226 protein-coding genes (2 of these 226 running past the window's edge) are annotated in these 220,899 nt (G+C 66.5%); 112 read left to right on the top strand and 114 right to left on the bottom strand.

The window, feature by feature from the left end; translation table 11 throughout:
- On the bottom strand, nt 1–1,865 hold the 5' portion of the coding sequence (locus AC07O0_RS01395; protein WP_494619418.1) for a valine--tRNA ligase. Its footprint begins 715 nt before the window's first position; the window shows 1,865 of its 2,580 coding nt (coding positions 1–1,865); it begins with the start codon at nt 1,863–1,865; its stop codon lies off the left edge, out of view.
- 492 nt (nt 1,866–2,357) lie between these two features.
- On the opposite strand from AC07O0_RS01395, the gene AC07O0_RS01390 reads away from it, so the two are divergent.
- Entirely contained in the window at nt 2,358–3,272 is a 915-nt protein-coding gene (locus tag AC07O0_RS01390; protein ID WP_494619416.1) for a 4'-phosphopantetheinyl transferase family protein, read from the top strand.
- Between the two features lie 143 nt (nt 3,273–3,415).
- A complete protein-coding gene (locus AC07O0_RS01385) occupies nt 3,416–3,589 on the top strand; it encodes a hypothetical protein (protein ID WP_494619415.1) in 174 nt (57 codons plus the stop codon).
- 125 nt (nt 3,590–3,714) lie between these two features.
- On the opposite strand, the gene AC07O0_RS01380 is transcribed toward AC07O0_RS01385, so the two are convergent.
- The 4 genes from AC07O0_RS01380 to AC07O0_RS01365 are packed head-to-tail and all read right to left on the bottom strand — an operon-like array spanning nt 3,715 to nt 8,420.
- Entirely contained in the window at nt 3,715–4,731 is a 1,017-nt protein-coding gene (locus AC07O0_RS01380) for a zinc-binding dehydrogenase (protein ID WP_494619413.1), read from the bottom strand.
- Nucleotides 4,732–4,736: 5 nt separating this feature from the next.
- On the bottom strand, nt 4,737–5,885 hold the full coding sequence (locus AC07O0_RS01375) for a flavin monoamine oxidase family protein (protein ID WP_494619412.1): 1,149 nt from the start codon (nt 5,883–5,885) through the stop codon (nt 4,737–4,739).
- Between the two features lie 4 nt (nt 5,886–5,889).
- Nucleotides 5,890–7,095 carry an MFS transporter gene (locus AC07O0_RS01370; RefSeq protein WP_494620632.1) on the bottom strand — a complete coding sequence of 402 codons (1,206 nt, stop codon included), beginning with the start codon at nt 7,093–7,095 and terminating at the stop codon, nt 5,890–5,892.
- A 5-nt stretch (nt 7,096–7,100) separates the two neighbouring features.
- Nucleotides 7,101–8,420, bottom strand: a complete 1,320-nt coding sequence (locus tag AC07O0_RS01365; RefSeq protein WP_494619410.1) for a tetratricopeptide repeat protein — start codon at nt 8,418–8,420, stop codon at nt 7,101–7,103.
- A gap of 118 nt (nt 8,421–8,538) precedes the next feature.
- Between AC07O0_RS01365 and AC07O0_RS01360 the strand changes: the two genes are divergently transcribed.
- The gene (locus tag AC07O0_RS01360; RefSeq protein ID WP_494619409.1) at nt 8,539–9,327 is read left to right on the top strand and encodes an AraC family transcriptional regulator; all 789 of its coding nucleotides are present in this window, start codon (nt 8,539–8,541) and stop codon (nt 9,325–9,327) included.
- A gap of 75 nt (nt 9,328–9,402) precedes the next feature.
- Here AC07O0_RS01360 and AC07O0_RS01355 read toward each other — a convergent pair whose 3' ends face one another.
- The 9 genes from AC07O0_RS01355 to AC07O0_RS01315 form a co-directional block, all read right to left on the bottom strand.
- Nucleotides 9,403–10,197 carry a putative hydro-lyase gene (locus AC07O0_RS01355; protein WP_494619407.1) on the bottom strand — a complete coding sequence of 265 codons (795 nt, stop codon included), beginning with the start codon at nt 10,195–10,197 and terminating at the stop codon, nt 9,403–9,405.
- 4 nt (nt 10,198–10,201) lie between these two features.
- Entirely contained in the window at nt 10,202–11,557 is a 1,356-nt protein-coding gene (locus AC07O0_RS01350) for an amidase (RefSeq protein WP_494619406.1), read from the bottom strand.
- 2 nt (nt 11,558–11,559) lie between these two features.
- Nucleotides 11,560–12,246: a DUF2848 domain-containing protein gene (locus tag AC07O0_RS01345; protein ID WP_494619404.1), complete on the bottom strand. Its 687-nt coding sequence runs from the start codon at nt 12,244–12,246 to the stop codon at nt 11,560–11,562.
- A 47-nt stretch (nt 12,247–12,293) separates the two neighbouring features.
- Nucleotides 12,294–13,577 (bottom strand): TRAP transporter large permease, encoded by a 1,284-nt coding sequence (locus AC07O0_RS01340; RefSeq protein WP_494619402.1) that lies wholly within the window; start codon nt 13,575–13,577, stop codon nt 12,294–12,296.
- The gene (locus AC07O0_RS01335; protein WP_494619401.1) at nt 13,574–14,194 is read right to left on the bottom strand and encodes a TRAP transporter small permease subunit; all 621 of its coding nucleotides are present in this window, start codon (nt 14,192–14,194) and stop codon (nt 13,574–13,576) included. Before AC07O0_RS01335 ends, AC07O0_RS01340 begins: the two co-directional genes overlap by 4 nt.
- Before the next feature lie 63 nt (nt 14,195–14,257).
- Nucleotides 14,258–15,295 (bottom strand): TRAP transporter substrate-binding protein, encoded by a 1,038-nt coding sequence (locus tag AC07O0_RS01330; RefSeq protein WP_494619399.1) that lies wholly within the window; start codon nt 15,293–15,295, stop codon nt 14,258–14,260.
- A gap of 45 nt (nt 15,296–15,340) precedes the next feature.
- A complete protein-coding gene (locus AC07O0_RS01325) occupies nt 15,341–16,534 on the bottom strand; it encodes a M24 family metallopeptidase (protein ID WP_494619398.1) in 1,194 nt (397 codons plus the stop codon).
- Between the two features lie 186 nt (nt 16,535–16,720).
- The gene (locus AC07O0_RS01320; protein ID WP_494619397.1) at nt 16,721–17,626 is read right to left on the bottom strand and encodes a LysR family transcriptional regulator; all 906 of its coding nucleotides are present in this window, start codon (nt 17,624–17,626) and stop codon (nt 16,721–16,723) included.
- A 328-nt stretch (nt 17,627–17,954) separates the two neighbouring features.
- On the bottom strand, nt 17,955–18,827 hold the full coding sequence (locus tag AC07O0_RS01315; protein ID WP_494619396.1) for a helix-turn-helix domain-containing protein: 873 nt from the start codon (nt 18,825–18,827) through the stop codon (nt 17,955–17,957).
- Between the two features lie 62 nt (nt 18,828–18,889).
- Between AC07O0_RS01315 and AC07O0_RS01310 the strand changes: the two genes are divergently transcribed.
- From AC07O0_RS01310 to AC07O0_RS01280, 7 genes are all read left to right on the top strand, one after another.
- Entirely contained in the window at nt 18,890–19,666 is a 777-nt protein-coding gene (locus AC07O0_RS01310) for an aspartate/glutamate racemase family protein (protein ID WP_494619394.1), read from the top strand.
- Nucleotides 19,663–20,904, top strand: a complete 1,242-nt coding sequence (locus AC07O0_RS01305; protein ID WP_494619392.1) for an ABC transporter substrate-binding protein — start codon at nt 19,663–19,665, stop codon at nt 20,902–20,904. Before AC07O0_RS01310 ends, AC07O0_RS01305 begins: the two co-directional genes overlap by 4 nt.
- A gap of 116 nt (nt 20,905–21,020) precedes the next feature.
- On the top strand, nt 21,021–22,259 hold the full coding sequence (locus AC07O0_RS01300; protein ID WP_494619391.1) for a branched-chain amino acid ABC transporter permease: 1,239 nt from the start codon (nt 21,021–21,023) through the stop codon (nt 22,257–22,259).
- Complete coding sequence (locus AC07O0_RS01295; RefSeq protein WP_494619389.1) at nt 22,256–23,446, top strand: branched-chain amino acid ABC transporter permease; 1,191 nt, start codon at nt 22,256–22,258, stop codon at nt 23,444–23,446. The genes AC07O0_RS01300 and AC07O0_RS01295 overlap by 4 nt, the downstream gene beginning before the upstream one ends.
- Nucleotides 23,443–24,213, top strand: a complete 771-nt coding sequence (locus AC07O0_RS01290; RefSeq protein WP_494619388.1) for an ABC transporter ATP-binding protein — start codon at nt 23,443–23,445, stop codon at nt 24,211–24,213. Before AC07O0_RS01295 ends, AC07O0_RS01290 begins: the two co-directional genes overlap by 4 nt.
- A complete protein-coding gene (locus tag AC07O0_RS01285) occupies nt 24,206–24,910 on the top strand; it encodes an ABC transporter ATP-binding protein (RefSeq protein ID WP_494619386.1) in 705 nt (234 codons plus the stop codon). Before AC07O0_RS01290 ends, AC07O0_RS01285 begins: the two co-directional genes overlap by 8 nt.
- 1 nt (nt 24,911) lies before the next feature.
- Nucleotides 24,912–25,745, top strand: a complete 834-nt coding sequence (locus tag AC07O0_RS01280; protein ID WP_494619384.1) for an asparaginase — start codon at nt 24,912–24,914, stop codon at nt 25,743–25,745.
- A 103-nt stretch (nt 25,746–25,848) separates the two neighbouring features.
- Here AC07O0_RS01280 and AC07O0_RS01275 read toward each other — a convergent pair whose 3' ends face one another.
- Both AC07O0_RS01275 and AC07O0_RS01270 read right to left on the bottom strand, forming a co-directional pair.
- Nucleotides 25,849–27,093: an NAD(P)/FAD-dependent oxidoreductase gene (locus tag AC07O0_RS01275; RefSeq protein ID WP_494619382.1), complete on the bottom strand. Its 1,245-nt coding sequence runs from the start codon at nt 27,091–27,093 to the stop codon at nt 25,849–25,851.
- A gap of 5 nt (nt 27,094–27,098) precedes the next feature.
- Nucleotides 27,099–28,484: an aminotransferase-like domain-containing protein gene (locus tag AC07O0_RS01270; RefSeq protein ID WP_494619380.1), complete on the bottom strand. Its 1,386-nt coding sequence runs from the start codon at nt 28,482–28,484 to the stop codon at nt 27,099–27,101.
- Nucleotides 28,485–28,800: 316 nt separating this feature from the next.
- On the opposite strand from AC07O0_RS01270, the gene AC07O0_RS01265 reads away from it, so the two are divergent.
- The 14 genes from AC07O0_RS01265 (at nt 28,801) to fabF (ending at nt 44,715) form a co-directional block, all read left to right on the top strand.
- Complete coding sequence (locus AC07O0_RS01265) at nt 28,801–29,886, top strand: ABC transporter ATP-binding protein (protein WP_494619378.1); 1,086 nt, start codon at nt 28,801–28,803, stop codon at nt 29,884–29,886.
- Nucleotides 29,887–29,927: 41 nt separating this feature from the next.
- The gene (locus tag AC07O0_RS01260) at nt 29,928–30,977 is read left to right on the top strand and encodes an ABC transporter substrate-binding protein (protein WP_494619376.1); all 1,050 of its coding nucleotides are present in this window, start codon (nt 29,928–29,930) and stop codon (nt 30,975–30,977) included.
- A gap of 62 nt (nt 30,978–31,039) precedes the next feature.
- Complete coding sequence (locus tag AC07O0_RS01255) at nt 31,040–32,248, top strand: ABC transporter permease (protein WP_494619374.1); 1,209 nt, start codon at nt 31,040–31,042, stop codon at nt 32,246–32,248.
- Nucleotides 32,249–32,254: 6 nt separating this feature from the next.
- Entirely contained in the window at nt 32,255–33,085 is an 831-nt protein-coding gene (locus AC07O0_RS01250) for an ABC transporter permease (RefSeq protein WP_494619372.1), read from the top strand.
- A 65-nt stretch (nt 33,086–33,150) separates the two neighbouring features.
- A complete protein-coding gene (locus AC07O0_RS01245; RefSeq protein WP_494619371.1) occupies nt 33,151–34,524 on the top strand; it encodes a glutamine synthetase family protein in 1,374 nt (457 codons plus the stop codon).
- Between the two features lie 17 nt (nt 34,525–34,541).
- A complete protein-coding gene (locus AC07O0_RS01240) occupies nt 34,542–35,933 on the top strand; it encodes an aldehyde dehydrogenase family protein (RefSeq protein ID WP_494619369.1) in 1,392 nt (463 codons plus the stop codon).
- Between the two features lie 12 nt (nt 35,934–35,945).
- Nucleotides 35,946–37,094, top strand: a complete 1,149-nt coding sequence (locus tag AC07O0_RS01235; RefSeq protein ID WP_494619367.1) for an iron-containing alcohol dehydrogenase — start codon at nt 35,946–35,948, stop codon at nt 37,092–37,094.
- Between the two features lie 165 nt (nt 37,095–37,259).
- A complete protein-coding gene (locus tag AC07O0_RS01230; protein ID WP_494619365.1) occupies nt 37,260–37,937 on the top strand; it encodes a CerR family C-terminal domain-containing protein in 678 nt (225 codons plus the stop codon).
- A complete protein-coding gene (locus AC07O0_RS01225) occupies nt 37,934–38,890 on the top strand; it encodes an HlyD family secretion protein (protein ID WP_494619364.1) in 957 nt (318 codons plus the stop codon). Before AC07O0_RS01230 ends, AC07O0_RS01225 begins: the two co-directional genes overlap by 4 nt.
- A 29-nt stretch (nt 38,891–38,919) precedes the next feature.
- The gene (locus AC07O0_RS01220) at nt 38,920–39,819 is read left to right on the top strand and encodes an ABC transporter ATP-binding protein (protein WP_494620630.1); all 900 of its coding nucleotides are present in this window, start codon (nt 38,920–38,922) and stop codon (nt 39,817–39,819) included.
- Entirely contained in the window at nt 39,816–40,958 is a 1,143-nt protein-coding gene (locus AC07O0_RS01215; protein WP_494619363.1) for an ABC transporter permease, read from the top strand. The genes AC07O0_RS01220 and AC07O0_RS01215 overlap by 4 nt, the downstream gene beginning before the upstream one ends.
- Nucleotides 40,959–41,071: 113 nt before the next feature.
- Nucleotides 41,072–42,871 carry an SPFH domain-containing protein gene (locus AC07O0_RS01210; protein WP_494619361.1) on the top strand — a complete coding sequence of 600 codons (1,800 nt, stop codon included), beginning with the start codon at nt 41,072–41,074 and terminating at the stop codon, nt 42,869–42,871.
- Between the two features lie 62 nt (nt 42,872–42,933).
- Nucleotides 42,934–43,440, top strand: a complete 507-nt coding sequence (locus AC07O0_RS01205; RefSeq protein WP_494619359.1) for a winged helix-turn-helix transcriptional regulator — start codon at nt 42,934–42,936, stop codon at nt 43,438–43,440.
- 9 nt (nt 43,441–43,449) lie between these two features.
- The gene (gene fabF, locus AC07O0_RS01200; RefSeq protein ID WP_494619357.1) at nt 43,450–44,715 is read left to right on the top strand and encodes a beta-ketoacyl-ACP synthase II; all 1,266 of its coding nucleotides are present in this window, start codon (nt 43,450–43,452) and stop codon (nt 44,713–44,715) included.
- 7 nt (nt 44,716–44,722) lie between these two features.
- Here fabF and AC07O0_RS01195 read toward each other — a convergent pair whose 3' ends face one another.
- Nucleotides 44,723–45,712, bottom strand: a complete 990-nt coding sequence (locus tag AC07O0_RS01195) for a zinc-dependent alcohol dehydrogenase family protein (protein ID WP_494619355.1) — start codon at nt 45,710–45,712, stop codon at nt 44,723–44,725.
- Between the two features lie 99 nt (nt 45,713–45,811).
- Between AC07O0_RS01195 and AC07O0_RS01190 the strand changes: the two genes are divergently transcribed.
- From AC07O0_RS01190 to AC07O0_RS01180, 3 genes are all read left to right on the top strand, one after another.
- Complete coding sequence (locus AC07O0_RS01190; protein WP_494619353.1) at nt 45,812–46,708, top strand: LysR family transcriptional regulator; 897 nt, start codon at nt 45,812–45,814, stop codon at nt 46,706–46,708.
- Nucleotides 46,709–46,774: 66 nt separating this feature from the next.
- Nucleotides 46,775–47,032, top strand: a complete 258-nt coding sequence (locus AC07O0_RS01185) for a type II toxin-antitoxin system Phd/YefM family antitoxin (RefSeq protein WP_494619351.1) — start codon at nt 46,775–46,777, stop codon at nt 47,030–47,032.
- 3 nt (nt 47,033–47,035) lie between these two features.
- Complete coding sequence (locus tag AC07O0_RS01180) at nt 47,036–47,443, top strand: type II toxin-antitoxin system VapC family toxin (RefSeq protein WP_494619349.1); 408 nt, start codon at nt 47,036–47,038, stop codon at nt 47,441–47,443.
- A gap of 61 nt (nt 47,444–47,504) precedes the next feature.
- Here the strand turns inward: AC07O0_RS01180 and AC07O0_RS01175 are convergent, their stop codons facing one another.
- Entirely contained in the window at nt 47,505–49,034 is a 1,530-nt protein-coding gene (locus AC07O0_RS01175; RefSeq protein ID WP_494619347.1) for an acyl-CoA carboxylase subunit beta, read from the bottom strand.
- Nucleotides 49,035–49,153: 119 nt separating this feature from the next.
- A complete protein-coding gene (locus AC07O0_RS01170) occupies nt 49,154–50,533 on the bottom strand; it encodes an aminotransferase-like domain-containing protein (protein ID WP_494619345.1) in 1,380 nt (459 codons plus the stop codon).
- A gap of 97 nt (nt 50,534–50,630) precedes the next feature.
- Between AC07O0_RS01170 and AC07O0_RS01165 the strand changes: the two genes are divergently transcribed.
- The 4 genes from AC07O0_RS01165 to AC07O0_RS01150 are packed head-to-tail and all read left to right on the top strand — an operon-like array spanning nt 50,631 to nt 52,589.
- Entirely contained in the window at nt 50,631–51,227 is a 597-nt protein-coding gene (locus AC07O0_RS01165) for a LysE family translocator (protein WP_494619343.1), read from the top strand.
- A gap of 54 nt (nt 51,228–51,281) precedes the next feature.
- On the top strand, nt 51,282–51,593 hold the full coding sequence (locus tag AC07O0_RS01160) for an ArsR/SmtB family transcription factor (protein ID WP_494619341.1): 312 nt from the start codon (nt 51,282–51,284) through the stop codon (nt 51,591–51,593).
- Nucleotides 51,590–51,931 (top strand): SRPBCC family protein, encoded by a 342-nt coding sequence (locus tag AC07O0_RS01155; protein WP_494619339.1) that lies wholly within the window; start codon nt 51,590–51,592, stop codon nt 51,929–51,931. Before AC07O0_RS01160 ends, AC07O0_RS01155 begins: the two co-directional genes overlap by 4 nt.
- A 52-nt stretch (nt 51,932–51,983) precedes the next feature.
- Nucleotides 51,984–52,589 (top strand): ATP-dependent Clp protease proteolytic subunit, encoded by a 606-nt coding sequence (locus AC07O0_RS01150; protein WP_494619338.1) that lies wholly within the window; start codon nt 51,984–51,986, stop codon nt 52,587–52,589.
- On the opposite strand, the gene AC07O0_RS01145 is transcribed toward AC07O0_RS01150, so the two are convergent.
- Both AC07O0_RS01145 and AC07O0_RS01140 read right to left on the bottom strand, forming a co-directional pair.
- Entirely contained in the window at nt 52,590–52,979 is a 390-nt protein-coding gene (locus AC07O0_RS01145) for a DUF1801 domain-containing protein (RefSeq protein WP_494619337.1), read from the bottom strand. It lies immediately after the preceding gene.
- Nucleotides 52,980–52,984: 5 nt separating this feature from the next.
- Nucleotides 52,985–53,773 (bottom strand): ATP12 family chaperone protein, encoded by a 789-nt coding sequence (locus tag AC07O0_RS01140; RefSeq protein WP_494619336.1) that lies wholly within the window; start codon nt 53,771–53,773, stop codon nt 52,985–52,987.
- Between the two features lie 268 nt (nt 53,774–54,041).
- Here AC07O0_RS01140 and AC07O0_RS01135 point away from each other — a divergent pair, with 268 nt between their 5' ends.
- Nucleotides 54,042–54,299 carry a YjhX family toxin gene (locus tag AC07O0_RS01135; RefSeq protein WP_494619334.1) on the top strand — a complete coding sequence of 86 codons (258 nt, stop codon included), beginning with the start codon at nt 54,042–54,044 and terminating at the stop codon, nt 54,297–54,299.
- Nucleotides 54,300–54,383: 84 nt separating this feature from the next.
- Here the strand turns inward: AC07O0_RS01135 and AC07O0_RS01130 are convergent, their stop codons facing one another.
- Both AC07O0_RS01130 and AC07O0_RS01125 read right to left on the bottom strand, forming a co-directional pair.
- Nucleotides 54,384–54,749: a VOC family protein gene (locus AC07O0_RS01130; RefSeq protein WP_494619332.1), complete on the bottom strand. Its 366-nt coding sequence runs from the start codon at nt 54,747–54,749 to the stop codon at nt 54,384–54,386.
- A 41-nt stretch (nt 54,750–54,790) separates the two neighbouring features.
- Nucleotides 54,791–55,789 (bottom strand): P1 family peptidase, encoded by a 999-nt coding sequence (locus tag AC07O0_RS01125; RefSeq protein ID WP_494619330.1) that lies wholly within the window; start codon nt 55,787–55,789, stop codon nt 54,791–54,793.
- A gap of 239 nt (nt 55,790–56,028) precedes the next feature.
- On the opposite strand from AC07O0_RS01125, the gene AC07O0_RS01120 reads away from it, so the two are divergent.
- Nucleotides 56,029–56,697 carry a Spy/CpxP family protein refolding chaperone gene (locus tag AC07O0_RS01120; RefSeq protein WP_494619329.1) on the top strand — a complete coding sequence of 223 codons (669 nt, stop codon included), beginning with the start codon at nt 56,029–56,031 and terminating at the stop codon, nt 56,695–56,697.
- An 89-nt stretch (nt 56,698–56,786) separates the two neighbouring features.
- Here the strand turns inward: AC07O0_RS01120 and AC07O0_RS01115 are convergent, their stop codons facing one another.
- Entirely contained in the window at nt 56,787–57,032 is a 246-nt protein-coding gene (locus AC07O0_RS01115; protein WP_494619328.1) for a hypothetical protein, read from the bottom strand.
- A 270-nt stretch (nt 57,033–57,302) separates the two neighbouring features.
- Between AC07O0_RS01115 and AC07O0_RS01110 the strand changes: the two genes are divergently transcribed.
- Both AC07O0_RS01110 and AC07O0_RS01105 read left to right on the top strand, forming a co-directional pair.
- Nucleotides 57,303–58,019 (top strand): MgtC/SapB family protein, encoded by a 717-nt coding sequence (locus AC07O0_RS01110; protein WP_494619326.1) that lies wholly within the window; start codon nt 57,303–57,305, stop codon nt 58,017–58,019.
- Between the two features lie 107 nt (nt 58,020–58,126).
- Nucleotides 58,127–58,984, top strand: coding sequence for a heparin lyase I family protein (locus AC07O0_RS01105; protein WP_494619324.1), 858 nt, complete (start codon nt 58,127–58,129; stop codon nt 58,982–58,984).
- Between the two features lie 75 nt (nt 58,985–59,059).
- Here AC07O0_RS01105 and rpsD read toward each other — a convergent pair whose 3' ends face one another.
- From rpsD to murI, 5 genes are all read right to left on the bottom strand, one after another.
- Nucleotides 59,060–59,677 carry a 30S ribosomal protein S4 gene (rpsD, locus tag AC07O0_RS01100; RefSeq protein ID WP_152012763.1) on the bottom strand — a complete coding sequence of 206 codons (618 nt, stop codon included), beginning with the start codon at nt 59,675–59,677 and terminating at the stop codon, nt 59,060–59,062.
- 208 nt (nt 59,678–59,885) lie between these two features.
- Nucleotides 59,886–60,551, bottom strand: a complete 666-nt coding sequence (locus tag AC07O0_RS01095; protein ID WP_494619323.1) for an antibiotic biosynthesis monooxygenase family protein — start codon at nt 60,549–60,551, stop codon at nt 59,886–59,888.
- A 16-nt stretch (nt 60,552–60,567) separates the two neighbouring features.
- Nucleotides 60,568–61,557, bottom strand: a complete 990-nt coding sequence (locus AC07O0_RS01090) for an alpha/beta hydrolase (protein ID WP_494619321.1) — start codon at nt 61,555–61,557, stop codon at nt 60,568–60,570.
- Between the two features lie 193 nt (nt 61,558–61,750).
- On the bottom strand, nt 61,751–61,972 hold the full coding sequence (locus tag AC07O0_RS01085) for a hypothetical protein (protein WP_494619319.1): 222 nt from the start codon (nt 61,970–61,972) through the stop codon (nt 61,751–61,753).
- Between the two features lie 70 nt (nt 61,973–62,042).
- Nucleotides 62,043–62,906: a glutamate racemase gene (gene murI, locus AC07O0_RS01080; RefSeq protein ID WP_494619318.1), complete on the bottom strand. Its 864-nt coding sequence runs from the start codon at nt 62,904–62,906 to the stop codon at nt 62,043–62,045.
- 148 nt (nt 62,907–63,054) lie between these two features.
- On the opposite strand from murI, the gene AC07O0_RS01075 reads away from it, so the two are divergent.
- Nucleotides 63,055–63,981 carry a bifunctional helix-turn-helix transcriptional regulator/GNAT family N-acetyltransferase gene (locus AC07O0_RS01075; protein WP_494619317.1) on the top strand — a complete coding sequence of 309 codons (927 nt, stop codon included), beginning with the start codon at nt 63,055–63,057 and terminating at the stop codon, nt 63,979–63,981.
- 6 nt (nt 63,982–63,987) lie between these two features.
- Here the strand turns inward: AC07O0_RS01075 and AC07O0_RS01070 are convergent, their stop codons facing one another.
- The 7 genes from AC07O0_RS01070 to AC07O0_RS01040 all read right to left on the bottom strand — a co-directional run bounded on the left by AC07O0_RS01070 (nt 63,988) and on the right by AC07O0_RS01040 (nt 70,165).
- Nucleotides 63,988–64,998 carry a hypothetical protein gene (locus AC07O0_RS01070; RefSeq protein WP_494619316.1) on the bottom strand — a complete coding sequence of 337 codons (1,011 nt, stop codon included), beginning with the start codon at nt 64,996–64,998 and terminating at the stop codon, nt 63,988–63,990.
- 117 nt (nt 64,999–65,115) lie between these two features.
- Entirely contained in the window at nt 65,116–65,802 is a 687-nt protein-coding gene (locus AC07O0_RS01065; RefSeq protein WP_494619315.1) for an ABC transporter permease, read from the bottom strand.
- Between the two features lies 1 nt (nt 65,803).
- Nucleotides 65,804–66,484 (bottom strand): ABC transporter permease, encoded by a 681-nt coding sequence (locus tag AC07O0_RS01060; RefSeq protein WP_494619313.1) that lies wholly within the window; start codon nt 66,482–66,484, stop codon nt 65,804–65,806.
- Between the two features lie 13 nt (nt 66,485–66,497).
- Complete coding sequence (locus tag AC07O0_RS01055) at nt 66,498–67,166, bottom strand: hypothetical protein (RefSeq protein ID WP_494619311.1); 669 nt, start codon at nt 67,164–67,166, stop codon at nt 66,498–66,500.
- Nucleotides 67,163–67,933 (bottom strand): transporter substrate-binding domain-containing protein, encoded by a 771-nt coding sequence (locus AC07O0_RS01050; protein ID WP_494619310.1) that lies wholly within the window; start codon nt 67,931–67,933, stop codon nt 67,163–67,165. The genes AC07O0_RS01055 and AC07O0_RS01050 overlap by 4 nt, the downstream gene beginning before the upstream one ends.
- A 100-nt stretch (nt 67,934–68,033) precedes the next feature.
- Nucleotides 68,034–68,705, bottom strand: a complete 672-nt coding sequence (locus tag AC07O0_RS01045) for a helix-turn-helix domain-containing protein (protein WP_494619308.1) — start codon at nt 68,703–68,705, stop codon at nt 68,034–68,036.
- Nucleotides 68,706–68,872: 167 nt separating this feature from the next.
- Complete coding sequence (locus AC07O0_RS01040; RefSeq protein ID WP_494619307.1) at nt 68,873–70,165, bottom strand: flavin monoamine oxidase family protein; 1,293 nt, start codon at nt 70,163–70,165, stop codon at nt 68,873–68,875.
- A gap of 379 nt (nt 70,166–70,544) precedes the next feature.
- On the opposite strand from AC07O0_RS01040, the gene AC07O0_RS01035 reads away from it, so the two are divergent.
- Nucleotides 70,545–72,812: a TonB-dependent hemoglobin/transferrin/lactoferrin family receptor gene (locus AC07O0_RS01035; protein ID WP_494619306.1), complete on the top strand. Its 2,268-nt coding sequence runs from the start codon at nt 70,545–70,547 to the stop codon at nt 72,810–72,812.
- Nucleotides 72,813–72,953: 141 nt separating this feature from the next.
- On the opposite strand, the gene AC07O0_RS01030 is transcribed toward AC07O0_RS01035, so the two are convergent.
- Nucleotides 72,954–73,349 (bottom strand): nuclear transport factor 2 family protein, encoded by a 396-nt coding sequence (locus tag AC07O0_RS01030; protein WP_494619305.1) that lies wholly within the window; start codon nt 73,347–73,349, stop codon nt 72,954–72,956.
- 112 nt (nt 73,350–73,461) lie between these two features.
- On the opposite strand from AC07O0_RS01030, the gene AC07O0_RS01025 reads away from it, so the two are divergent.
- Nucleotides 73,462–74,421, top strand: coding sequence for a LysR family transcriptional regulator (locus AC07O0_RS01025; RefSeq protein WP_494619303.1), 960 nt, complete (start codon nt 73,462–73,464; stop codon nt 74,419–74,421).
- Between the two features lie 167 nt (nt 74,422–74,588).
- On the opposite strand, the gene AC07O0_RS01020 is transcribed toward AC07O0_RS01025, so the two are convergent.
- From AC07O0_RS01020 to AC07O0_RS01005, 4 genes are all read right to left on the bottom strand, one after another.
- The gene (locus AC07O0_RS01020) at nt 74,589–75,326 is read right to left on the bottom strand and encodes an autotransporter outer membrane beta-barrel domain-containing protein (protein WP_494620628.1); all 738 of its coding nucleotides are present in this window, start codon (nt 75,324–75,326) and stop codon (nt 74,589–74,591) included.
- A 20-nt stretch (nt 75,327–75,346) separates the two neighbouring features.
- The gene (locus AC07O0_RS01015) at nt 75,347–78,103 is read right to left on the bottom strand and encodes a beta strand repeat-containing protein (protein ID WP_494619301.1); all 2,757 of its coding nucleotides are present in this window, start codon (nt 78,101–78,103) and stop codon (nt 75,347–75,349) included.
- A gap of 135 nt (nt 78,104–78,238) precedes the next feature.
- Nucleotides 78,239–79,600 carry a sensor histidine kinase gene (locus AC07O0_RS01010; RefSeq protein ID WP_494619300.1) on the bottom strand — a complete coding sequence of 454 codons (1,362 nt, stop codon included), beginning with the start codon at nt 79,598–79,600 and terminating at the stop codon, nt 78,239–78,241.
- Nucleotides 79,587–80,252: a response regulator transcription factor gene (locus tag AC07O0_RS01005; RefSeq protein ID WP_494619299.1), complete on the bottom strand. Its 666-nt coding sequence runs from the start codon at nt 80,250–80,252 to the stop codon at nt 79,587–79,589. Before AC07O0_RS01005 ends, AC07O0_RS01010 begins: the two co-directional genes overlap by 14 nt.
- Nucleotides 80,253–80,354: 102 nt before the next feature.
- Between AC07O0_RS01005 and AC07O0_RS01000 the strand changes: the two genes are divergently transcribed.
- Genes AC07O0_RS01000 through AC07O0_RS00990 form a run of 3 tightly spaced genes read left to right on the top strand, consistent with a single transcriptional unit; the run spans nt 80,355 to nt 83,084 of the window.
- Nucleotides 80,355–81,134: an ABC transporter ATP-binding protein gene (locus tag AC07O0_RS01000; RefSeq protein WP_494619297.1), complete on the top strand. Its 780-nt coding sequence runs from the start codon at nt 80,355–80,357 to the stop codon at nt 81,132–81,134.
- A 16-nt stretch (nt 81,135–81,150) separates the two neighbouring features.
- Nucleotides 81,151–82,017 carry an ABC transporter permease gene (locus AC07O0_RS00995; RefSeq protein ID WP_494619296.1) on the top strand — a complete coding sequence of 289 codons (867 nt, stop codon included), beginning with the start codon at nt 81,151–81,153 and terminating at the stop codon, nt 82,015–82,017.
- 50 nt (nt 82,018–82,067) lie between these two features.
- On the top strand, nt 82,068–83,084 hold the full coding sequence (locus tag AC07O0_RS00990; RefSeq protein WP_494619295.1) for an ABC transporter substrate-binding protein: 1,017 nt from the start codon (nt 82,068–82,070) through the stop codon (nt 83,082–83,084).
- A 200-nt stretch (nt 83,085–83,284) separates the two neighbouring features.
- Here AC07O0_RS00990 and AC07O0_RS00985 read toward each other — a convergent pair whose 3' ends face one another.
- The 4 genes from AC07O0_RS00985 to AC07O0_RS00970 form a co-directional block, all read right to left on the bottom strand.
- Nucleotides 83,285–84,085, bottom strand: a complete 801-nt coding sequence (locus tag AC07O0_RS00985; protein ID WP_494619293.1) for an RNA methyltransferase — start codon at nt 84,083–84,085, stop codon at nt 83,285–83,287.
- A gap of 71 nt (nt 84,086–84,156) precedes the next feature.
- Entirely contained in the window at nt 84,157–86,328 is a 2,172-nt protein-coding gene (locus tag AC07O0_RS00980) for a methyl-accepting chemotaxis protein (RefSeq protein WP_494619292.1), read from the bottom strand.
- Nucleotides 86,329–86,457: 129 nt separating this feature from the next.
- Nucleotides 86,458–88,959, bottom strand: a complete 2,502-nt coding sequence (locus AC07O0_RS00975; protein WP_494619291.1) for a methyl-accepting chemotaxis protein — start codon at nt 88,957–88,959, stop codon at nt 86,458–86,460.
- Nucleotides 88,960–89,094: 135 nt separating this feature from the next.
- Complete coding sequence (locus tag AC07O0_RS00970) at nt 89,095–90,237, bottom strand: dipeptidase (RefSeq protein ID WP_494619290.1); 1,143 nt, start codon at nt 90,235–90,237, stop codon at nt 89,095–89,097.
- Nucleotides 90,238–90,635: 398 nt separating this feature from the next.
- On the opposite strand from AC07O0_RS00970, the gene AC07O0_RS00965 reads away from it, so the two are divergent.
- The 7 genes from AC07O0_RS00965 to AC07O0_RS00935 all read left to right on the top strand — a co-directional run bounded on the left by AC07O0_RS00965 (nt 90,636) and on the right by AC07O0_RS00935 (nt 96,995).
- Nucleotides 90,636–91,553, top strand: coding sequence for a branched-chain amino acid ABC transporter permease (locus tag AC07O0_RS00965; RefSeq protein ID WP_494619288.1), 918 nt, complete (start codon nt 90,636–90,638; stop codon nt 91,551–91,553).
- Between the two features lie 5 nt (nt 91,554–91,558).
- A complete protein-coding gene (gene livM, locus AC07O0_RS00960; protein ID WP_494619287.1) occupies nt 91,559–92,941 on the top strand; it encodes a high-affinity branched-chain amino acid ABC transporter permease LivM in 1,383 nt (460 codons plus the stop codon).
- On the top strand, nt 92,941–93,777 hold the full coding sequence (locus tag AC07O0_RS00955) for an ABC transporter ATP-binding protein (protein ID WP_494619285.1): 837 nt from the start codon (nt 92,941–92,943) through the stop codon (nt 93,775–93,777). The genes livM and AC07O0_RS00955 overlap by 1 nt, the downstream gene beginning before the upstream one ends.
- Complete coding sequence (locus tag AC07O0_RS00950; RefSeq protein WP_494619284.1) at nt 93,774–94,505, top strand: ABC transporter ATP-binding protein; 732 nt, start codon at nt 93,774–93,776, stop codon at nt 94,503–94,505. The genes AC07O0_RS00955 and AC07O0_RS00950 overlap by 4 nt, the downstream gene beginning before the upstream one ends.
- 29 nt (nt 94,506–94,534) lie before the next feature.
- Nucleotides 94,535–94,888 carry a DUF6867 family protein gene (locus AC07O0_RS00945; RefSeq protein ID WP_494619283.1) on the top strand — a complete coding sequence of 118 codons (354 nt, stop codon included), beginning with the start codon at nt 94,535–94,537 and terminating at the stop codon, nt 94,886–94,888.
- A 147-nt stretch (nt 94,889–95,035) separates the two neighbouring features.
- The gene (locus AC07O0_RS00940) at nt 95,036–96,151 is read left to right on the top strand and encodes a branched-chain amino acid ABC transporter substrate-binding protein (RefSeq protein WP_494619281.1); all 1,116 of its coding nucleotides are present in this window, start codon (nt 95,036–95,038) and stop codon (nt 96,149–96,151) included.
- Between the two features lie 193 nt (nt 96,152–96,344).
- Nucleotides 96,345–96,995, top strand: coding sequence for a glutathione S-transferase family protein (locus AC07O0_RS00935; protein WP_494619280.1), 651 nt, complete (start codon nt 96,345–96,347; stop codon nt 96,993–96,995).
- A 57-nt stretch (nt 96,996–97,052) separates the two neighbouring features.
- Here AC07O0_RS00935 and AC07O0_RS00930 read toward each other — a convergent pair whose 3' ends face one another.
- Nucleotides 97,053–97,691, bottom strand: coding sequence for a LysE family translocator (locus tag AC07O0_RS00930; protein WP_494619278.1), 639 nt, complete (start codon nt 97,689–97,691; stop codon nt 97,053–97,055).
- A gap of 137 nt (nt 97,692–97,828) precedes the next feature.
- Here AC07O0_RS00930 and AC07O0_RS00925 point away from each other — a divergent pair, with 137 nt between their 5' ends.
- Nucleotides 97,829–98,281: an HIT family protein gene (locus AC07O0_RS00925; RefSeq protein WP_494619276.1), complete on the top strand. Its 453-nt coding sequence runs from the start codon at nt 97,829–97,831 to the stop codon at nt 98,279–98,281.
- Between the two features lie 86 nt (nt 98,282–98,367).
- Here the strand turns inward: AC07O0_RS00925 and AC07O0_RS00920 are convergent, their stop codons facing one another.
- Nucleotides 98,368–98,928: an RBBP9/YdeN family alpha/beta hydrolase gene (locus AC07O0_RS00920; protein WP_494619274.1), complete on the bottom strand. Its 561-nt coding sequence runs from the start codon at nt 98,926–98,928 to the stop codon at nt 98,368–98,370.
- 43 nt (nt 98,929–98,971) lie between these two features.
- On the bottom strand, nt 98,972–100,279 hold the full coding sequence (gene purB / locus AC07O0_RS00915) for an adenylosuccinate lyase (RefSeq protein WP_494619273.1): 1,308 nt from the start codon (nt 100,277–100,279) through the stop codon (nt 98,972–98,974).
- A gap of 180 nt (nt 100,280–100,459) precedes the next feature.
- Between purB and AC07O0_RS00910 the strand changes: the two genes are divergently transcribed.
- The gene (locus tag AC07O0_RS00910) at nt 100,460–100,810 is read left to right on the top strand and encodes a DUF1428 domain-containing protein (RefSeq protein ID WP_494619271.1); all 351 of its coding nucleotides are present in this window, start codon (nt 100,460–100,462) and stop codon (nt 100,808–100,810) included.
- A 127-nt stretch (nt 100,811–100,937) separates the two neighbouring features.
- On the opposite strand, the gene rpe is transcribed toward AC07O0_RS00910, so the two are convergent.
- The 5 genes from rpe to AC07O0_RS00885 form a co-directional block, all read right to left on the bottom strand.
- On the bottom strand, nt 100,938–101,618 hold the full coding sequence (rpe, locus tag AC07O0_RS00905) for a ribulose-phosphate 3-epimerase (protein ID WP_494619270.1): 681 nt from the start codon (nt 101,616–101,618) through the stop codon (nt 100,938–100,940).
- A gap of 52 nt (nt 101,619–101,670) precedes the next feature.
- Nucleotides 101,671–102,348: a glutathione S-transferase family protein gene (locus AC07O0_RS00900; protein ID WP_494619269.1), complete on the bottom strand. Its 678-nt coding sequence runs from the start codon at nt 102,346–102,348 to the stop codon at nt 101,671–101,673.
- Nucleotides 102,349–102,467: 119 nt separating this feature from the next.
- Nucleotides 102,468–103,139, bottom strand: a complete 672-nt coding sequence (locus AC07O0_RS00895) for a glutathione S-transferase family protein (RefSeq protein ID WP_494619267.1) — start codon at nt 103,137–103,139, stop codon at nt 102,468–102,470.
- A 66-nt stretch (nt 103,140–103,205) separates the two neighbouring features.
- The gene (locus AC07O0_RS00890; RefSeq protein WP_494619265.1) at nt 103,206–104,174 is read right to left on the bottom strand and encodes a hypothetical protein; all 969 of its coding nucleotides are present in this window, start codon (nt 104,172–104,174) and stop codon (nt 103,206–103,208) included.
- A 378-nt stretch (nt 104,175–104,552) separates the two neighbouring features.
- Nucleotides 104,553–104,996, bottom strand: a complete 444-nt coding sequence (locus tag AC07O0_RS00885) for an Lrp/AsnC family transcriptional regulator (protein WP_494619263.1) — start codon at nt 104,994–104,996, stop codon at nt 104,553–104,555.
- 139 nt (nt 104,997–105,135) lie between these two features.
- On the opposite strand from AC07O0_RS00885, the gene ocd reads away from it, so the two are divergent.
- The 3 genes from ocd (at nt 105,136) to AC07O0_RS00870 (ending at nt 108,590) form a co-directional block, all read left to right on the top strand.
- Nucleotides 105,136–106,185 carry an ornithine cyclodeaminase gene (gene ocd / locus AC07O0_RS00880; protein ID WP_494619261.1) on the top strand — a complete coding sequence of 350 codons (1,050 nt, stop codon included), beginning with the start codon at nt 105,136–105,138 and terminating at the stop codon, nt 106,183–106,185.
- Nucleotides 106,186–106,206: 21 nt separating this feature from the next.
- Nucleotides 106,207–107,154, top strand: coding sequence for a citrulline utilization hydrolase CtlX (ctlX, locus tag AC07O0_RS00875; RefSeq protein ID WP_494619260.1), 948 nt, complete (start codon nt 106,207–106,209; stop codon nt 107,152–107,154).
- Between the two features lie 188 nt (nt 107,155–107,342).
- Entirely contained in the window at nt 107,343–108,590 is a 1,248-nt protein-coding gene (locus AC07O0_RS00870) for an NAD(P)/FAD-dependent oxidoreductase (protein ID WP_494619258.1), read from the top strand.
- A gap of 3 nt (nt 108,591–108,593) precedes the next feature.
- Here AC07O0_RS00870 and AC07O0_RS00865 read toward each other — a convergent pair whose 3' ends face one another.
- From AC07O0_RS00865 to AC07O0_RS00850, 4 genes are all read right to left on the bottom strand, one after another.
- A complete protein-coding gene (locus AC07O0_RS00865; RefSeq protein ID WP_494619257.1) occupies nt 108,594–109,466 on the bottom strand; it encodes a bile acid:sodium symporter family protein in 873 nt (290 codons plus the stop codon).
- A 132-nt stretch (nt 109,467–109,598) separates the two neighbouring features.
- Entirely contained in the window at nt 109,599–110,009 is a 411-nt protein-coding gene (locus AC07O0_RS00860; RefSeq protein WP_494619256.1) for a DUF3574 domain-containing protein, read from the bottom strand.
- A 65-nt stretch (nt 110,010–110,074) separates the two neighbouring features.
- Nucleotides 110,075–111,307 carry an FAD-binding oxidoreductase gene (locus tag AC07O0_RS00855; protein WP_494619255.1) on the bottom strand — a complete coding sequence of 411 codons (1,233 nt, stop codon included), beginning with the start codon at nt 111,305–111,307 and terminating at the stop codon, nt 110,075–110,077.
- Entirely contained in the window at nt 111,304–111,642 is a 339-nt protein-coding gene (locus AC07O0_RS00850) for a cupin domain-containing protein (protein ID WP_494619253.1), read from the bottom strand. The genes AC07O0_RS00855 and AC07O0_RS00850 overlap by 4 nt, the downstream gene beginning before the upstream one ends.
- Before the next feature lie 119 nt (nt 111,643–111,761).
- Between AC07O0_RS00850 and AC07O0_RS00845 the strand changes: the two genes are divergently transcribed.
- Nucleotides 111,762–112,448 carry a GntR family transcriptional regulator gene (locus AC07O0_RS00845; RefSeq protein ID WP_454024095.1) on the top strand — a complete coding sequence of 229 codons (687 nt, stop codon included), beginning with the start codon at nt 111,762–111,764 and terminating at the stop codon, nt 112,446–112,448.
- Between the two features lie 133 nt (nt 112,449–112,581).
- Nucleotides 112,582–113,097, top strand: a complete 516-nt coding sequence (locus AC07O0_RS00840; RefSeq protein ID WP_494619251.1) for a flavin reductase family protein — start codon at nt 112,582–112,584, stop codon at nt 113,095–113,097.
- A gap of 18 nt (nt 113,098–113,115) precedes the next feature.
- Here the strand turns inward: AC07O0_RS00840 and AC07O0_RS00835 are convergent, their stop codons facing one another.
- The 3 genes from AC07O0_RS00835 to pcaB form a co-directional block, all read right to left on the bottom strand.
- On the bottom strand, nt 113,116–113,511 hold the full coding sequence (locus AC07O0_RS00835; protein ID WP_494619250.1) for a carboxymuconolactone decarboxylase family protein: 396 nt from the start codon (nt 113,509–113,511) through the stop codon (nt 113,116–113,118).
- An 11-nt stretch (nt 113,512–113,522) separates the two neighbouring features.
- Nucleotides 113,523–114,302, bottom strand: a complete 780-nt coding sequence (pcaD, locus tag AC07O0_RS00830; protein WP_494619249.1) for a 3-oxoadipate enol-lactonase — start codon at nt 114,300–114,302, stop codon at nt 113,523–113,525.
- A gap of 84 nt (nt 114,303–114,386) precedes the next feature.
- Entirely contained in the window at nt 114,387–115,757 is a 1,371-nt protein-coding gene (gene pcaB / locus AC07O0_RS00825; protein WP_494619247.1) for a 3-carboxy-cis,cis-muconate cycloisomerase, read from the bottom strand.
- Between the two features lie 167 nt (nt 115,758–115,924).
- Between pcaB and AC07O0_RS00820 the strand changes: the two genes are divergently transcribed.
- Nucleotides 115,925–116,377 carry an SRPBCC family protein gene (locus AC07O0_RS00820; RefSeq protein ID WP_494619245.1) on the top strand — a complete coding sequence of 151 codons (453 nt, stop codon included), beginning with the start codon at nt 115,925–115,927 and terminating at the stop codon, nt 116,375–116,377.
- Nucleotides 116,378–116,380: 3 nt separating this feature from the next.
- Here AC07O0_RS00820 and AC07O0_RS00815 read toward each other — a convergent pair whose 3' ends face one another.
- On the bottom strand, nt 116,381–117,724 hold the full coding sequence (locus AC07O0_RS00815; RefSeq protein ID WP_494619243.1) for a methyl-accepting chemotaxis protein: 1,344 nt from the start codon (nt 117,722–117,724) through the stop codon (nt 116,381–116,383).
- 339 nt (nt 117,725–118,063) lie between these two features.
- Here AC07O0_RS00815 and AC07O0_RS00810 point away from each other — a divergent pair, with 339 nt between their 5' ends.
- From AC07O0_RS00810 to AC07O0_RS00800, 3 genes are all read left to right on the top strand, one after another.
- Nucleotides 118,064–118,564 carry a (2Fe-2S)-binding protein gene (locus tag AC07O0_RS00810; RefSeq protein ID WP_454024088.1) on the top strand — a complete coding sequence of 167 codons (501 nt, stop codon included), beginning with the start codon at nt 118,064–118,066 and terminating at the stop codon, nt 118,562–118,564.
- A 164-nt stretch (nt 118,565–118,728) separates the two neighbouring features.
- Nucleotides 118,729–121,092 (top strand): xanthine dehydrogenase family protein molybdopterin-binding subunit, encoded by a 2,364-nt coding sequence (locus AC07O0_RS00805; RefSeq protein ID WP_494619241.1) that lies wholly within the window; start codon nt 118,729–118,731, stop codon nt 121,090–121,092.
- 17 nt (nt 121,093–121,109) lie between these two features.
- On the top strand, nt 121,110–121,916 hold the full coding sequence (locus AC07O0_RS00800; protein WP_494619240.1) for an FAD binding domain-containing protein: 807 nt from the start codon (nt 121,110–121,112) through the stop codon (nt 121,914–121,916).
- Between the two features lie 129 nt (nt 121,917–122,045).
- Here AC07O0_RS00800 and AC07O0_RS00795 read toward each other — a convergent pair whose 3' ends face one another.
- Nucleotides 122,046–122,399 (bottom strand): SnoaL-like domain-containing protein, encoded by a 354-nt coding sequence (locus AC07O0_RS00795; protein ID WP_494619238.1) that lies wholly within the window; start codon nt 122,397–122,399, stop codon nt 122,046–122,048.
- A 117-nt stretch (nt 122,400–122,516) separates the two neighbouring features.
- Between AC07O0_RS00795 and AC07O0_RS00790 the strand changes: the two genes are divergently transcribed.
- From AC07O0_RS00790 to AC07O0_RS00755, 8 genes are all read left to right on the top strand, one after another.
- Nucleotides 122,517–123,437: an AAA family ATPase gene (locus AC07O0_RS00790; protein WP_494619237.1), complete on the top strand. Its 921-nt coding sequence runs from the start codon at nt 122,517–122,519 to the stop codon at nt 123,435–123,437.
- 118 nt (nt 123,438–123,555) lie between these two features.
- The gene (locus tag AC07O0_RS00785; RefSeq protein ID WP_494619235.1) at nt 123,556–123,930 is read left to right on the top strand and encodes a nuclear transport factor 2 family protein; all 375 of its coding nucleotides are present in this window, start codon (nt 123,556–123,558) and stop codon (nt 123,928–123,930) included.
- Nucleotides 123,927–125,126, top strand: a complete 1,200-nt coding sequence (locus AC07O0_RS00780) for a vWA domain-containing protein (RefSeq protein ID WP_494619234.1) — start codon at nt 123,927–123,929, stop codon at nt 125,124–125,126. The genes AC07O0_RS00785 and AC07O0_RS00780 overlap by 4 nt, the downstream gene beginning before the upstream one ends.
- A gap of 38 nt (nt 125,127–125,164) precedes the next feature.
- Nucleotides 125,165–125,491, top strand: coding sequence for an XdhC family protein (locus AC07O0_RS00775; RefSeq protein WP_494619233.1), 327 nt, complete (start codon nt 125,165–125,167; stop codon nt 125,489–125,491).
- A gap of 12 nt (nt 125,492–125,503) precedes the next feature.
- Nucleotides 125,504–126,133, top strand: a complete 630-nt coding sequence (locus AC07O0_RS00770; protein ID WP_494619231.1) for a LysE family translocator — start codon at nt 125,504–125,506, stop codon at nt 126,131–126,133.
- 4 nt (nt 126,134–126,137) lie between these two features.
- Complete coding sequence (locus AC07O0_RS00765) at nt 126,138–126,767, top strand: LysE family translocator (protein WP_494619229.1); 630 nt, start codon at nt 126,138–126,140, stop codon at nt 126,765–126,767.
- Nucleotides 126,768–126,770: 3 nt separating this feature from the next.
- Complete coding sequence (locus AC07O0_RS00760; RefSeq protein ID WP_494619227.1) at nt 126,771–127,463, top strand: XdhC family protein; 693 nt, start codon at nt 126,771–126,773, stop codon at nt 127,461–127,463.
- Nucleotides 127,464–127,473: 10 nt separating this feature from the next.
- Nucleotides 127,474–129,087, top strand: coding sequence for an NTP transferase domain-containing protein (locus AC07O0_RS00755; protein WP_494619225.1), 1,614 nt, complete (start codon nt 127,474–127,476; stop codon nt 129,085–129,087).
- Between the two features lie 4 nt (nt 129,088–129,091).
- Here the strand turns inward: AC07O0_RS00755 and bcsS are convergent, their stop codons facing one another.
- Nucleotides 129,092–129,805: a cellulose biosynthesis protein BcsS gene (gene bcsS, locus AC07O0_RS00750; protein ID WP_494619223.1), complete on the bottom strand. Its 714-nt coding sequence runs from the start codon at nt 129,803–129,805 to the stop codon at nt 129,092–129,094.
- Between the two features lie 185 nt (nt 129,806–129,990).
- On the opposite strand from bcsS, the gene AC07O0_RS00745 reads away from it, so the two are divergent.
- Both AC07O0_RS00745 and AC07O0_RS00740 read left to right on the top strand, forming a co-directional pair.
- The gene (locus tag AC07O0_RS00745; RefSeq protein WP_454024074.1) at nt 129,991–130,260 is read left to right on the top strand and encodes an usg protein; all 270 of its coding nucleotides are present in this window, start codon (nt 129,991–129,993) and stop codon (nt 130,258–130,260) included.
- Nucleotides 130,261–130,341: 81 nt separating this feature from the next.
- Complete coding sequence (locus AC07O0_RS00740) at nt 130,342–130,938, top strand: exopolysaccharide biosynthesis protein (RefSeq protein ID WP_494619221.1); 597 nt, start codon at nt 130,342–130,344, stop codon at nt 130,936–130,938.
- 10 nt (nt 130,939–130,948) lie between these two features.
- Here AC07O0_RS00740 and AC07O0_RS00735 read toward each other — a convergent pair whose 3' ends face one another.
- From AC07O0_RS00735 to AC07O0_RS00710, 6 genes are all read right to left on the bottom strand, one after another.
- Nucleotides 130,949–133,156 (bottom strand): putative bifunctional diguanylate cyclase/phosphodiesterase, encoded by a 2,208-nt coding sequence (locus AC07O0_RS00735; protein WP_494619219.1) that lies wholly within the window; start codon nt 133,154–133,156, stop codon nt 130,949–130,951.
- A 126-nt stretch (nt 133,157–133,282) separates the two neighbouring features.
- Nucleotides 133,283–134,032, bottom strand: a complete 750-nt coding sequence (locus AC07O0_RS00730; protein ID WP_494619217.1) for a proteasome-type protease — start codon at nt 134,030–134,032, stop codon at nt 133,283–133,285.
- Between the two features lie 79 nt (nt 134,033–134,111).
- The gene (locus AC07O0_RS00725) at nt 134,112–134,939 is read right to left on the bottom strand and encodes a transglutaminase family protein (protein WP_494619215.1); all 828 of its coding nucleotides are present in this window, start codon (nt 134,937–134,939) and stop codon (nt 134,112–134,114) included.
- 32 nt (nt 134,940–134,971) lie between these two features.
- The gene (locus AC07O0_RS00720) at nt 134,972–135,913 is read right to left on the bottom strand and encodes an alpha-E domain-containing protein (RefSeq protein ID WP_454024069.1); all 942 of its coding nucleotides are present in this window, start codon (nt 135,911–135,913) and stop codon (nt 134,972–134,974) included.
- A gap of 85 nt (nt 135,914–135,998) precedes the next feature.
- Nucleotides 135,999–137,414, bottom strand: coding sequence for a circularly permuted type 2 ATP-grasp protein (locus tag AC07O0_RS00715; RefSeq protein WP_494619213.1), 1,416 nt, complete (start codon nt 137,412–137,414; stop codon nt 135,999–136,001).
- 107 nt (nt 137,415–137,521) lie between these two features.
- Nucleotides 137,522–138,142, bottom strand: a complete 621-nt coding sequence (locus tag AC07O0_RS00710) for a TetR/AcrR family transcriptional regulator (RefSeq protein ID WP_494619211.1) — start codon at nt 138,140–138,142, stop codon at nt 137,522–137,524.
- A 123-nt stretch (nt 138,143–138,265) separates the two neighbouring features.
- Here AC07O0_RS00710 and AC07O0_RS00705 point away from each other — a divergent pair, with 123 nt between their 5' ends.
- Nucleotides 138,266–139,282, top strand: a complete 1,017-nt coding sequence (locus AC07O0_RS00705) for a saccharopine dehydrogenase family protein (RefSeq protein ID WP_494619209.1) — start codon at nt 138,266–138,268, stop codon at nt 139,280–139,282.
- Entirely contained in the window at nt 139,275–140,282 is a 1,008-nt protein-coding gene (locus tag AC07O0_RS00700) for a saccharopine dehydrogenase NADP-binding domain-containing protein (protein ID WP_494619207.1), read from the top strand. Before AC07O0_RS00705 ends, AC07O0_RS00700 begins: the two co-directional genes overlap by 8 nt.
- A 130-nt stretch (nt 140,283–140,412) precedes the next feature.
- On the opposite strand, the gene AC07O0_RS00695 is transcribed toward AC07O0_RS00700, so the two are convergent.
- Both AC07O0_RS00695 and AC07O0_RS00690 read right to left on the bottom strand, forming a co-directional pair.
- Nucleotides 140,413–141,384: a Bug family tripartite tricarboxylate transporter substrate binding protein gene (locus AC07O0_RS00695; RefSeq protein ID WP_494619205.1), complete on the bottom strand. Its 972-nt coding sequence runs from the start codon at nt 141,382–141,384 to the stop codon at nt 140,413–140,415.
- Nucleotides 141,381–142,244, bottom strand: coding sequence for a PhzF family phenazine biosynthesis protein (locus tag AC07O0_RS00690; protein ID WP_494619203.1), 864 nt, complete (start codon nt 142,242–142,244; stop codon nt 141,381–141,383). The genes AC07O0_RS00695 and AC07O0_RS00690 overlap by 4 nt, the downstream gene beginning before the upstream one ends.
- A 124-nt stretch (nt 142,245–142,368) precedes the next feature.
- Here AC07O0_RS00690 and AC07O0_RS00685 point away from each other — a divergent pair, with 124 nt between their 5' ends.
- The gene (locus tag AC07O0_RS00685; RefSeq protein ID WP_494619201.1) at nt 142,369–143,220 is read left to right on the top strand and encodes a helix-turn-helix domain-containing protein; all 852 of its coding nucleotides are present in this window, start codon (nt 142,369–142,371) and stop codon (nt 143,218–143,220) included.
- Nucleotides 143,221–143,252: 32 nt separating this feature from the next.
- Here AC07O0_RS00685 and AC07O0_RS00680 read toward each other — a convergent pair whose 3' ends face one another.
- On the bottom strand, nt 143,253–143,711 hold the full coding sequence (locus AC07O0_RS00680) for a DUF3237 domain-containing protein (RefSeq protein ID WP_494619199.1): 459 nt from the start codon (nt 143,709–143,711) through the stop codon (nt 143,253–143,255).
- A 91-nt stretch (nt 143,712–143,802) separates the two neighbouring features.
- On the opposite strand from AC07O0_RS00680, the gene AC07O0_RS00675 reads away from it, so the two are divergent.
- A complete protein-coding gene (locus tag AC07O0_RS00675) occupies nt 143,803–144,672 on the top strand; it encodes a LysR family transcriptional regulator (protein WP_494619197.1) in 870 nt (289 codons plus the stop codon).
- A 32-nt stretch (nt 144,673–144,704) separates the two neighbouring features.
- Here the strand turns inward: AC07O0_RS00675 and radC are convergent, their stop codons facing one another.
- The 5 genes from radC to AC07O0_RS00650 are packed head-to-tail and all read right to left on the bottom strand — an operon-like array spanning nt 144,705 to nt 147,334.
- On the bottom strand, nt 144,705–145,433 hold the full coding sequence (gene radC, locus AC07O0_RS00670; protein ID WP_494619195.1) for a RadC family protein: 729 nt from the start codon (nt 145,431–145,433) through the stop codon (nt 144,705–144,707).
- Nucleotides 145,430–146,254, bottom strand: coding sequence for a type I methionyl aminopeptidase (map, locus tag AC07O0_RS00665; protein WP_494619193.1), 825 nt, complete (start codon nt 146,252–146,254; stop codon nt 145,430–145,432). Before map ends, radC begins: the two co-directional genes overlap by 4 nt.
- Before the next feature lie 29 nt (nt 146,255–146,283).
- Nucleotides 146,284–146,565, bottom strand: a complete 282-nt coding sequence (locus AC07O0_RS00660) for a hypothetical protein (protein WP_494619191.1) — start codon at nt 146,563–146,565, stop codon at nt 146,284–146,286.
- Nucleotides 146,562–147,119, bottom strand: coding sequence for an RNA polymerase sigma factor (locus AC07O0_RS00655; RefSeq protein ID WP_494619190.1), 558 nt, complete (start codon nt 147,117–147,119; stop codon nt 146,562–146,564). The genes AC07O0_RS00660 and AC07O0_RS00655 overlap by 4 nt, the downstream gene beginning before the upstream one ends.
- On the bottom strand, nt 147,116–147,334 hold the full coding sequence (locus AC07O0_RS00650; RefSeq protein WP_494619188.1) for a YgaP family membrane protein: 219 nt from the start codon (nt 147,332–147,334) through the stop codon (nt 147,116–147,118). The genes AC07O0_RS00655 and AC07O0_RS00650 overlap by 4 nt, the downstream gene beginning before the upstream one ends.
- Before the next feature lie 344 nt (nt 147,335–147,678).
- Between AC07O0_RS00650 and AC07O0_RS00645 the strand changes: the two genes are divergently transcribed.
- From AC07O0_RS00645 to AC07O0_RS00620, 6 genes are all read left to right on the top strand, one after another.
- Entirely contained in the window at nt 147,679–149,781 is a 2,103-nt protein-coding gene (locus AC07O0_RS00645) for a TonB-dependent siderophore receptor (protein WP_494619186.1), read from the top strand.
- An 8-nt stretch (nt 149,782–149,789) separates the two neighbouring features.
- A complete protein-coding gene (locus AC07O0_RS00640) occupies nt 149,790–151,019 on the top strand; it encodes an MFS transporter (protein ID WP_494619184.1) in 1,230 nt (409 codons plus the stop codon).
- Entirely contained in the window at nt 151,016–151,762 is a 747-nt protein-coding gene (gene fhuF / locus AC07O0_RS00635; RefSeq protein WP_494619182.1) for a siderophore-iron reductase FhuF, read from the top strand. Before AC07O0_RS00640 ends, fhuF begins: the two co-directional genes overlap by 4 nt.
- Before the next feature lie 71 nt (nt 151,763–151,833).
- Nucleotides 151,834–152,685, top strand: a complete 852-nt coding sequence (locus AC07O0_RS00630; protein WP_494620626.1) for an FkbM family methyltransferase — start codon at nt 151,834–151,836, stop codon at nt 152,683–152,685.
- 125 nt (nt 152,686–152,810) lie between these two features.
- Nucleotides 152,811–153,575, top strand: a complete 765-nt coding sequence (locus AC07O0_RS00625; RefSeq protein ID WP_494619180.1) for a competence/damage-inducible protein A — start codon at nt 152,811–152,813, stop codon at nt 153,573–153,575.
- 366 nt (nt 153,576–153,941) lie between these two features.
- Nucleotides 153,942–155,765, top strand: coding sequence for a methyl-accepting chemotaxis protein (locus AC07O0_RS00620; protein ID WP_494619178.1), 1,824 nt, complete (start codon nt 153,942–153,944; stop codon nt 155,763–155,765).
- 4 nt (nt 155,766–155,769) lie between these two features.
- Here the strand turns inward: AC07O0_RS00620 and AC07O0_RS00615 are convergent, their stop codons facing one another.
- Nucleotides 155,770–156,264, bottom strand: coding sequence for an anthrone oxygenase family protein (locus tag AC07O0_RS00615; RefSeq protein WP_494619176.1), 495 nt, complete (start codon nt 156,262–156,264; stop codon nt 155,770–155,772).
- 165 nt (nt 156,265–156,429) lie between these two features.
- Between AC07O0_RS00615 and gpt the strand changes: the two genes are divergently transcribed.
- Nucleotides 156,430–156,939 (top strand): xanthine phosphoribosyltransferase, encoded by a 510-nt coding sequence (gpt, locus tag AC07O0_RS00610; RefSeq protein ID WP_494619174.1) that lies wholly within the window; start codon nt 156,430–156,432, stop codon nt 156,937–156,939.
- Between the two features lie 7 nt (nt 156,940–156,946).
- On the opposite strand, the gene AC07O0_RS00605 is transcribed toward gpt, so the two are convergent.
- Both AC07O0_RS00605 and AC07O0_RS00600 read right to left on the bottom strand, forming a co-directional pair.
- Entirely contained in the window at nt 156,947–157,855 is a 909-nt protein-coding gene (locus AC07O0_RS00605) for a DMT family transporter (RefSeq protein WP_494619172.1), read from the bottom strand.
- Nucleotides 157,856–157,975: 120 nt separating this feature from the next.
- Nucleotides 157,976–158,185: a DUF2842 domain-containing protein gene (locus tag AC07O0_RS00600; RefSeq protein WP_494619170.1), complete on the bottom strand. Its 210-nt coding sequence runs from the start codon at nt 158,183–158,185 to the stop codon at nt 157,976–157,978.
- A 98-nt stretch (nt 158,186–158,283) separates the two neighbouring features.
- On the opposite strand from AC07O0_RS00600, the gene AC07O0_RS00595 reads away from it, so the two are divergent.
- Both AC07O0_RS00595 and AC07O0_RS00590 read left to right on the top strand, forming a co-directional pair.
- Nucleotides 158,284–159,381 (top strand): COX15/CtaA family protein, encoded by a 1,098-nt coding sequence (locus AC07O0_RS00595; RefSeq protein ID WP_494620624.1) that lies wholly within the window; start codon nt 158,284–158,286, stop codon nt 159,379–159,381.
- Nucleotides 159,382–159,488: 107 nt separating this feature from the next.
- On the top strand, nt 159,489–159,815 hold the full coding sequence (locus tag AC07O0_RS00590) for an HIT family protein (RefSeq protein ID WP_494619168.1): 327 nt from the start codon (nt 159,489–159,491) through the stop codon (nt 159,813–159,815).
- Here AC07O0_RS00590 and AC07O0_RS00585 read toward each other — a convergent pair.
- Nucleotides 159,800–161,077, bottom strand: a complete 1,278-nt coding sequence (locus AC07O0_RS00585; protein ID WP_494619166.1) for an O-acetylhomoserine aminocarboxypropyltransferase — start codon at nt 161,075–161,077, stop codon at nt 159,800–159,802. The two genes, AC07O0_RS00590 and AC07O0_RS00585, sit on opposite strands and share 16 nt — an antisense overlap.
- A 104-nt stretch (nt 161,078–161,181) precedes the next feature.
- Here AC07O0_RS00585 and AC07O0_RS00580 point away from each other — a divergent pair, with 104 nt between their 5' ends.
- Nucleotides 161,182–161,808 carry a hypothetical protein gene (locus tag AC07O0_RS00580; protein WP_494619164.1) on the top strand — a complete coding sequence of 209 codons (627 nt, stop codon included), beginning with the start codon at nt 161,182–161,184 and terminating at the stop codon, nt 161,806–161,808.
- A gap of 110 nt (nt 161,809–161,918) precedes the next feature.
- Here AC07O0_RS00580 and AC07O0_RS00575 read toward each other — a convergent pair whose 3' ends face one another.
- From AC07O0_RS00575 to AC07O0_RS00565, 3 genes are all read right to left on the bottom strand, one after another.
- Nucleotides 161,919–163,142, bottom strand: a complete 1,224-nt coding sequence (locus AC07O0_RS00575) for an FAD-dependent oxidoreductase (RefSeq protein ID WP_494619163.1) — start codon at nt 163,140–163,142, stop codon at nt 161,919–161,921.
- Between the two features lie 14 nt (nt 163,143–163,156).
- Entirely contained in the window at nt 163,157–164,131 is a 975-nt protein-coding gene (locus tag AC07O0_RS00570) for a Bug family tripartite tricarboxylate transporter substrate binding protein (RefSeq protein WP_494619161.1), read from the bottom strand.
- Between the two features lie 75 nt (nt 164,132–164,206).
- Nucleotides 164,207–164,737: a CoA-binding protein gene (locus AC07O0_RS00565; protein WP_494619160.1), complete on the bottom strand. Its 531-nt coding sequence runs from the start codon at nt 164,735–164,737 to the stop codon at nt 164,207–164,209.
- A 154-nt stretch (nt 164,738–164,891) separates the two neighbouring features.
- On the opposite strand from AC07O0_RS00565, the gene AC07O0_RS00560 reads away from it, so the two are divergent.
- Complete coding sequence (locus tag AC07O0_RS00560; protein ID WP_494619159.1) at nt 164,892–165,332, top strand: hypothetical protein; 441 nt, start codon at nt 164,892–164,894, stop codon at nt 165,330–165,332.
- A gap of 65 nt (nt 165,333–165,397) precedes the next feature.
- On the opposite strand, the gene AC07O0_RS00555 is transcribed toward AC07O0_RS00560, so the two are convergent.
- Nucleotides 165,398–166,204, bottom strand: coding sequence for an enoyl-CoA hydratase (locus AC07O0_RS00555; protein ID WP_494619157.1), 807 nt, complete (start codon nt 166,202–166,204; stop codon nt 165,398–165,400).
- 106 nt (nt 166,205–166,310) lie between these two features.
- On the opposite strand from AC07O0_RS00555, the gene AC07O0_RS00550 reads away from it, so the two are divergent.
- The 3 genes from AC07O0_RS00550 (at nt 166,311) to rpsI (ending at nt 167,842) form a co-directional block, all read left to right on the top strand.
- Entirely contained in the window at nt 166,311–166,727 is a 417-nt protein-coding gene (locus AC07O0_RS00550; RefSeq protein ID WP_494619156.1) for a PaaI family thioesterase, read from the top strand.
- 171 nt (nt 166,728–166,898) lie between these two features.
- The gene (gene rplM, locus AC07O0_RS00545; RefSeq protein ID WP_454024036.1) at nt 166,899–167,360 is read left to right on the top strand and encodes a 50S ribosomal protein L13; all 462 of its coding nucleotides are present in this window, start codon (nt 166,899–166,901) and stop codon (nt 167,358–167,360) included.
- Nucleotides 167,361–167,362: 2 nt separating this feature from the next.
- Nucleotides 167,363–167,842: a 30S ribosomal protein S9 gene (gene rpsI / locus AC07O0_RS00540; protein WP_454024035.1), complete on the top strand. Its 480-nt coding sequence runs from the start codon at nt 167,363–167,365 to the stop codon at nt 167,840–167,842.
- A gap of 189 nt (nt 167,843–168,031) precedes the next feature.
- Here rpsI and AC07O0_RS00535 read toward each other — a convergent pair whose 3' ends face one another.
- Both AC07O0_RS00535 and AC07O0_RS00530 read right to left on the bottom strand, forming a co-directional pair.
- Nucleotides 168,032–168,616, bottom strand: coding sequence for a DUF6647 family protein (locus AC07O0_RS00535; protein WP_494619155.1), 585 nt, complete (start codon nt 168,614–168,616; stop codon nt 168,032–168,034).
- A 183-nt stretch (nt 168,617–168,799) separates the two neighbouring features.
- A complete protein-coding gene (locus tag AC07O0_RS00530; protein ID WP_494619154.1) occupies nt 168,800–169,681 on the bottom strand; it encodes a LysR substrate-binding domain-containing protein in 882 nt (293 codons plus the stop codon).
- A 119-nt stretch (nt 169,682–169,800) separates the two neighbouring features.
- Here AC07O0_RS00530 and glyA point away from each other — a divergent pair, with 119 nt between their 5' ends.
- On the top strand, nt 169,801–171,126 hold the full coding sequence (gene glyA, locus AC07O0_RS00525) for a serine hydroxymethyltransferase (RefSeq protein ID WP_494619153.1): 1,326 nt from the start codon (nt 169,801–169,803) through the stop codon (nt 171,124–171,126).
- A 194-nt stretch (nt 171,127–171,320) separates the two neighbouring features.
- Here glyA and AC07O0_RS00520 read toward each other — a convergent pair whose 3' ends face one another.
- Nucleotides 171,321–172,682, bottom strand: coding sequence for a serine hydrolase domain-containing protein (locus AC07O0_RS00520; protein WP_494619151.1), 1,362 nt, complete (start codon nt 172,680–172,682; stop codon nt 171,321–171,323).
- A gap of 169 nt (nt 172,683–172,851) precedes the next feature.
- Between AC07O0_RS00520 and AC07O0_RS00515 the strand changes: the two genes are divergently transcribed.
- A complete protein-coding gene (locus AC07O0_RS00515) occupies nt 172,852–173,064 on the top strand; it encodes a DUF3126 family protein (RefSeq protein WP_057192263.1) in 213 nt (70 codons plus the stop codon).
- Between the two features lie 56 nt (nt 173,065–173,120).
- On the opposite strand, the gene AC07O0_RS00510 is transcribed toward AC07O0_RS00515, so the two are convergent.
- Complete coding sequence (locus AC07O0_RS00510) at nt 173,121–173,846, bottom strand: hypothetical protein (RefSeq protein ID WP_494619150.1); 726 nt, start codon at nt 173,844–173,846, stop codon at nt 173,121–173,123.
- A 172-nt stretch (nt 173,847–174,018) separates the two neighbouring features.
- On the opposite strand from AC07O0_RS00510, the gene AC07O0_RS00505 reads away from it, so the two are divergent.
- Nucleotides 174,019–174,348, top strand: coding sequence for a DUF6949 family protein (locus AC07O0_RS00505; RefSeq protein WP_494619149.1), 330 nt, complete (start codon nt 174,019–174,021; stop codon nt 174,346–174,348).
- Nucleotides 174,349–174,401: 53 nt separating this feature from the next.
- Nucleotides 174,402–174,932 carry a gamma carbonic anhydrase family protein gene (locus AC07O0_RS00500; RefSeq protein WP_494619148.1) on the top strand — a complete coding sequence of 177 codons (531 nt, stop codon included), beginning with the start codon at nt 174,402–174,404 and terminating at the stop codon, nt 174,930–174,932.
- 204 nt (nt 174,933–175,136) lie between these two features.
- Here the strand turns inward: AC07O0_RS00500 and AC07O0_RS00495 are convergent, their stop codons facing one another.
- The 3 genes from AC07O0_RS00495 to AC07O0_RS00485 form a co-directional block, all read right to left on the bottom strand.
- On the bottom strand, nt 175,137–175,769 hold the full coding sequence (locus tag AC07O0_RS00495) for a transglutaminase-like cysteine peptidase (protein ID WP_494619146.1): 633 nt from the start codon (nt 175,767–175,769) through the stop codon (nt 175,137–175,139).
- Between the two features lie 591 nt (nt 175,770–176,360).
- The gene (locus tag AC07O0_RS00490; RefSeq protein WP_454024026.1) at nt 176,361–176,975 is read right to left on the bottom strand and encodes a PilZ domain-containing protein; all 615 of its coding nucleotides are present in this window, start codon (nt 176,973–176,975) and stop codon (nt 176,361–176,363) included.
- Nucleotides 176,976–177,040: 65 nt separating this feature from the next.
- On the bottom strand, nt 177,041–177,613 hold the full coding sequence (locus AC07O0_RS00485; RefSeq protein WP_494619145.1) for a PAS domain-containing protein: 573 nt from the start codon (nt 177,611–177,613) through the stop codon (nt 177,041–177,043).
- Nucleotides 177,614–177,981: 368 nt separating this feature from the next.
- Here AC07O0_RS00485 and AC07O0_RS00480 point away from each other — a divergent pair, with 368 nt between their 5' ends.
- Together AC07O0_RS00480 and AC07O0_RS00475 are read left to right on the top strand one after the other, a co-directional pair.
- The gene (locus tag AC07O0_RS00480; RefSeq protein WP_494619144.1) at nt 177,982–178,797 is read left to right on the top strand and encodes a rhomboid family intramembrane serine protease; all 816 of its coding nucleotides are present in this window, start codon (nt 177,982–177,984) and stop codon (nt 178,795–178,797) included.
- 190 nt (nt 178,798–178,987) lie between these two features.
- Nucleotides 178,988–179,419, top strand: coding sequence for a CBS domain-containing protein (locus tag AC07O0_RS00475; protein ID WP_494619143.1), 432 nt, complete (start codon nt 178,988–178,990; stop codon nt 179,417–179,419).
- 22 nt (nt 179,420–179,441) lie between these two features.
- On the opposite strand, the gene AC07O0_RS00470 is transcribed toward AC07O0_RS00475, so the two are convergent.
- From AC07O0_RS00470 to folE, 3 genes are all read right to left on the bottom strand, one after another.
- Entirely contained in the window at nt 179,442–180,461 is a 1,020-nt protein-coding gene (locus AC07O0_RS00470; protein ID WP_494619142.1) for a patatin-like phospholipase family protein, read from the bottom strand.
- Between the two features lie 149 nt (nt 180,462–180,610).
- Nucleotides 180,611–181,012: a phosphoribosyl-AMP cyclohydrolase gene (gene hisI, locus AC07O0_RS00465; protein WP_454024021.1), complete on the bottom strand. Its 402-nt coding sequence runs from the start codon at nt 181,010–181,012 to the stop codon at nt 180,611–180,613.
- Nucleotides 181,013–181,173: 161 nt separating this feature from the next.
- The gene (gene folE, locus AC07O0_RS00460) at nt 181,174–181,815 is read right to left on the bottom strand and encodes a GTP cyclohydrolase I FolE (protein WP_494619140.1); all 642 of its coding nucleotides are present in this window, start codon (nt 181,813–181,815) and stop codon (nt 181,174–181,176) included.
- Nucleotides 181,816–181,969: 154 nt separating this feature from the next.
- On the opposite strand from folE, the gene AC07O0_RS00455 reads away from it, so the two are divergent.
- Nucleotides 181,970–182,419 carry an iron-sulfur cluster assembly scaffold protein gene (locus AC07O0_RS00455; RefSeq protein WP_494619139.1) on the top strand — a complete coding sequence of 150 codons (450 nt, stop codon included), beginning with the start codon at nt 181,970–181,972 and terminating at the stop codon, nt 182,417–182,419.
- A gap of 3 nt (nt 182,420–182,422) precedes the next feature.
- Here the strand turns inward: AC07O0_RS00455 and AC07O0_RS00450 are convergent, their stop codons facing one another.
- Nucleotides 182,423–183,154, bottom strand: coding sequence for a phosphatase PAP2 family protein (locus AC07O0_RS00450; protein ID WP_494619138.1), 732 nt, complete (start codon nt 183,152–183,154; stop codon nt 182,423–182,425).
- Between the two features lie 125 nt (nt 183,155–183,279).
- Here AC07O0_RS00450 and yidD point away from each other — a divergent pair, with 125 nt between their 5' ends.
- A complete protein-coding gene (yidD, locus tag AC07O0_RS00445) occupies nt 183,280–183,576 on the top strand; it encodes a membrane protein insertion efficiency factor YidD (RefSeq protein ID WP_494619137.1) in 297 nt (98 codons plus the stop codon).
- On the opposite strand, the gene AC07O0_RS00440 is transcribed toward yidD, so the two are convergent.
- Nucleotides 183,557–186,115, bottom strand: a complete 2,559-nt coding sequence (locus tag AC07O0_RS00440; protein ID WP_494619135.1) for a hypothetical protein — start codon at nt 186,113–186,115, stop codon at nt 183,557–183,559. The two genes, yidD and AC07O0_RS00440, sit on opposite strands and share 20 nt — an antisense overlap.
- 277 nt (nt 186,116–186,392) lie before the next feature.
- Here AC07O0_RS00440 and thrS point away from each other — a divergent pair, with 277 nt between their 5' ends.
- Genes thrS through AC07O0_RS00425 form a run of 3 tightly spaced genes read left to right on the top strand, consistent with a single transcriptional unit; the run spans nt 186,393 to nt 190,346 of the window.
- A complete protein-coding gene (thrS, locus tag AC07O0_RS00435) occupies nt 186,393–188,390 on the top strand; it encodes a threonine--tRNA ligase (protein ID WP_494619134.1) in 1,998 nt (665 codons plus the stop codon).
- Between the two features lie 46 nt (nt 188,391–188,436).
- On the top strand, nt 188,437–189,726 hold the full coding sequence (locus tag AC07O0_RS00430; RefSeq protein ID WP_494619133.1) for a DUF2157 domain-containing protein: 1,290 nt from the start codon (nt 188,437–188,439) through the stop codon (nt 189,724–189,726).
- Nucleotides 189,723–190,346: a GDYXXLXY domain-containing protein gene (locus tag AC07O0_RS00425; protein ID WP_494619131.1), complete on the top strand. Its 624-nt coding sequence runs from the start codon at nt 189,723–189,725 to the stop codon at nt 190,344–190,346. The genes AC07O0_RS00430 and AC07O0_RS00425 overlap by 4 nt, the downstream gene beginning before the upstream one ends.
- A 12-nt stretch (nt 190,347–190,358) precedes the next feature.
- Here the strand turns inward: AC07O0_RS00425 and AC07O0_RS00420 are convergent, their stop codons facing one another.
- Nucleotides 190,359–191,429, bottom strand: a complete 1,071-nt coding sequence (locus AC07O0_RS00420; protein ID WP_494619130.1) for a serine hydrolase domain-containing protein — start codon at nt 191,427–191,429, stop codon at nt 190,359–190,361.
- 214 nt (nt 191,430–191,643) lie between these two features.
- Between AC07O0_RS00420 and AC07O0_RS00415 the strand changes: the two genes are divergently transcribed.
- Nucleotides 191,644–192,939 carry a hypothetical protein gene (locus tag AC07O0_RS00415; protein ID WP_494619128.1) on the top strand — a complete coding sequence of 432 codons (1,296 nt, stop codon included), beginning with the start codon at nt 191,644–191,646 and terminating at the stop codon, nt 192,937–192,939.
- Between the two features lie 29 nt (nt 192,940–192,968).
- Here the strand turns inward: AC07O0_RS00415 and AC07O0_RS00410 are convergent, their stop codons facing one another.
- From AC07O0_RS00410 to AC07O0_RS00395, 4 genes are all read right to left on the bottom strand, one after another.
- A complete protein-coding gene (locus tag AC07O0_RS00410) occupies nt 192,969–193,730 on the bottom strand; it encodes an AAA family ATPase (RefSeq protein ID WP_494619126.1) in 762 nt (253 codons plus the stop codon).
- A gap of 89 nt (nt 193,731–193,819) precedes the next feature.
- Nucleotides 193,820–194,617 (bottom strand): hypothetical protein, encoded by a 798-nt coding sequence (locus tag AC07O0_RS00405; protein ID WP_494619124.1) that lies wholly within the window; start codon nt 194,615–194,617, stop codon nt 193,820–193,822.
- Nucleotides 194,618–195,637: 1,020 nt separating this feature from the next.
- A complete protein-coding gene (locus tag AC07O0_RS00400) occupies nt 195,638–196,510 on the bottom strand; it encodes an alpha/beta fold hydrolase (RefSeq protein ID WP_494619123.1) in 873 nt (290 codons plus the stop codon).
- The gene (locus AC07O0_RS00395) at nt 196,507–196,929 is read right to left on the bottom strand and encodes a helix-turn-helix domain-containing protein (protein ID WP_494619122.1); all 423 of its coding nucleotides are present in this window, start codon (nt 196,927–196,929) and stop codon (nt 196,507–196,509) included. Before AC07O0_RS00395 ends, AC07O0_RS00400 begins: the two co-directional genes overlap by 4 nt.
- Before the next feature lie 63 nt (nt 196,930–196,992).
- Here AC07O0_RS00395 and AC07O0_RS00390 point away from each other — a divergent pair, with 63 nt between their 5' ends.
- Complete coding sequence (locus AC07O0_RS00390) at nt 196,993–197,370, top strand: hypothetical protein (protein WP_494619120.1); 378 nt, start codon at nt 196,993–196,995, stop codon at nt 197,368–197,370.
- A gap of 33 nt (nt 197,371–197,403) precedes the next feature.
- Here the strand turns inward: AC07O0_RS00390 and AC07O0_RS00385 are convergent, their stop codons facing one another.
- The 5 genes from AC07O0_RS00385 to AC07O0_RS00365 form a co-directional block, all read right to left on the bottom strand.
- Nucleotides 197,404–197,631, bottom strand: a complete 228-nt coding sequence (locus AC07O0_RS00385; RefSeq protein ID WP_494619119.1) for a DUF4167 domain-containing protein — start codon at nt 197,629–197,631, stop codon at nt 197,404–197,406.
- 11 nt (nt 197,632–197,642) lie between these two features.
- Nucleotides 197,643–197,801: a hypothetical protein gene (locus AC07O0_RS00380; protein ID WP_494619118.1), complete on the bottom strand. Its 159-nt coding sequence runs from the start codon at nt 197,799–197,801 to the stop codon at nt 197,643–197,645.
- Between the two features lie 245 nt (nt 197,802–198,046).
- On the bottom strand, nt 198,047–198,304 hold the full coding sequence (locus AC07O0_RS00375; protein WP_494619117.1) for a hypothetical protein: 258 nt from the start codon (nt 198,302–198,304) through the stop codon (nt 198,047–198,049).
- Between the two features lie 94 nt (nt 198,305–198,398).
- The gene (locus tag AC07O0_RS00370) at nt 198,399–198,869 is read right to left on the bottom strand and encodes a hypothetical protein (RefSeq protein ID WP_494619116.1); all 471 of its coding nucleotides are present in this window, start codon (nt 198,867–198,869) and stop codon (nt 198,399–198,401) included.
- Between the two features lie 145 nt (nt 198,870–199,014).
- Nucleotides 199,015–199,389, bottom strand: a complete 375-nt coding sequence (locus AC07O0_RS00365; protein ID WP_494619115.1) for a winged helix-turn-helix transcriptional regulator — start codon at nt 199,387–199,389, stop codon at nt 199,015–199,017.
- 111 nt (nt 199,390–199,500) lie between these two features.
- Between AC07O0_RS00365 and AC07O0_RS00360 the strand changes: the two genes are divergently transcribed.
- Nucleotides 199,501–200,367 (top strand): NAD(P)-dependent oxidoreductase, encoded by an 867-nt coding sequence (locus AC07O0_RS00360; protein ID WP_494619113.1) that lies wholly within the window; start codon nt 199,501–199,503, stop codon nt 200,365–200,367.
- Between the two features lie 302 nt (nt 200,368–200,669).
- Nucleotides 200,670–203,345 carry a phosphoenolpyruvate carboxylase gene (locus AC07O0_RS00355; RefSeq protein WP_494620622.1) on the top strand — a complete coding sequence of 892 codons (2,676 nt, stop codon included), beginning with the start codon at nt 200,670–200,672 and terminating at the stop codon, nt 203,343–203,345.
- Nucleotides 203,346–203,465: 120 nt separating this feature from the next.
- On the opposite strand, the gene AC07O0_RS00350 is transcribed toward AC07O0_RS00355, so the two are convergent.
- From AC07O0_RS00350 to AC07O0_RS00340, 3 genes are all read right to left on the bottom strand, one after another.
- Nucleotides 203,466–203,756 carry a hypothetical protein gene (locus AC07O0_RS00350; protein WP_454024000.1) on the bottom strand — a complete coding sequence of 97 codons (291 nt, stop codon included), beginning with the start codon at nt 203,754–203,756 and terminating at the stop codon, nt 203,466–203,468.
- 165 nt (nt 203,757–203,921) lie between these two features.
- Nucleotides 203,922–204,281, bottom strand: coding sequence for a hypothetical protein (locus AC07O0_RS00345; protein WP_494619111.1), 360 nt, complete (start codon nt 204,279–204,281; stop codon nt 203,922–203,924).
- 218 nt (nt 204,282–204,499) lie between these two features.
- Complete coding sequence (locus AC07O0_RS00340; protein WP_494619110.1) at nt 204,500–205,027, bottom strand: hypothetical protein; 528 nt, start codon at nt 205,025–205,027, stop codon at nt 204,500–204,502.
- A gap of 258 nt (nt 205,028–205,285) precedes the next feature.
- On the opposite strand from AC07O0_RS00340, the gene AC07O0_RS00335 reads away from it, so the two are divergent.
- From AC07O0_RS00335 to AC07O0_RS00310, 6 genes are all read left to right on the top strand, one after another.
- Nucleotides 205,286–206,866 carry an AMP-binding protein gene (locus AC07O0_RS00335; RefSeq protein WP_494619109.1) on the top strand — a complete coding sequence of 527 codons (1,581 nt, stop codon included), beginning with the start codon at nt 205,286–205,288 and terminating at the stop codon, nt 206,864–206,866.
- Between the two features lie 29 nt (nt 206,867–206,895).
- Nucleotides 206,896–207,549: a DUF1190 domain-containing protein gene (locus tag AC07O0_RS00330; RefSeq protein ID WP_494619107.1), complete on the top strand. Its 654-nt coding sequence runs from the start codon at nt 206,896–206,898 to the stop codon at nt 207,547–207,549.
- A gap of 224 nt (nt 207,550–207,773) precedes the next feature.
- The gene (locus AC07O0_RS00325; protein WP_494619105.1) at nt 207,774–208,994 is read left to right on the top strand and encodes a tyrosine-type recombinase/integrase; all 1,221 of its coding nucleotides are present in this window, start codon (nt 207,774–207,776) and stop codon (nt 208,992–208,994) included.
- A 755-nt stretch (nt 208,995–209,749) separates the two neighbouring features.
- The gene (locus AC07O0_RS00320) at nt 209,750–210,016 is read left to right on the top strand and encodes a type II toxin-antitoxin system ParD family antitoxin (RefSeq protein WP_494619104.1); all 267 of its coding nucleotides are present in this window, start codon (nt 209,750–209,752) and stop codon (nt 210,014–210,016) included.
- Nucleotides 210,016–210,315: a type II toxin-antitoxin system RelE/ParE family toxin gene (locus AC07O0_RS00315; RefSeq protein WP_494619102.1), complete on the top strand. Its 300-nt coding sequence runs from the start codon at nt 210,016–210,018 to the stop codon at nt 210,313–210,315. The genes AC07O0_RS00320 and AC07O0_RS00315 overlap by 1 nt, the downstream gene beginning before the upstream one ends.
- Complete coding sequence (locus tag AC07O0_RS00310) at nt 210,312–211,640, top strand: YiiX/YebB-like N1pC/P60 family cysteine hydrolase (RefSeq protein WP_494619101.1); 1,329 nt, start codon at nt 210,312–210,314, stop codon at nt 211,638–211,640. Before AC07O0_RS00315 ends, AC07O0_RS00310 begins: the two co-directional genes overlap by 4 nt.
- 34 nt (nt 211,641–211,674) lie before the next feature.
- Here AC07O0_RS00310 and AC07O0_RS00305 read toward each other — a convergent pair whose 3' ends face one another.
- Both AC07O0_RS00305 and AC07O0_RS00300 read right to left on the bottom strand, forming a co-directional pair.
- Complete coding sequence (locus tag AC07O0_RS00305; RefSeq protein ID WP_494619100.1) at nt 211,675–212,625, bottom strand: M48 family metalloprotease; 951 nt, start codon at nt 212,623–212,625, stop codon at nt 211,675–211,677.
- A gap of 21 nt (nt 212,626–212,646) precedes the next feature.
- Nucleotides 212,647–214,359 carry a type IV secretory system conjugative DNA transfer family protein gene (locus tag AC07O0_RS00300; protein WP_494619098.1) on the bottom strand — a complete coding sequence of 571 codons (1,713 nt, stop codon included), beginning with the start codon at nt 214,357–214,359 and terminating at the stop codon, nt 212,647–212,649.
- Between the two features lie 245 nt (nt 214,360–214,604).
- Here AC07O0_RS00300 and AC07O0_RS00295 point away from each other — a divergent pair, with 245 nt between their 5' ends.
- The gene (locus AC07O0_RS00295; protein WP_494619097.1) at nt 214,605–216,068 is read left to right on the top strand and encodes a MobA/MobL family protein; all 1,464 of its coding nucleotides are present in this window, start codon (nt 214,605–214,607) and stop codon (nt 216,066–216,068) included.
- Here the strand turns inward: AC07O0_RS00295 and AC07O0_RS00290 are convergent.
- Together AC07O0_RS00290 and AC07O0_RS00285 are read right to left on the bottom strand one after the other, a co-directional pair.
- Complete coding sequence (locus AC07O0_RS00290; RefSeq protein WP_494619096.1) at nt 216,056–216,382, bottom strand: hypothetical protein; 327 nt, start codon at nt 216,380–216,382, stop codon at nt 216,056–216,058. The genes AC07O0_RS00295 and AC07O0_RS00290 overlap by 13 nt on opposite strands.
- Complete coding sequence (locus tag AC07O0_RS00285; RefSeq protein ID WP_494619095.1) at nt 216,379–217,278, bottom strand: phage integrase N-terminal domain-containing protein; 900 nt, start codon at nt 217,276–217,278, stop codon at nt 216,379–216,381. Before AC07O0_RS00285 ends, AC07O0_RS00290 begins: the two co-directional genes overlap by 4 nt.
- A gap of 1,014 nt (nt 217,279–218,292) precedes the next feature.
- Here AC07O0_RS00285 and AC07O0_RS00280 point away from each other — a divergent pair.
- The 3 genes from AC07O0_RS00280 to AC07O0_RS00270 form a co-directional block, all read left to right on the top strand.
- The gene (locus AC07O0_RS00280) at nt 218,293–218,496 is read left to right on the top strand and encodes a hypothetical protein (RefSeq protein ID WP_494619093.1); all 204 of its coding nucleotides are present in this window, start codon (nt 218,293–218,295) and stop codon (nt 218,494–218,496) included.
- The gene (locus AC07O0_RS00275; RefSeq protein ID WP_494619092.1) at nt 218,493–219,146 is read left to right on the top strand and encodes a DNA methyltransferase; all 654 of its coding nucleotides are present in this window, start codon (nt 218,493–218,495) and stop codon (nt 219,144–219,146) included. The genes AC07O0_RS00280 and AC07O0_RS00275 overlap by 4 nt, the downstream gene beginning before the upstream one ends.
- 249 nt (nt 219,147–219,395) lie before the next feature.
- Nucleotides 219,396–220,899 carry the 5' portion of a hypothetical protein gene (locus tag AC07O0_RS00270; protein WP_494619090.1) on the top strand. The gene runs 410 nt beyond the window's last position, so 1,504 of the gene's 1,914 nt are visible here — the first part of the coding sequence; its start codon is at nt 219,396–219,398; its stop codon lies beyond the right edge, outside the window.

The following is a 220,899-nucleotide window of genomic DNA, read 5'->3' as shown; positions in this document are numbered from 1 at the left end:
GAGCCCTCCAGGGCTTGCAGCTGCTGGGCGATGAAGCGAGACAGGTTCCAGATCTTGGTGGTGAGCCGCTTGCCCACCTTGAGAACGTCCTCCGAGAGCGCGGTATCGAGGCCCAGGCGCGAGGTCGCGGTCCAGTAGCGCACCGCGTCGGCCCCGTACTGCTTCAGCAGCGCCTCGGGAACGATAACGTTCCCCTTGGATTTCGACATCTTCGAGCGATCCTGTGCCAGGCACCAGCCGCTGATCGCGATGTCCTTCCAGGGAGCCGCCCCGTCGTGCAAGTGGGACTTCAAGATCGTGTAGAACGCCCAGGTACGAATGATCTCGTGGGCTTGCGGGCGGAGGGTCGCGGGGAAGAGCTTGCGGTAGCGCTCCAAATCGACCGCTAGATCCTGCGAGATGCCGCCACCGTTGATCTGAGGCGAGACGGAACTCGTCGCCCACGTGTCCATCACGTCCGGATCCGGCTCGACCTCATCGGCGGCATAGCCGCGGGGCAGATCCACCAGAGGATTGACCGGCAGGTCATCCACGTGAGCGACCAGGATCCTTCCCTCCTCGCCCGGCCGCTTGGAATACCAGAACGGGAAGGGGACTCCGAAATAGCGTTGGCGGCTAACGCACCAGTCCCATTTGAGGTTCTCCACCCACCGCTCGTACCGCACCTGCATGTACGATGGATGCCAGTTGATCTCGCTCCCGCGCCGCAGGAGGGCATCCTTCTTGTCCAGGACCTTCACGAACCATTGCGGCGTGACCAGGATCTCCAGCGGAGCCCCGGAGCGCTCGGCGGTGGGAACGACTCGGTTGACCTCGGTGTGGCCGCGGACAACGCCCCGGTCCTGCAACATCCCGACGATCAGTTCGCGGGCGTTCTTGACCTTGAGACCCTCCAGCGCTGCGGCTGCCGTCTGGGCGCTCGCCGGATCCACAGACGGCCAGTCCCCGGAACCGATCCGCGCGAGGCCGGTGAGGCGGCCGAGCTTGTCGAGGATCACCCGGGTCGGAAGCCTGTGATCCCGCCACCATTCGATATCGGTGGAATCTCCGAATGTGCAGCACATCACGACACCCGACCCCTTCTCCGGGTCGGCACGCTCGTCGGCGAGCACGGGAACAGGCACCCCAAACAGCGGGGAGATCGCCGAGCGCCCCAGGAGCCGGCCGGCCTCCGGATGCTCGGGATGGACGAAGAGGGCGCAGCAGGCTCCGAGAAGCTCTGGCCTCGTGGTGCCGATCACCACCTCGCCTCCGCCGTCCAGGGCAAAGGCGATGTCCCACATGACCCCAGCTTGCTCCTTGTCAACGATCTCCGCCTGGGCCAGCGCCGTGCGGTCAACCGGATCCCAGAGCGTTGGCTGCAGCTGCCGGTAGAGTTGGTCCTTCCGGAAGAGATCGAGCGCGGACATCTGGGAGATCTTCACGCTCGACGGACTGATCGTCCTGTATTCTTGGCTCCAGTCGACGCTGAGCCCGATCGCATCGAAAAGGTTGCGAAAATCCGTCTCGGCCGCCTCGACGACCTCGTGACAGACGCGCGTAAATTCCTCTCGTGACATGTCGACGGCGCGGATGCCGCGCTTCGTCTCGACCAGGCGCTCCGTGGGCAGGCCGTTGTCGTCGAAGCCTATGGGATAAAAGACGTTCCTGCCGGACATGCGCATGTAGCGCGCGATCAAGTCGGTCTGCGTGTAGCTGTAAACATGCCCCATGTGCAGATAGCCCGAAACGGTGGGTGGTGGCGTGTCGATGATAAATGAATTCTCTTTTCCTTCTTGGAAGTTCCAAGAATAGATCGGATTTCTGGCCCAAAATAATTTGCATTCTTCCTGCGTGATCTCGAAATCATACTTGTCCGCAAGCATCCTTCAGGTCCTTGAGCCAGCCAATATCAATCGCGCACGGGTGAGGCGAACCCGGGAGCGTCCGCTCTCAGAAGTAGCATATCAGGGGGCGCCGTCTACCGTAAGCTGTCCTTCGGCCTCTGAACATTAAAGGCGCACAGATATCCGGCAGGCTCGTAATCGAGTGCGCTGAAGTTCGGCGAGGCTCTCTTTCACCGCCGCAGTCTAGGTCAGCTGTACATTCTGTATCAGGCGATGGTGGCTGCCGTTGTTCTCGCAGTTTTTGGCCGCTGATACTCGATTCCATGTATGAGCGTTGTCCGGCCGTGGGCGGGGGAGAGCGGGGGTCTTCACCAGCTCCGCCGATGCTCGGTTCGCCCCTACTTGACGGCTCATCTGTCCCGCGTCGTGATGGAGCGTGGTCCGGGGGGCAGACGCCCGGGGCAGAATCCAGCGTGCGAGGAGGTCCGTGCCCTGCTCACCTGCGTTCCGTCTCCAGATACCGTTCAGTCCTTGGACCGCGGCTGCGTCGACGTCTGGCTCACACGGCTCGACGACTCCATCGAGCCGCACCTCGCAGCTTACCGGACACTTCTCGATCCGGCTGAACTGGAGCGGCACCGTCGCTTCAAGGCGAAGGATGCAGCGCTCCAATATCTCGTCGGCCGCGCACTCGTGCGCACCACCCTGTCCCGTTACGCTTCGGTCTCGCCCTCGGCCTGGCGCTTCGAGCCGAACGCCTACGGCCGGCCTTCGGTCGCGGGGCAGACGGGGCTCGGCCTGTCCTTCAACCTGTCCCATACAGACGGGCTCGTCGCCTGCGCCGTGTCGCATGGCGGTGAGGTGGGCGTGGACGTGGAACGGATCTCGCGGCGCGTGCGGACGGAGTTGCTCGCCCGTTCCAGTTTCTCTCCTTCCGAGGCGGAGGCTGTCGCTGCGGCTCCCCCACAGGAACGCCATGAGCTGTTCTTCGCACTCTGGACCTTGAAGGAGGCCTACATCAAAGCCCGTGGCATGGGCCTCGCGTTGCCGCTCGACGGTTTCGCCTTCGATCTGGCGGGGCCGGAACCCCGGATTACCTTCACGGCCGAATGCCCGGACGATCCTGCCCGCTGGCTGTTTCTGCGCCACCATATCGCACCGGAGCATCGCCTCGCTTTGGCTGTCTCGGATGTTCCAGGCGAAGGGAAGGTACTCTTCCGCTGGACCGTGCCCTCTTGCCCCGAGGAGCTCCCGGGCGCCGCCGACAATCCATCTGCGGATGAGCGGGAGGCTTCGCGATGCGTTTCGTCGGCAACGCGGGAAGGGCGAAGGGAATCCGGCGGCGACATTCTCAACGCCGCAGTTCCTCCCTCGGGGAAGCCCAGGGTCGTCACGCTTGCCCCAAACGGACAATCAGATAGCCCGCCGGACCGATATCCCGACTGAAACTGTCGATCCTGCTGCTCCTGGTCGCGAACCTGCTCTCGCGCCGCTCGAAGCGCATGGCAAGGCAGTTGCAGGAATAGGCTCGGGCGGGTTCTCTTACTTGCCCGACACCCGCCCATCACTCCAGCCCTTACGGAGCCTCGATGCCGGACGCCTTCTCCTTCGAGGCCCTGAAGACCGCAGTGACGGCCGGGGAGATCGACACCGTGATCGTCGCCATGGTCGACATGGCCGGGCAATTGATCGGCAAGCGCTTCCATGCCGAGCGTTTCGTCGCGACCGCCCATGACGAGACCCATGCCTGCAATCCATGGTGACAGTCCTTGGCCCCGAGCTGACGTCTGGAGCGTCTGCTTTCCGGCCATCTAACTCCGCAGCCTCGGCAGTGCCTACGCTGGCCGCCTGCTTCGACGTGGCGGTCGCCCGGCCGACGTCGTCAGTCTCATTCCCTGTCCATGGTTAGGACCATCCGGAACTTCGCGTCGCCCGATCTCATTCGGCGATAGGCGTCCACGGCCTGCCCGAGCGGCATCGTCTCGATCCATGGCCGCACTTCCGAGAGGACGCTGAAATCCAGCGTGCGCTCGTTCTCGTAAGGCGTTCCGGTGATCGAACCCTGGATGCTGCGTTCGCCGCTGACCAGCATGCCCGCGGAGACGGTCAGCGGGTCCTTGCCCGTCCCGAGCATGATGAGCCTGCCCTCAGGAGCGAGGCCCGAGAGCAGTGGCGAGACGGCGTCGCCCGCTCCCACGGTCGCGACGATGGCTTTGGCACCTTCCATGCCCGCTAGAGCCTTGGCGGCGTCCTCGACCTGCGTGTCGACGTAGCGGTGCGCGCCGAGCGCGATGGCGTCCGCCGCGATGTCGGTTCCCCTACCGATGGCCACGACGCGGAAACCCATCCGGCGAGCATATTGGATCGCCATATGGCCGAGCCCGCCGATGCCTAGGACAGCCACCGTGTCGCCTACCTCGGCACCGCTCTTCTTGAGCGCGTTGAACGTGGCGATGCCGGCGCAGAGGATCGGGGCGGCCTCCTCGGAGCCGAGCTCGTCGGGGATCGCAACGAGGCCGGTCGCGCGGGCAATCATCATCTCGGCGTAGCCGCCGTCGCAGGTCGAACCGACGAAATGCTGCTGTCGGCAAAGCTGGAACTTGCCCTGCCGGCACCGGGCGCATTCGTTGCAGTGTCCGCCGAGACGACCTACACCCACGCGCCGACCCTCGCGCCAGCCCCGCGGGACGCACTCGCCAACGGCGACGATCCGCCCCACGACCTCATGCCCCGGAACGCGAGGCCAAGGCCCTTCGCTACGCTCGACATCGTTCGCGTCGGCGCCGCAGAGCCCGCAGGCCTCGACGGCGATCAGGACCTCGCCCGCGCGGGGCACGGGAGTCTCGCGCTCGATCAACTCAAGCTGCCCGGGAGCGGTGACGACGACGGCGCGATGAGAACGCATGATGCTCAGCTCCTGGACAATTCGGCTGGGACGGAATCGACGGCGCCAGCCCCGAGCAACAGGAGCTCGGAGACGGCGCGTTCGGCGGCGTCGACGGCGCCTGCGAGGTATCCGGGCTCAGCGCTGCTGGTCTCGCTGCCGGCCATCAGGAGTCGGCGCGCCCACGCACCGGGGACGCGAGCGGATCGGAAGCCGGAGGGATGTCCGGCGGCTTCGAGATCCTCGAACGTCGCCGTGAGCGGGTCCGCAGCCCAATCCTTGTAGAGCGTCGCGATGGGGCTGCCGGCCAAGGGGCCGTACATCGCCGCGAGCTGGTCCACGCAGGCCGCGGTCACCGCAACCTCACCGGCTTCGGCTCGTCGGGTGCCCGGCACGCCTACGAACCCGAACAAGGCCGCCTGCCCCGAGGCGGTCGTCGCATCGTAAATCTCGACGAGGGGCCCGATCATGCTGCGTCCTGCCCCAGAAAGTCCCATGTCGCGCCAGAAAGGCCGGTCGTAGATCGCGAAGAACTTCGCGTGAGGCGCCATCCAGGTCGGCGTTCGGACCCAACTCGAGGTGGTTGATTTTTCCAGCGGCGGGTCGAACGCGACCGAACGAGCGATCAGCCGCGGCGGCATGGCGAGGACCACGACGCGGCCCTCGATGACGGTCGGAGCGCCGGATGAGCCGGCGCACTGCAGCACGCAGGTTCCGCCAGCATGCAGGATGCGGTGCACGGTGGTGCCCGTTCGCAGGCAATCGACTGGAAGCCCGGCGACCAGCGCGGATATCAGGGCGCCGGTCCCGCCGGCGAGGCGCGCCGACGAGGACAGCGGGATGTTACCGCCGGGATATCGCCGGGGCGATGCCTCGTGCCGCGATTGAACGACGACGTCGCCGTCCTCGTGCTGACGGAAGTGCGTAACGCCCAGCTCTTCGATCAAACCGGTGAAGGCGGGCCGCATCTCCGGCCAGAACCACGACGGACCGAGATCGAACCCGTCGATGGACGGTTCGCCGTCACGACCCGCGGTCAGGATGCGACCACCGAAGCGGTCCCTCGCCTCGATCAGCTGGAACTCCATGCCCGCGCGATGAAGACGGCGCGCCACGACTAGACCGGCAAGACCGCCGCCTACGATGACGACCTTGTTCGAGGGAGACGCACGCATTCCGTCAGGCCGGTCGGGCGGCCGTCCTGCGACCAATCCCGAGCGCCGTGACGGCGATAAGGAGCGGCGCGAAGGAAAGCCAGAGCACGGCGTCCCAGCCGAAGCTCGAAAGGAGGCCGCCCGATAGGAACGAGCCGACCGCCATGGTGCCGAAGACGGCGAAGTCGTTGAAGGACTGGACGCGGGCCTTCTCCTCCGGACGATGGTATTCGAGCACCATGGCCGAGGCGCCGACGAAGCCGAAGTTCCAGCCGACGCCGAGCAGGACGAGCGTCGCCCAGAAATGCGCGACATCGACCCCGAGCAATCCCACCGCGGAGGAGGCTCCCGTCAGGAATAGGCCAGCCCCGACGACCTTGGCCGATCCGAAGCGCGTGATCAGCCGTCCGGTCCAGAAGCTCGGGCCGTACATGGCGATGACGTGCCATTGCAGGCCGAGGTTGGCCGACTCCTGGGATAGGCCGCAGAACTTCATGGCCAACGGCGCGGCCGTCATCAGGAAGTTCATGAGCAGGTACGAGACCACGCCGCAGATGACCGCGAGTACGAAACGCGGCTGGCGGACGATGACGGCAAGCGGACGGCCGCCGGAGCGCTCGGTCGCGCTCGGCATGGGGAGCTTCACGCCGAGCAGGATCAGGGCGGAGATCGCCGCGACGGCGGCCTGTCCGATATATGTCGCCGTGAAGAGGTGCGGCGCCCACAGGTTCATCGTGTGCGTGACCAGTTGCGGCCCGATCACGCCCGCGAAGACGCCGCCGGCCATGACGGCCGAAAGCGCACGTGGGCGGCGGGCCGGAACGGCGCAGTCGGCCGCTGCGAAGCGGAAGGACAGAACCACCGCCGCATAGGCGCCACCGAAGAAGGTCGCCGCGCAGAAGAGCCAGAACACGGCGTAGTAGACGGCCAGGGCCCCGAGCAGCCCGGCCAGCACGCCGCAGCCGGTACCGAGCATGAAGGCGGCTCGGCGGCCATGCCGTTGCGCGATGGCGCCCGCGGGCAGCGTGCACAAGGCCATGCCGACGACGAAGATCGAGATCGGCATCGTCGCAAGCGCCTTGCTCGGGGCCAGCATGTCGCCGACGACCGCGCCCGTCGCGTAGACGACCGTCGAATTGGCGCCGGCCAAGGCCTGGCAGATAGCAAACCTCAGGATATTGCTGTGTTCCTGCCGCGTGTCGTCGGTCGGAGCGACCGCTGCCGTCGTCATCGTCGTCATGCCGCCACCTGGCTTTTCCAAAGGGAATCGCGAGGCGAAGGCCGGCGATGCAGGCGCTGGTCGAGGAGCGCCTTGGCCTTGACGGTCTCGCCGCCCCGCATCAGCGCGACCAGCAACGTGTCTTCGATGACCTCGCGCTGGGCGCCGCTTCCGCCGATCCGGGCGACGTCCTTCGCCATCGGCTCCAGGATCTTGGCGCAGGACGCGTAGTCGCCTTCGACGAAGGCCAGTGCGGCGCGGCATATGGCCGGCACGATCGGTCCCGCCGCCATCGTTCCCTGCTCGATGAGCGTCGTCAGCGCGGCGACGCGCTCCTCGACTGCCGCCTTGTCACCGACTGCGGCGGCCAGCAAGCCGAGATGGGCGTCCGCGAAGGCGAAGCCCGGCTTGGCGAACCTGGCGGCGGCATACTCTCTTGCCGTTTCCCACATCCCGGCCGGGACCTGATGGCCGTAGGCCTGCAGGCGCCATGCGAGGGACACGGTGTCGGTCATGATGTTGATCGGCGTGCCCTGCGAGACGGAGGGCTGGACGTGCCGTTCGTAAACGGCGACCGCCCGCTCCGGATCGCCTCGTTCTAGGGCGGATAGCGCCTCGTGCCACGCGATGTGGCCGTGCAGGATTCCGGAACGGTCGTAAGTCGGCAGCCATCGGCCCACCAGCCGCTCGGCCTCGTCGCCGGCACCGTCCTCGAACATGGCGTGCGAGAGCGCATGCGCCGCGTTGGCGTTGGCGGGCCGAAGATCGAAGCCGCGTTGCGCTAGGTCGCGCCCGAGCTTCACGTTCTTGTTCTCGGCATGCGACCACCCGCGGTAGGTCAGGAACCACCAGTCGTCAGGTACGAACTGGTCCGCGTGCCGCTCGCAAAGGTCGACGCGAGCCTGGTCGTGATTGGCCATGCCGGAGAAGGCCAGTAGGCCGAAAGCCCCGAGCGGCAGGGAGAAGATGATGACGTCGCGCGGCCAGTTCTCGATGTGATCGAGCGCCGCCGGCAGCGCCTTTGTGGACTGGCCGGTAACGGCGAGCTCAAGCACGGCGACATGGTTTCGCTCGCGCGGCGTCCCGTTCCGGGCAACCAGCTCCGAAGCTTTGACGATGCAGGCCTTCGCCTCGGTCGGCTTGACGCGGATGGCGTTGGCACGGGCGAGCTCGGCGTGCGCCAAGGCGAACTCCGGATCGGCGGCGATAGCGGCCTGCAACGTCTCGACGGCGCCGGGCCAGGCCGAGATCAACAGGTCGACGCCTTCCCGATAAAGGCGTGCGGCCTCGTCGGAGTTGGTGGAGATGTAGAGGCCGCGACTGTCGAGGTTGGCCATGATCCTGATCCTGATTAAGCGGCGCAACTGCTCTGCCGTGCCATCGACTTAGCAGAACCGGGCCTGGCCTTCTTTCGACGCTTTGCCAAACGGCATCGATTATCGGACAATTGCCGCCATGGCTTGGTCGATCATCACCGCACCTTCCGACGCACTTCCTCCCGGGCCGCTGACGATGCGCTCGCAGGTCATCCCGCCTCGACATGAGTTTCCGGACCACCGCCACGACTGGCATCAACTCGTCTACGCAGTGCAGGGCGTGCTGACGATCTCGACCGCGGACCAAACCTTCATCACCTCTCCCGAACAGGCGGCATGGCTCCCGCCCGGTGTAACGCATCGGGTGGGGTCGCTGCTTGGAGCCCAGTTCCGTAGCCTTTGGATCGCTGATTCCGCTGGGAGGGGTTTGCCGGCTGAGCCCGCCGTCATCTCGGTCACGCCGCTTTTGAAAGCCCTCATTGTTGAAGCTGCGGAGCTGGAAACCAAGCGAGAGCCGGAGGACTACCGCGCCCGCGTCGTGGCCCTGATCCTGGATCAGCTGCGCCGGGCCCCGCGCCTCCAGGCCGCTTTGGCGTGGCCGCGCAGTCCGGCACTGCTGCAACTCTGCGAGGCCCTGTTCCAGGATCCCGCGGATGGCCGGGACGCCGAGGCCTGGGCAAATCAGCTCGGTCTGTCCAGCAGGACATTAACCCGCCGCTTCGAAGCCGAAGTCGGAACGCCACTGCGATCATGGCGCCGTCGGATGAGGGTGTTCCGGGCGATTGAGCTCCTCAACGGAGGAGCCTCAGTCACGGCCGTGGCGCTCGACCTCGGCTACAATTCGGCCTCGGCCTTCATTTTCGCGTTTCGGGAAGAAATGGGGATAAGCCCGCATGCCTTTGCGCGTGACAAGACTGGAAAAGCGTGAGGATCAATAACGTCCGCTTATTGGCAGGCAGCCAATGTCTGGTGTTGGCGCGCTGCCGATTGAGCGAGCGGTAGTTTAGCCCGTCGCGAGCGTGCCGTTGCGAATATCAGTGACGAGCATGTAGCCCGGCGCGTGGGTGATGCAGAACCCGGGGCGGGTCTTGGCGATCACGGCCTGTGGTGTGACGCCGCATGCCCAGAACACCGGTATCTCGCCCGGCCTGATCTCGACGGGATCGCCATAGTCGGGCGCCATGACGTCCTTGATGCCGATGGCGGCTGGGTCGCCGAGATGGACCGGCGCGCCATGGACCGAGGGGAACCGGCCGGTGACCTGGACCGCGCGGATCGCGTCGGCCGGCGTCAGCGGGCGCATCGAGACGACGAGCGGGCCGGAGAAACGGCCGGCTGGTGTGGTCGGAATCGACGTGCGGTACATCGGCACGTTGCTGCCCTGCTCGATATGACGCACCGGCAGCCCGGCGGCGAGCATCGCCTCCTCGAAGGAGAAGGAGCAGCCGATCAGGAAGCTGACGAGATCGTCGCGCCAGTAGTCGCGGATGTCGGTCGGCTCGGCCACCAGTTCGCCATCCTGCCAAACCCGGTAGCGCGGCAGGTCACTGCGAATGTCGAGTTCGCGCCCGAGCGCCGGCAGCATCGGATCGCCGATCTCGGACACCCCGATCAGCGGGCAGGGCTTCGGATTGCGCTGGCAAAAAAGCAGGAACTCGAAGGCGAGCTCGCGCGGCAGTATCGCCAGATTGGCCTGGACGAAGCCGGGCGCGACATTCGCGGTCGGCGCATCGAGGGCCCCCGAGCGAGCAGCCAGGCGCGCCTCGTAGGGATCGAGCATGGGCAGGTTTAGGTCCATGAGTTCAGTTCCCGTTTGCCGCGCCCAGCGCCCGTTCAACGGCCTGCCCGATCGACAGGATCGCGCGGTCGCGGCCTGCGGCACCGGCGAGCATCAGCCCGACCGGAGCTTCGCCGGGACGATGGCAGGGCAGGCTCACCGCGCAGCCGTCGAGGAAGTTGATGAAGGTCGAATTGCGCAGGATCAGCAGGTTGGTGGCGCCGAAGGCAGCGTCGTCCGCGAGCTCGTCGATGCGGGGCGCGATGACCGGCACGGTCGGCATGACCAGGGCGTCGAAGGGCGCGATCCGGGCCTCGACCGCATCGATCCAGGCGGTGCGCGCCGCCAGCACGTCGATATAGTCGGCGGCCGAAATCTCGCGGCCCCGCAGGATACGCACCCGCACCCGCGGATCGTAGCGATCGCCGGCGCGCTGGATCAGCTCGCGATGCCAGTGCCAGGCTTCCGCCGCCGCAAGCCCGCCCTTGGCGTTGATCGCGCCGAGCTGCGCGAATTCGGGGATAGCGATCTCGCTGATCTGTGCCCCGGCGCGCGACAGAGTACCGAGCGCAGCTTCGACGCTGGCCGCGACACCCACGTCCATGCCGTCGAGCGCGATGGTCTTCGGCACGGCGAGCCGCAGGCCGGCTAGGCCCGCTTCGCCGAGCAGGTTCTCGCCGGTTCCGGAGAGGATGGCGTCGAGCATCGCGCAGCAGGCGACGCTGCGCCCGATCGGCCCGATCGAATCGAGGCTGGTCGAGAGCGGCAAGGCCCCGTCGCGCGGCACGCGCCGTGCGGTCGGCTTGAAGCCGGTGAGGCCGCACAACGCGGCGGGAATCCGGACCGAGCCGCCGGTGTCCGTACCGATCGCCGCCGCGGCCATGCCATCGCTGACCGAGACGGCCGCGCCCGAGGACGAACCGCCCGGAATGCGCTTGGCAGCCCGGTCGAACGGATTCAGCGGCGTGCCGTAATGCGGGTTGAGACCGAGGCCCGAGAAGGCGAACTCGGTCATGTTGGTGCGGCCGACGATGATCGCGCCGGCGGCGACGAGGCGCTCGACCACCGGCGCATTGGCCCCGGCCGGCGGCGCATCATCGAGAGCGACGCTGCCGGCCATGGTGATGTCGCCGGCGACGTCGAACAGGTCCTTGATCGAGATCGGCAGGCCCTCGACGGCTGAGCGCGCGAAGCCGGCCTGCCGCAGCGCGTCGGAGGCCTGCGCCGCCTCGAGCGCGCGTTCGGCATAGAGCCTGATGAAGACGCGGGCGCCTTCACCATCGCTCGCCTGCGCGCGCGCCAGAGCCTCTTCCGTCAGGGCGACGGAGGTCGCGCGCCCAGCGACGAGATCATCGCGCAGTTCCGTCAGCGTCCGGCTCATGATCAGGCGACCTCCGGCAGCGAGACGATCCGGTAGCTGTGCTCGATGCTGCGGCCGAGCACGGGGTCGAACAGCTCCATGGCGAAGGACGGGGCCGGCCGGATACCACCGATCGCACCGACCGTGCCGCAGATCATCCCGGTTCCATCCGGCAGGAGCGCGGCGCCGCCGGTGAAGCCGGCGATCAGCTCCAGCGGCGGGCGGAGGCTGGCCAGCGGGCCCTCCTGGTAGAGCACCCGCGCGCCGTCCTCCTCGATATGGGAGCGGATGATCATCTCGTCCCAATGCCCGGCGACCTCGGCGAAACGCCAGGCCTTGCGCGCCAGCGGCTTGGCGCAGATCTGCTTGGAGATCGCGACGCCGATCGTCTCGAGCTTGCGGTCGGTGTGGTCGGAGGCGAGGCTGACATACATCTCGCCGCCGGCGCTGAAGACGAAGGTCTCGACCTCGCCGGAGCTCTCGGTGCCGAGCACTTGGATACGCTCGGCCTGCGTCGCCAGGCTCTCGGCGACGCGGTAGTAGAGCGGCACGGTGCTCGGCCGCGGCACGCCGATGGCGGCGAGTTCCTCGATATGATGCTCGATCGCGGCGCGGTCGCGCCCGGCCCAGCCGGCGACGACCAGTTGGGCGAGTTCGACCTTGAGCGGCTGCGTAGCAGCGCCGCCCTCGACGGTGAAGTTCAGTTCCATGACGTCCTGCAGATTTTACGGAAAATGGGGAAGGTGATGCGCCGCGCCTATTCGAAGACGCGGGGCAGGAAGAGCGCGAGGTCCGGGAAGAGCGCGAGCAGCAGCATCAGCACCGCCATCGCCCCGACATAAGGCATGCTGCCGACGATCACCGCGTTCATCGAACCGCTCTTGCGCAGGCTCTGGACCACGAAGAGGTTGAGGCCCACCGGCGGCGTGATCAGCGCGGCCTCGACGAGCACGATGATCAGGATGCCGAGCCAGATCGGATCATAGCCGAGCCCGATCATGATCGGCGCCACGATCGGAATCGTGGTGATCATCATCGAGAGCGTTTCCATGAAGCAGCCGAGGATCAGGTAGAACACCACGATCGCTACGAGCATCTGCACGGGGGACAGGCCGAGGCCCTTGATCGAGCCGGTGATCGCGTCGGTGATCCCGGTCGCCGCCATCACGAAATTGAGGAAGGCGGCGGCAACGATGATCAGCATGATCATCGCGGTCGCCTTCATCGTGCCCTCGACCGCCTCGCGCAGCATCGACAGCGTCAGGCGGCGCGACCAGGCCGCGAGGACCATCGCGCCGGTGACGCCGAGCGCCGCAGCCTCCGTCGGCGTGGCGAGGCCGGCATAGATTGACCCGACCACGAGGAAGAAGATGCCGAGCGGCGGCGCCAGATGCACCAGGCTGGCGAAGCGCTCGCGCCAGCTCGCGGTGATGCGGCGCCCGCCCCATTCCGGCTTCATGATGCAGCCGATGATGACGGTCAGCATGAACAGACCGGCCAGCAGCAGGCCCGGGATGATGCCGGCGAGATAGAGTTTCGGCACCGAGGAGTTGGTCAGCACCCCGTAGAGCACGAGGTTGATCGAAGGCGGGATCAGGATGCCGAGCGTGCCGCCGGCGGCAAGGCTGCCGAGGAAGAGCGGCTCGTTATAGCCGTAGCGCTTGATCTGCGGCAGCGCGACCGTGCCGACCGTCGCGGCGGTCGCGACGCTCGAGCCCGAGGTCGCCGCGAACAAAGCCGAGGCGCCGATATTGGCGTGCATCAGCCCGCCCGGCAGCCAGGACAGCCACAGGCTCATCGCGCCGTACATGCGTTCGGCGAAACCGGAGCGCAGCAGAATCTCGCCGAGCAGGATGAAGAGCGGGATGGCGACGAGCAGGAACTCGTTGTTGGTGCTCCAGGCCAGCTCGCCGATGCCCCGCGTCAGCGGCAGCATCGAGTAGAGCGGGTCGAGGATCAGGCCGAGGACGCCGAGCGCGGCGCCGACCGGGATCGACAGGCCGATCAGGACGAGCAGGAGGATGAGGGTGGTGGCGATCATGCCGCGTCTCCCCTGACCATGCGCTCGCCGGCGGCGGCTTCTTCTTCGGCCTCTTCCTGGGTCGAGCGCACCCCGGCGATCGCCTTCACGGTGGCGATATCGCCGGTCACCAGCGCGATCGAGGCGCGCAGCAGCATCAAAGCGAGGATGACGCACATGAAGAGCAGGCCGGCGAACCACAGCCCCTGCGGGACCGCGAGCGGCGTCGCCAGCGGCGTGTTGGCCCGCGAGCTCTGGGCGAGCGAGGCGCCGACCACGTCATAGGCGTAATAGGTCAGCATCGCCATGAAGACGCCGAGCGCCACCAGCGAGACCCAGTCGAGGACCGCGGCGAGCCGCACCGGCATGTACTGGTAGAGCACGTCGACGCGGACATTGGCGCGCTGCAGCGTCGCGAAGGCGAGCGACCAGCTCGTGCTGATGGCGAAGGCGTAGCTCGACAATTCGTCCGCGCCGCCGGTGGTGAAACCGAGGAACTTGCGGGCGAGCACGTCGAAGGAGATCAGCAGCACGCTCGCGATCGTCAGCGCCCCGGCGCACCAGACGGCGGCGCGGGACAGGCTCTCGGCATGGCGCAGCAGCGCCGCCAGAGCATTAGGCGGGGGCGGATTGGTCATGAAATCCTCGGCTCCCAGGAGATTAAGGAGGAGGCCGGTCCGAGCCGGCCTCCTGCGGGGCGCTTACTTCTTGGCGGTCAGGCCGAGTTCCTTGCCGACCGTGGCATTGAAGCCGGCGACGCAATCGGCCGAGCAGCGGGCGGCCCATTTCGGCAGCACCTTCTCCTGGAGCACGGTCTTGAGCAGCGCCTTGTCGGCGTCGGTCGGGACGACGAGCTGCATCTTGCCCTTCACCGGCAGCGTGCAGGCAGCGGCGCCGGTGTTGCAGTCATAGCCCTGCTGGGTCTGCTGCGCGGCGGCGTCCCAGATCTGGCCGACCAGGCCCTTGATGTTGGTCGCCAGGAACTCGCGGACCTTGGGGTCGATCTTGTTCCACGCGGCTTCGTTGACCGCGTGGATCTGCTGGTTCCAGTTGATCGGCAACGCCATCAGATGGGTCGAGACCTCATACCACTTGGCCGAATAGCCCGAGAGCGAGCCGGTGATGGCGCAGTCGACGACCTTGTTCTGCAGGGCCGGCACGACCTCGCCGAAGGCCATGGTCACGCTCGAGCCGCCGAAGGCCTCGACGAACTCGGCCTGGGTGCGGCTGGAGGTGCGGACCTTCTTGCCCTTGAGATCGGCGAGGCCCTTCATCTCGGCGTTGCAGAACAGCACCTGCGCCGGATAGGGCGAGATGCCGAGCAGGCGGACCTTCGAGCCTTCGCCGTAGAACTTGGTGTAGACCGGCTCGAACGCCTCGGTGATCGCGCGGGCAGTCTTGGCGTCGGGGGCGAGGCCGGCCAGGTCGATCGCCTCGTTGATCGGGTTGTCGCTGGCGAAATAGGACAGGGTGGCGGTGCCGAACTCGATCACGCCCTGCGACATCAAACGCAGCAGCTCGGGACCCTTCAGCCCCATCTCGTTGAAGCCCTTGATCTCGGCGGTGACCTGCCCCTTCGACTTCTCGGGGATGGTCTTGGTCCAGAACGGCTGCTCATAGTCCTGATAGGCGGTGAGATTGCTGAGGCCACCGACGACCTTGAGATTGGCCTTGGGCAGGTCCTGGGCGGTCGCGGCAGAGGCCGCAAGCAGGCTGGCGGCGAGAATGAGAGCTTTCATCGATATTCCCCTCGTTGCTTGTTGGTGGTGAGATTTTCCCGCGCCCTAGTCCCAGGACTGGCAGGCGCGGGGGTAGCGGAGCAGGCATTCCGGGCCGTCCGGCGTGACGAGAACCATCTCGCCGAGCGCCGCACCGCCGAGACCGGGCACGAACAAATTGGGGTGCAGCTCGAAGAGCATGCCGGGCGCCAGCGCGAGATCGGAGGCCGCGGCGGGCGGCGCGCCTTGATCGAAATGCTGGCGGAAGACCGCGGTCGTCAGCGGCTCCTCATAGGAGAAGCCGAGGCCGTGCCCATTGCGGAAGCGCCGGAGGTTCTGACGGTCCTGAGCGCTCATGCGCTCGGCAAGCACCGCCTCCATGGCCGCTTCGGCACCCGCCAGCGGTAAGCCCGGGCGCAGCGCCGCCAGTCCCGCCTCCAGCATCGCCTCGACATGATCGGCGAGCGTGCGGTGCTCCGATTTTTGCGGCCCGATGCCGCCCATGCGGATGCCATGGCCCCAATGGCCATCGACCGTCAGGGCGACACCGAGGAGGACCTGGTCGCCAGCTTCGGGAACGCGCCGGGCCTCCGCGGGCCAGTAGCGCGGATAGTCCGCCGCAGGCGCGATGGTCAGCCAGGTCCGGCTGTAGTCGGCGCCTTGCCGGCGCGCCTCGGTCTCGAGGTCGAGCTGGATCTCCCAGGCCGGACGCCGCCGTGCCAGTTCCGCGCCGAGCCGGCTGAACAGCAGGTCGCAGAGAGAAGCCGCGTCGCGATGCAGGCCAAGGGCGGCTGCATCCTTGACCAGCCGCAGACGCGCCGCGGCGTCATCGAGCGAAGGGCCGGCGGCAAAGTCGTCCGCCGTCAGTGCAGCGTCGACCTGCCGGGGCAATTCGCCGAAGCCGACCGTCGCGACGGGGGCCCCGTTCGCCCATCCCGCAAGCGTCATGCCCCAGGCGAGCGGCGGAACATGCTCGACAGCGAGATCCGGCCGCAATTCGCGCGCCAGCCGCAGCATGAACGGGCTGCCGACCAAAAGATGCGCGTCATCTCGGGTGACGAGCAGCAGCGACAGGCTCTCATGCCCGTCCCAGCCGCTGAAGAAACGGAGGGCGCCGTGCGAGGCGCTGCCGGCGCCGAGGGCGCTGCCGAAGCCAAAGACCGCAACGCTGTCGGCACCATGATCACGCGCCAGACACAGCAGAGCTTGCCGCCGCTTCGCGAACACTTCAGCGATGTCGCCCGTTGCCCCGCCCGTCATTGCGGCTCAGGCCGAGATGCCGACAGCGGCACCAATGACCAGGCGCGCCGAAACGATGATGTCTGCAAGGTTCAACGGGTGACCCCTTTGCCGCGACTTTAGAGCCGTCTATGCATCGGCATTGCAGGGCATCGGGGGCGTTGCTGTCCAATCGTATGTTTGGAACCGAGGTATAAGCCGGATTTATCACCCCTTCTGGCCGGCAGGAGACTCCCGTGCGACCGCTTGCGCCATGCGCGCGATGACGCGGGAGGGATGACTGTCGGGTCCGTCGATCCAGCTCGCGGTGAAGCTGAGGTCGGGCAAGGGGTCGGCCTCGACCTCGACGATCTGCAATTCGCCGCGCTCCAGCTCGCGGCCGAGGAAGACCGGCGTGATCACGGCCGCGCCGATGCCGTCGAGCACCATGCGCACCACCATCGAGAGCGAGGCGCTGCCATACATGCGCGGGGTGGAGATGCCGGCGCGCATCAGCATGTCGCGGACCTGTCGGTAGGGCGAGCTGTTGGAGGGATAGGTGATGATCGGGAGCCCGGCGATGCGGGCGAGCGCGACCGGGCCGGGACCAAGGCCGGTGCCGGGCTTGACGACCCAGGCTAGCGGATAGGTGCAGAGCGGCAGGTTCTCCACCCGCGCCTCGAGCACCGGACCGAGCAGGAAAGCGAGATCGATCTGGCGCGCCATCAGATGCGATTGCAGCACATGGGTACTGTCCACCTCGATCTCGAGGACGAGCGCCGGATAGGCGACATGGACCTCCTCGATCAGCTTGGGCAACCAGGTCTGGACGATGGTCTCGGCGACGCCGATGCGCAGCGTGCCGCTCATCGTGGTCTGATCGCGGGCGGCCTGGATCATGTCGCGGCGCGCCTGCATCATCCGCTCGGCATGGGCGAGCAATTCATGGCCCTTGGCCGTCAATTTCACGCCGCGCGCGTCGCGTTCGAACAGGCGCACGCCGAGGGCCGTCTCAAGCGAGGCGATCCGCTGCGAGATCGCGGGCTGGGTCGTGCCGAGCTTCTCCGAGGCTGCCCGCAGACTGCCGAGCGCGGCCGCCCAGAAGAAGGTCTCGATGTTGCGCAGGTCGATCATGGCGCGATGATGCCGGGAATCTGGGCGGGCACCAACCGAAAGCCGGCTACGGCGCGGAGCGGGCCGCCACCACCCGCGGGCCGGCGAGAAGCCCGTCGAGACCTCTTCCCCTTAGACGGCACATGGCGAGTCTGCGGAGTTGACCCGCTCGCGTAACCGCTGCTCGCGCGATGAAACACTAAGAGCTCAATCGCCCTCTCGGGCTTTCCGTCGGGTCTTGAGAACGTCCGCTTTCAGGCATCGACCTAATGTCCGCTCCTGGCGCATCTCGTTGGGTCTATGATAGCGCCTCCAAACCCTTTGCCAGTTCGCACAAATTCGTTCAGCCTCAAATCCCGTGTGCCGCAAACACATACGGGCCCGACGCCGTATTATCGATGAATGGCAGGATGTAGTCCGGCAGATCCGGATCGCCCGGCGAGTAGAGCCCGACGCGACGCAGGTTCGCGATCAAGTTCGACCGCGGCGGCGTCCTCTCCAGGAAAACGCGGACGGCGCAGGGAACATGGTCCCGGTTGGCCGAGACGCCGCTCTTGACGCCATGCAGCGCCATCCAGCGAAAGCTGTAGTCGGGAAACAGGATCGTCTGGGTGACCTCGATCCCCGCTCCCGTCTCGTAGTCGTTCATGAAGACGCGGTCGCCGGTCATCAGCGCGACGCCCTGATAGCGGAAATGGCGCTGAACGGACCGGGTCGGGTCGCCCATGCGCTCCAGCCGGCGATAGAACAGGTGCTCGCCATCCAGCGCGAACCCGATCAGCGCGCGGATGACCTTTCCGGGCGTCGACATCGACCAGTAATACTCGAAGAAAGTTCCCGCCAATTGAAAGATGCGCGGATCGTTGCGTGCGGTGATGCGATCGAAATGCGCTCGCAGCGTACGTGACAACCGGTCGGAGCCGAGCCCCTTCAATTTGACGATGGCGGCGAAATCATTATGCGGCAGCCGGATCTCGTGATCCTCGATGCCGAAATAATCGCAGATCTTGCGCATCAGCGGCGGCCTCGGCGTCGAGGCGCCGGACAGATAGCGGTTCAGCTGGCTGCGGTTCACCCCGAGCTCGCGCGCCACCACCGAAATCGAGGGGCGATATCCGCAGAGCAGCCGCAGATTGGCGGATAGATCCGACATGATACTATTTGATGCTGTTTTCACATTAAAACGCATCAGAGTGAGACGGTTTACGAAATTGTCAAGCAAGGCAGCGGCGCGGCATCCTGCTGGCAGATCCGGCGAAGACCGGCTCCAGGGGAACCGCCACCATGAACGCCTTGCCGCGCGCGACCATGTCGCGCGCCACGATCGGTATTGTCGCAGGGTCCGGCCCGGAAGCCGGCATCGATCTCTGGGGCAAGGTGCTGGCGCGCAACGCTGCCGCCTTTGGAGCCGATTTTCGTGGCGATCTCGACGCGCCGCGGGTCGTGGTGCTGTCGGAGCCGACGCTTGGACTCTCCATGGATCTCGCGGGGAATGTCGAGGTCGTCTGGGAGAGCCTGCGCCAGACGGCAGCCCGCATGGCCGTGCAGGCCGATGCCTGGGCGATCGCCTGCAACACGCTGAACTGGTACGACCACCGCATCGCGACTCTCAATCTTCCCGCGGAATTCGTCTCCTTCCAATCGGTCCTGACCGAATGGATCGCGCGAACCGGCATCCGCCGGCTCGGCCTCTTGGGCGCCGCGCCCGTCACGGAGATGGGCGAATGGTCGGCTTATCGCGGCCTGCGCGAGGCGGTCGAGGTCGAAACACCGGCCGATCCCGCCGCGCTGCAGCAGCTCATCTTCGATGTGAAGCGGCTCGGCAGCCAGGACGCCTCGTTGCGCCCTCGCTTCGCCCGCATCGCCGAAGCGATGAATGCCGACACGCTGCTCCTGGCCTGCACGGAGCTGCCGCTGATCGCGGATGTCGAAACCTCGAAATCGCTCGTCGACGTCACCGATCTCGTCGCCGACGCGCTCGTTGCCCGGTCGCTCGGACGAGAACCCGGCCACGCTCCGACGCCCAAGCCATCACCAATCCAAAACGGGAGGACTACATGAAGGCATCACTGTTCCTGGCTGCCTCGATGGTTGCTCTATGGGCCGGATCGGCCCAGGCGCAGGCTCAGGCGAATTGTCCGGTCAAACTTGGTGCGACCGCACCACTCTCCGCCCCCGGCTCCGTGACCGGCGGCGAGGCCATGCGGGACGCCATCCGGATCGCCGAGGCCGACATCAACAAGGCCGGCGGCGTGCTCGGCTGCCCCGTCCAGGTCGTCATCGTCGACGACGAAGGCCTTCCAGAGCGCGGCCGGGCGGTGATGGAACGGCTGATCACCCAGGATCGCGTCGTGGCGGTCGGTGGCGGCTACCATTCCTCGGTTGGCGTCGCCAACATGCAGGTGGCGGACGCTGCAGGCATTCCCGTCGTTTACGCCGAAACCTGGAATGACGACATCACCGCCAAGGGCCTGAAGCACATCTTCCGCATCGCCCCGCTCTCCTCGGAAGTGGCGCGGATCTTCGTCGACTTCGCCGCGACGATTCCCGGCGTCAAGAAGGTGGTCCTCCTCGCCGAGAACACCGATTACGGCCTGCCCGCCTCCAAGCAGACCAAGGCCGGGCTCGACAAGCTGAACGTCGCCAATGTGACCTTCACCGTCGATATCGGCACGCAGGATTTCTCGGGCATTATCCAGCGCGTCAAAGCCGAAAAGCCCGACATGATCATCCAGCTCCTGACCGGCGAGGGCTCCTACAACTTCACGCAGCAATCGGCCGAAGCGGGGATTGGACCTGGCAACCTGCCGACGACCTGCGACCAGGCGGCGCTGGAATCGGGCGCCTTCTGGAAGAACGTGCCCGACGGCAAGCTCTGCTTCGTCAACGCGGTCGGCCTGCCGCGGGCGCTCTACAACGACAAGACCAAGGCCTTCGTCGCCGCCTACACCGCCAAGACCGGCAAGACCGCGGCCGAAAGCTACGCCATGGAGGCCTATGACTCGATCATGATCCTCGCCGAGGCGATCAAGGCCGCCGGCTCGACCAAGGGCGACGCCATCGTCCAGGCGCTCGAAAAGATCAAATATCCCGGCGTGCTGGGCGAGATCACCTTCCCTTACAACAGCACCAATCCGCCGGCGACTGCGAAGGTCGAGCCGAAGTTCTGGCATCAGTTCCCGAACCCGGCCGTGACGATGGTGCAGTACCAGTCCGCGGGCCAGCTCGCGGCCGATGCCCCCGTGGTCTTCCCGTCCCAGTTCAAGACGGGCGAGGCGATCTGGCCGGGGAAGCGATGAGCTGGAGCGGTTCCGCGGCTCTCTGACCCGCGGAACCGCTGCAAGCTCTTGTTTCATCGCATTTTCTTCAAGGAAAGCGGTGCTCGCACCGCTTGGGAATGCTTGAAGGGCAGCCCATGGACCATCCGGTTTTCTTTTCGCTCGCCATCTCCTGGATGGTCCTTTGGGGTGCGATCGGCGGTGTTCTGATCCGACGCGCCTATTTTGCCCGCGATCTCGACGTCACCGCCGCACGCAGCGTCGGGGTGGCGGTCGGCGCGGCGACCGGGCCGTTCGGCCTCGTCCCGCTCTATCGCTACACGCCTCCGCTGACGCCGATCTGGCGCACTCTGCCCTGGGCGGGCGTGGCGCTGGCGTTCCTGGCGGCTTTCGCCCTGTCGGACCCCGACAATGTCTGCGTTACCTCGGGCTCCTTCGTCGCCTCCCAGATCGCCAACGGCCTGATCATGGGCACGATCTACGGACTGATGGCGCTCGGCCTCGCCTTGATCTTCTCGATCATCGGCGTGGTCAGCTTCGCTCATGGCGAGTTCTACATGATCGGCGGCATGGTCGTGTATTACATGACGGCGGTCTGGCTCCCCGGAGCCGGCCCCCTGGCGGCAGTCCTCGTCGCCTGCGCCGCGACCTTCGCCATCGGCGCCGCGTTCGAGCGGCTGTTCCTGACGCCGATCTATGACGGCCGGGTCGAGCGGCCGAACGAATATGCGATCCTGGTGACCTTCGGCCTCGCCTTCTTCCTGCAATATCTCGTGCAAGGCCTGTCCGGCGCCAACCCGGTCAAGGCTGCGCCCTTCTTCGAGCTGCCGCGCAGCGCCTTTCCGGAGAGCGGGGCGATCCTCAGAACGACGCGCTCGAACCTGACCCTGTTCGACACGATCTCGGTCTCGACGCCGCGCCTGACCGCCGCGATCCTGTCGGTGGCGATGCTGCTGGCGCTGATCTGGTTCCTGTACCGGACCTGGACCGGCAAGGCGCTGCGGGCGACGGCCCAGGATCGCCAGGCGGCAGCCGTGGCCGGTATCAATCCCGGCCGCATGAACATGCTGGCCTTCGGTCTCGGCTGCATGCTGGCTGGCCTCGCCGGGGCCGTGCTGGTGCAGGCCTTCAGTTGGCTGCCCCAGACCGGAGCCATTCCCGCGCTGCGGGCCTTCGTCATCATCGTGCTGGGCGGCATGGGCTCCCTGCCGGGCGCCTTCATCGGCGGCATCCTGCTGGGCCTGATCGAGACCGCCGGGGCAGGCTGCATGCCCGATCCGACCCGGGCGGCGGCCTATCTGCCGGCCTACGGCATGATCGTCCTGACGCTGGTGCTGCTCCTGAAACCCCAAGGCCTGTTCGGGAGGAAGGCATGATCACGCAATCGCCGAGGATCGCCGCGCTGGCAGGCATGGTGGGGCTGCTGCTCTTTCCAGTGTTCTACAACGCCGGCAACTACGACTTCGTGATGCATTTGTGGATCACGGCGTTCTTCTACGCGATCCTGGCATCGAGCTGGGCCCTGCTCGCCGGCTATGGCGGACAGTTCAGCTTCGCCCATCTCGCCTTCATGGCGCTCGGCGCCTATGGCGCCGGCATCCTCGACAACTACGTCGTGCTGACCAGCCATCCCACCGGCACCTGCGCCGAGCTCGGCCTGCTCGGCTCCAATCTCGTGTTCTTGCCGCCTGCCGGCACGGGAAGTGCCACCGCCTGCCTAGAGGCTGCGAAGGCGACGTGGCCGGCCGGCGCCAGCGTCAGCCGTTTCCCGCTATTGCTGCAGGTGGTTTTCGGAGCCGCCCTTGGCGCGGTCTTCGGCTGGCTGATCGGCAGCCTCGTGCTGCGACTCAGGGCCGCCTATCTCGCCCTCTTCACGGTCGGCTTCTCGGAAATCCTGCGCGCCGTGCTTAGCGCGGAGATCTGGCTGACACGCGGGCAGGCGGGCTTGCCGATGTCGCCGCTCTTTCCCAACGGCGTCACGATCTTCGGGACGACCTATGGCCCGGCCGACAAGCTCCCGGCCTATTATGTGATGCTGTTCTTGTTCCTCGCCACGCTGGCGCTGCTGCTCTTTGTCGCGCGCTCGCGCATCGGGCTTTTCCTGCGCAGCCTGCGGGAGGACGAGGAGGCGGCCGAAGCGCTCGGCGTCGACACGGTGCGCTACAAGCGAGCTGTCTTCGTCCTGACGGCGGCGATCGCGGCAACGGCGGGCGCGGTCCAGGGACACTATATCGGCCTGATCACGCCCAACACCATCGTGCTCCTGCAGATGTCGCTCGTCATCGCCATGGCCGTGATCGGCGGGCTCGAAAATGTCGTGGCGGCCGCGATCGGCGCCATCCTGATCTCCTTCGCGCTAGAGCTGCTGCGGACCAATTTCACGATGTTCGGTGTGGCCGTCGACATGGCGACCTGGCGGCTGGTGTTCTTCGGCCTGCTCCTGATGCTGACGCTGCGCTTCCTGCGCAATGGCGTGATCCAGGGAGCCCTGATGTGGATCGAGCGCCGCGGCGTCGGCGCCGAGACGGTGGCCAAGCGGCAGGCGGCGGAGGCGGTGAAATGATCGCGCTCGAGGTCAAGGACATCCGCAAGAAGTTCGGTAGCCACCAGGTCCTGAAAGGCGTCAATTTCCGCATTGAGGGGCCGGAGCTCGTCGGGTTGATCGGGCCGAACGGGGCCGGAAAGACGACCCTGACCAATGTGCTCGACGGCGCGATCAAGCCCGACGGCGGCGTCATCCGCCTCAACGGCCAGCGGATCGATACACTCCACCCCTATGAGGTGGCGCGTGCGGGCCTCGGCCGGACCTTCCAGGTGACGCGGGCCTTCCGGCGGATGACCGTGCTGGAAAACCTCTATGTGCCGGCGCTCGCGATGAACGGCCGGGCCGACCGTCGGGCCATGCAGGAGAAGGCGCATGAGATCCTCGCCTTCCTGACGATCGACCATTTGCGCAACGAATACGGCCGGGCCCTGTCGGGCGGACAGCAGAAGCTGCTGGAGTTGGGGCGCCTGCTCATGCTTGATCCGGACGTCTATATCCTCGACGAGCCCTTCGCCGGTGTGCATCCGAGCCTGATGGCGACGATCTACAAATGGATCGAGCGAGTGAACGGCCAGGGCAAGGCGATCATCCTGATCTCCCACCAGATGGAATCGATCTTCACGCTGTGCCGCCGCCTGCTGGTTCTCAACTTCGGCGACCTCATCGCCGATGGCCCGCCCGGCATCGTCAAGAACGACCCCGAGGTGATCAGGGCCTATCTCGGGCATGAGGAGGACATGTCCGGCACAGGCCTGGTGAAGCTGCAGGAGGCGTCCGATGCTTGAAGTCCGCGACATGGACGTCGGCTACTACAAGGACCTCAACATCCTTTCGAAGCTTCATATCGATGTTAAGGCCCGGCAGATCGTCACCATTCTCGGCGCCAACGGCGTCGGGAAATCCACCTCGCTGAAGGCGATCTACGGCTTCCTGCGGCCCAATGGTGGCACGATCCACCTGAACGGCGCTGCGCTGCTCGACGTGCCCACGCACGAGCGTATCAATCTCGGCCTCGCCTATATCCCGCAGCATCCCGGCATCTTCCGGGACATGAGCGTCGAAGAAAACCTGATGCTGGGCGCCTGGACCTTCCGGCGCGACAAGACGCGCATCGCCCGCAAGATGGACGAGAACTACGCCCGCTTCCCTGTGCTGAAGGAGAAGCGCCGCCAGCCGGCCGGGCAATTGTCGGGGGGCCAGCAGCGGATGATCGAGATCGGGCGCACCTTGATGGGCGAGCCCAAGGTGCTACTGGTCGACGAGCCGACGGCCGGCCTGTCGAAGATGTATGCCGAGGAGGTCTATCAGATGCTCTGCGACCTGCGCGACCGCGACAATCTCGGTATCCTGCTGGTCGATCAGGAAATCCGTCATGCCTTGCGGATCGCCGACTATGTCTATGTCCTCGAACTCGGCCGCAACAAGTTCGAAGGCCCACCATCCGAATTCAGCGACTTGGCCAAGGCATTCTGGGTCGGCTGAGATGCGGCTGCTGATCCATACCGGCGGCACCATCGGGATGGTGCCCTCGGACGACGGTCTTGCGCCCGGTGCGGGCGTGGTCGAGGCCGCCATCGGCGGCCGGGCGCGAATCCATGCCTTCGACCCGCTCCTCGACAGCGCGGCGATCACCCACACGGATTGGAACCGCCTGCTCGACCTGATCGAGGCCGAGGCTGGGCCGGTGGTGATCACGCATGGTACCGATACGATGGCCTATACCGGGGCGGCGCTGTCCCAGGCCCTGGACGGCTGGCCGCACCCGGTCATCCTGACCGGCGCGATGCAGCCCCTGGGCGCAGGCGGGGATGCCGAAGTCAATCTCGAGCGCGCGCTCGCCGCTACACCCGAGGCCGGCGTCTGGCTCGCTTTCGCCGGCCGGCTCCTGCCGGCTGGAGCCCTGGTGAAGCATGACAGCCACGCTGCCGATGCTTTCCGGGCGGCGGCCGAGGCCTCTACTCCCGGCCGTTTCCGGAGCCGCCGCTTTGCCGACCGCGCGCTCGGCATCCTGACGCTCTCGCCAGGCATGACCGGCCCGATGATCTCAGGAGCGCTCGCGACGCTGGATGGGGCGGTGCTGCGTGTCTTCGGCGCCGGCACAATCCCGCCGGCTCCGTCTCTCGCGCAAGCCCTCGCTGAAGCAATCGGACAGGGCTGCCGCCTGCGCGCAGTGTCTGCTTGCGAAACCGGCGGGCTTGCTCTGGGGGCCTATGCCGCGGGCGCTGCCTTGTGGGCCGCCGGTGTCGAGAACGGCGAGCGCGAGACCGCCGAGGCCGCGCTCATCAGCTTATGGCTGTCATTGTCGGAAGAGCGTTGATCGGCACGCTGGCGTCCTCGGCAGCAATGTACTTTTGGGCGTGAAATATTGAAGCGGCCAAGTCCGCTTTCGGACAGATCGCCAGAGTCCGCTTCTGGCGCACCTAGAACCTCTGGGGGCCGAAGCAAGCGATCAACTCCTCCTCCGGCCGCCCCTCGAATCGGCGTAAAATCAGTTCACTGGTGATCGGGGCCAGCGTTACGCCGAGATGGCCGTGGCCGAAGGCGTAGAGGACTCCGGCGCTTGTCCGGCTGCGGCCGATCACCGGCAGGGAGTCCGGTAGCGAGGGACGAAAGCCGAGCCATTGCGATGTCGGCTCGCCCAGTTCCGGGAACAGGCGCCTTGCTCCCCGCAGCAGGAGCGCGATCCGTTTCGGGTTCAACGGAGCGTCGAGGCCGCCGAGCTCGACCGTACCGGCGATGCGCAGGCGCCCGGCCATGGGCGTCATGTAGAAGCCGAACTCGATCGGGCTGACCGGGCGGGTGATCGGCGGCGTCTCCGATGCGAACTCGATGTGGTAGCCACGCTCGGTGTCGAGCGGGATGTCGTCGCCGCATTGGCGGGCAAGCGCGCACGAGCGGGCGCCGGCCGCGATGACCACCGTGCGCGCTTGAACCGCGCTGCCGTCGGCGCAGTCGATCCGGATTCCACCAGCGCGCTGCAGATCGAGGCGCTCCGCCTTGGCCCGATGAAAGAGCGCGCCGGCCGCGGCGATCCGCTCGGCCAGCAATCCGGCCACTCCGCCGGGATCGACGAGATGAGCGGCATCCGGGAAGAACAGGCCGGCCGCCATCGCCGGCAGGCCGGGCTCCAGCTGCGCGACCTCCGGCCCGGTCAGCCATTCCTGGCGGATGCCGAGTTCGTTGCGCATCCGCGTCGCCCAGTCCGGTCCGCCGCGCGGCGCCTCCCGGAAGACGTAGAGACAGCCTTCATGCCGGAGCAGGCCGGAAAGCCCGGCCTCGTCTGCAAGCGTCCGCCAGGCCGGCATCGCCTGCGCCAAAAGGCCGGCGAGCGCCTGGGCGTTGCGACGCGCCGGCCGGTCGAAGGATTGCCGCAGGAAGCGCGACAACCAGGGGACAAGGCCGGGGAGCTCCTGCCAGCGCAGCGCGAACGGGCTGTCGGCCGACAGGAGCAGTCCCGGCAGGTTGCGCAGCACATCGGGATTGCCGACCGGCGCGCAGCCATAAGGCGCGATTGCGCCGGCATTGCCATAGGAGGCGCCGGAGCCGGGCTCATTGGGGTCGATGATGACGACATCGCGGCCGCCCTGCGCCAGCCGATACGCCACGCTGAGCCCGACGATACCAGCGCCGATGACCGCGACATCCGTGGCGACTGTCGCGGGCATCGCGCTCACACCGCGCCGGAGACTTCGATGTCGCCGGAGCGCAGCAGGTCGGCGATGATCGTCAGCGCCTGCTGCAGCGCCACCAGTGTCGGCGCCGCGCCGAGATTGATGCGCACGGCGTGGGTCAGGATCTCGCGCCCGACAGCGAAGGCGTCGGCCGGCAGGACGCCGACGCCACGCTGGCGACAGACGCGCGCGAAGCCGGCGCCGCGCCAGGGCTCGGGCAGATGCAGCCAGGCATGCGTCGAATTTTCCGCCGTCTGGACGTCGAACTCGCCGAGCGTGTCCCGCAGGACGGCCTGGCGCCTGCGCAGTTCCGCCCGGTTCGCATCGATGATCCGCTGCGCGCTGCCGTCTTCCATGAGATTGGTGGCGATCAGCGCGGTTGCCGGACTGATGCTCCAGCAATCGATGCGCAGCGCAGCCGCGACATGCCCGAGCACTGCGCGTGGCGCAACGACGAAACCGTAGCGCAGGCCGGGCGCGACGCATTTCGACAGGCAGGCGATATGCACGGTCAGTTCAGGCTCGAGAGTCGCGAAGGAGGGCGGCGATTGCTCGAGCAGCGGCCGATAGACGTCGTCCTCGATGATCAGCACGTTGTGCCGCCGCGCGATCGCGGCAAGCTCGCGCCGACGCTCCTCGCTCAGCGTGATCGTGGTCGGGTTGTGCAGGCTGGGGATCAGGAAGACGGCGCGCGGGCGCAGGCTGGCACAGGCCGCCTCGAACGCGTCCGGGCGCATGCCGTCGCGGCCGATCGGCAGGCCGCGCAGATCGAGCCCGAGCGAGCGGCAGAGCGCGCTGACGCCCTGATAGGTGATGGAATCGGCCAGGATGACGTCGCCGCGTTGCGCCACTGCGCGCAGGACACAGGCCAGGCCGTGCTGCGCGCCGTCGGTCAATACCACCAGGCTTGGATCGCCACCTCCGGCGACGCCATCCAGCCAGTTCGCGGCGGCGACGCGCGCCCAGAGCGGACCTTCCGGCGGATGATAATCCTGCAGGCTAGCGAAGCGGCGATCCTTCGACAGCCGCGGCAGCAGGGCCGCTGCCGCCTCGATATAGCCTGACGTCGGCGGCCGATTGACCGAGAGGTCGATCAGCCCGGCCTCGTCGCTCGGGGCCGAGGTGAAGCCCGGCTCCTCGCTCTCACGTTGGGCGATCAGCGTGCCGCGGCCCGGGCGCGCCTCGACCAGCCCACGCTCTTGCAGCATGGCGAAGGCGCGCGTCACCGTGGTGACGTTGACGCCGAGTGCCCTGGCGATTTCGCGATGGGGCGGCAGCCTTTCGCCCTCGGCCAACTCGCCGCGGGCGATGCGCTCGCCGATCGCGTCGGCCAGGCGCTGATAGACCGGCCCGTCGCTGGCTGAGAGTTCCAGATTGTCGAGCATGGCCCAGCGCCGTCCCGGTCGCGATTATCCTACAAAACGCCATCTATCATAGGCCAGAACGCCGGACAATCCGCCTTGTGTGTCGAATTTAGCCTCAACCTCGTTTAGTTGTCTGACATATTTTACCACTGAAGGCCGTTGACGAGCGGAAAATGTCACGTATAAGTTCCGCTCAATCCAACTTGTATGACCATACAAGTTGGATGGGAAAACAACGACAAGGGGAGCCGCTTTCATGACGCAAAGCGCAGCGGCATCAGCGAATCGCCTGACCATTCAGCCGGATCTCCCGGCGGCCGCAGCTCGGCTGCATCGCGTGGATTCGGCTTTGGAGACCGATCACTTCGTCCGATTCAGCGCTGTCGAGAAGTTCTACGCCTCGTTCCATGCAGTCCGTAACCTGAACCTGCATGTCGGCCGCGGCGAGTTCCTGACCTTTCTCGGCCCGTCCGGCTCCGGCAAGACGACGACGCTCAACATGCTGGCCGGCTTCGAGCGACCGAGCCGCGGCGAGATCACGCTGGGTGGCAAATCGGTTGAGCGCCTGCCGCCCTATGAGCGCAATATCGGCATGGTCTTCCAGAACTACGCGCTCTTCCCGCATATGAGCGTCGAGGAGAACGTCGCCTTTCCGCTCTCGGTCCGGAAGGTGCCGCGCGGCGAGATCGGCCCACGGGTCAAGCGGGCGCTCGACATGGTCCGGCTGCAGCAGTTCGGCGAGCGCAAGCCGACACAGCTCTCGGGCGGCCAGCAGCAGCGCGTCGCGCTCGCCCGTGCGCTCGTCTTCGAACCGGCGCTCGTCTTGATGGACGAGCCGCTCGGCGCGCTCGACAAGAAGCTGCGCGAGCACATGCAGATCGAGATCAAGCAGATCCACGAGATGCTCGGCGTCACCGTTGTCTATGTGACGCATGACCAAAGCGAGGCGCTGACGATGTCGGACCGCGTCGCGGTCTTCGATACCGGCTCCGTCGTCCAGATCGGCCCGCCCGACGCGCTCTACAACGAGCCGGCCACTGCCTTCGTCGCCGGCTTCATCGGCGAGAACAACACGGTGGGCGGGGTGGTGGAACGCGTCGTCGGCGACCAGTGCCTGGTCGCGCTGGAGGGCGGGCTTCAGGCGATGGCGCTCGCGATCGGCGAGCTCGCGCCTGGCAGACAGGTCCAGCTCGCGGTTCGACCCGAGCGGATCGCCCTGTCGTCCGATAATGGCCCGCAGGAGAACCGCTTCCGGGCCATCGTCGACGGGCGCATCTATCTCGGCGACCACCAGCGCCTGCTCGTCAGGCTCGCCGGCGGGCAGGTCCTGACGCTCAAGGTCGGGCCGGAGGGCGCACCGGCCCAGGGCGAAGCCATCGAGATCGGCTGGTCCGCCATCCATAGCCGGGCCTTCGCGGCCTGAAGGCAACACAAGAAGCCGTCACAAAACCAGGGGAGAGAAGAATGACACGCGCTTTGAAGTCTTGGGTTCGCGGCGCCGCCAGCGCGCTGGCGCTTGGCCAATTGCAGCCGGCCGCGGCCGCCGAACTGACGGTCATGGCCACCGGCGGCGCCTGGCAGGCCGCCTTGCGGCAGGCCTGGTTCGAGCCCTTCGCCAAGAAGAACGGGATCAAGCTCAACGAGCAGGAATATCTCGGCGACCTCGGCAAGATCAAAGCCATGGTCGAGACCGGCAATGTCCCGATCGACCTCGTCACCGTCGAGACCTCGACCGTGCTGCAGGGCTGCGATGCCGGTGTGCTGATGCGCCTCGACTACGCGAAGATCGGTGACCGCTCGCGCTTCCTGCCGGGCACCGCGCTCGATTGCGGCGTCGGCATCGACGTCTATGGCGACATCCTCGCCTATGACTCGTCGGTCCTGACCACGGCGCCGACTTCGGTGCTCGACATCTTCGACACCCAGAAATTCCCGGGCAAGCGCGCCATGCGCAAGGCGGCGGCGCAGAATCTCGAATGGGCGCTGATGGCCGATGGCGTGCCGCTCGCCGAGATCTACAAGGTGCTGGCGACGCCGGCCGGGGTCGAGCGCGCCTTCAAGAAGCTCGGCACGATCAAGAAGGACATCGTCTGGTGGGAGGCGGGCGCCCAGCCGGCGCAGCTCCTCGCCTCGAAGGAGGTGGTGATGTCGACCGCCTGGAACGGACGCATCCAGGCTGCCATCGACCAGGACAAGCGGCCCTTCAAGATCGTCTGGGAACACCAGATCATCGAATACGACATGATGGCGATCCCGAAGGGGGCCAAGAACCTCGACCTCGCCTACAAATACCTCGCCTACACCGCCCAGGCCGAGATCGGCGCGCAGCTCGGCCAGTACATCCCCTACGGGCCGGTGCTGAAGGATGCGACGCCCTTCGTGCCGAAGGAGGTTCTGCCGAAGCTGCCGACCGCGCCGGAGAACATGAAGACCCACCTCGTCGCCAATGTCGAATTCTGGGGCGACCATGGCGAGGACCTGACTAAGCGCTTCAACGCCTGGCTCGCCCAATAGCCGGCCCTGCAACCGCGTCCCGGGCGCCATGAGCGCCCGGGCCTGAAGCTGGAGCGCATACCATGACATCGATCGCCATGCCGGTGTCCGTGACGCGGGATCATCGCGAGAGCCTGAAGCCGCTGGCGCTTGCCGCGCCGCTGCTCATCCTGCTGCTGTTCAGCTTCGCGATTCCGATCGTCGCGCTCCTGTCGCGCGCCTTCCATGAGCCGACTATCGCCAACGCGCTGCCACGGACCACGACTGCGCTCGCGGTCGACAGCAGCGCCATGCCGGGCGAGCCGGTCTTCCAGGCCTTCGCCGCCGATCTGGCACAGGCCCAGGCGGCCGGCGCGGTTTACGAATTCGGCAAGGCGCTGAATGTCCGGCTGCCGGGTGTCCGCAGCCAGATCCTGCGGGCGGCACGGGCCGCCGGGCAGGACCAGTCGATCGGCAAGGACGAGCTAATCGCCGCGGCGCCACTCCTTGGCGAGGAGCGCGCCTGGACGGCGATCCGCGCGGGCACCAGCCCCTTCACCAGCTTCTTTCTGCTCAGCGCCTTCGACCTGCGCTGGTCCGACCAGGGCGCGATCGAACAGGCCTCGCCGGAGCAGGCGGTGTTCCTGCGCGTCTTCGGCCGCACCTTCCTGATCGCGGCCGTGGTCACATTGGCGACGCTCGTGCTCGCCTTCCCGCTCGCCTACCTGATAACCAATCTGAAGCCGCTCGCGGCGGGTGCCGTGCTGGTGCTGGTGCTGCTGCCGTTCTGGACCTCGATCCTGGTGCGTACCGCCGCCTGGACCGTGCTGCTGCAGAAGTTCGGGCTGCTGAACGATGCCCTGCTCTGGCTCGGCTTCACCAGCGAGCGGCTTGAGCTGATGTACAGCCGCGCCGGCCTGATCGTCGCGATGACCCATATCCAGCTGCCGTTCACGTTGCTGCCGATCTACAGCGTGATGCGCTCGATGCAGCCCTCGCAGCTCAGGGCGGCGCAATCGCTCGGCGCCCGTCCCTGGACCGCCTTCCGGAAGGTCTACCTGCCCCAGGTCATGCCGGGCGTGCTGGCCGGCTGCCTGCTCACCTTCATCCTGTGCCTCGGCTACTACATCACGCCGGTCCTGATCGGCGGCGCCAGCGACCAGCTGATGAGCAACTTCATCGCCAACTACGTCAATGTCGAGCTCAACTGGGAGATGGCGGCGGCGCTGAGCTTCGTCCTCCTGGTCTCGACCATCGGGCTCTACCTGGCGATGACCCGCTATCTCGGCCTCGATCTCTTCAGGATGGGGTGAACGACCATGCTGATGTCGCCCTTTCCGACCCTCGGCGAACGCATCCGTGTCGGCCTGCTCTGGCTCTGGTGTGCGCTGACGCTGGTCTATCTCATCGTCCCCATCCTGGTGCCGATCCCGCTCTCCTTCTCCAGCGGCACCTTCTTCACCTTCCCGCTGCCGGGCTATTCGACACGCTGGTACGAGACCGTGCTCGGCACGCCGCGCTGGCGGGCCGCGATCGGCAACAGCCTGCTGATCGGCTTCGGCGTCACCATCCTCGCCACCACGCTCGGCACGCTGACGGCGATCGGCCTGTCCAATCCGCGCTTTCCGGCGCGCAGGCTGATCGTGCCGCTGCTGATCTCGCCGCTGATCGTGCCGGTGGTCGTGACCGCGGTCGGCACCTACCTGTTCTATGCCCGCGTCGGCCTCGCCAGCACCTATCTCGGCATCATCCTCGCCCATACCGTGCTCGCGAGCCCCTTCGTCGTGGTCACCGTGAGCGCGAGCCTCACCGGCTTCGACCGCAACCTGATGCGCGCCACCGCCATCCTCGGCGCCAGGCCCTTCACCGGCTTCCGCCGGGTGATGCTGCCGTTGATCCTGCCGGGCGTGCTCTCGGGCGCCGCCTTCGCCTTCGTGACCTCCTTCGACGAAGTCGTCGTCGCCCAGTTCCTGGCCAATGCCGACCAGCGCACCTTGCCGCTAGAAATGTTTACGGGCCTGCGCGAGCAGCTCAGCCCGGCCATCACCGCCGCGGCGACAATGATGATGGGCCTGTCGATCCTGCTGCTCCTGGTCGCCAACCTGCTCGCCCGCCGCTCGAAGCGGATGGCAGGACAGTTGCAGGAATAGGCCAGAACGGCATTCTCTTGCTCGTTCGGCCATCGTCCCCGTTACTCCAGCCCTCAGGGATATCCATGCCCGATGCCTTCTCTTTCGAGGCCCTGAAGACCGCGGTGGCGGCCGGGGAGATCGACACCGTCATCGTCGCCATGGTCGACATGGCCGGGCAATTGATCGGCAAGCGCTTCCATGCCGAGCATTTCGTCGCGACCGCCCATGACGAGACCCATGCCTGCAACTATCTGCTGGCCAGCGACATCGATATGGAGCCGGTCCCCGGCTACGCCGCTGCCAACTGGTCGAAGGGCTATGGCGACTTCGTCCTGAAGCCGGACCTGGCGACGCTGCGGCGCATCGCCTGGCTGCCCGGCACGGCGCTGGTCATCGCCGATGTCCTCGACCATCACAGCCATGAGGATGTGCCGCATGCGCCGCGTGGCATGCTGAAGAAGCAGCTCGCCCGTCTGCAGTCGCTGGGCATCAAGGCCTATTTCGCCACCGAGCTTGAATTCTACCTGTTCGACGAGAGCTATGAGGCGATCCACGCCAAGGGCTATCGCGAGCCGAAGACGGCCGGCTACTACATCGAGGACTACCACATCTTCCAGACCACCAAGGAAGAGCCGGTGATGCGGGCGATCCGCAACGGGCTGCACGAGAGCGGCATCCCGGTCGAGAACTCCAAGGGCGAGTGGGGCCCGGGCCAGGCCGAGATCAATGTCCGCTATGCCGATGCGCTCGCCATGGCCGACCGCCATGTCGTGATCAAGAACGGCATCAAGGAGATCGCCCACGCCCAGGGCAAGGCCGTCACCTTCATGTCGAAATGGCGCTACGACCTTGCCGGCTCCTCCAGCCATGTCCACGCCTCGCTCTGGGACGCGAAGGGGGAGAAGTCGCTCTTCGCCGACCCCAGCGGCGCGCACGGCATGTCGGAATTGATGCGCCAGTACGTGGCGGGGCAACTCGCCCATGCCCGCGAGATCACCTATTTCCTCGCGCCCTACATCAACTCCTACAAGCGCTTCCAGCAGGTCGGCACCTTCGCGCCGACACGCGCCGTCTGGAGCGACGACAATCGCACCGCGGGCTTCCGCCTCTGCGGCGCCGGCAGCAAGGCCATCCGGATCGAGTGCCGGATCGGTGGCTCCGACCTCAACCCCTACCTAGCCTTCGCCGCGCTGATCGCCGCCGGCCTCTCCGGCATCGAGCAGAAGCTCGAACTGGAGCCGGCCTTCGTCGGCGACGCCTATGGCGGCGCGGAGCTGCGCCAGATTCCGAACACGCTGCGCGAGGCGACGCAGACGCTCGATGGCTCGGCGATGCTGCGGGCCGCTCTCGGCGATGCCGTGGTCGACCATTACGTCCACACCGCGCGCTGGGAGCAGCTCGAATACGACCGCCGCATCACCGACTGGGAACTGAAGCGCGGCTTCGAACGCTACTGAGACGGATGAGCCCAACGATGACCGACGTATTGCGCTGCGTGTCGCCCGTGGATGGGCGTGTCTATGCCGAGAGGGAGGCCGCGAGCGAAGCTGCGATCTCGGCTGCGCTGCGGGCAGCCCGTGATGCCCAGCGCGACTGGCGCAGGGTCGAGATCGCCCGCCGCGCCGCGTTCTGCTCCGCCTTCGTCGATGCGATGCTGGCGATGAAGGACGAGATCGTTCCCGAGCTCGCCTGGCAGATGGGCCGGCCGATCCGCTATGGCGCCGGCGAATTGCGCGGCTTCGAGGAGCGTGCCCGCCACATGATCGGGCTCGCCGAGAGCGCTCTCGCGCCGTTGCGGCCCGAGCCCAAGGACAAGTTCGAGCGCTGGATCGCGCGTGAGCCGCTCGGCCTGGTCATGGTCGTCGCGCCCTGGAATTACCCTTACCTCACCGCGGTCAACACGGTCGTGCCGGCGCTGATGGCGGGCAATGCCGTCATCCTGAAGCATGCGGCCCAGACCCTGCTGGTCGGCGAGCGCTTCCAGAAGGCGGCCGGCGCCGCGGGGCTTCCGGCCGGGCTGTTCCAGAACCTCGTGCTCAGCCATGCCCAGACCGGCCGGATCATCGCGAGCCGGCAGGTCGACCAGGTCAACTTCACCGGCTCGGTCGCCGGCGGTAAGGCGATGGAGGCCGCCGCCAGCGGCACGTTCATCGGCCTCGGCCTTGAGCTCGGCGGCAAGGACCCGGCCTATGTTCGGGCCGATGCCGATCTCGCCCAGGCGGTCGAGAACCTGGTCGACGGCGCCTTCTTCAATTCCGGCCAGTCCTGCTGCGGCGTCGAGCGCATCTATGTCCATCGCGACCTCTATCCGAAGTTCGTCGACGGTTTCGTCGAGCTGACGAAGAGCTATGTGCTGGGCGATCCGCTCGACGACGCCACGACACTGGGACCGATGATCAAGACGGAAGCCGCCGAGTTTGCCCGCGGCCAGGTCGCGGAGGCCGCGCGCGCCGGCGCCAAAGCGCTGGTCGACCCCGGCCTCTTCCCGCGCGATCGCTCGGGCACGCCCTATATGGCGCCGCAGGTCGTGGTCGACGTGAACCATCAGATGGGCCTGATGCGCGAGGAGAGCTTCGCACCGACGGTCGGCATCATGGCTGTCGCCGACGACGAGGAGGCGGTCGCGCTGATGAACGACAGCCCCTATGGGCTCACCGCCTCGCTCTGGACGCAAGATCCGGACGCCGCCGCGCGCCTTGGCGCGCAAATCGAGACCGGCACGGTCTTCATGAACCGCTGCGATTATCTCGACCCGGCGCTGGCCTGGACCGGGGTCAAGGACACCGGGCGCGGCGCCTCGCTCTCCCGCATCGGCTACGAGATGCTGACGCGGCCGAGGTCCTTCCATTTCCGCACTGCTTTCTGAACGAGGCGACCCGTGACACTGACGGCCAACTGGAACTACCCCACCGCGGTCCGCTTCGGGCCCGGGCGGATCAGCGAGCTCGCGCAGGCCTGCCGCGCCGCCGGCATCGCAAAGCCGCTCCTCGTCACCGATTCCGGCCTGTCCGGCCTGCCGATGATCAGGGATGCCATGGCGCTCCTCGACGCAGACGGGCTCAAGGTCACGCTGTTCGACCGCGTCCAGGCCAATCCGGTCGCCGCGAATGTCGAGGATGGCCTCGGCGTCTTCCGCGCCAGCGGCAGCGACGGTGTCATCGCCTTCGGCGGCGGCTCGGCGCTCGATTGCGGCAAGGTCGTTGCCTTCATGGCCGGGCAGAGCCGGCCGATGTGGGATTTCGAGGACATCGGCGACTGGTGGACGCGCGCCGACCCGGCCGGCATCGCTCCGATCATCGCTGTCCCGACCACGGCCGGCACCGGCTCGGAGGTCGGCCGCGCCGGCGTCATCACCGACGAGACGACGCAGACCAAGAAGGTGATCTTCCACCCCAGGATGATGCCGCAGATCGTGATCTGCGACCCCGAGCTCACCATCGGCTTGCCGCCGAAGGTCACGGTCGGCGCCGGAATGGACGCGCTGGCGCATTGCCTCGAAGCCTATTGCGCGCCGGGCTTCCACCCGCTGGCGGACGGGATCGCGCTCGAAGGCATCCGGCTCTGCAAGGTCTTCCTGCCGCGCGCGGTCGCCGACGGCAGCGATATCGAGGCACGGGCCCAGATGATGGCCGCCGCCGCGATGGGCGCGACCGCCTTCCAGAAGGGGCTCGGCGCCATCCACGCCCTGTCGCATCCGGTCGGCTCGGTGCACCATACCCATCACGGCATGACCAACGCCGTGTTCATGCCCTATGTCCTCGCCTTCAACCGCCCTGCCATCGAGGAGAAGATCGCGCGGCTTGCCGCCTATATCGGGCTGGAGCCGAGCTTCGATGCCTTCTTCGACTGGATCGTGACCTTGCGCCGCGAGCTCGGCGTGCCCGATACGCTCAAAGCCTTCGGTGTGACCGCGCTCGACTATGGCAGGCTGGCGAAGATGGCGATCGTCGATCCGACCGCCGGAGGCAATCCCGTGCCGCTCACCGAGGAGGCCGCCGACGTCCTGTTCCGGCAGGCCACGGGATAAGCGCTTTTTCGGCTAGCTGACACACCGCTGCGCCCCAGTGCCAGATTGCGCATCGCGGTGCCAACTCTTTGCATCGGGAGAGGAGGCGAGGGGTCATCACGCCTGTTTCTCGCGCATTTCAATCAATCGATTGATTGAATCATGAGGCCGTGCTATGCTTCCGCCATGGCACGCACATCCATCCTCAAGGACGCCGAGGGCACGCGGCAGGCGCTGATCCGCGCCGGGCTCGACCTGTTCGGGCGCAACGGCTTCGATGCGACCTCGACGCGCGAGATCGCCCAGGCGGCCAAGGTCAACAGCGCCGGCATCGCCTATCATTTCGGTGGCAAGGACGGGCTGAGAAAAGCCTGTGCCGAGGCGATCATCGCCCGAATGCAGGCTGTGCTGATGGGCAGCGCGCCCGCGCACGCGGTGGCGATCACGGTCGACGCCGCCGATCGCGATGTCGCAGCCGAGCAGCTGCTGACCCTGATCGACCGCATGGTCGCGTTTCTGACGACTGCGCCGGAGAGCGAGATGATCGCCCGCTTCGTCGTGCGCGAGATGTTCACGCCGAGCCCGGCCTTCGACGTGATCTATGGCGGGCTGTTCGAGCCGGTGCATCGCCGGGTCTGCCAGGTCTGGGCGGCCGCGACAGGGATGGAGCCGGAGGCGCCGGCGACCCGGCTCGCGGTCTTCACGGCGGTTGGTCAGCTCATCTATTTCCGCATCGCGCGGCCGGCAGTGACGCGGCGCATGGGCTGGGACGGGATCGGCCCGAACGAGGCGCGCGCCATCACGGAAACCATCAGGCGCTCGGTCCGCGCCAGCATTCTCGCCTGCAGGGGAGAGGCGTCATGATCCTCGACTTCATCTGTTCCTTCGCCGTCGCCGCCTCGCTTGGCGTCTGCACGCCGCCGACCACCCGCGTCGTCGGCTATGTCGAGGGCGAGTACGTCCGGATCGGACCGATCGACACGGCGCGGATCGAGACCGTCTCGGTCCGGCGCGGCGAGCGTGTTGCGCCCGGCGCTCTGCTCGCCGAGCTCCAGGCCGACGATGCCCGCAACGCCGTCGCCGAGAGCGAGGCACGGTTGGTGCAGGCGCAGGCGCAACTCGCCAATCTGCTCAGCGGCAAGCGGCCGGAGGAGATCGCCGTGATCGAGGCGATCGCCGCCTCGGCCAAGGCGCAGGAGCGCGAGTCGGAGCGGGCGCTGGAACGGCGGCAGGACCTCTTTCGCCGCGGTGTCTCGACCCAGGCCGATCTCGACCAGGCGCAGACCGCGCGTGACGTCGCGGCTTCGCGGGTGCGCGAGACCATCGCCAATCTGAACGTAGCCCGGCTGGCGGCGCGCGAGGAGGAGATCAAGGCGGCGCGCAATCAGGTGGAGCAGGCGCAGGCGGCGCTCGACCAGGCCAAATGGCGGCTCGGCCAGCGCAAGCTGATGGCGCCGGCGGCCGGCATCGTCACCGATCTGGTGCGCCATCCCGGCGAGCTTGCCGGGCCGTCGGCGCCGGCGCTGACGATCCTGCCCGATGGCGCGGTCAAGCTGATGCTCTATGTGCCGGAGGCTCTGCTCTTCGGTACCACGGTCGGTACACGGCTCGATGTGCGCTGCTCCGGCTGCCCGCAGGGGCTTGTCGCCACCGTCTCCTATGTCTCGCAGGAGCCGGAATTCACCCCGCCGGTGATCTATTCGGCAGAAACCCGCCAGAAGCTGGTCTATCTCGTCGAGGCAAGGCCCGAGGGCGGGCCGGCGACGCGACTGCAGCCCGGCCAGATCGTCGACGTGATGCTGCGGGGGCGGCGGTGAGCGACGGCAACGTCATCGACGTGCGCGGGATGACCAAGCGCTTTGGCAAGCGCACGGTGGTCGACAATGTCGACCTGACCGTCCGGCAGGGCGAGATCGTCGGCTTCCTCGGGCCGAATGGCTCCGGCAAGACCACGACGATCCGGCTGATCTGCGGCTTGCTCACGCCCGATGCCGGCGAGGGCACAGTGCTGGGCTTGGATGTCCGCACGCAGAGCGCCGAAATCAAGCTCCAGGTCGGCTACATGACCCAGAAGTTCTCCTTCTACGAGGACCTGACGATCGAGGAGAACCTGACCTTCGTCGCCCGGCTCTACGCGCTGAAGCCGGTCGAGGAGGCGGTCGCCCGCACGCTCGACAATCTCGGCCTGACCTCGCGCAAGGACCAGCTCGCCGGCACGCTTTCGGGCGGCTGGAAGCAGCGCCTCGCGCTCGCCGCCTGCATCATGCACCAGCCGAAGCTGCTTCTGCTCGACGAGCCGACCGCCGGCGTCGATCCAAAAGCGCGGCGCGAGTTCTGGGACGAGATCCACCGGCTCGCCGGCGACGGGCTCACCGTGCTGGTCTCGACCCATTACATGGACGAGGCCGAGCGCTGCCACCGCATCGGCTACATCGCCTATGGCAGGATGCTGGCGACCGGGACGGTCGACGAGGTCGTGAAGGGCTCGGGCCTCACGACCTATGTCGTGCATGGCGCGCTGAAGCCGGCGGAGATCGCCGAGCTGGCGAAGACGGATGGCGTCGAGCAGGTCGCGCCCTTCGGGACGACGCTGCGTGTCGTCGGCACCGATAGGGCCAAGCTGGAAGCGGCGCTGGCGCATCTGAAGGATCGCCCCGGTATTCGTGTCGAGCCCGATGCGACCAGCCTGGAGGACGTCTTCATCCAGTTCATGGCGAAGGCGCAAGCCGAGGGGAGAGCGGCATGAGCGCGCTCGCTTTGTTCTCGCCCGGCCGGCTCGGCGCGGTGCTGGCCAAGGAGTTCGTGCAGATGCGGCGCGACCGCATCACCTTCGCGATGATGCTGGTGGTGCCGATCGTCCAGCTGCTGCTGTTTGGCTACGCGATCAACAACGATCCCAAGGGCTTGCCGGCAGCGGTTCTGGCGCTGGGTCAGGATCGCTATACCCGTTCCGTCGTCGCGGCGCTCGAGGTCTCCGGCTATTACCGTTTCGCCAAGCGGCCCGAGAGCGCGGCCGAGGCCGAGAGCCTGATGGCGCGCGGCGCGATCTCCTTCCTCGTCACCATTCCCAGCGATTTCGGCATGCGGGTCGAACGCGGCGACGAGCCGCGCATCCTGGTCGAGGCCGATGCGACCGATCCGGCCGCGTCGAGCAATGCGGTCGGCGCGCTGCAGACCATCGCCAGCCGGGCGCTGACCCGGGCGCTCGGCACGGATGAGCTGAAGCGCGAGCAGAGCGAGAGCGCGCTCTCCTTCGTGGTGCACCGGCGCTACAATCCGGAGGGGATCACCCAGTACAACATCGTGCCCGGCCTGCTCGGCGTCATCCTGCAGATGACCATGGTTATGATGACGGCGATGGCGCTGACCCGCGAGATCGAGCGCGGCACCATGGAGAACCTGCTCGCCATGCCGGCGACGCCGGGCGAGATCATGCTCGGCAAGGTGCTGCCCTATCTCGCCGTTGGCAGCGTCCAGGTCGCGGTCGTGCTCTCGGCGGCGAAGCTGCTCTTCGGCGTGCCTTTCCTCGGCAGCCTCGCGCTGCTCCTGACCTGCGTCACCATCTTCGTGCTGGCGCTGGTGCTGCTCGGCTACACGATCTCGACCATGGCGCGCACGCAGCTGCAGGCGATGCAGCTGACATTCTTCTTCTTCCTGCCTTCGCTGCTGCTCTCGGGTTTCATGTTCCCCTATGCCGGCATGCCGCTCTGGGCGCAGTGGCTTGGCGAGATCTTCCCGCTGACGCATTTCCTCCGCGTGGTCCGCGCGATCATGCTGAAGGGGGCGGATCTCGGCGATATCGGGCTGGAGGTGTTTTACCTGTCGATCTTCGTGCCGCTCTATGCCGGCATTGCGCTGATGCGCTTCAGGAGCACGCTGGATTAACCGCGCCGGATCGGAGGTCTCAGGCGACGCCGGCTAAGTACGCGAATCCGCTTGACTATGCGTCAGGGCGGCGATCCCCTGCCGGTCCCGCCGCTAGGAAGTCGATCGCGTCCATGCTGATCTTGATCCTCACGCTTCTGGCCGTCCTGCTCGCCATCGTCTTTGGTCTGCTCGCCCGCCGCGGCGATCCGAACGCCGTCCTCGCCGAGCGGGAGGGAGCAGCGCTGAAGCGCCGGACCGGCATGAACTTCGCCGCGATCGTCTGCGTGCTGATCGCGGTGTTCCTATTCGCCTCGACCTCCTATGTCGTGGTCGGGCCGAACGAGACGGGGCACCTGCGGCGCATCTATGGCGGCTCGGATCTGCCGACCGGCAAGATCATCGCGATCGACGGGCAGAAGGGGCCGCAGGCCGAGGTGCTCGGTCCCGGCTTCCACTTCATCCCCTTCGTCAACGTGCTCAACCAGGTCGAGCAGCTCGAGCTCGTCACGGTGCCGAACGGCAGTTATGGCCGGCTCGTCGCCAAGGACGGAGTCGCCTTGCCGTCCGGCGTGTTCATGGCGCCAGCAATTCCCGACGACAAGGTCGCCGGCATGCTCGACGCGCGCACCTTCCTGACCTCCGGTGGCCTGCGTGGTGCCCAGGAGACGGTGTTGAAGCCCGGCGTCTATCGGCTCAACCGCTATCTCTTCGACGTCGAGATCAACAACCGCACCGTCGCCAGCATCGTGCCGGCCGGCTTCGTCGGGGTGATCAAGTCCAACGTTGCGGCGCCGGGCGTCGCCTGCCGCGAGGAGAAGGTGCAGACGGCCGATACCTCCGACGCGATCGTCGTGCCGGTCGTGCCTTCGGGCTGCGTCGGCATCTGGCGGACCGTGCTCTTGCCGGGCGCCTACTATCTCAACCATCAGGCCTATGAGATGACGCAGGTCGATACCCGCGTGCAGACCTGGGAATATCGCGGCGGCTTCCGCAAGCGCATCATCGACCTCGCAGTGGACGATCAGGGCCGCATCCGCCAGGTCGAGCGCTTCGTCGAGCAGCCGACGCCGAAGGAGGCGGCCGATCAGGCGATCTTCGTCAAGATCGAAGGCTGGGACATCCCGGTCGAACTGCGCGTCGTCGTGCAGGTGCCGCCGGAGAACGCCCCGGTCGTGGTCGGTGGCGTCGGCGGCCTGGAGCAGATCGAGGATCGCATCCTGACGCCGACCATCCGCTCGATCGTCCGCAACGTCGCGGGATCCTCGATCCGGGTGCCGGTCCGCAACGCCGCGGGCGAGCTCGCGCCGGGGCAGTTCCAGACACGGCCGACCCGCGTGCTCGACCTGATCGACAATCGCGATGCGCTCGAAAGCACGATCGAGCAGCAGATCAGGATCGAGGGGCGCAAGGCCGGGATCGAGATCAAGGAGGTTCGCATGGGCGAACCGTCGATCCCGCCGGAGCTGTTGGTCTCGCGTCTGCGTGAACAGCTCGCCGAGCAGCTGTCGCGCGCCTACTCCCGCGAGACCGAGGCGCAGAAAGTCCGCCTCGACACCGAGGCGGCCCGGGCCCGCGCCGACCAGCAGCGTGAATTCGTCGCCGCGCAGATCGGTGTCCAGGTCGCCGAGCAGCGCCAGAAGGAGCGCCAGCTCCTCGGCCAGGCCGAGCGCGGCTATCTGGAAGAGCTCGCCAAGGGCCAGAACGCCCAGGCCAATGTCCTCGGGCAGGACCGTGTCGCCTATCTGCAGGCGCTGGAGAAGGTGCTGGCGACGCTGGAAAAGAAGCCGGAGCTGGTGAACCTGGTCGGCCGTCTGGTGCCGAACACGGTCGTCACGGGCGGCGGCGACGGGCTGGCCGGTGCAGCGGCGCTGCTGTCGGGCGCGCTGACCGGCGCGGGGGCGCCTGCGAGGAACAGCGGCAGCACGCGCTGAGCAGGGCTGTCGCAGGATAGTCACTTGCAAAATGATAGTGACTGCGTTAGCGAGCCCGGGTCATGCAGCCCAAGTTCGCTCCGCTCACCGAATGCCCCTGCGCCCTTGCGGTTGAAACCGTCGGCGAGTGGTGGAGCATCCTGATCCTGCGCGATGCGCTGCAGGGGCTGACCCGCTTCGACGAGTTCGAACGCAGCCTCGGCATCGCGCCGAACATGCTGACGCGCCGGCTGAAGCACCTCACCGAGAGCGGCCTGTTCGAGCGGCGGCTCTATAGCGAGCGGCCGAAGCGCTATGAATATGTCCTGACCGAGAAGGGCCGGGACTTCTTTCCGGTCGTCGTCGCGCTGATCGGCTATGCCAACCGGCATCTTGCGCCCGAGGGCGCCTCGCTGCTGCTGGCCGAGCGCGGGACCGGGCGGCCGATCACGCCGATCGTCGTCGATGCCGCGACCCTGCTGCCGGTCACCGCAGAAGGCGCCACCGTCATCGCCGGGCCGCGTGCCAGCAACGACCTGCGCGAGCGCCTCGCTGCGCGCCATGCAGCCACCCAAGCCAGATCGAACTAGGAGCCTGCCATGCGCCGTATCGTCGTCACCGGACTGGGCGTCGTGTCGCCTTTGGGCTGCGGGACCGAGCTCGCCTGGCAGCGGCTGCTCGCTGGCCGCTCCGGCCTGCGCCGCCTGCCCGACGCGGTCGCCGAGATCCTGCCGGCCAACGTCGCAGGGCTCGTGCCCGGCAAGGCCGAGGACAATGAAGGCGGCTTCGATCCGGATGTGGCGATCGCGCCGAAGGATCAGCGCAAGATGGACCGCTTCATCCAGTTCGCGCTGGTCGCCGCCAAGGAAGCGCTGGCGCAGGCCGGCTGGCAGCCGCAGAACGAAGCGCAGCGCGAGCGTACCGCAACGGTGATCGCCTCGGGCATCGGCGGCTTCCCGGCGATTGCCGAGGCGGTGCGGACCACCGACCAGCGCGGCGTGCGCCGGCTCTCGCCCTTCACCGTGCCGTCCTTCCTGGTCAATTTGGCCGCCGGCCATGTCTCGATCGACCATGGCTTCAAGGGCCCGATCGGTGCGCCTGTGACGGCCTGCGCCGCCGGCGTCCAGGCGATCGGCGATGCCGCCAGGATGATCCGGGCCGGCGAAGCCGACATCGCGCTCTGCGGCGGCAGCGAGGCCTGTGTCGATCTCGTCGCGCTCGGCGGTTTCGCTGCGGCGCGGGCGCTTTCGACCGGCTTCAACGACGAGCCGGAGAAGGCCTCGCGTCCCTTCGATCGCGACCGCGACGGCTTCGTCATGGGCGAGGGCGCCGGAATCCTGGTGATCGAGGCGCTGGAGCATGCGCAGGCGCGCGGCGCGACGATCCTCGCCGAACTCACCGGCTACGGCACCAGCGCCGACGCCTATCACATCACCTCCGGCCCGGAGGACGGGTCGGGCGCGCGCAGGGCGATGGAGACGGCGCTGAAGCAGGCGGGCCTCAAGCCCGGCGATGTCGCCCACCTCAACGCCCATTCGACCTCGACGCCGGTCGGCGACCGCGGCGAGCTCGCCGCGATCAAGGCCGTGTTCGGCGATCAGGGCGGCATCGCGATCAGTGCGACGAAGGCGGCAACTGGCCATCTGCTCGGCGCGGCCGGCGGGCTGGAGGCGGTCTTCACCATCCTCGCCCTGCGCGATCAGATCGCGCCGCCGACGCTCAACCTCGAGAACCCCGACGAGGACGCGGCCGGGCTCGACCTCGTCGCGAAGACGGCGAGGCCGCTTGCGATGGAGCACGCCATCTCCAACGGCTTCGGCTTCGGCGGCGTCAACGCCAGTGTGGTGTTCCGGCGCTGGGCCTGAGTGGCCTTCAGAGCGTCACCACGATCTTGCCGAACTGCTCGTTCGATTCGAGATAACGATGCGCCTCGGCGATCTCTTCGAACGGAAAGGTCCGGGCGATGATCGGCTTCAGCGAGCCATCGCCCAGCCCGTCGAGGATGAAGGCCTTGGCGGCGGCGAGGCGCGCGGGATCGCCCGCGATCTCATGGACGAGATAGCCGCGCAGCGTCAGGCTCTTGCTGAGAACGTTGAAGAGCGGGAAGGGCGTAGGCTCCGGGCTGAGGCCGCCATACTCGAACAGGATGCCGCCGCGCGCCATCGCAGCGGTCAGCGGCAGGAACGCCGGGCCGCCGACCGCATCGAGCACGACTCGGATGCCGTCCTCGCCGGCGATCTCCTTCAGTCGGGCTTCAAGATCCTCCTCGGCCGAGGCGACGACATGGGCCGCGCCTGCATCGCGCAGCGCCTCTGCCTTCCGTGAGGTCCGCGTCACCGCGATCGGGATCGCTCCGATCCGGTTGGCGATCTGGATCGCGGCGAGGCCGACGCTGCTCGACGCCGCGGTGATCACCACATGTTCACCGCGGCCGAGCCGGGCGATGTCGATCAGCGCGCCATAGGCGGTGAGGTACTGCATCCAGCTCGCTGCGGCGGCTTCCCAACTCAGCGCCGGCGGGTGCTTCACCACCAATCCGGCCGGAACGGTGACGAGCTCGCCATGCACCGGCCAGCTCACCATCGAACGCGGCGGCACCAGGCTGACGGCATCGCCGGGCGAGAAGCCATCGACGCCTGTGCCTATGCTCTCGATCAGCCCGGCGGCTTCGAGGCCGATGCCAGACGGGAACTGCGCCTGCTCGATATAGATTCCCGCGCGGAACAGCGCCTCGGCCCGATTGAGCCCGAGCGCCCTGGTCCGAATCCGAACCTCGCCGGGGGCGGGCGGCGGAACATCGACGTCCTCGATGGCGAGAACTTCGGGGCCGCCATGGCGGTGAAAGCGGATCGTGCGGGCCATGCTCATGACTCCAAAACAGAGCGAATGAGCTATGGCAGCGCGCTATCCTGCGATAAATTGCGCTCCATGATCGATAATCAAAACTATTGATTTCGGATGATGGATCGCCTCACCAGCATGAGCGTCTTCGTCAGAGCGGTCGATCTCGGCTCGTTCGCGGCGGCTGCCGCGGCTCTCGGCCTGTCGGCGCCGATGGTCGGCAAGCATGTCCGCTTCATGGAGGAACGGCTCGGCGTTCGCCTGCTCAACCGCACGACGCGGCGACAGAGCCTGACCGAGTTCGGCCGTGCCTATTACGAACGCTGCCGGACGGTCCTCGCCGAAGCCGAGGCGGCCGATGCGCTCGCCGCCGACCAGTTGGGCGAGCCACAGGGCAAACTTCGGGTGGCACTACCGGTTCTGTTCGGCCGGCGCTGCGTCATGCCGATCCTGCTCGATCTCGCGCGCCGCCATCCGCAGCTGGAGCTCGACCTCGCCTTTGGCGACGGCTTCGTCGATCTCGCCGAAGGCGGGCACGACATCGCCATCCGCACCGGCGAGCTTCACGACGCGGCGAACCTTGTGACGCGCCGTGTCGCCCGTCAGCGCATGATCGTCTGCGCCGCGCCATCCTATCTCGAGGCTCATGGCAGCCCAACGCAGCTCGCCGATCTCGCTGATCATGACGCGGTGGTCTATCGCCGTTCGGGCCGCGTGCGCCCCTGGCTGTTCCCGCGGGAGGGTGGGCCAGCGGCCGAGGTCATGCCGCGCCACCGACTACGGCTCGACGATCTCGAGGCGATCGCCGATGCGGCCATGCTCGGCATGGGCCTGGCCTGGCTGCCGTCCTGGCTGGTGCGCGAGCGGCTCAAGGCCGGGGAGCTGGTCGAGCTGCTGCCGGATGAGGGCCGGCTGCCTTATGACGTCCACGCGCTCTGGCCGCAGACGCCGCATCTGCCGCCGAAGGTGCGCGTCGCCATCGACGCGCTGGCGGCGGAGCTGCCGGGGCTGATGTGAGGCACTTGTGCAATCTGAAGAAAAGACTAGTTATCTGACTAGGCTGGTTTGAGCGTGGAGGGCCGAATGAAAAGCTGGCCGGTGCAGGATGCGAAGGCGCGCTTCAGTGAGTTGCTCGATACCTGTCTCAAAGAAGGTCCCCAGATTGTCAGCAAGCGAGGTGCCGACGCGGCGGTTCTGGTCCCGCTGAAGGAGTGGGAGCGGCTTCAGCGAAATGCGAAGCCGACATTGAAGGCATTGCTGCTCGCGGACGAGGCTCGGGTCGATCTGGATTTGCCCAGGCGCGGTCGACTCCGCCGGCGCGAGCCGGGGGAGCTCGTGTGAGGCATGTATCTCCTCGATACCAATGTCGTTTCCGAACTGCGGCGGTTGCGGCCGCATGGCGCCGTGTTGGCTTGGCTGGAAGGCGTGGCCGATGCCGATCTGTATCTCTCCGCGGTCACCATCGGAGAGATACAGGCGGGTATCGAGATGACGCGCGAGCAGGACGTCGCCAAGGCGGCGGAGATCGGGGCCTGGCTGGAGCAGGTCGCGCAGACCTACAACGTCCTCGACATGAACGCTGACGTCTTTCGCGCCTGGGCCAGGCTGATGCACCGAAAGTCGGGCGAGATCATCGAGGACGCGATGATCGCAGCAACCGCCGCCGTGCACGGCTTGACGGTGGTTACGCGGAATATCCGCGATTTCGAGGAGCTGAACGTCCCCCTCTTCAACCCGTTTGCAGCCGCTTGAGTGATGAGCAGCTTGGAGCTGCCGGGGCTGATGTGAGGCCGCCCCGGCGTCAAAGCTCCGCTCAGAGCGGGATGTTGTCGTGCTTGCGCCAGGGGCGTTCGACGCTCTTGGTGCGCAGCATGGCCAGCGCGCGGGCGATCCGGCGGCGGGTCGAATGCGGCATGATCACCTCGTCGATATAGCCGCGCTCGGCCGCGACGAAGGGCGACATGAAGCGGTCCTCGTATTCCCTGGTCTGGCGCGCGATCGTCTCGGCGTCGCCGCCGCGGAAGATGATCTCGACCGCGCCCTTGGCGCCCATCACCGCGATCTGCGCCGTCGGCCAGGCATAGTTGACGTCGGCGCCGATATGCTTGGAGGCCATCACGTCATAGGCGCCGCCATAGGCCTTGCGGGTGATGATCGTGACCAGCGGAACCGTGCATTCCGAATAGGCGAAGAGCAGCTTGGCGCCGTGCTTGATCAGGCCGCCATATTCCTGCGCCGTGCCGGGCAGGAAACCGGGAACGTCGACCAGCGTGACGATCGGGATCTCGAAGGCGTCGCAATAGCGCACGAAGCGGGCGCCCTTGCGGCTGGCATCGGAATCGAGCACGCCGGCCAGCACCATCGGCTGGTTGGCGACGATGCCGACGGTGCGGCCTTCGATGCGGGCGAAGCCGGTGACGATGTTGCCGGCATAAGCCTGCTGGATCTCGAAGAAATCGCCCTCGTCGACGACCTTCAGGATCAGCTCCTTGATGTCGTAGGGCTTGTTCGGATTGTCGGGGACCAGCGTGTCGAGGCTCATGTCGACGCGATCGGGCACGTCGAAGCTCGGCCATTCCGGCACGCCGACGGTGTTGTTGGCCGGCAGGAAATCGATCAGGCGGCGCACCTGCAGCAGCGCCTCGACATCGTTCTCGAAGGAACCGTCGGCGACCGAGGATTTGCTGGTGTGGACCTTGGCGCCGCCGAGCTCCTCGGAGGTCACGGTCTCGTTGGTGACGGTCTTCACCACCTCCGGGCCGGTGACGAACATGTAGCTGGTGTCGCGGACCATGAAGATGAAATCGGTCATCGCCGGCGAATAGACGTCGCCGCCGGCGCAGGGGCCCATAATCACCGAAATCTGCGGGATGACGCCCGACGCCTGCACATTGCGCTTGAAGACCTCGCCATAACCACCGAGCGCCGCGACGCCTTCCTGGATGCGGGCACCGCCGGCGTCGAACAGGCCGACGATCGGCGCGCGCATCTTCAGCGCCATGTCCTGGATCTTGATGATCTTCTGGGCGTGGGTCTCGGAGAGCGAGCCGCCGAAGACGGTGAAGTCCTTGGAGAAGACGAAGACGGTGCGGCCATTGACCGTGCCCCAGCCGGTGACGACGCCGTCGCCGGGGATCTTCTCGGCCTTGTCCATGCCGAAATCGACGGCGCGGTGCTGCACGAACATGTCGAACTCCTCGAAGGAGTCCTTGTCGAGCAGCAGCTCGATGCGCTCGCGGGCGGTGAGCTTGCCGCGCTTGTGCTGCGCCTCGATGCGCCGCTCGCCACCGCCCAGCCGGGCGCCCGCGCGCCGGTCTTCGAGCTGTTCGAGAATGTCCTTCATCAAGAGCCTCCCGGGGCGCGGTCTTTAAAGGTCTTGTTTCCCGCTTAAGCGGGGCCGTAGGCGAAGTCCATTGCGGCCTTCGCAGCATGCGGCTGGAGTTTTGTGCACTGCCACGCCAATCACGGCATCGCCCGGCTCTGCGGAGCGCTGCCGCTGTCGAGAAGCAGGCCACGTAAGCTGACAAGCGCATCCTGCAGCCTGTCGAGCTTCGGTGCGCCGAGGCTGAGCCGCACGCCTGAGGCCGGTGCCTGCGCATCGGCAAGGAATATCTCCGGAGCCGGCAGCAGGATGCCCGAGGCGGCGGCGCGGACCGGCAGGGCCTTCGCCCGCTCCGGCGCCATTGGCAGCCAGACATGGAAGCCATTGCCCGATCTCATGGCGATCCCGGGCGGCAGGAGCTCGCGCGTCATGGCGACGCGACGGCTGGCCTCGTCGCGGATCGAGCGTGCGACCGAAGCGGCCGTGCCCTCGCTGAGCCAGCGCTCCATGATCAGGCAGGAGAGCAGCGACGCCATGGTGCAGGTGGCGGCGAGCTCGGCGAGAGCCGCTTCCAGCCAAGGCTCTGGCACGTGCAGCGAGCCGATACGCAGGCCCGGGCTCAGCACTTTCGACAATCCCGAGACATGCAGAGTCCGCTCGGGCGCGAGCGCGGCGATCGCTATCGTGCCCGGCTCGGCCAGGACAGCATGGATGTCGTCCTCGACGATCACCGCGTCATGCGCCCGGCAGAGCCTCGCGATCTCGCGGCGCCGTGCCTCGCCCATCGTTGCCGCCGTCGGATTATGCAGGGTCGGCGTGATGTAGAGCACGGCGCGCCGCCCGGCTGCGGCCACCTGATGCAAGGCCTTGTCGAGCGCCTGTGGGACGAGGCCCTCCCCGTCGATGGCAAGGCCGGTCAGGCGCAGCCCACGCCGGCGGGCGAGGGCGATCGCTCCGGGATAGCTCAACGCCTCGGTCAGCAATTCGGTGTCCGGGCTGCAGGTGATCGCGAATGCGATCGCAAGCGCATGTTGGGCGCCGTTGCAGATCAGTAGCCGCTCGGGCGCAGGAGTGAGGCCTGTCGGCGCCAGCCAGTGGGCCAGCAGCGCACGATGGTCGAGCCGGCCGGCGGGTGACGCATAGGCGCCGAAGCTGTCGGCGTCGAGCCGCCTTGCGAGATCGGACAGGCTGGCGGCAAGCAGGCGATCGCTGAGCTGCTGCGGCGGCACGTTGATGCTGAGATCGATCATGCGGCTGGCCGCCTGTGACAGGCCCGCGACGAACATGCCGCGGCCCCGGACGCTGCGGACGAGGCCGCGGCGTTCGAGCTGGGCATAGGCCTTCGTCACCGTGCCGATACCGATATCGAGCTGCCAGGCGAGGGGACGATGGGCCGGCAGGCGCGCGCCCGACGGCAGCGAGCCGTCGGCGATATCGCAAGCAAGAGCTTCGACCAGCCGCTCGCTGGCCGAGCCGCTGCCGTCCATGAGGCGGGGCTGCCAAGGCGAAGCAAGGAGCATGTCACCTCGAAATTGCGTCATGGGACACTTTTTAGTCTATGCAAGAAGTGTCACATGCACAATCACCGACGCGAGGTTTTCCAACGCTGGACCGGACATGACGCCGCAACTCCTCCTTGCTTTCGTCGGCTATGCCTTCGTGACCTCGATCACGCCCGGGCCGAACAACACGCTGCTGCTGGCCTCCGGCGCCAATCACGGCTTTCGCGCCAGCCTGCCGCTGCTGTTCGGGATCAATCTCGGCTTCTGCGGGCTCGTCCTTGCGGTCGGGCTCGGGTTAGGGGGCCTGTTCAGCGCCATCCCTGTCCTGCACGACGTCCTGCGCTGTGCCGGCAGCGCCTACCTGCTCTATCTCGCCTGGAAGATCGCGCGGTCGGCGCCGCTGGAGCCCGGAGCCGAGGCTGCGCCACCGCTCAGCTTTCCGGCGGCCGCGGCGTTCCAATGGGTCAATCCCAAGGCCTGGATCATGGCGGTCGGGGCGGTCGCGGCCTACACGCCGACGGAGGGCTATTTCCTCAACCTGGCGATCGTCGTGATCGTCTACGCCCTGGTCAACGGGCCCTGCATCGCCGTCTGGGCCGTCGGCGGCACGCTGCTGCGCGGCCTCTTGGCCGATCCGGCGCGGCAGCGCGTGTTCAATATCGTCATGGCGCTGCTCCTCGCCGCCTCGCTCTATCCGATCCTGGTGAGTTGACGGGCGGTTCGAGGCAACTTGCGAATGAAATAAGTGTATGCTTATGTATCTGCCATGGAGCAGGACATCTTCAAGGCGTTGGCCGATCCGACCCGCCGGGCGATCTTCGAGAAGCTCGCGGCCGGCGGCATGAACGCCAGCGCCTTGCGCGAGGGCTTGACGATCAGCCAGCCGGCGATGTCGCAGCATCTTGCGGTGCTGCGTACCGCCGGGCTGGTGCGCGAGGAACGGCAGGGGCGCTTCGTCAACTACGAGGTCGACCCGGACGGGCTTGCCCTGATCGCGCAATGGCTGGCGAAATACCGGGCCTACTGGCCGGCGCGCATCGATGCCCTCAAGGATCTGCTGCGGGACATGGACCAATGAGCGAGAGCGACACGCAGGATCGGACGAAGCAGCTGGTGTTCGAATATCAGCTCGATGCCCCGCCGGAGAAGGTCTGGCGGGCGCTCAGCATCCCCGCCTTCCGCGAGCGCTGGCTGCCGGCCGAGGTCGAGGCGCTCTCTTTCGTGCCGGGGGAGGAGGTGCGCTACCGGCTGAGGGAGGAGGAGCCGCCCTTCCTCGAAAGCACCGTGATCTTCCAGCTCGCCCCGAACGAGGGCGGGACGGAACTGCGGATCATCCATAGCCTGACCGATGCGAGGCTGAGCCAGCCGCCAGCACCCGCGAACAGCAACCAGCCGCTGATGCTGCGCGCCGCCTGACGGCGCAGTTCGCAAACAGCCCATCAACATCCTGGAACTGAGGAGGTCGTCGATGCACGGCACGATGCAGCTCGTCCCTATGGTCGTCGAACAGTCGACCCGCGGGGAACGCTCCTTCGACATCTATTCGCGCCTGCTGCGCGAGCGGATCGTCTTCCTGAACGGCGAGGTCAATGACGGGAGCGCCGCGCTGGTCTGCGCGCAATTGCTGTTCCTGGAGGCTGAGAACCCGAAGCGGCCGGTCCATTTCTACATCAACTCGCCGGGCGGCGTGGTCACCAGCGGCCTCGCGATCTACGATACGATGCGCTACATCCGCTCGCCGGTGCACACGCTCTGCATGGGCACGGCCCGCTCGATGGGCTCCTTCCTCTTGATGGCGGGCGAGCCGGGCGAACGCGCGGCGCTGCCCAATGCCAGCCTGCATGTCCATCAGCCGCTCGGCGGCGCGCAGGGGCAGGCCTCGGACATCCTGATCCATGCCGAGGAGATCCAGAAGACCAAGCGCCGGATGATCCGGCTCTATGCCGAGCATTGCGGGCGCAGCGAGGAGGAGGTCGAGCGCACGCTCGACCGCGACCGCTTCATGACCGCGGAAGAAGGCAGGGAATGGGGGCTGATCGACCGCGTGCTGACGGAAGCCCCGGCGGCAGCCTGATCAGGTGCTCGGCTTGCTGGGATCGCCGATCTCGTGATTGAGCGCGACCGCGGCGCGTACCAGTTCGGTCGCGACGGCGGCATCGACCGCATCGCCCTCGCGCAGGACCATGGTGGCGAGCTCGAACTTGCCGCCCGGCTTCAGCCGCGGCTCGATATGACGCAGGCGCTTGCCGCGCCAGAAGCCGAAGAGGACGCGCGCGGCTTCAGCCCGGATCAGCAGCACCGGCCCGTTCGAGAAATAGACCAGATGGGTCCACTTGATCCGCTCATCGAGCGGAGCGGCCGCCTTCACCGCGGCGCGCAGGGCCTCGACCGTGGCGAGCCGCCAGCCATCCAGCTGGGCGATGTAGTCTTCCGGGTTGTCGGCCTTGGGCGCGCCCGGGATCATCGCCTCTAGCCTTTCGTCAGCAGCAGCACGGCCGCATCGTATTCCTTGCGGCGAATGGCGCGGCGCTCGGCTGCTTCCTCGTCCTGTCCCCAGATCCCGATCTGGTAATCCTCGTCGAGATGGGCGGCGGTCCAGGCCGTCTCGGCGTCGATCAGGCCCTCGGCGATGGCGAGCATCACAATGGTCGAGCCGGTCAGCGTCATGACATTGTGGGCGCCGGCGAGCGCGACCGGGGAAGGGATCATCGCGACGCGTTTGGCCACGGCATCGAGCACCGTTTGCGGCTGCTGCGCAAAGATCACGCCCTGCGCCATGACGAAGCGGCCGCCGATGCGCTCTTCGAGCGCCGCGATCAGCGGGTTCCAGATTTCATCCTGTCGCTCGACCAGCGCCTCCGGCTCGCCGGCGCGGTAGCAGAGCGCATCGCTGCCGGCATAGCGGACGATCTCGGCGCGGACCGCCTCGTGCTGGTCGGCGACGCCGTCGAGCGCCGAGTTGACCAGTCGGGTCAGCGGCATGCGCGCGGGGTCGATCTCACCGGTCTGGGCGTCCCATTCCGCTGCCAGCGCCTCGGCGACGGTGCGCGAGGCGACGGCGAGCGGCTTGCGGGCCGGGGTGCGGGCGGTGCGGCCGTCGAGCGCGACATGGAACAGCCCGTCGCGTTCGAGCACGTCCGCCTTCTCGTAGAAGCGCTTGGGCAGCGGGTTGCGCATCGCCTGCTGGGCGGCGGCGACGGGATCGGGCTGGCGCTGGCCGGCGGCGCCGAAGCGGGCGAGGAAATCATCGGTCGACATGCCGGCGTCATAGCGCATCCGGGGGCGGGCGCGAAACGGCTTCGCACGGCTGTGCGGCATTGATGCGAGCCGGGTGCTCGCCTAAACGCCTCCTCCCCGGATGCGAGGCGCCCGGGCGATACGCAAGAGGGTTTTATGTTGGAGACTGTGGGAACCCGGTGAGGTTTCGCTGCGGCGAGACCTGATCCAGCGCCGGGTGAAAGAGCGGAGCCCAAGGCCCGCCTTCACTGCTGCGCTTGTCATGGTTCCATGCACAGGCTCTACCAACATGAACATTTCGCGGGGCGAGCAGCGCGTGCTGCACGTGCTGGCCCGTGGCGGACAGATCCGCCATCTTCGCGGCGAGAACGGCCGCATCCATCACATCGACTGCTTCACCCATGAAGGCTACGTCCTGAGCGACTGCACGCTCGCCATCTTCGCCGGGCTCCGGCGAAAACGGTTGATCGAGTCGCGCCAGGGCGGCCCTTACCGGATCTCGCAACAGGGACGGCTCGCCGTCCGTTCGCAGGCCGACAACCGGTGACCAAGGCGGGAGGGCGCAAGCCCTCCCGTTTCAATTCGGGGCCCGCGGATGTGAGGCGGCTGACCGGCCGATGCGCGCAAGCGGTCAGGCCGGCTCGAACAATTCGATCACATTGCCCGACGGATCCTCGCACAGGATCTGCTTGCCGCCGGGCCCAACCACGATCTCGTTGCGGAACGGCACGCTCTTGCGGCGCAGGGCCTCCACGAGTTCCGCCAGATTCTCGACCTCGATCACGAAGCGGTTCCAGCCGCCGGGAATCGGCTTGCCTCCATCCGGCATCGGCCGCGAGGCCGAGGCACCGGGGCCGGCGAGCCAGAGCGTCAGGTCGCCGCGCCCGAGGATCGCCATGGCCGGGCCGAACTGCTGCCTGAGGGTGAAGCCGAGCCTGTCGACATAGAAGTGCACGGCTTCATCGACCTCGATCACGAAATAGCGGACGCTGGCCATCGGCTCGCTCCCTCGCATCGCGGCGGCCGCAGGCAGGCCGCCTATGCGCCGAACCTGTCGCGCCAGGCCGGCCTGGCGCCCGGGAAGGGCAGGGCGCTGGCGCAGTATACCGCCCGCGCCACGGCACGCGCCAGCACGTCGGCGGCGGTGGCGCAGAGCTCGGTCAGGGCATAGGCGTCGGAGGGCGCGCCGCTATGGCCGGTCGCGGCGGCGAAGACGACATCGCCGTCGAGCGGGGCATGCACAGGCCGCAGCGCGCGGGCGAGCCCGTCATGGGCGCAGAGCGCCATGCGCTTGGCCTGCGCCTTGGTCAGCGCGGCATCGGTCGCGACCAAAGCGATGGTAGTGTTGGCGCCGGGGCCGCCCTTGAAACGCAAGGTCAGGTCCTCGGGCGGGATCGCGATCGGCCAGCCGCGGCCGCCGAATTCGTCGTCCCGCTCGTAAGGGGCGGCCCAGAAGTGCGGATTGTCGCCGATCGTGGCCGAGCCGACGGCGTTGACCGCAACCAGTGCGCCGACGATCTGGCCGGTCGCGGCGACGGCGCTGGCCGAACCGAGCCCGCCCTTGAGGTTGGCGGTGGTCGCGCCATGGCCGGCGCCGACGCTGCCGAGCACGAATTCGGCGGCGGCGGCGGCGCACGCCTTCTCGGCAAGCGCGCGATAGGGCGCCTCGCCGTCGCCGCGAGCGAAAGGCTTGTCGCCGCCATTGTTGAGATCGAACAGGATCGCCTGCGGCACGATCGGCACGCGATACCCGCCGATCGAAAACCCTCGGCCCCGCCTGGCGAGCCAGCTCATCGCGCCATCGGCCGCGGCCAGGCCCCAGATCGAGCCACCGGACAGCATGATCCCGTCGACATGCTCGACCGTCATGCCCGGCTCGAGCAACGCGGTGTCGCGCGTGCCCGGTGCGCCGCCGAGCACGGCGACGGAGGCGATGCTCGGCCGTTCGAACAGGGCGACGGTGACGCCGGTCGCGGCAGCGGCGTCCTCGGCATTGCCCACGACAATGCCACGAACATCGGTGATGAGATTGCGCATGGCTGGAACTCTTTGCCGTTCAGTGGAGACACGAGCCTTGCGGCAATGGTGCCCCGATTCGGTGTCGTCCTGCGACCCGCCGGAACTTCACGCTCGCTGGCGCGTCGTGCCGACATTACGATCTTGTCACCTTGGCGCCATGACCGGGTGAGGCCGACTGCGGCACCGTGATGGCATCGCGACCCGGCTTCGAGACCCGCCAGCGAACCGTATTCGATAGCAGCAGACGGAGAGCCTTCATGAAACGCATTGCCCTCATCGTCGCTTCCAGTGCCGCGGCCGTGGCCGCGACGCTGGCGATCGCGCAGCCGCAGCCGATTCCTCCCGCGCCCGGCAGCAACCCGCCGGGGCAGCAGCAGAGCGAGCCGCGCGGCGACCGGGCCGAGCGCAGCGATCGCTCCGACCGCCGCGAGGAGTGGCGCCAGCGCCAGGCCGAGCGCGCCACGGCCCGGATGAACGAGCGCCTGGCGCAGCTGCGCACCGACCTCAAGCTGAAGCCGGAGCAGGTGCCGGCCTTCGAGAAGCTGGAGGCGCTGATCAAGCGCAGCGCCGAGCAGCGCCGGGAGAGCTTCGCCAAGATGCGTGAGCAGCGCGAGACCTATCGCGACGCCGACATCATGGAGCGGCTCGACATGAGGGCGAACCGCCAGGCCGAGCGCGCCGCCCGCAGCAAGGAGATGGCGGACGCGGTGCGCCCGCTCTGGTCGACGCTCTCGGACGAGCAGAAGACCGTGGCGCGCCGGGCCGTGCGCCAGGCGATGTCGGAAGGGCGCGAGCGCATGCGCGAGATGCGCGGGCGCTGGATGGAATGGCACGGCCGCGGCGATGATCGCGGCCGCTATGGCGACGACGACCGCGGTCCGCGCCGCTGGCGCGATCGCGGCCATGACGACGACGATCGCACCTGACGGCATGGCGTATCAGGAGAAGCGAGGGCGGTCCGGCAGGGTCGCCCTTTTCTTTTGGAGGCGCCCGATGAGGCGTCCCGCGACGCGAGTCAGGTGCCGACCGCGTCCTTCACGCATTTCGTCGTGAAGCTGGTCTTGGCGGCGCCAGCGAGCTTCTTGTCGGCCGCCTGCTTGTCGCAGGCCGCGCCGGCGTCCTTCTCGCATTTGGTGACGAAGCTGGTCTTGGCCGCGCCGGCGAGCTTCTTCTCGGCGGCCTGGGCATTGCAGCTCGGGCTTTGGGCAAAGGCGGCGCTCGACAGGCCGAGGGCGAGGGCTGCAAGGATAAGCGTCTTCATGGCGCGATGGTCCCTATGGCGGGGTCTGAACGCTAACCTGAGTCGCGACGCAACGTCATGCCCTCCTGACGTGCGCGCGGCCGGGCGCCGCCGAGCTGAATTCGCGAGTCCGGCCAGGGTGCTGCCGTCTCCGCCTGAGATGCCGAATCAACGCTCTGCCGCAGTGGCAGGCATTGACAGGCGTGCTTCATTGAACTGTCACAACGTGCCCGCTATAGGCGGCCGGTCGCGGCGATCGGAAGCGCGCCGCCGTCACCGGGAGGCAGGCGCATGCGCTTCATCCAGACCTTCGATCTCTATCCCTTCCTCGACTCGGTCGTCAGCCTGCTCGCGGCCTTCGTGCTCGGCGCGCTGATCGGCGCCGAGCGGCAATACCGGCAGCGCACCGCGGGTTTGCGCACCACCGTGCTGGTCGCGGTCGGTGCGGCCGCCTTCGTCGATCTCGCAATGCGGCTCGCCGGCGCGGATGGCGCGATCCGCGTGATCGCCTATGTCGTCTCCGGCATCGGTTTCCTCGGCGCCGGGGTGATCATGAAGGAGGGCATGAACGTCCGTGGCCTCAACACCGCCGCGACCCTCTGGTGCGCCGCTGCGGTCGGCGCCTGCACCGGCGCCGACATGGTGGCGGAGGGCGCGCTCGTCACCGTCTTCGTCATCGCCGGCAACACGCTGCTGCGGCCGCTGGTCAACGCGATCAACCGGACGCCGATCAACGAGAAGGCATCGGAAGCGACCTATGAGGTCGTCGTCACCACCGATCCGGAGGCGCTGCCGTCGGTGCGCGAGGCCATGGTCGAATTGCTCGAGCAGGCGAGCTACCCGGTGGGCGACGTCAAGACCGTCGAGCGCGGCGAGGACGCGATCGAGATCGTCGCGACGCTGATCAGCACGGCGGTCGAGCGCAAGGAGCTCGACGCCGTGGTCGAGCGCATCGAGCGCGTGGCCGGCGTCACTCACGCGACCTGGGAGAGCAGCACCAGCGATTGATCATTGCAGCCGTGCCGGTAAGCTCGCTTTGGGCGATGGCAGGCGAGGGCTGGATGAAGAGGATCGCGACTGGTCGCAGCTGCTTGGCTGCGGTGTTTTTTTGCGGCGTGTCGTTCATCGGCGGTCCCAGCCTTGCCGAGGCGCCGGCCCCCGCCTTCCAGACGAGCTTCGCTGCCGGTTGCCTCAATCCCAAGGAGTGGAAGGTCTCGGGCCAGCTCGACAAGGCGGTGCGGGCGGATCGTATCCGCTGCGTCGATGGCGAGCGCGCCGGGCAGGACAGGCCGGCGCTGGCGATCACGGTGAAGCCCGGCGACGCCTACGACCCCAATCCCGGCTCGACGCCGACCGAGCGGTCGGAAGTCCAGATGACCTCCGAGCTGATCCGCTTCGACGCTACGAGCTGGTACAGCTTCCGCTTCCGCGTCGAAGCCCCATGGGCGCCGCGGCGCAATCGCACCGTGATCCAGCAGATCAAGCAGAACATCGACCTGCGCTACGAGAAAGGCCGGGGCGGCGAGGAGATCTGCGACGCCGCCAACCCGCTGTTCAAGATCGAGGTCGACTCGGACAATGGCAAGCCGGTGTTCCGGGCCAAGACGGCCGGGACCGACAGTTGCGGCGACAGTCTCGGCCAGGCGCAGTTCTGCGGCGACTGGCCGGTCGAGCCCGATCGCTGGCATCGCGTCAACGTCATGATCCGGCCGAGCCAGCAGGCCGGGGAAAGCCGTCTCAGGCTCTGGCTCGACGGGCGGGCCTGCCCCGAGTTCCGCGGTGTGCTCGGCTATCCGCGCTATGGAACGATGAAGGACGGCAAGCCCTTCATCGACACGCAGCCGCGCTTCGGCATCTATCGCGATGCGCTGCCGGGCGTCAGCCAGACGATCCTGTTCGACGACATCGCCTTCTGGACGCAGGACCCGGCGGGACACCCGGTCTGGGACAAGCTCGCCGGCAGCGGCCAATAAAAAAAAGGAGAGGGCGGGAAGCCCTCTCCTGAAACAGACCGGAAGCGGGGTGGCGAACCACCCCGGCAGCCGTGATCAGCGCGAGTAGAACTCGATGACCAGGTTCGGCTCCATCTGCACCGCGTAGGGCACGTCCGTCAGGGTCGGGGTGCGGGTGTAGGTGGCGGTCGACTTGGTGTGGTCGGCGTCGATGTAGTCAGGCACATCGCGCTCGGCGAGGGCGGCGGACTCGATCACGATGGCGAGCTGGCGCGAGCTCTCCTTGATCGCGATCACGTCGCCCGGCTTGACCTGGTACGAGGCGATGTTGACGCGCTTGCCGTTCACGGTGATGTGGCCGTGATTGATGAACTGGCGGGCGGCGAAGACAGTCGGGACGAACTTGGCGCGGTAGATCACCGCGTCGAGACGGCGCTCGAGCAGGCCGACCAGGTTCTCGCCCGAGTCGCCCTTGAGGCGGATCGCCTCGGCGTAGTAGCGGCGGAACTGCTTCTCGGAGATCGAGCCGTAATAGCCCTTCAGCTTCTGCTTGGCGCGCAGCTGGGTGCCGAAGTCGGACGGCTTGCCCTTGCGGCGCTGGCCGTGCTGGCCGGGGCCGTATTCGCGGCGGTTGACCGGGGACTTCGGACGGCCCCAGATGTTCTGACCGAGGCGGCGGTCAATCTTGTACTTCGCCTCATGGCGCTTCGACATGTCGCGTGTCCTCTATGGTTCGCGAGGTGAGGACCGCGCCCTCCTGTCCCCGTCTCCGGGGCGACAGATCCGGCCTCCGAAGAGAAGCGGATCACGGGTGCGGAAAAAGCCACGCGGCCCCGTGAGGAGCCGCGTGACGCCGGCTTACAAGCACTGCCGGCGCGATTTGTCAAACCCGAAGGACAGATTTCTGCTGCCGGCGGGTGGCTCAGCGCTGCACCGGCGGATGATATTGCGGCGCCTCGCGCCGGTCGAAGCGGCCATAGTCGCGAATGACTCGTACCGTCCGGTGCCGCAAGGCCTTCGCGCCGGCGATCGGCTTCGGCACGAAAGCCCCGGCCGCCCCGGCATCGCGCCAGGAGGCGAGCAAAGCGAGCTTGCCGGGATTGTAGATGCTGGCGAAGAGATCGTGCTCGACCAGGCCGAGCAAGCCGGTCAAGCCAATCTGGCGAGGCAGTTCATCCAGGCGTTCGCCGAAGTTGATTCCGTCTCCCGGCGTGATTTCGGTGAAGCTCGCGACCTTGGCGACGCCGGTTTCGGTTTCGTCGAGGCGCTGGCCCTCTGATGAGTATTCTTGCGGAACGCCGTCGTGGATCACCTCGCCGATGCGCAGGTGATAATCCTCGAACACCTCGTCGCGCCCCTTGCGCTGCACGGCGTGATGCTCGCCCTGGGCACGCCAACGGACCAGCGATTTCTCGTCGCGCCAGGAGGAGTGCGACAGCACCCAGCCTGGCCGCAGGCGGCTCTCGAAGCGCTCATTGTCGATGAAGCCATCGATGCTTTCGAGGATCGGTTTCAGTTGCTTGCCGAGAGCGAGATACTCGTCCTTGCGATCGGCGTGGGGGTGGACTTCGAAGATCACGGAAAACATCGGCTTCTCCGTCGGTTCAAGCTGCGAGGGCCGGCGCGTTGGCGCCGGACAGGAAGGCGATGCTCTCCTGCCAGAGGGCAAAGCGCATCGTCTCCAGATGCATCAGATGCGTACCGCGGCTGAGCTTGATGTCGCGCTTCAACGGCGAGGCGGTGAAGGCGTCAAAGAGCCAGCGCGCATCGGCATCCGTGGTCAGGCTGTCCCATTCGCCGCGGATGATCGCGACGGGAGCACGGATCGCCGCGGGATTGTAAGGCAGCGCCCCCTGCCAGGCCTTGCCGATATCGGCCGCCGGGCCGGCGGGCGTCCTGACGCCGGTTGGCTCGCGTGAGCGCGCTTGCGGATCACTGTCGAGATAGCACTCGCCCCAATCGGCGAAATGCCGGCGCGACAGGACAGGCTCGGCGCCGGCCGGGACGTCCTCGATAAAGCGCCGCCACTGATCGTCGAGCGTGATCAGCCGCCAGGCCGGCAAGCCGGGCGAAGACGCGTTGCCAGACGGCTCGCGTTGCGCAATCGGCCCGAACAGGACGAGGCGATCGACCTGGTCGGGATGAGCTCCGGCAAAGCGGCAGGCCGGCATCGAGCCCCAGGAATGCGCGATCAGGGAGAGCCGGTCGAGACCGGCGCGGCCAAGGATGAAGCGGGCGGCAGCCTCGATCTGCAATGCAGCCTCGTCGGTCCTGCCGAGTGGTGGGTTCGCTGGCGCCGCTTCGTCCATCGCTGGATAGCGGCCGGAATGGCCATAGCCGTAGAAGTCCAGCCCCCAGACGTCGAAGCCGGCCTCACAGAGCGCATCGCGCCAGGAGCGTCCGTCGAAACGATGGGCAATCGACAGCGCCGAGGGGAAGGTCGCGCCATGGATGTAAAGGACGGCGCGGCGTGGCACGAACGTCGTCGTGGGCGCCGGCAGATGGCGTAGGAACAGCAGCAGGCCGTCGATCGGGCCCGGTATCAGAAAATGCTCTTCCCGGGGATCGAGCAAGGCAATGTCGGCAGCGATCAAGGCAGTTCTCCGGCGATACGGGCGCGCGCAGGGACCGAAGGCGGAAGGCCGCCTTCGGCCGTGCTCGCGGCTCCTGATGATCGCCAGAGAATAACCCGGATGACCTCGCGCTGTTCTGCGCGATCGCTTCGGTCATCGCCGTAGGGTTAGTGGCGAGATGCTTCCCGCCAGGGCGAGCCTGTTCTGATTGTTCCTAGTAGCGCCAATAGGCGCGGCGGTGATGCGGATGCTTGTACCAGCCGAGATGCCGGCCGCGATTCCAGCCATGGTGGCGGCGCGGGCCGTAGCTATGGCCGTAATGGTGGCCCTTATGTCCATGCCAGCCTTTCGGCTTGGCCTGGGCCTCGCCCGTCAGGCCAGGGCCGAGCAACAGCGCGCCGCAGGCCAGGGCGATGGCGAAGATCAGCTTTCTCATCTTGTCCTCCCTCGTAGAGGTACCGGTGGCGTCGATAACGCCTCCAGATCAGAACAGTTCCAAATTATGGTCAGATTGCGAGCGGCAGTGGCTCGGTCTCGATCCGGGCTAGGCCGAAGCCGGCGAGCGCGATATGGGCCGGGCCGGACAAGCGCGCGCCATCGGTGAAGACCGCGACGGTCGAGGCGGGGTCCGGGCGCGGCTGGGCCGAGCCGAGCAATTGCACCGTGCGCCGGGCGATCGCCGGGGCGGGGTCGATCCACTCGACCGGCCAGGGCGCGAGCCGCTGCAGGCGCGCCAGCAGCAGCGGATAATGCGTGCAGGCGAGCGTCACCACATCGGTGCGCCGACCGTCGCGGGTGACGAAGCAGGGTGCGATCTCGGCTGCGATCTCGACATCGTCGACCGGCTCGCCCTTCAGTGCCGCTTCCGCCAGACCGGCGAGGTTGCGCGCGCCGACCAGGGTGACCTCGCAGCCATTGGCATAATGCTCGATCAGGTCGCGGGTATAGTCGCGAGCGACGGTGCCGGGCGTCGCCAGCACCGAGATCAGCCCGCTGCGGGTGCGCTCGGCGGCCGGCTTCACCGCCGGGACGGTGCCGACGAAGGGAATGGCGAAGCGGGCGCGCAAGGCCGGCAGCACCAGAGTCGAGGCGGTGTTGCAGGCGATGACGACGAGATCCGGGTGGAAGCGGTCGACGAGGCGCTCCATCACCGCGAGCACGCGCACGACCAGGGCCTGCTCGTCGAGGCGGCCATAGGGGAAGGCGGCATCGTCGGCGGCGTAGACGATGTCGGAATCCGGGCGCTGGCGCATGACCTCGCGCAGCACGGTCAATCCGCCGAGGCCGGAATCGAAGACGAGGATGGTCGGGGTTCGCAAGGAGAGCACCGGCGCGGCATAGCCGGCTCCGGCCAGAAGATCGACCCGCATCGCACTCGTACTCACTACGTCCGCCAAGCCTTCGATTGGGCTCCCGGCCGGTTAAGGAGCGGTGAACGCTTCGCTTCGGGCCCATTGATAATTTAGTTGACTCTGTCCATTAAGTGGCGTTTCTCACCGCGGGATGAGGAGGTCAGCCATGTCCACCACCGACACACCCGCCATTGCGGCGATCCGCCGTTTCGGCCGTTTCCACACCCGCTTCATCGGGGCGCTGGGCGGCGACCTGCACGGCTCCGGCTTCGGGCTGACCGAGGGGCGCGTGCTTTACGAGCTGGCGCAGCGCGACGGCTGGCGGGCCGGGGAACTGGCGCGCGAGCTCGGGCTCGATCCGGCCTATCTCTCGCGCCTGCTGAAGCGCTTCACGGATCTCGGCTGGCTGGAGCGGGCGAGGGCGGATGGTGACGCACGGGCCTATGAGCTGAAGCTGACGGCAGCAGGGCACGAGGCCTTCGCGCCACTCGACGATGCCTCGCGCCGGCAGGCCGACACGATCCTCTTGCGTCTCGGCACGGGCGAGCAAGCGAGCCTCGTCTCGGCGCTGGAGAGGGCGCAGACGCTGCTGTCGGGCGCCGCCAGCCCGCAGCCATCGGTGACGATCCGTGAGCACCGCCCCGGCGATATCGGCTGGGTGATCTCGGCGCACGCCAGGCTCTATTCCGAGGTCTATGGCTGGGACATCAGCTTCGAGGCGCTGGTCGCCGAGATCGCGGCGAAGTTCCTGCGCGAGTTCAAGCCCGGGCAGGAGCGCTGCTTCATCGCCGAGCTCGATGGCGAGCCGGTCGGATCGGCCTTCGTCGTGCATGAAAGCGACGAGGTGGCGAAGCTGCGGCTCGTGCTGGTCGAGACAAGGGCTCAGGGGCTCGGCCTCGGCAAACGGCTGGTTCATGAGGCGATCGCTTTCGCCCGTGCTGCCGGCTATCGCCGCATGACGCTCTGGACAAACGACATCCTGCACGCAGCCCGCGCCATCTATATCGCCGAAGGCTTCAGGCTGATGGCGGAGGAAAAGCACCATTCCTTCGGCAAGGATCTGGTCGGGCAGAACTGGGAGCGGGATCTGTAGCGGCCGTCACTGCGCCGAGGTCAGCGCCGCGCGCTGGAAATCGGCGCGGCGCTGCTGGTGCAGCGAGCCGTCGCCCGTGGTCACGACCGAGAACATCACGAAGCCACCCTGCTTGCGTGGCAGCACGTAGAATTCGGAATAGCGGGCATCGCCGCCATTCTCGCAGGAGGAGAAGCCGCGCAGCACGCTGCTGCCCTCGACCGTATCGGTGGTCCGGCCGGAGGCGAACCTGCCCTGGCAGCCGCGCGCATCGGCGGCGGAGACCGCGGCTGCGACATCGACATCCTTCTGGTTCGGATTGGCCAGGATCCGCACGACACCGGTCGCGCCCTTGGCCCGCCAGCCGGCGCCGTTGCCGCCGAGGCTGGCCGGCGCCTCAGGGCCGCTCAAAACCTTCGGTTCGGGCAGTTGCGTCTTGAGCAGGAAATTGGTCGCGAGCGTCACCGCCTCGAGCTGGATCGCCGGGTCGGCTGCCGTCGCCGTCGTCGTGCCGCCGCCTTGCGCGGGCGCCGGCGTCCCCGGCGCGACCTTCAGATTGGCGTTCGCCTTCACGCAGTCGAGCAGCGCCGGCATGATCTCGGCTGTCGAGGTCAGGCGGAAGGTGTAGCGCGCGCCGAGCATGTTGGCTTCGAGGAATTCGGCGCCGCGGAAGGCGCGGACGATGTTCGAGTTCGCCGGCATGGTGACGACGACGAGCTGCGGCTGCACCGCCTTGGCGTTGATACGGACGGTGTCGTTGCGGTCGAAAACCAGTTCCATCGGCACCTCGTCGCCCGGCTTCAGCCCCCAGGCGCGGTTTGAGAAGCCGAGATTCCAGCCGTAATTGCCGTTGAGCGAGGCGTGCATGGTGACGCCGCTCTTGTAGCTGGCCGAGACGGCGCAGTGCGAGAAATCGCCGGTCTGGTTGTTGGTGAAGGCGCCGCCGGCCCAGTTGCCGACCGAGAATTTCGCATAAGGTCCGGCGGCGAATGCCGGTGAGGCCAGCAGGACGCCGGCGAGAATGAGCGACAGGCGCATCATTAGGCTCCGCATCGATCCCCAGCCTCGCCATGGTGGCAAAGACCGGGCGGGTCGGGCAAGCCTTGTGAGCGATTGAGCGGGTCTTGCGTGATGTCCGGCGCGCTTGAAGCTGTTCTAGTGCCGGCTTTCGACAGCGAGTGCGCTTTCCAGCTGTCTCAGCCCGTAGGACAGCGAATAGGTCAGCACGAAGTAGATGACGCCCGCCGCGATGAAGACCTCGTAGGGGGCATAGGTCTGCGAGGCGGCCAGCTTTGCCGCGCCCGTGACGTCCAGGAGCGTGATCGTGCTTGCCAGCGAGGTGGCCTTGACGGTGAGGATGACCTCGTTGCTGTAGGCTGGCAGGGCGGCACGGACGGCGAGCGGGACCACGACAGTCTGCAGGGTCCGCGCCCGCGAGAGGCCGAGCGCGCGTGCCGCTTCGACGAGCCCACGCGGCACGGCGCGCATCGCCCCGGCAAGCAACTCGCCGGTATAGGCCGAGCCGTTGAGCGACAGGGCGATGATCAGACACCAGAACGGATCGCGCAGGACCGGCCACAGGATGGAGCTGCGGACGGCCTGGAACTGGCCCAGGCCGTAATAGACCAGGAAGACCTGGATGATGGCCGGAACGCCGCGGAAGAACAGGATATAGAGTCTCGACGCATGGCGGAGCGTAGGGGAGGTCGCATTCCGGGCGAAGGCCACCGGCAGGGCCAGGAGAAGGCCGAAGACGAGGATCAGCAGCGACAGCTTGATCGACAGGGCCACGCCGTTGAGCAGGTCGGGGAAGACGGATCGAACGATGCCCAGGTCAAGCATGTCAGGCTCCGCCCGCGTATTTTCTGGTGGACCGTGCCTCGGCATATTGGAGCAGCAGCGTCCCGGTTGCGGTCAGGACGAGGTAGATCGCGGCGGCGCCGGCGAAGACCGTGAACGGTTCGCGGGTCGAGCCGGAGACGACGCTCGCCGCGCGGGCGAGCTCCTCGAGCCCGATCACCGAGACCAGCGAGGTTTGCTTCAGCAGGATCAGGCTTTGATTGCCGAAGGCCGGCAGGGCCAGCCGCCAGGCCTGCGGCAGGATGATCAGCATGAACGCCGCGACGGCGCTCAGGCCCAGCACATGGCCGGCCTCGTGCTGCCCCTTCGGAACCTTGCCGATCGCGCCGCGGAAGATCTCGCTGACATAAGCGCCGAAGACGAAGCCCAGCGCCGTGGCGCCGGCGGCGAATTCGCTGACCTCGACATAGCGGCCGGCCAGCTTCGTCAAGGTAACGGTCCCGCCGAAATACAGGATGTAGATGATGATCAGGTCGGGAATGCCCCTGACGACTGCGGTGTAGCCGCCGCCGATGGCGCGCAAGGCACGGTGCCGCGACAGCTTCGCGCTGGCACCGGCGATCCCCAGCACGGTGCCGATTGCCAGCGCGCAGAGCGTCAGCGAGACGGTGACGAGAGCTCCCCAGAGGAGCTGCAGTCCATAGCCCGAGGCCAGCAAGGTCATCTTGCGTCCCGGCTCAAGCGGTCTGCGGCGCGGAACGCTTCAACAGCTCCGCGATGGGACTGCTGCGGCAAGCCTGCACGCCTTCGCGATAGGTGCGCTCCCGGCCGTAGACGATCCAGGCATCGTCGGGGGAGCCGATGATTTCGTCGATGCGCAGTCGATCGGAATGGCGCGCGGCATATTCCAGATAGATCAGACCGGAGTCGATGCGGCCCTCCAGAAGTGCGTCCAGGATGTAGGGTATCGACGCCATCGGCTTGAGCTCGCTCCAGCGCGAGACATCCACATAGGAGGAGGTCGCCGGGTAAATCAGCCCGAGCGTGTGCGGCTGGTCGACCTCGACGCGGGTCAGGATCGCGAGATCCTTGCTCGGCGAGATGAAGGTATCGCAGGCGAAGATGTCGCGGAAATTCAGCCCGATCGTCCTCGGCGTATCCGGGTGCACCGCGCATTGGACGATGTAGTCGACCTTTCCGCTCTTCATGAGGTCGACAGCCTGGTCGAAGTCGTCGACCAGCTCGATCTGCGCGTCGTCGAGCCCGTGGAAGGCGATGTAGCGTCGCGTGACGAGTTCGTGGTTGGTGCCGCCCGGGCCGAGCGTGGCGAAAACGATCATGAGAGCACTCTTGCGGTTCGCGAGCGGCCTCCCCGAAAACGGTCCTGGGGAGGCCGGCAGGGTCACATCAGCTTGAAGGGAAAGTACTTCGCCGTGATGCGGTCATAGGTTCCGTCGGCCATGATCGCGGCCAGGGCGGCGTTCAGCTCGGCGAGGAGCCTGGTATCTTCCTTGCGCAGGGCGATGCCGTTGCCGTCGCCCAGGAGGCCTCCCTTGAACTCGGGGCCGGCGAGCTCGAAGGCCGCGGCCTCGGGCCGCTTGAGCAAGCCGATGAAGGAGGTGATCTTGTTGGCGAAGAGCAGGTCGATCCGTTCCGAGAGCAGGTCGAGCTCGACATCGGTCGGCTTGTCGAAGACGACGATCTCGGCTTTGGGAAAGGTCTTGATCAGGAAGTCATGCTGGATCGAGCCGCGCTGGACGCCGATGCGCTTCTTGGCAAGGCCCTCGGGCGTGAAGTCCTTGATCGTGCCCTTCTTGATGACGAACTGCGAGATGGTGTCCTTGTACCGGTCGGTGAAGGCGACCTGCTGCTTGCGCTTCTCGGTGATGCCCATGCTGGCGACGATGAAGTCGTATTTCCTGGCGAGGAGACTGGGAATGATGCCGTCCCAATCCTGTGCGATGATCTCGCAGGACGCCTTCATCCGCTCGCAAAGCGCATTGGCGACGTCGACGTCCCAGCCGACCAGCTTGCCGGACACATCCTTGTAGTTCCACGGCGGATAGGTGCCTTCCGTCGCGATCTTGTACTTGGTCTCGGCGTCAGCCTGTGCGGAGGCAAGGCTTGCGGCGAACAGGACTAACGCGGCGTGCATCAATCTCTTGAGCGTCATGGCGGACCCCTCTGGCGTGAAACGCGGGATGCATCGTTCGCCTGTCCAGAGAGTAAATCAATTGCAACAATTCATATTTTCCTGTTGTTCAAAAATGCCATTATAATCTTAGATTTACTATAACAATGATAAACTTGATCGGCGATTCAACTACCCTTATCGGCCCGTGGATAGTTGTTCCTTCAAACATTATCGAGTCACCCGGAGCGAGAATGATGTGCTTGGTTCCGTAGCGATACTCCATCTTTCCATTCAGGACATGCAGGAACTCCGTTCCGGTATGCTGGAACGAGGCATCGAGCTCTGCATCCTGATCGATGGTCACCAGATAAGGCTCGACGAAGGTTTCACCCGAAAGCAGGTGCCCCAGAAGTTCGTAGCTGTGCCCTTTCCTGCGGCCCTGGCGCTGGACCATCACGCCGCGGCCGGCATAGACGATCGAGAGATCGCTGCGCTGGCCGTGTCCGGAGAACAGCCGGGCGACCGGCACCTTGAGTGCCCGGGCGATGGCGGCCAGGGTTTCGAGCGAGGCCGACGCGGTCCCGGCCTCGATCTTGGAGATCATGCCGTTCGAGATGCCCGAGATTGAGGCCAGCTGCGTCGCGGTCAGGTCGAGCGCGCGACGCAGATGACGCACCTCCCGGCCGATCGATCCTGCCAGCTCGGCGCTGCCCGCACCGCCTTGCGTCGGCGAGGCGGTGGCTGTTCTCTGCCGTGGCGTCATCGCGGTCAGTGTCGAGCGGCGGATCCGCTTGGGCAGGTATTTCTGCATGGCTCTGTGCCTCCGCGCGCAAGGCCTGGTCGCGGCCTGCTCCTCACCGCGATCGGGCGGCGTCTCCCGGCCCGCCGCACTCTGAAGCTGCCGTGGCGAAGGCTTCGCATGTTCCACGAAGGATGACGATCCGCGAAATGCCCGGCCGAGCCGGTCGGATCGATGAGCTACGCCTTGAGGCGTGCTATGGCCGCGGCTGCGGTCCGGCCGGCGAGCGTCGCGCCACCCGCCGTCATCGCGCCGCCGCCAGCGGTCGCCTCGCCGGCGAACCAGAGCTTGCCGCCGATCGGCTCGGCCAGGATGTCGCGCGCGCCGGCGTGGCCCGGCATGCACACGGAATAGGAGCCGTGCGAGAACGGGTCGGTCCACCAGGCGGGGAAGGAAACCGGCCCGGCAGCCTTGCGGAAGCCGCCGCCGATCATGGCGGCGAGAAGGTCGACGATCTGCTCGCGAGCCGCAGCCGGGCCGGCGGTCGAGAGGTCGCGGGCGAAATCGCCGCCGCAATAGCCGATGACGAGGTTGCGATCGTCGGGGAAGAGCTCGAAGCTGATCAGCCGGCCAGCCGCACCGGCCTCGAAATAGGTCGTGCCCGGGGCGACGCCGAAGCGGTCGCCCTCGACCTTGAGCGCGATCTTGGTGAGCGCGCCCATGCCGATGCCGGCGAGCGCATCGCGGGTGCGGGCGGGAAGCTCCGGCGTGAAGCGGATCGAGCCGGCCTTCAGCACGCCGACTGGCACGGTGACGATGCAGGCGCGGGCCCGGAGCGTTCCCGAGGCGGTTGTGACGGCAATGCGCGAGCCGCTCCAGTCGATTGCAATGACCTGCTGGTTCAGGCGGATGTCGAGGCCGGCGCCATAGCGTGCGACGAGATTGCCGTAGCCGCTCGGTACGACATAGTCCTCGCCCGACCAGAGCCGCTGATAGTCGCGCGCCGAGATGCGCGCCGATTCCTCGCCGATCGAGAGCAGCAGGCCGGAGGAGGCGACAGGAGCAAGGTCGGGGCCGAGATCGCTCAGCAGTTCGGCGACCGAGAGGTCGCGCTCGTGCAGATCGGTCGTCTCCAGCCGCCGGTCGATCTCGCCGAAGGCGCCGCGGCGGCGGGCGCGGTCGCTCGCTGGCATGGGGCTGCCGTTCTGGAAGAGCTGGAAGCCGCCGCCCCAGCTCTCGTTCGGGGTCTGCACGCCGAGTTCGCGGGCGATCTCGGTCCAGGGGTTGCGTTCGGCCCAGTGGATGAACATCGCGCCGGCGTCATAGGACGGGCCGAGCGAGGAATCGGTGAAGGTGCGTCCGCCGAGGCGACCGCGTGCCTCCAGGACGATGGCCGGGCGGCCGGCAGCCTGAAGCTGCTTCGCCGCCGCGATGCCGGCAGCGCCGGCGCCGATCACGATCACGTCAGGCTCGGCGGCGCGGGAAGGGGCGAAGCCGCCGGCGAGGCCTGCTGCCAGCGCGCCTGAACCCATCAGCCATCTCCGGCGGTCGAGCATGCAAAGTGGTCCGTGTCTGTGACGAAGCGATGATGCCAGCCGCTTTTCGCACCGCAATACACGACCACGAGTGCGGCGGGAGCAGGGCCATCACAGCTTTGCGAGGCGGCTCGCGTGGCGGCTTCGTCGATGGTTCGTCTTTCAGTTTAGACGAATGATAATCTCAGTTTAAAATTGCTATAAATAAGTAATGTATCACGCAACTGGGAGTCTATTGACAGTTAAACTGCGCTTTAATAACCGCTGATGGTGAAAGTAAGGCGCGGGGCCTAGTTTTCAGGCATTATAAAAAGCAATTCGACTTGGCAAGTCACTTTGGCAGGGCGAATTGCTTCTCACCGACAGGATACGGGCGATGGGGACGAATTGCAGCGGGCTGCGCCACGGCGTGGCGCTTGGAGCCTTGGTGCTGGCCATGACGGGGCCGGCCTTCGCCCAGCAGCAACGCAATCCCGCTCCGCCGACGGCCACCGATCAGGTGCAGCTCGACCAGATCAACGTTCAGGGCGAGCGCGAGGCGGCGCCGCTCCTGCAAGGGCCGACGACCACGACGACGACCCGGGCGGAACTCGACCGGCAGCAGGTCCAGAGCCTGACCGACCTGTCCAACCGGGTCGAGGCCGGCATCACCTTCAACCGCCAGAACGGCTCGCTCAACATCCGCGGTCTCGACGGCGCGCGGGTGCTGACGACGATCGACGGCATCCGCCAGCCCTTCATCGTCGACACCCGCATCGGCCGCGCCGGCACCACGGCCTTCGATTTTGATTCGCTGTCCTCGCTCGACCTGCTGCGCGGCGGCAGCGGCGGCGCCACGCTCGGCAATGGCGCGCTCGGCGGCGCCCTGGCGGTGCGCACGCTCGATCCGGAGGATCTGATCCGCAATGGCCGCTCCTATGGCGCGCTCGCCAAGACCGGCTATGACAGCACCGACCGCGCCTGGTTCGGCAGCGCGGCGGCGGCGGCCCGGATGGGCAATACCTCCGTGCTGCTGCAGGGCGGCTTCCGCAACGGCCACGAGGTCGACAGCAAGGGTAACGACAAATCGATCGGTGCGACCCGCACGGCGCCGAACCCGGCCGACTTCAACCAGTACAGCTTCCTCGGCAAGGTCTATCAGCAGGTCGGCGAAGCCCACCGCTTCGGCATCACCGGCGAGTTCTTCAAGCGCGCCGACCGCGTCCAGACCCGCACCAGCACGGTGTCGCTGACAGGCAATTTCCGCCCCGGTTCCTATCAGACTGGCGAGGATATCGAGCGCAATCGCGTCTCGCTGACCTATGACTACAGGCAGCCCGGTGGCTTCCTCGACGAGGCGCACGCCAATCTCTACTGGCAGAAGCTGAAGCGGAACGATCTCGTCACCGCCTGGCGCTACACCAGCATCATCGGGCCTTATGCACGTGACAATGAGAGCGAGGAGAACGCCTATGGCTTCAATGCCTATGGCGTGAAGAATTTCCAGACCGGGCCAGCCTCGCATCGGGTGACGTTCGGCACCGAGCTGCGCATGTCGTCGCTGAAGCAGTATTCGTCCGGCGTCGACAATTGCCCGCCGCGGCCGGCGTCAGGTTCGTTCACCGGGGCACTCGCCACCTGCAACAACCTGTTCACCAACCAGGCTGACCAGCCCGATGTCGACGGGCGGCTCGTCGGCCTCTACGTGCAGGACGAGATCGGCCTGCTCGACAACCGCCTGCGCATCACGCCGGGCGTGCGCTTCGACTGGTACGAGGAGAAGCCGCAGGCGACGCCGGCCTATTCGCTCGGCGGCTCCAATCCGATCGGCCTGCCGCCGTCCTCGAACGACTCCGGCTGGTCGCCGCGCATTAGGCTCGAATACGATCTCCTGAAGAATGCGCCTTTCGTGAAGGACGTCACTGTCTTCGCGCAATGGGCCAAGAGCTTCCGGGCACCGACGGCAGACGAGCTCTATGGCCGCTTCGGCGGGCCGAGCACCTATCTGCGCGCCGGCAACCCGCTGCTGCGGCCGGAGGAGGGCAACGGCGTCGATGTCGGCGTCCGCTTCGGCGACAAGCAGCTCGGCGGCTCGATCACCTATTTCTACACCGCCTATCGCAACTACATCGAGCAGTTCCAGCTTCAGGCTCCAAATGTGGGCGGCCTGTATCCGCAGGGCGGCATCGTCAGCTTCCGCAACATCCCGCGGGCCGATATCCAGGGCGTGGAGCTCAACGGGCAATACGCCTTCGCGCCGAACTGGTTGGTGCGTGGCTCGTTCGCTTATACCCGCGGCCGCAACAAGACCGACGACATCTTCCTGAACTCGATCCCGCCGATGCAGGGCATCGTCGCCGTCGCCTATGGCACTGATCGCTGGGGTGCCGAGGTCTCGGCGAAGATGGCCGGCAAGCGCGACGACGTCTCGACGGTCCAGGCGGGCACCGGCTTCAAGGCGCCGGGTTATGCGATCTTCAATGCGTCGGCTTGGTGGCGCCCGGCGCCGGAGATCGCCGACGTCGAGCTGCAGGTCGGCGTCTACAACATCTTCGACCGCAAGTACTGGGATGCGGCGAACGTGCCGCTCGCGCGCCCGCAGCCGCGCGACTACTACAGCGAGCCCGGCCGCACCGTGAAGGCGACGCTCAAATACCAGTTCTGAGCGTCGAAGTTTCGAGACCCACTTCAGCCGGCCCCAACGGGCCGGCTTTTTTATTGGGCAGATGGAGGCAGGCGGTTCGGCGAAGGGCTGCCAGGGGTGACGAGCCGACAGTCCCACCTATCGTCCTGAATCGCTACGCTTTCAGGCCAGAGTCTCGGCTGCGAACACCTTCTGGACGATTTGCCAGCGCCCGTTGAGGTAAAAGCACGACAGCAGGTCGGTTACCTCGCGGGGCGGGATCCGCAGGCGGAGCTTGAGCAGTGCCATGTCGCGGGTCACGACGATGGAGAGGATCTGGTCGGCGCGTACGCTGCCGGCCTCCTGTGGCGAGGTCAGGCTCCGGACCGCATCGAGCCAGGCGGCGACAGGGGTCACCACCACGCTGTCGCCATCGCCGCGCCGGGTGACCAAGGCGGCGGGGGCGAAGATGGTCGCGAACATGTCGGCGTCCATCGCATAGGCGGCGTCGAAGTAGGTTTTCGCCAAGGCGACCAATCCGTCTATGTTTCCTGTCGAGGGTGTGTCCTGCGGCGTCATGGTATTTCCCTTCAGGCTTAATGCCCGGCAGGGTATAAAGACGGGGATGGAAATGTTTAATCCGCGCGCACTAATCAGCCTTGTAAGCTGAGCTAAGCAATCGAAGGCGAGCATGAAACCTTCTCTTCTGTCGGCCGGAGACTTCAACCAGCTCCGCGCCTTCGTGGCCGTCGCCGATTCGCTGAATTTCAGCCGGGCGGCCGAGAATCTCGGCGTGTCATCCTCGGCGCTGAGCCAGATGGTCCGTGCGCTCGAGGAGCGGGTCGGGGTCAGCCTGCTCAACCGCACCACCCGCAGCGTCTCGCTGACCGAGGCGGGGGCCAAGCTGTTCGAACGGGTGCAGCCTGCTGTCGGCGAGCTGGCCGAGGCGCTGGGCGAGACAAGCGAGCACCGCGCCAATCCCGCCGGGACCGTGCGGGTGCACTGCTTCCGGGCGGCCGCGGACCTCCATTTGATGCCGATCCTGCGTGCCTTCAGCGACGCCTATCCGCAGATCGTGCTCGACGTCACCCTCGACGACGCCGTCGTGAACGTCGTGGCCGAGGGCTATGACGTCGCCATCCGCCTCGGGGAAGTGATCGACAAGGATCTCATTGCGGTGAAGCTCGGCCCGGAGCTGTGCCAGACCGCGGTCGCCTCGCCCGACTATCTTGCCCGGCACGGGACGCCGGCCCATCCGCGCGACCTTCTCGCCCATCGCTGCATCGGCTGGCGCTGGCCAGGGCAGAAGGTGCCGTACAAATGGGAGTTCATGGAAAACGGCAAGTGGTTCGAGGTTGCCATTGGCGGCCCCCTGATCACCAACACGAAGGATTTTGGGGTGCAGGCGGCGGTCGACGGGGTCGGCATCGCATTCGCCAGCCAGCAGCTGATCGCGCCCCACATCGCCGCGGGCCGCCTCGTTGCGCTGCTCGAGGCCTGGTCCGCTCCTTTTCCCGGCTACTATCTCTGCTATCCGGCCCAACGGCAGATGGCGCCGTCGCTGCGCGCCGTGATCGACGCCATCCGCGGCGGTCCGCGCGGGAGCAACGGCGTCGAGGCGAGGGCGGCGACCGGCGCGGCTGTTCCTTGAGATCTAGCCGGGACCAATCGCTTGTCCCGGCAGCGTGATCGCCGGGAGGCTGTCATGCCGCTGATGGTTGGAGTGCCTCGGGCGTCCGAGGAAGTCTTGCAGTGGCGAAGCTGTAGGTCTGCTGTGGGTCGGAAGCGGACAGTCACTCAAATCGAACTTGACGGCCCTCAGAACCGCATCTCCACGCGTCCCTTGAGGGCGTGGTCTCTGGAGCGTTCGCCTATTGCCGCGGAGTAGGTCAGGCCGAGCGCGGTGGCCTGCGAGATGCGCCAGTCGAGGCCGGCTTCGGCGGTGAGGGCGTTGCGGTCGATCGGGGCGGCGAAGACCACGGCCGGGCTGGTGCCGAGGGCGAAGGCGGTGCGGGCCTGCGGGGTGAGCTCGCCAAAACCATGGCGCCAGCCGAGCATGGCCCGGGCGAACAGCGGCATCGTCCCGATTTGCGCCTCGGCCCTGAGGCCGAGCGTGGTGAAGCCGAGCGTCTGCTCGGAGGAGAGGACCCGCAGTGCCCCAGCCCCGCCCTGCTCGGTGCCGGCATCGGTGCTGACGCGGAGCAGCGCGAGCTGGGCGAAGGGCTCGAGTGCAAAGCCGCTGAAGGCAAAGCCATAGCCGAGCTCGGCAAAACCCTGCAAAACCTGCCCCGGACGCTGCAGGCGCAAGAGGTCGCCGAAGCCGCGGATCGCGACCTGACGGCGGATGTCGCTTTCGCTCCAACTGTAGGCCGCGCCGGCGTCGAAGCGCAGGGCGCCGAAGCGGGCGCCGGCATAGAGCGCGGCATGGCCGCTCTTGAGCTTGCCGCTGGAGAGCCTTGCATCGAGATCGAAACGCGACTGGCTGTAGCCGCCGGCGATGCCGACCTTCAGCGAGGAGCCCGGCGCGTCATAGAGCATGATGTCCGCCCCGAGCAGGGCTCCGCCACTGCGGCGGCTCAGGCTCCCGTCAGCGTCAGCGTGCCAGTGCCGGTCTTGGTGACGCCGCCCGTGCCGGTGATCGAACCCGAGAAGCTGGTCGACGTATTGTCCGACCCGGCCGTCAGTGAACCCGCACCCAAGCTGATCGTGCCGGCTCCTGCGAAAGACCTGATCGTCTGGCTGAAGCCGGCGAAATCGAGGGTCGCGCCTGATGCCACGGTGAAGGCCGAGTTCGACGAGAACGAGCCGGCAGCGCCCGCCCGCAGCGTTCCCCCTGCGACCGTGGTCGCGCCGGAATAGCTGTGCGTGTTCTTCAGCACCAGCGTGCCGGCGCCGGCCTTCGAGAACGCGCCCGTGCCGGAGAAGGACTGGCTCACATTGAAGGTATTGCCGGCCTCGACGATGTCGAAGCCGCCGCCATTCGCGCCGAAGACGATGTCGCGGGTGAGCTCGTGCAGCAGCGTATCGGTGATCTGCAGCACGCCGCCATCCAGCGTCAGCGCCCCCGAGGTGTTGCCGAGATTGCTCTCCTTGGAGATGCTGATCGCGCCGCCCGCGATCGTGGTGCCGCCGGAATAGGTGTTCTCCTGCGTCAGGGTCAGCGTACCCGTGCCGACCTTCCTGATGCTGCCGGCGTCATAGATCATGCCGCTGAAGGTGGTCGAGGCGTTGGTCGCGCCAACTTCCAGCGTCGAGCCCGACCCGATACCGATTTGCCCGGCGCCCGTGATCGAGCCGGCCGTAACGGTGCCGAGCCCGACATCGAGCTCGAGTTCCGCGCCGGCGGCGATCGTGTAGTCGGAGGCCGCCGACAGCGCCTGCGCGCCGGCGGCGGCGAGTATGCCGGCCGAAACCAGGGTCGCGCCCGAATAGGTGCTGGTGCCGCTCAGCGTCAGCTGGCCCGTGCCGGTCTTGGTCAGACCGCCGCTGCCCGAGATCGTACCGGTATGATTGAGGCCGGAGAATGCGACCTCAATCGTGCCGCCGCCCGCGCCGAGCGTCACCGCCCGGTTGCTGGTAAAGCTGCCGGTGACCAGCAGCGTGCCGCCAGCCAGCGTCAGCCCGCCCGAGGCGTCGCCGAGATTGGCGTCGGACGAGACCGAGAGTTTGCCTCCCGTGACCACTGTCCCGCCGGTATAGCTGTTCGTGCCCGTTAGCGTCAGCGTGCCGGCGCCGGTCTTGGTCAGCCCGCCGGCGCCATCGAGGCTGGCCTGGACGCCGATATCGTAGCCATTGCTGTCGAAGACGACGCCGTTCGCGCCGATGGTCTGCGTGGTGAAGCCCAGAATGTAGTCGGCCTCGTTGCGCGTCGCCCGCAGGATGCCGCCGTTCAGGTTGAAGGTTGCGGAGCCGGGGCCCTTGATGACCTGGCCGGTCTCCAGCACGCCGCGCCCGCTTGCGGCATCGCCGAGCAGGTTGAGCGTGCCGCTGGAGCCTGGGATGTTTGCCAACGTCGTCGTCGTTGCGCTGACTTTGCCGCCATTCACGATCGTCAGCGTGCCGGTGTCCACGTAGCCGACAGCGAGCGTGCCGCTATTGGTCCAGGTCGAGCCGGCGCCGGTCACCGTCACCGTGCCGGTGCTGCCGTTAATATAACCGACATGGCCGTCGGCGTTCGAAACCTTGCCGCCATTTTCGATGGTCAGTGTGCCGGTGCTGAAATACCCGACATAGAGCTGGCTGGAATTCGTCCAGGTTGATCCGGCGCCGGTCACCGTCACCGTGCCGGTGCCTGAGCCGCCGACAAAACCGCCGCTGCTGGTGACATTGCCACCGTTCTCGATGGTCAGCGCGCCGGTGCCGGATCTCCCAACAGTAATGCCGGCGGAACTGGTCCAGGTCGAGCCCGAGCCTGTCACCGTCACTGTGCCGGTGCTGCCGGCGGCGTAGGCGATATAGCCAAGGGTATTCGAGACGGCGCCGCCACTGGCGATCGTCAGCGTGCCGGTGCCCTGATAGCCGACGATGAGCTCGGCGGAATTGGTCCAGGTCGAGCCGGCGCCGGTCACTGTGACGGTTCCGGTGCTGCCGGCGCTGGAGCCGACATAGCCAATGGTGTTCGAAACCTTGCCGCCATTTTCGACAGTCAGTGTGCCGGCGCCGGCATACCCGACATCGAGCTGGCCGGAATTGGTCCAGGTCGAGGCCGGGCCGGTCACTGTGACGGTTCCGGTGCTGCCGGCGCTTTGAGCAATGTAACCACGGGCGTTCAGGACCGCGCCGCCATTCTCGATCGTCAGCGTGCCGGTGCCGTCAAATCCGAGAAAGAGGTCGCCGGCATTGCTCCAGGTCGAGCCGGCGCCGGTCACCGTCACCGTGCCGGTGCTGCCGGCATTCCTGCCGATATAGCCAAGGATATTCGAGACCGTGCCGCCATTCTCGATGATCAGCGTACCGGTGCCCGCAACGCCGACATAGAGGTCGGCGCTATTGGTCCAGGTCGAGCCGGCGCCAGTCACCGTCACCGTGCCGTCGCCACCAGTGCCCAGGCCGATAATGCCGGTGGTGTTCGACACCGTGCCGCCGGCCGCGATTGTCAGCGTACCCACGCCGGCGACGCCGGCGCTGAGAGTCCCTCCGGGGACAATCCAGTTGCCGAGCGGCGGAGCGGGCAGGCCCGGCGTGACGTCGCCCGTGCCCGTCACCGATTGGGCGACGGCGGCGGGCGCGGCGGCAAGCAGGACGAGGCCGAGCGCCAGCGTCGAGGTCGAACTGCATAGCCGGCCGCGGACCGACAGTGTTCGCGCACGCTTCAGAACATTTCGGATCGACATCGATCGCCCCTACCGCAGCAGGAGGCTTAGGCGGGCGCGCACCGGAGGCAATGAACAGCCGTTCACAACCCGTCAAATTGCAGCTCTGTGGCAGTTTTGCTGCGGCTCGTCGGCGGGCGAAGGCGCGCCGGGCGCTCAGCCGGCGAGGACGAGCCTGACCCGCGTCATGCCGTCCGCACGCGTCAGGACGAGCTCACCCCTATGCGCCCGCGCCACTTCCGCTGCGATCGCGAGGCCGAGGCCGGAGCCGTGCGACGCCGTTCCCTTGGCGAAGGGCTGGGCCAGCTCGGCCAGCGAGGCGGAAAAGCCGTCGCCATCGTCGGCGACCTCGATCCAGACGTTTGCGTCGTCGGCGCCGACCGTGACGACGAGGCGGCTATGGGCGCCATGGGCGAGGGCGTTGTCGATCAGGTTGCCGAGCGCCTCGCGCAGGCTGACGGCGTCACCGGGGATGATCGGCGCCGGCACCGCCGGCTCGAAGCTGATGTCGACCTCGCGCGGCAGCGACAGCGGAACCGCGGTGCTGAGCACGGTCTTCGCCAGCGAGTTGAGATCGACCGGGGCGAGGGCGGCCGCATCGGCCCGGTGAATCACCATGGCATGGTCGAGGAGCTGGCCGGTCAGCCGGCCGAGCTCGGTCGTGCGCTCGCGGATACGGCCGACCGTCTCGGCCTTGCGCCGCGACGGCGCGGTCGCCGAGAGAATTTCGACCTGCGCGTCGAGCGCCGCCAGCGGCGTGCGGATCTGGTGGGCGGCGTCGGCGATGAAGCGCTGCATCAGCGCGACGCGGTCGGAAAGGCGGCGCATGAAGCCGTCGATCGCCTCGACGAGATTGCGGACCTCGATCGGCGGCTCAGCCTTGATCGGGCTGAGATCGTCGGGGGTGCGCCTGGCGATCTCCTGCTCGATGCGGGCGAGTGGCTTCAGCGCGAGCCGGACGGCGAACCCCGTGGCCAATAGCGCGAGCGCGCTCATGATCGCGATGACGCCGAGCGCCTTCGAGGTCAGGTCGCGCGCCAGCGCCAGCCGCGCCTGGGTGGTCTGCGCGATCACGATGGTGGCCCAGCCGCCGGCGAGCGGATCGTCGAAGCGTCGCGACAATGTCGCGATCCGGACCGGGTGGCCCTGATAGGTGCCGTCCTCGATCACGACGCCGCTGCGCGTGGCCTCCCATGTCGCCTGCGACTGGAGGTCTTCATAGCCGGCGACGACGACGCCGCGGGGGTCGACGACCTTGTAGAAGACGAGGTCGTAGTCGGAGAGCGTGGCGATCGCCGAGGCCGGCGGGTCGAGCGTCAGCACGCCGCCCTGAAGATAGATGTTCTCGGCGATCTGGACGGCGCCGCCGGAGAGCAGCCGGTCATAGGCCTGTTGCGCGGCGAGCCCGGCCGAATGCCAGGCGATCAGGCCGAGCGCCACGGCGCCACCGGCCAGCACCGCCGAGAGCACGGCGATGATGCGGGCCCGCAGCGAGAGGCGCAGCTCAGAGCGCAGCAAGTTGGTAGCCCAGCCCGCGCAAGGTGCGGATCTCGATCGGCGCATCGGCGAGCTTGCGCCGCAGCCGTGCCACGAACTGCTCGACGGCGTTCGGGCTCGCCTCCTGCTCGAAATTGAAGAGCTGCTCGACCAGCTCTTCCTTCGGCACGATGCGTTCCGGCCGGGCGGCGAGGATCTCCAGCACGGTGAGCTCGCGCCGCGTCAGGTTGAGCGGGCGTTCGCCGATGCTGGCGATGCGGCCGGCGCGATCGATGACCAGCGGGCCCACGCGCAGGAGATTGTCGGATTGCCCGGCGCTGCGCCGCAGCAGCGCCCGGGCGCGGGCTTCGAGCTCGCCATAGTCGAAGGGCTTGATCAGATAGTCGTCGGCGCCGAGATCGAGCGCGCCGATGCGCTCGTCGACATGCGAGCGGGCGGTCAGCACCAGAACGGGCGTCTTGAGCTTGCGGGCCCGCATGCCCTTGAGGATCGCGAGCCCGTCCTGGCCGGGCAGCGTCAGGTCGAGGATGACGAGGTCGTAAGGCTGCACCTCGATCAGTTCGGCGGCGGTCTGGCCGTCCTGCTCCCAGTCGACGGCGTGGCCGATCTTCTCGAGCCGCATCACGACGGCTTCGGCGATATCGGCCGTGTCTTCGACGACGAGGATGCGCAATCTCGGTCTCCGTTTCCCGAGTCAGGCTGGAGTCAGTCTCGCAGGCTATCGCATCCGACAAGCGCCCATAAGTGCGCCGGGAAACGAAGCAAGGGAGGGTTCATGCTTGCCCCGTTCGATGCCGCATCCGCGGCTCCACTCCTCTCCGTCGAGGGCGTGACGCTGCAATACAAGACGCCCGACGTCGTGGTCACCGCGACGCGGCAGGTCTCGTTCGACGTCTATCCGTCCGACCGTTTCGTCCTGCTCGGTCCTTCCGGCTGCGGCAAGTCGACCTTGCTCAAGGCGATCGGCGGCTATCTGACGCCGGTCGAGGGAGAGATTTCCCTGAAAGGGCGCACGGTTACCGGCCCCGGCCCGGACCGGATGATGGTGTTCCAGGAATTCGACCAGCTGCTGCCCTGGAAGACGGTGCGCGAGAACGTCGTCTTCGCGCTGACGGCCTCGGGCCGGGCGAGCCAGGCCGAGGCCGAGGAGCGGGCGCGCTCTTATATCGAGAAGGTCGGCCTCGCCAAGTTCATCGACAGCTACCCGCATATGCTGTCGGGCGGGATGAAGCAGCGCGTCGCGATCGCCCGCGGCATGGCGATGGAGCCCGACGTGCTGCTGATGGATGAGCCTTTCGCAGCGCTCGACGCGCTGACCCGCCGCAAGATGCAGGACGAATTGCTGCGGCTCTGGGACGACACGCAGTTCACCGTGCTCTTCGTCACCCATTCGATCGAGGAGGCGATCCGCATCGGCACCCGCATCCTGCTGCTCTCGCCGCATCCCGGCGAGGTCAAGGCCGAGCTCAACAGCGTGCCGCCCGAGGAGTTGGGCACCGGCAAGCAGGCCGAGCTCGAAACCCGCATCAACGACATGCTGTTCGCTCATCATTGAGCCGGAGGTGACCGACATGACCGATCTCGTCAGCTTCCGCCCCGAAATCCTCCGCGAGGTTCATTCGAGCGACGCGCCCGTGGTGGCCAAGTCGATCGGCCTCGCCGAGCGGATCTACCGCCTCGGCTTCGTCCGCAAGGCCTTCATCCTCGCCGTGCTTGCCCTGGCCTGGGAGCTTTATGGCCGCTGGCTCGGCAATCCCTTGCTGTTTCCGACCTTCGGCCAGACGGTCGAGGCCTTCATCGGCAACATCGTCAACGGCGTCATCCCGCAGCGCATGCTGGTCTCGCTGCAGACGCTGGTGATCGGCTACGGCATCGGCATTGCGCTGGCCGCGCTGCTGACCACGCTGGCGATCGGCTCGCGCATCGGCGCCGACCTGCTGGAGACGCTGACCTCGATGTTCAACCCGCTGCCGGCGATCGCCTTGCTGCCGCTGGCGCTGATCTGGTTCGGCCTCGGCACCGGCAGCATCATCTTCGTGCTGGTGCATTCGGTGCTCTGGGCGATCGCGCTCAACACCCATGCCGGCTTCCGCTCGGTCTCGAACACGCTGCGCATGGTCGGCCAGAACTACGGCCTGCGCGGGCTGAAGCTGGTGCGCCTCATCCTGATCCCGGCCGCCTTTCCGGCGATCCTGACCGGCCTCAAGGTCGGCTGGGCCTTCGCTTGGCGCACGCTGATCGCGGCGGAGCTCGTCTTCGGCGTGTCCTCGGGCTCCGGCGGTCTTGGCTGGTTCATCTTCGAGAATCGCAACCAGCTCGAAACCGCGAACGTCTTCGCTGGCCTGTTCACGGTGATCCTGATCGGCCTGTTCGTCGAGAACATCATCTTCGCCACCATCGAGCGCAAAACCATCCGCCGCTGGGGCATGCAGCACTGACATCCGCTTTCACAAGGCCGAACGGCCAAGGTTCAAAGGGAGAGACTCCAATGACGATCAAGACCTGTCTTCGCGCCGCGATCGCGGCCCTGGCGCTCGGCGCCGCCTGCATCGCCCCGGCCCGGGCCGAGGTCAGCGAGGTCCGCATCTCCAAGGGCTTCGGCATCCTCTATCTGCCGCTGATCGTGATGCAGGATCAGCAGTTCCTGGAGAAGCGCGCCAAGGCGGCCGGGCTCGGCGACGTCAAGGTCAACTGGCTGATGCTCGACGGCGGCAACGTCATCAACGACGCGATGATGGCCGGCACGCTCGATTTCGCCGGCACCGGCGCTCCGGGCTTCGTCACGCTCTGGGCCAAGGCGAAGGGCATTCCGGGCGTCGAGGTCGTCGGCGTTTCCGGCATGAGCTCGACCTCGCTCTGGCTGATGTCGAACAAGCCGGAGCTGAAGGCGCTGAAGGACTTCACCACGGCCGACAAGATCGCACTGCCGGGGATCAAGACCTCGCTCGCCGCCGTCGTGCTGCAGATGATCGCGGCCAAGGAGTTCGGCGATGCGTCTTACGCCAAGATGGACCCGATGACGGTCAGCCTGCCGCACCCGGAGGCGCTGGCGGCGCTGATCGGCGGCAAGACCGAGATCAAGGCGCATTTCACCTCGCCGCCCTTCCAGTACATCGAGGCGAAGAGCCCCGGCATCCACCGCGTGCTCAATTCGGTCGACTATCTCGGCAACCTGACGCTCGACGTCACCTTCGCGCCGAAGAAGTTCGTCGACGCCAATCCGAAGATGACACAGGCCTTCATCGACGCGATGGACGACGCCAATGCGCTGATCGCCAAGGACAAGAAGCTGGCGGCCGAGATCTTCGCCAGGAGCTCGAAGGTCAAGGTCGATGCGGCCGAGGTCCAGGAGATGATCGAGGACAAGGATGCACGCTTCACGGCGACACCCGAAGGCGTGATGCAGTTCACCGAGTTCATGCACAAGGCCGGCTCGATCAAGGTCAAGCCGGCGAAGTGGAGCGACATGTTCGTGCCGCAGCTCGCCGGTCGCTCGGGAAGCTGAGGCGCCTTCGATCAGCTCGGCCGTCATCCTGGACAAGCCGCGTAGCGGCGCAGCTCCGGGATCCATCGTAAGGCTCCGAGCTCTAGGATGGATCCCGGGACGCCCTTCGGGCGCCCAGGATGACGGTGGTGGTTCCCCGTGAAGTCAGTTCGTTTAGGTGCCGCCGCAGATTCTGCGGCGGCGTTTCCATGTGGGAGGGCTCAGGCCTTCGGTTCGCCGCGGCCGGCTCTCGGCCCCTCGGCCAGCGACTTGAAGACGCCGCGCAGGGTGCGCGCCTCCTGCTCGGTCATGTCGAGCCGGTGTAGGATATCGCGCAGATTGGCGGTCATGACCGGCTTCTTGCCCGGCGGGAAGAAGCCGCAGCGATCGAGTTCGCCCTCGAGATAATCGAACATCGAGAGGACCGTGGCGCGGCTCGCCGGCGGGGAGGGGTTGTTCTCGCGGAAGGCCGGCTCGCCGCCATTGGTCTTGAGCCATTCATAGCCGCAGAGCAGCACCGCCTGTGCCAGGTTGAGCGAGGCGAAGGCGGGGTTGACCGGGAAAGTCAGGATCGCGTCGGCGAAGCTGATCTCCTCATTGGTCAGGCCGATACGTTCGCGCCCGAACAGGATGCCGACGCGCTCGCCGGTCGCGATGCGCTCTGAGACATTCGGCATCGCCTCGGCCGGGGTGAAGACACGCTTCATCTGGCCGCGCTCGCGCGCCGTCGTCGCCAGCACATGGTTGAGGTCGGCGATCGCCGCGGCAGCGTCGGGAAAGAGCCGGGCATTGTCGAGGATATGGGTGGCGCCGGAAGCGGCCGCCGTCGCGCCCTTCTTGAGGCCGCCGCCGCTCGGCCAGCCGTCGCGCGGGGCGACGAGGCGCAGTTCGGTCAGGCCGAAATTCGCCATGGCGCGCGCACACATGCCGATGTTCTCGGCGAGCTGCGGTTCCACGAGGATGACGATGGGGCCCTGTCCGGCGATGGACGGGCGGGTGCGGTCGGTGCCGGAACCGGTCATGTGATGAAGGCTGCGTCCTGAAAGAGGGCGCAGCCATGCGCCGGCTGAGTGGGCTTCGTCAACCGCCCCGGTCAGGCGCGGCGACGTTCGCGGGAGGCGTCAAAAACCGGGCCGCTGCCGTCACGCGTCCGGAATGCTGCGACCAGTCCGTTCAACCGCTCGATCTGCTGCGCCAGCGCCGTGGCCGAAGCGGCGCTCTGTTCGGCGAGCGCGGCGTTCGCTTGAGTCATCTCGTCCATATGGGCGATGGTCTGGCTCATCTCGTCGATGCCGCTGGCCTGCTCGGACGAGGCCGAGGAGACCTCGGTGACCGTCGTCGCGACGCGCTGCGAGGCCTCGACGATCTGGCCGAGCACGGCGCCGGCCGAGCGCACCAGCTCGACGCCGTCGCCGATCTGCGTGTTCGAGGCCTTGATCAGCGCCGAGATGCTCTTGGCGGCTTCCGCCGAACGCTGGGCGAGGGTGCGCACCTCGCTGGCGACGACGGCGAAGCCCTTGCCTGCGTCACCGGCTCTCGCCGCTTCCACCGCTGCATTGAGGGCGAGCAGATTGGTCTGGAAGGCGATCTCGTCGATCACCGAGGTGATGTCGGAGATCTGGTGCGAGGCTTTCTCGATCCTGGTCATCGCCTGGACCGCATCGTCGACGATGGAGCCGCCCTTGCGGGCGATGCCACTCGCCTCGTGCGAGAGCCTGGCGGCCTGGCGCGAGGCGTCGGCCGCGGCCTTCACGGAAGCGGCGAGCTCCTCAGTCGTGGCGGCACTCTCTTCCAGCGACGAGGCCTGTTCCTCGGTGCGCTTGGAGAGATCATCGGCGCCGCTGGTGATCTCGCGGCCGGCGGTCGCGACCTCGACCGAAGTCGCCTTGATCGCGTCGACGGTGGCGGCGAGGCGCTCGATCGCGCTGTTGAAATCCTGCTTCAGCGTCTCGTAGTCGAGCGCGACCGCATCCTCGATCCGCACGGTGAGATCGCCTTGCGAGAGGCGGGCGAGCGCATCGGCCAGCAGGGCGACGACCTCGCGCTGCTCGGCGAGCAGCGAGCCCTGCGCGGCGGCAGCCTCCTCGCGTTGGCGGGCGCTGGCGAGGCTCTGGCGCTCGGCCTCGGCGCGGCCTTCGCTGGTCTCGGCCTCGAGCCGCTGCACGGCCAGGCCGTTGTCCTTGAAGACCTGCACGGCCTGCGCCATCTGGCCGATCTCGTCGCGGCGCGACAGGCCGGCGATGGCGACCTCGTAGTCGCCGGCGGCGAGCTTCAGCATGGCGTCGCGCAGGCGGCGCAGGGGCAGGGCGGTGGTGCGGCCGACGATGAAGGCGGCGATCAGGCCGAGCACCAGCGCGGCCGCGATCGTTCCCAGGATGGTCATCTGCGTCCAGCTCTGCGCCTCGGCGAGGCGAGCGCCGGCCTGCGCCTCCTCGGCGGAGAGCCGGGTTTCGAGCTCTTGCAGCGGCGGGGCGATCAGGTCGAACTCGCCGGAGAGCTTCTCGCCTGCGAGCATGAAGTCCTTCTCGGCCTTGCTCCAGGCCGGGACGATCTCGGCATAGGCCTTGAACGCCGGCTCGATCTCGGCCTTGGCCTCGGCCGGGACGCCTGGGCGGGCGAGCGCGCGTTCGAAGCGGCCTTGTTCGACCTCCCATTGCCCGAGCAGGCTCTCATCGAGGGAGAGGCGATAGGCGGCATCGATCCGGCGCAAGGCCGCGAGGATGCCGGGCAGGCGGGCGAGGTCGGCCGAATCCGAGCCCATGCTGTTGGAGCGGACCTTGGTCGCCAGCGCGTCAGCAGCTTCTTCCACCCGCGCGGCAAGGCCTTCCGGCGCAGCGGAGCGCAAGGCGAGCTGCATTTTGCCGATGGCGGTGAAATCGGCTTCGATCGCCTTCAGCGGCGCCTCGACCGCGGCGATGCCGTCGCGCAGGCGCTCGGCGCCTGGCGAACCGCCGAGGCGGGCGACCGCTTGCTTCAGTGATTCAAGACCAGTCTTGAAGTCGTTGATATCCGTGGCTTCCTGGCGGAAGCGGACATCGCGGCTCTGCGCCTTCAGCGCGTAGCTCGCAGCGCGCACCTCGCGCGAGCGGGCGGCAAGGGCGGAATAGGCCTTGTGGTCCTCGAAGGCGGCGGTGAGCCGGCCACTGCCGGTCCAGGACGCCATGCCGATCAGCACGAGGCCGAGGACGAAGACGACGCTGACCAGCGCGATGCGGAGCTGGATCGTCAGGCGCGATGCGGCCGAGCGTGAGCTTGTTGTGGACAACGCCGTGGCCTTCCCGCTTGCCGGAGATCAGGCAAAAGCGTGCCAAACCATGCTTAATGTTCTGCTAAACGCAGAGCGGGCGCAGCCGAAGCCGCGCCCGCTTTTTTATGCCGCGATGCAGGATACGTCCTAGAATTCTTCCCAGCCGGCATCGTCGGCGCGGGTGTTGGCGCGCTTGCGGGCGGGAGCCTGGCGCGGCGCCGTCTTCTTCTGCTCGGCGATTGCCGCAGCGAGCTTGCGCAGGCGTTCCGGTTCCGCACCCTGGCCGCTGGCGATCGCCGCCAGGTCAGAGGTGCGCAGCGGCGGGGGAGCGTATGGCGCGGCAGCGGCCGGCGCCAGCTCGTCGCCGGTCCTGAAGGCCGCAACGAGGGCATTGAGTTCGGCGATCTTGCCGGCGAGCGCATTGGCTGATGCCGCGCTCTGCTCGGCCAGCGCCGCGTTCGCCTGGGTCATCTCGTCCATATGGGCGACGGTCTGGCTCATCTCCTCGATGCCATTGGCCTGCTCGGTCGAGGCCGTCGCGACCTCGGAGATGGTGTTCTGGACACCGCGCGAAGCCTCGACGATGCGGGTCAGGGCATCGCCGGCCTGGCGGACCAGCTTCACGCCGGCCTCGACCTCCGTGTTCGAGGAGGAGATCAGCCCCGAAATATCCTTCGCTGCCTCGCCCGAGCGTTGTGCCAAAGTGCGGACCTCGGAGGCGACGACCGCGAAGCCCTTGCCGGCGTCGCCCGCGCGGGCGGCTTCGACCGCTGCGTTGAGCGCGAGCAGATTGGTCTGGAAGGCGATGCCGTCGATCACCGAGACGATCTCGGAGATCTTCTTCGAGGCCTGCTCGATGCGCGCCATGGCCTGGATCGCCTCGCCGGCGATGGCGCCGCCATCCTGGGCGACCTGCATCGCCTGCCCGGCCTGGCGCACGGCCTGCTGCGCGCCTTGCGCCGAGGCCTTGACCGAGGCTGCGAGCTCTTCGGTGGTCGCGGCGCTCTCCTCCAGCGAGGAAGCCTGCTCCTCGGTGCGCTTGGAGAGGTCGTCGGCGCCCGTCGAAATCTCGCGAGCCGAGAGGCCGACATCGGAGGCATTGGCCTGGATGGTCCGCATCGTCGTCGAGAGTCGCTCGGCGGTCTGGTTGATCGCCTCCTGCAGCGCGGCGAAGCGGCCGCGATAGCCGGTCGTCACGCGATGGGTGAGATCGCCGGCGGCGAGCGATTGCATCGCATCGGCGAACTCGGTGGTCGCGGCATCGACGACGGCGTTGATCTCGTTGACGCCCTCGACCAGCTCGCGCAGCGGGCCGTCGACATCGCCGGCTTCGGCCTGGCCGGAGAAGTCGCCGGCGCGGGCGGCCGCAACGATCCCGGCGACCTCGCCGACGAGGGTGCGGACCTTGGCGGCCTGCTCGGCGTCGGCGAGCATCGCGACCTCGCGGTCGCGCCGGTTGGTTTCGAGCGCGAGCGCGTTCTGGCGGTAGTCCTCGAGTGCTTCGCTCAGCGTGCCGATCTCGTCGGGGCAGGGCGGGGCCGGGATCTTCTGGGCGAAGTCACCGGCCTGCATGCCGGCCAGCGACATCTGCAACTGGACCAGCGGCCGGGCGATGCGGCGCTGCACGCCGCGCCAGCTCACGATGCAGATGGCGAGCAAAGCGAGGAACAGACCGCCGGTGATGGCGAGCCGGGTCCAGGCTCGCGTCAGCGTCGCCTGCGTGACATTCTCCATCTCGTCGAAGGTTTGGCCGACGGCGGCGAGGATGGTGTTGAACGGGCCGTTGCACTGCTTGGTCCATTCCTCGGCGCCGACGACCGGGCTGCTGCCCTGGCCGACGCGGCCGATCTGTTCGTCCATCAGCCGGTTGGCGGCGGTGACCTCGGCGTTCATTGCGCCGACCTTGCGCACCAGCTCCGGGCTGACCCCCGGGCGGGCCGCCAGCTGCGTCAACTGGGCGACGCTGGAGTCGGAGGCGCCGCGCATCTCGCCGAGCCGGCGCAATTGCGTTGCGTCCATCGGCTTGTTGCTGCCGAAGACCGGGCGCAGGATCGAGCATTGCGTGCCGTAGTTCGAGCGCACGCGCCAGCCGGCCGCCTTGAAGTTCTGGAGATCGGCGAGCGCCGGATCGGACAGGCGAACCGCCGTCGACGTCGCGTCGGAGGCCGCGGTCATCGCGGTCTCGATCTCGCCGACGCCATTGTACCAGGGCATGGTCGCAGCGAGGCTGCGCTGCGGCTTCGGTTTGCCCGCTTCGGCATACATCTCCGGCAGCTTGGACGCGGTCGCCTTTTCCTTCTGGTCGATCGCGTCGGCGAGGGCCTTGCGATCGGCGAGGTCCGTGCCTCGCAGGAGGGTCATGGCGCTGGCGAGCGCGTCGCGATTGGCCTGCTCGATCTTCTTCAGCGTCGGCGCCGGATCGTCGGCGACCTGGATCGCGGTCTGAGCCTGGCCGCGATTGGAGCGGATGGTGTTGCCGGCGTTGAGGAGGGCCTCGTCGGCAGCGACGAGGCTGACGAGCCGGTGGCTGGTATAGACGTCCTCCGCGGCCTGTTCGGCGAGGAAGGCGAGCGCGCCGAGGCCCGGCACGCACAGGCACGCCATGGTGGCGACGAGATAGCTTTTGATCGAAGCGGGGAAGAGGTTCACGATTCCTGTCCGGGCTGTTCTGGCGCGGACAGGGGGAAGCTAGCGCTCCGCCCCCGCTCGCAATGTCGGGCCCGGCAGCTTTGGCGTCATACCCTTAAAATTTTGCCTCATTTCTGCCTTGCCGCAGCCGCGCGCTCAGCGCGTGGCAACGCTCGCGGCCGCCCGCATCACCCGCAGCATGTTGCGGCTCGCAAGCTTGGCGAGATTCTCTTCCGACCAGCCGCGGCGGATCAGTTCGGCGATCACGGCCGGGAAGGTCGAGGCGTCCTCGATGCCCTCCGGGGTAGCGCCGCCGAAGAAGTCCGAGCCGATGCCGATATGGTCGTGGCCGATCCGCTTGGCCAGGTATTCGACATGGTCGCAATACTGCGCCAGCGTCGCCTTCGGCCGGGGGCCGGTGGTGCGGACGATCTCGGCCTCGGCCTTCTTGTAGTCGAGCCCTTCCGGCGTCTTGCCGTATTGGTCCTTGGCCGGCCTGTGCCAATCGCGCGAGGCCTGGCTGATGAAGTCGGGCACGAAGGTCGCCATTACCACGCCGTTGTTGCCGGCGACGCGGTCGAGCACGTCGTCGGGGACGTTGCGCGGGTGGTCGCAGAGCGAAAAGGCGTTGGAGTGCGACCAGACCACCGGGGCCGTGCTGATGTCGAGCACATCATGCATCACCTTGGGCGCGACATGGGCGAGGTCGACGATCATGCCGAGCCGGTTCATCCGGCCGATCACCTCTCTGCCGAAGGCGGAAAGCCCGTTGTGGCGCGGCGCATCGGTTGCCGAATCGCACCAGTCATGGGTGTCGTTGTGGCAGAGCGTCATCAGCCGGACGCCGAGATCCCAATAGGCGTCGAGCGCGTCGAGCTCGTTGTCGAGCGCCGAGCCGTTCTCGATCGTCATGAACAGGGCGATCCGCCCTTCCTTCCTGGCGGCTTCGACGTCGTCGGCCGAGAGGCCCGGCCTGAAGACGTCGGCATGGCGCTGCCAGATCCGGCGCATCAGCGCGATCTGGGCCAAGGCGAAGCCGGCCGGCTTGGGATGGTTCGGCGCGACATAGGCGGCGAAGAACTGCGCCGCGAGCTTGCCGGCGCGCATGCGCGGGATGTCGGTGTCGGTCTCGGGATGGACCTTGCCGAGATCGTAGACTGCGAGGTCGCCCTTCGCGGCCCGGTCGAGCCGCACGACATAGGGCAGGTCGTTGTGGCCGTCGATCAGCGGGACGCGATCGAGGAGGGCCAGCGCCTGGTCGTAGGCGGCGTCGGCGAGGGGAGGGGCTGCGATGACCATGGCGCACCTGAAGCAGGGGATTCGCGGAGAGCTGATCGTGGCAGCCGGCGCACCGGTGCGCGAGGCCTAAAGCGCATGCCTCAAGCGCGATCGGAGCCGCCATTCCGGTATCTCGCGCGGAGGTAGTGCGACATTGGCGACAAGCAGCTCCAATGTCGCGGGATCGTGTACTGCATGCCGAGCAATCATCTTGCGCGGAATGCGCGCGGGGCAGCAGCATCGGCTGCCTATTGCATATGCAATGTCGCGCAGATTGCTTTTGACAGAAATGTGGCGCGGGGTGATTGTCGAGCGCGCAGACCGTTGGTAGCTCTGCGCCGACATCGCATCCCGCATGCGTCGGCGTCATGCCGCGCAAAAAGAACGGGCAATTGATTCGAGGGGTTAGGCGTCGTTCAATGGAAGTCTTCGTCCAGCAGCTCATCAATGGGCTGACCCTGGGGTCGATCTACGGCCTCATCGCCATCGGCTATACGATGGTCTTCGGCATCATCGGCATGGTGAATTTCGCCCATGGCGACGTGTTCATGCTGTCGGCCTTCATCGCGCTGATCTTCTTCATGCTGATTTCGGCCTGGCTCGGCGCCGGTCTGATCGTGCTGTCACTGTTCTTCGTCCTGATCCTGGCGATGTTCTTCACTTCGCTCTGGAACTGGACGATCGAGCGGGTGGCCTATCGGCCCTTGCGCGGCTCGTTCCGCCTGGCGCCGCTGATCTCGGCGATCGGCATGTCGATCTTCCTGATGAACTTCGTCCAGGTCGTGCAGGGACCGCGCAACAAGCCGACGCCGCCGATGCTGAACAAATCGGTGCTGCTGATCGACAGCGCAACCTATCCGGTCTCGATCTCCTACAAGCAGATCGTGATCATCGTGACCACGATCGTGCTGCTCGCCGCCTTCTGGTACCTGGTGCAGAAGACGCCGCTCGGCCGGGCCCAGCGCGCCTGCGAGCAGGACCGCAAGATGGCCTCGCTGCTCGGCATCGACGTCGACCGCACGATCTCGATCACCTTCGTGATGGGCGCGGCGCTCGCGGCTGTCGCTGGCGTCATGTACCTCGTGCTCTACGGTGTGGTCTCCTTCCATGACGGCTTCGTGCCGGGCGTGAAGGCCTTTACCGCGGCCGTGCTCGGCGGCATCGGCTCGCTGCCCGGCGCCGTGCTCGGCGGGCTGCTGATCGGCCTGATCGAGGTGATGTGGTCGGCCTATTTCACCATCGACTACAAGGACGTCGCGGCCTTCTGCATCCTCGCGGTCGTCCTCGTGTTCATGCCCTCCGGCATCCTCGGCCGGCCTGAAGTCGAGAAGGTCTAAAGCTCATGGCCATGGACTCATCGACGCCGGCCAAGCGCCAGGCCGACATGACGGCGGCGCTGAAGGAGGCCGCCTTCGCGGCGCTGATCACCTTCGGCCTCTGTATCCCGATCATCGCCTGGGGCACGCGCCAGAACCTCGACAACCAGCTCGTGCTCGATCCGCGCTGGGACTCGGTGGCCTGGGCGGTGGCGATCGTCTTCGTCGGCCGCTTCCTGATGGCGCTGCGCCAGCAGAAGCGCGGCGAGGGCAAGTCGATCGTGCGGCTTTTGCCGCATGGCACGCTCGGCTTCTTCCAGCGTCATTCGAAGCTGTTCTCGCTGTTCGGCCTCGGCTTCCTGCTGACTTTCCCGATCATCGCGATCAACCTCGCCGGCTGGGGCGGGGCGCTGAAATGGATCGACAATTTCGGCGTCCAGATCCTGATCTACGTCATGCTCGGCTGGGGGCTGAACATCGTCGTCGGACTCGCCGGCCTGCTCGATCTCGGCTATGTCGCCTTCTACGCGGTCGGCGCCTATTCCTACGCATTGCTGGCGAAGAATTTCGGCCTGTCGTTCTGGATCCTGCTGCCGATGGCCGGCATCCTCGCCGCCTTCTGGGGCATGATCCTAGGCTTTCCCGTGCTGCGCCTGCGCGGCGACTATCTCGCCATCGTGACGCTGGCCTTCGGTGAGATCATCCGTCTCGTCCTCATCAACTGGACGGACTTCTCGAATGGCTATGCCGGCATCTCCGGCATCCCGCGGCCGACCTTCTTCGGCATTCCGTTCAATGCCAGCGACACCGGCTTCGCGGCGGTGTTCGGGCTGGAGTTCTCGCCGCTCTACCGCACGATCTTCCTCTACTACGTCATCCTGATGCTGGCGCTGCTGACCGCCTATGTCAGCCTGCGCCTGCGGCGTCTGCCGGTCGGACGCGCCTGGGAGGCACTGCGCGAGGACGAGATCGCCTGCCGCTCGCTCGGCATCAACACCACCAACACCAAGCTGACCGCCTTCTCAATCGGGGCGATGTTCGGCGGCTTCGCCGGCTCGTTCTTCGCGGCGCGCCAGGGTTTCATCAGCCCTGAATCCTTCGTCTTCATGGAATCGGCGATCATCCTCGCCATCGTCGTGCTCGGCGGCATGGGCTCGCTCTGGGGCTGCGCCATCGCTGCGATCGCGATGATCGGCGGTACCGAATTGCTGCGCGAGCTCGACTGGCTGAAGCAGATCTTCGGGCCTGATTTCGACCCGACCAAGTACCGCATGCTGATCTTCGGCTTCGCCATGGTGGTGATCATGATCTGGAAGCCGCGCGGGCTGATCTCGACCCGCGAGCCGACCGCCTTCCTCAAGGAGAAGAAGGCGATCTCCGCCGACATGGTCCAGGAAGGGCACGGCTGATGACGACCAAGCCCCTTCTCCAGGTCGAGCATGTCACCATGCGCTTCGGCGGCCTGACCGCCGTCAACGACCTCTCCTTCGAGGCCCGCAAGGGTGACATCACGGCGCTGATCGGTCCGAACGGCGCTGGCAAGACCACCGTGTTCAACTGCATCACCGGCTTCTACAAGCCGACCGAAGGCATGATGACCCTGACGCAGGATAGCGGCGACAGCTACCTGCTCGAGCGGATGCCGGATTTCCGCATCGCCTGGAAGGCCAAGGTCGCCAGGACCTTCCAGAACATCCGCCTGTTCGGCGGCATGACGGTGCTGGAGAACCTGCTGGTCGCGCAGCACAATCCGCTGATGATCGCCTCGGGCTTCACCTTCCTCGGCGTACTCGGCATCGGCGGCTACAAGGCGCGCGAGAAAGAGGCGATCGAGAAGGCCAAGGGCTGGCTCGAGAAGATCAACCTGATCCATCGCGCCGACGACCCCGCTGCCGATCTGCCCTATGGCGACCAGCGCCGCCTCGAGATCGCTCGCGCCATGTGCACCGATCCGGTGCTGCTCTGCCTCGACGAGCCCGCCGCCGGCCTCAATCCACGCGAGAGCCTCGACCTCAACAACCTGCTGCTGTCGATCCGCAAGGACCACGGCACGGCGCTGCTGCTGATCGAACACGACATGTCGGTGGTGATGGAAATCTCGGACCATGTCGTGGTGCTCGACTACGGCACCAAGATCGCGGACGGCACACCGGCCGAAGTGCAGGCCGACCCGAAGGTGATCGCCGCCTATCTCGGCGTCGATGATGAAGAGGTCGAGAAGGTGGAAGCGGAGGTCGGTCTATGAGCGAGGCAGGGGCGCTCCTCTCCGTCCGCGGCGTCAAAACCTATTACGGCAAGATCATCGCACTGAAGGGCGTCGACGTCGATGTCCGGCAGGGCGAGATCGTGACGATGATCGGCGCCAACGGCGCCGGCAAGTCGACGCTGATGATGACGATCTTCGGCAATCCGCAGGCCCGCGAAGGCACGATCACCTATGAGGGGCGCGACATCACGCGGATGCCGAGCCATGAGATCGCGCGCCTCGGCATCGCGCAGTCGCCGGAAGGCCGACGCATCTTCCCGCGCATGACCGTGTTCGAGAACCTGCAGATGGGTGCAGCGGTCGCCGGCATGGAGCATTTCGACGAGGATCTCGAGAAGATCTGCACGTTGTTCCCGCGCGTGAAGGAACGCCTGCAGCAGCGCGGCGGCACGCTTTCGGGCGGCGAGCAGCAGATGGTCGCGATCGCGCGCGCGCTGATGGCGCGGCCGAAGCTGCTGATGCTCGACGAGCCCTCGCTCGGCCTCGCCCCGCTGATCGTCAAGCAGATCTTCGAGGCGATCCGCGAACTCAACCGCAGCCAGGGCCTGACCGTGTTCCTGGTCGAGCAGAACGCCTTCCATGCGCTCAAGCTCGCCCATCGCGGCTATGTCATGGTCAACGGCGTCATCACCATGAGCGGCACGGGCAAGGAGCTGCTCGCCAATCCGCAGGTGCGGGCGGCCTATCTCGAAGGCGGGCGGCATTGAGCGCCGCGGGCTTTTAACGGAGCACGATGATGCAGGGCATTCTCTACGAGGAGCCGACCATCTGGCTCTTTCTGTTCGTCACCGTGGTGATAGGCGGCTGGGCCGCCTGGATGACGGGGCGGGCGGTGGCGATCACCTGGCGGCCGCCCTTCCAGCTTGTCGCCTATACGCTGGTCCTGGGGCTGGTGATCCGCTTCATCCATTTCGCCCTGTTCCAGGCGACGCTGCTGACGCTGCACTTCTACATCGTCGACACGATCGTGCTGCTCGCCTTCGCTTTCGCCGGCTGGCGCTACAACCGGGCGCGCCAGATGACGACCCAGTACCGCTGGCTCTACGAACGTACCGGGCCTTTCAGCTGGAAGGCGCGCGAAAGCGCATAAACGTGCCGAAAACACCACCAAAGTTCACGGGGCTTGCCGCGTGACAGCACCGCGAAAAAGCGCAAGACTGCGTCTCACGGTGGCACCACGCGCCGAGACGGGACGGCCAAACCGGCCCGTAATATACTCACAGGGGAGTCACAACGCATGAAGAAGCTGCTCTTGGGCGGAATTGCCCTTGGCGCGGTCCTCGCCTTTTCGGGCGTAGCGAACGCACAGATCAAGCTCGGCGTCGCCGGCCCGATCACGGGGCCGAACGCGGCGTTCGGCGCGCAGCTGAAGAACGGGGCGGAACAGGCTGCTGAAGACATCAACGCGGCCGGCGGCATCCTCGGCCAGAAGATCCAGGTTCTGGTCGGCGACGACGTCTCCGATCCGAAGCAGGGCGTCTCGGTCGCCAACAAGTTCGTCGGCGACGGCGTCAAGCTGGTACTCGGCCACTTCAACTCCGGCGTCACTATGCCGGCGTCGGAAGTCTATGCCGAGAACGGCATCCTGATGATCACCCCGTCGGCGACCAACCCGAAGATCACCGAGCGTGGCCTCTGGAACGTGTTCCGCACCTGCGGCCGCGACGATCAGCAGGGCGACGTTGCCGCTGCGTACATCGCCAAGAACCTCAAGGACAAGAAGATCGCCGTCGTCCACGACAAGACGACTTATGGCCAGGGCCTCGCCGACGAGACCCGCAAGGGCCTGACCAAGGCGGGCATCAAGGATGTGCTCTATGAAGGTGTCAACGCCGGCGAGAAGGACTTCTCGGCGCTGATCTCGAAGCTGAAGTCGACGGGCGCCGACTACCTCTACTGGGGTGGCCTGCACACCGAAGGCGGCCTGATCGTGCGCCAGATGCGCGACCAGGGCCTGAAGACCGTGCTGATCTCCGGCGACGGCATCACCACCGACGAGTTCGCCACGATCGGCGGCCCCGGCGTCGAAGGCACGCTGATGACCTTCCCGCCGGATCCGCAGAAGCGTCCGGAGGCGGCTGCGGTCCTCAAGAAGTTCGAGGCCCGCAAGTTCAAGCCGGAAGCCTACACCCTCTACAGCTACGCCGCGGTCCAGATCATGGCCGAGGGCGCCAAGCGCGCAAACTCGGTCGATCCGAAGAAGATCGCCGCGGCGCTGCATGGCGGCCAGCCGGTCGACACGGTCATCGGCAAGATCGGCTTCGACAAGAAGGGCGACATTACCCGCCCGGACTACACCGTCTACACCTGGAAGAAGGGTGCCGACGGCAAGATCACCTATGTCGAGAACTGATCGTCGCTGATCGCCTCACGGCGTGAGACATGACCCGCCCCGGAGCGATCCGGGGCGGGTTTTTTTGTTCAGGTTGGCCGACATCGGATCATGAGGCCACGAGGCAGAAAAAGAACGAGTGAATTGTCGGGAGCCGCGATGGCTCTGCGTCCTTTGGGCGTGAAGCCCGTGAAACAGCCCTGGGAGGTTACCGATGACCGCCACCATCACCGCCTTCGAGCGCTCGCCCGACCGCGGCAACGGGTTGGCGCGCGACATGCGCGTGCGTTGGGCACTCGAAGAGGCGGGCCAGCCCTATGCGGTGCGTCTTCTGTCATTCAAGACGATGAAGGAGCCCGCCCATCTCGCAATTCAGCCCTTCGGGCAGATCCCGACCTATGAAGACGGCGATCTTGCCTTGTTCGAGTCGGGGGCGATCGTGCTCCATATCGCCGAGCGCCATAAGGGCCTGCTGCCGGACGAGGCGAATGCCCGGGCACGCGCGATCATGTGGATGTTCGCCGCACTCAACACGCTGGAGCCGCCGATCTTCGACCGCGCTTTGGTTAGGATCCTCGAGCGCGACGAGCCCTGGTACGAGCAGCGCCTCGCCGCCCTCGATGACACCATTCGCAAACGGCTCGAAGGCCTGTCCAGCCACCTTGGCGATGGCGACTGGCTCGACGGCGGGTTCAGCGCCGGCGACCTGCTGATGGTGACGGTGCTGCGCCGGTTGCAGGGGTCGGGCATGTTGGAGGAACGGCCGAACCTCGCCGCCTATGTCGCCCGCGCCGAAACGCGGCCGGCCTATCAGCGCGCGTTCGAAGCTCAGCGGGCCGTCTTCGCCGCTTCATCGACGGGGTGACAAGGGGCAGCTCCGGAGCGCTGGCGGGGAAGCCGGCCCTGTCCCGTGGCCTCAGGATCAAACGGACGAGCGCACGCTGTCCGTCATCAACTTGGCGCCGAGAGCGCCGACCACGGCTCCGGCGGCGCGGTCGATCCAGATTTTCGAGCGCAGATAGGCCGCTTTCGGCGCGCGGGACGAGAAACCGACGGCGACGACCGTGTACCAGGCGAACTCGATCAGGAAGAGCATGGGCGGCAGGGCGAAATACATCCAGGACGGCGTCGGCGACGGCAGCAAAGCGGCGAACATGGAGGCGTAGAAGATCGCCGTCTTCGGATTGGACAGCTGGACGAAGAGCGCCTTCAGCAAGGATTTCCAGAGCGTGTTCGGCCGCTCGTTCGCTGGATCGGCAATTTCCAGCGGTTCGGGCGCGGCACGCCAGATGTTGATGCCGAGCCAGACGAGATAGGCGCCGCCGGCCAGCCTGAGCGCCAGGTTGAGCCATTCGACCTGCAACAGCAGCGCCGTCAGGCCAGCGACGGCGATCGTCGCGAAGATGAAGCCGCCGAGCCCCATGCCGATCGCCGCCATCACGCCATCGGCGCGGGAGCCGGAGATGGCGATGCGCGAGACCACGACGAAGCTCGGGCCGGGACTGATCGCGCCGAGCAGGAAGACGCCGAGGATGGAGACCAGAACAGCAAGCTCATGCATGACGATGTCCCACGCTTTGCCGGTGTGGCCGGCTGACGGAGCAATCTAGCGTTGGTGGCGGCCAAGGCAATTGCCAGAGTCGGCTCTGGGTTGAGTGCGGACGTGCCCGCCGTCACAAATGCTGATATCTGCGCGATATGGGCACGAGCTGTCTAAGCTGCGAAATCGTCTCCGGTAGGCGAGAGGTCACTGGCGGGCCGCTCTATGAAACAGATTGCTTCCATGCCCATCAGGATATTGCTTATCCCGTTCCGGGGCTGGTCATCGTCGCGTCCAAGCGTCATTTCAAGCTTCTCGCCGACATGAATGATCAGGAAACCGAAGAGTTCCTGCCTTTGATCAAGAAGATCAGGCGCGCTCAGAATGCCGTTGGCATAGACTTCGCTTATTATTTCTACAACGAAGATACCAAGCACCATTTCAATTTCTGGATGGTGCCGCGCTATCCGTGGATGGGCCGCTTCGGCAAATCGATCGAAGCCGTGCGTCCGGCGTTGATCCATGCGCGCGACCATATGAACTCGGAGCAGGAGATCTCTTCCGTTGCCCAGACAACCGCAAGGCTGCGGCTGATTTTGAACGGCGGCTAGGGAGCGGCTCCATCACTCCGATCCGGCTTCGGAGCGACGAAGCTCTCCGGGTCTGGTCGCTTGCCGCCGGCGTCAGCCCGTACCGCTCACACCACCGTCAGGCTCTTCATGAAGCCGGCGAAGCGCAGCAGTCCGTCCGGCCAGGGGCCGTGGCCGGATTCGGTGTTGATGTGGCCGCTGTCGCCGGCATCGACGAACTCCGAGCCCCAGGCCTCGGCCAGCGCCTTCGCCTCGTCCGGCGTGCAATAGGGGTCGGTCGCGCTGGCGATCAGCACTGAGCGGAAGGGCAGGGGCTCGCGCGGAATCGAGACGAAGTCGTGCGCCATGCCGGGGATGGCGCGCTTGGCCCGTTCGGAGGCCGGCGCGACCAGGAAGGCGCCGGTGACCTCGCGCGGCTTCAGCTGCTCGGCCGCATGCGCGACCGCGCTGCAGCCGGCCGAATGGGCGACGATCACGACCGGCTTCGTCGCAGCGCGGACGGCAGCGACGATGCGGTTCGCCCAGCCGTCCCGGGTCGGCTTGTACCAGTCCTCCTGCTCGACGCGGCGGGCCGTTGGGAGCTTGGCTTCCCAGCGGCTCTGCCAATGGTCGGGCCCGGAGCCCGACCAGCCGGGGACGATCAGGATATCGGTGTCGGAGGTTTTCATAGCCGCTAGATAGCGTTCAGTTCCGTGAAATCCAGCCGCCGCCTCAAGCCTCCCCGAACACCCGGCGGAAGATCGTGTCGACGTGCTTGAAGTGATAGCCCTCGTCGAACATCGCCTCCAGCTCGGCCACCGAGAGTTTCGCCGTGACGTCCTTGTCGGCCTTGAGATTGGTGAGGAAGTCCTCGCCATGCTCCCAGGTGCGCATCGCGTTGCGCTGGACCATCGAGTAGCTGTCCTCGCGGCTGGCGCCGGCCTGGGTGAGGGCGAGCAGGACGCGCTGCGAATTGTGCAGGCCGCCGAGCTTATCGAGGTTCTTGCGCATGTTCTGCGGGTAGATCAGCAGCTTGTCGACGACGCCGGTGAGGCGGGCCAAGGCGAAATCGAGCGTCACCGTGGCGTCGGGGCCGATCATGCGCTCGACGCTAGAATGCGAGATGTCGCGCTCGTGCCAGAGCGCGACGTTCTCCAGCGCCGGGGTGACCATGCCGCGCACCAGCCGGGCGAGGCCGGTCAGGTTCTCGGTCAGGACGGGATTGCGCTTGTGCGGCATCGCCGAGGAACCCTTTTGGCCCGGCGAGAAATACTCCTCGGCTTCGTAGACCTCGGTGCGCTGGAGATGGCGGATCTCGGTCGCCAGGCGCTCGACCGACGAGGCGACGACGCCGAGCGTAGCGAAGAACATGGCGTGGCGATCGCGCGGGATGACCTGGGTCGAGACCGGCTCGGGCGTCAGGCCCATCTTCTCCGCGACGTATTCCTCCACCTGCGGATCGATATTGGCGAAGGTGCCGACGGCGCCTGAAATCGCGCAGGTCGCGATCTCGGCGCGCGCCGCGACGAGCCGGGCGCGGCAGCGGTCGAACTCGGCATAGGCCTGGGCGAGCTTGAGGCCGAAGGTCACCGGCTCGGCATGGATGCCGTGCGAGCGGCCGATGGTCGGGGTCAGCTTGTGCTCGAAGGCGCGGCGCCTCAGAGCGGCGAGCAGCGCGTCGACATCGGCGATCAGGATGTCGGCGGCGCGGGCGAGCTGCACGGCGAGCGTCGTGTCGAGCACGTCCGAGGAGGTCATGCCCTGGTGGACGAAACGAGCCTCGGGGCCGACGATCTCGGCGAGATGGGTCAGGAAGGCGATGACGTCGTGCTTGGTGACGCGCTCGATCTCGTCGATGCGGGCGACGTCGAAGGTGGCGTCCTTGGCCTTGGCCCAGATCGTCGCGGCCGCCTCCTTCGGCACGACGCCGAGCTCGGCGAGCTTGTCGGTGGCGTGCGCCTCGATCTCGAACCAGATGCGGAAGCGCGTCTGCGGCTCCCAGATCGCGACCATCTCGGGGCGGGAATAACGAGGGATCATAGCGGGCTCGCGGCGTGACGATGAAAGGCTCGCCGGCTCGCTAGCACGGACGGACCGCTGACGGAATGCCGGAGGCCATCTGCTGACAGCTTCGGACAGCCGTCTTGCCTAGCTTCCCGCCGGCTGGGCGGGATGCTCTTCGCTTCTGGAGCGCCGACAGACCCAAGGAGGAAAAGACCAATGTCCTATGTCGATGGTTTCGTTGCGGCCGTGCCTGCTGCCAACCGCGAGGCTTATACCGAGCACGCCCGCAAGGCGGCGCCGCTATTCAAGGAGTACGGCGCGACGCGCGTCTTCGAATCCTGGGGCGACGACGTTCCGCGCGGCAAGCAGACCGATTTCTACCGCGCCGTCGCGGCCAAGGATGACGAGGTCGTCGTCTTCTCCTGGGTCGAATGGCCGAGCAAGGACGCGCGCGATGCGGGCTGGCAGAAGATCATGGCCGATCCGCGCATGCAGCCCGAGGCCAATCCGATGCCCTTTGACGGGACGCGGCTGATCTATGGCGGCTTTGCCGCGATCGATTTGTAAGGCTAAACCGTCATTCTCGGGCGGAGCGAAGCGCAGACCCGAGAATCTCCGGATTAGAGAGCGCTTTTCGGAGCCTCTTCCGGCCTGAGATGCTCGGGTCAAGCCCGAGCATGACGTTTATGGTCTCTCAGACCCAATCGCCGCGGGCGGTCTCGGCCGCCTTGCGGATGGCGGCGATGTTGGCGGCATAGGCTGACGGTCCGCCCTTGAACACGGCCGAGCCGGCGACGAGCGTATCGGCGCCGGCCTTGACGCAGAGCGGGGCCGTCTCCGGTGTGACACCGCCGTCGATCTCGAGCGCGATCGGGCGCTCGCCGATCAAAGCGCGCACCTGGGCGATCTTCTCGACAACCGAATGGATGAAGCTCTGGCCGCCGAAGCCGGGGTTGACCGTCATCAGCAGGATCAGGTCGACATCGCCGATCAGTGGTTCGGCGGTGCTCGCCGGCGTGCCGGGGTTGAGCACGATGCCGGCCTTCTTGCCCTGCGCCTTGATCGCCTGCAGCGTCCGGTGCGGATGCGCGCCGGCCTCGACATGGAAGGAGATCAGGTCGGCGCCGGCCTTGGCGAAGGCCTCGATGTAGGGATCGACCGGCGCGATCATCAAATGGACATCGAAGAACTTCTTCGTATGCGGCCGGATGGCCTTCAGCACATCGGGGCCGAAGGTGATGTTGGGCACGAAATGCCCGTCCATCACGTCGCAATGGATCCAGTCGGCGCCGGCTTCGTCGACGGCGCGGACCTCGTCGCCGAGCTTGGCGAAGTCGGCGGAGAGGATGGATGGGGCGATGCGGATCGTGCTCATGCGGCGTGGTCTAGCGCCGCCATGCTCGCCTCGCAATCGCGAAAGGCCGCTTTCAGGCCCGCTTCAACGGGAATGACAGGCGCCGGTCCGCCTCGGCGATCTCGACGGCGGCCTGGGTGAAGGCGGGCCGCAGCTTCAGCCGCTCGAACCAGCGCGACAGGCCGTCGAACGGAGAAAGCGAGGGGCCGCCGAGTCGAAGTGAGAACAGCACGCTCATGAACAGGGCGATGTCGGCGACCGAGACGGCGTCGCCGAAGAATTCGCGGCCGGCGAGCCGGTCCTCGAGCACGGCATAGTGCTTCTCCAGCGCGTGCTCGGCGATCAGCGCATCGGCCTCCTGGGCGAGGCGCCGGGTCTGGTCGGTGCTCGGCGGGCTGGTGCGGTGCATCAGCGGCTTCAGCGCCTGCAGCATGATCTCGTCGGCATAGAGCTCGTCGAGCCTGCAGCGAGCACGGGCGCCGGGGCAGAGCGGCAAGAGCGGTGGCTCGGGATAGGCGTCTTCGAGATATTCGAGGATCACGGTGGAATCGTAGAGCACGATCCCGTCATCGTTCAGCACCGGGACCTGCCGCTTCGGGTTGATGGCGACGACTTCGGGATGCTTGGGGTCGTAGCCAGTCGTCTGGTTGAACGGCACCATGATGCGCTCGAAGGCGAGACCTTTTTCGCGCAATGCGATCTCGACCTTGCGCGAGAACAGGCTGAGCGGCCCCGAATAGAGCGTGATCATAACAGGAACTCCGGTTTTGCTTGCCGGAACTCTGGCAAAGCTTGCAGTCAGCTCGCGTCAGCAGGATTTCTTCGAGACGGCAACGCCAGCATAGGCGCCGCCGCCATCGCTTTGCGGCGTCAGAGGCGCTGCAGCGGCAGCGAGAGCTTGCGGTCCCAATCGGCGATCTCGGCCAGCTGGGTCGCGAAGACGGGACGCGCGGCGACCCGCTCGTACCACGCGGCGAGCGCCGGCAGAGTAGCGAATGACGGCCCGTCCAGCCGGCGGACATAGTGCACCATCAGGAACATCCCGATGTCCGCGGCGGAGAAGGCGCCGCAGAGATAGGGCTTCTGGCCGAGCGCCGCTTCGATGTCGGTGAAGTAGCGCGCCAGCAGGGCTTCGGCTGCCCCGGCCGCGCTCTCCGCCTGCTCCAGCTCTGTCTGCGGCAGGCGTTCGCCGTTGCGGTGGAAGAGCTGGCGCAGCGCGCCGAACAGCACCTCGTCGGCGAAGAGTTCCTGCTGACGGCAGCGCGCCCGCTCGATCGGCGTCGTGGGGTAGAGCGGCGGCTGCGGATAGGCCTCGTCGAGATATTCGAGAATCAGGGTGGAATCGTAGAGGGTCAGCTCGCCATCGATCAGGACCGGTACCTGTGCCTTCGGATTGGCGGCGAGCACGTCGGGGTGCTTCGGGTTGTAGCCGACCATCTGGTTGAACGGCACCACGACGCGTTCGAAGGCCAGCCCTTTCTCGGCAAGGGCGATCTCGACCTTGCGGCCGAACAGGCTGAGTGGTCCGGAATAGAGCTTCATCGGCGTCGTCCCCCTGCTCCAGGCCGTCGAAGCGGCCGGTTGCGGGCAGCCTGGGGGCCGGTCTGGTCAGCCTGCGTCAGCAGAGGCTTCCCTGCGCCGGATCCGCGCCGCGATGCCGCGCAGCAGCCAGGGCAGGAGGTAGATCGGGAACTGGGCCAGCGCGAAATAAAGGAAGGTCGTCGGCGGCACGCCGGCGCCGAGCGCGGCGACGAGCAGGCCCATGTTCCGCTGGCCGGTGCCGTAGCCGATCATGAAGCGTTCGGAGACCGGGAGGCGACGCAGGGCCAGCCAGGCGCTGGCGAGGCCGACCGCCGAGACCAGAAAGGCGACGGCGAGGAAGAGGCCGACCTGACCCGGGCGCTCCAGCGCCGCCCTGGTGACGCCGTCCATCGCCGCGATGGCGAAGACGAAATACATCAGCACGCCGAAGCCATCGAGATTGGGTTTCAGCGCGCGGATGCGCTCCGCTCCGAGCCAGCGCCGGATGGCGAAGGCGACGACCATGCCGCCGCCGATGAACATGACGAGCCGCAGGGTCAGCGCCAACCGATCGAGCGGGACGGCGGCCCCTGCCAGCCAGTCGACCAGGAACGGCGCGACGAGCGGGCTTGCGATCGTGGTGACGATGACGCCGGCGATGATCAGCGAGGGCTCGAAGCCGTAGAGGATGGCGACGGCGGGCGAGGACATGATCGGCGGTGCCGCGCCCATGATCGCGATGCCAAGCAGGAGGCCGGGATCGAGCGCCTCGCGGCCGAGCAGCAAGAGGGTCGCGGCGATCAGCAGCGCCGGGACGAACAGCAGCCACAGGCAGGTCAGGATGAGCTTTGCCGGCCGGCGCACCAACCCGGCGATGACACCGAGATCGGCGCGCATGAACACGACCGTGGTGAAGCAGAAGATCGTCACCGGCAGGAGCGGGCGTGCCGCCGCCGAGAATTGCGGCAGAGCGAGGCCGAGAAAGATCGAGAGCGCGAAGCCCTGCGTGCCGTAGCGGCCGAGCAGAGCGAGGGCGGAGGCGAGGGCGGCGAGCATCGAGACCGGAACAGAAAAAACGGGGCGTCACACTGGCCGATCCGGACGGCGGCGTCATCTGGTGCAGGCGCAGGGCGGCCCACTGTCATTGCGCGGGCAGGGTGCTTCGGACTCCCGAGCGGCGACAAGGCGGGCATCGATAATGGAGCCATTCAGGTCCTGCGGGTCGAAGGTCGCTCCAGCTTTGCCGTGGCTGCACCGTCATTCCGGGGCTTCGCGCCAGCGAAGAGCCCGGAACCCAGAACCGATGCCCGCTCTACGAAGGCTCGGCTGGGCCATCGTTCAAAATTCATTACGGCATCGGTTCTGGGTTCCGGGCTCAGGCCTATCGGCCTGCCCCAGAATGACGATGGCGGTTCCGGCAACTATCCACACCACCTAAACGCTGCTCAGCAGCAGGCTGGTTTCGCTGTTCGCGACACCGTCGATCATCCGCACCTCGCGCAGGACGCGGTCGAATTCGGCGAGGCTGCCGGCGCGGATATTGGCGACCAGGTCCCAATTGCCGTTGGTGGTGTGCAGCGTATGGACTTCCGGCAGCCCGCGCAGCTTGCGGATGACCTGCGTCGTCGATTTGCCGACGACCTCGACCATCATCACCGCATGCACGGCATTCTCATCGTAATCGTCGCGGACGCGGGCGGTAAAACCGAGCAGCGTTCCGGTCTCGATCAGCCGCTCCAGCCTGTTCTGCACGGTGCCGCGGGCGACCCCCAGCACCGTCGCCAGCTTGGAGAGCGAAGCGCGGCCATCGCCCCGCAGATGCGTGATCAGCGCCCGGTCGAGCGCATCGGGGATATATTTCGCGATCTCGGCGACCATCGAGGCTCCTGACCGAACGGACAATTGATATGAGCAAACTGTTCAATCAACTGTCTGAAATGCCACAGTTCTGATATTTCGGCCAGCATGCCGCCCGCTGTAGAGTCGCCTCTCAACAGCTTGGAACCCGGCGCCACCGATGACCGCAACTCCTCCCTCCGCCAAGGCGATGGTGCCTTTCGTCAGCGTCGACAACATGATGCGCCTCGTCCATCGGGTCGGCATCGAAACGATGCTGCGCGAGCTCACCGACCGCATCGAGGAGGATTTCCGGCGCTGGGAGAGCTTCGACAAGACGCCGCGCGTCGCCAGCCATTCGCGCGATGGCGTGATCGAACTGATGCCGACTTCGGACGGCACCATCTACGGCTTCAAATACGTCAACGGCCATCCGAAGAACGTCGCGTCGGGCCTGCAGACGGTCACGGCCTTCGGGCTGCTCGCCGATGTCGCCAGCGGCTATCCTGTCCTGCTCACCGAGATGACTTTGCTGACCGCGCTGCGCACCGCCGCGACTTCTGCCATGGCGGCGCGGCATCTGGCGCCGAAGGGCGCCCGCACCATGGCGATGATCGGCAATGGTGCGCAGGCCGAGTTCCAGGTGCTGGCGATGAAGGCCGTCATCGGCATCGAGGCTGTCAGGCTCTATGACATCGACCCCGCCGCGACCGAGAAGACGCTGCGCAATCTGCGGGGGAGCGGCCTTTCGGTCACCGCCTGCGGCACGGCGCAGGCTGCGGTCGAGGGGGCCGAGATCATCACCACCTGCACCGCCGACAAGCAGTTCGCGACGATCCTGACCGACAACATGGTCGGGCGCGGCGTCCACTTGAACGCTATCGGCGGCGATTGTCCGGGCAAGACCGAGCTTCACCGCGACATCCTCCTGCGCGCCGACACCTTCGTCGAATACCCGCCGCAGACCTGGATCGAGGGCGAGATCCAGCAGATGGACAAGGACTATCCGATCACCGAGCTCTGGCGCGTCGTTACCGGCCAGGTCCCGGGCCGGCGTGAATCCGGGCAGATCACGCTGTTCGACAGCGTCGGCTTCGCGATCGAGGATTTCTCGGCGCTGCGCTATCTGCGCGAGCGTATCGCCGGCACGGATCTCTACGAGAATCTCGACATGATCGCCGATCCGGACGATCCGCGCGATCTGTTCGGCATGCTGCAGCGCGCCCGCTGACCCCTATCGAAAGACGCTCCGATGGCACGACAGCCAGCCTTCTCCGTCCAGGCGCCCTCGGCCGTGGTCATGGTCCGGCCGCATCATTTCACGGTCAACACCGAGACCGCCGCCGACAATCATTTCCAGCGCATGGACGATGACGCGACCGACCTCGCGCAGCTCGCCTTCCGGGAGATCACCGATGCGGCCGCGCTGCTGGAGCAGCACGGCGTCACCGTGCACCTGTTCGAGGACGAAGGCACGCTGACGCCGGATTCCGTCTTCCCGAACAACTGGTTCTCCACCCATGCCGGCGGTCATGTCGCGATCTATCCGATGAAGGCGGTAAGCCGACGGCGCGAGCGCCGCAGCGACGTCATCGAGATGTTGAAGCGCCGCTACCGGGTGCAGGAGGTGATCGATTATTCCGGTCTCGAACCGGACGGGCTCTTTCTCGAAGGCACCGGCGCGATGGTGCTCGACCATATCGACCGGATTGCCTACGCCGCCAAATCCGAACGCACCGATCCCATCATCCTGGAGCGCTTCTGCACCCAGTTCAATTTCGAGCCGATGGTGTTCTCGGCCAAGGATGGCAACGGCACCGACATCTACCACACCAATGTGCTGATGTGCGTTGCGACCGATTTCGCCATGATCGGCCTCGACCTGATCACCGATGCGGTGCGGCGTGGCGAGATCGTCGATCGTTTCGAGCGCGCCGGTCGCCAGGTGATCGCGCTCAGCAATGCGCAGATCGAGAAATTCGCCGGCAATGCGATCGAGCTGCAGGGGCGGACCGGGCGCATCCTGGCCTTGTCGACGACGGCTTTCTCTGCCCTGACGCCCGAACAGCTCGACATCATCGGCGAGAGCGCGCGGCCGCTGCCGCTCGCGATCCCGACGATCGAGCGGGCCGGTGGCTCGACCCGCTGCACCATCGCCGGGGTGCATCTGACGCTGCGCTCGCTCCCGCTATCGCAATGACGGATCTGCCCTTGCGCAGAAAATTGCGCAGGATTGGCTCAATCGCCCAGTGTCAATGCTACATTGCAACAAGTGCGGCAGAAATGACGAAACTTTGCCGGGTTATCCGCAATATTCGACGAAACGGCTGACAGAGCCGGCTGCGGCGTTATTCTTGCTAGCGGGAAGGGCTGGCGGAGTCAGGTCGAATGCGCACGGACGCGATCGTTGTTGGGGCAGGTATCGTCGGGATTTCGGTGGCGCTGCATCTGCAGAAAGCGGGCCGCTCGGTGCTGCTGGTCGATCGCGGCCAGCCCGGTGGCGAGACCAGCTATGGCAATGCCGGGCTGATCCAGCGCGAGGGCGTCTACCCCTACGGCTTCCCGCATGATTTCGGCGCGCTCATCCGCTATGCGATGAACAACACGATCGATGCGCACTACCATTGGAACGCGATCCCCAAGCTCGCGCCCTTCCTGTGGTCGTACTGGATGCACTCGCGCGCCTCACATCACGAGGCGATCGCGCATAAATACGCGACCCTGATCGAGCATTGCGTGACCGAGCACGACGCGCTGGCGCAGGAAGCGGGCGCGACCGACCTGCTCCGCCGCAAGGGCTGGATGAAGGTGTTCCGGACGCCCTTCGAACAGGAGACCCGCCTGGCCGAGGCGGCGCGCTGGCAGCGCGATTTCGGCCTGAACCATCGTGTGCTCGACGCGGCCGAGCTGCGCGCCGAGGAGCCGCATCTCGACCAGAGCCTGATCGGCGGCCTGCACTGGACCGACCCGGTGACGGTGATCGATCCGCTCGGCCTGTCCAAGGCCTATCTCGCGCTGTTCGAGAAGCTCGGCGGGCGCTTTGCCCAGGGCGATGCCGGCACGCTCGTGCAGGACGGCGATCGCTGGAGCGTGACGCTGGCTGATGGCACGAAGGCGCTCGGCATGGATGCGATCGTCGCGCTCGGCCCCTGGGCCGATGTGCTGACGCGCCGGCTCGGCTACCACCTGCCGCTCGCGGTCAAGCGCGGCTACCACATGCACTACAAGCCGCTCGGCAACGCCGTGCTGAACCATCCGGTGCTCGATACCGAGCGCGGCTACTTCCTGGCGCCGATGCGCCAGGGCGTGCGCCTCACCACCGGTGCCGAGTTCGCCAATCGCGGTGCGCCGAAGACGCCGGTGCAGCTCGCCCGGGCCGAGCCGATCGCCAGGACCCTGTTCCCGCTCGGCGAGCGGCTCGACGCCGAGCCCTGGCTCGGCAACCGGCCCTGCACGCCGGACATGATGCCGATCATCGGCCCGGCGCCGAAGCACCGGAACCTGTGGTTCTCTTTCGGCCACGCCCATCACGGGTTGACGCTGGCGGCTGTGACCGGCCGCATGGTCGCCGAGATGGTCAGCGGCCAGAAGGTCTTCGTCGACCCGACGCCGTTCGCGCCAGCTCGGTTCAGCTGAGGCTCAGGCGGGGCGCAGGGCTGTGCTTCTGCGCACCAGCCAGACGGCGAAGGCCGAAGCCGTCACATACATGACCAGGCTGTAGATGCCGGGCACCACGGCTGCAGCCGGATTGCGCAGCACGTTGAGCGCGATGAAGATCGCGAGCGCTGCATTGTGGATACCGATCTCCATGGCGATCGCCACGGCCTGCCCCTTGGGCAGGCGCAGCGCCAGCGGAGCGAGATAGCCAGCGAGCATGCTGATCAGGTTGAAGACGAGGCAGGCCCCGCCGACCGCGACCAGGCTGGGCAGCAGCGCCTTGCGCTCGATGTAGATGGCACCGGCGATCAGGACGACGAGGACGAGGATCGAGAAGATCTTGATCGGCATTTCGGCGCGAATGGCGAAGCTCTCGGCCCGCGCCCGGAGAAGCATGCCGATGGCGACCGGGATCAGGATGATCGCCCCGACCTCGATCACCTTGCGGTGGGGCGGCGGCACGTATTGGCCGTTGCCGAGGAAGTAGCTGAGCGAGAGGTCGAGCACGATCGGCAGGGTCAGCAGGCAGAGCAGGCTGTTGACCGCCGTCAATGTGATGTTGAGCGCGACATCGCCGCGGGCGAGGTGGCTGTAGATGTTCGCCGTCGCTCCACCCGGAGCGGCGGCGAGCAGCATCAGGCCGACGGCGTGATCGGGCGAGAGCTTCAGGCCGATCGCGATCGCGAAGGCGGCGAGCGGCAGCAGCAGGACCTGCAGGAAGAGGCCGAAACCGACGGCGAGCGGATAACGGGCGACACGGCGGAAGTCGTCGAGCGTCAGGCTGAGGCCAAGTCCGAGCATGACGATGCCAATGGCGAGCGGCAGCAGCAGATCGGTCAGGATCGAAGCCTGCATGCGCGTTTCCCCTCGTGGGCATTTTCTATGCCGTATCGTCAGGCTAGTTGAGGAAGAGCGGCTACGCCACTGAGACGATAGACTCTTGTCGGGAAAGGTTTTCCGATTCTTTCGACAATCCCAGACCTAACGTTAGAACGAGGCGCAGGCCGGCTTGAGGATCAGCCCGACCGATTGCTGGCTGAAGCTGCGCTTATAGGCCTCGGCGATGGCGGCGAGCTTGTCGCGATTCCCGGCCTCGTCCGAGGTTGTGATCAGCACGAGCTTGCTCGGTTCGCGGATCAGCATGCTGCGCTCGCGGTCGCGATATTGTCCGCTGGCGTCGAGGATGGTCAGCCCGTCGGGGAAGCGCGGCGTCACTTCCTCGTCGACGAAGCGGCGGAAAGCGGCTTCGCTGACGCCGACGCGGTCGCCGATCTTGCGACCGAATAGGAGTTCGGCCGAGAGCATGGCCTGCTGGCCGGGCGCGCACGCCTGCGGTGCGAAGCTGGCGCAGCTGGCGAGCACGCTTGAGAGCAGGAGCGCAAAGCTGAGTCTGATCATGGCCTTGCTCCTGCCGGCTGAGAGGTCGATTCAACCGCCTGAGCTATACGCCGCGCGCCGCCGCTTCAGAAGCGCTGCGGGCTGAAATGGCCGATGTCGATCGCGGGTGGGCGGCCGGCGATCAGCGCGGCGACGAGATCGGCCGTCGCCGTCGACTGGGTCATGCCGTAATGGCCGTGGCCGAAGGCATAGACGACATTGGGGTTGCGGCTCGCCTTGCCGATCACGGGCAGCGAATCCGGCAGCGAGGGCCGGAAACCCATCCAGAGCCGACCGCTGTCGAAGGGCGGCAGCCCGTCGACCAGCTTCGCCGCCTTGTCGTAGAGCGCCCTGGTGCGGGCATGGTTCGGCGGCGCCTGCAGCCCGCCGAATTCGACCGCGCCGCCGATGCGCAGGCCGCTTTCGAGTGGGGTCATGACGAAGCCGTCATCCTTGAAGCCGATCGGGCGGCTGGTCAGGCCGGTCACGCCAGGGAAGCTGACATTGTAGCCGCGCTCGGTGTCGAGCGGGACGTTGTCGCCCATCGCCGCCGCCAATGGCTTCGACCAGGCGCCGGCCGCGACGACGACGCGATCGACGACGCGCTGCCAGCCATCCGGACCGATGAGGGCAGGCCGCTCGCCCATGGAGATGCTGCTGACCTCGGCCTTCTCATAGGTGGCGCCGCGCGCCAGCGCCGTTTCGAACAGCGCCATGGTGAGGGCGAGCGGGTCGCTGATATGGGCGCAATCGGGGTGGAAGGCGGCGCCGGCGAAGCGGTCCTTCAGGGCCGGCTCGAGCTGGCGCAGCTCCTGCGGCAGCAGCATATCGACAGCGATGCCGGCGGCGCGCTGGCGCCGGGCGAGCTCTGCGAGCCCGGCGGTGTCGCTGGGGTCGCGATAGGTATAGAGCGCCCCGCGGCGATGGATATGGTTGCTGATCCCGGCCTTCTCGGCGCGCGCCAGCCAGGCCGGCAGCGCCAGCTGCTGGATGGCGATCATGCCGGCGATCGAGCGCTCATAGGCGGCGGGGCGAGCCGCGAGCAGGAAGCGCGCCAGCCAGGGCAGCAATTGCGGGAGATAGCCGAGGCGGATCGCCAGCGGCCCGAGCGGGTCGAGCAGGAAGCCCGGCACCTTGCGCAGCATGTTCGGGCTGGCGATCGGCAGCACGTCGGTATGCGCGATGATGCCGGCATTGCCGCGCGAAGGGCCGAAGGCCGGCCCTTCCTTGTCGAGGATCAGGACCTCGTGGCCCTCGTCGAGCAAGGCATGGGCGGTGGCCGTGCCGACGATGCCGGCGCCGATGATCGCGATCTTCATGTGCTGGGCAGGGCCTCGGGCAGGAGCTTGAGGGCGGCCGGCTGCTTCACCTCGATCTCGACGAAGGCGATCGGATGAGGCGAGCCGTTCATCACATCGTGCTGGATGCCGGCCTGGCGCATATAGGCCTGGCCCTCTGCCAACAGCACGTCGGTCTGCTTGGCACCGTCATGGATGCGCAGGGTGCCGGCGACCAGCATGACGACGAAATAGGGCCAGCCATGGCTGTGCCAGCCGGTGACCGCGCCCGGTTCGAAGTCCCAGCGCGTGATCCGGATTGTATCGTCGTCCTGCTGGACGGATGCGACGGCGGGGATCGTACAGGCGAACGCCATGTCGGCTCCATGCGCGGAATTTTTTAACGCCGACTGTCCGGCGTGCCTGCCTTGCGGGCCAGCGGAAAGTTCTGATATATCAATGTCATGTCAAGCGTCAAGCATCGCCGGAGCCATCGATGACCGAGGAGGCCCGCGTTTCCGCTGAGGATGCCGTCGGCGTTCGCGCCACGGCAAGCCTGTCCGACCTGGCCTATCGCCGTCTCGAAGAGGCGATCGTGACCCTGTCGCTGCGGCCCGGCGCGGTGCTGACCGAGGCGCAGATGATCGAACTCGTCGGCGTCGGCCGCACACCGGTCCGTGAGGCGCTGATAAGGCTGGCGCAGCAGGGGCTGGTCGAGATCCTGCCGCGCAAGGGCGTCGTCGTCACCGCCATCGACGCGATCGACGTGATGGCGGCGCTCGACGCGCGCGAGGTGCTGGAGCGCCTGATCGCGGCCGAGGCGGCGAGGCGGGCCGGACCTGGCGAACGCAGCGCCATCCTCGCCAAGGCGCGGGCGATGCGCGAGGCTGCGCAGGCGGACGACGTCAACGCCTATATGCGCTTCGACAAGGAGCTGGACGCTTTGGTGGCTGCTGCAGCGCGCAGCCCCTATGCCAGCCGCGCCGTCGAACCGTTGCAGGCGCTGATCCGCCGCGCCTGGTACTTCTTCGACCGGCAGGTCGATCTCGTGCCGGCCGCGCACCATCATGTGATCCTCGCCCAGGCTCTGGTCGCGGGCGAGCCGGGCGCAGCCGCCGAGGCGAGCGACGCGCTGATGCACCATCTGCGCGCTGGATTGCTGGCGGCGTTGCGGCGCGACTGAATGGAATGACATGCCGCATAGTGATATATCTTAACCGTGTGGCAGAAACGGCCATTATGTCGAGAATTGATGCAACTGGCCTTTTACCCCTGCGCGCTTAGATAAAGGGCAGTGTCCTCGCGCAGAGTTGGCGATGAACAACATGGTCGATGCCGCCTTACGCGCGTCGCGTCCCCAAGCGCAGGCCTTTCGCGAGGCGATGGCGCAGGTGGCGAGCGCGGCTCATATCGTGACGACGGTCGGGCCTGCGGGCCGCGCCGGCCTCACCGCAACAGCGGTCGCTTCCGTCTCGGATGCGCCGCCGACCGTGCTGGTCTGCATCGAGGGCGCCAGCCGGACATTGGCGGCGATCGAGGAGAGCGGCATCTTCTGCATCAATACGCTGGCGGCGGCCGACCACGAGCTCGCCTTCGTCTTCTCCGGCCGGCGTGGCCTGACGGGAGAGGACAGGTTCGGTGCTGGCGAGTGGGGAGAGCTTTCGACGGGCGCGCCAGCGCTGGCGAGCGCGCTCGCCAGCTTCGATTGCCGCGTCGCCGCGGTCCACCGGGTCGCGACACATCGCGTCGTGATTGGCCAGGTGGTCGCGCTCGGCGGCGGCGGTTCTGGGCCAGGGCTGGTCTACCGCCACCGCCGCTTCGGCGGCGTCTGACCTCAGCCGATTCTCGCGTCAATCCTTGCCGGCTTCGGCGTCGATCTCGGCGAACACCGACGAAGCCTCCTTGAAGGCATGGTTGGAGGCGGGCACGCCGGCATAGACCGCCGTCTGGATCAGCACTTCCTTGATGTCGTCGCGGGAGAGCCCGTTGTTGAGGGCGCCGCGGACATGGATGCGGAACTCGCCCCAGGCGCCCAGTGCGGTGGCGATCGAGAGCACGATGATCGAGCGCTCGCGCAAAGGCAGGCCGGGCCGGTTCCAGATGTCGTTCCAGGCGGTGCGCGTGATGAATTCCTGCCAGTCGCGGGTGAAGTCGGTGATCCCGGCGCTGGCCTTGTCGACGTAAGGGCCGCCCAGCACGGACCGCCGGGTCTTCATGCCCGCATCGTAGCGGCTCTTGTCGTCCATCGCGTTGGTCCTTAGCCCTTGAGGAAGTCGAGCACGGCCCTGGTGAAGGCGGCCGGTTGCTCGAGATTGGAGAGGTGGGCGGCGTCGAGCTCGACGCGCTGCGCGCCCGGGATCGTATCGGCGATGAAGTGGCCGGCCTCCGGTGGCGTCGCCGGATCGACCTTGCCGATGACGACGAGCACGCGATTGCGGATCGCCTTGATCGTTCCGCGCTGGTCCATGTCGCGGATCGCGGCGCAGCAATTGGCGTAGCCGAGCGGCGGCGTGGTCGCGAGCATCTCGCTGACCTTGGCGATCGTGTCCGTGTCGCGTTCGCGGAAGGCCGGGCTGAACCAGCGCTCCAGCGTCGGCTGCACCATCACCGCCATGCCGTTCTGGCGGACATTGCGGATGCGGGTCTCCCAGTTCTCCGGCGGGCCCATATAGGCGCCGGTATTGGCGAGCACGACCTTGTCGAACCGTTCGCCGTGATGGGTGGCGAGCCACTGACCGACCATGCCGCCCTTCGAGAGACCGCACCAATGCGCCGTCCCGATATCGAGTGCGTCGAGGATGGCGAGCGCGTCGTCGGCCAGCATGGCGATCGAATAGGGCGTGTCCGGCGCGGTCGAGCGGCCATGGCCGCGGCTGTCATAGCGGACGACGCGGAAATGCTTCGCCCATTGCGCGACCTGCGGATCCCACATCGAGAGGTTGGTGCCGAGCGAATTCGAGAGCAGCAGCGCCGGGGCGCCGGCATCGCCGTCGACCCGGACATGGAACGGCTCGCCCCGGATCGTCATCATCGTCATGGCATCTTCCTCCCGGCGGCGAGCTCGCCGCCTTCAGTGATCGAAATGCGCTGGCCTGAAGACCGCGGCGGCTCGGCGAGATTCTCAGGCATTGCCGCCCATGTATTCCCGCTCTTCCTCATAGAGGACGAGGATGCGGTCGATGATGGCGTCGGTGGCGCCGCGATAAGTGGTGGGGTCGAACAGATCGTCGAGCACTTCCGGCGAAAGCCTACCGGCGAGCTTCGGATGATCGGCCAGGACATCCCTGAGATGGCGGCCGCTGGCGAGGCAGTCGCGGCTGGCTTCCTCGAGCAGGTGGTGGGCTTCGCCGCGGCCGATCGTCTGTGCCAGCGCGAGCGAGACGCGCTCGGCCATCACCAGGCCGTTGGTGAGGTCGAGATTGTACTGCATCTGCTCCGGGAAGACCTGCAGCCCCTCGATCAGCGCGACCGCCTGGTTCAGGGCAGAGCCGGCGATCAGGAAGAGTTCGCGCAGCGTCGGCCATTCGGCATGCCAGCCGCCCATGGCGCGCTCATGCTCCTGCGGCATCGCCGCGAGCATGGTCGCAACCAGCCCCGGCGTGCGCTTTGCCGCTGTCAGGATCAGCGTGCACAGCACTGGATTGCGCTTGTGCGGCATGGCCGAGGAGCCGCCCTTGCCGGGGGCTTCCGGCTCGGCGAGTTCGCCGATCTCGGTCTGCGCCATCAGGGCGATGTCCCCGGCCATCTTGCCAAGATGGCCGAGAAGCAGGCCGAGTTCTGCGGCGATCATGGCAGGGCGCCGGCGCTCGCTATGCCAGGGCACGCGCACGGCGCTGATCGAGGACATGCTGCGGGCGAAGGCCTCCGACACGGCATCGGCCTTGTCGCCGAGCGAGGCGAGGCTGCCGGCCGCGCCACCGAGCTGATGGGCGGACTTCCCCCAGATCATGAAGTCGTCGTGGAACGCGACGACCGGGCTCAGCCAGTTGGCGGCCTTGAGACCAAAGGAGATCGGCACCGCATGCTGCAGGAAGGTGCGGCCGATCATCGGCGTGCGGCGGTGCTCGCGCACGAGCGCGGCGAGGGCATGGGCAAGGAGCGCCGAGCGTTCCAGCAGTAGCTCCCAGGCGGCACGATATTGCTGTGCATGGCCGGAATCGATCACGTCCTGGCTGGTCGCGCCGTAATGCACCCATTTCGCTGCTTCGGCATCGACTGCGGCGACGCGTGCGGTCAGCGCCTTGACCAGCGGGATCGCGGGATTGCCGGCGAGCGTCGCGGCCTTGCCGATCACGGCGATGTCGTAGAGTTCGGCCTTGCACTGGTCGGCGATGATGTCGGCTGCCGCAGCGGGAATGACGCCGACTTCGGCTTCAGCGCGGGCGAGGGTGGCTTCGAAATCGAGCATGCCTTGCAGCGCAGCGCGGTCATCAAGAAGTGCCGCCATCTCGTGATCGGCGAAAAGTTCGCCGTAAAGTCCGCTGTCAGCCATGTCCGGACGCGCCTTCCTGCGGAGCGGTCGTTGCAACCCACATCCCAGCTTCGTCCCCTTGTGCGCGCCGGTGCTTTCCGGTCATGGATTAGGCGGACCTTGGATAGACCCGGGGCCGGGCCGGCTGCAACATGTCAGTGGCCTCGAGAGCGGTGAGGAGCAAGCCCATGGCAATGACGATGACCGGCGAGGCAACGCTGCCCGCGGCCAAGCAGGTGGTCTGGGAGAAGCTCAACGACGCCGAGGTGCTGAAGGCCTGCATTCCCGGCTGCGAGCAGCTCACCAAGGATGACGACACGCATTTCTCGGCGATTGTGAAGGTCAAGCTCGGCCCGGTGAAGGCGACCTTCAAAGGCAAGGTCGAATTGCAGGACCTCGATCCGCCGAACGGCTACCGCATCGTCGGCGAGGGCGAGGGCGGCATCGCCGGCTTCGCCAAGGGTGGCGCCAAGGTCACGCTGGAAGAGGCCGAAGGCGGGCAGACCCTGCTGCGCTACGAGGTCGAGGCGCAGGTCGGCGGCAAGCTGATGCAGCTGGGCTCGCGGCTGATCGATTCGGTCTCGAAGAAGCTGGCCGACGAGTTCTTCGCCAATTTCGCCAAGGCGGTGAGCGAGGGCTGAGGCTCAGGAGGCCTTGCGCAATGCGGCAAGCGCCTCGCTGACCGTCGCTTCCGCCGCGCCGACCTGAAGCGCGATATCGGCGGCAGCGGCATTGGCGCGCTCCAGCGCCTTCTCGGTCTTGCCCAGGCTGTCGTTGACGCGGGTCGCGCTGTCGATAGCCTCGTCCGAGCCGTGCGCGACCTCGGCCGCATGCCGGGCGATGCCGCCGGTGACGCTGCTCTGCTGGGCGACCGCGTCCGAGATCGCCTCGGAATCCGCCTTGATCTCGCCGATCGTTGCGCCGATCGAGGCGGCGCGGACGCCGCAGGCTTCGGCGCTGGCCGAGAGTTCGGCGATCTGCGTCGCGATCTCCTGCGTCGCCGAGGCGGTCTGCGTCGCCAGCGACTTCACTTCGGCCGCGACCACGGCGAAGCCCCGGCCGGACTCGCCGGCGCGGGCCGCCTCGATCGTGGCATTGAGGGCGAGCAGGTTGGTCTGTGCGGCGATGTCGGCGATCATGCCGACCACGGTCTCGATGCTGCGGGTGACATCGCGCAATCTTGCGATCGCGCCGTCCATCGCCTGCGCGTCGGCGACGGCCCGGTTGGCGATCTCCAGGCTCTGGCGCGCGCGCTGGCCGATCTCGGCGATGTTGGCCGACATCTCTTCGGTTGCGGCGGCGGTCTGCATCGCCTTCTCGCGCACGAGCAGCGACGTCTGGGCGACGGAGCCGACCTGATCCTTGATGAAGCTGGTCGCGGCCGAGGTCTCGCCCGCGGTTTCGACGAACAGATCGACGGCGTTGCTGATCGTGCTGTCGAGTTGTCCGATGCGCGAGGTCAGGGTCGCGGCGACCTCGTCGAGCGCCACGCCGCGGCGGCGGGCTTCGGCCGCCTCGAACTCCCGATCGAGCGACATGGCGGTGTTGACGTCATAGGTCAGCACTCTCTCGATGATGAAGAGGTCGTGCGGGATGTCGCGCCGCGAGAAGACGAGGCGCGTGCGGCTCTCTTCCAGGAAGATGCGGAACAGGGTGAAGGCGATCGAGGCGCGGGCGCGGGCGCCGACCTGGCCATGGCGCTCGAGCAAGGTGAGCCGTTCGAGCGAGTCGCAATAGCGCTGGTCGAAATCACCCTCGAAGAGCAGGCGGAAATGATCGGCCTCGGCGGCGTAAAGCTCGGCCGCGGCCGGTTCGACCGCCGGTTTCAGCAGCGGATGGATAGCGAAGGCGCGCGCGAAATCCTGCTCGACGACCTCGACGATGACGCGGTCGACAATGGCGCGATAGCGGCGCAGGCGCCGGCGTTGACGCTCGTCATAGCCGATCGCCGTCAGGCGACGCTGGACGTGTTCGAGGATCGAGGCCAACCGCGCCATCCGTGAGCGCGACGATCGGTGATCGTCATTCCGACCGACGATGCTGCACATGCGTGGTTAAGATTCCACGAAAGTCCCGGCCTGGCGGGTTACGGCGAGCAAGGAGGCCTTTCCGCTCCGCTTTGCCGAAATCATGCAAAAACGTCGCCAAACCGGCCCGCCTGCGGCATGGCTGTCCGCTTGACCGCAGAAAATCCCGGGTCCACACTGCTTTTTGAAGTTGTTCCAAGGAAATTCTCCGCGGACCTGTGGCAGGCCTGCGAGCGAATCGTGCGGTTCTTCGAGATGTCGTGGACCGCGCCGGAAAACAGGCTTTCGGAGGAGTGCCCCATGGCCAATCTGTCGATGACGGTGAACGGCAAGCCCGTCACCGCGAATGTCGATCCACGCACCCTTCTGGTGCAATTCCTGCGCGAAAATCTCAGGCTGACCGGCACCCATGTCGGCTGCGACACCAGCCAGTGCGGGGCCTGCGTCGTCCATCTCGACGGCAAGGCGGTGAAATCCTGCACTACGTTGGCGCTGGCCTGCGAAGGCGCTTCCGTGACCACGATCGAAGGGCTCGCCAATGGCGGGGCGCTGCACCCGATGCAGGAGGCCTTCCGCGAGCATCACGGCCTGCAATGCGGCTTCTGCACCCCGGGCATGATCATGGCGGCAGTCGATATCGTGAACCGGCGCGGCAACGATCTCGACGAGAAGACGATCCGCGAGGATCTCGATGGCAATATCTGCCGCTGCACCGGCTACCACAACATCGTCAAGGCAGTCGCCGCTGGCGCGCAGGCGATGGGCAAGGGCGCAGCCCCGGTCAGGCAGGCCGCCGAATAGCACGCTCCCGTAGCTGCGTCCGGCAGAACCGGCGCGGCCTTCTTCCGATGTGATCCCCGAAACATGCTGATAGCGCCCGCCAAGAGGCGCCACGCCAGAGCAGGATGCGAAAAAGTGGGAACCGGTTTTTCGCGCTGATCCTGCTCCACCGCCAGGAGGAATCCATGTCCGCCACCGGAATCGGCGCTCCCGTCCGCCGCAAGGAAGACCATCGCTTCATCACCGGCCAGGGCCGCTACACCGACGACATCAACCGACCAGGGCAGGCACATGCCTATTTCCTGCGCTCGCCGCACGCCCACGCCACGCTGAAGACAATCGACACCAAGGCCGCGGCGGCAATGCCGGGCGTGCTCGGCATCTTCACCGGCGACGACCTCGCCGCCGACAAGGTCGGTGGTTTGATCTGCGGCTGGATGATCCATTCCAAGGACGGCTCGCCGATGAAAGCTGGCCCGCACCCGGCGCTGGCGCAGGGCAAGGTCCGTTATGTCGGCGACCATGTCGCTGTGGTCGTCGCCGAGACGCTAGCGCAGGCGCGTGACGCGGCCGAGGCGATCGTCGTCGACTATGGCGTGCTGCCGGCGGTGGTCGACACCGCGACCGCGGCCAAGGCGAAGACGCAGGTTCATGCCGAGGCGCCGGACAACACGGTGTTCAACTGGCATCTCGGCGACAAGGGCGCGACGGAGGCCGCGTTCAAGGCGGCCAAGCACGTCACCAAGCTCGACATTGTCAACAACCGTCTGGTGCCGAACCCCATGGAGCCGCGTGCCGCGGTCGGCGATTACGACCAGGGCGAGGGCGCCTTCACGCTCTACACCACTAGCCAGAACCCGCATGTGGCGCGGCTGGTGCTCTCGGCCTTCATCGGCATTGCGCCGGAGAACAAGCTGCGGGTGATCGCGCCGGATGTCGGCGGCGGCTTCGGCTCGAAGATCTTCATCTATGCCGAGGAGACGGTCTGCGTCTGGGTGGCGAAGAAGGTCGGCCGGCCGGTGAAATGGACCTCGGACCGCACCGAGGCCTTCCTCTCCGACGCACATGGCCGCGACCACGTCACCCATGCCGAGCTTGCCATGGACGCAGACGGCAAGATGCTGGCGATGCGGGTCAAGACCACGGCCAATCTCGGCGCCTATCTCTCGACCTTCTCCTCCTCGGTGCCGACCTATCTCTACGCGCCGCTGCTCTCGGGCCAGTACGACATCCCGGCGATCTATTGCGAGGTCGACGCGGTCTACACCAACACCGCCCCGGTCGATGCCTACAGGGGCGCTGGCCGGCCTGAGGCGACCTTCGTGGTCGAGCGCTTGGTCGAGGTCGCGGCACGTGAGCTCGGCAAGGACCCGGCCAAGTTCCGCACGCAGAACTTCATCCGGAAGTTCCCGCACCAGACGCCGGTGATCATGATGTACGACACCGGCAATTACGGCGCCGCGTTGAAGAAGGCGCTCGAGATCATTGATTATAAAGGCTTTCCGAAGCGTCGCCGCGATTCCGGCCGCAACGGCAAGCTGCGCGGCATCGGCTTCTCCGCCTATATCGAGGCCTGCGGCATCGCTCCCTCCGCGGCGGTCGGCTCGCTCGGCGCCGGCGTGGGCCTCTGGGAATCGGCCGAGGTCCGGGTCAATCCGGTCGGCACGATCGAGGTTTTGACCGGCTCGCACAGCCATGGCCAGGGCCATGAGACGACCTTCGCCCAGCTCGTCTCCGACCGGCTCGGCGTGCCCCTGGAGAACGTCTCGATCGTCCATGGCGACACCGACAAGGTGCAGATGGGCATGGGCACCTATGGCTCGCGCTCGGGCGCTGTCGGCATGTCGGCGATCTTCAAGGCGATCGACAAGGTGATCGCCAAGGGCAAGAAGGTCGCCGCCTATGTGCTGGAGGCCGACGAAGCCGATATCGACTTCAAGGACGGCAACTTCACCGTGAAGGGCACCGACCGGAAGCTCGATTTCGGCTCCTGCGCGCTGCAGGCCTATGTCGCCCACAAGTTCAACGGCCAGGACCTCGAGCCCGGGCTGAAGGAGGGGGCGTTCTACGACCCGACCAACTTCACCTTCCCGGCCGGCGTCCATATCTGCGAGCTTGAGATCGATCCCGACACCGGCGTCACCAGGATCGAGCGCTGGGCCGCGGTCGACGATTTCGGCAATGTCATCAACCCGATGATCGTCGAGGGCCAGGTCCATGGCGGCATCGCCCAGGGCGTCGGTCAGGCGCTGCTCGAAGGGGCGCGCTACAACACCGACGGCCAGCTCGTGACCGCGAGCTTCATGGACTATTGCATGCCGCGCGCCGACGATTTGCCGTCCTTCGAGGTCGGCATGACGGTGACGCCTTGCCCGTCGAACCCGCTCGGGATCAAGGGCTGCGGCGAGGCCGGCGCCATCGCCGCACCGCCCGCGGTCATCAACGCCATCACCGACGCGCTCGGCCATGAGGACATCGCCATGCCGGCGACGCCGCAGGCCGTCTGGCGCGCCGCGCAGAAAACGCTCAGCCGCATGGCTGCCGAGTGATCTGAAAGGACGAGACGATGTACGCCTTCACCTATCACCGCCCGGCGACCGCGCGACAGGCCGCCAGCCTCCTCGCCAAGAAGGAGGACGCCAAGCTCCTCGCTGGCGGCCACACCTTGCTGCCGACGATGAAGCAGCGCCTGGCCTCGCCCAGCGCGCTGGTCGACCTCTCATCCTGCGCCGACCTCAAGGGCATCGCCCGCAAGGGCCGCAACCTCGTGATCGGCGCGATGACGACCCATGCCGAAGTCGCCTCCTCGCCCGAGGTGCAGGAGGCGATTCCGGCGCTGGCCAATCTCGCCAGCCATATCGGCGACCCGCATGTGCGCCATCGCGGCACGATTGGCGGCTCGGTCGCCAACAACGATCCAGCGGCCGATTATCCGGCGGCGCTGCTGGCACTCGGCGCGACGGTGGTGACCAACAAGCGCAAGCTGCCGGCGGAGGAGTTCTTCAGCGGCCTCTACGAGACGGCGCTGGACGAGGGCGAGATCATCGTCAAGGTCTCGTTCCCGGTCGCCTCCAAGGCCGGCTACGCCAAGTTCCGCAATCCGGCCTCGCGCTATGCGCTGGTCGGCGTCTTCGTCGCCAAGCGCGGCAGCGAGATCGCCGTCGCAGTGACCGGGGCGGGCGAGGGCGGTGTCTTCCGCTGGCCGGAAGCGGAGGCGGCGCTGAAGGCGCGCTTCGCGGGCAAATCGCTCGATGGCCTCAAGCACACCGCCAAGGGCATCAATGGCGACATCCACGCCGATGCCGAGTACCGCGCCCATCTGATCGGCGTGATGGCCAGGCAGGCGGTGGCGCAGGCGACGGGGAAGGCTTGAGCAGGTCGTAATGCGTCATGCTCGGGCTTGGCCCGAGCATTTCAGGCCGGAGAGGGCGCCGATCCGCGCCTTCTCGTCATGAGATTCCCGGGTCTGCGCTTCGCTTTGCCCGGGAATGACGGAAGCGGCTCAATAAAAGAACCGCTCCTCGACGATCTTGCCGTTCTTCACCGTGTAGAGCCCGATCTCGTGCATCTTGCGGCGCTCGCCGCTCTCCTTGACGGTGACGTCGAAGTAGAAGTGCACGGCGAACTGGTCGCCGTTGAGATAGGGGCCCGCGGTGGTGAACTCGTGCACCTCGTGATTGGCGACCCACCATTCGCCCTTGCGCTTCACCGCCTCCTTGCCGTGACACTCGGCCATCGGTCCCGGCATGTTCTCGAAACTGGCGATGTCCGCGGCATTATGGGTCGCGGCCGCCTCGTCGTGCTTGCCCTCCTTCAGCAGGGCGACGAAATCATTGGCGAGATCCTGCGTGGTCATTGGCGTCTTCTCCATGAGGCCATCATGCTAGACTCCAAGCCCGTCCCGATCGTGGCAGCAGAGCGCTCTGCGCCGGCGCCGCTTCCGTCGCTGCCGGCCGCAGGCTAGACCTTGTCCATGCTGACCTCATCGCGCCTTCCGACCTCGATCGACGCCACGCTCTCTTTGCTGCAGGCGCAGGGCTATGTCGCCGACCGGGCGCTGGCGACCGTGCTCTTCCTGGCGCTGCGCATGAAGCGACCGCTGCTGCTCGAGGGCGAGGCCGGCACCGGCAAGACCGAGATCGCCAAGGTGCTGTCGGCCGGGCTCGGGCGCCGGCTGATCCGTCTGCAATGCTATGAGGGGCTCGACCTCGCTTCCGCCGTCTACGAGTGGAACTATGCCGGCCAGATGATGGCGATCCGCCTTGCCGAGGCTGGCGGCGTCGCCGGCGATCGCGAGCGGCTGGAGAGCGACCTGTTCTCCGAGCGCTATCTGGTCAAGCGCCCGCTGCTGCAGGCGCTGGAGCCGCAGGAGGGCGGCGCGCCGATCCTGCTGATCGACGAGCTCGACCGCACCGACGAGGCCTTCGAGGCCTTCCTGCTCGAGGTGCTGGCCGATGCGCAGGTGACGATCCCCGAGCTCGGCACGGTCAAGGCGGCCGAGCCGCCGATCGTGATCCTGACCTCGAACCGCACACGCGAGATTCATGACGCGCTGAAGCGCCGCTGCCTCTATCACTGGGTCGGCTATCCCGATGCCGCCCGCGAGCTCGCGATTCTGAAGGCGAAGGCGCCCGCGGCGCCGGCCAAGCTGGCGAAGCAGGTCGTTTCCTTCGTGCAGGCGATCCGCAAGGAGGAATTGTTCAAGGCGCCGGGCGTCGCCGAGACGCTCGACTGGGCGAGCGCGCTGGTCGAGCTCGACGCGGTCGCGCTCGACCCGGCCATCGTCTCCGATACGCTCGGCGCGCTGCTGAAATACCAGGACGACATCCAGGCGATGCAGGGCTCGAAGGTCGGCGAACTGCTCGACCAGGCCAAGCAGGCGGCGCGGGCGTAGGAACCTGTCATTCTCGGGCGGAGCGAAGCGCAGACCCGAGAATCTCGGGCAAGATCAGACTGGTTTCCGAGATGCTCGGGACAAGCCCGAGCACGACGCACTACGACGGGAGCAAGCGATGAACGACGACATCAAGGCGATCGAGGCCGCAACCTGGACCTATCTCGACGGGCTCTATGAAGGCGACGTCGACAAGCTGACTTCGGTCTTTCATCCGACCAGCGCGCTGACCCAGTCGCTCGACGGCGAGCTCAAGGTGGTGCCGCGCGAGCAATGGTTCGAAGCGGTGCGGGGCCGCAAGTCGCCGAAGGAGACCGGGCTGGAGCGCGGCGACCACATCCTCGCGATCGACCTGGTCGGGCCGTCCATGGCGCTGGTCAAGGTCAAGTGCCAGATGCCGCCGCGCTATTTCACCGACCTTTTGTCGTTCCTGAAGGTCGATGGCAGGTGGGTCGTGGCGCAGAAAGTGTTCATGACCGAGACGGCCGCTTGAGCGGCAAGCTGCCCGAGAACGTCGCCTATTTCGCCCGTGCCTTGCGGGGCGCCGGCCTGCGTGTCGGGCCGGGCGCCGTCGTCGAGGCGGTCCAGGCGCTGGCCGATGGCGCGCTCGGCGGACGTGAGGACGTCTACTGGGCGCTGCATGCGATCTTCGTGAAGAAGCACGAAGATTCAGCAGTTTACGACCAGGCCTTCCGGCTGTTCTGGCGCCGGCGCGGGCTGATCGAGAAATTGATGGCGCAAATGTCGCCGGTGACGCCGCGGGTCGACAGCGAGCCGCAGAAGCCGGAAGCGGGCGCCCTGCGCGTCGCCGAGGCCTTCACCCCGCCGCCACGCGAGGACGAGCCGCCGGTCGAGCTGACCGAGCTCAGCGCGCGCCTCACCGTTTCCGAGCGCGAGACGCTGAAATCGCGCGACTTCGCCCAGATGAGCGCGGCCGAGATCGCGAGGGCGCGCCAGCTCATCGCCGAGCTTCGGCTACCCAATGATGCCGTGCCGACGCGGCGCTTCCAGGCGGCGCATGCCGGCGCGCGGATCGATCCGCGCCGCACCTTCCGCCGCTCCTTGCGCGGCGGCGGCGCCTCGATCGATCTCGCCTTTCGCGAGCGGGCGCAGGTGCATCCGCCGCTGGTCGCGCTCGTCGACATCTCCGGCTCGATGGCGGAGTATTCGCGCATCTTCCTGCATTTCCTGCACGCGATCACCGAGCAGCGCCGGCGCGTGCATTCCTTTGTCTTCGGCACGCGCCTGACCAATGTCACCCGCATGCTCCGCGCCCGCGATCCCGACGAGGCGCTGGCGCTCGCCGGCAAGGCGGCGCCGGACTGGGAGGGCGGCACGCGGATCGCTTCGGCGCTGCACGCCTTCAACCGGGTCTGGTCGCGCCGGGTGCTGGCGGGCGGGGCGGTCGTCCTGCTCTTCACCGATGGGCTGGAGCGGCATCTCGGCCCCGATCTCTCCTTCGAGATGGACCGCCTGCACCGCTCCTGCCGGCAACTGACCTGGCTCAATCCGCTCTTGCGCTATGACGCCTTCGAGGCGCGGGCCAGCGGCATCCGGACGATGCTGCCACATGTCGACCAGTTCCGCCCGATCCACAACCTCGCGGCGATGGCCGATCTCTGCACTGCATTGTCATCCGATGCACGGCAGATCACCGATCCGCGCCAGTGGTTGAAGAAGGCGGGTTGAGTCATGATCTCAGCACTATCCGTAGCGGGACCGCTCCCATGATCAGCACCGACAGCGACATCCTCGCCACCGCCGAGGCCTGGGCCAGGGCCGGGCGCGGTGTCGCGCTCGCCACCGTGGTCGAGACCTGGGGCTCGGCCCCGCGCCCGGTCGGCTCACACCTCGTCATCGACGGCGAGGGCAATTTCCTCGGCTCGGTCTCGGGCGGCTGCGTCGAGGGCGCGGTCGTGGCCGAAGCCGGCGATGTGATCGCCGACGGCAAGCCGCGCATGCTCGAATTCGGCGTCGCCGACGAGGCCGCCTGGCAGGTCGGCCTGTCCTGCGGTGGTCGCATCAAGGTCTATGTCGAGCCGGTGCGGGCTTAAGGAAACGGACTGATGGCCTCCTGGGAAACGCTCCTAGCCTTCGCGACGGTGACGCTGCTCATCGCCTATTTTCCGGGTCCGGCGCTGCTCTATACGGCGGCGCAGACCATCGCCCATGGCCGCAAGGCCGGGCTGATGGCGATGCTCGGCATCCATCTCGGCTGCTATGTCCACGTCGTCGCCGCGGCCTTCGGCCTGTCGGCGGTGTTCAAGCACGTGCCTGAACTCTATCTCGCGGTGAAGATCGTCGGCGCGCTCTATCTGGTCTGGCTCGGCATCGGCATGATCCGCTCCAAGCTGGGCGGCGAGATGCAGGCGGTGGCGCCGGCCAAGACGGTCCGGCGCGCGCTGATCGATTCCTTCATCGTCGAGGTGCTGAACCCGAAGGTCGCGCTGTTCTTCATCGCGCTCTTGCCGCAGTTCGTCGATCCTGCTGCCGCGCTGCCGGTCTGGGCGCAGTTCCTGATCCTCGGCATCATCGTCAACTTCGCCTTCTCCTCGGCCGACCTGATCACTGTCCTGGCTGCCAGCCTGGTGATGAAGACGATGAAGGCGAGCCGCGCCGGCTTCGCCTTCGGGCGCTGGCTCGGCGGCTCGCTGATGATCGGGCTCGGCCTCAAGCTCGCCACCGACAAGGGCTGACCCGATGGCCTCGATCGAAGTCCTGTTCGCACTCGTCCTGGCGACGCTCGTCTTCGCCTATATCCCGGGCCCGGCGGTGCTCTACATTGCTGCCCAGACCATGTCGCGTGGCCGCAAGGCCGGCTTCATGGCGGTGCTCGGTGTTCATCTTGCCGACTATGTCCATGTCCTCGCCGCCGCCTTCGGCCTGTCGGCGATCTTCAGGCATGTGCCGGAGCTCTACCTGGCGATGAAGCTGCTTGGCGCCGCCTATCTGATCTGGCTTGGCATCAGCTTCTTCCGCCGTGTCGCGCCTGTGCAGGCCGCCGCTGAAGTCTCGCCGCGCACGCCGATGCGGGCCCTTGCCGACAGCCTCGCGGTCGAGCTGCTCAACCCCAAGACGACGATCTTCTTCGTGTCCTTCCTGCCGCAATTCGTCGATCCGTCGGCGAGCCTGCCGCTCTGGGCGCAGTTCCTGATCCTCGGCGTGGTGGTGAATCTGCTTTTCACCTCCTCCTCGATCATGACAGTGCTGACCGCCTCCTACATGCAGGCGAAGGTCGCTGCCAACGGCATGGCGCAGCGCGTGATCCGGGCGATCGGCGGCACCATCCTGATCGGGCTCGGCGCCCGCATCGCGCTCGACCGGAACTGAGACATGGATCTCCCGCTCCTCTCCACGCTCAATACCGAGCGCGCCGCCCGGCGCGCGACGGTTCTGGTGACCGAGCTCGGCGCAGGCGAGCAGCGCCTGGTCAAGGAGGCCGATCTTTCCGGCGATGTGCTGGCGGAAGCGCTCGACAAGCAGTTGCACAGCGGCAAGAGCGGCAATGTCGAGGTCGACGGCAAGGCCTATTTCCTGACCGTGCAGGCGCCGCCGCCGCGCATCGTCGTCACCGGCGCGGTCCATATCTCGCAGGCGCTGGCACCGATGGCGAAGCTGCTCGATCTCGACGTCACGGTGATCGATCCGCGCACCGCCTTCGCCACGCAGGAGCGCTTCCCGGAGGTGACCTTGCTGGCGCAGTGGCCGGAGGAGGCGCTGCAGCGCGTTCCGTTCGACCGCTACACCGCCTTCGTCGCGCTGACGCATGACCCGAAGATCGACGACCCGGCGCTGATCGCGGCACTGCGCTCGGACTGCTTCTATATCGGCGCGCTCGGCAGCCGGAAGACGCATGGCAAACGGCTGGAACGGCTCGCCGCTGCCGGTTTCGGCGAGGCCGATGTGAAACGCATCCATGCGCCGATCGGGCTCGACATCGGTGCGGTCTCACCGGCCGAGATCGCGCTCGCCATCCTCGGCGAGATCGTGCAGGGCCTGCGCGGCCCGCGCCGCAAGCCCGCTTGAGAGACGCCTGATGAAGTTCGGTCCCGTTCCCATCGCTGAGGCCGCCGGCGCCGTGGCTGCGCACACTGTCCGGGCGGGCGAGGCGATCGTGCGCAAGGGCGCGACGATCAGCGAGGACGATGTCCGCAAGCTCGCCGCGGCCGGCCTGAGCGAGATCGTCGCGGTCGAGTTCGAGGCCGGCGACATCGACGAGAACACCGCCGCCGAACAACTGGCGCGGGCGTTGGCGGGCAAGGCGGTTGTCACAGAGGCGCCGTTTACCGGCCGGGTCAACCTGTTCGCCGCAGCGCCAGGCGTGCTGCGGATCGATGCGGGCGTGATCGATGCGCTGAACGCCGTCGACGAGGCGATCACGGTCGCGACCCTGCCGGCGCTGAAGCCGGTCGTCGCCGGCGAGATGGTCGGTACCGTCAAGATCATCCCCTATGCCGTGCCGGAAAAGCGCATCGCCGAGGCGCTCGAACGTCTCGGCGCCGATAAGCCGATCGCCGTCGCCGAGTACAGGCTGAAATCGGTCGCGGTCGTCTCGACGCTGCTGCCGGGCCTGAAGACCAGCGTGGTCGACAAGACCTTGCGCACCATGGCCGAGCGGCTCGAGCCGGCCAGCGCTGCGATCGAGCGCGATGCCCGCGTTCCGCATGAGAGCCCGCCGCTGGCGAAGGCGATCCGCGAGGCGGTGGCCGGGCCGGCCGAGCTCGTCGTCGTCTTCGGCGCCTCGGCGATCACCGACCGGCGCGATGTCGTCCCAAAGGCCTTGGTCGAAGCCGGGGGCACGGTCGAGCATCTCGGCATGCCGGTCGATCCGGGCAACCTCCTGATGCTCGGTGTGCTCGACGGCAAGCCGGTGATCGGCGCGCCGGGCTGCGCCCGCTCGCCCAAGGAGAACGGCTTCGACTGGGTGCTGCAGCGCAGCCTCGCCGGCGTGCCGGTGACGCGGGCCGAGATCCAGAAGATGGGCGTCGGCGGGCTCCTGATGGAGATCGTGTCGCGGCCGCAGCCGCGTGCGCCCGGCCATGGCGAGGCCGCGCCCGTCGCCGGCATCGTGCTGGCGGCCGGACGCTCGACCCGGATGGGCACCGGCAACAAGCTGCTGCAGGACGTCCGTGGCAAGCCGCTGGTGCGCCATGCCGTCGAGGCGCAGATCGCCTCGCGCGCCGCGCCGATCATCGTCGTCACCGGCCATCAGCAGGACGAGGTTCGCGCCGCGCTCGCTGGGCTCGACGTCACCGTCGTGCACAATGCAGCCTTTGCCGAGGGCCTCTCCGGCTCGCTGAAGGCCGGGCTCGCGGCGCTGCCCAAGGACGTGCCGGGTGTCGTCGTCTCGCTCGGCGACATGCCGAACGTCACCGCTGGCGTGATCGACCGGCTGGCACAGGCCTTCGCCGACCGGCCCGACGCGCTCGCCGTGGCGCCGACCCTGCTCGGCCAGCGCGGCAATCCGGTGCTGCTGGCGCGAAAGCTCTTTCCCGAGGTGGCCAGGCTCGGCGGCGATCAGGGCGCGCGCCGCCTGCTCGATGCGGCCGGTGATGCGGTCGAGGAGGTTGCGCTCGACGACCCCGCCATCGCGCTCGACATCGATACGCCGGAAGCGCTCCGGGCGCTGACGGGGCAGGGGCCGCGCTGAGGCGTCAGCGCTTCCAGTGCAGTCCCAGCGTGACATAGGCACCGGCCTTCTCGTCGCTGGTCTTCTGGAGGCCGCCGGCGAGGCGCCAGTCCAGGCCGAGCAGATGCAGGCCGGTGAGATGCAGGCCCAGCCGCAGCTTGTGATAGTCGCGCTCGCGATAGCCCTCGATCTCGGGGCCGAGATAGAGCTCGTCGATCAGCCGCCAGCCTCCGGCGAGGCGCCCCCAATAGCGGCCGCCATCGGCAGGGATCGCATAGGCATTGGCCTGCAGCAGCCAGTTCTCCGCCGGCCTCGACCAGAGATCGGCCTGCAGCCGCAGCATCCCGCGCTGCTCGAAGCTGCGGTCGCGCCGGGTCTCGCTGTAGCGGGCCTCGATTTCGGGGCCGACCGAGAGGGACAGGAAAGTGTCGCCGATCCGCCATTCATAGCCGAGCTGCGCATGGAACTCGGTCTTGTAGAGGCGTCCCTCGTTCGGTTTGCGCTGCGCCGGCTCGACGCTCTCACCCCATTTCAGGCCGAGGCGGAAGCCGCTGGCATCGAGGCCGCCGCCATCGCCGAACGCCCATTTCAGCCCGATCGAGCCATAGGTCTTGCTGGCATCAGCCTCGAGCGAGCCGAAGATCACAAGCGACAGCGGGCTGCGTTCCATGAGGGCTGGGTCGGCCTTCGCGGCCGAGGAGGCGAGCGCGACCGCCGCGCCGAATCCGCGCGCGAGCATGCCTGACCGGCCCGCGACACCCCACGCCACACCAACGCCCCTTCCGCCCCTGCGACGGGACGGCGCCCCATTACACGTTATGAGTGTGGCAGTTGGCAGAATTCCTGCAAGCTTTTGTTAACCATCGCGGTGCAGCCTGAAGGCAGCCGGCTCATCGTCTTCCTGGTCAGAGGAGCGTATCGGTCATGGTCTCGCAGGATTTTATCCGCCAGCTGGCAGGTTACGGGCTGACGACCGCCAGGATCCTTTACCGGATGCCGGATCACCCCGACTTTCTCCAGACCTATGTCTGGCAGGAATACGATCTGGCGCCGCGCTTTCCGGAGCTGCACAAGTTTCTCGATTTCTGGCGACGTGAACTCGACGGTCCCTTGCACTCGATCACCGTGGCGCATGCGCGTCTCATTCGCCCGGCCGAGATCGTCAATGTGAACGGCGTGCTGACGCTGCACTGACTGCCATGCACCATGCAGGGTTGTTGGGCTGCTGTGGGGCATGCTAGGCCGCAGGCCCTGCTCATCGCCTGGCGAGCCTGCTTGTCCTCCCCCCTGCGCACCTCCGGACTGCTGATCGCGCTCGCTCACCTGCCGGGTCCGCGCGTCGCTGTCGGCGACATCGTCGCGGCGCTGCGCGACCGGGCCTATGCGCTGCTGGTGGTGCTGCTCGGCTTGCCGAATTGCCTGCCGATGCCGCCGCCGATCCCGCTGGTCTGCGGCCTGGTCCTCGCCTTCGTCGCCGCGCAGATGCTGATGGCCCGGGCCACGCCATGGCTGCCGCAGCGGCTGCTCAACCGCAGCATCGCCCAGGCGGACCTTGCTCGCGCCGTCCAGCGTGCGCTGCCGCCGCTGATCCGGCTCGAACGCTTCTCGAAGCCGCGGCTGACCATGCTCGGTGGCCCCTTCGCATTGCCGGTGCTCGGCGCCGTCCTGCTGATCCTGGCGCTCGGGCTGATCGTCGCGGCGCCGTTCATCGGCCAGATTCCGCTGGGGCTCGCCGTCTGCCTGGTCGGTCTCGGCCTGGTCGAGCGCGATGGCGTCGTGATCATAGCCGGCGCCGTGGTCGGCGCAGCCGGTCTCGCTCTGTCGGCGGGCTTCGCCTATGCGCTGGTGAGCTGGGTTGCGGGCTTCTTCTGAGCCAGTTCGCTTAGGCCGCGAGCGCCTGCTCGAACGGCCGGTCGAGCGCCAGAAGCCGGTCGATCTCGTCCGGCGGCACGCCCTTCGAGAACAGGAAGCCCTGCAGCTCGTGGCAGCCGATCGCCTGCAGGAAGCGGTGTTGCTCGGCCGTCTCGACGCCCTCCGCGCAGACGCGCAGGCCCAGCGCCCGGCCGAGATGCACGACCGAGTGGACGAGGATCGCGGATTCGCCCGTCGCTTCCATGTATTCAAGGAAGGAGCGGTCGATCTTGATCTTGTCGAAGGCGAAGCGGCGCAGATAGATCAGGCTGGAGTAGCCGGTGCCGAAATCGTCGAGCGCCAGGCTGACGCCATGGGCGCGCAGATCCATCATCGCAGCTTCCGCGGCGTCGGCGTCCTCGACAACGACACCCTCGGTCAGTTCGAGCTCGAGCCGGTCAGGTTCGAAGCCGGTCTCCTCGAGGATCCGGATCACGCTGGCGACGAAATCCTTGTGGCGGAACTGGATCGGCGAGACGTTGACCGCGAGCTTGATGCCCGGCCATTGCCGGGCCTGTTCGCAGGCGCGCCGCAGCACCCATTCGCTGAGCGGAACGATCAGGCCGCGCTCTTCGGCGATTCCGATGAATTCGGATGGCGGCACCATGCCGTGCTCGGGATGCGGCCAGCGCACCAGCGCCTCGACGCCGACAATGCTGGCACCATCGATCGAAACCTGTGGCTGAAAATGCAATAGCAGCTCGTCGCGAGCGATCGCGTTGCGCAGATCCTCTTCGACCATGCGCTTGAGCTGCAGGGCCCGGTTCATCTGCGGTTCGAAGAAGGAATACCGGTTCCGGCCTTCGTTCTTTGCCTGGTAGAGCGCGGTGTCGGCAAGGCGCAGCAGCGTGCTGCGATCACCGCCGTCCTGTGGCGCGTGGGCGATGCCGATCGAGCAGCCGATGGTGACGGCGACGCCGGCGATCTCGAAGGGCGCGGTCAGCGCGTCGAGGATGCGCTGGCCGAGCGCGGCGCTGGCGCCTGGCGCGGCCATATGGGTCTGGATGATGCCGAACTCATCGCCGCCGAGCCGGGCGACCGTGTCGCCGAGGCGCAGGATCGTGGTCAGGCGCAGCGCGACCTGCCGGATCAGCTCGTCGCCGGCATTGTGGCCATAGGTGTCATTGACCGCCTTGAAGCGGTCGAGATCGAGCATCAGCACGGCGAGCGCGCTCTTGGTGCGGCCGAGTTGGGCGAGTTCCTGATCGAGCCTGAGATCGAAGGTGCGGCGATTGGGCAGGCCGGAGAGCTCGTCCTGCCCGGCGAGCCGGTGGATCTGGCTTTCGCGCGAGGCGATCTGCTGCGCGGCGCTGCGCAGGCGATGGAAGACATAGGCGAACAGCGCGACGAACAGGACGATGACTGCGCCGAGCGCCCAGGCGAACTGATGGATCATGGCGTCGCCGGGGCGTTCCGGCGTCCAGCTCAGCCAGGCGCCGACCGAACCGTCGGGCGAAGGAATATCGCGCCGTTCCAAAGGACTGGCGGGCTGCGTGGTGACGATCTCGAGCCGCGGCACGCGATAGCGCCGGCCGAGCTCGTCGAGCTGATTCTGGTTGACCCGGCGATGGCCCACGATGAAGGCGGCCCCTTCGCTGCCGACCTGCTGGCTGGCCGCCTGTTCCGGAGTACGCAGATCGGCGGCGATGATGCCGAACGTCTCGGTTCCCCGATGCACCAGCACGGCTCTGACCGGGCCGCTGCCGATGCCGGGCAACTGCGCCGGCGCAGCACCGCCGGGCAGGTCGGGCCGGAGCCGGAGCAAGGCGTCGTAGTCGGCCTGCGCTCCGGTCTGGCGTCCTTCGACACCGGCGAGAACGCGACCCGAAGCCGTGACCAGATAGGTGCCGTCGAAATCGAGGAAGCGATTGGCCAATTGGGCGAAGGCCCATTGCAAGGTGGCGTTCGGCAGGACGCTGTTGAGGACGGGCGCCAGGACGCCGGCGGCCTGCAGATTCTCGAACCGCAGGCGGCGCAGATGGACCTGGGTCGCGAGCGCCGCCTCGACGCGATCGCGCTGCCGTTCGGCCTCGATCTGGTTGGCGTCCCTGACCATCGCGGTCATCACGCCGAGGATCGCCGCGAGCACGAGCGCAAACGCGGTCGCCAGCATCGGCAGGGTGCGAGTCAGCGTGCGCGCCGAGGATTCACTGCTCGTGATCTTTACAAGAGTCGGCAAAGGCCCTGACCTGTGGACGGCGCACTGGCTACGGACTTTGGCAGGGGAATCTTGCCATCCCGTTTAGAGAACCGTCTAGAAGTCGGCGAAGTTGCAGATCCTTCGGCTAATATCGTCGCGCTGGTGCTAGTCGCCGGTCGGCTCGTAGGGCGGGCGGGGGATCGCCATATGGGCGGCGCGGAGCGCTGCCGACCAGCGCTCTCGCAGATCGTGGAAATAGGGCTCGCCGGCTTCGATGCGGCGGTTGAGCTCGGGGGCTGCGGCATCGCGCCGAAGCACGATCAGATCGATCGGCAGGCCGACGCCGAGATTGGAGCGCATGGTCGAATCCATCGAGATCAGGCCGACCTTGAGCGCGTCGTAGAGATGGGTCTTGAAGGTGACGGCGCGGTCGAGGATCGGCTTGCCGTATTTGTGCTCGCCGATCTGCAGGAACGGCGCATCCATGCCGCATTCGATGAAGTTGCCGGCCGAATAGACCATGAACAGCCGCATCGGCTGGCCGCTGATCTGGCCGCCGAACAGGAACGACATGTCGAACTTGACCCCGGCATCGCGCAGCGCCTCGCCGTCGCTCTCGCGCACGATGCGGACGGCGCGGCCGACGAGCTGGGCGGCGCGGAACATCGACGGCGCGTTCTGGAGCGACTCCGGCTCGCCCGTTTCCGGATTGGGGATGCCCTCATGCAGCAGGCTGACCACCGACTGGGTGACGGAGAGGTTGCCGGCGGTGGCGAGGGCCATCGTCCGCTCGCCCGGCCAGGAGAAGACGTGCAGCTTGCGGAAGGTCGAGATGTCGTCGAGCCCGGCATTGGTGCGGGTGTCGGCGATCATCACGAGCCCGTCCTGGACGAGGATGCCGGCGCAATAGGTCAAGATCGATCTCCGCAATACGCCGCCATGGCGCGCGAAGCTGGTATCAGGCCGGCATGACAGCGACAATGCGCGGAGGCTGCTACTGCCCCTGGAAGCGCGGCGTCGCCGCCTGGGCGCTGACCTCGACCAGGAGGCTTTCGCCCTGGCCGCCGGCGCGGGCGCCGCGAACCGGGGCGGCGTCGGCGTAGTCCAGCCCGGTTGCGACGCGGACATGGGTGTCGATCGGGCAGAGTCCGTTGGCGGCGTCGAAGCCGATCCAGCCATAGTCGGGCAGCCAGGCCTCGGCCCAGGCGTGGGCGCCGTCGGCATGGGGCAGGGCATCGGAGGCCGCGACATAGCCGGAGATATAGCGCGCAGGTGCGCCGAGCATGCGTGCGCAGGTCATGAAGACATGGGCGACGTCCTGCGGGATGCCTTCGCCGGCCTCGGCACAGGCGGCCGCGCCGATGCCGAGATGGTCGGCGGTCGGCACGCAGCGGATCTCGGCCTTGATCGTCTCCATGAGCGCGTGCAGCTTGGTCAGGTCGCTGCCGTTCCGGCCCGCGGCCTTGCCGGCGAGCGCCCGCAGCCCTTCGCTGGATTGGGTCAGGCGGGTGTCGCGCATGAACACATCCGGCGGAACCTTCTCGACCACGCCGCGAACCGCGCCGGCGAGGTCAACGGTTTCGACCAGGCCGTTGATCTCGATCACATAATTCTCGATCGGGCCGTCGGCGGAGAAGTCGTGGGTCAGGTTGCCGAACGGGTCCTGCCCGGCATGGAGCCGCCCGTCGATGCTGGGCGCTATGCGCCATGACATGACGTGCTGGCCGTCATGGTCGCGCGGCGTCAGCCGCAGCACCTGCCGGAGCTGGCGCACCGGCTCGGCATAGGCATAGGCGATGCTGTGGGAGATCCGGATCCGCATGCGGTGAGGAATCCAAGTTCTGTTAGAGGCTCTTATTGCAGGTATTGCTCGACGATGACGTTTCCGAGGCGGTTATTCTCGGTGATGAAATCCTCGATGAACTCATGCAGCCCACGCTGGAGAACCGCCTCGATCGGCGTGTTGGCGAGATGGGTCAATGTCTTGCGCGCCTGGCGCTGCGCCGGCCCGTGCCGGTTGTAGGCGTCGCCGATCTGGTCGAGGAAGCGCGAGATGTTCTCGTAGCAGCTCGCCAGCGAGCGCGGCATGCGCCGGTTGAGGATCAGGAGGTCGGCGATCAGCACCGGCTTCACTGCCTGGCGATAGACCCAGTGATAGGCGGTCAGCGCCGAGACCTCGCGCAGCATCGTGGTCCACTGGAAATAGTCGAGCGAGCCGCCGACCTGCTCGGTCTCAGGCAGCAGGACATGGTACTTCACGTCGAGGATGCGGGCGGTGTTGTCGGCCCGCTCGACATTCACGCCGAGCCGCGAGAACCAGTAGCCGTCGTCGCGCAGCATGGTCCGGTAGGCCGAGCCGTCGAAGGCGAGCGAGACGTTCTTCACCCAGTCGAGGAAGCGGGCGAACTCCTCGCGGTCCATGCGCTTGCGCTCGAAGCGCTGCAGTTCGAGCCAGGCGCCGTTGAGCGCGTCCCACATCTCCGAGGTCAGCGCGGTGCGGACCGCGCGGGCGTTGGAGCGGGCGAGGGCGAAGCAATTGCGGATCGAAGTGGGGTTGTCCGGGTTGAAGCTGAGGAAGTCGCAGACATTGCGCTCGTTGGCCTCGCCATAGGCCTTGGCGAAGGTGTCCTCGCAGCCGGCGGTGGCGACGGCGCTCTGCCATTCGGTGCCGGCGCCGCCATAGGCTGAAGGCAGATTGGTCAGGCGGGTGGTGGCGTCGAGGATGCGGGCGAGATACTCGGCCCGCTCCACATAGCGCGAGACCCAGTAGAGGCTGTCGGCGGTACGGGAAAGCATGATCAGGTCCGGTCTTCTGGCGTGAAGCGGTTCGCGCGGGCGCTCGGGTTGCGCAAGGGGCTGGATCGAAGGCGCTCCCGCTCGCTCATGCATCGAGAACCCAGGTGTCCTTGGTGCCGCCGCCCTGGCTGGAATTGACCACGAGCGAGCCCTCCTTGAGCGCGACGCGGGTCAGCCCGCCCGGCACGCAGGAGATGCCGTTGGCGCCGGAGAGGACGTAAGGGCGCAGGTCGACATGGCGCGGCGCGACGCCCGAGGCGACGAAGGTCGGGCAGGTCGAGAGCGCCAGCGTCGGCTGGGCGATAAAGCCCTCCGGCTGGTTCTTCAGCTTCTTGCGGAAGGTGTCGATCTGCTGCTTGCTGGCATGTGGGCCGACCAGCATGCCGTAGCCGCCGGAGCCGTTGACCTCCTTGACGACGAGCTTCTCGAGATTGTCGAGCACATAGGCATTGGCCTCGGGCTCGCGGCAGCGATAGGTCGGCACGTTCTTGAGGATCGGCTCCTCGCCGGTGAAGAACTTCACGATCTCCGGCATGTAGCTGTAGACCGCCTTGTCGTCGGCGACGCCGGTGCCGACCGCATTGGCCAGCGTGACGTTGCCGGCCTTATAGGCGCCGATGATGCCGGGCACGCCGAGCACCGAGTCGCTGCGGAAGACGAGCGGATCGATGAAATCGTCGTCGATGCGGCGGTAGATCACGTCGACGCGCTTCGGCCCCTGCGTCGTGCGCATATAGACGACGTCGTCCTTGACCAAGAGGTCCGAGCCTTCGACCAGTTCGACGCCCAGCTTATCGGCCAGGAAGGAGTGCTCGTAGAAGGCCGAATTGTACTGGCCGGGCGTCAGCAGGCAGATCGTCGGATCGGACGAGGCTGTGCGCGGCGCGACCGAGCGCAAGGTCGCAAGCAGTTGGTCGGGATAGTTGTCGACCGGTGCGACGCGATGGGTGGCGAAGAGCTCCGGGAAGAGCCGCAGCATCACCTCGCGGTTCTCCATCATGTAGGAGACGCCGGACGGCGTGCGGGCATTGTCCTCGAGCACGTAGAAGGTGTCGGCGTCGACCCGGACGATGTCGATGCCGGCGATGTGGCAGTAGATGCCGTGCGGCACCTGAAAATCGACCATCTCAAGCTGGTAGCAGGCGTTGCGATAGACCAGCTCCGGCGGGATGATTCCGGCCTTCAGGCACTCCTTCTTCCCGTAGACATCGGCCAGGAACATGTTGAGCGCGGTGACGCGCTGGCGCAGCCCCTTCTCCAGCTTGGTCCATTCCGGCTTGGTCAGCACGCGCGGGATGATGTCGAAGGGGATCAGGCGCTCGGTCGATTCCTCGTCGCCATAGACGGCAAAGGTGATGCCGATGCGGCGGAAGAACAGCTCGGCCTGTGACCGGCGCAGCGCCAGCATCTCGGGCGGCGCCTCCTTCAGCCAGCGATCGAGTTCGCCATAGGCGGCCCGCAGGCCGCCTTCTCCCCCTGTCATCTCATCGAATGCGACCATGCAGCCGTCTTCCCCTGTTTCGGGTAGCCTATGCGCATTCGCTCGCCTTCGGAAAGAGGTCTGTTGCCAAGCACTTTGGCTAGGCTTGCCTCATTCTTGGGCAGGGGTCAGCGCGCGGCTGCCGGGGCCGGCGCGCCGATCGTCGCCGTAATCAAGGTCGCCAGCGCTGCCGAGGCCCGTTCCTGGTCGATCTGGCGGCGCAGCAATTCGAGCGAGATCGCCTCGCCCGCGCCGAGGATGCCGATGCAGCGCAGCTGCAATTCGTCCGCTGGAAGATGGCGCGCATGCGGCGCGAAGGCGCCCTGCCAGATCCCGACATAGCGGGCGACGAGCTCGCGCAGCTCCGTCTCCATCGCCTCGCTGCCTTTCAGTGCCGCCGAGAGTGCGTACCACTCGGTCCCGACTTCCAGGGCGCAGCTCATATAGGCGGCCGCGATCGTCGCGGCGATGGCATCGAGGCGCCCCGCCGTCGTCTTCAGCGTGTCGACGAGCAGGGCGGTCTGCCGGTCGTCGATGCGCCGGAAGAGCTCGACCATCAGAGCTTCGCGCGTGCCGAAATGGTCGTAGGCGACCGGCTTGGTGACGCCGGCACGCTCGGCGACCCGCGCCAGCGTCAGCGCCTCCGTGCCTTCCTCGCGCACCATCGCCTGGGCGCAGTCGAGCAACTGCTCGCGGCGTTCCTGCTTCGGCAGCTTGCGGGTCGAGGCGACGGCGAAAGTCGGTGGCATGGCGATTCAAGAATCCCGGCGAAGGCCCGCTTGACAAGGGGTAAAATGCATTACTACTTATAGTAAGTTACTTTTAGTAGGAATGCCAGCCCTCCGGAGCCGGCCCGCCAAGGAGACCCTTCCATGTCCACCACGCAGCATCCCGTCCTCGTCATCGGCGGCTCGGGGGTCGTCGGCGCGCAGGCCGTCGCGACGATCCAGCGCCTGCATCCTAACCTGCCCGTCACGGTCGCCGGCCGCGACCTCACCAAGGCGCAGGCCGTGGCGCGGAAGCTTGGTGTGGAGGCGCTCACCGCCGACCTCTCCAAGCCCGATCTCGGCTTGCCGAAGGATGCGCGCTTCAGCGCCGTCATCGTCTTCGTCAAGGACGACTGGAGCCATGCGCTCCCCTACGCGCAGCGACACGGCATCCCGCATCTCAGCGTTTCCAGCGGCGCCTTCGAGATCGGCATCGAAGCTGCCCGCTTCATCCATGCGCCGCAGGCCGCGCCGGTCGTGCTCGCCAGCCAGTGGCTTGCCGGGGCGGCGCTGTTCCCGACGCTCGACTACGCCAAGGCATTTCGCAGTATCGATTCGATCCATGTTGGCGTGCTGCTCGATCAGCAGGACATGGGCGGGCAGGCCGCCTCGGCCGACTATGACCGCATCACCCAGGCCGGTTCGGCGACGCTGACGCTGAAGGACGGCCGCTTCGCCTGGATCGCCGGCGAGGAGGCCAAGGCGCGCTATCGCAGCGTCGACGGGGCCGAGCTTCCGGCCGCGGCCTATGGCCCGCTCGACGTGCTCGGCCTTGCCTCCGCGACAAACGCGAAGAACATCCGCTTCGACCTCGCCTTCGATGTCTCGGCAAGCCGTCGCCGTGGCGAGCCGTTCTCGACCGAGAGCGTGATCACGATCGAGGGCGTGCTGCACTCGGGCGAGCGCGCCACGCGCCGCTACGAGGTGGTGCACCCGCAGGGGCAGGCGCCGCTGACCGCGCTTGGCGTCGCGCTCGCGACCGAGCGGGCGCTCGGGCTTTCCGGCGGTGAGGCGCTGAAGCCCGGCCTCTACTTCCCCGAAAGCGTGATCGAGCCGGCCTATTACGTCACGCGGATGAAGGAGTTTGGTGCGGTTTTCACGGAGGGCAACGCCAATGGCTGATCCCGTTCTGGGGCCCGTCCTGATCCTGGGCGGCTATGGCAGCGTCGGCTCCCGCACGGCGCGGGCCCTGCGCCAGCTCCATCCCGAACTCCGCTTGGTCATCGCCGGCCGCGATACCGCCAAGGCTGAAGCGCTGGCGATGGAACTCGACCATGCCACGAGCGCTCCGCTTGATCTCGAGCGCGACGATCTCGGCCTGCCGGCCGATCTCAAGCCGGCGGTCGTGCTGATGGCGGTGCGCGATCTCTCGCTGCGTACGCAGAAATGGGCGGCGGCGCAGGGCGCGGCTTATGTCGCGCTGTCGGACGGTGTCTTCGAGGTCGGTCCCGCCATCGCCGGCTTCATCCGTCATCCCAAGGCTGCGCCGGTCGTGCTGCTCGGCCACAGCATGGGTTCGGTGCCGGCGCTCGCGGCGTTGCATGCCGCCTCCGATTTCGAGCGCGTCGATGCGATCGAGGTCGGCCTGGTCTTCGATCCAGCCGATCCGCTCGGCCTCGCCTCGCAGAAGGACATGGACCGGATCGGCGCAATCGGTCCGGCGCCGCTGGTCAAGTCGGAAGGCTTGTGGCGCTGGATCGCGGCGCCGCAAACCGAGCGCAGCTACACTGGCGTCGATGGCCGCGCGCATCAGGGCGCGACCGTCGGCCTGGTCGACGTCTTCAGCTTGTCGGCGAGCGGGGCGAAGAGCGTGCGCGTCGATTTCGCCGAGGGGCAGACCGCGAGCACTCTGCGCGGCGAGGAACCTTCGCACGAGGTGATCATCGAGATCACCGGCCAGCGCAAGAACGGCCGCGCGGGCCGCTTCCGCTGGGAACTGGTCGATCCGGACGGCTACGCCGCGCTCAGCGCCAAGGGCATCGCCGTGGTGATCGAAGGCCTGTTCGGCCTCGCTGGCAAGGCGCGCCCGACGAGCGGCCTGCATCTGCCGGAAACGCTGGTCGACACCGGCCACCTGATGCGGCGGCTAGGTGAGTTCGGCATCATGATGCAGGAGGTGTGAACCTCTTCCGTCATGGTCGGGCTTGTCCCGACCATCCACGTCTTCTTCCAGCGCGAATGGTGCTCAAGACGTGGATGCTCGCCACAAGGGCGAGCATGACGACGGTGGCTGCCGGGCCCGCCGTGGGAACTCACTGGTTCGGCGCAATCCCGGCGCTGCGCAGGAGCGGCTGCCATTTCGCCATCTCGGCGGCGATGAAAGCGTCCGTTGCCTCAGGCGTCGAGTTCCTGGCGACCGAGATGCCGATCTCCTCGAAGCGCCGGATCAGGGCGGGATCGGCCAAGGCGGCGTTGGTGATCCTGTTCATCGCGGCGAGGATTTCGGGCGAGGTGCCGGTCGGTGCAAGCACTGCGTTCCAGGTGTAGGCCTCGTAGCCCGGCAGGGTTTCGGCCACGGTCGGCAGCTCCGGCAAGGCGGGCAGCCGCTCCTTCGTCGTCACCGCCAGTGCACGCAAGGCGCCGCCCTTGACCTGCGTGAGCGCGGTCGCGGCGCTGTCGATCACGAGGTCGAGCTGGCCGCCGATCAGGTCGGTGACGGCCGGCCCGGCGCCGCGATAGGGGACGTGGACGAGTTTGACCTGCGCCAGGTTCGCCAGCAGCTCGGCGGCGAGATGCTGAGCCGAGCCGATGCCGGCCGAGCCATAGGTCAGGCCTCCCGGCTTGGCTCGTGCTGCCGCCAGAAGATCGGCGAGCGAGTTTCCGGCGAAATTTTTCCTGACCAGCACGATCTGCGAGACAGTGCCCATCAGGGCCACGCTCCGGAAATCCTTGACCGGATCGAAGGTCAGATTGGCGTAGAGCACGGCGTTCACGGCATGCGCGACCGTCGCGATCAGGAAGCTGTGGCCATCCTTCGCAGCGGCGGCCCTGGTGGTGCCGACGACTGTGCCTGCTCCAGTGATGTTCTCGACAACGACATGCTGAGGCAGGCGCTGGGACAGCGTCTCGGCGAGGATGCGCGCCGCGACATCGGTCGGGCCGCCGGCCGCGTAGGGCACGATGAAACGGATCGGCTTGGTCGGCCAGGATGCTGCAGCCTGCTGGGCGAAGCTCTTGTCAACCGTCAGGGCGGCAAGGCCAGCAAGGAACAGGCGGCGGTTCATAGCGGCGTCTCCCCCATGAGTTCGGCCTGGCCGGAGAGCCAGCACCGGTCGTCCTCTGGCTCGACCGTGATCTGCGACGGCCGTCCCATCGCCTCGCCCTGGCGGACGATGACGCGAGGCTTCGATGTCAGGCCGAGATCCCAGGCGCTCCAGGCCAGCGCGGCGGCGGCGATGCCGGTTGCCGCGTCTTCCTGATAGCCGGAGGAGCGCGGGAACTGCCGGGCCGAGAAGACGCCTGCGTCCGCATCGACGGGAGCGAACGGATAAAGCCCGGTTGAGCCGATCGCATCGCAGAGGGCTTCGATCCGGGCGAAATCGGGCTGAAGGCCGTTCAGGATCTCGACCGAACGCAGTGGGACCAGCGTCTTGACGCGACTGGTTGCGGCGTTGACCACCGGGTAGTCCAGCAAGTCGGACGGGCGCAGGCCGAGCACGTCGAGCACGGCGCCGGGGGCGTCGATGTCGGTGGATCGCCCTCGAGGCTGGCTCACGCTCGCCTGGCCGTTCTCGACGCGGGCCTGAACCGGTCCCGACAGGGTCGCGATCGAGACGGTGCGCCTGGGCAGCTCCCCGAGGTGGTCGAGCAGCCAGACCGTGCCGAGCGTGGCATGGCCGCACATCTCCATTTCGTGGTTCGGCACGAAGAAGCGGAACTCGTAGTCGCAGCCGTCGCTCCCGGGCAGGACGAAGGCGCTCTCATGGCCGTGCCGGGCAGCGACCTGGCGCATCGCCTCGCCATCGAGCTGACGGGCATCGACGACGATGGGCGCGGGGTTGCCGCCGCCGGGTCCGTTGCCGAACACGTTGACCGTGAAGACCTGTTCGGCATAGCGCAGGGTGGTGAAGGGCTCTGGTATCATGGGCGGAGCTTGCCGGCCTGGGCTGAATCCTGCGCGTCCCAACGGGCCATATCGTGCGACCCAGCGGGCCAGAGCGGCTTAACGAGCCCAGGGTTTTTCTCGGAATGTGCTAGGGTAGCACCGCATGCTTCGATCCTTCGAGCACATCCGGCATTCGGCGCCGCCGCCGCGTCTTCTCGATGCGAGCGAGCAGCGCGCCGTCGTGACCGGCGGCGGCCTGCACTATCGAACGCAGTGGCATTGGCACGACTGCGCGATGATCCTGGTGCCCGCCCGCGGCACGATCGCCTTTCGAGACGAAACGCGTCGGTCGGTGACGTGGCTCAGCGAGGATCGGTTCGTCGTCGTCCCGACAATGCAGGCGCATGAGTCGCAGGCGCTCCGCCACGCGAGCAATCATGTGGCGCTCTATCTGACGGAAGCGGCGCTCGCGCAGTTTGCGCCGTCGCGTCCGCTCGAACGCCGTATCAAGCGGCCATCCATGTTCGCGGCGACGCCGCTGATGCGGACGCTGCTTCGCCTGTGCTGCTCGGATGCTGCCGATGTCGTGCCCAACGCTGCACAGGACCATCTGGCCGCAGCCCTGCTCATCGCGACTTTGGCCCGCATCGAGCAAAGCGAGCCGCTTTCCAGCGCGAGCAGTGATGACCATGGCAGCGCGCTCGTCGCTGAGATGCGCTCGGCCATAGACGAGCGCTTGCACGAGGAGATGCCACTCGACGAGCTCGCCGACGCCTTCGGCCTGTCGCGGCGGCAGGCGACGCGGTTGTTCCGGCAGTTCACCGGCATGTCGATCGGTGATTATCGCAACGGTCAGCGCATTGAGGCCGCGCGTCGCCTGCTTGCCGAGACGACGCTTCCTGTCGGCGAGGTCGCCTGGCGCACCGGCTTCGACTCGGGCTCGGCACTGGCCCGCGCGATGCGGCGGACCTTGGGGGAGTCGCCGGGCGCGATCCGGGCTGCAACTCGGGCCTGAACCGCGGCTTGCCGCGTTGTGCTACTCCGCAATCAGAGAATCTCGAACACGTCGTATTCGACGCCATCCGGACGGCGGGCTCCCTTGGCGACGGCGACGATGCCGTTCAGCCAGGCATGCTCCGGCGCCGATGTCTCGAAAATGGGTGTCGTGCGAAGATAGTATGCGGAGGGGTGTATCGTCTCGCCGCGGGCCAGACGCTTGTCAACGGCCGGTGAGGCTCGCCTGACGCCACGATAGGTCATCAGGATCAGGGCGCCATCGTCGGCGACGAGGAGGAGCCTGACATCCTGCTGAAAGGTGCCGTCGGTGCGGGCGAGAAGGAGATCGGAGCCGATCAGCGGCGACACCGTCCCCCTCAGGCGTTCTCCTTCGAAACTGCCGCCCGAAACCGCGAAAACGCGTCGGCCGCCGGCCGGTGTCAGCCCCAGGTCGAGCGTTGGATGCAGTGAGAGCAAAAGTGTGAACAATGGGCGCGATTGCAGGGGCAAGGCACGTCTCCTCTCGATCGCGCGACGGTAGGGAGGCCTGCCTTCTCCTCAAAACGCGCTTTGCTTGTCATCACCACAAGAGAAACTGATCATGAGGCCGTCGCTGGAATCGCTGCGAGTCCTGGAAGCATGCGTCTCGGCCGGCAGTTTCGCGCGGGCGGCCGAACGCTTGTTCTTGACGCCGGCAGCCGTCAGCCTGCGCATTCGTACGCTTGAGGCCGAGCTCGATCAGGCGCTCTTCGTGCGCTCCGGGCGGCGGGTTGTCCCAACCGCCGCCGCATCGGTTCTGGCGAGCCGGGTCCGCGAAGCGCTGGCCGGTATCGCCGGGGCTGTCGATGAGTTTCGTGCCACGATCCCGCCGGTGCGGCTGACGGCGCCGCCGACATTCGCATCGCGCTGGCTGGCGCCGCGGCTGGCACGCTATCCGGCATCCGGCACCGGCCTGGTCGAGCTCGACGTTTCGTCGGAACTGCGCGACCCGCATGCATTCGATGTCGCCATAAGGACAGGCCGCGGCGGCTGGCGCGGGCTGCAGGAGTTTCCGCTGGTTCCGGTCGACGCGACGCCAATGCTGGCGCCCTCGCTGCTTGGCGGACGGACATTGTCGTCGCCCGAAGAGCTGGCCGATTTCGAGCTCCTGCCGCATCCAGATTGGGAGCGCTGGTTTGCCGAAGCTCGATGCGGAGCGCCGAAGCGTCTACGATTTGTCGCCGTCGACTATCCGACGCATGAGCTGGACGCCAATGCAGCGGTCGTGGGGGCGGGCGTCGCGCTGCTGTCGCCTTCGCTGTTTCGGCCGCTTCTGGCCGAAGGCCAGCTGATCGCGCCGTTCCCGTGCGTCCTGAGCGGGCCGGCATGGCACTTTGCGCTGGTGCGTGCCGATGACACTCGGCCGGCGCCTCGACACCTCTGCACATGGCTGTGCGAGCAGGCACGCGAATGCGCAGCAACGTCCGCGTAGACGCTGGCGCGCTGCGCTCACGATGGCTGCGTTCAGATCAGTCCCAGGCCCTTGAAGCTGGCATGGCCGTCGCGGCCGACGATGATGTGGTCGTGGATCGCGATGCCGAGGGGCTTGGCGATGTCGACCAGCTCGCGGGTCATGCGCATGTCGGCGCCGGACGGGGTCGGGTCGCCGGAGGGATGGTTGTGCACCAGTATCAGGGCGGTCGCGGATAGCTCGAGCGCCCGGCGCATAACCTCGCGCGGATAGACCGGGGTGTGGTCGACGGTGCCGGTCTGCTGCACCTCGTCGGCGATCAGTGCGTTCTTCTTGTCGAGGAAGAGGATGCGGAACTGCTCGCGCTCGGCGAAGGCCATGGCGAGGCGGCAATAGTCGATCACCGAGGACCAGGAGGAGAGCACCGGCTTCTTGGCGACCTGGCCTTTCATGGTCCGCTTCAGCGCCGCCTCGACGATCTTGAGATCGAGCGCGACGCTCTCGCCGATGCCCTTGACCTCCGTCAGGCGCGAGACCGGCGCGCCGATCACCTCGGCGAAGGAGCCGAAATGCTGGATCAGCTGCTTGGCGAGCGGCTTGACGTCGCGCTGCGGGATCGAGCGGAAGAGCAGCAGCTCGAGCAGTTCGTAATCGGGCAGGGCGGCATCGCCGGCGTCGAGGAACCGCTGGCGCAAGCGCTCACGGTGGCCGAGATGATGTGGCTGGGCGTCGTCCGGGGCGGCGGCAAACGGGGCTGATTTGCCGTTGCCGCCGTTCTTCATGTGCGCGGCGCGAGCGGGTTGTCGAGGCCGGCGGGCGAGAGCGTGAAGATCTCGCAGCCGGTATCGGTCACGCCGATCGTGTGCTCGAACTGGGCCGAGAGCGAGCGGTCGCGTGTCACCGCCGTCCAGCCGTCGGAGAGCACCTTCACGCTCGCCTTGCCGAGATTGATCATCGGCTCGATGGTGAAGAGCATGCCGGGCTTGAGCTCGACGCCCTCGCCGGGGCTGCCGTAGTGCAGGATGTTCGGCGCATCGTGGAAGACCTGGCCGAGGCCGTGGCCGCAGAAGTCGCGTACCACCGAGCAGCGCTCGCCCTCGGCATAGCGCTGGATGGCGAAGCCGATATCGCCGGTGGTCGCGCCGGGCCGCACCGCGCGGATGCCGCGCAGCAGGCTCTCATAGGTGATCTCGACCAGCCGCTCGGCCTTGCGCGGGATGTCCCCGACCGCGAACATCCGGCTGGAATCGCCATGCCAGCCATCGACGATCAGCGTGTAGTCGATGTTGACGATGTCGCCCTCGCGCATCGGCTTGTCGTCGGGGATGCCGTGACAGACGACATGGTTGATCGAGGTGCAGATCGACTTGGTGTAGCCGCGATAGAACAAAGTCGCCGGATAGGCGCCGTTGTCCATGGCGAACTGGAAGGCGAGGTCGTCGAGGCGCTGGGTGGTGACACCGGGCTTGACCTCGCCGGCGAGCATGTCGAGGCCGCGCGCGGTGAGCTGCCCGGCCTTGCGCATCGCCGCGAAGGCTTCGGGGCCGTGCAGCTTGATGGCGGGGTCGCGCCTCGCGCGTGAGATCGAGTCGTTCAGGGTCATTCCTTAAGGCCGCTCCTTGACCTCCTTATCTATTGGGTTTGGCGGGGCGCGCAAGCATCGGGGCACTGGCACGTTGTCGCTTTACCCTCGCCTTCACCGGTTTCATGCTTGGTTTTTCTTGCGATGAGCGTCTCGAACAGGCCGATCGCCCAGCAGAGGGGGCAGCCCTTCAGCGCCCACAGCGCGACCGGCAGAAGCAGCAAGGAGAACAGGCCGAGCCATTTGTAGCTCCAGGCTGCGAGCAGCAGCGCGAGAATTCCGAGCACTCCACGCAGCAGATGGATCGTGATCGAGGCGTTGCCGAAGCTCATGCCGGCACCGCCTTTCGGCCAGGGCCAGCCTGCTCCGTCAGCGCGGCGCGTACCAGCGCTCGCGCCCGGTGCAGGCGGCTGCGCGCCGCCTCCGGCGAGATGCCCAGCGTGTTCGCCGCCTCGTCGGCGGAGAGGCCCTGGACATCCTTCAGCAGGAGCACCTCGCGATAGCTTTGCGGCAGTCCAGCGATGATGCCGGTGATGGCGAGGCGCAATTCGAGGTCGCTGGCTCCGCCGTCGCGCAGGGCCGCAGCCGGTGCGTCCTCGATCGGCAGATGACGATGCCGCCGTCTGAGTAGGGCGAGGCAGGTCCGGCGGATGATCTGGAGCAGCCAGCCGGCGAGGGCGGCGGCGCTTCGGAGGCCGCCGAGCCGGCGATACAGAATCCAGAGAGCGTCCTGGACCGCCTCCTCGACATCCTCGGCCTCGCAATGACGGCGGGCGTAGCGCGTGATGTCGGTGCGGCAGAGCGCCAGCATGGTCTCCAGTGCGCGAGGATCGCCGGCGCGGGCGCGCTCGACGAGATCGTGCGGCAGCGCCAGCAGGCCGCTCACTGACCGGCCCCGCCATCGCCGGGCAGACGGCGCCCGACCATGGCGCACATCGGGCAGAAGCCGAAGGCCGAGGTCAGCGCGGTGATGACCGCGCCGGCTGCAAAAACGAGGCCGAGCGTGCCGTCGCGGAACAGAACGGCGCAAAGACCCAGGCCCAGCGCCGCACCGAGGCGCATCAGACGTTCCCAGCGGGGCAGGTTCTTTCGGTAGATCATGATGTGCGTCTCCGGGTTGAATACCCGAAAGAGGGACGCTCTGCCGCGAATGGTTCGCGCAGCTTCAAAAAAATCCGGCGCTGGTGCGGAGGGTGAGATGACATACGGGCGCCAGGAGCTTTGTCCTTCGCATGCTGACGGCCGGTCCTGACTTCAACGGTGAGTTTGCCGAACGTCGAGTGTAGAAGGAATTAGCATTGTATATTAATGTATCATTTTCCAATTATTCTTTGGTACGTTGTGCCATTTCTCAGTTTTGAATAATTAAAAACAAGTTTTCGTTGACCGTCATCTAACAATATTGATACCCGGTCCGGTGATTTCATCTCCGGAACTGCCTTGTCATGACTCTTCGTTCAGCGCTTCTGGCCTCGTCGGCTCTCTTCCTCGCTCCAGCCGCGGCCTTCGCGCAGGCTGAGAGTGCACGGCAGATCCAGCTCGATACGATCGTCGTCGAGGGGCAGGGCAGCGGCGAGAAGGGCGTCTTCACCGCCAATGGCTATGTCGCGACCTCCGGCCGCAGCGCCAGCAAGACAGACACGGCGCTGCTCGAGACGCCGATGTCGATCTCGACGGTGACGCAGACGCAGCTCGAACAACGCAAGCCGCAGAACCTCTTGGAGGCGCTGGCCTATACGCCGGGCGCGCGCATCGGCACCTATGGTTTCGACCCGCGTTATGACGCCTTCACCATCCGTGGCATCGACGTCACCCACAACGCCGTCTTCCGCGACGGCCTGCGCCAGATCGGCAGCCCGAACGGGCTGATGCGGCTCGAACCCTATGGACTTGAGGCGATCAGCGTGCTGCGCGGCCCGGCTTCGGCGATCTACGGCGCCAGCACCAGCGCCGGCATCGTCGACCTGATCTCGAAGCGGCCGACCGAAACGCCGTTCCGCGAGATCGAGGTCCAGGGCGGCTCCTTCGGCCGCAAGCAGTTCAATTTCGACATCTCCGGCCCGGCCAATCCGGAGGGGACGCTGCTCTACCGCCTGACCGGCCTCGTCCGCGACGCCAAGACCGACATCAGCGCGATGAAGGACGACCGCATCTTCATCGCGCCGGCGCTGACCTGGAAGCCGAACGAGGCGACCAAGCTCACCGTGCTCGGCGAGTACATGGATTCGACCACCGGCGGCACGGCGGCCTATCTCAACCAGTATGGTCCCTATATCGACCGCCAGGGCAATGTCCTGTCGAAGACGCTGGGCGCGACCAAGGTCTATGTCGGCGACAAGCGCTACAATGATTTCCGCCAGCAGCAGGCCCGCATCGGCTACGAGTTCGAGCACAAGTTCGACGAGGTCTTCACGCTGCGCCAGCGGGCGCGCTACCAGCAGCTCGGCAACAACCAGCAATATGTCTATTTCGGCTCGGGCCTGACCCGCGAGAACACTGCCGGCTTCTCGGTCGACACCTCGCTGGAGGCGAAGGTCCGGACCGGCGCGGTCGACCATACCCTGCTCGCCGGCGTCGATGTCAGCCGTTTGCATTACAAGAACAAGGAGGCCTTTGGCGGCGTGCCGCTCGGTTACAACCCGGCCTTCCTGTGGCGGACCGAGCAGACGCTGACCACGACCGGCGTCTATCTGCAGGACCAGATGAAATGGGGCGGCTGGCGTCTCACCGCCGGCGTCCGCAATGACTGGGTCGACAGCAAATTCGAGGCTGGCGCCGCCGGCGCCGTGCCTACCGAAAGCAAGCGCACCGACGGCAAGTTCACTGGCCGCGCCGCGCTGAGCTACGTCACCGATTTCGGGCTCGCGCCCTATGTCAGCTACGGCACCTCCTTCGTACCCAATCCCGGCACGGTGCTGAATGGCGGCGTCGCCCAGCCGACGAGCGGCAAGCAGGCCGAGCTCGGCGTGAAATACGACCTGCCGGGCTATAATGCCTCGCTGCGCGCTGCGGTGTTCAACATTCGCCAGGACAATGGCGTGGTCTACGAGGTCGTCGACGGCCTCAACCGCCAGGTCCAGCTCGACCTGCGCTCCAGCGGCTTCGAGATCGAGGGCGTCGCCTCGCTGGCGAACGGGCTGAGCCTGCAGGCGTCGTATTCCTACAATGACGCCCGCATCAAGAAGCTGACCGAGGAGACCGTCGGCAACCGCCTCTCCAGCATCCCCTACCACATGGCTTCGCTCTGGCTCGACTACACCGTGCAGGACGGGCCGGTGCGCGGGCTCGGGATCGGCGGCGGCGTGCGCTATGTCGGCTCCAGCCTCGGCGACAATCTCGGCCGGCCGGTGATCGACAACAAGGCGCGCACCTTTGTCGACGGCTCGATCCGCTACGACCTCGAAAACCTCAGCCCGCAGCTCAAGGGCATGCGGCTGCAGGTCAACGCCACCAACCTCCTGAACGAGGTCCAGCAGACCTGCACCGCCGGCTATTGCTATTTCGACGAGGGACGCAAGGTCATCGCCAGCCTGCGCTATCGCTGGTGAGGGCGCTCATGCTGTCGCCGGCGGCGATCGTCCTCGCTATCGGTGGTCTCTATGTCGGCCAGAGCATCATCGGCGGGCTGACCTTCATCGCCCTGCCCAGCGTGCTGCGCGAGCGCGGTCTGCCGCTCGACCAGATCGGCCTGACCTATCTCGCGGTGCTGCCCTGGGCGCTGAAGTTTTTGTGGGCGCCGGCGATCGAGCGCTACCGTTTGCCGGGCACCGGTCCGGCGCGTTCGCGCACGATCGTGCTGGCGACGACCATGGTCTCGGCGGCGGGGCTCATCGCGGTAGGCCTGATCGGGCCGGTCGCGTTCGTCCCCTTGATCAGTGTCTTCGTGCTGATCGCGTTCTCCGCCTCGACCGGCGACATCGCCTGCGACGGCCATGCGGTCGAGACCTTGGCTCAGGCCCATCATGGCTGGGGCAATGCCGCCCAGGTTGGCGGCGCCTATCTCGGCTCGGCGCTCGGCTCGGGCCTGTTCCTCGTCCTGGTGGCGCGGCTCGACTGGCAATTCGCTACCATCGCCATGGCCGGGCTGCTTGTCGTGCTGGCGCTGCCTTTCCTGCTCTCGCCGGCTCCGGCCGCGCCGGCACGGCGGACACACCAGCCCGCGCTGAAGCAGGCGCTGAAGCGGCCGGAGATGCGCGCCGGCCTCTCGCTCGCCGCGATCTATGTGCCGGCGCAGAAATGGGGTGTCGCCATGCTCGGCGCCTATCTGGTCGACAGCGGGCTCGATCTTGAGTCGATCGGGCTGGTCAACGGCATTGGCGGCCTTGCCGTCGGCTTCGCCTGCGCGCTGCTCGGCGGCGCGCTGGTGCGGGCTCTCGGCGCGCGCAGCGTGCTCGTGCTGGCGCTGCTGCTGCAGACGATTTCGCTCGCCGGGCTCGCCTTCGCCGCCTGGCGCGGCCTGCCGCAGCCGTTCGTGCTCGCGCTGGCGCTGGCCAGCTCCTCCGGCATCATGGCGCTCGGCTTCGTCGCGCTTTATGCCCGCTTCATGGCGCTGTCCGATCCGCGCCAGGCCGGTGTTGACTTCACCCTCCTGCAATGCATGGACGGGCTCGTCAGCATGGCCGGCGGCATCGGTGCCGGCTGGGTCTCCCAGCATTTCGGTTACGGCGTCTGCTTCGGTCTCGCTGCCGTTGCCGCCCTGGTCGCCGCGCCTCTGGCGGCGCTGCTTGGCGGGTGGTCGGCGACTCCGCAGCAGCCAGCGGCGCAGGAGCAGGCGGCGCTCGGATGAGCGAGACCCGGCCGCTGCCATCCTTCGCTTCCCGCTTTCCGGAGGCGCTGGCCTGGTACCGGGACAAGCTCGTGCTACCAGGCGGAGCCGGCGAGACGGTCTCCGGGCAGGAGCTTCTGGCAGGCGCGGCCGACCGACTGATGGAGCGCTTCGCCGCGCTCTATCCGGACAGCGACCGGCGTGCGCTGGTCTCGATGTGGTCGCAATGGCATTTCGGCGCGCTGGTCATCCCGGCGACCGTTGCGATCCTGCTCGGCGAGCGCGACCTGCCGCTGGAACTCGACCGGATCGCGATCGTGCCGCAGGAGGCCGGACTGACGAGCGCGATCGTGATCTCCGACGAAGGTGCTTCTCGATCCACCGACGGCGATCCTTTCGCGCGCCTGTTCGAGGGCCATGTCGCGCCGCTGATCGCGCTGTTGACCAGGCAGTTCCGGGTCTCGCCGCGGCTGCTCTGGGTCAATGCGGCGCAGATCTTCGAATGGACGCTGCAGCAGCTGCCCGCCGATCTCGCCGAGCCGCAGGCCCTCGCGCGAGCGCGCCTGCGGCTGGAGCGGCGGTTGGAACCCTCCGGCCAGTGCAATCTGATGCACGAGGCAGTGCGCTATCCGATGGAGCAGGGGGAGCCGGTCAGGCGCCGCAAGCTCTGCTGCCTGCGCTATCTCCTGGCCGGCGTCGCCGATTGCGGCAGCCTCTGCCCGCTGCATGCCGATTGCACTTCGGCGGCGAGCGATGCCGCCTGACATCGCCTTTGCGCTGCCCCGGCTGCGATCCGGCTCTGGCGCCATCGGCGCTTGAGGTGTACAGCGCGCCCATGGCATTCAACGAGATCAGACCGGCCGAGGACCAGCCTTTCGGCACCTTCGCGCCGCGGGGCAGCATCGCCCGCATCATCGGCTGGACGCGCTGCGCCTCCGGCTCCTTCCTCGGCCGCAAGGTCGCGTTCGCGCTGCGTCGCCTCGGGCTCAACCGGCTCAAGGGCCAGCCCGTGGACATCGAGGCGCTCGGCGCGCAGATGCGGCTCTATCCCGAGGGCAATGTCTGCGAGAAGCGGGTGCTGTTCACGCCGCAATATTTCGACGCCCAAGAGCGCGAACTGTTGGCCTCGCGGATCCGCGAGGGTTTCAGCTTCATCGATGTTGGCGCGAATATCGGCGCCTATTCGCTCTTCGTCGCGGCTCGGGCCGGCCGGGGCGCGCGCATCCTTGCGGTCGAGCCGCAGCCCGAGATCTTCGCGCGCCTGACCTACAATATCGCCCAGAACCCGTTCGGCACGGTCAAGGCGATCGCCTGCGCGCTCGCCGACAAGCCGGGCGAGTTGACGCTGTTCCTCGATCCCGCCAACAAGGGCGAATCGAGTGTGCGCATCCTGCGCTCCAGCAACGCCAATTCGGTACGAGTGCCGGCGACGACCCTGCTCGCGCTGGTGCAGAGCGAAGGCTATGAGCGGATCGACGCGATCAAGCTCGATGTCGAGGGCGCCGAGGATCTGATCCTCGAACCTTTCCTGCGTGATGCGCCAGAGGCGCTCTGGCCCGGCTTCGTCATCGTCGAGGATTCTCGCGGGCGCTGGCAGGCCGACCTGCCGGCCCTGCTGGAGAGCAAGGGCTACAAGCTGATCGCCCAGACCCGGCTCAACCTCGTCTACGAGCGCACGAACTCGTGATGCGCCCGCCGCATGCGCATGGCGGCCCTGACTGGCGCGCCGCTTGAGCAATTGCGCACAAGCGGCTTAGCTCGCTCGCGTATCGGGGCAAGCATGCGGCTTTTTCCAACAGCAGGGACGTGCCCATGACGGCAGCGCCAGCGCCCGCCTTCCAGCCGGTGGTCACCGCCGCGATCCTGGTGATCGGCGATGAGATCCTCTCCGGCCGGACCAAGGACAAGAACATCGGCTACATCGCCGAATACCTGACCAATATCGGCATCGAGCTGCGTGAGGTCCGGGTTGTGCCCGATTTGACCGACGAGATCGTCTCGGCGCTGAACGCGCTGCGCTCGCGCTACAGCTACGTCTTCACCACCGGCGGCATCGGCCCGACCCATGACGACATCACCGCCGATGCGGTCGCCGCGGCCTTCGGCGTGCCGATCGGCTACGACCAGCGTGCGGTCGACATGCTGCTCGAGCGTTTCCCTGCGGATCAGCTCAACGAGGCCAGGATGCGGATGGCGCGCATCCCGGAGGGAGCCGACCTGATCGCCAATTCAGTGTCGAAGGCGCCGGGGTTCAAGATCGGCAACGTCCATGTCATGGCCGGCGTGCCGGCGATCATGCAGGCCATGCTCGACGTCGTCGCGCCGGCGCTGAAGACCGGCGCCAGGATCCTGTCGGAAACGGTGAGGGCGGGCCTGCGCGAAGGCGATATCGGCACGCCGCTCGCCGAGATCGCGAAAGCCCATCCCGATTGCTCGATCGGCTCCTACCCGTTCTGGTCGGAAACGGGACCGGACACCAACATCGTCATTCGCTCGCGCGATCCGGAGAAGCTGATGATGGCGACTGCCGCGGTGCAGGCGATGGTGGAGGAAGAGCGGCGACGCCTGGACTTATAGGGTGTGTTTTTAGTATATGCAACCTATGATTGGTAATGTTTAGATTTCTAACGCCGTTCAAAGTTTAGCCAGTTCAAGATTCTGAGCAATTCGCTGATGACCCGAGGGAAAGAATGAGACTCACCCTTTGCTGGCGCGAACTATAATAAGATTAGATTGAGTGTAAACTGAGATGTATTTGCTTCGATTCGACGCGATTGCTCGGCGATCGTTGGAATGTTTGCCGAAAATTTTTTAGTTCGATGTTGCCGAGGTAGCAGTTTAAACTTTCGTTCGATCTTCGGCTTAGCGGGTCATAAACCATTCTCATCCATTCTGATCTTGCGGACCAGGAGTCCGCGTGGGGCTGAATGCGGGGGACGGGGCATGCGGCTAAATCCATTTGGGGGCGGCGTTTCGCGCCGCGAGCTGGAAGGCGAGATGATGGCGCTGAACCGCGCCATGGCGGTGATCAGTTTCAAGCTCGACGGCACCATCCTGGATGCCAACGAGAACTTCCTGAAGACCGTCGGCTACACGCTGGAGCAGGTGCGGGGGCGCCATCACAGCATGTTCGTGACGAAGGAGGAGGCCGCGAGCGCCGAGTACAAGGCGTTCTGGGAGCGGCTGCGGCAGGGTGAGTACGACGCGCGACAGTTCCTGCGTGTCGCCGCCGACGGCAGCGAGTTCTGGATCGAGGCGAGCTACAACCCGGTCCTCGACAGGGGAGGCAAGCCGGTCAAGGTCATCAAGTTCGCGACGGTGATCACCGACCAGAAGAATCGCGAAGCCGACATGGCCGGGCAGGTCGCGGCGATCCGCAAGGCGATGGCGGTGATCGAGTTCACGCTCGATGGCCATATCCTTGACGCCAACGAGAACTTCCTCGCGGTCACGGGCTATTCGCTCGACGAGATCAAGGGCAAGCACCACGGCATGTTCTGCGACGCCTCTTATCGCAGCTCGGCGGAGTACCGCTCGTTCTGGGAGAAGCTCGGCCGCGGCGAATATGATTCCGGCCAGTACCAGCGCTTCGGCAAGGGCGGCTGTGAAGTCTGGATCCAGGCGAGCTACAATCCGATCATGGATGCCAAGGGCCGGCCGACCAAGGTGGTGAAATACGCCACCGACATCACCGAGCAGAAAGCGGCGCGCCAGCTCGCCAAGGCGGTCGGCGAGGCGCAAGCGGTTATCGGCCGGGCCAAGGACAAGGACCTCACCAGCCGGATCGACATGGCCGGCAAGGAGGGCGAGGTCGCGGTCCTCTGCGGCGGCATCAACGAGTTGATCGAGACGATGGCCGAGGTGATCGGCGCTGTCGGCGCGATCTCCGGCAAGGTCGGCGCAGCTGCCGACAAGATGGCGGGTGAGAGCGTCGAGCTCGCCGAGCGCGCCGAGGCTCAGGCCTCGAGTCTGCAGGAGACCGCGGCAACGACCGAGGAACTCGCGGCCTCGATCAAGACCAGTGCCGGCAATTCCCGTCAGGCGGCGGCGCTCGGCGACGAGGCCAAGACCGTGGCGTCGCGCGGCGGGGCGATCGTCAGCGATGCGGTCGCGGCGATGGGCCGGATCGAACAGGCCTCGACCTCGATCGCCGACATCATCTCGATGATCGACGAGATCTCGTTCCAGACCAACCTGCTCGCGCTCAACGCCGCGGTCGAGGCGGCGCGTGCCGGCGATGCCGGGCGCGGCTTTGCAGTCGTCGCCTCGGAGGTGCGGGCACTCGCCGGCCGCTCCAGCGAATCCGCCAACGGCATCAAATCGCTGATCGCCAATTCGAGCGAGCAGGTCCGCTCCGGCGTCCAATTGGTCAAGGATGCCGGCCGTACGCTTGAGGAGATCGTCGATGCGGCCAACCGTGTCGCCGGCACCATCGCCGAAATCTCGAGCGCGGCGACCGAGCAGGCCAATGGCGTCGAGGAAATGGCCAAGACCGTCGCCCATATGGACGAGATGACGCAGCAGAACTCGCTGATGGCGGATTCCAGCTCGAAGCTGTCACGCGATCTGCAGGCCGAGACGCAGGCGCTGGCAGTACTGGTCGGAGCCTTCCGACTCGGCGGCAGCGACCAGCCCGCGCGACTGGCGGCGGATCTGCGCTCGGTCCTGCCGGCGATGAAGACTGCAGCCGCGCCCGCCAGGCCCGCTCCGCTCCCACGGGTTAAGGTGGCTGGTGGCCGGGGCGACGACGGCTGGGCCGAGTTCTGATCGGTCAGCTGATCGCGGCTGACGCCGCGATCAGCACCAGGGCGAGCGTCGCGAAGACGGCGCGGATCGCGTGTCCGCGTTCCCAGCGATCGCGCAGCGCTCTCCAGTCGGCGCCGGCCTGATCGCCGGCGCCGATGGCGAAGAAGCCCTTGCTGGCGGCATCGACCTCCGAGTCCTTGAGCCAGAACTTGTTCACCGGATGGACTAGCAGCCAATAGAGCGCCTGGACCATGAGCGCGCTGGCGCAGGCGGCCCAGGCGAGGCCTGAAGCGGTGCTGCCGGGCGGCAGCATCAGCGCGAGCGCGGCGCTCACGATGATCGTGCCGATCTCGCCGAGCCCACCGCCGATGGTGAAGCCCGGATAGTAGATCGGCTGGATCGCGAGATAGTGCTCCTGCGCCAGCCGGAGCTTGCCTGGCATTTCCAGCGCATGGCCGAGCGCGGCCGTCATCGAGAGGGCGGCGAGCAGGATTGCGAGGATCTGGACGGCGATGAGCATGGCATGGCTCCGCGTGCTGTTCCTGTCGCTGGAGCAACCGCTGCCTGGCGCGATCGTTCCTGAATCGGTCCGCTGCGGCGGGGATTGTGGCCACGAGGCTCTTGCCAGCGGCGGCAGGATGCGCTTTGCGGAAAGGCTCTTTTTCAGCCTGCCGCAGGACCAGCCATGGCCGAGCCCTCTTCCAACAAGGCCTTCCCCGTTTCCTGGGATCAGTTCCACCGCGACGCCCGCGCGCTCGCCTGGCGTCTCGCCGATGCCGGGCCGTTCGAGGCGATGGTCTGCATCACGCGCGGTGGGCTGGTGCCGGCGGCAATCATCTGCCGCGAGCTCGGTCTGCGCATGATCGAGACCGTCTGCGTCGCGAGCTATCACGACTACAAGAACCAGTCGGAGCTCAAGGTGATGAAGGAGATCGCCCCCTCGATCCGCGCCATCGGCGACGGCAAGGGCAAGGGCGTGCTCGTCGTCGACGACCTGACCGACACTGGCAAGACCGCCCGCGTCGTGCGCGAGATGCTGCCCAACGCGCATTTCGCCACGGTCTACGCCAAGCCGGCCGGCGTGCCGGTGGTCGACACCTTCGTCACCGAGGTCAGCCAGGACACCTGGATCTATTTCCCCTGGGACATGGGCCTGTCCTATGTCGAGCCGATCGCCAAGGACCACAAGGGCTGAGTGGGCGTCAGGCGTGGCTCGGCGCCTTGAGCGCCACCAGCATGCCGGTGACCGCGAGCAGCATGCCGACGATCTCCAGTGGCGAGGCGCTCTCACCGAGGAAGGCGGCGCCCGACAGCGCCGTGACGACAGGCACCAGCGGCAGGAACAGGGCAGCGCGCGCCGCGCCAAGGATCGCGACGGCTTCCGTATAGAGGAAGAGCGCGACGGCGCCGACGAGGACGCCCTGATAGAGCGCCTGCAGCGCGACGGCCGAAAGCGGCACCTGCAGCAGGTTGACCGGCTGCACCAGCGCCAGCAGCGGCAGGAGCGGCACCGAGAGCAGACAGGTCGCCATGGTGACCTCGACCGCGTCCGCCCCCCAGCGCCTTGCGAGCAGGCCGAACACCGACCAGAGCAGGGCGATCAGCACGAAGAGGAGGTCGCCGATCCAGGCGCCCGCGCGGGTCGGCGTGTTGGCTATCGCCTCGAAGGAGAACACCACGATCCCGGCGACGATGATGCCGAGCCCGATCACCCTGAGCGGGCTGATCCGATCACCGAGGACGAGGACCGCGAGCAGCGCGGTCGCGACCGGGATTAGCCCGGGCGAGATCACCGAGGAGTGCAGGGCCGGGGCGAAATGCGCGCCGCCGACCAGGATCAGGCTGTAGCTCGGGCCGACGATGGCGGTGAGGATCAGCGCTCTCTTCCAGCCGAGCTTGCCGACCGGGAAGGGCTTCAATCGCTTCAGCGCGAAAGGCAGCAGCACCAGCGAGGCGGCGAGGAAGCGCAGGATCGTGACGTCGCCGGCCGAGAGCCCGTCGGCCACCGATTGCCGCGAGATCACCGCCTGTACCCCCCAGATCACGGCTGAAAGGATGCCGCAGGCAAAGCCGACGGCGAGACGGGGGGAGGCAGGCGCGGCTGGGGACACTGGCTTTAAGGCCTTGCGGGAGCGAGGCGGCTTATGCGCGCGGGTGGGGGCGCCGGCAAGGGTGGGTGGGGCAGGGCGGTCGACGCGGGGCGCATGGGGGCGTCGTCCGGCTCGGCTGCCTCAGACCTCGTCCTTGCGCTCCATCCACCGGATCAGTGGCAGCAGCGGCAGCACCCAGATCAGCCCGAGCACGATATAGGCGACGGTCTGCACCGGTTTCGAGGCTTCGGTGATCCGCCCCTGTGCCAACGCCATGGCGACGAGCGCGTAGACGCAGACGAAGACGATCATCACGACCGTGCCGATGAGCTTGCGATGGGTCTGTCTCATGGCGATCTTCGGTCCGGCTGCGGCATTGCGGGCGTTGTTCAGGAATCGAGGGCGGACTATCTGTCACCCGCCGCCGCGCTTGTGAAGCGCAATCAACTCTGCCGCCTGCGACCCGAGGTCCCGCCGCCGTGACGATCGCGCTCGATCAGCCTGCCGTTCCGGCCGCAGCAAGCCATGCCGGCATCCGCCGCTGGCTCTGGGCCGTCGCCTTCCTCGTCTTCGTCATGGTCGTGGTCGGGGGGGCGACGCGATTGACCGGCTCCGGCCTCTCGATCACCGAATGGCGCCCCGTCACCGGCGCGATCCCGCCCCTCTCCGACGCTGCCTGGGCGCTCGAATTCGAGAAGTATCGCCTCAGCCCGCAATACCAGCTGCTGAACTCCGGCATGGAGCTCGCCGATTTCAAGTTCATCTACTGGTGGGAATGGGGCCACCGCCAGCTCGGCCGCTTCATCGGTCTGCTCTACCTCGCCGGCTTCCTCGTCGTGCTGCTGCGGCGGTCGATGCCGTGGCCTGAGACGGCGATCCTGTTCGGCATGGGCCTGCTGCTCGGCCTGCAGGGCACGATCGGCTGGATCATGGTCGCCTCGGGACTGGAGCCCGGAATGATCGCGGTCGCCCCGGTCAAGCTGACGCTGCACCTGACCTTCGCTGGCTTCTTCTTCGCCAGCGTCATCGCCTTCGCCACCTGGCTGACGCCGCTGCGGCGGACCGAGCCGATGCAGGGCAGGGCGGGCGCCTGGCTCCTGCTCTTCCTGCTCTTCGTTCAGATCGCGCTCGGCGGGCTCGTCGCCGGTTCCAAGGCCGGCTTCACCTTCAACACCTGGCCATTGATGGATGGCGTGCTGGTGCCGTCGTCCGCGACCCTCTTCGCCGGCACGCCATTCTGGGAGAACTTCGTCGACAATGTCGCGCTGGTGCAGTTCAACCACCGCATCGGCGCCTACATCCTGTTCGCCTTCGCGCTCTGGCAGGTGCTTAGCCTGCGCCGCGCCGCGCCGGGTTCGGGCGCTGCCAAGCGCGCTACTGCCATCGCCGGGCTCGTGCTCGCGCAATCTGCCTTGGGCATCGTGACGCTGCTTTTGGTCGTGCCGCTCTGGGCCGGGCTCGCCCATCAGGCGCTCGGCTTCACCGTCTTGGCGATGGGCGTGGTGCATCTGACGCGCACGCAGCAGGGAGAGAGGCATGCGGCCTGACGGCTGTCTGTTCTGCGCGATCACGGCCGGAAAGGTCCCGTCGCATCGCGTCGCCGAGACGCAGAACCTCGTCGCCTTCCTCGACATCGCGCCGGTGCGGCCTGGCCATGTCCAGATCGTGCCGCGCGCACCATCCCTATTTCGAGGAGCTGTCGCCCGAGCTCGCAGCCGAGACGATCCAGCTCGGCCAGCGCCTGGCCAAGGTGCTGAAGCGGATCTACGGCGTGCCGAAGGTCGCCTTCATGTTCACGGGCAACGATATCGCTCATGCCCACGCCCATCTCATCCCGATGGTGCGCTCGGACGACGTGACCTCCCGGCGCTATATCGCCGAAGAGGTCGTGACCTATCGCGATTGCCCGCGCCCGCCCGTCGAGGAGCAGCAGGCAACCGCCCGCCGCATCCGCGAGGAGCTCGATCAGGCCAGCGCCTGATCGAGATCGGCGATCAGGTCCTCGGTATCCTCGATGCCGATCGACAGGCGCACCACCTCCGGGCCGGCGCCTGACGCCGTCTTCTGCGCGTCCGAGAGCTGGCGATGCGTGGTCGAGGCCGGGTGGATCACCAGCGAGCGCGTATCGCCGATATTGGCGAGGTGCGAGAACAGCTGCAGTTTCGAGACCAGCTGGACGCCGGCGTCGTAGCCGCCCTTGAGGCCGAGCGTGAACACCGCGCCGGCGCCCTTGGGCGAATAGCGCTTGGCGAGCTCGTGATATTTGTCGCCGGCCAGCCCGGGATAGCTGACCCACTCGATCGCCGGATGCTTCGACAGGTGCGTCGCGACCTTCAGGGCATTGTCGCAATGGCGCTGCATGCGCAGCGGCAGCGTCTCGATGCCGGTCAGGATCATGAAGGCGTTGAAGGGCGAGAGCGCCGGGCCCATGTCGCGCAGGCCGAGCACGCGGGTCGCGATCGCGAAGGCGAAGTTGCCGAAGGTCTCGCCCAGCACCATGCCGTTATATTCCGGCCGCGGCTTGGACAGCATCGGGTAGCGTTCGTCGCCGGTCCAGTTGAACGAGCCGCCGTCGACGATCAGGCCGCCAATCGAGTTGCCATGGCCGCCGAGGAATTTTGTCGCCGAATGCACGACGATGTCGGCGCCGTGCTCGAAGGGGCGAATGAGGTAGGGGCTCGCCATCGTGTTGTCGACGATCAGCGGGATGTTGTGCTGCTTGGCGATCTTCGAGATGGCGGCGATGTCGACGACGACGCCACCCGGATTGGCGATGGATTCGACGAAGATCGCCTTGGTCTTCGGCGTCACCGCCGCGGCGAAGGCGTCCAGGTCATCGGAATCGGCCCAGATCACGTTCCAACCGAAGTTCTTGTAGGAATGGTTGAACTGGTTGATCGAGCCGCCATAGAGCTTCCTGGCGGCGACGAACTCGTCGCCCGGCTGCAGCAGCGCGTGGAAGCAGAGGAACTCGGCGGCGTGACCCGAGGCCACCGCGAGCGCAGCCGTGCCGCCCTCCAGCGCCGCGACGCGCTCTTCCAGCACCGCATTCGTCGGGTTGCCGATGCGGGTATAGATGTTGCCGAAGGCCTGCAGCCCGAACAGCGAGGCGGCATGGTCGACATCGTCGAAGACGAAGGAGGTCGTCTGGTAGATCGGCGTGGCGCGCGCGCCGGTGGCTGCGTCGGGAGCGGCGCCGGCATGAACGGCGAGCGTGTGGAAACCCGGTGCGCGGTCGGTCATGGCGTGCTCCCTGACAATTCTGATCGTGAAACGGTCCCGTTCGATTTAACGAACGCTCTACGAGGCGTCAAATCAAGCCGTTGCCGCTGGCGGGCAATTGCGGCATGGCAGCCTCATTGCATCGGGGGATGGCAATGCGGCGCCTTGCATACTGGTTTCTATTGTGTCTCGCCTTGTGCGGCGGCGCTCAGCCTGCCCGCGCGATCTGGCTTTCGGAAAGCGGCGACACCGCCTGGCTCACCGGCTCGATCGAGACGGATGACGACAAGCGTTTCAAGGCATTCCTGGAGCGGCCGCGGGCGAAGCCCTTGCGCGTGCTCTATCTGTCGAGCGGGGGTGGCTACATCCTGCCGGCTTTCGCGATCGGTCGGCTCGTACGCCAGGCTGGGCTGGCTACTGCGGTCGATGCCGGCAGCGCCGCCTGTTCCAGCGCGTGCACCTTTATTTTCGCTGGTGGCGTCCGGCGCCACTATATTGGCGGCGAAGGCGTTTTCGAAGGCTCGACCGCGCTGTCGGGCCTCGGCTTCCATCCGGCCCGGCGTACCGAAAAACAGACCGGCCAGACGATTCTGAGCGAAAGCGGCACGACCCGCATCCGTGCCTTCTACGCGGAAATGGGCATGCCGCGCGCGGTCGAGCTGATGGAGAAGGCAGCCTTCAATTCGATGTTTCGGCCCAATGGCGCGACTGCGCTCGCACTCAAGATCGCGACCAGCCTTTCACCGCCCTGAGGCATTACCTCTGGCTGGCCATTTGTTCGGTCAGCTTGATCCCGGTCCTCGCCACCAGCTCGATCAGGATAGCGCGGTCGTGGGCTGGAGAGAGCCGCGATCTCGACATCCTATCTGGCAGGCGGGAGTTCTCGCCCGACATGCTCCGGCCGCACGCCCATGCCGACCATGCGCGCCGGCAGGCGGCGCAGCAGCGGGAAGCGCTGCAGCAGCCGGAGCGGCCAGGGCGGGCCGATCGGCTTGTCGGCCGCGAGCAACGGCGTGATCACCCGGTTCTGGATCGCGACCTGGGCGGCCTGCGTGAGCTTGGCCGGCCATTCGCGCCGCTTTTGCACGGCGGCGAGATCGGCGTCGGTCAAGCGCTTTGCGCGTAGCGGCTTGGCCAGCAGATTGGCGGTCGCAACTGCGTCCTGGATCGCCAGGTTGATGCCGACGCCGCCGATCGGCGACATGGCGTGGGCGGCGTCGCCGATGCAGAGCAGCCCCGGCCGCCACCAGCGCTCCAGCCGGTCGACCGCGACCGAGAGCAGCTTGATGTCGTCCCATGAGGCGAGCTCATCGGTACGGTCGGCGAGCTCGGGCGCGAGCGCGAGAAGGCCGGCCTTGAAAGCGTCGAGCCCGGCCGCGTGCAATCTGTCGAGCGAGCCCTTCGGGATGATGAAGGCGCATTGCCAGTAGTCGCCGCGATTGAGCCGGATGAAGAAGCGCCCGGCTGCGACCTGGCCGAAGGCCTGCGCCGGCTCGTCTGCGCGGCGGCTGAAGCGAAACCAGAGCACGTCCATCGGCGCGCCGAGTTCCGTGACGGTAAAGCCGGCCGCCTCGCGGACATCGGAACGCCGCCCGTCAGCCGCCACGACGAGGTCGGCGCGAATCTCCAGCGGGCCGTCCGGATCTTCTGCTTTCAAGCCTGCGACGCGCCCGTTCGCCTCGATCAGCCCGGTCGCCTTGGTCCGCATCAGCAGCCGGAAGTTCGGATAGGCCCGGCCGCGATCGGCAAGGAAATCGAGGAAGTCCCATTGCGGCATGAAGGCGATGAACGGCGCCTTGACCGGCAGATGGCTGAAGTCGGCGACGGTGATGTCCTCGGTTCCGAAGCGGGCGACGATGTCGTCCTCCCTGACATGCGGCAGCCTCAGGAACTCCTCCAGCAGGCCGAGCTCGTGCATCACCTCCATGGTCGAGGGATGGATGGTGTCGCCGCGGAAATCGCGCAGGAAATCGGCGTGCTTCTCCAGGACGATCACCTCGACCCTGGCGCGCGCGAGCAGGAAGCCGAGCATCATCCCGGCCGGGCCGCCGCCGGCGATGCAGCAGGTCGTGCTCTCCCGGCGCATGCCCTTGCCTCCGCCTACTCGGTCAGCTTGATTCCGGTCTTCGCCACCAGCTCGGTCAGGATCGCGCGGTCGCGGGCCATGAAGGCGCCGGTCTCCTGCGGGCTCCAGGCGACAGGCTCGATCACCAGCTCGCGATAGCGGGCGACGAGCTCGGCATCGGCCATTGCCGCATTGATCGCGGTGCTCAGGACGCGCAGCGTGTCGGGCGCGATGCCCGCCGGCGCGACGATCGAAGCCCAGCCGGGATAGACGACGTCGACGCCTTGTTCCTTCAGCGTCGGCAGGTCAGGGAGCTGCGGCTGGCGCGCCTCGGTGGTGACGGCGAGCGCCTTCAGCTTGCCGCCCTGGATGTTGCCAAGGCTGGCGGCGAGGCTGTCGATCATGACATGGACCTGGCCGGACATCAGGTCGGCCGCGGCGAGCCCGGCGCCGCGATAGGGCACATGCGCCAGCCGGATGCCGGCCGCCTGCATGATCATCTCGAAGACGAGATGATTGGTGCCGCCGATCCCGGCCGAGGCGAAATTGAGCTGACCCGGCCGCTGCTTCGCATAGGCGAGGAACTCGGCGAGCGACGTGACCGGCAGGGCCGGCGAGGCATTGAGCACCAGCGGGAACAGGCCGAGCATCGCGACAGGGGCGAAATCGTGCGCGACGTCATAGGGTAGCTTCTGCCCGAGCGCAGGTGCTGCGGCGAAGCTTGCCGCGGTCGCGACGAGGAGCGTATGGCCGTCGGCCGACGCCTTGACGACGGCTTGCCCGGCGACGATGCCGTTGGCGCCCGGCCGGTTGTCGATGATCACCGATTGGCCGAGTTGCCGCGCCAGGGTCTCGCCAAGCCGGCGCGCCGCGATGTCGGTACCGCCGGCCGGGGCGAAGGGCACGACCAGCTGGATCGGCCGTTCGGGGAAGGCGGCGCGGGCACTGCCTGCGCCGAGCGCGCTGGCGAGCCCGGCGAGCAGGACGGTGCGGCGATCAATCGGGGGCATCGGCCTTCTCCGGCGCAAAGCGGGAGCGGCGAGATTAGCGATCGCCCGCCGGCGGGGAAGGGGCTTCTTGCGCCTTTAAGTTCCCGGCCGGTTGATCGTCAGCTTCTGAAAACCCTTGCCGGCGAGCACCGGCTTCTTCGCCGAGAGGATGCGCGAATTGATGCCTTGCCAGCCGATCTCGCCGGAGAGCCGGCCATATTCGATCTTCGGGCAGCGATTCATGATCACGGTGACGCCTTTGGCCTCGGCCTTGGCCGCGGCCTCGTCATTGCGCACCGAGAGCTGCATCCAGATCACCTTGGGCAGCGGCTCGAGACTGAGCGCCTCGTCGGTGATCGGCCCGGCGGCTTCCGAGTTGCGAAAGATCTCGACCATGTCGATCGGCTGCGGGATGTCCTTCAGTGAGCCGTAGACGGTCTTGCCGAGCAGCGTCTGGCCGGCGAGCCCGGGATTGACCGGGATCACGTCATAGCCGCGATCGAGCAAATACTTGGTGACGATCCAGCTCGGCCGCGCCTCGTTGGCGGAAGCGCCGACCAGCGCGATGCTCTTCACCTCGCGCAGGATGCGGCGAATCAGCGCATCATCATAAGCGTCGTGATTCACGGAACTAAAATCCCAGAGAATTAAATGAGTTGCCTAGTCTTTCTGATTCGACGGCGAAGCCGCGTCGATACCAGGAACATAGCGTCGGCAAGCTCGTTCCCCACATTGAAGAGGAGGGGCAAATCCCGCTCTTCATCAGTAAGGAGGGCCTGCCATGTGCGACTACAGTCTGCACCATGTGATGTCGACTCCTGCCAAAGTCGGCGACGTCCTCAAGACCACCAGCTTCATCGGATCGAGCACCAGAGGCTTCTGCGCCGCTGGCGAGCCGAGTGTCGCGGTCTGCGTCCTGCCCGGCACGGAGCTGGCCTTTGCGTCCGAGATCGAATGCGACAGGGCGATCGGCTTCCTGCCGCATCGCCGGCTGGCGGCGACGGTGGCGCGCTTCCGCCAGGTCGATCTCGACAAGCCCTACGCTCATCACGACGCGATCGAGTTGCCCAATGGCCAGATCGTGCTGCTGACCAACCTCTCGGAAGGCCAGATGGCGACCGTGCTGCAATTGCCGGCGGACGAGCAGGCGCAGCGGGCTGCGAAGCCCGAAGCCGAGCCGGCGCGGATGGAAAACGAACCGATCCCGCTCTTCGGCCTCTGACTGCTTGGTCATAGGCGCGTAGGTGTTCACTCTCGATGGCGGGCTCGTCACGCGAGTCCGCCCTTTCAGCTGTGGCGCCAGTCCGGCTGGCGCTTTTCCATGAAGGCGCCGATGCCTTCCTCGGCATCGCGCGCCAGCATGTTCTCGACCATCACCGCCGAGGCGTGGTCATAGGCCGCTTTCAGCCCCATCTCGCGCTGCTCGTAGAAGGCGCGCTTGCCGGTCTTGACTGTCGCCGCCGATTTCGAGGCGATCACCGCCGCAAGCCGCTTCGCCTCGCTCAGCGCCTCGCCGGCGGGAACGACGCGATTGACCAGGCCCATGCGGGCGGCCTCCTGCGCCGGCACCATCTCGCCGAGCAGGAGCATCTCCATCGCATGCTTGGCCGACAGGTTGCGCGAGAGCGCGACCATCGGCGTCGAGCAGAACAGGCCGATATGGACGCCCGGCGTGCAGAAGCGCGCACTTTCGCCGGCGACGGCGAGATCGCAGGTCGCGACGAGCTGGCAGCCGGCGGCGGTCGCCGTGCCTTCGACCGCGGCGATGACCGGCTGGGGCAGGGCGGTGATCTGCTGCATCACGCCCGAGCAGCGCCCGAGGATATCGGCGAAATAGGCGCGGCCGCGGTCGGGATCAGCCCGGCGCGCGCTCATCTCCTTGAGGTCGTGCCCGGCCGAGAAGACCGGGCCGGCGGCGGCCAGCACCACCGCCCGGATACTGCGGTCGGTTGCGATCGCGGCGAGCGTCTCCGACAGGGCGGTCAGCATCGCCTCGCTCAGCGGGTTGCGCGCTTCGGGCCGGTTCAGGGTCAGCGTCGCGATGCCGTCGGCATCCTCGCGCAGCAGGATCTGCGCTCTGGCATGGGCGTTCATGGCGATCAGCCTTTCGCTGTTTGTCCTATTGTCGGAAGCCGGGTGCCGTGCTGCAAGGGGACTAACGTCCGATCAGCCCTCGGTTTTCCGCACGATGACGATCCGCATGAGCGCCGCCGAGATCGAGGCCTATCTCGATCAGGTCTTCCCGCAGCTCCACTATGGCGGCCGCACCTATGTCGTCGAGGAGGTCGGACCGCTCTCGGCTCGCATGCGCTGCGACTACCATGAGAAGCATCTGCGGCCGGGCGGCACCATCTCGGGGCCGACCATGATGGCGCTCGCCGATCTCGCGCTCTACGTCGCGATCCTCGCCCAGATCGGCCCGGTCGGGCTCGCGGTGACGACGAGCCTCAACTACAACTTCCTGCGCAAGCCCGGGCAGGCGGCGCTGATCGGCGAAGCGAAGCTGCTCAAGCTCGGCAAGCGCCTCGCTGTCGGCGAGGTCTGCCTCTATTCGCAAGGCGAGGCCGACATGGTCTGCCACGCGACGGGGACCTATTCGATCCCCGCCGAGAGATAATTGCGGTATCCTGATACCATTTCTCGCACGCCTCTGAAAACAATGCGTTTTTTGTCAAAGTCGCGCATTATCTTCGCTTGACATCGCTAAGGTAGCCGCCTATCCAGCGCCCACACCGCCGCCGGCCTGCCGGCGGCTTGTCCTTTTTTCAAGCAGCCGAAGGGTGCCGCGATGAAGACCATCTCGCTCAAGCCCGCCGATGTCGAGAAGAAGTGGGTTGTGATCGACGCCTCCGGGCTCGTCGTCGGCCGTCTCGCCTCCCTGGTGGCGATGCGTCTGCGCGGCAAGCACAAGGCCGCCTACACCCCGCATGTCGACTGCGGCGACAACATCATCGTCATCAACGCCGAGAAGGTGGTGCTGACCGGTCGCAAGCGCGACCAGAAGGTCTACTACCACCACACCGGCTTCCCGGGTGGCATCAAGGAGCGTTCCGCCAAGTTCCTGCTCGAAGGCCGTTTCCCGGAGCGCGTCGTCGAGAAGGCTGTCGAGCGCATGCTGCCGCGTGGCCCGCTCTTCCGCCAGATCCTCGGCAATCTGCGTGTCTACAAGGGCGCCGAGCATCCGCACGCCGCCCAGTCGCCCGAGGCGCTCGACGTCGCGGCACTCAACCGCAAGAACGCGAGGGTCTGACCATGGCCGAGGTTCTCCAGTCTCTCGAGCAGCTCGGCCAGGTCGCCAAGGGCGTCCAGCCCGAGGCTCCCGTCCACGTCAAGAAGGTCGACGCGCAGGGCCGCGCCTATGCTACCGGCAAGCGCAAGAACGCCATCGCCCGCGTCTGGATCAAGCCGGGCTCCGGCAAGATCACGGTCAACACCCGTGACCAGGAAGTCTACTTCGCCCGCCCGGTGCTGCGCCTGATCCTGCAGCAGCCGCTGATGCTGGTCGATCGCATGACCCAGTACGACGTCGTCGTCACGGTCAAGGGCGGCGGCCTCTCCGGCCAGGCCGGCGCGGTCCGTCACGGCATCTCCAAGGCCCTGACCTTCTATGAGCCGGAGCTGCGCAGCCCGCTCAAGAAGGAAGGCTTCCTGACCCGCGACTCGCGTGTCGTCGAGCGCAAGAAGTTCGGTAAGGCCAAGGCCCGCCGCAGCTTCCAGTTCTCGAAGCGCTGATCGGCGTCAGACAGAACATTCGTTCAGAGGGGCGGCAGAAATGCCGCCCCTTTTCGTTTTTGACCGACTGCCGCCGGCGCCTCGACCTCATCGAGATTCGGCAACGTTCGTTCCGCAAGGGATGACTCTGTCAGCGCTGGGCTTTGACCCGGAAAGTCTTGGCGCCTCCGACGCGTGGAAACGCCGATCTCACATCGCGCAGGATGTCCTGACCAGGAGTGTGAACGGATCGATCTGGAATTCCGTTTCCAGTGATTCCCCGAATAGTCTCAGCCACTTCTCCTGCAGCTCAAAAGCCTTGGCCTCGCGCGCTGCGTCGCATTCGAATTTTGTCTGGTGCACTTCCTGAAAGTGATGAACCAGTTCGTGAACCAGGACAGACAGATCCGCTGCCGTCGCGCCGCTCCATGTGTCTCTCAGATAGATGGTGTTCTCGCGCGCATCGTAGATCGAGATGATATTTGGCTGATCCTGTTGCTGCACCATTTCGGACGCATATTGCTTGAACCGTAACACGGCGATTTGGCCAGCCGGCTTGAAGACGAGCCTCGGCAATGAATTGGGCACCGGCTGATCCAGCTTCGCGCCGACCCAGATCGCAAGGGCTTCCAGCAGCCGTCCTCCCGGATCGGGTTGCCTCTCACCGATGACGATTTCGAAGCCCGAGCCGAGGCGCAGGCGCTCGATCGTCTCGTCGCGTGCCGAGGCTTCGAGAGGCAAGGATGACACGAGCGCGGCAGCACCCGCGATCAGACAAGGTCCGATAGCTTTCATGGCATTCGTCCAGAGCAAATGCCGTCAATTGCGATATTGGCCGTCGGCGCCACCGCGTGTGCTTCACGGGAGGATCGCCAGTTCCGCAAGGTAACAGATCGCGGAGGCGATCCCTACCGACTTGCCCGCTCCTGCTGCATCATCCTTCAGCCATGGCGTGCACCCGGTGGCCAACGGGCCGGATCAGGCATTGGCTTGCAGCCAGGCGATGACCTCGCCGCGCCGCGGATGCGGCTTGCCGGCCGGCGGGAACAGCATGGCCAGACGATCGCCGCTCCTGAGTTCATCTGCGAAGGGGGCAACCAGCCGCCCGTCCGCAAGGTAGGGCGCAACCAAGCTCCTGCGGCCGATCAGGACACCGGCGCCGCCGAGCGCGGCATCGAGCGCCAGCGCATAGAGCGAATAGGACGGTCCGCGGCCGGCATCGACCCCGTTGGCGCCGGCATAGCGCAACCAGCGCTCCCAGTCGCTGCGCCAGACGGCATCATGCAGCAGGGTCTGGCCAGCGAGGTCGACGGGAGTCCGCAATGCGCGGGCGAGCGCCGGGGCGCAGACCGGGAACAGGCTATCCTCGCTGAGCGCCAGCGCATTGGCCGGCGATTTGGCGAGGTAAAACAGCGCCAGGTCGAAACTGTCGTGCCGGCCCGCCGGAGGCTCCTCCATCGCGCTGATCGAGACGGCGAGGCCGGGGAAGGCCTGTTGCAGCGCCGGCAGGCGCGGCGACAGCCAGAGCTGTGCGATGCAGGGCAGGGCGGCGATGGCGAGCGCCCGGCCGGCATGGCTTGCCTTGAGCTCTTGCACGGTGAGGGCCAGCGCATCGAAGGCGGCGCTGAGCCGTGGCCGGGCGTCCTGCGCGGCGTCCGTGAGCGCGACGCCCTGCGGCAACCGCCGGAACAATGTCAGCCCGAGGAAGGCTTCGAGATGGCGGACCTGCTGGGCGATGGCGCCTTGCGTCACCCCGATCTCCTCGGCTGCCTTCGAGAAGCTGCCGAGCCGCGCCGCCGCCTCGAAGGCACGCAGCGCATTGAGCGGTGGCAAGGGTGGGCGGGGCGGTTTGACGGGCATGGGCGGCACGAGGTTGCAGGCCTAGATTTTCTAGGCCTGGGCGCGACGATAACTGGTTTGCATCCGCGCCGGCAAATCGCTGCAATGGCCGAACGAAACAACACTCTGCGGGGATGGCGATGACGGTGAAACTGGCGCGGCGCGGTTGGGTGCCGGCGGCAAGCGAGGACTATGTGCTCCGGATCGCTGGCGAGGTCGCCGGCCAGGACCGAGCGGAGCGTGAAGCCAGGCTCGCCGATCTCGTCGCTGAGAACCGCACCATCCACGAGCGCGACTGCGTCAACCTCAACCCTGCGACCAATGTGATGAACCCGCGCGCCGAGGCTGTGCTGGGGCAGGGACTCGGCACAAGGCCCTCGCTCGGCTATCCCGGCGACAAATACGAGATGGGCCTCGAGGCGATCGAGCAGATCGAGGTGATGGCGGCTGAGCTCGCGGCGCAGGTCTTCGGGGCAAGCTACGCCGAGATCCGCGTGCCCTCCGGCGCGATCGCCAATCTCTATGTCTTCATGGCTGCGGCCCGGCCCGGCGACGCGGTGATCGCGCCGTCGCCGGCGATCGGCGGCCACGTTACCCATCACGGCGCCGGCGCCGCCGGGCTCTATGGCGTCGTCACTCATCCGGCCCCGATCGATGCCGACGGCTACACCGTCGATGTTGCTAAGCTGCGCGAGGATGCGCGGCGGCTGCGGCCGAAGGTGATCAGCATCGGCGGCAGCCTCAATCTCTTCCCGCATCCGATCCGGCAGATCCGCGCCATCGCCGACGAGGTCGGCGCGATCGTGCTGTTCGACGCGGCCCATCTCTCCGGCATGATCGCCGGCCATGGCTGGCAGCAGCCGCTGGAGGAGGGCGCTCACGTCATGACGATGAGCACCTATAAGAGCCTGGGCGGCCCGCCCTCTGGCCTGATCGTCACCAACGATGCCGGCCTTGCCGAGAAGCTCGACGCCATCGCCTATCCTGGTCTCACCGCCAATTTCGACGCGGCCAAGTCGGCAGCGCTGGCGATCACCATGATGGACTGGCAGGAGTTCGGCCGCGATTACGCGGCGATGATGGCGGCGACGGCGAAGGCGCTCGCCGAGGCTCTCACGGAGCGGCAGGTCCCGGTCTTCGCGCGCGATCGTGGCATGACGACCTCGCACCAGTTCGCGATCGAGGCGGCGCCCTATGGTGGCGGGCAGGCGGCGGCGAAGCGGCTGCGCGCCGTCAACATTCTGAGCTGCGGCATCGGCCTGCCGATCGCGGAGGTCGCGGACGACGTCAATGGCCTCCGCCTCGGCACGCCCGAGATCGTCCGCTTCGGCATGAAGCCCGAGCACATGCCGGAGCTCGCGGGCTTCATCGCCGAGGGTCTCTCAGGTGCGCGCCCCGACGAGGCGATCGCCCGCGACGTCACCGCCTTCCGCCGGCGGTTCGGCAGGCTGCACTATGTGAGGTGAGGCGGGCAGGCGTCATTCTCGGGCGCGACACATCCCCTCTCCCCTTGCGGGAGAGGGTTAGGGTGAGGGGTCGCACGACACTGATCGTTAGCTCAGTGCCGGATTCTCTCGAAAACTCTCCAGATCTGAGCGACCCCTCATCCGGCCCTTCGGGCCACCTTCTCCCGCAGGGGGAGAAGGTGAGCTGCGGCTCTTCAGCCATAGCGCTCCAGCATCTCAGCCTTCAGCGCCTCTTCCCCGATCACCTGCGCGGCCCCGAGCCAGGCCTCCTCGATCTCACCCGCCGCGTTGCGGACGAGGCGCGCCGGCTCGCCTGGGCTGGCGAAGGCCGAGGCCTTGACGATGCGGCCATGGTCCTCGCCCTCCGGCACGATCTCTCCGGCGTCGAGGAACGGGTTGAACAGCGCCGGATTGGCGATCAGCACCTTGCCCCCGACCGGGACGAGATCTCCCGCGCCCCAGATCGTCCAGAGGCGCTTGCGCCAGCGCAGCGTCGCCGCCGTCGGCGCGCCGTGCTCGGCAAAGGTCCTGAAGATCTGGATCACGCCGTCGAGCCAGGGATGGGCGAGGCCGTCGATGGCGTTGGTCAGCACCGAGACGGTGAGGCCCTGCTCTGGGACGGTGACGGTGCGGGTGATGAAGCCCTGGAAGCCGCCGGAATGGCCGACCCAGTCCCAGCCGTTACCTCCACCGGAGATGGTGCCGAGACCATAGTGGCGCCCCAGGCTGCTCTCGGCGTCGGGCCAGAGCCGGCGCGTCATCTCGCGGCGGCTGAGCGCCGACAGGACGCTGGCTTCAGCCTTCGGCGAGAGCTGGGCGATGTAGCGGGCGATGTCGGCCGCGGTCGCGACGAAACCGGCGGCCGAGACCATGGCGTTGCCCGGATTGTCGGCCGGAATCACCACGCGCCGGCCGAGCGGCTGCGTGCCGCTGTGGCCCTTCGCCATCGGCCCGTTCCAGAGCGTGATGTCGGGCCTGGTCTCCTTCAGCCCGGCGGGCGCGACGATCTCGCGGGCGATCCAGTCGGCATAGGGTTCGCCCGTTACCGCCTCGATGACGAGGCCGAGCAGGCCGAAGCCGTGATTGGAGTATTTGAGGCGCTGCGAGGCGGGGAAGACCGGCGGCCGGGCGAGGTCGGCGAGCAGCTCGTCCTTGCGCAGATAGGGCTTGCGGTCGAAGAACTGGCCGCAGTCGACGCCGTCGCGCAGGAGCCCGGCGCTGTTGGAGAGAAGCTGCGTCAGCGTCACCGCCGCGACCTCGGGATGCAGGCCGTCGACATGGGCGCCGGCCTTGTCGTCGAGCCGGAGGCGGCCTTGTTCGACGAGGCGTAAGGTACCGGCGGCGGTGAAGCTCTTCGAATGCGAGGCGATCCGGAAGCCGTGACGCGGCGTCAGCGCCTCGCCGGTCGCAAGGTCGGCACTGCCGAAGGCGGCCTCGAGCACGATCTCGCCGCCATCGGCGATCGCAACCGCGCAGCCGGGCTGATCATGGAACCGGCGCTGGAATTCGAGCCAGCTTGCGACATAGTCGAGCGCGGCAGGCAGCCATGGCTTCATCGGGCAATCCATCGTCGAGCAGGGCGGGTGCCGAAGCTTGGCACGGCTGACGGCGCCGCGTCAGCGCCGCAAAGCGCGGGAGCCATGCATTGTTGGTCAGATCGCCTTCGTCCTTGCCCTCGCCGCCGACGCGTGGCATCCGTCCGGGCAACACATAAGGATCGTTACCGTGGACAAGACCGAACTCGCCAAGCTCGAAGCGTATCTGCGCCGGACCTTCGCCAACCACAATATCAGCGTGCGCGCGCGGCTGAAGAAGACCGATTCGGCCGAGGTCTATCTCGCCGACGAGTTCATCGGCATCATCCATGTCGACGACGAGGACGGCGATCGCTCGTTCAACTTCACCATGGCGATCCTCGACGTCGATCTCGAGGACTGAGTCGGATCCGATCAGATTGAATCAATCTGGTCGGAACGGGCTCTGAGGCAAGAGCCTCAGCGCATCAGCCCGTCGATGGTGCGGCGCACGCCGCCGAGCATCACCTGCCAGTCGGCGACGATGGCGCGCGGGAAACGGATGTTCACATCGACGCCGCGGTGGCGGAAGGTCACGCGGCAGGGTTCGTCGAGGCCGCTCTGGGCGGTCTCGACCGGGCAGCGCGCGGCAAAGCCGCGTCCGTCCGGCACCGAGACATAGAGCTCGTCGCCCTCATAAGGCGAGCCCTTGCGGAAGCCGCGCACCACCAGCCCACCCGGATTGGACCAGACTGTCGGCGTCAAGAAGCGGGCATAGGTAGACAACTGCGTCGCCGGCTCGTTGACCTTGTCGGGTGGGCTCAGTGTCACCAGGAGCCGCCTGCCGCTCTCGGGCGTGACCGGGCCGAGGCCCGGCCAGTCGAGGCGCAGGCGCGCCATGCCGACCAGGCGCCCGTCCTCGCCATCGGCGCCGGTTAGGTTCGCCGGGATCGCCAGCACGACGTCGCCGACCCTCGCCGGCTGCAAGTCTGTTCCGGCGTCGGGGTTGGAGCGGGTGGCGAACAGGGCAAGGCCGGTGCCGCCGAGCCCGAGGACGACGATCGCCGCCGCAAGCTGTAGCAGAACCCGATCGCCGCGTGGCAGGACGGGTGCGGGACGGCGCTTCAGATGGTTGCGGATCAGTGCCGCGACATCGGTGGCGCTGGTGAGCGGCTGGTTCTGGTCGGGCGCGGCGTAGAGGCTCATCGGATTCGTCCCTGGACCGGCGCGCGGCTCTGTCAGGACACTCAACCAGAGCCGTCTTAACGCCCCGTAAACCATGTCGGGGCCGGCGTGGTTAACCATCGGTTAAAGCTTTACTTCCGCGTCGAGCGACCTTGGGCCATTGTTTGCCAGCAATCTGCTGGAAGCTGCGCCCGTGACGCTCGAACCCGCCGCCGTCGAGGCCCTGAAATCGCTGGTTCTCGGTTTCGCTTTCGCCGGCCTGCTGGCGAGCGCCTTCGAATTGTTCACGCACAAGCGCGCCGGCTTCGAGCTGCTGCAGGGCGGCGGCGTCGGCGCGGTGGCGAGCGTGCCGGTGGTGGTGTTCAGCGCGCCCTTCCTGATCCTGCGCAACACCGTGCGCGGCCGGCGGATCGAGGGGCGGCCTTTCTTCTTCGTCATGGCGGCGAGCATGATCGCCGCGCTCTGGAGCCTGATCAGCGGCCGGGTCGTGCTCGACCTGCTGATGGTGCTCGGCGCGGCTTGACGGCTAGGGCGCTGCCCCTGCAATCCTCGGGCTGAAAAGTCCTGGAGGATGTCATGCCGCTCTATTCACTCGACGGAACCTCACCCGAAACGCCGCCGGAAGGGCAGTGGTGGCTTGCGCCCGACGCCCATGTGATCGGGCGCGTCAGGCTGGCGAAGGATGTCGGGATCTGGTTCGGCGCCGTTCTGCGCGGCGACAATGAATGGATCGAGATCGGTGAGGCCACGAACCTCCAGGAAGGCTGCGTGCTCCATACCGACATGGGCGCGCCGCTCAAGGTCGGCACCGGCTGCACCATCGGCCACCGGGCCATCCTGCATGGCTGCATCATCGGCGAGAACAGCCTGGTCGGCATGGGCGCGACCGTGCTCAATCATGTGAAGATCGGCCGGAACTGCCTGGTCGGCGCCAATGCGCTGGTGACCGAGGGCAAGGAATTTCCCGACAATTCGCTGATCGTCGGCTCGCCGGCCCGCGCGATCCGCACGCTCGACGAGGCGGCCGCTGCAGGCCTGCGCGCCACGGCTGCCGGCTATTCCGAGCGCTGGAAGCTATTCGCCAAGAGCATGAAGCGGATCGATTGATCGTTTCGCACTGGGCCGCGGTTTCGTCACTCCTGAAAACGAAGCGGGCCGGCTCCCGGGGAAGGAGCCGGCCCTGGACGTGCCCGGTCGGGGACGGGTGGGTGGGGACGTGACCGGACTCGTCGTCTGGTGGCGAAGCCCGTCTAGACTTCGCCGGTCTGGTATTCGCGCCGGGTTTCGTCCCCGCCCGGCGCGTTGTCTGGTTCAGCGCAGCGATGCCACCGTCGAGGTCGAGAGGCCGCCGAGCGAGGCCCAGCCGGTACGGGCCTGGGATTCACGCTTGACGTAGGTGTAGCCGGTCTGGCTCCACGGCAGGATCGCATTGCGCTTGTTGTCGAGGATGAAATCGCCGCGGTCGGTGCGGATCATCAGCACGGCGTGGCCGGCATTCTCCTCGTCGATCACCACGGTGACGCGCATGGCGCGGCGCGGCAGGCCGGCCTCGGCCAGGCGCTGGCGCTTCAGCAGGACATAGTCCTCGCAGTCGCCCTTGCCGTCGGTGGGCAAGTCCCAGCGGTCGACCACGCCCCAATGGTCCTGGTCGGTGATGGCCTCGATGTCGCGATTGGCCTTGAGATTGGCCGCGACGATCAGCTTCCACAGCTTCGGCGTCAGCTCGACCTGCTCGGCTTCGCGGGTGTCGACGGCGCACTCGCTCGGGCTGCGCTTGCAGAAATCCGTCCAGGCATAAGGTGCACGGGCGTCACCGCCGGCGACGATCGGCGCGCTGGCGACCGGCAGGTTGGCGCTCTGCTGCGCCTGAGCGCCGGTCACGCCGGCAAGAGTGATGATCGTAACAGCGGCCAGGCCGCGAAATCCCCGGAAACTCGAAAACATGTCGTCCCCTTTCCTGTCCCGGGAACGACCATGCTCTTGGGCTGTAGAGATCGCTTGAAATGAAAGCGGACAATTTTACTGAAATCGAGCCTATAGAATGCAAAAGTACTTACAGAAAATCAGGTATAAAACCGAGGGTAAGAATTTTCAGCGCTCGTATCAGAAATCCTTAACCATGGATTTCCTTAACCATCCAGTTCTTTAACCATGGGCGCGAGGCCTCATTCGGCCGAACGGCTGGCGTTGAGCGTGGATGAAGAGCGCGGGGAGCCCTTCTCCCGTGTGGGACAAGGGCAGGGATGAGGGCTTGCCGTAACCGATGGAGGCGCCGCGGCTCCCGCTTCGCCCTGATAATTAGCGGCAGTCCCTCACCCCTGCTCCTCTCCCATTCGGGAGAGGGGTTCTGCGCGCGCTCTATCCGTCGCGGATATTCCGGAGGCCCGCACGGGTTTTCAGCCTCGCGCTGAAATCAGCCGGAGAGCTTTGTCAAAGAGGCTGCTGGCGATGAGCCGACCCGGTTGCACTCATGGCCGCCGCTTGCAGCTCACCCGGGACAGGTGTTCGACGGGAAGAAAGCGCTCGAGCCTGTGCTCAGAGCTCGAGGTTCTCGTCGAGCGCGTCGGCCGAGAGCGGCATGCGGAACTGCGCGGCGTAACCGCCGTCGAAGCGCCGCACGATCGTGGCCGCAGTACCGCCGAGCCGGACCGCCGCACCCATTTCGAACTGGTAGTCGCTGGCGAAGGCCGCTCCGGACAGCGAGAAGTCGATTAGCCGCACGGCGTGCTCGCTGCCGTCCTCCAGCGTCAGGATGCAGCGCGGGTTGCGCGGCACGATGCGTTCGTGGCGACGGTCCTCGGGCAGGCCGAGCTCGTCGCGATTGGCGAGCCAGGTCAGCTGCGCGGTGAACTTCTCGCGCTTGCGGCTGGTCGCGGTGATCGTCATCGCGAAACCAGCAGGGGTGGTGCGTACCGCAGTCCCCTCGATGCGGCCGAGATGTTCGAGATAGACGATGACGCGATCGCCGATCGCGGGCTTCGCCGGTGCGACCATATGCAGGCCGCCAGGTGAGATGTCGGTGGTCTGGCAGGGGTATTCCATGCGGCTCGGCAGCATGTAGCGCCCAAGCAGGACGACCTTCATACGCTGATGGCGCCGGCGCTCGACCGGGACCGAGCCCGTTCTTTGGTTTTGGGGCGCCGTCAGCATCGCAGACCTTGTTCCTAACAGGGCCATGCTAGCGGCCTGCGGGTTAAGAGCTGGTTAGTATAACCTCAGATCCGGCCACCCGGCAGAAGCATCAGTTTCGGCCGCTTGTCCTGGGCCGACGATTCGGCGGGGCGCAAGGCGCGGCCATCGGGCCAGATCATCCTGAGCGAAATCATCCGCATCGAGGCGAGCGTGTCGAGGCCGAGCCAGTCCGGCGAGAGGGCAGGCGAGAGCGCGCCGAGGATGCGGGCATGGGTGCGGCCACGGTAGCGCAGCGGCAGCAGCAGCAGTTCGAGGTGGATGCTCGCGCCGTTCTCGGTCTGGGCCGAAAGCCCGGCGACGGCACCGGCGGTCTCGTCCATCACCGTCTGGACGAGGCGGCGCATGTCGCCTTGCGCCTCGACCTCGGGCCAGAGCGCGGCGAAGGCACGGCCCCGCAGCTCGCGTCCGAACAGGGCGCAGAGCCGCGTCCCGGCCAGGCGGAAGACCGGCCCGATCGGCTCGTTCTCGAGCACGAAGGTGTCGGCGAGCGCATGGCGCAGCGCGCCCGGCTCGATCTCGCCCCGTTCGGGAGCGCTTCGTTCGCCGCGCAGCGTGTCCCAGTAGTCGAAAACCAGGCGGGTGCTCGGGTTCTTCATGTTCTTGTCCAGTCCGGTCTGCGCTGTCCCTGATCGTGCGAAGGCGTGTCAAATCGGAGCGCATTCGTTCGAGGCGGGGACTGTCGGGTCCTTGCGAATCGGTAGGACGCAGCACGCATGCCGTCTTGCCACGCGAGCCGGACAGGGCGAGGCGGCAGGGAGCGTTAAGGTTAAGCAAGGGTTAAGCTTGTGGAAGATGCCTAAAATGCCCCATAAATCCGCTGTCGAATTCGAGCCCGTGCCAAGCGCCCGTGGCTCACTGGAAAGGCGGGGGCGCGGGGGCGTGACCGGCCGGGGAGGAAAGGGGAGAGCAGCAGCTCTCCCCTTTTCTGTTGCCTGCCATAGGCCGATGCGCCAGTGAGGGCCTGATGTCGGTGAATCCAGACGATCCCCATGGTCCTTCCGGCCGCGAGCCGGTGTTCAACCTGCCGTCTGCCGTCGTCTGGCTGATCGCGGCGCTGGCGTTGATCCAGGGCGCGCGCGAACTGCTCAGCGCGCAGGACGATTTCCTCCTGGTTTCCTGGCTCGCCTTCGTGCCGGCACGGTTGACGCTGTGGTTCGCGCCGGAGCGATTGCAGGAGGTGTCGCAGGCGCTTGGAGCGTCCGCCACGCCCGATTTCGTCCAGCGCCTGCAGCTCGTGCGCCTGCTTCTGGCGGATGGCGGGCAGCCCTGGACCCTGCTGAGCTACGGGCTGCTGCACGGCTCCTGGCTGCACCTGATTTCGAACGTCGTCTGGCTGGCGGCCTTCGGCAGCCCGGTCGCGCGCCGGCTCGGGAGCGTGCGCTTCCTGCTGCTGATGGCGCTCTCGACCATCGCCGGCGCCTTGCTGCACTGGTGGTCGCGCGAGCTCGACGTCCTGCCGCTGGTCGGGGCCTCGGCCGGTGTCTCGGGCGCGACGGCGGCGGCGATCCGCTTCGTCTTCTCGCCCGGCGTGCATTTCGGCGGACTTGGTCATGACGAGGTGGTCCGCGCCATCCCGGCCGAGCCGCTCGGCGGCCTCTGGCGCAATTCGCGGGCGATGCTCTTCGTGGTGATCTGGTTCATCACCAACATCCTGTTCGGGGCCGGGCTGATCCCCATCATGGGCGAGGAGACCAGCATCGCCTGGGAGGCGCATATCGGCGGCTTCCTCGCCGGGCTCATTCTTTTCCCGTTGCTCGATCGCGGGCCGGTCCGGCGCTGATCACAACCACAGCGAGCAGGATTCGGCCCGCAATCGCCTTGCCGTCGCCTCAGACTTCGCTCACATTGGACTCAGTCCAGCGTGGCGTCGCGCCGCGGACGTCATGGTCCGTTGGCCCCCGGCGCTGCTCTCGTCGCAACCCATAAACGTGCGCCGGCCAACGGCGCCGCTATCGTCGGAGGAGAAGTCGATGAACGTCGCTCATATTCTCGGCAGCAAGGGGGGAGAAGTGGTCTCGGTGCAGCCGCACCGGACGCTCGGCGAGGCAGCGCGGACCCTGGCTGAGAGACGGATCGGCGCCGTGGTCGTGACCGGGGCCGATGGCGACCTGCTCGGCATCCTGTCCGAACGCGATATCATCAAGGCCCTGGGTACAGACGGCGCCGCCGCGCTGGAGACGCCGGTGTCGCGGGCGATGACCGGCAAGGTCGTGACCTGCCGGCCCGACACCAGTGTCGACGATCTGATGGAAATCATGACCTCGGGCCGCTTCCGGCACGTGCCGGTGGTCGATGGCGGCCGGATCGCCGGCATCGTCTCGATCGGCGACGTGGTCAAGCATCGTGTCGCCGAGATCGAGGCCGAGAGCCGGGCGATGCGCGACTATATCGCGATGGCGTGAGGCACCGAGCCGCGACCTGCCGCTAGTTCAGCGGCAGGTGGTTGGCCGCGACGATCGCCGCGATCTCGTCCAGCGCGCGCTCGGCCGCCTGCCGGCCGAGGGCGATCGCCTCGTCGGCACGATGGAAGTCGAACAGGCCGACGCGGCCGAGCTTGGGACCGATCATCACATCCGGCGGATCGCCGGCGAGGCGCGAGCGCGAAATCCGGTCCTGAGTGATGTTGAAGGCGTCGACCATCACGCCGGCGAGTCCCGGCTGCTGATCGTGATTGGCCTTGCCGACGATGCCGCGCATGCGCTCGCGCATGCCGCCGAACCAGCCGGTGGCCGGGCGTTGCTCCGGAGCAGGTTCCGGATCGGCATCGGCGCCATAGGACTGGATCACCGTGCCGCGGCCGGTCATGTCGCTGTTCAGATTGACGCAGAGCACGACGTCGGCGCCGAGCGCGCGAGCCACGGTGACCGGCACCGGATTGACCAGCGCCCCGTCCATCAGCCAGCGACCGCCGAGCTTCACCGGGTCGAACACGCCGGGCAGCGCATAGGAGGCGCGCAGCGCATCGACCAGCGAGCCGCGCGTCAGCCAGATCTCGTGGCCGGTGCCGAGCTCGGTGGCGACGGCGGCGTAGGTCTGCTTCAGGTCGCTGATGTGCAAGCCGGCGAGGTCGCGCTCGAGCAGACGCTTCAGCCGACTGCCGGCGATCAGTCCGGCTCCGCCGAGATGGAAATCCATCAGGCCGACGACGCGGCGCTTGGTCAGGCCGAGCGCGAATTCGCGCAGCTGTTCCAGCTTGCCCGCGGCGTAGCAGCCGCCGACCACCGCACCGATCGAGGTGCCGGCGATCACCTCAGGCGCATAGCCGGCCTCGCTCAGGACATCGAGGACGCCGATATGCGCCCAGCCGCGCGCGGCGCCGCCGCCGAGCGCCAGGCCGATCCTCGGCCGGCTGAGACGCGGGGCGGGTTCGGAAACGAGATCGTTCATCGCTGCTCCGCCGCCGCCCAATCCAAAGGCCCGTCTGGCGATGTTCTCCAGTCTCATCGGCGCGATCCCTCCGCGGGGGATTCAGGATCACGCGAGCCGATGAGCGAAAGATGAACGGCGCCGGGACCCTAGGCGGCTATCAGTCGCTTTTGAAGGAAACATGAAAGCTTGGTGAAAGGATTGCCAACGAAGCAGGCATCCCCGGTTCAGAAGGCCAATGGCCCGTCGGCTGCGGTCCCGACCGGCTTAACCCGATAGAAGCAGCTATGGCGGCCGGTATGGCAGCAGCCGCCGTCGCCGCCGACATTGACCTTGATCCAGATGGCGTCCTGGTCGCAGTCGACCCGCATCTCGACGATGCTCTGGAGCTGGCCGGAGGTCTCGCCCTTGCGCCAGAGCGCCTGACGGGAGCGCGACCAGTACCAGGCCTCACCGGTCTCGATGCTCCGGCGCAGCGATTCGGCGTTCATATGCGCGACCATCAGCACCTCGCCGGTCGCAGCGTCGGTGGTGACGCAGGTGACGAGCCCGTCGCGATCGAACTTGGGCGCGAGCACGGCGCCTTCCTCGATCTCGGCCTTGCTGGACAGGGTGGGGAAGGCGGTCATGTCGGGATCCTGAAGGATTGGCACGCTGCCATATAGGGCGCGGAAGGCTTGCCGTCATTCTCGGGCGGCGCAGAGCGCCGACCCGGGAATCCCAGGACCAGAGGGGGCTGGTTTCCGAGATGCTCGGGGCAAGCCCGAGCATGACGCACCTCTTGGGTGGATCACAGCGCCGGCGACTTCACCATGGTGAAGAAGCGCACCTGTTCGGCAGGATCGCGGAAGCGACCGGTGTACTGGGTCGTCATCGTCGACGAGCCCTGCTTCTGCACGCCGCGCATCGACATGCACATGTGCTCGGCCTCGACGAGGACGGCGACGCCGCCGGGTTTCAGCGTCCGTTCGATCGCCTTGGCGATCTGCGCCGTCATCGTCTCCTGCGTCTGCAATCGGCGGGCATAGACATCGACGACGCGGGCGAGCTTCGAGAGGCCGACCACGCCACCGTTCGGATAGTAGCCGATATGGACCTTGCCGACGAAGGGCACCATGTGGTGCTCGCAATGCGAATAGAACGGGATGTCGCGGACGAGGACCATGTCCTTGTAGCCGTCGACCTCCTCGAAGACGCGCTCGAGCATGTCATGCGCATCCTCGCGATAGCCCCTGTAGAACTCGCGATAGGCCTTGGCGACGCGCTGGGGCGTATCGAGCAGGCCTTCCCGCGACGGATCGTCGCCGGCCCAGCGGATCAGCGTGCGCACGGCCTCCTCGGCCTGCTCTTGTGTCGGCTGGGTGATGATGAACTTGTCTGCGGAGGGGCTACGTGCCCGCTCTACGGACAAGGACTTAACCACATTATCCATGTGGAGCCTCCCGTTTCGGTTGCGCCGGCCTCACGACCGGCAGGTCAGACAAGTTCGCCCGCTCGTCCAGCGAATGACGCGCTCTCCCTAAGAGCGTGCCGGCACTCTATATTGGTTGCGAAAGCCGGCAACTCCAGACCCGGCGGGGCAACCCATGCTGAACGACGTCTACAATAAGCGAATCCTGGAATTGGCAGGAAACATCCCGCTGCTCGAGCGCCTGCCGGCGCCCGATGCGACGGCGACGGCTCATTCGCGCCTGTGCGGCTCGACGGTCACCATCGACCTGACCATGGACCAGGATGTCGTCACCGGCTTCGGCCATGATGTCCGCGCCTGCGCGCTCGGCCAGGCCTCGTCCTCGATCATGGCGCGCCATGTCATCGGCTCGACCGCTGCCGAACTGCGGCAGGTGCGCGAGCAGGCGCGGGCGATCCTGAAGGAAAGCGCGGAGCCGCCCGCGGGCAAGTGGGCGGATCTGTCGGTGCTCGTGCCGGTCCGCGACTTCAAGGCCCGGCACGCCTCGACCATGCTGACCTTCGACGCGGTGGTCGACGCGATCGGCCAGATCGAGGCGAAGCGGCGCGAGGCGGTCGCGGGCTGAGCGTTATTTCAGCCCGAATGCCTGCCGCGTCTCGACCCGCGTCTCGTCGAAGCGGACCCTGAACGCCTTCTCGGCGAGCAGCGCCTTGGCGACGACGCGGCCGATCTTGTCGCCGGCCTCCAGATCGGTCGGATAGTGGAAGCCGCAGACGAGGCGGCTTTCGCCATAGCTCTTGACCCGCTCCTCGAACTTGTCGGCGAGCTCGGGCACGGCTTCGGAGAGCAGCGTGGCATAGAGCGCCGCCGTCGCGGCATGGGCCGAGGGGAAGGAGGTGCCTTCCGGCCGTCCGCCGGGGCAGGGCTTGACCCGGACCTTGTTCCACATCTGGAACGGGCGAATGCGGCTGGTCAGGCGGTTGACGCTCTTCAGCAGGATCGCGAGCTCGATCTGCGCTTCGCGCATGAGGAGGCGCGTCTCGCGATGGGTGCCTTCGACATAGGCGTGGTCGATGCCGTTCAGGAAGGCGTTGAGCGTCTGGTACTGGTCGGCGATCGCCTGCTTCTCGCGCTCCGGCGTGCGGGCTGCGGAGATGGCGAGGACCTTCTCGAACTCGGCGCGATGTTCGGGCGAGTTCTGTGCAGGCGGCAGGCCCATCACCTTGGCGACGTCGATTTTGCCGGCGTCGAGCCAGATCAGATAGGGTCTCTGCTGTGCTGCCGCCGGCATGGCCAGGGCGAGCGCGAGAAGCGGTCCGCAGAGGGCGGTGGCGGTGGCGAAGAGACGAGCGCGCATCATGACCGGGGCTGGGGAGGGCAGAATTGGCGGGGGCGATGAAGATGGGTGAGAGGGGGCGGCGAGGTTCGCCTGAGTCATACTTGCCTAAACATGCTGAAAAAAGCCTTTCGTGGCGACGCGGTCTCGTGCTCGCTCCGCGTCGGGGCGCGCATTTTTTGATCCGCGGCTACCAGCTCAGCCTCTCCATGCTGATCGGCCGGCAGTGCCGGCACTGGCCGTCCTGCTCGGAATACACCGACGAGGCGATCCAGCGGCACGGTCTCTGGGCCGGGGGCTGGGTCGGCTTTGCCCGCATCTGCCGCTGCACGCCGCTCGGCACCTCCGGCATCGACCTGGTCTGCGAGGAATTGCCGCCGCAAGGCGCCTGGTACAAGCCCTGGGCCTATGGCCGCTGGCGCGGCGTCAACGGTCCGGCATCTTGACCGGCGCGCTCGCGGGCTGCTCGGCGATGGTTCTTTGCTCGGGGGCGGAGAGCGGCGCGTTGAGCCACATCCGGGCCTTGAGCAGCGACTGGCAGTTGCGCCGGTGATAGGTCTGCCGGTCGAGGTATTCCTGAACCGGCTTCGACAGCCACCAGCTCATCGACACCTCCTTCAGCACCGTCACCCGGCTCGGAACGGCGGGAGGCGGCGCTCCCTCGCTCGGGGCTTTCGCTCCGGCGGCGAGCTCGGTCGTCGGGCTGGTCCGCTCGAAGCATTTCGGGGGTTCGATCTCGGGCGGCACGTATTCGAAGCCCGTCAGCCTGTCGACGATGGCGAACTTGTCCCCGGTCGGAGCTGAGGGTTCGCCGAAAACGAGGAAGTCGGCGACATTGTCCTTGCCGACCACGCCTGCCAGCGCGGCGAGGGCATAGGACCCACGCGCGCCGCGGGTCGACAGCACCGTGTTCACCGGCGCCATCAGCAGTGGCGCCAGCGAGTCCTCGCGCGGAGGCGGGCGCTGGTCGCGCTCCGGGTCGGCGATCAGGTCGACCGGATCATTGGCGATGTGGAGCACGACGGGCGCAAGGCCGAAGCGTTTCAGCGCGTCGGCGATCTCGGCCGTCGTCGTCGCCCCGTCATTCTCGAAATAGCCGCCATCGACCGCCCGGAGCGTGACGTCGCAGCCATCGGCGAAGCGGCCGGCCGGCGAGACGATCGGGAAGCGCGCACTGTTCAGCGCTGCGCTGGCGAGGGTGAGGTCGAGGCCGTTGCCGCGGGCGATGGTGCAATTCGGCCTCGGCGAGGTCAGTTCGCCGAGGAAGCGCGACGCTTCGAAGGCGTCGACGAACAATGTCGGCCGGTCGAGCCTGATCTGGGTGGCGGGGTCCAGCTGGTTGGCGAGCTGGCTGGCAAGAACGCGCTTGCCGGTTTCCTCCGAAGTCGCATTGAGGACGAGGAGCGGGAGCCAGTTGCCTGCCTTGCGCGTGCTCTGGCCGAACCGGCTGAACGATTGGGCGAGGTCGCCGCGCGCCGGCATGGTTTGCGCGCCCTGCGCCGGGGCGACGACGTTGTCCTGGTAGTGGTTGATCCAACTGTTCTCGAGGATGGCGGCGCGATCGAGGAAATGGCCGTTCGGCCAGAACCGGCCGAGCATCGGCTCCAGGAACAGGAATGGCTCGCTCGTCACCAGAGCGAGCACGGTCGGCGAGAGGAAGTCCTCGCCGGCGAGCACCTGCAGGCAGTCGCGCCATTTGCTTTCGTTCGGTGTCTTGAAGAAATGCGCCGGGCTCTTGTCGATGCAGGGCGGGAGCAGCGTGGTGTCCTTCGGATCGCGGCGCGCATCGCTCATGGCGGCCACGGCCTGGATCGCGCCGAGCGAGCCGCCGGACACCCCCGAGATCGCGAAGACCCGCTTCCCCAACAGAGGCAGGGTGGCGTCGGGCCCTTCGCAGGCGCGGCCGGGCTGCCGGCAGGGGTTGTCGAGGAGCTCGCCGAGGATCGTCGCGGCGAAGAAGGCGGCGCGCGAGGCGCCGCCCGCAATCGTCACCAGGACCGGGCGCGGACAGGTGTCGCTGGCCACGCAGTTCGCCTGTTTCCAGGCCGCGACGGCCTCGCCGAATTCCATGGCCGGCTGCGGCTCCTGCCTGGCGCGCGAGACGAGATTCGAATGGCCGCAGGAATTGGCGGCAAGCAGCCAGGCGACCAGCAGCAGCACGGTGAAGGGAAAACGCGTCCTCTGGCTCGCCATGCCGATCTGCGTGAAGACTGGAATCCAGGCACCGAGCAGGATCGGCACGAGATAGATGCCGGAGACGACAGCCAGCAGGCGATCGCCGAAGGCGGCGACGGCCCCGAGCATCAACAGGCCGAGCGCGAGCCAGACGGCGGCGTGCAGGCTCACCGCCTCGCGCCAGCTGCTCCCGCCTTCTCCCTGCGCCGTCTTCTTCTCGCGGAAATGCGCCTCGGTCTTGGCGATCTGCCGGATATTGCGGCCCCAGAGAAAGAGATGGGCGGCGATGCCGCAGCCGAGGGCGACATAGAAGCCGGCCGAGCCGCTGCGGAGAATGCCGGCCGACAAGGCCAGGGAATCGTCGCCGGCGCCAGGCAGATCGGCCAGCGCCGCCTCATAGCCGCACCAGACCGCGAAGAAGGTCAGGAGGGCGAGCGCATAGGGCACGACGACCACGAAGGCGCGGAAGCGACGATCGTAGATCGCCATGTCGCGCGGGGTCAGCTCGCGGGACGGGCCGATCAACCAGGCGCTTTCGCCGAGCAGGTGCTCGGCGGAGGCCTGGACGGCGCTGCTCCAGGCGATGATATGGATGACGAAATAGACCAGCCAGCGGAACAGCATCTCCCAGAAGCGGGGGTGCTCCGTCCCCGGCCCGAAAGCCGGTCCCTGGAAGACCAGGAAGAGGTCGCGCGCCTGCGGAACCTGCGTCAGCAAGAGATAGCCGAGGAGGACGGAGATCGCGGCGACGCGGCAGGCATAGATGACCCGCAGCAGGTCGCCGATCCAGTTGAACGGCCACGAATCCACGTCTCGCAGGACGGGCGCCGCGGCGTCCGGTGACATCGCTGGCTGCATGGCGATCGAACCGACTGAGAGGATCGGAAGTCGATTGCGTAACCTACCGTCAATCCCGCCCCGGTTGCAATCGCTGAGGGCGTGATGTGCGCCGCTTCTGATTGCCTGCGCAGCCGGTCTCGTATAGGCCGTGCCGGCGCGCGCCGATCCGGCTGCCGGCCGCGCCTCTCAAAGGCAGCCGGCCTTGGCTTACGGGGCCTTGTATCCCCGAGTGAGCAGGAGCCGATCGATGACGATCTCCCTGACATTTCCCGATGGCGCGCAGCGCGAATTTCCTTCCGGCATCACCGGCAAGGAGCTTGCCGGCGGCATTTCCCCCTCTCTGCTGAAGCGCACCGTCGCGATGGCGCTCGACGGCGTGGTCGTCGACCTCGGCGATCCGATCACCGCCGACGCGAAGATCGAATTCCTCAACCGCGAGGACCCGCGCGCGCTGGAGCTGATCCGGCACGACACCGCGCACGTCCTCGCCGAAGCGGTGCAGGAGCTGTTCCCCGGCACGCAGGTGACGATCGGCCCGGTCATCGAGAACGGCTTCTTCTACGATTTCGCCCGCAACGAGCCCTTCACTCCGGAGGACTTCCCGGCGATCGAGAAGAAGATGCGCGAGATCATCGCGCGCGACAAACCCTTCACCAAGGAGGTCTGGAGCCGCGACAAGGCCAAGGACTTCTTCGCCAACAAGGGTGAGGCCTACAAGGTCGAGCTGGTCGATGCGATTCCCGCCGACCAGACGCTGAAGATGTATGCGCAGGGCGACTGGATCGATCTCTGCCGCGGCCCGCACATGACCTCGGTCGGCAAGGTCGGCAACGCCTTCAAGCTGATGAAGACGGCCGGCGCCTATTGGCGCGGCGACAGCAACAACGCGATGCTGACCCGCATCTACGGCACGGCCTTCGCCCGGCAGGAGGAGCTCGACGCCTATCTCAAGCAGCTCGAGGAAGCCGAGAAGCGCGACCATCGCCGGCTCGGCCGCGAGATGGACCTGTTCCACTTCCAGGAGGAGGGGCCGGGCGTCGTCTTCTGGCACTCCAAGGGCTGGCGGCTGTTCCAGGAGGTGCTGACCTATATGCGCCGGCGCCTCGCCGCCGATTATGAGGAGGTCAACGCCCCGCAGGTGCTCGACAAGTCGCTCTGGGAGACCTCGGGGCACTGGGGCTGGTACCAGGACAACATGTTCGCGGTGAAGTCGGCCTCGGCCTTCGAGAACCCGAACGACCAGGAGCGCGACCACAAGGTCTTCGCGCTCAAGCCGATGAACTGCCCGGGCCATGTCCAGATCTTCAAGCACGGGCTGAAGAGCTATCGCGACCTGCCGATCCGGCTGGCCGAATTCGGCAATGTCCATCGTTACGAGCCCTCGGGCGCGCTGCACGGGCTGATGCGCGTGCGCGGCTTCACCCAGGACGACGCCCACATCTTCTGCACCGAGGAGCAGCTCGCCGCCGAATGCATGGCGATCAATGACCTGATCCTCTCGGTCTACGAGGATTTCGGCTTCACCGAGGAGCTCGTGATCAAGCTCTCGACCCGGCCTGAGAAGCGCGTCGGCTCCGACGCGGTCTGGGATCATGCCGAGGACGTCATGACCAATGTGCTGGAGAGGATCGCGAAGCAGTCCGGCAACCGGATCAAAACCGAGATCAATCCGGGCGAGGGCGCCTTCTACGGGCCGAAGTTCGAATATGTCCTGCGCGACGCCATTGGCCGCGACTGGCAGTGCGGCACGACGCAGGTCGACTTCAACCTGCCCGAGCGCTTCGGCGCCTTCTATATCGGCTCGGACGGCGAGAAGAAGCAGCCGGTCATGGTCCACCGCGCCATCTGCGGCTCGCTGGAGCGCTTCGTCGGCATCCTGATCGAGCACCATGCCGGGCATTTCCCGCTCTGGCTGGCGCCGGAGCAGGTCGTCGTCTGCCCGATCACCTCGGAAGCTGACGGCTATGGCGAGGAAGTCACCATGGCGCTGCTCTCGGCCGGTCTGCGCGCCCGCGCCGACCTGCGCAACGAGAAGATCAGCTACAAGGTGCGCGAGCACTCGCTGGCCAAGGTCCCGGTGATCCTCGCCGTCGGCAAGCGCGAGGCCGAGGAGAAGACCGTGACCGTGCGCCGCCTCGGCAGCCAGGCCCAGACGGTGATGAGCCTCGATGCCGTGATCGCGGCGCTGACCGAGGAGGCGACGCCGCCCGATCTCGCCCGGAAGCGGAAGGCCAAAGCGGCCTGACGCGCCATCTCGCCAAAACCCGTCAGCCCGTGCCAAATAGGCCGGCATGCTGACGGGTTCCTATCGCAAACGGCTTGAGGCCGATCTGGTTCGTTGGGTTGGGGAGGGGCTGGTCAGCGCCGAGAGCGCCGCCGGCATCCGCCGCTCGCTGGCGCAGGAGGGTGGCGGCTTCAAGCTGCCGGCCCTGCTCGGCCTGTTCGGCGGCCTGCTGATCGCCTCCAGCGTCTCCGCCTTCGTCGCGGCGAACTGGGAGGAGATCCCCCGGATCGCCAAGCTCGTCATGGTGCTGCTCGCGGTCGCGACCGCGCTCGGCATCTCGGCCCGGCTGGAGAGCCGCGGCTCGACCAACGGCGCCGACGCTGCCGCGACCTGCGGCACGCTGATCTTCGCCGCCGGCGTCGCACTCGTCGGCCAGATGTACCATCTGCCGACCGACTGGCCGGGCGGGGCGCTGCTGGTCGCGATCGGCGCGCTGATCGTCGCCTTCCTGCTGCGCTCCAGCGGGGCGCTGGTGATTGCCCTCGTCGGTATCGCGGCCTGGGGCGGCGGCCGCTGGGACGAGCGCGAGGCGGGCGCCCATCTCCTGTTCTGGATTCCGTTCCTGCCGGCGCTCTGGCTCGCCGCGACCCGGCACAACCGCCTCGTCCATCATCTCGCCGCGCTGATCCTGCTCGGCTGGTTCGCGACCCTGCCGGGCCAGTACACGCTCTTCCGCTTCGATTACGGCCTGCTCGCCTACGGGCTGGCGGTGTCTGCGCTGTTCGTCGCGCTCGGCGCGCTCGCGGTCGATCGCGGCGGACCGGGCCTCATCACCGCCTTCCTGCCCTGGGGGCTGATCGGCCTGATCCTCACGCTCAATGTCGAGCTCGTCCGCATCCTCGACAAAAGCGAGGCGCTGCCCGGCACAGCTCTCTGGCAGAACTATTTCGCCTATGGCCTGGCGGTGCCGGCGCTGGTCGGGCTCGGCCTGCTCGGGCGGGAACGGCGTTTCGCCTGGCCGCTGGCGGTCGCGCTCTTCATGTCCCTGCTGGTGCCGGTGCTGTTCTGGAGCGGCAGCGCCGTCAGCATCGTCGGCAAGATCGTCGTCGCGGCGCTGATCCTGGCGGTCGCGATCGCCATCGTCGTCGCCGGCTCCGGCGGCGGCGTGCGCCGGGTCAGCATCGCCGGCTCGGCGCTGTTCATCATCGCGGTCTTCGCCCTGCTCGGCCAGACCATCGGCACCTTGCTCGACCAGTCGCTGTTCTTCCTGGTCGGTGGCGCGCTCCTGATCGGCCTCGCCGCCAGCATGCGCCGGCTCCTCGCCAGATTCAGCAGGCAGGCGGAGGCCGCGCCATGATCCGCCTGCCGTCCCCCGACGCGCTGCTTCACCGCATCTCGCCGCTCTGGCGCGGGCTCGCCGCCATCGTCCTGCTCTGCGGGCTGACCCTGGCCCTGGTCGAATCGCGTGCCGGCATCCTGCGCTCGGGCACCGAGGTCCGGCTGGCGACGGCACCGCTCGACCCGCGCGACCTGTTCCGCGGCGACTATGTCATCCTGAACTACAAGATCAGCACGCTCGATCTCTCCAAGATCGACGGCGACAAGACGTTCGAGCGCAATCAGCCGGTCTTCGTCCGGGTCGCGCCCGGTCCCGACGGCCTCGCCGAGGCGAAGGGCGTCTACCTCGCCCGCCCGGCGGCCGGAGCCGGCGAGACCGTGCTCGAGGGCAAGGTCGCCTCGGCCGGCGCCTGCGTCACCAATGCCGACGGCGATCCCGACTGCAATGCCGGCCGCCGCGCCATCCGCGTCACCTACGGGCTCGAAAGCTATTTCGTGCCGCAGGGCACCGGCCGCGCCATCGAGACGACCGAGCGCAAGCGGCTGGAGATCGTCGCCGCCGTGTCGAGCTCCGGACAGGCGGCGATCAAGCGCCTGCTGATCGACGGCAAGCTCGTCCATCAGGAGCCGCCCTACTGAAGGGCGCGCGAGCTAGTCGACCGCCGCCACCAGCCGCTCCAGGAAGCCGTCGATCGCGGCCTTGTCGATCCAGCGCAGCACCGCGACGAGTTCGTGCTCGGGATCGATCCAGATCAGGTTGTTGCCCGCTCCTTGCGCGCTGAAGGCGCTCGCCGGCAGCTTGGGATTGGCGGTGGGGCCGCGGTTCAGCCACCAGAGGAGGCCGTAATTCGGCAGGGTCGGCGAGGGCACGACCGATTGCTCGATCCAGGAGGCCGGGATCAGCTCGCGCCCCTCCCAGACACCCTTCTGTGCGATGAGCTGGCCGAAGCGGGCATGGTCGCGGGCGCTGATGAAGAGGCCGCCGCCCCAATGGCCGCCGCCGGGGACCGACTGCATAAGCTGCCCGTCGATCTCGACCCAGGAGGTCTCGTAGCCCTCCCAGCGCCAGCCTTGCGAGGCGCCGACCTTGTCCATGATCCGCTCGCGCAGCACCTCGGGAAGCGGCTTCCGGAAGCGGCGCAGCAGCGCATAGCCGAGCGCGTTCACCCGGACGTCGTTGTATTCGTAGAGGCTGCCGGGCTCGCGCAATTCGCGGCGCTGGCCCTTGCGGCTGTTGTCGGCGCCGATGCCGATCTGCCTGAAATGGTCGACCTGGTCGGACTTGCCGAAGATCTCGCCCTGCCATTCGCTGTTCATGTTGAGCAGATGGCGCCAGGTGATCCTGGCATTATGCGGGCTGGAAAAATGCGGGCCGTCGACGCTCTTGCCCACGGGCTCGTCGATATCGGCGATCAGCCCGTCGCCGACGGCAAGCCCCGCCAGCACCGAGAGATAGCTCTTGGCGATCGAGAAGGTCATGTCGGCGCGCTCGACATCGCCCCATTCGGCGACGACCTTGCCGCCCCTGAGCACGACGCCGGCCGGCCCGCCGCGCGACTCGACCGGCCCGACGATCTCAGTCCACGGACCCTTCTCGTCCCATTCGCGATTCCCGACATAGGCGCCGTCCGGATAGAACATGCTGCGCGGCCAGGGGGAATCGTGCGCCTGCGCGAAATCGACGGCGGCCTGGAGGCGGGCGGGGGAGAGGGAGCTGGGCAAGGCGGAATCCTGACAGTCTTAGCCGAATCCCTCAACGTTAGCATGTTTTCCGCCTTAAGCTGTGCGTATCAAGGAATCATACCTCACGAGATTTCACAGAAATGAAGTATTTTGTGGAGCGCTCGTCTCTTGTCATTGTTCGCGCTTCAAAGACACATTGCGCCGTCGTACAACTTCCGTTGGGTTATGATTTGATCGAATTCTGGGGGGTATGATGAACGAGGTAGCTCAAGAGGCAGTGTTGCGGCCTGAAATCATCCCAGTCTCCCTCTTTTCGAAAAAGAACAATAAGACGACCGCGTTGATTAATAATTCAAAGCAAGATTTTGCTTTCGAAGCTAAACAGAGGTGGTTCGAGTTTGATTTTTCCGAGAATGTTTATGTTCAATCTATACAGATAATTGCATCTGGGTATGATGATTGGAACGCGGTAACTTTGGAGCTTATTCATGTATCCGGAAAAACAACGGAGTTAAAATCAAATTTTTCGGACGGAAGATTTTTATTAGGGGTAGGCCGCTTCGTAAGCGGGTTTCGCTTTCGTCCTGATGTCAGATTTACCATTTTTACCAATCAACTTATTTCAAGCGTGATTGTAACCGGGTATACACCAGCTGAGTTTGCTCAATTGGAAGAGGAGACGGGCCAAATTTCGCGCGACAAAGCAGATCTCCAAGCGCGTCTCGCTTCAATTGTCGAGCGAGAAAAATCGGCATCTGAAAAGGAGAGTGCCGCCGAAGCGTACGTAAATGAACTTAAAGCAGAAAGCAGTCAACTCGACAAGGATATAGGACAGGCTAATGCTCAGTTTGATACACTAAAAGCTGAGATATCTCAAAATATAAAACGGAAAGACGAGCTTATTTCTGCGTCAGATGACCTTAAAAGTAAGCTCGAAAATCTTCGATCAGAACGGAGAGTTGAAGAGTCTGAGCTAAATGACAGAAAAAATGAGAGATCTAAACTTATAGAAGAGCTTCGCTTGTTTCCGAGTGAAATTAGTGGATTTGTTCAAGAGGCAAAGCGCAGTATTTTATCTTATATATTTCTTTCTGCCCTGCCAATGGCGATTATTTTGTACGTTACATACAATCTTTATAAAAACTCAACTGATCTAACGCAGGTATATAAAACTGGAGAAGTGGATGTATGGACAATATTCTTAACAAGAATGCCGTTTGTTATCGTATCTATAACCATACTTCAGGTGTGTGGTGTATTTATCAAAAGGTTTATTAATGAAATTGTTGACGCTAACAATCAAAGATTGAATCTATCTGCTATTAGTATAATTGCCAAAGATGTCTCGACAGCTTCTGCCTCCTCATTGGATCTCTCGCCCGATGAGAAATTTGAGCTGGAAACCAAGCTTAAAATGAACCTCCTGCGCGAGCAGATGCAGAAATATATATCAGATAAGTACGAGTATCGAGCTGCGGCGCGTTTACCTTGGCCGCGGCGACAAAAGCCAACTGATTCAAAAGATGAAAATACAAGTGCTGATGAGTAGCGTTATTCGTAGTCAGCGCCGCTAACCCCTCACTCCTCCATCATCGTCTCCACAAACGTCGCCGGGTCCGCGCAGAATTCCCGGATGAGGCGGAAATGCTGGGTTTGCTCGATGGTCACCGGATCGAGCCCGTGTTTGCTCAGGGCCAGCAGGCGGGCGCCGGGATAGGCCATCAGGATCGGGGCGTGGGTCGCCATGATCACCTGGCACTGGCCGAGCCGGTCCATGTGGCGCAGCAGCTTGAGGAACTCGATCTGGCGGGCCGGCGACAGCGCCGATTCCGGCTCGTCGAAGATGAAGATGCCGCGGCGCTGGCAGCGCTCCTCGAAGAAGCGCAAAAAACCCTCGCCATGCGAATGGGAGAGGAAATCGGGCGGGGCATAGCCGGCAGCGCGGGCCGCGCCATCGAGATAGCGCGCCACCGAGAAGAAGCTCTCGGCCCGGAAGAACCAGCCATCGGTGACCTTGGGCAGCCAGCTCGCTTTGAGCGAGCGGGCGAGCGCGCCGCCCATGGCCTCGACGGCCTGGGCATGATCGACCGGGCGGTAGCCCTTGCCGCTGCCGGCCTCGTCATAGCCGGCGAGGACGGCGATGCCTTCGAGCAGCGTCGATTTTCCGGTGCCGTTCTCGCCGACGATGATGGTGATCGGCCGGTCGAAGGAGAGCTCGAACGCCTCGCGCAGGAAGGGCAGGCACCAGGGATAGGCCTCAGGGTCCGGGACAGCGTCGCGGTCGAGCCAGATGCGCCTGAGATAGGGCGCGGGCAGGCGGGTCTGGCTGCTTCGTCTCATCGGCTCTCGGGACCAGGGGGACGCCAGCCGGCGTCACGGAAGGCGACACAGATCGTACTGCGTTTGCCGATCCCGTCATCCGGCCGGCTTCAGTCGGTTCCAACGCCGTCGGTGAAGCGGCCGCGCAGGCGCAGGCTCTCCGCGAGGGCGCCTGAATAGCGGTGATGGCCATGATGGCCGAGCCTGGCGTCGATGTCGCACCAGATCTCGCCGTCGCAGCCATTCACCCAGCGGTCGCAGAAGGCGTAGTCCTCGCCCAGGATCACGCCATCGGGGTCCTTCATCAGGTCGAAAAGGCCGAAATAGCGCGCCTTCGGCGAGATGTTGTCGCTCCGGCCATCCCATTTGTATTCGGTCTCGGCGTATTTCGAGGCCATGGTCTCGAGCATGTCGCGCCGCAGCAGCATGAGCCCCGCGCCGACGCGCACGACCCTGGCGAAGCCGCCGCGGACGCCGGGGATTTCCCGCTTTCCGCTCAGGACGTCCCGGTCGTGGAACTCCAGGTTCCATTCCAGCGATGCGGCCTGGAGCATGTCGAAATTCTTCGGCTGGGCCCGAAGCGCCGCCGAGCTGCTGTAGCGCTTCTTGGCATAAGGGGCGGCGGCGAAGGGTACGTTCGCCTTCAGCATGCGCAGGACGGTGTGTGGCTGCCATTCCATGTCGGCGTCGACGAACAGCAGATGGGTCTTTTCCTTGCGCGCGAGGAATTCGGCGACGATCGCGTTGCGTGCATGGGTGATCAGGGCGCAGCCGCTCACCGCAAAAAGTGCAGCCTTCGCCTTGACGTTGACGAGCTCGACGATGGTGCCGGTAATAGACTTCGATGTCTCGATATATAATTTCCTGTCGTATGACGGTACGCCGATAAGGATGTCCCATTTCTTCATGGTCAGGTTCCTGTGCGTATCTGTACAGGGAGGAAACTAAAGAAACGGGCAGGAAGTAGAAGTTTTCGCATTTTTAGGGCTGATAGACATAACTTTGCCGGCAATATAGAGCTTCGCCTGCTCCCTCTTTGGTCTTGTCCGATTTTCTCACGAGATGACGGGCATTCGATCTCTCGCTTCTGCTCGGTATCCGAAGCCGGGAAACGTTCCGGTTGTCGGGCGACTCGATAATCTTCTTTAGGTTGCGGTGTGAACCTTGCCAAGCATCCGCGATTGCGTGCGATGCATGGCCCCCCAGCTTGGCAAGCCCGGCCGCATACATCATTGCGCCGCGACTCGGTCATCATGGCCCGGGCGGACCCGCTTTGTGTTCACGGTTGCGGTTCCCGCCGGCTTCCACCGCGGGGTTTGCGAAAAACGCCATCCGAGGGAGGGCGCGGGGTCGGGCGGTGTCGCAGTCGACGGCTGCGTGCCGAATGTCGATGTCGAATTGTCGAGGCAGCGCCACTGGCCACTGCCCGAACCCCGCGCGCGGTTCTCGTATGGTGCTCTCGCCGTCTGGTTACGTCCGGCAGGACTGGGAGGGCCTCTCCCATCGACGAAAACCCCTCCGTGGTGGAAGGAGCAGGCTCCGGTCGCAGAAGTGGATCGCACTTCTGCGGAGCTGAGCTCCTTCGAGCTTGCGAAGCTCTTTCGCCGCGGACACCGCTCTCCCGCCGGCCTCTCGACGCCTCGCGAAGCCCCCTCGGTTCGGGCGGACAGGGAGAAGCATAAAGCAGGTTTCAGGGGCGGGGATTGATTGGGGATTTGTCCCCGTCGGCTCGACCGTCATGCTCGCCCTTGTGGCGAGCATCCACGTCTTGAACACCGCTCTCGAAGAACGAAGACGTGGATGGTCGGGACAAGCCCGACCATGACGGGGAGGGGGAAGCTTTGCTGCCAGGGATGGTTTTGCCGGCGCGGCACCCCTGCCCCTCTCCTTCCAGGAGAGGGGTTCTGCGGCGCGGTTCTCAACCCATGTCAGCCTCCCGCAGGAAGGGCGCTCCGCTCCAGGAACGCCATGACGCGCGACGCCTGGTCCGGCAGGAAATGGTAGCCGTCCGCGAGGAAGCAGATCTCGGCCTGCGGGGCGGCGCGTTGCAGTCTTGCCAGCGTATCCTGTGAATCGAGCAGGACGTCCCGCCCGCCGAGGATCGCCAGGATCGGCACGCCGAGGCCGGCGAGCTCGGCGTCCGTCAGCCGGGGAATGCTGACGATGCGCGGGCGCACAGCCCGGCCGATCTCCTCCATCAGCTCGGCGAGCGGGCGCACCGCCTCCGGCAGCACCTTCGGGAAGGGGCCCAGCACCAGCTCGCGCGCCTTGCGTTTGCCCCAGCCGCCGAGCAGCAGCAGCGGCAGCGCCTTCAGCAGGAAGTTCTTCTGCCGGCCGATGCCGGCCGGGCCGATCAGGGCGAGCGCTTCGGCGAAGCCGGGCCGCCTGCTCGCATAGTCGAGCGCCAGCCAGCCGCCCAGGGACATGCCGACGAGCGCCGCCTGCGACAGCCCAAGGCTGGCGAAGACGTCGTCGAGCCAGAGGGCGTGGGCCTCCCCGGACAGCTCAGGCCTGACCCTGGCGCTGAGGCCGGGCTCGCCGATCATGTCGACCGCGTAGAGCCGGAACTTCGTCGACCAGAGCGCGACATCGAGCAGCCAGGCGGCAGAATTGGCCTGCGAGCCGTGGAGCAGCACGACGGGAGGCGCGTCTTCCGGTCCGCAGGCGACGACGAAGGTCGGGCCCTGGCGTGTCGGCAGATTGAGCTGCGTGCTCGGGACCGGCCACTTCGCGAGCACGCGCCGGTAATGCGCCTCGACCGCCGCCGCGGTGTCGGCGCTCCCATAGACGGGGTCGCTCATGGCCGGTTCCCGATCTGCATCTGCAGCATCTCGAGGAGGCGCCCGACATCAGCCGGATCGCCGATCAGCACGACCTTGAGGCTCCTCTTCTGCGGGTCGAACACCGTATCGAGGTGCAAAGGCGGGGTATCGGCATCGCCGGTCAGCGCCACGGCATGCAGGAAGGTCGCGATGCGCTCGGCCCGCTCGACTGAGACGTCGCGGATATCGAGGATGCAGGTCGCGCGGGCGGTCGCCGCTGCCTCGGACCTGCCGCTGGCGAGGCCGGCGAAGGCGTCCAGCCGCGAGCGGGCGATCCGATAGGATTTTCCGACCCGCGTCGCCGGCAGTCGTCCTTCGCGGATGTAGCGGAGCACGGTCTTGGGGTGGAGGTTCAGCTCTGCGGCCGCCTGCTCGACAGTGACGAGTCCATCCGACATTGAATGTTCCTTATTGTTCCCTTAAATTCCTACTATAGGGAATATAAGGGATCAATAGAGGTCATGACGACAGAAGGAGCCGCCGCGCAAATCGACGCGGGCGCCGAGATGAAAACCCGATTGCGAGCCGATCTGCGCGTTGCGATGAAGAGCGGGCGCGCTGGCGAGGCGAAACTGATCCGGGCGCTAGTCGCAGCGATCGACAATGCCGAGGCGCCGCCGGCGAGGGCCGAGCAGGGGGCGGTGGCCCAGCATGATTTCCGCAGCGGCTCGGCCGAGGTCGAGCGGCTGCTGCTGGGCAGCTCCGAGGTGTGGGCCGCGATCCTGGCGGAAATCGATGAGCGCGAGCATGCGGCTGGCGAGATGGAGCGTCTCGGGCAGACCGGGCTGGCGGAGGCGCTGCGCGCCGAGATCGCGCTGGCCAGGGCTTACGTCACGTGACGATCCCCTGCGCTGGAAAGGCGGGACGGGGCCTCAGGCGGCCGAGCCGCTGATCAGGCGATGGTAGTGCTCGGCATATTGATAGTAGCGCTCGGCCTCGACCCGGTCGCCGGCGAGGGCCTTGGCCTTGGCCAAGGCGAGATAGCGCTCATAGCTCGCCTGCGCGGTCGAGCCCCGCCTCGGCTGCGCAGCGTCGGCGCGTGAGCCCGCGCGGGTAAAGCGATTGTCGAAGGCAGTGGTTCTGGGTTGGTATGTGGACATGTCCAGCCTCCTCATCCCAGCATCTTCTTGACGATGCGCCGCAACTCCTGGCGGCTGAGGCCGCAGGGCTGCGGCTTCCAGTCAGGGGCGGATTTCGGCGGAAGCGTATTGGCGATCGCAGTGGCGACACGCCCGGTCTCGGGTGACTTCAGTTCGATTGATTCTTGCATTTATATCCGTTTGCCGCCCGGCCGAGGCCGTGCGGTCTTGTGGTGACATCGCCGGGCACGCTTGCGTGCGACGATGGTGCTGCCAGGGGCAGCATTCAGTTTTCGACGGTAGGGTGGAGGCGCGGCGCCGGTTCCAATCAGAGGAGCCAGCCGGGCATTCTTCGCCTGCCTGCTCTTTCTATCCGGGCAATGTGGCCAAATGAAGTTGAACAGACGGGCTTTTCTACTTCGCGGCTGCGAGGACCTTACGGAAAATAGTTCTGCGGAACAGTTGCCCTATGATGACGGCAGGGTCCGTGGAGGTTTTTCTCGATCGCCGTCATGGCTGCTTCCACCGACAGGAACGGCCCCTTCCGGATGTCGCTCAGGCGCGCAATCTGATCCTGGGAAAGGATGATCCAGCAACTGCCGTGCGGATCGCGAATGATCGAGCAGATCTGGCGTTCGAGCAGGTCGGAGACGCCCCAGTTGCCGGAGAGGTTGCACCGCACGGTCGTGTCCATGGCTTTCTCCGGGTTGCCCCCAATATGGCCATGGACAGGGTAATTGTAAGGGCTGGCGGGCCCGTCCTCATGTTCGGAGCGGGCCGGCCCGATGCTACGGCTTCGGGGCCTGGGCGTCGGCGAGTTCGTTGGCGCGCGTCACCAGCTCGGGGAAGGGACGCTTCGGCTGCGTGCAGACGATGCCGAGCTTCTCCTTGGTCGCGCTGCCGCGCCAACCATTGGGCGTCTTGCTGACGGCGACGTGCATGGCAAATTTCGAGAAGAAGCCGGTTGTCTCCGCCTCGACGCAATAGAGGATCGCCCAGTACGGCGTGATCGGATCCTGGTGGAGCTGGGGGCCGGCAATCGTGGCGCTGGTCAGATGGGGCCGCCCGGTCAGGACTCCCTTGAGCTGGGGCGTCTCGGCCAGGCCGAAGGCGACCAGCTTGCGGACCTTCGGCTCGTCCTGTGCGATCTGCCGGAGCAGTTCTTCGGCGCCCGGCGGCGGTGCCTTGTGGCCGGCGGCATTGAGACAGCCGCCGAGCAGGGCAGCGAGGGAAACGACAGCAGCAGTGCGGACGAGCATGGGAAAACCTGGAAAAGGCGCCGGCATCGCATTGCTCAAGACAGGAGACGGCTGCTGCCGGCAAGCACCTCCTGCAACCTCGCCAAGCTTCGCGCCACCCTGTTGCAATTTTGGCGCGATATTTGTCTCGGAGAACGCTTGGCACTCATATGGCGGCTTCGCTCTCGCCCTGCGCCCACGGCGCCTGCAGGCAGGCGGCTTGCGCCGCGGCGAAGTGGCGCGAGCCCCATTCCGCCAGGGCGTGGACCGCGCCGTTGAGCTCGGCGCCGGCCGGTGTCAGCGAGTATTCGACCCGAGCGGTGCGCCCCTCGTAGCTCCGGCGCTGGACGATGCCGGCCTGCTCCAGCGCGCGCAGCTCCTCGAACAGGATCTTCTCGCTGATGCCGCCGATGCGCCGGCGCAGCGCGCCGAAGCGGACGGGGCCGGCATGCAGCGTCCAGATGATCGTCGGCCGCCATTTGCCGGCGATCACCTTCAAGGCCGGCCCGAGGCCGCAATCGAACAATTCAGGCTTCGCCATTGCAGGGCCCCGCTGTCGCTTACATTTTTGTAAGTACTTGAACTATCGATATATTTCTTATCTTCCCTAGCCATGGGCGCGTCCCTGCGCCATGACTATGAGGATGAGATCATGAGTGATGTAAGCGTCATCGGCCTCGGTGAAATGGGGGCGGCGCTGGCCGGCGCCTTCCTGAAGGCCGGCAAGCGCGTGACGGTGTGGAACCGCAGCACTGCGAAGGCCATTCCCCTGCAGGAGCGCGGCGCCGTCCTGGCGGCGAGCCCGGCAGCGGCCGTCCGCGCCAGCCCGGTTATCGTGATTTGCGTCTCCGACTATGCGGCGACGTCCGCCGTTCTTGGCGCCGATGGCGTCTCCGGGGCGCTGGGCGGCAAGCTTGTCGTGCAGCTGACCTCCGGCATTCCGAAGCAGGCGCGGGCGCTCGAGGCCCGGATGCAGGCAGCCGGGGCGCGCTATCTCGACGGCGCCATCGCCGCCTGGCCGCGGCAGATCGGCGGGCCGGAGGCGGCGATCGTCGTCGCGGGACCGGTGGCCGTGTTCGCCGAGGCGCAGCCTCTGCTGGGGGCGCTGGCCGGAGTGAGCCATGTCGGCGTCGAGATCGGCCAGGCGCTGGTGCTGTTCAATGCGGCGCTGGCCTATCTCGCCGGGCACTGGATCGGCTTCAGCCATGGCGCGGCGATCTGCGAGGCGGAAGGGGTTTCGGCCGATGCATTCGGCGCGATGATGGCCTCGCTCAGCCCCTCGCTCGGGCAGGATCTCAGCCATATGGGCAAGGCGATCGCCGCGGGCCGCTTCGAAAAGCCCGAGAGCACGCTGCGCACGGCGGGAACGGATATCGCCCGGCTGGTCGAACTCTCCGCCGACCTGAAGATCGGCGCGGACTGGCCGCGTTTCGCTGCCGCCATCTTCCAGCGCGGCATTGCCGCCGGCTTCGGCGAAGAGGAGCATTGCGCGGTGGTCAAGGTGCTGCGGGCGGCGTGAGGTTAGCCGAGGTTCGGCCCGCCTGGGCAGGGCGGGCCGTTCGCTGTCCCCGAAGCGTGAGTTCTTGCTGCGGAGCGGCATCGCTTTTCGCAGTTGCAGCAAAGTCTGAATCCTGCTCACCTGCCGGCCGCCTCATCAAACGATTGAAAAAAGCGGAGAGCGGCGTGGCGGGTGTGGAGGAATTGTCGCCATTGGCGCTGGCGAACGAATTGTCGGCGGCGATCGTGCAGGCGCGCTCGGATGCGCGCGAGGACCCGTTCGGCAATCCGGTGCTGCGCGTCACGCTCTGGCTGACCCGCAAGATGGATCGCGGCGAGGTGACGCTGCAGGACACTGCGGCGCTGATCCGCCAGCTCGGCCGCGCCGCGCTCGCCGACCGGGCGGCGCGCGTCGCTTCCTATGTCGGACTGGAGCGCGACGAGAACGAGGCCTATGCCGCGCTGGCGCGTCGCGTCGCCGAGGAGGCGAGCGGGTCGGCGCAACCCTTCGAGGCCTATGGTGCGGCGCTCGCACGGGTGCGCTTCGCCGCCGTCTTCACCGCGCATCCGACCTTCGGAATGAGCCGGGCGGTGGCGCATGCGCTGGCCGAGCTCGCCTCGAACGAGGGCGAAGCGGCGGCGCTGAGGGCGGCCGATCTCTCCTTCCGGCCGGATGCGGCGATCACCCTTCAGGACGAGTTCGAGCAGGCGCGCTTCTCGGTGCGCAACGCCCGCGACGCGATCGACCGGCTGAACTCGGCCTTCCTGGCCGAGGCGCGGGCGCGCTGGCCGCAGCGCTGGCGCGAGCTCAAGCCGCGCGCCCTGCAGCTCGCCTCCTGGGTCGGTTGCGACACCGACGGGCGCACCGATATCGGCTGGTGGGACACGCTGCGCTACCGGCTGGAATCGAAGCGCGGCCAGTTCTTCCGCCTGCTCGAGAAGCTGCCGGAGGCGCCGGCGACGGCGCAGGTGAGGGCGCTGCTCGAAGGCGCGCATGCGGCGGTCGAACGCCAGCTTGCCCTTTGTCCGCCCCTGAACAGCAAGCCGGAGATCGCGGCGCTGCAGGCCTTCTCGCTAGCGCTGGTCGGCGAGCGCGAGGCGGCCCTGCCGGAGGCCTCGAAGCTGCTGGCGGCGCTCGATAAGGCGATCGTGCTGGCCGAGGACGAGGCGACGGCGGAAGCGCTGGTATTGGCGCGGGCCGGCGTGATCGCCCATGGCGTCTCGATCGCGCTGCCGCATTTCCGGCTGAACGCGTCGCAGCTGCACAACGCGATGCGCGGCGTCATTTCGCTCGACGAGGAACCGGCCCAGCCGGCGCAGCGGCGCGCCTTCCTCGCTGCCGTCAACCAGGCGCTGGCCAAGGCGAAGCCGACGCCGGTCGATTTCGGGGCGCTCGCGGTCGAGCGCGCCTCGGCGGCGCGGATGATGATGATGGTCGCGCAGATCGTGAAGCATGTCGACGGCTCGCGGCCGGTGCGCTTCCTGATCGCCGAGACCGAGACGGGCTATACGCTGCTCTCGGCGCTTTACCTCGCCAAGCGTTTCGGCATCGCCGACCTGGTCGAGATCTCGCCGCTGTTCGAGACCTCGGATGCGCTGGAGCAGGGGCCGCGCATCATCGACGAGGCGCTGCGCAGCCCGCATTGGCGCGACTATCTCAAGCGCCATGGCCGGCTCTGCGTCCAGTTCGGCTATTCCGATTCCGGCCGCTATATCGGCCAGGTCGCGGCGACCTTCTGGGTCGAGCGGCTGCGCAGCCGCATCCTCGAATTGCTGCAGCGCTACGGGCTGACCGAGGTCGAGCTCGTCATCTTCGACACCCATGGCGAGTCGGCCGGGCGCGGCGCTCATCCCGACAGCCTCGCCGACCGGCTGGCCTATCTCGATCCGGAATGGCCGCGGCGGGCCTTCGCCAAGGCCGGCGTCAAGGTCACGCGCGAAACCAGCTTCCAGGGCAGCGACGGCTACCTGCTGTTCGGCACCAAAGGGCTTGCCGGGGCGACGGTGGCGCGCATCGGAGAGGCCGTCTTCGCCGAGGCCGCCGGTGGCGACGACGATCCGATCTACGCCGAGCCGGACTTCGCCACCGAGTTCTTCCAGACCGTGCGCGAGGAGATGACCCATCTCGTCGACGATCCCGGCTATGCGGCGCTGATCGGCACCTTCGGCCCCTCCCTACTCGACAAGACCGGCTCGCGCCCGGCGGCGCGGCAGAGCGATGCCGGCGGGCCGACGGTGATCCGCCATCCGCGGGAACTCCGCGCCATCCCGAACAACGCCATCTTGCAGCAGCTCGGCTGGCTGGCGAACAGCGTGCATGGCATCGGCCAGGCGGCGGCGCGGGCGCCGGAGCTGTTCGCCACGATGCGCGACGGTTCGGACCGTTTCGGCCGGGCCTACCGGCTGGCGGCCCATGCCATGGCGAACAGCGATCTCGACGTTCTGCGCGCCTATCTCGACACGCTCGATGCCGGCTCCTGGTTCGACCGGGCCCGGCGCACCGAGAAGGAAGGCCGGCGCGACGAACTGCTCGCCGTCGCAGACGCGCTGGCGCAGCTCGACCTGGCGCCTGCGCTGCGGCGGCTGTTCTGGCGCTTCGCCTCCGACCGGCTGAAGCTGAAGGAGGCGGCGGGCGAGCCGCCAGCGATGCCGGTCCGGCTGGTGGCGCTGCATACGCTGCGCCTTGCGCTGCTGCACCGGATCTGGCTGTCGGCGACGCATATCCCGGATTTCCGGCCGCATGCCGGGGTGACGCGGGAGCTCTTGCTCGAGCGTATCCTGCGGCTCGACATGACCGGGGCGCTCGCGCTGCTCGGCGAAATCTTCCCGCTCAATCCCGATCCGGCGCTCGGGCTCGATTTCGGCGAGCCGCCGGGCCCCCGCGAAGGCGGCGCCTATGCCGCCCTGCATCGCGACGTGGTCGAGCCGATGCGCGAGTGCTTTGCGCTGCTGCGCGAGATCTCCGGCGCGATCCAGCACGAGATCGGGGCGTTCGGGTGAATCGCACGCCGTCATGCTCGCCCTTGTGGCGAGCATCCACGTCTTGAACGCTGCTCTCGAAGGGTGAAGACGTGGATGGTCGGGACAAGCCCGACCATGACGGAGGAGGTATCGGCGAGCTTATGCCGCCCGGTCGAGCGTGACCATGATGTCGGTGTATTCCGGCTCGTGCGGCGCGAGATTCCGGCGCGTCTCGTCGCCCCATCTGGCGAGCTTGACCACGCGGCCCATCGCCTCGGCTGCCCCATCCGTCTTGACCGGCTCGATGATGGTCAGGCCGCCGGCGTCGAGAAAGAAGGTGTGCTCGCCGAACAGCTCGCCGAGCTGGACGGTGGCGGGGTGGTTCTCCGGAATCGCCTGGGCGTCGAGCTGGTGCAGGGCGGTGTCGATGCTTGCTTCAGTCAGCTTCATGATCGGTCCTTTCATTGCGAGTGAGAGACGGATTCACCGATCAGATTGTGCCAATCCGATCGGATCCGGCTCTCGCGGCGCTACGCTTGGTCGGGGCAGGAGCGCCGGACTGCCCGTGGAAGCGCTCGGCCTGCCGGCCGGCACTCCCCAAGTCGGTCTGGCTTCTCAGATGCTCTCCTCGGCGATCAGGGTCAGATCGCCGTCCTCGTCGAGCGCGACTGCGATGATCGCGGCCGAGTTCATGCCCCTGGCCTGCAAGGCCCTGGTGGCAGCGGGGATGGTCTCGATCGATCGCCTGAGCTGCTGCAGATCGTCGGGGCTGGTCTGCGCGACGGCGCTGTCGACCTGCACGCGCAATCGCGGCGGCAGCGAGCGGCGCTCGATCACGATGGCATTGCGGATCGCGGTGGGATCCTGCAGGCCGGGGTTCTCAGGGATGGGGAGTGAAGGCGACAGGTCCTGCGCCGCGGCAGGGACGGTGAGCAGCGCAAAGGACAGGCCTATGACTCTGGCGAACTGACGCATCATTGGCTCCTTTCCATTGCTGGAGGGAGGGGCGAACACCCGATGCGAGATGACGCTAGAGGCGAAATCCGGTCAGCCTCTGGCGCTGGTCTGACCGTTCGAAGGTATCAATGCGACCGGAATGGGATGGCGCCGGTGCCGGCTCGTCTCGTTATAAAGCCTTTGCTTGGGCCGCAATTCCGGACGCAGAACCGCTGCGCACTTCTGCTGGAATTGCTTTAGCGCGTGCGCTCCGAGAGCTCGGCCGAGGCGCTGGTGTTGCGGTCCGAGATCGACTGGACCGGCTCCCAGACCGTGTAATTGTCCCGCGGGGTCGAGACCAGGTATTTGAGCTGGCTCTTGGCCTTGGCCGACAGCAGCGGGCTCGACTGGAAGCTGGCGAAGTTGGCATAGGCGCGGGCGCCGCCGTCAAAGACGACGACGCGGTCCTTCAGCACGATGATGTCGCCCTTCTTCAGCGTCTCGTCCTTGAGATACCAGAACGGGTCGCTGGCATATTCCATCGGCTTGACGAGCTTCGGCTTCGGCCCGTCCTTGCCGGCATCGAGCGTCGTCGGGGCCTTCTTGCGCTTGGGCCGCACGGTCATGTGCAGCGGCACGCTCTCCGGCATGGGCGCGACGGCCCGGCGCTGCGGGACGCCGAACAATGTTTCCCAGAAGCCCGCGGCGCTAGCCGGCGAGGCGACGGCAATCGAGGCCGCTGCGAGCGCAGCACCGGCTATGATCTGTTTCGAAATGGTCGGCACGGCTGCAATCCCCAGCTCCGCAACCGGAGATAGTGATAAGCCTGCCCGATCTCAATGACGACAGCACGACGTGATGAACGGCTTCTTCGTCACATTTCGGCGATTGCTGCGAACCTGTTGCGAGATTGTTGAACCGCGAGTGATTCACCAGCGCTTTTCGTTGCGATGCAGCACGCTTGCCGCGCCGGGCGCATTGCAACCATGCACCGGCCAGCTAGGTTCTGCTGTGGAGAGAAACTGCCTTGGAGCACGAGCCGAATGGCCGCGATCGAACTGCCGGCACAACCCTTCGACGCCGAAGCCGCCCGGGCGACCTTGTTCCAGGCGCTGCTGGCCGCCGCCGGCAAGCATGGCAGAGCCAGAGTCGCGCTGGAGGATCCGGAACGCAAGCCGCTCAGCTATGGCAGCCTGGTACTGGGCGCGCTGGTGCTCGGCCGCAAGCTCGCGGCGCTGACCAGGCCCGGCGAGACGGTCGGGCTGATGCTGCCGAACGTGCAGGGCATGGCGGTGACGCTGTTCGGGCTCTCGGCCTATGGCCGCGTGCCGGCGCTGCTCAACTTCACCGCCGGGCTGAAGAACCTCACCGCCGCCTGCGAGATCGGGCCGATCTCGACCATCGTCACCTCGCGGCGCTTCATCGACCAGGCCAAGCTCGACGACATCATTGACGCGCTCGCTCCCGGACGGCGGGTGATCTACCTCGAAGATATCCGCAAGGACTTGACCAGCCTCGACAAGGCGCTCGGCGCGCTCGCCTCGCTAGCGCCCGGGCTGGCCCTTCGCCGCCATGCCGCACGGCCCGACGATCCGGCCGTCGTGCTCTTCACCTCGGGCACCGAGGGCAAGCCGAAGGGCGTGGTGCTGAGCCATGCCAACCTCGTCTCCAACGCCCGCCAGATCTTCGAGCTCGCCGCCGGCTTCCTCTCCGAGCGCGACATCGTCATGAACCCGCTGCCGGCCTTCCACTCCTTCGGGCTGACGGCGGCGCTGCTGATGCCGCTGACCCATGGCATGAAGGTCGTGCTCTATCCGAGCCCGCTGCACTACAAGCAGGTGCCGAAGCTGATCGGCGAGACGGGCGCGACCTTCCTGTTCGCCACCGACACCTTCCTTCAGGGCTATGCCCGCGCTGCCGATGAGGGCGATCTCAAGAGCGTCCGCTATGTCGTCGCCGGGGCCGAGCGGGTGAAGCCGGAGACGCGGCGGATGTGGCAGCCCTATGGCACCACCATCCTCGAAGGCTATGGCTGCACCGAATGCTCGCCGGTACTGGCCTGCAATACGCCGGTCGCGACAAAGGAGGGCAGCGTCGGGCGGCTCCTGCCCGGCATCACGGCGAAGCTCGAACCGGTCGAGGGCATCCACGAAGGTGGCAAGCTCTGCGTCAAAGGGCCGAACGTGATGCTCGGCTATCTCAACGCCGACAATCCCGGCGCGATCGTGCCGCCGGAGGGCGGCTGGCACGACACCGGCGACATCGTTGCGATCGATGACGGCTTCATCACGATCAAGGGCCGGGCGCGGCGCTTCGCCAAGCTCGGCGGCGAGATGGTCTCGCTGGCGGCGGTCGAATCGATGATCGCGGGGCTCTGGCCCGGTCACAATCACGTGGTCGTGGCGCTGCCGGATGTGCGCAAGGGCGAGCAGCTCGTCCTCGTCACCGAAAAGCCCGATGCCGAGAAGAAAGCGCTGCAGGACGAGGCCAAGCGCCAGGGTTTCCCGGAATTATGGCTGCCCAAGGCGATCCTGGTCACCGGCTCGATTCCGGTGCTCGGCAACGGCAAAATCGATTATGGTGGCACGCGCGAGCTCGCCATCACGATGAGGCCGCTGCTGTGACGCCACAATCGCATGATCAGGGAAGCCGCATGATCACGCTTCTTCCCCTCGCTTTCGTCCGCGTGGCCGCCTTCGCCGTCGCCGGGATCGCCCTGACGCCTGCCGATCTCGCCGCCCAGGCGACCGGCCAGACCTATGTCCGCCGCGACGAATGCATCGAGGCCGGCAAGCTCTCGGCCGAGCAATGCGAGCACGCCTACCGCAACGCCCGCGCCGAATTCGAGCAGAAGGCGCCGCGCTATGCCTCGCGCAGCGCCTGCGAGCGGGCCCATAAGCGCTGCGGCGCCCAGGTCTCGACCACCGGCGGCTGGGACGCGCTGGCGCGCGGCGGTGGCGGCGCCACCTATGTGCCGCGTTTCGTCGGCATCCGCGTCACCGGCGAGGGGGCTTCCGGCAAGGCGCTGCCGATCATCGAGGGCACGGCCAAGGTCGCCTTCTCGGCGCGCCAGGTCGCGGCGCTCGACGACAAGGTCGCCGGTCGCCGGGCGGTGATGGGCGGCGGCGATGGCGGCGGGCGCGGCCAGCACAGCCAGCAGGCGAGTGGCCCCTATATCCGCCGTGGCGACCGCGACGACACGGTGCGCGTGCCGATGGAGCAGAAGAAGATCGGCTCCGATGTCGCGCCCGGGCTCTATGTCGATCCCGACGGCGTCGAATGGTACAAGCCGGCGCATCGGCGCTGAGGACAGCTGAGCAACCGGCGCTTGTCGCCGGGCGCTCCTATCGCTAACCAGTCTCGCCGCGCGGACGTGGCGAAACTGGTAGACGCAAGGCACTTAAAAGCATAACGCTTTGCCGGTTCCATGATAATTTATGTTGATTTTGCAGCTACTTATGGCATTATGAAGGGAGAGTAAGGACCCAAAAACGCTAGCACATCGCTAGCACAAAAACAGGAGGCTGACCGGTGGAACGGCATACAATCCTGGGAGGCAAAGTTCAGGTTTACCGGCGCAGCGGAGCCACCTGGCACTGTTCCGCTTCCATCGACGGCAAGCAGGCCCGAGCGAGCACCCGGCAAGAGAGCCTGGCCCAAGCCAAGGACGTGGCCGAAGACTGGTTTCTCACGCTGGTAGGAAAGCGATCGGAGGGTGTACCGCGCAGCGTGCTTGCGGAGCGCGGCTCAGGGCCGCCGACCGGGAAGAGTTTTACGGACGCCTCCAATCAGCTCATGCGCGAGATTGAGGTTCGGGCCGAAGGCGTGCGCAATCCCCTTTACGTCGAACACAACCGCCGACGCTTGCGGCTGCACCTGACCCCGTTCTTCGGAAAACTGCGGTTGAAGGAAATCAGCCCTGGCGTGGTGCAGGAATACCGGCTGCATCGGGCCGAGCAGTCGAAAGCCGCTCGCGGAGCGATCCTCGCGAGGAACACCCTTCACCAGGAAATCGTCCTGCTGCGTCAGATCCTGAAAACGGCTGTGCGGCACCGCTGGCTGGACAGTCTGCCGGACTTGTCCGATCCGTTCCGGGCGCCCTCAAAGATCAGCCACCGGGCCTGGTTCTCCCCCGAGGAGTATAAGAAACTCTATCAGGCGACCCGCGCTCGCATCCAGAACCCGAAGAACAACCGGTATAAGTGGCACTATGAGCAGTTGCACGATTTCGTGTTGTTCATGGCGAACACCGGCCTGAGGCCGGATGAGGCTTACCGCCTGGAATATCGCGATGTCACTGTCACCAAGGATGCCGCAACGGGCGAAAACATCCTGGTGATCGAAGTTCGCGGTAAACGCGGGGTCGGCTACTGCAAGAGTATGCCGTCAGCCGTGTTCCCGTTTCAGCGCCTTCGCAAGCGGAACAGCCCCAAGCCCACGGACCCGATTTTCCCGCAGACGCATAACGAGCTGTTCAACACCATCCTGGAAGAGGAGGGCATGAAGTTCGACCGCGAAGGCCAGCGGCGGTCCTCCTACAGCCTTCGCCATACCTATATCTGCTTGCGCATCATGGAGGGGGCTAACGTCTGGCAGGTCGCCAAAAATTGCCGGACGAGCGTCGAGATGATCGAAAAATACTATGCCTCGCACATCGCCAACAGCATCGACGCTGAGAGCCTGAACATCATGAGGAAGAAACCCTCAAAAAAGGCCGCAGCGAAGGTGCTGAGCCCGGAATTGGCGGACTGAGAGGTCCGGTACGCGGGGAAGGGGCTCTGCCCGTCACGAACAGCCCTGGCGGTCGCGCTCCAGAACTGGAGAGCACTGAGACGGCTACGACTAACGACCGGGAAGCCGGTCATGAGTTAAACGCGGTGAACGCCGCAATAGCGCTAACCAGCATGAAGATGCCAGTATGTTGGCGCCGTTGGATAAGTTTCGATAAGTTATCGGTCGATATACTTTAGTGTTATTATTTGGGCGATTTCGCTTGGCCGGAGACCTCTGCGCCGCTATACAGGGAATCGTCACGCGGGCGTGGCGAAATTGGTAGACGCATCGGACTTAAGCGATTGAGTGCTCCGGGGGAAATCCCGGATGTAGAACTGCCCAAACTCGGGGAACCCTGTCAAATGGCAATCCCGAGCCAAGCCCCCAAACCGAAAGGTTCGGGGGAAGGTGTAGAGACTAGACGGGCAGCACCTAAGGCGAAAGCTACGGTGAAGGGATAGTCCAGACCCCAAACGTCCCTCGGGACGGCGGCGAAAGCCGTAGTGGTAAGAAAATCCGTAGGGCCTTCGGCCCGTGGGGGTTCGATTCCCCCCGCCCGCACCAAATTTTCCAGAAATCAGCACATCCAGGGACCAATCTGCCGGAATCCCTGTCAGTCTGGCGGCAGCCAGGCTTGTGTCGGGCTCCATATATCGAAAGTGTTTTACACTTCTCTCAGGTTGTGGGACACTTTAAGAAATTAAGGAGGGCTAGTTATGAAGCCACAAGGCCAAATGACGCTGACGCTCACCCCGGAACTCGAACAGTTCGTTCGTGACGAGGCCAAGCGGGGGGCGTTTGCATCCAATAGCGAATATGTCCGCGACCTCGTGCGCGAGCGCTATCTCAAGGAAAGCGAGCGTGCCGCGAAGCTGAAGGCGCTCGACGCCGCGCTTGCCCGTGGAATCGCCGACGCCGAGGCAGGGCGCGCCATGCCGGTCGATGAAGCCTTCCGACGCCTCCGGGCAGAATTGAAGCTGTCCGAGGAAAGCGCCGAATAGTGCGGGTCGTCGTCACCGAGGCGGCGCTCGCTGACCTCATCCGCATCGGACAGGCCATCCGGCAGGACAGTCCGGCCCGCGCGGAGACCTTCGTCGCGGAGTTGTATGACCGCTGCCAGCGGCTCGGGAACATGCCCCGAGCCTTTCCGCTTTTACCGGATTGGGAAGCGTCCGGCGTGCGCCGACGCGTTTACGGTAACTACCTGATTTTCTACCGGATCGGCGGAGACGCCGTGGAGGTGCTTCACGTTCTCCATGGTGCCCAGGATTATGAGGCGATCCTCTTTCCGGAGGAATGATCTACGAATCTGAGCGTTACACCGCCAAGAAGGAGATATACGCCTGCATGATCACAGCCCGGCCTATGCGGCGTATCAAGGTCGACCTCCTTCGGCCGGGCGATATCGTGTTCACAGCCACCACCGGAATGACCAGCAAGCTGGTCCGTCGGGCAAGCAAAGGAATTGTGTCACATGCGATGATCTGCGTGCAGCACGGCTCGACCATCGACTCCACCGACTTTGGCGTCCAAGCCCACAATATTCAGCGCGAGCTTTATGGGCCGGAGGACACAGTCGTTGTTCTTCGGCTTCGCCAGCCGCTAAGCGGTGTTCGGTTGGGCACCATCATCGATTTTGCCAGGGCCGAGATCGGTACGCGGTATTCGAAGATTGAAGCGGCGCGATCAGTTCTTGGCGGTCCAAAGCCCCGGACGCGGCAGCTTTTCTGCTCAAGGCTTGTTGCCCGCGCCTTCGCAAGCAGTGGCGTGGACCTCGTGCCTGACCCTGATTACTGCACTCCGGAAGAGCTCCGGCTCAGTACCCTGCTAGTCGAACTCGCCGACATGACCGAGTTCGTTTCCGAGGCTGAACTGGCCGCATGGGAGGCGCGACCAAATCCCATTGCCGCGACGCAAGAGGCCCAAAATGTCGTGCTTGATGCCGCACGAAAGCTGGACCGCTCAGTGGAGAATTTCACCGATCTGGACCGTCTCGTGCAACAGCACCCGGAGTGGGATGACCTGATTGCGCAAGTTTACCGGGATTCCGGTTATCTCGATCTATGGAAATATAATTTTGCGATCAACCCTTGGCACTATGATCTCAACGAGATGGAGACGATTACGGACGACTCGACAATCGAGGACTTTCGGGCTTATTGCATCAGCACAATCAGCGAATTCTATACTGGCGGCTCACGTTTCGCAGTCAATCTGATACACTATCAGGCGGCACTACAGGCCCAAAGACGACGCACCACCGCGCAGCTTGTTGATCTCTATGAGCGATTGGTGCGCAACGATCAGCTCCGAGGTGACGTCGCGCTTGCCTGGCTAAAGCGCCACTTTCCCGACGATGTGGAACTACACCTTGAGCGCATCACACCGCATTCCGAACAGTGGTTTTCGATCGTCGATCGCGTCGAACCCAGGCTTGGCCATCTCGCCCGCATGTGGATTGAACGTATGGGTTCTGTCGATATTTGCTCGTCATGTGGGGACCCCGCCAGCGACTATCGTTTGTTGAACAGTGGCGAAGCAATGCCGGGAGTGCCTTCGCTTAGGCTCTGCACAGATTGCATCGATATTCGGCGCGCTGGCGGCGAAAACCTCGAATCATTCTGAATCTCGGCACGGATGGCGCCCAGGCGTCGATTTTTTAGTATGCCAGATCGCTTGCTGCCGGGCTTGCCGAGGCCGGGGAGGACGACGCGACAGCTTCCGTCGTTGGGTGCTGGAAAGCGTCTCTTGTGAGAAGCGGCAAACGCCGCAGGTAGACCTCATCGCGAACCGCCGCGACCCGCTCGTCACAGGTCGGATGGGTCGAGAGCATCGATGTTCCGGCAAAGCCCCTGAACATGATGCGGGCGTGCTGGCGCTCGAAATAGTCCAGCTCTTCCTCGGTCGCATGGATCTTCTCCAGCGCGCCGATCATGGCCTCCTTGGTGGTCAGCGCCGCGCCGATGGCATCGGCCCAATACTCCCGTTTACGGGATAGCCGGAGGACCGCCAACTCCGAGCCCCAGGTCAGCACCCAGCGGCCGAACGCCTTGAACCGCTCGGCCATCAGGAACCACACCAGGGCATTCTGGAATGAGCGGGCGAAGCCCATGCGCCGCATGTCGTTGTTGGCGATGTGTCCCAGCTCGTGGCCGATGATGGCGGCCAGCTCCATGGGGGTGAGGCGGTCGAGCAGCGGCGTTCCGATGACCACCAACGACTTTTCAGGTTTGGAGCCGATTGCGTACGCGTTGGCTTCCGCCATGGTCCCGACCCACGGTTTTGCCTGCATGCCCATGCGGTCACACAGGCGATGGGTGATCTGCGTAAGCGGATGATCTGGCCCGAGCAGGGTCACGCCGTTGGTTTTGACGCCGGACTCGCGTGCTCGGCTGAGACCCGCCAGGCCCCAGACCGTGCCCCATAGCGGCACTGCGAGAAATCCTCCAAATGCTGATCCGCCCCAGATGACGGCGCCGACACCTACCGGCAGGGTGACGAGGCCGCTCCAGGCCAGCCCCAGCCAGCTGCCGCCGACGAGACCGGCCCAGGTCGGGAATGTCGAGTTTCGGAGTCTTTTGTAATCAATAACCTGCGGCAAACTGCTCATGAATGCTATCCGCTCTGGCCGTTAGGGAATGTAGGCGCCGATGCGTTCCATGCAGCGCGCGCTTTGGTCGTAGGGAACCAGCCGTGTCCTGACCGGGCGGCCCGGCTCCCGCATTTTCACGATGGCGCGGCGGGTCTTATCCGGGAGCCACGGCGACAGCTCGGCCATCACCTCATCCGGGGTGAGCAGGGGCCGACCGTACAAGTTGACGCTCTCCCCCGAGGACAGGTTCAATCCGGTCGATCCGCCATCGGCGCCGATGTTGGCCGACATGTTGGCCGAGTTGCTGACGGAGCGGTGGGCGACGGTCTGGCTGCCGATATCCCGACCAATCATCTCGCTCGTGAAGACATCATCCGTCCCAAAATACTGCTTCACCGAGCAGTTGAAGAACGGCCACCAGCCGGTGCCGGGATAGGACTCCTGCAAGGTGCCGAGGTCTTGCAGGAAGAACCAGAGGCGGACCCCCGCGCCCGCATGGGTGCGGATGGCATCCCGGAACTCCTGGAACGGCCCCAGCGACAGGAACTCATCCAGGACGAACAGGACCGGGATGTCGGGAACCTTCGGATTCTGCAGCATGGCGTCCAGCGCAGCCCGGAGTACGACTTTCAGGAACGGCGCATAGGGCTTCATGAGGGCAAACGGAACCGTGAGGTAGACCGTCGCGGTCTGATCCTTCAGTTGGGCGAAATCGACGTCGTTGACGTCCGTGGCGCGCACCAGCGCCGGGTCGCTCCATAAGCCCAGCTCGCTGTTCAGGGTATCCCTGAGATTGGGAAGGCCGACGCCGAGGGATTTGCCCAGCACGTTGTTCGCCGCCTCGCTGACGGCCAGGTGCGGCGACTGCTGCATGCGGTGGACCACCTCGCGCCTGAACACCTCCGTAGGCTTGGCAGTCATCTGCCGGAGCGTGCCGATGTTCCGGCGATGGGGCGGTGCGGCGGTGAGAACGAACAGCAGAATGGCCGTGAGGAACGTCACCGCGTCGTTGTTGAAGAACGCCTGGGCGCGAGGATCGCGCGGGAACATCAGCTCCGCCAGCGCCCGTGCATCGGCCTGGGAGCGGATATGGGCGAGGGGATTGAACCCATGCCGGGGGTATCCCGCCTTCTCGGGATTGGTGCCGTCATCAAACGGCGCAATCCGGTAAATCGGGCCGAGCGATGATCGCCACTTCGAGGTCAGCGCGTACAGCTCGCCTTTCGGGTCGAGCACCACGCAGGAGCCCTTATAGCGGAGCAGGTTCGGCACGATTGTCGTGACGGACTTCCCCGTTCGCGTCGGCGCGAGCGTCATCAGATGGCCGTCGCCGTCCCAATGCAGGTAGCCCTCGGCGCCGGTGTCGCCTTCACGCGGCACTGTGCCGAGCAGGATCGAGCGCGGGTCGTCGAACGCGCTGCGGTCGCGGAGCGCCGTCCCGAGGTCGGGCGGCTGCGCCCAGCGCGCCGAGCCGTGCAGGGGAGGCGGCGAGGCCAACAGCGTTGCCCGCTCCTCCTGCTCCTCTTTCCGGCGGGCCGCGCGCTCCAGGATCGCGTCGGGCCGACGACCGGCGCGGACTGCCGCAGCGACAGCCTCGGCAGTCTCATGATCAAACTTCTCTAGGGTCGCCTCATAGGCCTTCTTGGCCTTCCAATCACGGGTCAGCTTGAGTGTCGTTTTGACGACGGTGGCGGTGCTTAGCCCGCCTCCAAGTTGAGACATACCCGAAAAATCGAACGGACCCTTGGTCATGCTCTCATCCCCCAGTTGCAAACACTTGCAAAGGCACGAAAAAAGATCAAGCTGGGTCAGATGTAACAGCGCACTTACGCATTGCCCGACGCGTACGCATTCGCGAGCGTCGAGGCAAAGCTGCTCGTTTCCGGGACCAACGCGTGCCGCGTTGGACGGAAACGGCGAGTGCGCCAAGGGGCAGAGCCCCTTTGGAAACCCCGTGCCCCCTCGCGGAGCCGGGGCAATTCGGACGGCGGGGGCGGGTGTACCATCTGCACGTAAAAAACCTCTCGCGCCGGGACGGGCGCAGCGCGGTTGCCAGCGCGGCCTATCGCGCCGGTGAGACGCTTCCCAATGAGCAGGAGGAAGCCGAGAGCGCTTTCGGCGGCAGGCGTGATGTCCGTTATGCCGAGATCAGGCTGCCTATCGGAGCCCCGGCATGGATGGGCGACCGGGCCGCGCTCTGGAACGCGGTGGAGGCTGCCGAAAAGCGAGCCGATGCGCGTCTCGCAAAGGAGATCGAGTTCTCCATCCCGCGCGCCCTTCCGAGGCCGATGTGGCTGGAGGTCGCCCGCGAGATGGCCGACGCCTATACGGATCGTGGTCATGTGGTGGATCTCGCCATCCATGACGATGACACCGCCCACAACCCGCACACCCATTTGATGCTCACGACGCGGGCGATCATCGGCGACGGCTTCGGGCCGAAACTCCGCGAGGCCGATGGCCTCGCCTTCGTGCGGGATGCGCGGGCGCGGTGGGAGCGGATCGCCAATGCGGCCCTCGCTAAGGTGGGATCGGCGGTTACTCTGGACGCACGCAGCTATGCCGCGCGCGGCATAGCCAAGACACCGGGCCAGCATCGCGGCCCGGACCCCAAGGCCAGACGCGAGCAGCGCAGGGAGGCGCAGCGCATGGGACCGGTTCAGCACGACATTCTGGAGGCGCGGCGGGAACTGCTGGCCGAAGGGGACACGCGCGAACGTTTTGCGTTGCTGGCGGCACGTGCGGACTGGCCGCCGGAAAGCCGGGAGGCGCCGGGAGGTCTCTCTCCGGCCGAACGTGACGAGTTTCGGGCGTTCTGGCGCGAGGTGGATCGGCGCTGTTTCGGCGCGGGCGAGCGCCAGCCGGAAAACCCGCGTCCTGAGGAGCGCGAACGGGCCTCGGCATGGGCGGAGTTGAAGGCAACCCTGCAGGAGCTACGGCAATCGGAATTGCCTTCCGGTACACTCGAATGGGATCGAGTGGAAGAGGTGGTGCTCCGCTGCGAAACGGAGTTTGCCATCGCTCGAGAGGAAGCCGCCGAAGATCGACGCCTGGCGGATAAATGGCGCGACCATGTGGCCGAGCAGGAGCGCTTGCTGCCGGTGCCCGACCCGAACGGCAACCCGGTCCCTGCCATCGAGCTGGAACAGGCCGAAGATCGCATGCTGGATGACATGCACGGCCCCGCACCCCGCGAACCAGAGGCCCCTACCGGCGATCGGCACGCGGCCGAGGAGGCCGCGTTGCGGCAGGCGCGGATCGAGGTCTCGGGCAGGGACGCTCTCGCGTACCGGCTTGCTCCCCAGGAGGACCGCTTGGATTGGTTGCAGGACCGTACTCCCGTCGAGCCTGCCGTCGCCTTGGAGCGGGAAAGCGCTGATGACCGGTTGGACTGGCTTCGGGAGCAGCCGGAACCGCAGCAGGATCGCGACGAGCCGGAACGTGACCGTCATCGCCGGTAGGTGAACGGCATGCCAGCGGAATCGGCAAACTCCCAACTGATCGTGAGGACCGGATAGATATTCCGGCCCGAGCGGTCGGAACGGATGCTCCAGTCGAGCTTGAGCCGCTGCTTCAGGAGTTGGGCGGAGGTCTCCCTGAACGTTTCGGTCTGCCGGAGATCGACGGGGCGTGACGGCTCGATGGACACCTGCCGGTAGCCCTGCGCGGCAGCCTCGTAGGCGAGATCGAGGATGCGCTGTGCGGAAAACTCTTGGCGGGCCAGCTCTTCCACCGCGTGCTCGGCGATGCGCAGCAGTCGCTGGCCCCAGGTCATGCGGAGGCTTTTCTGTAACGCCCGCCTGCCCACCTGCGACCGAGATAGGTATCGGTAACGTCGATTCGGCCGTGGCCCAGCTCGCGGCTGATCTGAAGGCGGGCGCGCTTGTCGATTTTCCGCTCAAGGGCGGTCATGGCCTCGGCGGCTGCGCCGCCGTTGGCCGGGCATTCCCAGCCCGCCAGTACGCGATATCGCCACTGCGAATAGGCATGCCGCAGCCCGTGGGCTTGGCCGAGACCGGCGGCGCGGGTCATGGCCTTGTAGGTCTGTAAATGGGCGACGAACGTCTTGTCGGACGGGATCAGTGACCCGCCGTGGGTGGTGTGGGCGATTTCATCGAGAAGTTCGCGCTGGCGCGGATGCGTGACCGGAATTTCGCGCGGGCGTCCGCCCTTGCACCAGCTCGCCTTAAGCACCAGGCGGTCGCCTTTGTCGGCGTAGCTGGACCGAAACTTCAGGGCTTCCTCCCGGCGCAGGCCGAAAGCGGCTTGCAGCCGCAGGGCTAGGCGGATGCCCGGATCGGATACCTTGGCGAGGGTTTCGGCATCGGCGCGGCGCGCCTTGTTGCCCTGGTAGGGCGTGCGTTCCCGTAGGCCGAACGCGGCGTTGTCCTTGGGGATCAGGCCGGGCTTGCCGCTGTGCGTCGCCGCCCAGCGTAACCAGCCGAGCCGGTTGCGGATGGTCTCGTCGCTGATGGCGTCCTGCTTCCAGAGGGCGACCAGCGCCTCAACATGGCGCGGCTTGAGATTCTGGATCGCCTTCAGCTCGTAGCCGAGATCGTAAAGCTGCCCCGCCATCGCGAACAGACCCCGATGCCGGTTGGTCTGCGTTGCAAAGCTTCCGTCCCGGTTGTGGTGCGTAAGCTGCCTGATCGAGAACTCGAGGCTGTTCAAATGGCGAGGTCGTTAGGTTTGGTGAGTGTTTGTGGCCCATCCCGGTCCCGAAGGACGGCGGGAAGGCGTGACGGATCACGCTGACGGCCCGAAAGCTATGTTCGCATCATGCGCGCATTCGGCGCGTCGGCCTCCATAAGGTGATCGCCGAAGGGCGAAGGTGAATCAGATTAGTTCGCGAGCTACGACTCCTTGATGGTTGTCCCATGTGGGTTCACCCGGTGCCGTGCCCGTGGGGTCGACGCAGCCGGGAGGGTACCGCGCGGTGGCGGTAGATATGGTTTCACTGTGTTTCATGGATGGATCTCCAAGGTTGTCGCCACAGCGTACTGTGACCGAGATGGTTCGGATGAATATCGACAGACCGGACGTGCGGCACTTGTCGGGTGATACTAGTCTTTACAACTTATAGTTGTAAAGACTTTATCGTTGCATCAGCGCTGGATTGGTTCACCTGATCTGACGAGGTCTGCACGTTGCCCTGTCACTGTCAGCGAATGGCCGACAGTGACAGGGCCGAACCTTCTGCCCTGCGACGACCGCGCCACGGTATTGAACCTCGCGACGGTCGCGGGGAGCCTCCGGCCGGCTCCCCGACCCCTCAGCCAGGGCCGCCTTTTCGGGCAGCCCAGCGGGGCCAGCCCCGCAACCCCGTCCCTGTTCGGATGTTGGCCTCTGGTTCAGCCGCGCGCGGGGCAGTTCCGCGCAGCGTGGTCGAACCCGTCCCCGATGGCTCAGGGCACCGTCCAGACCAGGTTTTTGGCCTCGACATGTGGTCGGAGGCTCGGGGAGGGTGGGGTGCGTTTTGAGGTCTCTCCGTAGGCGGTCCCGTCGCGGCCGGAGTCGATCGGGAGATGCGCCAAGTCCTGCCCCGGTCAATCGGCTGCCCGCTCCATTCGCTGACGCTCCCGTGTGGCCGGTGACGCGGGGGCGCCCAAAAGCTCAGGGCCCCGTCGCCCAAAAACTCCCGACCGGCCGCAATGACGGGGCCGGACAACAACGGGAGACCTCACAATGAAACGCACAACCAAAACCACCCGCCCGAGCCATTTCGTCTATGTCGTCGAGGGCGAAGGCCAAACCTCGTTCTGGACGAAAATCGGCAGCGCCTGGGCGCACGAGGACGGCGAGGGGTTCAACCTCCAGCTCGTCGCGATGCCCATCACCGGACGCCTGGTGATCCGCAAAGCGAAAGCCGAACAGGAGGCGGCGCGATGAGCGCCGCCTTCGGCACCCTCCAGCACGGCGACTGCATCAAACTGATGCGGCGCCTGCCGGACGAGTCGGTGGACATGATCCTGACCGACCCGCCCTATTTGGTTCGCTACCGCGACCGAAGTGGGCGCCGTATCGTCAACGACGACAACAGCCGCTGGGTCGAGCCCGCATTCGCGGAAATGTACCGCGTCCTGAAGGACGGCAGCTTCTGCATCAGCTTCTACGGCTGGAACAGCATCGACATCTTCATGTCCGCCTGGAAATCAGCCGGGTTCCGGGTTGTCGGACATATCGTGTTCCGCAAACGCTACGCGTCATCGCGGCGCTACCTCGCACACCAGCACGAGCAGGCGTTCCTGCTCGCCAAGGGCAACGCTGCGCTGCCGGACACGGTGCTGCCGGATGTTTTCGACTGGATCTACACCGGTAACAAGCTCCACCCGACCCAAAAGCCGGTGGCGGTACTGGAGTCGCTGGTCCGGGCGTTTGCGCCAGACGGCGGGCTGGTGCTCGACCCGTTCGCCGGGTCCGGATCGTCTCTGCTGGCTGCGAGGAACGTCGGACGGCGGTTCCTCGGCATGGAACTTGACCATCAATATCACCGGGCGGCCAGTGCCGCCCTCGCGCTGAATCAAGTGCCCCGTCCATGACGGGGCCACCTTCGGTGAGCCTGGACAGGCGCGCTCGTCTTGGAAACCCTATGCGGTCGAAGGACCGCGTTTCCAAGCCATGCTGCCGAGAACCCGGCTTTTCGGAGGTCTGCTGCCTGAACGGGCGGCAGCCTTCGACGGCGAGGAGGCACGCCGGGCGCTTCGAATTGTTGTAAATCCGCCATCGACGGTGCCAGAAAAAACAGCAAAGCCCCTGACGTTTTAATACGTTACGGGCATGCTCATGCCATGCGCTCGATCGTCCTCGCCGCCGTGCTCGCCCTGATGGGTGGCGCCGCGCATGCCCTGCCGACGCCGGTGGATTTCGCGACAGTTTCCATGAGCGCACCCGGCGTACCGCGCACGGTGACGGACACGGTTTGCGCTACGGATGGCACCGACTTGATCTGCGATCGAGGGGTTTATGTTACCAGTTCTAGCCAGGTCGGGATTGGTATCAAGCCAACGAATAGTAATTTACTGCTCCAAATGCAGGGTTCCCAAAATGGAATACTCAGAGCTAGGCTGAATAATGATTCGATATCTGGGTCGGTGGTAGCTCGATACGAATTATCAACCGGATTGTCTAACGTCTACGGCGTCTGGGATATCGCGAATAATAATGGCGTCCCTTACATGCAATTCTTGGCGGGCACTGGAGTGGCGGGGGGCTATCGTTTTAGTACGCAGGCTTCGGGGGCGCCTATCATATTTGAGACCAGCTCCACCGAAGCGGTGCGTATTGCAGGTAACGGCCGGGTCGGTATCGGAATGAGCGCACCCAGCACGAGCCTGCATACCGCTGGTACAATGCGCCTAGCCAACGGTGGCGAGGCCTGTGACGCTGACCGCACCGGCGCCATCCGTTACACGGGCGGCGATTTCAGCTTCTGCCGGAACGGCTCGGCTTGGGAGAGCCTTAGCACCATCGCCAGCGGCGGAGCGATCGACCGCATTGTATCCGGCACGTCGGCCGTGGTGGTGAACAGCGCCACCGGCATCGTCAGCATCACGCAATTCGGGGCCGTCGCATCCTATGTCCACCCAAGCCTCGGCTATGTCGGGCCGGGGGTGTCCACCACCGGCGCGATCTCGGCCACCAGCATCTATGCGGGTGCCTCACTTCAACTGGCCAGCCCCACGGCGGTCACCGCCTGCAACAGCACCGCCGCCGGAACAATCCGCTACAACAGCCCGACGACGACGCTGGAGCTTTGCACCGGCTCAGGCTGGCAGCCCATGGGGGTAGGGATTCCGGCGGGGACGATTTCGGCGTTCGCCTCCACCACCTGTCCGACCGGCTGGAGTGAATACACCGCCGCGCGCGGCCGGTTCCTGCGCGGGATCGACAACGGCGCGGGGAATGACCCGGCTGGTACCCGGGCGCCGGGGACGATCCAGGCAGATTTACTTGCTAGTCACAAGCACCACACCTCAATGGGCTTCGACGGTGGTCAGTTCTATGGGTGGCTTGATGGAAGCAATACCCCCATCGCTGGAAGCAGGGTTGTAACTGGCGCGAACCGCTTGCGGGCCAGCGCGCCTGCTGAACCAAACGAAAACGTCAGACTTGCAATGACCGACGTGTCCGAGGCGCCTGTTTCGGGGGAAACCCGCCCCAAAAACGTCGCGGTCACCTTCTGCCAGTTCAACGGCACCAGCAACGGCTGGAACAACCCCCTGTCGGGCGGTAGCACCACGGCTGCGGGTAGTACCGGCCAGCTTCAGTACAACACCTCCGGCGCCTTCGATG

This window comes from Allobosea sp. GW821-FHT10B12 (genome assembly GCF_059415545.1).
This window is presented reverse-complemented; position numbering and strand designations above follow the sequence as displayed.

Bases quoted from the DNA above. Each gene is read 5' to 3' on its own strand.
- AC07O0_RS01385 (WP_494619415.1), top strand. From the start codon at position 3,416: ATGCCGGACGCCTTCTCCTTCGAGGCCCTGAAGACCGCAGTGACGGCC.
- AC07O0_RS01380 (WP_494619413.1), bottom strand. From the start codon at position 4,731: ATGCGTTCTCATCGCGCCGTCGTCGTCACCGCTCCCGGGCAGCTTGAG.
- AC07O0_RS01375 (WP_494619412.1), bottom strand. From the start codon at position 5,885: ATGCGTGCGTCTCCCTCGAACAAGGTCGTCATCGTAGGCGGCGGTCTT.
- AC07O0_RS01370 (WP_494620632.1), bottom strand. From the start codon at position 7,095: ATGACGACGGCAGCGGTCGCTCCGACCGACGACACGCGGCAGGAACAC.
- AC07O0_RS01365 (WP_494619410.1), bottom strand. From the start codon at position 8,420: ATGGCCAACCTCGACAGTCGCGGCCTCTACATCTCCACCAACTCCGAC.
- AC07O0_RS01360 (WP_494619409.1), top strand. From the start codon at position 8,539: ATGGCTTGGTCGATCATCACCGCACCTTCCGACGCACTTCCTCCCGGG.
- AC07O0_RS01355 (WP_494619407.1), bottom strand. From the start codon at position 10,197: ATGGACCTAAACCTGCCCATGCTCGATCCCTACGAGGCGCGCCTGGCT.
- AC07O0_RS01350 (WP_494619406.1), bottom strand. From the start codon at position 11,557: ATGAGCCGGACGCTGACGGAACTGCGCGATGATCTCGTCGCTGGGCGC.
- AC07O0_RS01345 (WP_494619404.1), bottom strand. From the start codon at position 12,246: ATGGAACTGAACTTCACCGTCGAGGGCGGCGCTGCTACGCAGCCGCTC.
- AC07O0_RS01340 (WP_494619402.1), bottom strand. From the start codon at position 13,577: ATGATCGCCACCACCCTCATCCTCCTGCTCGTCCTGATCGGCCTGTCG.
- AC07O0_RS01335 (WP_494619401.1), bottom strand. From the start codon at position 14,194: ATGACCAATCCGCCCCCGCCTAATGCTCTGGCGGCGCTGCTGCGCCAT.
- AC07O0_RS01330 (WP_494619399.1), bottom strand. From the start codon at position 15,295: ATGAAAGCTCTCATTCTCGCCGCCAGCCTGCTTGCGGCCTCTGCCGCG.
- AC07O0_RS01325 (WP_494619398.1), bottom strand. From the start codon at position 16,534: ATGACGGGCGGGGCAACGGGCGACATCGCTGAAGTGTTCGCGAAGCGG.
- AC07O0_RS01320 (WP_494619397.1), bottom strand. From the start codon at position 17,626: ATGATCGACCTGCGCAACATCGAGACCTTCTTCTGGGCGGCCGCGCTC.
- AC07O0_RS01310 (WP_494619394.1), top strand. From the start codon at position 18,890: ATGAACGCCTTGCCGCGCGCGACCATGTCGCGCGCCACGATCGGTATT.
- AC07O0_RS01305 (WP_494619392.1), top strand. From the start codon at position 19,663: ATGAAGGCATCACTGTTCCTGGCTGCCTCGATGGTTGCTCTATGGGCC.
- AC07O0_RS01300 (WP_494619391.1), top strand. From the start codon at position 21,021: ATGGACCATCCGGTTTTCTTTTCGCTCGCCATCTCCTGGATGGTCCTT.
- AC07O0_RS01295 (WP_494619389.1), top strand. From the start codon at position 22,256: ATGATCACGCAATCGCCGAGGATCGCCGCGCTGGCAGGCATGGTGGGG.
- AC07O0_RS01290 (WP_494619388.1), top strand. From the start codon at position 23,443: ATGATCGCGCTCGAGGTCAAGGACATCCGCAAGAAGTTCGGTAGCCAC.
- AC07O0_RS01285 (WP_494619386.1), top strand. From the start codon at position 24,206: ATGCTTGAAGTCCGCGACATGGACGTCGGCTACTACAAGGACCTCAAC.
- AC07O0_RS01280 (WP_494619384.1), top strand. From the start codon at position 24,912: ATGCGGCTGCTGATCCATACCGGCGGCACCATCGGGATGGTGCCCTCG.
- AC07O0_RS01275 (WP_494619382.1), bottom strand. From the start codon at position 27,093: ATGCCCGCGACAGTCGCCACGGATGTCGCGGTCATCGGCGCTGGTATC.
- AC07O0_RS01270 (WP_494619380.1), bottom strand. From the start codon at position 28,484: ATGCTCGACAATCTGGAACTCTCAGCCAGCGACGGGCCGGTCTATCAG.
- AC07O0_RS01260 (WP_494619376.1), top strand. From the start codon at position 29,928: ATGACACGCGCTTTGAAGTCTTGGGTTCGCGGCGCCGCCAGCGCGCTG.
- AC07O0_RS01255 (WP_494619374.1), top strand. From the start codon at position 31,040: ATGACATCGATCGCCATGCCGGTGTCCGTGACGCGGGATCATCGCGAG.
- AC07O0_RS01250 (WP_494619372.1), top strand. From the start codon at position 32,255: ATGCTGATGTCGCCCTTTCCGACCCTCGGCGAACGCATCCGTGTCGGC.
- AC07O0_RS01245 (WP_494619371.1), top strand. From the start codon at position 33,151: ATGCCCGATGCCTTCTCTTTCGAGGCCCTGAAGACCGCGGTGGCGGCC.
- AC07O0_RS01240 (WP_494619369.1), top strand. From the start codon at position 34,542: ATGACCGACGTATTGCGCTGCGTGTCGCCCGTGGATGGGCGTGTCTAT.
- AC07O0_RS01230 (WP_494619365.1), top strand. From the start codon at position 37,260: ATGGCACGCACATCCATCCTCAAGGACGCCGAGGGCACGCGGCAGGCG.
- AC07O0_RS01225 (WP_494619364.1), top strand. From the start codon at position 37,934: ATGATCCTCGACTTCATCTGTTCCTTCGCCGTCGCCGCCTCGCTTGGC.
- AC07O0_RS01220 (WP_494620630.1), top strand. From the start codon at position 38,920: ATGACCAAGCGCTTTGGCAAGCGCACGGTGGTCGACAATGTCGACCTG.
- AC07O0_RS01215 (WP_494619363.1), top strand. From the start codon at position 39,816: ATGAGCGCGCTCGCTTTGTTCTCGCCCGGCCGGCTCGGCGCGGTGCTG.
- AC07O0_RS01210 (WP_494619361.1), top strand. From the start codon at position 41,072: ATGCTGATCTTGATCCTCACGCTTCTGGCCGTCCTGCTCGCCATCGTC.
- AC07O0_RS01205 (WP_494619359.1), top strand. From the start codon at position 42,934: ATGCAGCCCAAGTTCGCTCCGCTCACCGAATGCCCCTGCGCCCTTGCG.
- fabF (WP_494619357.1), top strand. From the start codon at position 43,450: ATGCGCCGTATCGTCGTCACCGGACTGGGCGTCGTGTCGCCTTTGGGC.
- AC07O0_RS01195 (WP_494619355.1), bottom strand. From the start codon at position 45,712: ATGGCCCGCACGATCCGCTTTCACCGCCATGGCGGCCCCGAAGTTCTC.
- AC07O0_RS01190 (WP_494619353.1), top strand. From the start codon at position 45,812: ATGGATCGCCTCACCAGCATGAGCGTCTTCGTCAGAGCGGTCGATCTC.
- AC07O0_RS01185 (WP_494619351.1), top strand. From the start codon at position 46,775: ATGAAAAGCTGGCCGGTGCAGGATGCGAAGGCGCGCTTCAGTGAGTTG.
- AC07O0_RS01180 (WP_494619349.1), top strand. From the start codon at position 47,036: ATGTATCTCCTCGATACCAATGTCGTTTCCGAACTGCGGCGGTTGCGG.
- AC07O0_RS01175 (WP_494619347.1), bottom strand. From the start codon at position 49,034: ATGAAGGACATTCTCGAACAGCTCGAAGACCGGCGCGCGGGCGCCCGG.
- AC07O0_RS01170 (WP_494619345.1), bottom strand. From the start codon at position 50,533: ATGCTCCTTGCTTCGCCTTGGCAGCCCCGCCTCATGGACGGCAGCGGC.
- AC07O0_RS01165 (WP_494619343.1), top strand. From the start codon at position 50,631: ATGACGCCGCAACTCCTCCTTGCTTTCGTCGGCTATGCCTTCGTGACC.
- AC07O0_RS01160 (WP_494619341.1), top strand. From the start codon at position 51,282: ATGGAGCAGGACATCTTCAAGGCGTTGGCCGATCCGACCCGCCGGGCG.
- AC07O0_RS01155 (WP_494619339.1), top strand. From the start codon at position 51,590: ATGAGCGAGAGCGACACGCAGGATCGGACGAAGCAGCTGGTGTTCGAA.
- AC07O0_RS01150 (WP_494619338.1), top strand. From the start codon at position 51,984: ATGCACGGCACGATGCAGCTCGTCCCTATGGTCGTCGAACAGTCGACC.
- AC07O0_RS01145 (WP_494619337.1), bottom strand. From the start codon at position 52,979: ATGATCCCGGGCGCGCCCAAGGCCGACAACCCGGAAGACTACATCGCC.
- AC07O0_RS01140 (WP_494619336.1), bottom strand. From the start codon at position 53,773: ATGTCGACCGATGATTTCCTCGCCCGCTTCGGCGCCGCCGGCCAGCGC.
- AC07O0_RS01135 (WP_494619334.1), top strand. From the start codon at position 54,042: ATGAACATTTCGCGGGGCGAGCAGCGCGTGCTGCACGTGCTGGCCCGT.
- AC07O0_RS01130 (WP_494619332.1), bottom strand. From the start codon at position 54,749: ATGGCCAGCGTCCGCTATTTCGTGATCGAGGTCGATGAAGCCGTGCAC.
- AC07O0_RS01125 (WP_494619330.1), bottom strand. From the start codon at position 55,789: ATGCGCAATCTCATCACCGATGTTCGTGGCATTGTCGTGGGCAATGCC.
- AC07O0_RS01120 (WP_494619329.1), top strand. From the start codon at position 56,029: ATGAAACGCATTGCCCTCATCGTCGCTTCCAGTGCCGCGGCCGTGGCC.
- AC07O0_RS01115 (WP_494619328.1), bottom strand. From the start codon at position 57,032: ATGAAGACGCTTATCCTTGCAGCCCTCGCCCTCGGCCTGTCGAGCGCC.
- AC07O0_RS01110 (WP_494619326.1), top strand. From the start codon at position 57,303: ATGCGCTTCATCCAGACCTTCGATCTCTATCCCTTCCTCGACTCGGTC.
- rpsD (WP_152012763.1), bottom strand. From the start codon at position 59,677: ATGTCGAAGCGCCATGAGGCGAAGTACAAGATTGACCGCCGCCTCGGT.
- AC07O0_RS01095 (WP_494619323.1), bottom strand. From the start codon at position 60,551: ATGTTTTCCGTGATCTTCGAAGTCCACCCCCACGCCGATCGCAAGGAC.
- AC07O0_RS01085 (WP_494619319.1), bottom strand. From the start codon at position 61,972: ATGAGAAAGCTGATCTTCGCCATCGCCCTGGCCTGCGGCGCGCTGTTG.
- murI (WP_494619318.1), bottom strand. From the start codon at position 62,906: ATGCGGGTCGATCTTCTGGCCGGAGCCGGCTATGCCGCGCCGGTGCTC.
- AC07O0_RS01075 (WP_494619317.1), top strand. From the start codon at position 63,055: ATGTCCACCACCGACACACCCGCCATTGCGGCGATCCGCCGTTTCGGC.
- AC07O0_RS01070 (WP_494619316.1), bottom strand. From the start codon at position 64,998: ATGCGCCTGTCGCTCATTCTCGCCGGCGTCCTGCTGGCCTCACCGGCA.
- AC07O0_RS01065 (WP_494619315.1), bottom strand. From the start codon at position 65,802: ATGCTTGACCTGGGCATCGTTCGATCCGTCTTCCCCGACCTGCTCAAC.
- AC07O0_RS01060 (WP_494619313.1), bottom strand. From the start codon at position 66,484: ATGACCTTGCTGGCCTCGGGCTATGGACTGCAGCTCCTCTGGGGAGCT.
- AC07O0_RS01050 (WP_494619310.1), bottom strand. From the start codon at position 67,933: ATGACGCTCAAGAGATTGATGCACGCCGCGTTAGTCCTGTTCGCCGCA.
- AC07O0_RS01045 (WP_494619308.1), bottom strand. From the start codon at position 68,705: ATGCAGAAATACCTGCCCAAGCGGATCCGCCGCTCGACACTGACCGCG.
- AC07O0_RS01040 (WP_494619307.1), bottom strand. From the start codon at position 70,165: ATGGGTTCAGGCGCGCTGGCAGCAGGCCTCGCCGGCGGCTTCGCCCCT.
- AC07O0_RS01035 (WP_494619306.1), top strand. From the start codon at position 70,545: ATGGGGACGAATTGCAGCGGGCTGCGCCACGGCGTGGCGCTTGGAGCC.
- AC07O0_RS01030 (WP_494619305.1), bottom strand. From the start codon at position 73,349: ATGACGCCGCAGGACACACCCTCGACAGGAAACATAGACGGATTGGTC.
- AC07O0_RS01025 (WP_494619303.1), top strand. From the start codon at position 73,462: ATGAAACCTTCTCTTCTGTCGGCCGGAGACTTCAACCAGCTCCGCGCC.
- AC07O0_RS01015 (WP_494619301.1), bottom strand. From the start codon at position 78,103: ATGTCGATCCGAAATGTTCTGAAGCGTGCGCGAACACTGTCGGTCCGC.
- AC07O0_RS01000 (WP_494619297.1), top strand. From the start codon at position 80,355: ATGCTTGCCCCGTTCGATGCCGCATCCGCGGCTCCACTCCTCTCCGTC.
- AC07O0_RS00995 (WP_494619296.1), top strand. From the start codon at position 81,151: ATGACCGATCTCGTCAGCTTCCGCCCCGAAATCCTCCGCGAGGTTCAT.
- AC07O0_RS00990 (WP_494619295.1), top strand. From the start codon at position 82,068: ATGACGATCAAGACCTGTCTTCGCGCCGCGATCGCGGCCCTGGCGCTC.
- AC07O0_RS00985 (WP_494619293.1), bottom strand. From the start codon at position 84,085: ATGACCGGTTCCGGCACCGACCGCACCCGCCCGTCCATCGCCGGACAG.
- AC07O0_RS00970 (WP_494619290.1), bottom strand. From the start codon at position 90,237: ATGGTCATCGCAGCCCCTCCCCTCGCCGACGCCGCCTACGACCAGGCG.
- AC07O0_RS00965 (WP_494619288.1), top strand. From the start codon at position 90,636: ATGGAAGTCTTCGTCCAGCAGCTCATCAATGGGCTGACCCTGGGGTCG.
- livM (WP_494619287.1), top strand. From the start codon at position 91,559: ATGGCCATGGACTCATCGACGCCGGCCAAGCGCCAGGCCGACATGACG.
- AC07O0_RS00955 (WP_494619285.1), top strand. From the start codon at position 92,941: ATGACGACCAAGCCCCTTCTCCAGGTCGAGCATGTCACCATGCGCTTC.
- AC07O0_RS00950 (WP_494619284.1), top strand. From the start codon at position 93,774: ATGAGCGAGGCAGGGGCGCTCCTCTCCGTCCGCGGCGTCAAAACCTAT.
- AC07O0_RS00945 (WP_494619283.1), top strand. From the start codon at position 94,535: ATGCAGGGCATTCTCTACGAGGAGCCGACCATCTGGCTCTTTCTGTTC.
- AC07O0_RS00940 (WP_494619281.1), top strand. From the start codon at position 95,036: ATGAAGAAGCTGCTCTTGGGCGGAATTGCCCTTGGCGCGGTCCTCGCC.
- AC07O0_RS00935 (WP_494619280.1), top strand. From the start codon at position 96,345: ATGACCGCCACCATCACCGCCTTCGAGCGCTCGCCCGACCGCGGCAAC.
- AC07O0_RS00930 (WP_494619278.1), bottom strand. From the start codon at position 97,691: ATGCATGAGCTTGCTGTTCTGGTCTCCATCCTCGGCGTCTTCCTGCTC.
- AC07O0_RS00925 (WP_494619276.1), top strand. From the start codon at position 97,829: ATGGGCACGAGCTGTCTAAGCTGCGAAATCGTCTCCGGTAGGCGAGAG.
- AC07O0_RS00920 (WP_494619274.1), bottom strand. From the start codon at position 98,928: ATGAAAACCTCCGACACCGATATCCTGATCGTCCCCGGCTGGTCGGGC.
- purB (WP_494619273.1), bottom strand. From the start codon at position 100,279: ATGATCCCTCGTTATTCCCGCCCCGAGATGGTCGCGATCTGGGAGCCG.
- AC07O0_RS00910 (WP_494619271.1), top strand. From the start codon at position 100,460: ATGTCCTATGTCGATGGTTTCGTTGCGGCCGTGCCTGCTGCCAACCGC.
- rpe (WP_494619270.1), bottom strand. From the start codon at position 101,618: ATGAGCACGATCCGCATCGCCCCATCCATCCTCTCCGCCGACTTCGCC.
- AC07O0_RS00900 (WP_494619269.1), bottom strand. From the start codon at position 102,348: ATGATCACGCTCTATTCGGGGCCGCTCAGCCTGTTCTCGCGCAAGGTC.
- AC07O0_RS00895 (WP_494619267.1), bottom strand. From the start codon at position 103,139: ATGAAGCTCTATTCCGGACCACTCAGCCTGTTCGGCCGCAAGGTCGAG.
- AC07O0_RS00890 (WP_494619265.1), bottom strand. From the start codon at position 104,174: ATGCTCGCCGCCCTCGCCTCCGCCCTCGCTCTGCTCGGCCGCTACGGC.
- AC07O0_RS00885 (WP_494619263.1), bottom strand. From the start codon at position 104,996: ATGGTCGCCGAGATCGCGAAATATATCCCCGATGCGCTCGACCGGGCG.
- ocd (WP_494619261.1), top strand. From the start codon at position 105,136: ATGACCGCAACTCCTCCCTCCGCCAAGGCGATGGTGCCTTTCGTCAGC.
- ctlX (WP_494619260.1), top strand. From the start codon at position 106,207: ATGGCACGACAGCCAGCCTTCTCCGTCCAGGCGCCCTCGGCCGTGGTC.
- AC07O0_RS00870 (WP_494619258.1), top strand. From the start codon at position 107,343: ATGCGCACGGACGCGATCGTTGTTGGGGCAGGTATCGTCGGGATTTCG.
- AC07O0_RS00865 (WP_494619257.1), bottom strand. From the start codon at position 109,466: ATGCAGGCTTCGATCCTGACCGATCTGCTGCTGCCGCTCGCCATTGGC.
- AC07O0_RS00860 (WP_494619256.1), bottom strand. From the start codon at position 110,009: ATGATCAGACTCAGCTTTGCGCTCCTGCTCTCAAGCGTGCTCGCCAGC.
- AC07O0_RS00855 (WP_494619255.1), bottom strand. From the start codon at position 111,307: ATGAAGATCGCGATCATCGGCGCCGGCATCGTCGGCACGGCCACCGCC.
- AC07O0_RS00850 (WP_494619253.1), bottom strand. From the start codon at position 111,642: ATGGCGTTCGCCTGTACGATCCCCGCCGTCGCATCCGTCCAGCAGGAC.
- AC07O0_RS00845 (WP_454024095.1), top strand. From the start codon at position 111,762: ATGACCGAGGAGGCCCGCGTTTCCGCTGAGGATGCCGTCGGCGTTCGC.
- AC07O0_RS00840 (WP_494619251.1), top strand. From the start codon at position 112,582: ATGAACAACATGGTCGATGCCGCCTTACGCGCGTCGCGTCCCCAAGCG.
- AC07O0_RS00835 (WP_494619250.1), bottom strand. From the start codon at position 113,511: ATGGACGACAAGAGCCGCTACGATGCGGGCATGAAGACCCGGCGGTCC.
- pcaD (WP_494619249.1), bottom strand. From the start codon at position 114,302: ATGACGATGATGACGATCCGGGGCGAGCCGTTCCATGTCCGGGTCGAC.
- pcaB (WP_494619247.1), bottom strand. From the start codon at position 115,757: ATGGCTGACAGCGGACTTTACGGCGAACTTTTCGCCGATCACGAGATG.
- AC07O0_RS00820 (WP_494619245.1), top strand. From the start codon at position 115,925: ATGGCAATGACGATGACCGGCGAGGCAACGCTGCCCGCGGCCAAGCAG.
- AC07O0_RS00810 (WP_454024088.1), top strand. From the start codon at position 118,064: ATGGCCAATCTGTCGATGACGGTGAACGGCAAGCCCGTCACCGCGAAT.
- AC07O0_RS00805 (WP_494619241.1), top strand. From the start codon at position 118,729: ATGTCCGCCACCGGAATCGGCGCTCCCGTCCGCCGCAAGGAAGACCAT.
- AC07O0_RS00800 (WP_494619240.1), top strand. From the start codon at position 121,110: ATGTACGCCTTCACCTATCACCGCCCGGCGACCGCGCGACAGGCCGCC.
- AC07O0_RS00795 (WP_494619238.1), bottom strand. From the start codon at position 122,399: ATGACCACGCAGGATCTCGCCAATGATTTCGTCGCCCTGCTGAAGGAG.
- AC07O0_RS00790 (WP_494619237.1), top strand. From the start codon at position 122,517: ATGCTGACCTCATCGCGCCTTCCGACCTCGATCGACGCCACGCTCTCT.
- AC07O0_RS00785 (WP_494619235.1), top strand. From the start codon at position 123,556: ATGAACGACGACATCAAGGCGATCGAGGCCGCAACCTGGACCTATCTC.
- AC07O0_RS00775 (WP_494619233.1), top strand. From the start codon at position 125,165: ATGATCAGCACCGACAGCGACATCCTCGCCACCGCCGAGGCCTGGGCC.
- AC07O0_RS00770 (WP_494619231.1), top strand. From the start codon at position 125,504: ATGGCCTCCTGGGAAACGCTCCTAGCCTTCGCGACGGTGACGCTGCTC.
- AC07O0_RS00765 (WP_494619229.1), top strand. From the start codon at position 126,138: ATGGCCTCGATCGAAGTCCTGTTCGCACTCGTCCTGGCGACGCTCGTC.
- AC07O0_RS00760 (WP_494619227.1), top strand. From the start codon at position 126,771: ATGGATCTCCCGCTCCTCTCCACGCTCAATACCGAGCGCGCCGCCCGG.
- AC07O0_RS00755 (WP_494619225.1), top strand. From the start codon at position 127,474: ATGAAGTTCGGTCCCGTTCCCATCGCTGAGGCCGCCGGCGCCGTGGCT.
- bcsS (WP_494619223.1), bottom strand. From the start codon at position 129,805: ATGCTCGCGCGCGGATTCGGCGCGGCGGTCGCGCTCGCCTCCTCGGCC.
- AC07O0_RS00745 (WP_454024074.1), top strand. From the start codon at position 129,991: ATGGTCTCGCAGGATTTTATCCGCCAGCTGGCAGGTTACGGGCTGACG.
- AC07O0_RS00725 (WP_494619215.1), bottom strand. From the start codon at position 134,939: ATGCGGATCCGGATCTCCCACAGCATCGCCTATGCCTATGCCGAGCCG.
- AC07O0_RS00720 (WP_454024069.1), bottom strand. From the start codon at position 135,913: ATGCTTTCCCGTACCGCCGACAGCCTCTACTGGGTCTCGCGCTATGTG.
- AC07O0_RS00715 (WP_494619213.1), bottom strand. From the start codon at position 137,414: ATGGTCGCATTCGATGAGATGACAGGGGGAGAAGGCGGCCTGCGGGCC.
- AC07O0_RS00710 (WP_494619211.1), bottom strand. From the start codon at position 138,142: ATGCCACCGACTTTCGCCGTCGCCTCGACCCGCAAGCTGCCGAAGCAG.
- AC07O0_RS00705 (WP_494619209.1), top strand. From the start codon at position 138,266: ATGTCCACCACGCAGCATCCCGTCCTCGTCATCGGCGGCTCGGGGGTC.
- AC07O0_RS00700 (WP_494619207.1), top strand. From the start codon at position 139,275: ATGGCTGATCCCGTTCTGGGGCCCGTCCTGATCCTGGGCGGCTATGGC.
- AC07O0_RS00695 (WP_494619205.1), bottom strand. From the start codon at position 141,384: ATGAACCGCCGCCTGTTCCTTGCTGGCCTTGCCGCCCTGACGGTTGAC.
- AC07O0_RS00690 (WP_494619203.1), bottom strand. From the start codon at position 142,244: ATGATACCAGAGCCCTTCACCACCCTGCGCTATGCCGAACAGGTCTTC.
- AC07O0_RS00685 (WP_494619201.1), top strand. From the start codon at position 142,369: ATGCTTCGATCCTTCGAGCACATCCGGCATTCGGCGCCGCCGCCGCGT.
- AC07O0_RS00675 (WP_494619197.1), top strand. From the start codon at position 143,803: ATGAGGCCGTCGCTGGAATCGCTGCGAGTCCTGGAAGCATGCGTCTCG.
- radC (WP_494619195.1), bottom strand. From the start codon at position 145,433: ATGAAGAACGGCGGCAACGGCAAATCAGCCCCGTTTGCCGCCGCCCCG.
- map (WP_494619193.1), bottom strand. From the start codon at position 146,254: ATGACCCTGAACGACTCGATCTCACGCGCGAGGCGCGACCCCGCCATC.
- AC07O0_RS00660 (WP_494619191.1), bottom strand. From the start codon at position 146,565: ATGAGCTTCGGCAACGCCTCGATCACGATCCATCTGCTGCGTGGAGTG.
- AC07O0_RS00650 (WP_494619188.1), bottom strand. From the start codon at position 147,334: ATGATCTACCGAAAGAACCTGCCCCGCTGGGAACGTCTGATGCGCCTC.
- AC07O0_RS00645 (WP_494619186.1), top strand. From the start codon at position 147,679: ATGACTCTTCGTTCAGCGCTTCTGGCCTCGTCGGCTCTCTTCCTCGCT.
- AC07O0_RS00640 (WP_494619184.1), top strand. From the start codon at position 149,790: ATGCTGTCGCCGGCGGCGATCGTCCTCGCTATCGGTGGTCTCTATGTC.
- fhuF (WP_494619182.1), top strand. From the start codon at position 151,016: ATGAGCGAGACCCGGCCGCTGCCATCCTTCGCTTCCCGCTTTCCGGAG.
- AC07O0_RS00630 (WP_494620626.1), top strand. From the start codon at position 151,834: ATGGCATTCAACGAGATCAGACCGGCCGAGGACCAGCCTTTCGGCACC.
- AC07O0_RS00625 (WP_494619180.1), top strand. From the start codon at position 152,811: ATGACGGCAGCGCCAGCGCCCGCCTTCCAGCCGGTGGTCACCGCCGCG.
- AC07O0_RS00620 (WP_494619178.1), top strand. From the start codon at position 153,942: ATGCGGCTAAATCCATTTGGGGGCGGCGTTTCGCGCCGCGAGCTGGAA.
- AC07O0_RS00615 (WP_494619176.1), bottom strand. From the start codon at position 156,264: ATGCTCATCGCCGTCCAGATCCTCGCAATCCTGCTCGCCGCCCTCTCG.
- gpt (WP_494619174.1), top strand. From the start codon at position 156,430: ATGGCCGAGCCCTCTTCCAACAAGGCCTTCCCCGTTTCCTGGGATCAG.
- AC07O0_RS00600 (WP_494619170.1), bottom strand. From the start codon at position 158,185: ATGAGACAGACCCATCGCAAGCTCATCGGCACGGTCGTGATGATCGTC.
- AC07O0_RS00590 (WP_494619168.1), top strand. From the start codon at position 159,489: ATGTCCAGATCGTGCCGCGCGCACCATCCCTATTTCGAGGAGCTGTCG.
- AC07O0_RS00585 (WP_494619166.1), bottom strand. From the start codon at position 161,077: ATGACCGACCGCGCACCGGGTTTCCACACGCTCGCCGTTCATGCCGGC.
- AC07O0_RS00580 (WP_494619164.1), top strand. From the start codon at position 161,182: ATGGCAGCCTCATTGCATCGGGGGATGGCAATGCGGCGCCTTGCATAC.
- AC07O0_RS00575 (WP_494619163.1), bottom strand. From the start codon at position 163,142: ATGCGCCGGGAGAGCACGACCTGCTGCATCGCCGGCGGCGGCCCGGCC.
- AC07O0_RS00570 (WP_494619161.1), bottom strand. From the start codon at position 164,131: ATGCCCCCGATTGATCGCCGCACCGTCCTGCTCGCCGGGCTCGCCAGC.
- AC07O0_RS00560 (WP_494619159.1), top strand. From the start codon at position 164,892: ATGTGCGACTACAGTCTGCACCATGTGATGTCGACTCCTGCCAAAGTC.
- AC07O0_RS00555 (WP_494619157.1), bottom strand. From the start codon at position 166,204: ATGAACGCCCATGCCAGAGCGCAGATCCTGCTGCGCGAGGATGCCGAC.
- AC07O0_RS00550 (WP_494619156.1), top strand. From the start codon at position 166,311: ATGAGCGCCGCCGAGATCGAGGCCTATCTCGATCAGGTCTTCCCGCAG.
- rplM (WP_454024036.1), top strand. From the start codon at position 166,899: ATGAAGACCATCTCGCTCAAGCCCGCCGATGTCGAGAAGAAGTGGGTT.
- rpsI (WP_454024035.1), top strand. From the start codon at position 167,363: ATGGCCGAGGTTCTCCAGTCTCTCGAGCAGCTCGGCCAGGTCGCCAAG.
- AC07O0_RS00535 (WP_494619155.1), bottom strand. From the start codon at position 168,616: ATGAAAGCTATCGGACCTTGTCTGATCGCGGGTGCTGCCGCGCTCGTG.
- AC07O0_RS00530 (WP_494619154.1), bottom strand. From the start codon at position 169,681: ATGCCCGTCAAACCGCCCCGCCCACCCTTGCCACCGCTCAATGCGCTG.
- glyA (WP_494619153.1), top strand. From the start codon at position 169,801: ATGACGGTGAAACTGGCGCGGCGCGGTTGGGTGCCGGCGGCAAGCGAG.
- AC07O0_RS00520 (WP_494619151.1), bottom strand. From the start codon at position 172,682: ATGAAGCCATGGCTGCCTGCCGCGCTCGACTATGTCGCAAGCTGGCTC.
- AC07O0_RS00510 (WP_494619150.1), bottom strand. From the start codon at position 173,846: ATGAGCCTCTACGCCGCGCCCGACCAGAACCAGCCGCTCACCAGCGCC.
- AC07O0_RS00500 (WP_494619148.1), top strand. From the start codon at position 174,402: ATGCCGCTCTATTCACTCGACGGAACCTCACCCGAAACGCCGCCGGAA.
- AC07O0_RS00495 (WP_494619146.1), bottom strand. From the start codon at position 175,769: ATGTTTTCGAGTTTCCGGGGATTTCGCGGCCTGGCCGCTGTTACGATC.
- AC07O0_RS00490 (WP_454024026.1), bottom strand. From the start codon at position 176,975: ATGCTGACGGCGCCCCAAAACCAAAGAACGGGCTCGGTCCCGGTCGAG.
- AC07O0_RS00485 (WP_494619145.1), bottom strand. From the start codon at position 177,613: ATGAAGAACCCGAGCACCCGCCTGGTTTTCGACTACTGGGACACGCTG.
- AC07O0_RS00480 (WP_494619144.1), top strand. From the start codon at position 177,982: ATGTCGGTGAATCCAGACGATCCCCATGGTCCTTCCGGCCGCGAGCCG.
- AC07O0_RS00475 (WP_494619143.1), top strand. From the start codon at position 178,988: ATGAACGTCGCTCATATTCTCGGCAGCAAGGGGGGAGAAGTGGTCTCG.
- AC07O0_RS00470 (WP_494619142.1), bottom strand. From the start codon at position 180,461: ATGAGACTGGAGAACATCGCCAGACGGGCCTTTGGATTGGGCGGCGGC.
- hisI (WP_454024021.1), bottom strand. From the start codon at position 181,012: ATGACCGCCTTCCCCACCCTGTCCAGCAAGGCCGAGATCGAGGAAGGC.
- folE (WP_494619140.1), bottom strand. From the start codon at position 181,815: ATGGATAATGTGGTTAAGTCCTTGTCCGTAGAGCGGGCACGTAGCCCC.
- AC07O0_RS00455 (WP_494619139.1), top strand. From the start codon at position 181,970: ATGCTGAACGACGTCTACAATAAGCGAATCCTGGAATTGGCAGGAAAC.
- AC07O0_RS00450 (WP_494619138.1), bottom strand. From the start codon at position 183,154: ATGATGCGCGCTCGTCTCTTCGCCACCGCCACCGCCCTCTGCGGACCG.
- thrS (WP_494619134.1), top strand. From the start codon at position 186,393: ATGACGATCTCCCTGACATTTCCCGATGGCGCGCAGCGCGAATTTCCT.
- AC07O0_RS00430 (WP_494619133.1), top strand. From the start codon at position 188,437: ATGCTGACGGGTTCCTATCGCAAACGGCTTGAGGCCGATCTGGTTCGT.
- AC07O0_RS00425 (WP_494619131.1), top strand. From the start codon at position 189,723: ATGATCCGCCTGCCGTCCCCCGACGCGCTGCTTCACCGCATCTCGCCG.
- AC07O0_RS00415 (WP_494619128.1), top strand. From the start codon at position 191,644: ATGAACGAGGTAGCTCAAGAGGCAGTGTTGCGGCCTGAAATCATCCCA.
- AC07O0_RS00410 (WP_494619126.1), bottom strand. From the start codon at position 193,730: ATGAGACGAAGCAGCCAGACCCGCCTGCCCGCGCCCTATCTCAGGCGC.
- AC07O0_RS00405 (WP_494619124.1), bottom strand. From the start codon at position 194,617: ATGAAGAAATGGGACATCCTTATCGGCGTACCGTCATACGACAGGAAA.
- AC07O0_RS00400 (WP_494619123.1), bottom strand. From the start codon at position 196,510: ATGAGCGACCCCGTCTATGGGAGCGCCGACACCGCGGCGGCGGTCGAG.
- AC07O0_RS00395 (WP_494619122.1), bottom strand. From the start codon at position 196,929: ATGTCGGATGGACTCGTCACTGTCGAGCAGGCGGCCGCAGAGCTGAAC.
- AC07O0_RS00390 (WP_494619120.1), top strand. From the start codon at position 196,993: ATGACGACAGAAGGAGCCGCCGCGCAAATCGACGCGGGCGCCGAGATG.
- AC07O0_RS00385 (WP_494619119.1), bottom strand. From the start codon at position 197,631: ATGTCCACATACCAACCCAGAACCACTGCCTTCGACAATCGCTTTACC.
- AC07O0_RS00380 (WP_494619118.1), bottom strand. From the start codon at position 197,801: ATGCAAGAATCAATCGAACTGAAGTCACCCGAGACCGGGCGTGTCGCC.
- AC07O0_RS00375 (WP_494619117.1), bottom strand. From the start codon at position 198,304: ATGGACACGACCGTGCGGTGCAACCTCTCCGGCAACTGGGGCGTCTCC.
- AC07O0_RS00370 (WP_494619116.1), bottom strand. From the start codon at position 198,869: ATGCTCGTCCGCACTGCTGCTGTCGTTTCCCTCGCTGCCCTGCTCGGC.
- AC07O0_RS00365 (WP_494619115.1), bottom strand. From the start codon at position 199,389: ATGGCGAAGCCTGAATTGTTCGATTGCGGCCTCGGGCCGGCCTTGAAG.
- AC07O0_RS00360 (WP_494619113.1), top strand. From the start codon at position 199,501: ATGAGTGATGTAAGCGTCATCGGCCTCGGTGAAATGGGGGCGGCGCTG.
- AC07O0_RS00355 (WP_494620622.1), top strand. From the start codon at position 200,670: ATGGATCGCGGCGAGGTGACGCTGCAGGACACTGCGGCGCTGATCCGC.
- AC07O0_RS00350 (WP_454024000.1), bottom strand. From the start codon at position 203,756: ATGAAGCTGACTGAAGCAAGCATCGACACCGCCCTGCACCAGCTCGAC.
- AC07O0_RS00345 (WP_494619111.1), bottom strand. From the start codon at position 204,281: ATGCGTCAGTTCGCCAGAGTCATAGGCCTGTCCTTTGCGCTGCTCACC.
- AC07O0_RS00335 (WP_494619109.1), top strand. From the start codon at position 205,286: ATGGCCGCGATCGAACTGCCGGCACAACCCTTCGACGCCGAAGCCGCC.
- AC07O0_RS00330 (WP_494619107.1), top strand. From the start codon at position 206,896: ATGATCACGCTTCTTCCCCTCGCTTTCGTCCGCGTGGCCGCCTTCGCC.
- AC07O0_RS00320 (WP_494619104.1), top strand. From the start codon at position 209,750: ATGACGCTGACGCTCACCCCGGAACTCGAACAGTTCGTTCGTGACGAG.
- AC07O0_RS00310 (WP_494619101.1), top strand. From the start codon at position 210,312: ATGATCTACGAATCTGAGCGTTACACCGCCAAGAAGGAGATATACGCC.
- AC07O0_RS00305 (WP_494619100.1), bottom strand. From the start codon at position 212,625: ATGAGCAGTTTGCCGCAGGTTATTGATTACAAAAGACTCCGAAACTCG.
- AC07O0_RS00300 (WP_494619098.1), bottom strand. From the start codon at position 214,359: ATGACCAAGGGTCCGTTCGATTTTTCGGGTATGTCTCAACTTGGAGGC.
- AC07O0_RS00290 (WP_494619096.1), bottom strand. From the start codon at position 216,382: ATGACCTGGGGCCAGCGACTGCTGCGCATCGCCGAGCACGCGGTGGAA.
- AC07O0_RS00280 (WP_494619093.1), top strand. From the start codon at position 218,293: ATGAAACGCACAACCAAAACCACCCGCCCGAGCCATTTCGTCTATGTC.
- AC07O0_RS00275 (WP_494619092.1), top strand. From the start codon at position 218,493: ATGAGCGCCGCCTTCGGCACCCTCCAGCACGGCGACTGCATCAAACTG.